At 70.8% G+C, this 213,340-nt stretch carries 258 protein-coding genes, 2 tRNA genes and 3 pseudogenes (2 of these 263 only partly in view); 84 read left to right on the forward strand and 179 right to left on the reverse strand.

All coding sequences use genetic code 11. The annotated features are described in order from the left end of the window. Together DMA15_RS03000 and DMA15_RS03005 are read right to left on the reverse strand one after the other, a co-directional pair. Positions 1-829: the 5' portion of an FG-GAP-like repeat-containing protein gene (locus DMA15_RS03000; RefSeq protein WP_125511098.1), read on the reverse strand. Its footprint begins 650 nt before the window's first position; the window shows 829 of its 1,479 coding nt (coding positions 1-829); it begins with the start codon at positions 827-829; the stop codon falls past the left edge of the window. Between the two features lie 118 nt (positions 830-947). Further along, positions 948-1,853 carry a glycoside hydrolase family 16 protein gene (locus DMA15_RS03005; protein ID WP_125511099.1) on the reverse strand — a complete coding sequence of 302 codons (906 nt, stop codon included), beginning with the start codon at positions 1,851-1,853 and terminating at the stop codon, positions 948-950. Between the two features lie 265 nt (positions 1,854-2,118). Between DMA15_RS03005 and DMA15_RS36985 the strand changes: the two genes are divergently transcribed. Beyond that, positions 2,119-4,284 (forward strand): choice-of-anchor A family protein, encoded by a 2,166-nt coding sequence (locus DMA15_RS36985; RefSeq protein WP_206302643.1) that lies wholly within the window; start codon positions 2,119-2,121, stop codon positions 4,282-4,284. Positions 4,285-4,312: 28 nt separating this feature from the next. Here DMA15_RS36985 and DMA15_RS03015 read toward each other — a convergent pair whose 3' ends face one another. Beyond that, entirely contained in the window at positions 4,313-4,990 is a 678-nt protein-coding gene (locus tag DMA15_RS03015; protein WP_125511100.1) for a L,D-transpeptidase, read from the reverse strand. 120 nt (positions 4,991-5,110) lie between these two features. On the opposite strand from DMA15_RS03015, the gene DMA15_RS03020 reads away from it, so the two are divergent. Together DMA15_RS03020 and DMA15_RS03025 are read left to right on the forward strand one after the other, a co-directional pair. Then, entirely contained in the window at positions 5,111-5,512 is a 402-nt protein-coding gene (locus DMA15_RS03020) for a DUF779 domain-containing protein (protein ID WP_125511101.1), read from the forward strand. 44 nt (positions 5,513-5,556) lie between these two features. Next, on the forward strand, positions 5,557-6,834 hold the full coding sequence (locus tag DMA15_RS03025) for a phosphodiester glycosidase family protein (RefSeq protein ID WP_125511102.1): 1,278 nt from the start codon (positions 5,557-5,559) through the stop codon (positions 6,832-6,834). Between the two features lie 22 nt (positions 6,835-6,856). Here the strand turns inward: DMA15_RS03025 and DMA15_RS03030 are convergent, their stop codons facing one another. The 4 genes and pseudogenes from DMA15_RS03030 to DMA15_RS03045 all read right to left on the reverse strand — a co-directional run. After that, a complete protein-coding gene (locus DMA15_RS03030) occupies positions 6,857-8,386 on the reverse strand; it encodes a hypothetical protein (protein WP_240660151.1) in 1,530 nt (509 codons plus the stop codon). Positions 8,387-8,499: 113 nt separating this feature from the next. Beyond that, positions 8,500-8,694, reverse strand: coding sequence for a hypothetical protein (locus DMA15_RS03035; RefSeq protein ID WP_125511104.1), 195 nt, complete (start codon positions 8,692-8,694; stop codon positions 8,500-8,502). 130 nt (positions 8,695-8,824) lie between these two features. After that, positions 8,825-9,700 carry a phosphatidylinositol-specific phospholipase C/glycerophosphodiester phosphodiesterase family protein gene (locus DMA15_RS03040; RefSeq protein WP_125511105.1) on the reverse strand — a complete coding sequence of 292 codons (876 nt, stop codon included), beginning with the start codon at positions 9,698-9,700 and terminating at the stop codon, positions 8,825-8,827. A 186-nt stretch (positions 9,701-9,886) separates the two neighbouring features. Next, a pseudogene (locus tag DMA15_RS03045) lies at positions 9,887-10,138 on the reverse strand (NAD(P)-dependent oxidoreductase); the annotation flags it as partial. A 38-nt stretch (positions 10,139-10,176) separates the two neighbouring features. Between DMA15_RS03045 and DMA15_RS03050 the strand changes: the two are divergent. Then, complete coding sequence (locus DMA15_RS03050; protein WP_240659664.1) at positions 10,177-10,674, forward strand: hypothetical protein; 498 nt, start codon at positions 10,177-10,179, stop codon at positions 10,672-10,674. Between the two features lie 40 nt (positions 10,675-10,714). Here DMA15_RS03050 and DMA15_RS03055 read toward each other — a convergent pair whose 3' ends face one another. The 9 genes from DMA15_RS03055 to DMA15_RS03095 form a co-directional block, all read right to left on the reverse strand. Next, on the reverse strand, positions 10,715-11,374 hold the full coding sequence (locus DMA15_RS03055) for an ATP-binding cassette domain-containing protein (RefSeq protein WP_125511106.1): 660 nt from the start codon (positions 11,372-11,374) through the stop codon (positions 10,715-10,717). After that, positions 11,367-12,278 (reverse strand): ABC transporter ATP-binding protein, encoded by a 912-nt coding sequence (locus DMA15_RS03060; protein WP_125517240.1) that lies wholly within the window; start codon positions 12,276-12,278, stop codon positions 11,367-11,369. The genes DMA15_RS03055 and DMA15_RS03060 overlap by 8 nt, the downstream gene beginning before the upstream one ends. Before the next feature lie 44 nt (positions 12,279-12,322). Further along, positions 12,323-13,189, reverse strand: a complete 867-nt coding sequence (locus tag DMA15_RS03065) for an ABC transporter permease (protein ID WP_125511107.1) — start codon at positions 13,187-13,189, stop codon at positions 12,323-12,325. After that, a complete protein-coding gene (locus DMA15_RS03070) occupies positions 13,182-14,147 on the reverse strand; it encodes an ABC transporter permease (RefSeq protein WP_125517243.1) in 966 nt (321 codons plus the stop codon). Before DMA15_RS03070 ends, DMA15_RS03065 begins: the two co-directional genes overlap by 8 nt. A gap of 59 nt (positions 14,148-14,206) precedes the next feature. After that, positions 14,207-15,799, reverse strand: coding sequence for an ABC transporter substrate-binding protein (locus DMA15_RS03075; protein ID WP_125511108.1), 1,593 nt, complete (start codon positions 15,797-15,799; stop codon positions 14,207-14,209). A 100-nt stretch (positions 15,800-15,899) separates the two neighbouring features. After that, positions 15,900-17,009, reverse strand: coding sequence for an acyl-CoA dehydrogenase family protein (locus DMA15_RS03080; protein WP_125511109.1), 1,110 nt, complete (start codon positions 17,007-17,009; stop codon positions 15,900-15,902). After that, positions 17,006-18,193, reverse strand: coding sequence for an acyl-CoA dehydrogenase family protein (locus DMA15_RS03085; protein WP_125511110.1), 1,188 nt, complete (start codon positions 18,191-18,193; stop codon positions 17,006-17,008). Before DMA15_RS03085 ends, DMA15_RS03080 begins: the two co-directional genes overlap by 4 nt. Beyond that, the gene (locus tag DMA15_RS03090) at positions 18,190-19,158 is read right to left on the reverse strand and encodes an NADPH:quinone oxidoreductase family protein (protein ID WP_125511111.1); all 969 of its coding nucleotides are present in this window, start codon (positions 19,156-19,158) and stop codon (positions 18,190-18,192) included. The genes DMA15_RS03085 and DMA15_RS03090 overlap by 4 nt, the downstream gene beginning before the upstream one ends. A gap of 74 nt (positions 19,159-19,232) precedes the next feature. Further along, positions 19,233-19,847: an XRE family transcriptional regulator gene (locus DMA15_RS03095; protein WP_240659665.1), complete on the reverse strand. Its 615-nt coding sequence runs from the start codon at positions 19,845-19,847 to the stop codon at positions 19,233-19,235. 157 nt (positions 19,848-20,004) lie between these two features. Here DMA15_RS03095 and DMA15_RS03100 point away from each other — a divergent pair, with 157 nt between their 5' ends. Next, positions 20,005-21,021 (forward strand): NAD(P)/FAD-dependent oxidoreductase, encoded by a 1,017-nt coding sequence (locus DMA15_RS03100; protein ID WP_125511112.1) that lies wholly within the window; start codon positions 20,005-20,007, stop codon positions 21,019-21,021. Positions 21,022-21,165: 144 nt separating this feature from the next. Further along, positions 21,166-21,543 carry a hypothetical protein gene (locus DMA15_RS03105; RefSeq protein ID WP_240659666.1) on the forward strand — a complete coding sequence of 126 codons (378 nt, stop codon included), beginning with the start codon at positions 21,166-21,168 and terminating at the stop codon, positions 21,541-21,543. A 98-nt stretch (positions 21,544-21,641) separates the two neighbouring features. Here DMA15_RS03105 and DMA15_RS03110 read toward each other — a convergent pair whose 3' ends face one another. The 3 genes from DMA15_RS03110 to DMA15_RS03120 are packed head-to-tail and all read right to left on the reverse strand — an operon-like array spanning position 21,642 to position 24,019. Beyond that, positions 21,642-22,436 carry a MerR family transcriptional regulator gene (locus DMA15_RS03110; protein WP_125511113.1) on the reverse strand — a complete coding sequence of 265 codons (795 nt, stop codon included), beginning with the start codon at positions 22,434-22,436 and terminating at the stop codon, positions 21,642-21,644. Between the two features lie 15 nt (positions 22,437-22,451). Next, the gene (locus DMA15_RS03115) at positions 22,452-23,213 is read right to left on the reverse strand and encodes an ABC transporter permease (RefSeq protein WP_125511114.1); all 762 of its coding nucleotides are present in this window, start codon (positions 23,211-23,213) and stop codon (positions 22,452-22,454) included. Beyond that, positions 23,210-24,019, reverse strand: coding sequence for an ABC transporter ATP-binding protein (locus tag DMA15_RS03120; protein ID WP_125511115.1), 810 nt, complete (start codon positions 24,017-24,019; stop codon positions 23,210-23,212). The genes DMA15_RS03115 and DMA15_RS03120 overlap by 4 nt, the downstream gene beginning before the upstream one ends. Before the next feature lie 132 nt (positions 24,020-24,151). Between DMA15_RS03120 and DMA15_RS03125 the strand changes: the two genes are divergently transcribed. Then, the gene (locus DMA15_RS03125) at positions 24,152-24,883 is read left to right on the forward strand and encodes a VWA domain-containing protein (protein ID WP_125511116.1); all 732 of its coding nucleotides are present in this window, start codon (positions 24,152-24,154) and stop codon (positions 24,881-24,883) included. Between the two features lie 39 nt (positions 24,884-24,922). Continuing rightward, the gene (locus DMA15_RS03130; protein ID WP_206302645.1) at positions 24,923-25,855 is read left to right on the forward strand and encodes an SDR family oxidoreductase; all 933 of its coding nucleotides are present in this window, start codon (positions 24,923-24,925) and stop codon (positions 25,853-25,855) included. 369 nt (positions 25,856-26,224) lie between these two features. Here DMA15_RS03130 and DMA15_RS03135 read toward each other — a convergent pair whose 3' ends face one another. From DMA15_RS03135 to DMA15_RS03145, 3 genes are all read right to left on the reverse strand, one after another. Next, positions 26,225-27,058 (reverse strand): enoyl-CoA hydratase/isomerase family protein, encoded by an 834-nt coding sequence (locus DMA15_RS03135; RefSeq protein WP_125511117.1) that lies wholly within the window; start codon positions 27,056-27,058, stop codon positions 26,225-26,227. Positions 27,059-27,123: 65 nt separating this feature from the next. Continuing rightward, the gene (locus DMA15_RS03140; RefSeq protein ID WP_125511118.1) at positions 27,124-27,891 is read right to left on the reverse strand and encodes a PIG-L deacetylase family protein; all 768 of its coding nucleotides are present in this window, start codon (positions 27,889-27,891) and stop codon (positions 27,124-27,126) included. A gap of 71 nt (positions 27,892-27,962) precedes the next feature. Then, positions 27,963-29,264 (reverse strand): alpha/beta fold hydrolase, encoded by a 1,302-nt coding sequence (locus tag DMA15_RS03145; RefSeq protein WP_125511119.1) that lies wholly within the window; start codon positions 29,262-29,264, stop codon positions 27,963-27,965. Positions 29,265-29,446: 182 nt separating this feature from the next. Here DMA15_RS03145 and DMA15_RS03150 point away from each other — a divergent pair, with 182 nt between their 5' ends. Genes DMA15_RS03150 through DMA15_RS03165 form a run of 4 tightly spaced genes read left to right on the forward strand, consistent with a single transcriptional unit; the run spans position 29,447 to position 33,523 of the window. Beyond that, positions 29,447-30,208 (forward strand): (Fe-S)-binding protein, encoded by a 762-nt coding sequence (locus DMA15_RS03150; RefSeq protein ID WP_125517251.1) that lies wholly within the window; start codon positions 29,447-29,449, stop codon positions 30,206-30,208. Continuing rightward, positions 30,205-31,692, forward strand: a complete 1,488-nt coding sequence (locus DMA15_RS03155; protein WP_125511120.1) for a LutB/LldF family L-lactate oxidation iron-sulfur protein — start codon at positions 30,205-30,207, stop codon at positions 31,690-31,692. Before DMA15_RS03150 ends, DMA15_RS03155 begins: the two co-directional genes overlap by 4 nt. Continuing rightward, a complete protein-coding gene (locus DMA15_RS03160) occupies positions 31,689-32,336 on the forward strand; it encodes an LUD domain-containing protein (protein WP_125511121.1) in 648 nt (215 codons plus the stop codon). The genes DMA15_RS03155 and DMA15_RS03160 overlap by 4 nt, the downstream gene beginning before the upstream one ends. A 23-nt stretch (positions 32,337-32,359) precedes the next feature. Then, a complete protein-coding gene (locus DMA15_RS03165; RefSeq protein WP_125511122.1) occupies positions 32,360-33,523 on the forward strand; it encodes a betaine/proline/choline family ABC transporter ATP-binding protein in 1,164 nt (387 codons plus the stop codon). A gap of 63 nt (positions 33,524-33,586) precedes the next feature. On the opposite strand, the gene DMA15_RS03170 is transcribed toward DMA15_RS03165, so the two are convergent. The 4 genes from DMA15_RS03170 to DMA15_RS03185 all read right to left on the reverse strand — a co-directional run bounded on the left by DMA15_RS03170 (position 33,587) and on the right by DMA15_RS03185 (position 36,579). Continuing rightward, positions 33,587-34,525 carry an ABC transporter substrate-binding protein gene (locus DMA15_RS03170; protein WP_125511123.1) on the reverse strand — a complete coding sequence of 313 codons (939 nt, stop codon included), beginning with the start codon at positions 34,523-34,525 and terminating at the stop codon, positions 33,587-33,589. Further along, positions 34,522-35,202: an ABC transporter permease gene (locus DMA15_RS03175; protein WP_125511124.1), complete on the reverse strand. Its 681-nt coding sequence runs from the start codon at positions 35,200-35,202 to the stop codon at positions 34,522-34,524. Before DMA15_RS03175 ends, DMA15_RS03170 begins: the two co-directional genes overlap by 4 nt. Beyond that, the gene (locus DMA15_RS03180) at positions 35,199-35,888 is read right to left on the reverse strand and encodes an ABC transporter permease (protein WP_125511125.1); all 690 of its coding nucleotides are present in this window, start codon (positions 35,886-35,888) and stop codon (positions 35,199-35,201) included. Before DMA15_RS03180 ends, DMA15_RS03175 begins: the two co-directional genes overlap by 4 nt. Before the next feature lie 106 nt (positions 35,889-35,994). Next, positions 35,995-36,579, reverse strand: a complete 585-nt coding sequence (locus DMA15_RS03185; protein WP_125511126.1) for a TetR/AcrR family transcriptional regulator — start codon at positions 36,577-36,579, stop codon at positions 35,995-35,997. 116 nt (positions 36,580-36,695) lie between these two features. On the opposite strand from DMA15_RS03185, the gene DMA15_RS03190 reads away from it, so the two are divergent. Next, positions 36,696-37,541 (forward strand): class I SAM-dependent methyltransferase, encoded by an 846-nt coding sequence (locus DMA15_RS03190; RefSeq protein ID WP_125511127.1) that lies wholly within the window; start codon positions 36,696-36,698, stop codon positions 37,539-37,541. A gap of 76 nt (positions 37,542-37,617) precedes the next feature. Beyond that, a complete protein-coding gene (locus DMA15_RS03195) occupies positions 37,618-38,214 on the forward strand; it encodes a DinB family protein (protein WP_125511128.1) in 597 nt (198 codons plus the stop codon). Positions 38,215-38,218: 4 nt separating this feature from the next. On the opposite strand, the gene DMA15_RS03200 is transcribed toward DMA15_RS03195, so the two are convergent. The 4 genes from DMA15_RS03200 to DMA15_RS03215 all read right to left on the reverse strand — a co-directional run bounded on the left by DMA15_RS03200 (position 38,219) and on the right by DMA15_RS03215 (position 41,782). Further along, entirely contained in the window at positions 38,219-38,881 is a 663-nt protein-coding gene (locus DMA15_RS03200) for a hypothetical protein (protein WP_125511129.1), read from the reverse strand. Positions 38,882-39,192: 311 nt separating this feature from the next. After that, positions 39,193-39,435: a hypothetical protein gene (locus tag DMA15_RS03205; protein ID WP_125511130.1), complete on the reverse strand. Its 243-nt coding sequence runs from the start codon at positions 39,433-39,435 to the stop codon at positions 39,193-39,195. A 110-nt stretch (positions 39,436-39,545) separates the two neighbouring features. Beyond that, a complete protein-coding gene (locus DMA15_RS03210; RefSeq protein ID WP_125511131.1) occupies positions 39,546-40,169 on the reverse strand; it encodes a hypothetical protein in 624 nt (207 codons plus the stop codon). A 131-nt stretch (positions 40,170-40,300) separates the two neighbouring features. Continuing rightward, positions 40,301-41,782 (reverse strand): cellulase family glycosylhydrolase, encoded by a 1,482-nt coding sequence (locus DMA15_RS03215; RefSeq protein ID WP_125511132.1) that lies wholly within the window; start codon positions 41,780-41,782, stop codon positions 40,301-40,303. 175 nt (positions 41,783-41,957) lie between these two features. Here DMA15_RS03215 and dhaK point away from each other — a divergent pair, with 175 nt between their 5' ends. The 4 genes from dhaK to DMA15_RS03235 all read left to right on the forward strand — a co-directional run bounded on the left by dhaK (position 41,958) and on the right by DMA15_RS03235 (position 45,149). Then, positions 41,958-42,950 carry a dihydroxyacetone kinase subunit DhaK gene (gene dhaK, locus DMA15_RS03220; protein WP_125511133.1) on the forward strand — a complete coding sequence of 331 codons (993 nt, stop codon included), beginning with the start codon at positions 41,958-41,960 and terminating at the stop codon, positions 42,948-42,950. 40 nt (positions 42,951-42,990) lie between these two features. Further along, positions 42,991-43,617 (forward strand): dihydroxyacetone kinase subunit DhaL, encoded by a 627-nt coding sequence (dhaL, locus tag DMA15_RS03225; RefSeq protein WP_125511134.1) that lies wholly within the window; start codon positions 42,991-42,993, stop codon positions 43,615-43,617. Next, on the forward strand, positions 43,610-44,020 hold the full coding sequence (locus DMA15_RS03230; protein ID WP_125511135.1) for a PTS fructose transporter subunit IIA: 411 nt from the start codon (positions 43,610-43,612) through the stop codon (positions 44,018-44,020). Before dhaL ends, DMA15_RS03230 begins: the two co-directional genes overlap by 8 nt. Positions 44,021-44,180: 160 nt before the next feature. After that, positions 44,181-45,149, forward strand: coding sequence for a fibronectin type III domain-containing protein (locus DMA15_RS03235; protein ID WP_125517253.1), 969 nt, complete (start codon positions 44,181-44,183; stop codon positions 45,147-45,149). A gap of 9 nt (positions 45,150-45,158) precedes the next feature. Here the strand turns inward: DMA15_RS03235 and DMA15_RS03240 are convergent, their stop codons facing one another. Beyond that, entirely contained in the window at positions 45,159-45,731 is a 573-nt protein-coding gene (locus tag DMA15_RS03240; protein WP_125511136.1) for a PadR family transcriptional regulator, read from the reverse strand. A 112-nt stretch (positions 45,732-45,843) separates the two neighbouring features. Between DMA15_RS03240 and DMA15_RS03245 the strand changes: the two genes are divergently transcribed. Together DMA15_RS03245 and DMA15_RS03250 are read left to right on the forward strand one after the other, a co-directional pair. Further along, on the forward strand, positions 45,844-46,272 hold the full coding sequence (locus DMA15_RS03245) for a nuclear transport factor 2 family protein (protein ID WP_125511137.1): 429 nt from the start codon (positions 45,844-45,846) through the stop codon (positions 46,270-46,272). A gap of 198 nt (positions 46,273-46,470) precedes the next feature. Further along, entirely contained in the window at positions 46,471-46,977 is a 507-nt protein-coding gene (locus tag DMA15_RS03250; RefSeq protein WP_125511138.1) for a hypothetical protein, read from the forward strand. Between the two features lie 164 nt (positions 46,978-47,141). On the opposite strand, the gene DMA15_RS03255 is transcribed toward DMA15_RS03250, so the two are convergent. Both DMA15_RS03255 and DMA15_RS37900 read right to left on the reverse strand, forming a co-directional pair. Then, positions 47,142-47,675, reverse strand: a complete 534-nt coding sequence (locus DMA15_RS03255; protein ID WP_125511139.1) for a PadR family transcriptional regulator — start codon at positions 47,673-47,675, stop codon at positions 47,142-47,144. 22 nt (positions 47,676-47,697) lie between these two features. Then, positions 47,698-49,719: an NADPH-dependent 2,4-dienoyl-CoA reductase gene (locus DMA15_RS37900; RefSeq protein WP_125511140.1), complete on the reverse strand. Its 2,022-nt coding sequence runs from the start codon at positions 49,717-49,719 to the stop codon at positions 47,698-47,700. 208 nt (positions 49,720-49,927) lie between these two features. Between DMA15_RS37900 and DMA15_RS03265 the strand changes: the two genes are divergently transcribed. Then, on the forward strand, positions 49,928-50,422 hold the full coding sequence (locus DMA15_RS03265; protein WP_125511141.1) for a methylated-DNA--[protein]-cysteine S-methyltransferase: 495 nt from the start codon (positions 49,928-49,930) through the stop codon (positions 50,420-50,422). A gap of 12 nt (positions 50,423-50,434) precedes the next feature. Here the strand turns inward: DMA15_RS03265 and DMA15_RS03270 are convergent, their stop codons facing one another. From DMA15_RS03270 to DMA15_RS03300, 7 genes are all read right to left on the reverse strand, one after another. After that, positions 50,435-51,091: an alpha-ketoglutarate-dependent dioxygenase AlkB gene (locus DMA15_RS03270; protein WP_125511142.1), complete on the reverse strand. Its 657-nt coding sequence runs from the start codon at positions 51,089-51,091 to the stop codon at positions 50,435-50,437. Further along, positions 51,081-53,444 (reverse strand): phosphoketolase family protein, encoded by a 2,364-nt coding sequence (locus DMA15_RS03275; protein WP_206302912.1) that lies wholly within the window; start codon positions 53,442-53,444, stop codon positions 51,081-51,083. The genes DMA15_RS03270 and DMA15_RS03275 overlap by 11 nt, the downstream gene beginning before the upstream one ends. 195 nt (positions 53,445-53,639) lie before the next feature. After that, positions 53,640-54,830 carry a methyltransferase gene (locus DMA15_RS03280; protein WP_164551677.1) on the reverse strand — a complete coding sequence of 397 codons (1,191 nt, stop codon included), beginning with the start codon at positions 54,828-54,830 and terminating at the stop codon, positions 53,640-53,642. Between the two features lie 79 nt (positions 54,831-54,909). Next, a complete protein-coding gene (locus tag DMA15_RS03285) occupies positions 54,910-55,404 on the reverse strand; it encodes an NUDIX domain-containing protein (RefSeq protein ID WP_125511145.1) in 495 nt (164 codons plus the stop codon). A gap of 9 nt (positions 55,405-55,413) precedes the next feature. Beyond that, entirely contained in the window at positions 55,414-57,003 is a 1,590-nt protein-coding gene (lnt, locus tag DMA15_RS03290) for an apolipoprotein N-acyltransferase (protein WP_125511146.1), read from the reverse strand. Positions 57,004-57,076: 73 nt separating this feature from the next. Next, positions 57,077-57,634: a hypothetical protein gene (locus DMA15_RS03295; RefSeq protein ID WP_125511147.1), complete on the reverse strand. Its 558-nt coding sequence runs from the start codon at positions 57,632-57,634 to the stop codon at positions 57,077-57,079. A gap of 66 nt (positions 57,635-57,700) precedes the next feature. Further along, positions 57,701-58,489, reverse strand: coding sequence for an aspartate/glutamate racemase family protein (locus tag DMA15_RS03300; RefSeq protein WP_125511148.1), 789 nt, complete (start codon positions 58,487-58,489; stop codon positions 57,701-57,703). Positions 58,490-58,547: 58 nt separating this feature from the next. Here DMA15_RS03300 and DMA15_RS03305 point away from each other — a divergent pair, with 58 nt between their 5' ends. Continuing rightward, positions 58,548-59,735, forward strand: coding sequence for a glycosyltransferase (locus DMA15_RS03305; protein WP_125511149.1), 1,188 nt, complete (start codon positions 58,548-58,550; stop codon positions 59,733-59,735). Positions 59,736-59,741: 6 nt separating this feature from the next. Here DMA15_RS03305 and DMA15_RS03310 read toward each other — a convergent pair whose 3' ends face one another. Next, on the reverse strand, positions 59,742-61,016 hold the full coding sequence (locus DMA15_RS03310) for a TerD family protein (protein ID WP_125511150.1): 1,275 nt from the start codon (positions 61,014-61,016) through the stop codon (positions 59,742-59,744). 302 nt (positions 61,017-61,318) lie between these two features. Here DMA15_RS03310 and DMA15_RS03315 point away from each other — a divergent pair, with 302 nt between their 5' ends. The 4 genes from DMA15_RS03315 (at position 61,319) to DMA15_RS03330 (ending at position 65,991) form a co-directional block, all read left to right on the forward strand. Further along, positions 61,319-61,744: a DUF6643 family protein gene (locus tag DMA15_RS03315; protein WP_125511151.1), complete on the forward strand. Its 426-nt coding sequence runs from the start codon at positions 61,319-61,321 to the stop codon at positions 61,742-61,744. 82 nt (positions 61,745-61,826) lie between these two features. Then, complete coding sequence (locus DMA15_RS03320; RefSeq protein ID WP_125511152.1) at positions 61,827-62,651, forward strand: MOSC N-terminal beta barrel domain-containing protein; 825 nt, start codon at positions 61,827-61,829, stop codon at positions 62,649-62,651. Positions 62,652-62,809: 158 nt separating this feature from the next. Then, entirely contained in the window at positions 62,810-63,415 is a 606-nt protein-coding gene (locus DMA15_RS03325) for a hypothetical protein (RefSeq protein WP_125511153.1), read from the forward strand. A gap of 173 nt (positions 63,416-63,588) precedes the next feature. Further along, complete coding sequence (locus DMA15_RS03330) at positions 63,589-65,991, forward strand: right-handed parallel beta-helix repeat-containing protein (protein ID WP_125511154.1); 2,403 nt, start codon at positions 63,589-63,591, stop codon at positions 65,989-65,991. Here the strand turns inward: DMA15_RS03330 and DMA15_RS03335 are convergent. Then, positions 65,951-68,293, reverse strand: a complete 2,343-nt coding sequence (locus DMA15_RS03335) for a hypothetical protein (protein ID WP_125511155.1) — start codon at positions 68,291-68,293, stop codon at positions 65,951-65,953. The two genes, DMA15_RS03330 and DMA15_RS03335, sit on opposite strands and share 41 nt — an antisense overlap. Before the next feature lie 211 nt (positions 68,294-68,504). Here DMA15_RS03335 and DMA15_RS03340 point away from each other — a divergent pair, with 211 nt between their 5' ends. Genes DMA15_RS03340 through DMA15_RS03350 form a run of 3 tightly spaced genes read left to right on the forward strand, consistent with a single transcriptional unit; the run spans position 68,505 to position 70,061 of the window. Further along, positions 68,505-69,350 (forward strand): DeoR/GlpR family DNA-binding transcription regulator, encoded by an 846-nt coding sequence (locus DMA15_RS03340; RefSeq protein WP_125511156.1) that lies wholly within the window; start codon positions 68,505-68,507, stop codon positions 69,348-69,350. Further along, positions 69,307-69,522 (forward strand): hypothetical protein, encoded by a 216-nt coding sequence (locus DMA15_RS03345; RefSeq protein WP_125511157.1) that lies wholly within the window; start codon positions 69,307-69,309, stop codon positions 69,520-69,522. Before DMA15_RS03340 ends, DMA15_RS03345 begins: the two co-directional genes overlap by 44 nt. 59 nt (positions 69,523-69,581) lie before the next feature. Further along, positions 69,582-70,061, forward strand: a complete 480-nt coding sequence (locus DMA15_RS03350; RefSeq protein ID WP_125511158.1) for an SRPBCC family protein — start codon at positions 69,582-69,584, stop codon at positions 70,059-70,061. A gap of 13 nt (positions 70,062-70,074) precedes the next feature. On the opposite strand, the gene DMA15_RS03355 is transcribed toward DMA15_RS03350, so the two are convergent. Beyond that, on the reverse strand, positions 70,075-71,172 hold the full coding sequence (locus DMA15_RS03355) for a PLP-dependent cysteine synthase family protein (protein WP_125517254.1): 1,098 nt from the start codon (positions 71,170-71,172) through the stop codon (positions 70,075-70,077). Between the two features lie 328 nt (positions 71,173-71,500). Between DMA15_RS03355 and DMA15_RS03360 the strand changes: the two genes are divergently transcribed. The 5 genes and pseudogenes from DMA15_RS03360 to DMA15_RS03380 all read left to right on the forward strand — a co-directional run bounded on the left by DMA15_RS03360 (position 71,501) and on the right by DMA15_RS03380 (position 75,676). Then, positions 71,501-71,830, forward strand: coding sequence for a hypothetical protein (locus tag DMA15_RS03360; protein ID WP_125511159.1), 330 nt, complete (start codon positions 71,501-71,503; stop codon positions 71,828-71,830). A gap of 200 nt (positions 71,831-72,030) precedes the next feature. Then, complete coding sequence (locus tag DMA15_RS03365; RefSeq protein ID WP_125511160.1) at positions 72,031-72,504, forward strand: ATP-binding protein; 474 nt, start codon at positions 72,031-72,033, stop codon at positions 72,502-72,504. 286 nt (positions 72,505-72,790) lie between these two features. Beyond that, a pseudogene (locus DMA15_RS03370) lies at positions 72,791-72,925 on the forward strand (TetR family transcriptional regulator); the annotation flags it as partial. A gap of 69 nt (positions 72,926-72,994) precedes the next feature. Further along, a complete protein-coding gene (locus DMA15_RS03375; protein WP_125511161.1) occupies positions 72,995-74,518 on the forward strand; it encodes a recombinase family protein in 1,524 nt (507 codons plus the stop codon). Positions 74,519-75,181: 663 nt separating this feature from the next. Continuing rightward, positions 75,182-75,676, forward strand: coding sequence for a hypothetical protein (locus DMA15_RS03380; protein ID WP_125511162.1), 495 nt, complete (start codon positions 75,182-75,184; stop codon positions 75,674-75,676). A gap of 968 nt (positions 75,677-76,644) precedes the next feature. Here DMA15_RS03380 and DMA15_RS03385 read toward each other — a convergent pair. From DMA15_RS03385 to DMA15_RS03405, 5 genes are all read right to left on the reverse strand, one after another. After that, positions 76,645-76,866 (reverse strand): hypothetical protein, encoded by a 222-nt coding sequence (locus tag DMA15_RS03385; RefSeq protein WP_125511163.1) that lies wholly within the window; start codon positions 76,864-76,866, stop codon positions 76,645-76,647. A gap of 26 nt (positions 76,867-76,892) precedes the next feature. Then, positions 76,893-77,408 carry a hypothetical protein gene (locus DMA15_RS03390; protein ID WP_125511164.1) on the reverse strand — a complete coding sequence of 172 codons (516 nt, stop codon included), beginning with the start codon at positions 77,406-77,408 and terminating at the stop codon, positions 76,893-76,895. Between the two features lie 88 nt (positions 77,409-77,496). Further along, the gene (locus DMA15_RS03395) at positions 77,497-77,691 is read right to left on the reverse strand and encodes a hypothetical protein (RefSeq protein WP_125511165.1); all 195 of its coding nucleotides are present in this window, start codon (positions 77,689-77,691) and stop codon (positions 77,497-77,499) included. Next, positions 77,688-77,900 (reverse strand): hypothetical protein, encoded by a 213-nt coding sequence (locus tag DMA15_RS03400; RefSeq protein ID WP_164551679.1) that lies wholly within the window; start codon positions 77,898-77,900, stop codon positions 77,688-77,690. The genes DMA15_RS03395 and DMA15_RS03400 overlap by 4 nt, the downstream gene beginning before the upstream one ends. Next, entirely contained in the window at positions 77,897-78,163 is a 267-nt protein-coding gene (locus DMA15_RS03405) for a hypothetical protein (protein ID WP_125511166.1), read from the reverse strand. Before DMA15_RS03405 ends, DMA15_RS03400 begins: the two co-directional genes overlap by 4 nt. Positions 78,164-78,331: 168 nt before the next feature. Here DMA15_RS03405 and DMA15_RS03410 point away from each other — a divergent pair, with 168 nt between their 5' ends. From DMA15_RS03410 to DMA15_RS03435, 6 genes are all read left to right on the forward strand, one after another. Next, positions 78,332-79,084 carry a DUF6879 family protein gene (locus DMA15_RS03410; RefSeq protein ID WP_125511167.1) on the forward strand — a complete coding sequence of 251 codons (753 nt, stop codon included), beginning with the start codon at positions 78,332-78,334 and terminating at the stop codon, positions 79,082-79,084. Positions 79,085-79,099: 15 nt separating this feature from the next. Continuing rightward, positions 79,100-79,951, forward strand: coding sequence for a helix-turn-helix transcriptional regulator (locus DMA15_RS03415; protein WP_125511168.1), 852 nt, complete (start codon positions 79,100-79,102; stop codon positions 79,949-79,951). A gap of 79 nt (positions 79,952-80,030) precedes the next feature. Then, entirely contained in the window at positions 80,031-80,762 is a 732-nt protein-coding gene (locus tag DMA15_RS03420; RefSeq protein ID WP_125511169.1) for a GntR family transcriptional regulator, read from the forward strand. A 236-nt stretch (positions 80,763-80,998) separates the two neighbouring features. Beyond that, the gene (locus DMA15_RS03425) at positions 80,999-81,409 is read left to right on the forward strand and encodes an NUDIX domain-containing protein (protein WP_276314321.1); all 411 of its coding nucleotides are present in this window, start codon (positions 80,999-81,001) and stop codon (positions 81,407-81,409) included. Continuing rightward, positions 81,331-82,383 (forward strand): hypothetical protein, encoded by a 1,053-nt coding sequence (locus DMA15_RS03430; protein WP_125511171.1) that lies wholly within the window; start codon positions 81,331-81,333, stop codon positions 82,381-82,383. Before DMA15_RS03425 ends, DMA15_RS03430 begins: the two co-directional genes overlap by 79 nt. Positions 82,384-82,762: 379 nt before the next feature. After that, positions 82,763-83,536 (forward strand): GAF and ANTAR domain-containing protein, encoded by a 774-nt coding sequence (locus DMA15_RS03435; RefSeq protein WP_125511172.1) that lies wholly within the window; start codon positions 82,763-82,765, stop codon positions 83,534-83,536. 99 nt (positions 83,537-83,635) lie between these two features. On the opposite strand, the gene DMA15_RS03440 is transcribed toward DMA15_RS03435, so the two are convergent. Then, positions 83,636-83,845 (reverse strand): hypothetical protein, encoded by a 210-nt coding sequence (locus DMA15_RS03440; RefSeq protein WP_125511173.1) that lies wholly within the window; start codon positions 83,843-83,845, stop codon positions 83,636-83,638. Beyond that, positions 83,842-84,051: a hypothetical protein gene (locus tag DMA15_RS03445; protein ID WP_125511174.1), complete on the reverse strand. Its 210-nt coding sequence runs from the start codon at positions 84,049-84,051 to the stop codon at positions 83,842-83,844. Before DMA15_RS03445 ends, DMA15_RS03440 begins: the two co-directional genes overlap by 4 nt. 103 nt (positions 84,052-84,154) lie before the next feature. Between DMA15_RS03445 and DMA15_RS03450 the strand changes: the two genes are divergently transcribed. After that, on the forward strand, positions 84,155-84,364 hold the full coding sequence (locus DMA15_RS03450) for a hypothetical protein (RefSeq protein ID WP_125511175.1): 210 nt from the start codon (positions 84,155-84,157) through the stop codon (positions 84,362-84,364). A gap of 55 nt (positions 84,365-84,419) precedes the next feature. On the opposite strand, the gene DMA15_RS03455 is transcribed toward DMA15_RS03450, so the two are convergent. The 12 genes and pseudogenes from DMA15_RS03455 to DMA15_RS03505 form a co-directional block, all read right to left on the reverse strand. Continuing rightward, positions 84,420-84,785 carry a hypothetical protein gene (locus tag DMA15_RS03455; RefSeq protein ID WP_125511176.1) on the reverse strand — a complete coding sequence of 122 codons (366 nt, stop codon included), beginning with the start codon at positions 84,783-84,785 and terminating at the stop codon, positions 84,420-84,422. 7 nt (positions 84,786-84,792) lie between these two features. Next, entirely contained in the window at positions 84,793-84,978 is a 186-nt protein-coding gene (locus DMA15_RS37290) for a LysM domain-containing protein (RefSeq protein ID WP_240660152.1), read from the reverse strand. After that, positions 84,952-85,536, reverse strand: a pseudogene (locus DMA15_RS03460) (N-acetylmuramoyl-L-alanine amidase); the annotation flags it as partial. The gene DMA15_RS37290 and the pseudogene DMA15_RS03460, both read right to left, overlap by 27 nt. 2 nt (positions 85,537-85,538) lie before the next feature. Further along, a complete protein-coding gene (locus DMA15_RS03465; RefSeq protein WP_125511178.1) occupies positions 85,539-85,994 on the reverse strand; it encodes a hypothetical protein in 456 nt (151 codons plus the stop codon). Next, entirely contained in the window at positions 85,984-86,163 is a 180-nt protein-coding gene (locus tag DMA15_RS03470) for a hypothetical protein (protein ID WP_125511179.1), read from the reverse strand. The genes DMA15_RS03465 and DMA15_RS03470 overlap by 11 nt, the downstream gene beginning before the upstream one ends. A 4-nt stretch (positions 86,164-86,167) precedes the next feature. After that, entirely contained in the window at positions 86,168-86,419 is a 252-nt protein-coding gene (locus DMA15_RS03475; RefSeq protein ID WP_125511180.1) for a hypothetical protein, read from the reverse strand. A 26-nt stretch (positions 86,420-86,445) separates the two neighbouring features. Beyond that, positions 86,446-87,483, reverse strand: a complete 1,038-nt coding sequence (locus DMA15_RS03480) for a hypothetical protein (RefSeq protein WP_125511181.1) — start codon at positions 87,481-87,483, stop codon at positions 86,446-86,448. After that, the gene (locus tag DMA15_RS03485; protein WP_206302647.1) at positions 87,480-88,625 is read right to left on the reverse strand and encodes a DUF5047 domain-containing protein; all 1,146 of its coding nucleotides are present in this window, start codon (positions 88,623-88,625) and stop codon (positions 87,480-87,482) included. Before DMA15_RS03485 ends, DMA15_RS03480 begins: the two co-directional genes overlap by 4 nt. A 16-nt stretch (positions 88,626-88,641) precedes the next feature. Continuing rightward, positions 88,642-92,604 (reverse strand): hypothetical protein, encoded by a 3,963-nt coding sequence (locus tag DMA15_RS03490; RefSeq protein WP_125511182.1) that lies wholly within the window; start codon positions 92,602-92,604, stop codon positions 88,642-88,644. Continuing rightward, on the reverse strand, positions 92,601-96,872 hold the full coding sequence (locus tag DMA15_RS03495; protein WP_125511183.1) for a hypothetical protein: 4,272 nt from the start codon (positions 96,870-96,872) through the stop codon (positions 92,601-92,603). Before DMA15_RS03495 ends, DMA15_RS03490 begins: the two co-directional genes overlap by 4 nt. 19 nt (positions 96,873-96,891) lie before the next feature. Further along, on the reverse strand, positions 96,892-97,170 hold the full coding sequence (locus tag DMA15_RS03500) for a hypothetical protein (protein ID WP_125511184.1): 279 nt from the start codon (positions 97,168-97,170) through the stop codon (positions 96,892-96,894). 14 nt (positions 97,171-97,184) lie between these two features. Beyond that, complete coding sequence (locus DMA15_RS03505; protein ID WP_125511185.1) at positions 97,185-97,607, reverse strand: hypothetical protein; 423 nt, start codon at positions 97,605-97,607, stop codon at positions 97,185-97,187. A gap of 72 nt (positions 97,608-97,679) precedes the next feature. Here DMA15_RS03505 and DMA15_RS03510 point away from each other — a divergent pair, with 72 nt between their 5' ends. After that, on the forward strand, positions 97,680-98,018 hold the full coding sequence (locus DMA15_RS03510; protein ID WP_125511186.1) for an Lsr2 family protein: 339 nt from the start codon (positions 97,680-97,682) through the stop codon (positions 98,016-98,018). 93 nt (positions 98,019-98,111) lie between these two features. Here the strand turns inward: DMA15_RS03510 and DMA15_RS03515 are convergent, their stop codons facing one another. From DMA15_RS03515 to DMA15_RS03600, 18 genes are all read right to left on the reverse strand, one after another. Then, entirely contained in the window at positions 98,112-98,600 is a 489-nt protein-coding gene (locus DMA15_RS03515; protein WP_125511187.1) for a hypothetical protein, read from the reverse strand. Continuing rightward, positions 98,600-98,971, reverse strand: a complete 372-nt coding sequence (locus tag DMA15_RS03520) for a hypothetical protein (RefSeq protein WP_206302649.1) — start codon at positions 98,969-98,971, stop codon at positions 98,600-98,602. The genes DMA15_RS03515 and DMA15_RS03520 overlap by 1 nt, the downstream gene beginning before the upstream one ends. A 320-nt stretch (positions 98,972-99,291) precedes the next feature. Further along, complete coding sequence (locus DMA15_RS03525) at positions 99,292-99,630, reverse strand: hypothetical protein (protein ID WP_125511189.1); 339 nt, start codon at positions 99,628-99,630, stop codon at positions 99,292-99,294. An 11-nt stretch (positions 99,631-99,641) separates the two neighbouring features. Further along, positions 99,642-100,085 carry a hypothetical protein gene (locus tag DMA15_RS03530; RefSeq protein ID WP_125511190.1) on the reverse strand — a complete coding sequence of 148 codons (444 nt, stop codon included), beginning with the start codon at positions 100,083-100,085 and terminating at the stop codon, positions 99,642-99,644. A gap of 1 nt (position 100,086) precedes the next feature. Continuing rightward, positions 100,087-100,698, reverse strand: a complete 612-nt coding sequence (locus tag DMA15_RS03535; RefSeq protein WP_125511191.1) for a hypothetical protein — start codon at positions 100,696-100,698, stop codon at positions 100,087-100,089. A gap of 5 nt (positions 100,699-100,703) precedes the next feature. Continuing rightward, complete coding sequence (locus tag DMA15_RS03540; protein WP_125511192.1) at positions 100,704-100,949, reverse strand: hypothetical protein; 246 nt, start codon at positions 100,947-100,949, stop codon at positions 100,704-100,706. Next, on the reverse strand, positions 100,949-101,383 hold the full coding sequence (locus DMA15_RS03545; protein WP_125511193.1) for a hypothetical protein: 435 nt from the start codon (positions 101,381-101,383) through the stop codon (positions 100,949-100,951). Before DMA15_RS03545 ends, DMA15_RS03540 begins: the two co-directional genes overlap by 1 nt. A gap of 69 nt (positions 101,384-101,452) precedes the next feature. After that, positions 101,453-102,787, reverse strand: coding sequence for a phage major capsid protein (locus DMA15_RS03550; RefSeq protein ID WP_206302650.1), 1,335 nt, complete (start codon positions 102,785-102,787; stop codon positions 101,453-101,455). Between the two features lie 12 nt (positions 102,788-102,799). After that, complete coding sequence (locus DMA15_RS03555) at positions 102,800-103,951, reverse strand: HK97 family phage prohead protease (protein WP_164551680.1); 1,152 nt, start codon at positions 103,949-103,951, stop codon at positions 102,800-102,802. Beyond that, positions 103,938-105,362, reverse strand: a complete 1,425-nt coding sequence (locus DMA15_RS03560; RefSeq protein WP_125511195.1) for a phage portal protein — start codon at positions 105,360-105,362, stop codon at positions 103,938-103,940. The genes DMA15_RS03555 and DMA15_RS03560 overlap by 14 nt, the downstream gene beginning before the upstream one ends. A 3-nt stretch (positions 105,363-105,365) precedes the next feature. Next, complete coding sequence (locus DMA15_RS03565) at positions 105,366-106,940, reverse strand: hypothetical protein (protein ID WP_125511196.1); 1,575 nt, start codon at positions 106,938-106,940, stop codon at positions 105,366-105,368. Then, positions 106,937-107,242, reverse strand: a complete 306-nt coding sequence (locus tag DMA15_RS03570) for a hypothetical protein (RefSeq protein ID WP_125511197.1) — start codon at positions 107,240-107,242, stop codon at positions 106,937-106,939. Before DMA15_RS03570 ends, DMA15_RS03565 begins: the two co-directional genes overlap by 4 nt. Then, a complete protein-coding gene (locus DMA15_RS03575) occupies positions 107,239-108,492 on the reverse strand; it encodes a hypothetical protein (RefSeq protein WP_125511198.1) in 1,254 nt (417 codons plus the stop codon). The genes DMA15_RS03570 and DMA15_RS03575 overlap by 4 nt, the downstream gene beginning before the upstream one ends. Positions 108,493-108,509: 17 nt before the next feature. Beyond that, positions 108,510-109,010 carry a hypothetical protein gene (locus DMA15_RS03580; protein WP_125511199.1) on the reverse strand — a complete coding sequence of 167 codons (501 nt, stop codon included), beginning with the start codon at positions 109,008-109,010 and terminating at the stop codon, positions 108,510-108,512. Continuing rightward, the gene (locus DMA15_RS03585; RefSeq protein WP_125511200.1) at positions 109,007-109,276 is read right to left on the reverse strand and encodes a hypothetical protein; all 270 of its coding nucleotides are present in this window, start codon (positions 109,274-109,276) and stop codon (positions 109,007-109,009) included. Before DMA15_RS03585 ends, DMA15_RS03580 begins: the two co-directional genes overlap by 4 nt. Before the next feature lie 9 nt (positions 109,277-109,285). Then, complete coding sequence (locus tag DMA15_RS03590; protein WP_125511201.1) at positions 109,286-110,017, reverse strand: hypothetical protein; 732 nt, start codon at positions 110,015-110,017, stop codon at positions 109,286-109,288. A 2-nt stretch (positions 110,018-110,019) separates the two neighbouring features. After that, on the reverse strand, positions 110,020-110,436 hold the full coding sequence (locus DMA15_RS03595) for a hypothetical protein (RefSeq protein ID WP_125511202.1): 417 nt from the start codon (positions 110,434-110,436) through the stop codon (positions 110,020-110,022). A gap of 10 nt (positions 110,437-110,446) precedes the next feature. Continuing rightward, positions 110,447-110,926, reverse strand: coding sequence for a hypothetical protein (locus DMA15_RS03600; RefSeq protein WP_125511203.1), 480 nt, complete (start codon positions 110,924-110,926; stop codon positions 110,447-110,449). A gap of 129 nt (positions 110,927-111,055) precedes the next feature. Here DMA15_RS03600 and DMA15_RS03605 point away from each other — a divergent pair, with 129 nt between their 5' ends. Further along, positions 111,056-111,568: a hypothetical protein gene (locus DMA15_RS03605; protein WP_125511204.1), complete on the forward strand. Its 513-nt coding sequence runs from the start codon at positions 111,056-111,058 to the stop codon at positions 111,566-111,568. Here the strand turns inward: DMA15_RS03605 and DMA15_RS03610 are convergent. The 73 genes from DMA15_RS03610 to DMA15_RS36990 form a co-directional block, all read right to left on the reverse strand. Next, the gene (locus DMA15_RS03610; RefSeq protein ID WP_125511205.1) at positions 111,555-111,830 is read right to left on the reverse strand and encodes a hypothetical protein; all 276 of its coding nucleotides are present in this window, start codon (positions 111,828-111,830) and stop codon (positions 111,555-111,557) included. The two genes, DMA15_RS03605 and DMA15_RS03610, sit on opposite strands and share 14 nt — an antisense overlap. Positions 111,831-112,238: 408 nt before the next feature. Beyond that, on the reverse strand, positions 112,239-112,424 hold the full coding sequence (locus DMA15_RS03615) for a hypothetical protein (protein ID WP_125511206.1): 186 nt from the start codon (positions 112,422-112,424) through the stop codon (positions 112,239-112,241). A gap of 179 nt (positions 112,425-112,603) precedes the next feature. Next, a complete protein-coding gene (locus DMA15_RS37905) occupies positions 112,604-113,731 on the reverse strand; it encodes a transglycosylase family protein (protein WP_125511207.1) in 1,128 nt (375 codons plus the stop codon). A gap of 232 nt (positions 113,732-113,963) precedes the next feature. Further along, entirely contained in the window at positions 113,964-114,173 is a 210-nt protein-coding gene (locus tag DMA15_RS03625) for a hypothetical protein (protein ID WP_125511208.1), read from the reverse strand. Continuing rightward, on the reverse strand, positions 114,170-114,526 hold the full coding sequence (locus DMA15_RS03630; RefSeq protein ID WP_125511209.1) for a hypothetical protein: 357 nt from the start codon (positions 114,524-114,526) through the stop codon (positions 114,170-114,172). The genes DMA15_RS03625 and DMA15_RS03630 overlap by 4 nt, the downstream gene beginning before the upstream one ends. Next, positions 114,523-114,978, reverse strand: a complete 456-nt coding sequence (locus DMA15_RS03635; RefSeq protein ID WP_125511210.1) for a DUF6221 family protein — start codon at positions 114,976-114,978, stop codon at positions 114,523-114,525. Before DMA15_RS03635 ends, DMA15_RS03630 begins: the two co-directional genes overlap by 4 nt. Beyond that, entirely contained in the window at positions 114,975-115,169 is a 195-nt protein-coding gene (locus DMA15_RS03640; RefSeq protein ID WP_125511211.1) for a hypothetical protein, read from the reverse strand. The genes DMA15_RS03635 and DMA15_RS03640 overlap by 4 nt, the downstream gene beginning before the upstream one ends. Further along, on the reverse strand, positions 115,166-115,888 hold the full coding sequence (locus tag DMA15_RS03645) for a hypothetical protein (RefSeq protein ID WP_125511212.1): 723 nt from the start codon (positions 115,886-115,888) through the stop codon (positions 115,166-115,168). The genes DMA15_RS03640 and DMA15_RS03645 overlap by 4 nt, the downstream gene beginning before the upstream one ends. After that, positions 115,878-116,027, reverse strand: coding sequence for a hypothetical protein (locus tag DMA15_RS36510; protein WP_164551681.1), 150 nt, complete (start codon positions 116,025-116,027; stop codon positions 115,878-115,880). The genes DMA15_RS03645 and DMA15_RS36510 overlap by 11 nt, the downstream gene beginning before the upstream one ends. Next, positions 116,024-116,188, reverse strand: a complete 165-nt coding sequence (locus DMA15_RS36515) for a hypothetical protein (protein WP_164551682.1) — start codon at positions 116,186-116,188, stop codon at positions 116,024-116,026. The genes DMA15_RS36510 and DMA15_RS36515 overlap by 4 nt, the downstream gene beginning before the upstream one ends. Before the next feature lie 79 nt (positions 116,189-116,267). Beyond that, the gene (locus tag DMA15_RS03650; protein WP_125511213.1) at positions 116,268-116,810 is read right to left on the reverse strand and encodes a hypothetical protein; all 543 of its coding nucleotides are present in this window, start codon (positions 116,808-116,810) and stop codon (positions 116,268-116,270) included. A gap of 253 nt (positions 116,811-117,063) precedes the next feature. Further along, positions 117,064-118,440 carry an AAA family ATPase gene (locus DMA15_RS03655; protein WP_125511214.1) on the reverse strand — a complete coding sequence of 459 codons (1,377 nt, stop codon included), beginning with the start codon at positions 118,438-118,440 and terminating at the stop codon, positions 117,064-117,066. Between the two features lie 59 nt (positions 118,441-118,499). Continuing rightward, on the reverse strand, positions 118,500-119,111 hold the full coding sequence (locus DMA15_RS03660) for a hypothetical protein (RefSeq protein WP_125511215.1): 612 nt from the start codon (positions 119,109-119,111) through the stop codon (positions 118,500-118,502). A gap of 183 nt (positions 119,112-119,294) precedes the next feature. Then, entirely contained in the window at positions 119,295-119,747 is a 453-nt protein-coding gene (locus tag DMA15_RS03665) for a hypothetical protein (RefSeq protein ID WP_125511216.1), read from the reverse strand. Next, on the reverse strand, positions 119,737-120,018 hold the full coding sequence (locus DMA15_RS03670; RefSeq protein ID WP_125511217.1) for a hypothetical protein: 282 nt from the start codon (positions 120,016-120,018) through the stop codon (positions 119,737-119,739). Before DMA15_RS03670 ends, DMA15_RS03665 begins: the two co-directional genes overlap by 11 nt. Further along, the gene (locus tag DMA15_RS03675) at positions 120,011-120,247 is read right to left on the reverse strand and encodes a hypothetical protein (RefSeq protein ID WP_125511218.1); all 237 of its coding nucleotides are present in this window, start codon (positions 120,245-120,247) and stop codon (positions 120,011-120,013) included. Before DMA15_RS03675 ends, DMA15_RS03670 begins: the two co-directional genes overlap by 8 nt. Further along, the gene (locus DMA15_RS03680) at positions 120,244-120,714 is read right to left on the reverse strand and encodes a hypothetical protein (RefSeq protein ID WP_125511219.1); all 471 of its coding nucleotides are present in this window, start codon (positions 120,712-120,714) and stop codon (positions 120,244-120,246) included. The genes DMA15_RS03675 and DMA15_RS03680 overlap by 4 nt, the downstream gene beginning before the upstream one ends. Beyond that, positions 120,711-120,965 carry a hypothetical protein gene (locus DMA15_RS03685; protein WP_125511220.1) on the reverse strand — a complete coding sequence of 85 codons (255 nt, stop codon included), beginning with the start codon at positions 120,963-120,965 and terminating at the stop codon, positions 120,711-120,713. Before DMA15_RS03685 ends, DMA15_RS03680 begins: the two co-directional genes overlap by 4 nt. Continuing rightward, positions 120,962-121,444: a hypothetical protein gene (locus DMA15_RS03690; RefSeq protein ID WP_125511221.1), complete on the reverse strand. Its 483-nt coding sequence runs from the start codon at positions 121,442-121,444 to the stop codon at positions 120,962-120,964. Before DMA15_RS03690 ends, DMA15_RS03685 begins: the two co-directional genes overlap by 4 nt. Next, positions 121,437-121,703 carry a hypothetical protein gene (locus tag DMA15_RS03695; RefSeq protein ID WP_125511222.1) on the reverse strand — a complete coding sequence of 89 codons (267 nt, stop codon included), beginning with the start codon at positions 121,701-121,703 and terminating at the stop codon, positions 121,437-121,439. The genes DMA15_RS03690 and DMA15_RS03695 overlap by 8 nt, the downstream gene beginning before the upstream one ends. Beyond that, positions 121,703-122,110 (reverse strand): SsgA family sporulation/cell division regulator, encoded by a 408-nt coding sequence (locus tag DMA15_RS03700; protein WP_125511223.1) that lies wholly within the window; start codon positions 122,108-122,110, stop codon positions 121,703-121,705. Before DMA15_RS03700 ends, DMA15_RS03695 begins: the two co-directional genes overlap by 1 nt. Then, positions 122,107-122,358: a hypothetical protein gene (locus tag DMA15_RS03705; protein WP_125511224.1), complete on the reverse strand. Its 252-nt coding sequence runs from the start codon at positions 122,356-122,358 to the stop codon at positions 122,107-122,109. The genes DMA15_RS03700 and DMA15_RS03705 overlap by 4 nt, the downstream gene beginning before the upstream one ends. Continuing rightward, positions 122,355-122,588 (reverse strand): hypothetical protein, encoded by a 234-nt coding sequence (locus DMA15_RS03710; RefSeq protein ID WP_125511225.1) that lies wholly within the window; start codon positions 122,586-122,588, stop codon positions 122,355-122,357. The genes DMA15_RS03705 and DMA15_RS03710 overlap by 4 nt, the downstream gene beginning before the upstream one ends. Then, positions 122,585-122,782, reverse strand: coding sequence for a hypothetical protein (locus tag DMA15_RS03715; protein WP_125511226.1), 198 nt, complete (start codon positions 122,780-122,782; stop codon positions 122,585-122,587). Before DMA15_RS03715 ends, DMA15_RS03710 begins: the two co-directional genes overlap by 4 nt. Then, complete coding sequence (locus DMA15_RS03720) at positions 122,779-123,000, reverse strand: hypothetical protein (RefSeq protein ID WP_125511227.1); 222 nt, start codon at positions 122,998-123,000, stop codon at positions 122,779-122,781. The genes DMA15_RS03715 and DMA15_RS03720 overlap by 4 nt, the downstream gene beginning before the upstream one ends. Beyond that, positions 122,997-123,149, reverse strand: a complete 153-nt coding sequence (locus tag DMA15_RS36520; protein ID WP_164551683.1) for a hypothetical protein — start codon at positions 123,147-123,149, stop codon at positions 122,997-122,999. Before DMA15_RS36520 ends, DMA15_RS03720 begins: the two co-directional genes overlap by 4 nt. After that, a complete protein-coding gene (locus DMA15_RS03725; RefSeq protein ID WP_125511228.1) occupies positions 123,146-123,364 on the reverse strand; it encodes a hypothetical protein in 219 nt (72 codons plus the stop codon). The genes DMA15_RS36520 and DMA15_RS03725 overlap by 4 nt, the downstream gene beginning before the upstream one ends. A 2-nt stretch (positions 123,365-123,366) precedes the next feature. Continuing rightward, the gene (locus DMA15_RS03730; protein ID WP_125511229.1) at positions 123,367-124,284 is read right to left on the reverse strand and encodes a hypothetical protein; all 918 of its coding nucleotides are present in this window, start codon (positions 124,282-124,284) and stop codon (positions 123,367-123,369) included. Beyond that, on the reverse strand, positions 124,277-124,615 hold the full coding sequence (locus DMA15_RS03735; RefSeq protein WP_125511230.1) for a hypothetical protein: 339 nt from the start codon (positions 124,613-124,615) through the stop codon (positions 124,277-124,279). The genes DMA15_RS03730 and DMA15_RS03735 overlap by 8 nt, the downstream gene beginning before the upstream one ends. Beyond that, a complete protein-coding gene (locus DMA15_RS36525) occupies positions 124,612-124,776 on the reverse strand; it encodes a hypothetical protein (protein ID WP_164551684.1) in 165 nt (54 codons plus the stop codon). The genes DMA15_RS03735 and DMA15_RS36525 overlap by 4 nt, the downstream gene beginning before the upstream one ends. 101 nt (positions 124,777-124,877) lie before the next feature. Next, on the reverse strand, positions 124,878-125,144 hold the full coding sequence (locus DMA15_RS03740) for a hypothetical protein (RefSeq protein WP_125511231.1): 267 nt from the start codon (positions 125,142-125,144) through the stop codon (positions 124,878-124,880). After that, complete coding sequence (locus tag DMA15_RS03745) at positions 125,141-125,494, reverse strand: hypothetical protein (RefSeq protein ID WP_125511232.1); 354 nt, start codon at positions 125,492-125,494, stop codon at positions 125,141-125,143. Before DMA15_RS03745 ends, DMA15_RS03740 begins: the two co-directional genes overlap by 4 nt. Positions 125,495-125,687: 193 nt before the next feature. Then, positions 125,688-125,885 carry a hypothetical protein gene (locus DMA15_RS03750; protein ID WP_125511233.1) on the reverse strand — a complete coding sequence of 66 codons (198 nt, stop codon included), beginning with the start codon at positions 125,883-125,885 and terminating at the stop codon, positions 125,688-125,690. 3 nt (positions 125,886-125,888) lie between these two features. Continuing rightward, positions 125,889-126,020 (reverse strand): hypothetical protein, encoded by a 132-nt coding sequence (locus tag DMA15_RS37910; RefSeq protein ID WP_276314322.1) that lies wholly within the window; start codon positions 126,018-126,020, stop codon positions 125,889-125,891. A gap of 80 nt (positions 126,021-126,100) precedes the next feature. Further along, the gene (locus tag DMA15_RS03755) at positions 126,101-126,454 is read right to left on the reverse strand and encodes a hypothetical protein (RefSeq protein ID WP_125511234.1); all 354 of its coding nucleotides are present in this window, start codon (positions 126,452-126,454) and stop codon (positions 126,101-126,103) included. A 67-nt stretch (positions 126,455-126,521) separates the two neighbouring features. After that, positions 126,522-126,743 carry a hypothetical protein gene (locus DMA15_RS03760; protein WP_125511235.1) on the reverse strand — a complete coding sequence of 74 codons (222 nt, stop codon included), beginning with the start codon at positions 126,741-126,743 and terminating at the stop codon, positions 126,522-126,524. Between the two features lie 9 nt (positions 126,744-126,752). Then, a complete protein-coding gene (locus DMA15_RS03765) occupies positions 126,753-126,965 on the reverse strand; it encodes a hypothetical protein (protein WP_125511236.1) in 213 nt (70 codons plus the stop codon). A gap of 266 nt (positions 126,966-127,231) precedes the next feature. Next, positions 127,232-127,384, reverse strand: coding sequence for a pRL2-8 (locus tag DMA15_RS03770; RefSeq protein ID WP_240659667.1), 153 nt, complete (start codon positions 127,382-127,384; stop codon positions 127,232-127,234). Positions 127,385-127,386: 2 nt separating this feature from the next. Next, positions 127,387-127,731, reverse strand: coding sequence for a hypothetical protein (locus DMA15_RS03775; RefSeq protein ID WP_125511238.1), 345 nt, complete (start codon positions 127,729-127,731; stop codon positions 127,387-127,389). Between the two features lie 149 nt (positions 127,732-127,880). Further along, positions 127,881-130,076 (reverse strand): FtsK/SpoIIIE domain-containing protein, encoded by a 2,196-nt coding sequence (locus DMA15_RS03780; RefSeq protein WP_240659668.1) that lies wholly within the window; start codon positions 130,074-130,076, stop codon positions 127,881-127,883. Further along, a complete protein-coding gene (locus DMA15_RS03785; protein ID WP_125511239.1) occupies positions 130,073-130,882 on the reverse strand; it encodes a DUF2637 domain-containing protein in 810 nt (269 codons plus the stop codon). Before DMA15_RS03785 ends, DMA15_RS03780 begins: the two co-directional genes overlap by 4 nt. A gap of 148 nt (positions 130,883-131,030) precedes the next feature. Next, positions 131,031-132,041 (reverse strand): site-specific DNA-methyltransferase, encoded by a 1,011-nt coding sequence (locus tag DMA15_RS03790; RefSeq protein WP_240659669.1) that lies wholly within the window; start codon positions 132,039-132,041, stop codon positions 131,031-131,033. Then, positions 132,038-132,952 carry a bifunctional DNA primase/polymerase gene (locus tag DMA15_RS37305; protein WP_125511241.1) on the reverse strand — a complete coding sequence of 305 codons (915 nt, stop codon included), beginning with the start codon at positions 132,950-132,952 and terminating at the stop codon, positions 132,038-132,040. Before DMA15_RS37305 ends, DMA15_RS03790 begins: the two co-directional genes overlap by 4 nt. Continuing rightward, a complete protein-coding gene (locus tag DMA15_RS37915) occupies positions 132,953-133,078 on the reverse strand; it encodes a hypothetical protein (protein WP_276314323.1) in 126 nt (41 codons plus the stop codon). It abuts the gene before it with no gap. Positions 133,079-133,136: 58 nt separating this feature from the next. Further along, positions 133,137-133,859 (reverse strand): VWA domain-containing protein, encoded by a 723-nt coding sequence (locus DMA15_RS03800; protein WP_125511242.1) that lies wholly within the window; start codon positions 133,857-133,859, stop codon positions 133,137-133,139. Between the two features lie 118 nt (positions 133,860-133,977). Then, complete coding sequence (locus tag DMA15_RS03805; RefSeq protein WP_125511243.1) at positions 133,978-134,817, reverse strand: hypothetical protein; 840 nt, start codon at positions 134,815-134,817, stop codon at positions 133,978-133,980. Positions 134,818-134,835: 18 nt separating this feature from the next. Continuing rightward, complete coding sequence (locus tag DMA15_RS37920; RefSeq protein ID WP_276314324.1) at positions 134,836-134,961, reverse strand: hypothetical protein; 126 nt, start codon at positions 134,959-134,961, stop codon at positions 134,836-134,838. Further along, positions 134,958-135,152 (reverse strand): BldC family transcriptional regulator, encoded by a 195-nt coding sequence (locus DMA15_RS03810; RefSeq protein WP_125511244.1) that lies wholly within the window; start codon positions 135,150-135,152, stop codon positions 134,958-134,960. Before DMA15_RS03810 ends, DMA15_RS37920 begins: the two co-directional genes overlap by 4 nt. A gap of 12 nt (positions 135,153-135,164) precedes the next feature. Continuing rightward, entirely contained in the window at positions 135,165-135,350 is a 186-nt protein-coding gene (locus tag DMA15_RS03815) for a hypothetical protein (protein WP_125511245.1), read from the reverse strand. 196 nt (positions 135,351-135,546) lie between these two features. Further along, complete coding sequence (locus tag DMA15_RS03820; protein ID WP_125511246.1) at positions 135,547-135,969, reverse strand: hypothetical protein; 423 nt, start codon at positions 135,967-135,969, stop codon at positions 135,547-135,549. Then, positions 135,966-136,589 carry a hypothetical protein gene (locus tag DMA15_RS03825; RefSeq protein ID WP_125511247.1) on the reverse strand — a complete coding sequence of 208 codons (624 nt, stop codon included), beginning with the start codon at positions 136,587-136,589 and terminating at the stop codon, positions 135,966-135,968. The genes DMA15_RS03820 and DMA15_RS03825 overlap by 4 nt, the downstream gene beginning before the upstream one ends. 656 nt (positions 136,590-137,245) lie before the next feature. Next, a complete protein-coding gene (locus tag DMA15_RS03830) occupies positions 137,246-139,039 on the reverse strand; it encodes a hypothetical protein (protein ID WP_125511248.1) in 1,794 nt (597 codons plus the stop codon). Between the two features lie 87 nt (positions 139,040-139,126). Continuing rightward, positions 139,127-139,531: an endonuclease VII domain-containing protein gene (locus DMA15_RS03835; RefSeq protein WP_125511249.1), complete on the reverse strand. Its 405-nt coding sequence runs from the start codon at positions 139,529-139,531 to the stop codon at positions 139,127-139,129. Between the two features lie 166 nt (positions 139,532-139,697). Continuing rightward, the gene (locus DMA15_RS03840; protein WP_206302652.1) at positions 139,698-141,050 is read right to left on the reverse strand and encodes a DNA cytosine methyltransferase; all 1,353 of its coding nucleotides are present in this window, start codon (positions 141,048-141,050) and stop codon (positions 139,698-139,700) included. Positions 141,051-141,114: 64 nt separating this feature from the next. Continuing rightward, positions 141,115-141,438, reverse strand: a complete 324-nt coding sequence (locus DMA15_RS03845; protein WP_125511250.1) for a hypothetical protein — start codon at positions 141,436-141,438, stop codon at positions 141,115-141,117. 175 nt (positions 141,439-141,613) lie between these two features. Next, positions 141,614-141,766 (reverse strand): hypothetical protein, encoded by a 153-nt coding sequence (locus DMA15_RS36530; RefSeq protein WP_164551685.1) that lies wholly within the window; start codon positions 141,764-141,766, stop codon positions 141,614-141,616. After that, positions 141,763-141,927, reverse strand: a complete 165-nt coding sequence (locus tag DMA15_RS36535; protein ID WP_164551686.1) for a hypothetical protein — start codon at positions 141,925-141,927, stop codon at positions 141,763-141,765. The genes DMA15_RS36530 and DMA15_RS36535 overlap by 4 nt, the downstream gene beginning before the upstream one ends. Continuing rightward, a complete protein-coding gene (locus DMA15_RS03850; RefSeq protein ID WP_125511251.1) occupies positions 141,924-142,145 on the reverse strand; it encodes a hypothetical protein in 222 nt (73 codons plus the stop codon). The genes DMA15_RS36535 and DMA15_RS03850 overlap by 4 nt, the downstream gene beginning before the upstream one ends. Further along, positions 142,142-142,297 (reverse strand): hypothetical protein, encoded by a 156-nt coding sequence (locus tag DMA15_RS36540; RefSeq protein WP_158708785.1) that lies wholly within the window; start codon positions 142,295-142,297, stop codon positions 142,142-142,144. Before DMA15_RS36540 ends, DMA15_RS03850 begins: the two co-directional genes overlap by 4 nt. Positions 142,298-142,394: 97 nt before the next feature. Continuing rightward, positions 142,395-142,481 (reverse strand) — tRNA-OTHER (locus DMA15_RS36545). Between the two features lie 128 nt (positions 142,482-142,609). Next, a complete protein-coding gene (locus tag DMA15_RS03855) occupies positions 142,610-142,834 on the reverse strand; it encodes a hypothetical protein (protein ID WP_125511252.1) in 225 nt (74 codons plus the stop codon). A 12-nt stretch (positions 142,835-142,846) separates the two neighbouring features. After that, positions 142,847-143,029 (reverse strand): hypothetical protein, encoded by a 183-nt coding sequence (locus DMA15_RS03860; protein ID WP_125511253.1) that lies wholly within the window; start codon positions 143,027-143,029, stop codon positions 142,847-142,849. Then, a complete protein-coding gene (locus DMA15_RS03865; protein WP_125511254.1) occupies positions 143,026-143,643 on the reverse strand; it encodes a hypothetical protein in 618 nt (205 codons plus the stop codon). Before DMA15_RS03865 ends, DMA15_RS03860 begins: the two co-directional genes overlap by 4 nt. A gap of 121 nt (positions 143,644-143,764) precedes the next feature. Further along, a complete protein-coding gene (locus DMA15_RS03870; protein WP_125511255.1) occupies positions 143,765-144,310 on the reverse strand; it encodes a hypothetical protein in 546 nt (181 codons plus the stop codon). Positions 144,311-144,341: 31 nt separating this feature from the next. Beyond that, positions 144,342-144,416, reverse strand: a tRNA-Leu gene (locus DMA15_RS03875). 64 nt (positions 144,417-144,480) lie between these two features. Continuing rightward, positions 144,481-144,717, reverse strand: coding sequence for a hypothetical protein (locus tag DMA15_RS03880; RefSeq protein ID WP_125511256.1), 237 nt, complete (start codon positions 144,715-144,717; stop codon positions 144,481-144,483). Beyond that, the gene (locus DMA15_RS03885) at positions 144,704-144,943 is read right to left on the reverse strand and encodes a hypothetical protein (RefSeq protein WP_125511257.1); all 240 of its coding nucleotides are present in this window, start codon (positions 144,941-144,943) and stop codon (positions 144,704-144,706) included. Before DMA15_RS03885 ends, DMA15_RS03880 begins: the two co-directional genes overlap by 14 nt. 92 nt (positions 144,944-145,035) lie before the next feature. Beyond that, a complete protein-coding gene (locus DMA15_RS03890; protein WP_125511258.1) occupies positions 145,036-145,350 on the reverse strand; it encodes a hypothetical protein in 315 nt (104 codons plus the stop codon). 106 nt (positions 145,351-145,456) lie between these two features. Further along, complete coding sequence (locus DMA15_RS03895) at positions 145,457-145,846, reverse strand: hypothetical protein (RefSeq protein WP_125511259.1); 390 nt, start codon at positions 145,844-145,846, stop codon at positions 145,457-145,459. Next, the gene (locus DMA15_RS03900; protein ID WP_125511260.1) at positions 145,846-146,184 is read right to left on the reverse strand and encodes a hypothetical protein; all 339 of its coding nucleotides are present in this window, start codon (positions 146,182-146,184) and stop codon (positions 145,846-145,848) included. The genes DMA15_RS03895 and DMA15_RS03900 overlap by 1 nt, the downstream gene beginning before the upstream one ends. A gap of 23 nt (positions 146,185-146,207) precedes the next feature. Beyond that, positions 146,208-146,534, reverse strand: coding sequence for a hypothetical protein (locus DMA15_RS03905; RefSeq protein ID WP_125511261.1), 327 nt, complete (start codon positions 146,532-146,534; stop codon positions 146,208-146,210). Between the two features lie 156 nt (positions 146,535-146,690). Further along, positions 146,691-146,933 carry a hypothetical protein gene (locus DMA15_RS03910; RefSeq protein ID WP_125511262.1) on the reverse strand — a complete coding sequence of 81 codons (243 nt, stop codon included), beginning with the start codon at positions 146,931-146,933 and terminating at the stop codon, positions 146,691-146,693. 187 nt (positions 146,934-147,120) lie between these two features. Beyond that, the gene (locus tag DMA15_RS36990) at positions 147,121-147,753 is read right to left on the reverse strand and encodes a hypothetical protein (protein WP_206302654.1); all 633 of its coding nucleotides are present in this window, start codon (positions 147,751-147,753) and stop codon (positions 147,121-147,123) included. A gap of 132 nt (positions 147,754-147,885) precedes the next feature. On the opposite strand from DMA15_RS36990, the gene DMA15_RS03920 reads away from it, so the two are divergent. The 8 genes from DMA15_RS03920 (at position 147,886) to DMA15_RS03955 (ending at position 153,020) form a co-directional block, all read left to right on the forward strand. Further along, positions 147,886-148,161 carry a hypothetical protein gene (locus DMA15_RS03920; protein WP_125511263.1) on the forward strand — a complete coding sequence of 92 codons (276 nt, stop codon included), beginning with the start codon at positions 147,886-147,888 and terminating at the stop codon, positions 148,159-148,161. 124 nt (positions 148,162-148,285) lie between these two features. Next, a complete protein-coding gene (locus DMA15_RS03925; protein ID WP_125511264.1) occupies positions 148,286-148,498 on the forward strand; it encodes a CopG family transcriptional regulator in 213 nt (70 codons plus the stop codon). Then, entirely contained in the window at positions 148,431-149,024 is a 594-nt protein-coding gene (locus tag DMA15_RS03930; RefSeq protein ID WP_125511265.1) for a TetR/AcrR family transcriptional regulator, read from the forward strand. Before DMA15_RS03925 ends, DMA15_RS03930 begins: the two co-directional genes overlap by 68 nt. An 11-nt stretch (positions 149,025-149,035) precedes the next feature. Then, the gene (locus tag DMA15_RS03935; protein ID WP_125511266.1) at positions 149,036-149,437 is read left to right on the forward strand and encodes a cupin domain-containing protein; all 402 of its coding nucleotides are present in this window, start codon (positions 149,036-149,038) and stop codon (positions 149,435-149,437) included. A gap of 17 nt (positions 149,438-149,454) precedes the next feature. Beyond that, positions 149,455-150,042 carry a DUF4865 family protein gene (locus tag DMA15_RS03940; RefSeq protein WP_125511267.1) on the forward strand — a complete coding sequence of 196 codons (588 nt, stop codon included), beginning with the start codon at positions 149,455-149,457 and terminating at the stop codon, positions 150,040-150,042. Next, on the forward strand, positions 150,036-150,962 hold the full coding sequence (locus tag DMA15_RS03945; protein ID WP_125511268.1) for a phosphotriesterase: 927 nt from the start codon (positions 150,036-150,038) through the stop codon (positions 150,960-150,962). Before DMA15_RS03940 ends, DMA15_RS03945 begins: the two co-directional genes overlap by 7 nt. 108 nt (positions 150,963-151,070) lie before the next feature. After that, complete coding sequence (locus DMA15_RS03950; RefSeq protein ID WP_125511269.1) at positions 151,071-151,670, forward strand: TetR/AcrR family transcriptional regulator; 600 nt, start codon at positions 151,071-151,073, stop codon at positions 151,668-151,670. 126 nt (positions 151,671-151,796) lie between these two features. Beyond that, a complete protein-coding gene (locus tag DMA15_RS03955; RefSeq protein WP_125511270.1) occupies positions 151,797-153,020 on the forward strand; it encodes an MFS transporter in 1,224 nt (407 codons plus the stop codon). Between the two features lie 3 nt (positions 153,021-153,023). Here the strand turns inward: DMA15_RS03955 and DMA15_RS03960 are convergent, their stop codons facing one another. Next, a complete protein-coding gene (locus DMA15_RS03960) occupies positions 153,024-154,256 on the reverse strand; it encodes an ROK family protein (protein WP_125511271.1) in 1,233 nt (410 codons plus the stop codon). Positions 154,257-154,397: 141 nt separating this feature from the next. Between DMA15_RS03960 and DMA15_RS03965 the strand changes: the two genes are divergently transcribed. Together DMA15_RS03965 and DMA15_RS03970 are read left to right on the forward strand one after the other, a co-directional pair. After that, positions 154,398-155,699: an MFS transporter gene (locus tag DMA15_RS03965; protein WP_206302656.1), complete on the forward strand. Its 1,302-nt coding sequence runs from the start codon at positions 154,398-154,400 to the stop codon at positions 155,697-155,699. Between the two features lie 51 nt (positions 155,700-155,750). After that, positions 155,751-156,494 carry a maleylpyruvate isomerase family mycothiol-dependent enzyme gene (locus DMA15_RS03970; RefSeq protein ID WP_125511273.1) on the forward strand — a complete coding sequence of 248 codons (744 nt, stop codon included), beginning with the start codon at positions 155,751-155,753 and terminating at the stop codon, positions 156,492-156,494. 78 nt (positions 156,495-156,572) lie between these two features. Here DMA15_RS03970 and DMA15_RS03975 read toward each other — a convergent pair whose 3' ends face one another. Further along, positions 156,573-156,992, reverse strand: coding sequence for a MarR family transcriptional regulator (locus tag DMA15_RS03975; RefSeq protein WP_125511274.1), 420 nt, complete (start codon positions 156,990-156,992; stop codon positions 156,573-156,575). A gap of 89 nt (positions 156,993-157,081) precedes the next feature. Between DMA15_RS03975 and DMA15_RS03980 the strand changes: the two genes are divergently transcribed. Together DMA15_RS03980 and DMA15_RS03985 are read left to right on the forward strand one after the other, a co-directional pair. Then, positions 157,082-158,590, forward strand: a complete 1,509-nt coding sequence (locus DMA15_RS03980) for an MFS transporter (RefSeq protein WP_125511275.1) — start codon at positions 157,082-157,084, stop codon at positions 158,588-158,590. A 75-nt stretch (positions 158,591-158,665) separates the two neighbouring features. After that, the gene (locus tag DMA15_RS03985) at positions 158,666-158,971 is read left to right on the forward strand and encodes a DUF6332 family protein (RefSeq protein WP_125511276.1); all 306 of its coding nucleotides are present in this window, start codon (positions 158,666-158,668) and stop codon (positions 158,969-158,971) included. On the opposite strand, the gene DMA15_RS03990 is transcribed toward DMA15_RS03985, so the two are convergent. Both DMA15_RS03990 and DMA15_RS03995 read right to left on the reverse strand, forming a co-directional pair. After that, positions 158,932-159,597, reverse strand: a complete 666-nt coding sequence (locus DMA15_RS03990) for a response regulator transcription factor (RefSeq protein ID WP_125511277.1) — start codon at positions 159,595-159,597, stop codon at positions 158,932-158,934. The genes DMA15_RS03985 and DMA15_RS03990 overlap by 40 nt on opposite strands. Continuing rightward, complete coding sequence (locus tag DMA15_RS03995; protein WP_125511278.1) at positions 159,594-160,874, reverse strand: sensor histidine kinase; 1,281 nt, start codon at positions 160,872-160,874, stop codon at positions 159,594-159,596. The genes DMA15_RS03990 and DMA15_RS03995 overlap by 4 nt, the downstream gene beginning before the upstream one ends. A 165-nt stretch (positions 160,875-161,039) precedes the next feature. Between DMA15_RS03995 and DMA15_RS04000 the strand changes: the two genes are divergently transcribed. From DMA15_RS04000 to DMA15_RS04015, 4 genes are read left to right on the forward strand one after another with little or no spacing between them, the layout of a single operon-like run. After that, positions 161,040-161,387: a helix-turn-helix transcriptional regulator gene (locus tag DMA15_RS04000; RefSeq protein ID WP_240659670.1), complete on the forward strand. Its 348-nt coding sequence runs from the start codon at positions 161,040-161,042 to the stop codon at positions 161,385-161,387. 4 nt (positions 161,388-161,391) lie between these two features. Continuing rightward, positions 161,392-161,964, forward strand: a complete 573-nt coding sequence (locus DMA15_RS04005) for a hypothetical protein (protein ID WP_125511279.1) — start codon at positions 161,392-161,394, stop codon at positions 161,962-161,964. Continuing rightward, entirely contained in the window at positions 161,961-162,482 is a 522-nt protein-coding gene (locus DMA15_RS04010) for a hypothetical protein (protein ID WP_125511280.1), read from the forward strand. Before DMA15_RS04005 ends, DMA15_RS04010 begins: the two co-directional genes overlap by 4 nt. A gap of 56 nt (positions 162,483-162,538) precedes the next feature. After that, a complete protein-coding gene (locus tag DMA15_RS04015) occupies positions 162,539-162,736 on the forward strand; it encodes a hypothetical protein (protein ID WP_125511281.1) in 198 nt (65 codons plus the stop codon). 53 nt (positions 162,737-162,789) lie between these two features. Here the strand turns inward: DMA15_RS04015 and DMA15_RS04020 are convergent, their stop codons facing one another. After that, entirely contained in the window at positions 162,790-163,992 is a 1,203-nt protein-coding gene (locus DMA15_RS04020; protein ID WP_125511282.1) for a geranylgeranyl reductase family protein, read from the reverse strand. Between the two features lie 135 nt (positions 163,993-164,127). Here DMA15_RS04020 and DMA15_RS04025 point away from each other — a divergent pair, with 135 nt between their 5' ends. Next, a complete protein-coding gene (locus DMA15_RS04025) occupies positions 164,128-165,483 on the forward strand; it encodes a dipeptidase (RefSeq protein WP_125511283.1) in 1,356 nt (451 codons plus the stop codon). 34 nt (positions 165,484-165,517) lie between these two features. Here DMA15_RS04025 and DMA15_RS04030 read toward each other — a convergent pair whose 3' ends face one another. Then, a complete protein-coding gene (locus DMA15_RS04030; RefSeq protein ID WP_125511284.1) occupies positions 165,518-166,561 on the reverse strand; it encodes an NUDIX hydrolase in 1,044 nt (347 codons plus the stop codon). Positions 166,562-166,856: 295 nt separating this feature from the next. On the opposite strand from DMA15_RS04030, the gene DMA15_RS04035 reads away from it, so the two are divergent. From DMA15_RS04035 to DMA15_RS04045, 3 genes are all read left to right on the forward strand, one after another. Continuing rightward, the gene (locus DMA15_RS04035; protein ID WP_125511285.1) at positions 166,857-167,255 is read left to right on the forward strand and encodes an STAS domain-containing protein; all 399 of its coding nucleotides are present in this window, start codon (positions 166,857-166,859) and stop codon (positions 167,253-167,255) included. 89 nt (positions 167,256-167,344) lie between these two features. Continuing rightward, positions 167,345-167,536: a CsbD family protein gene (locus DMA15_RS04040; RefSeq protein ID WP_125511286.1), complete on the forward strand. Its 192-nt coding sequence runs from the start codon at positions 167,345-167,347 to the stop codon at positions 167,534-167,536. Between the two features lie 281 nt (positions 167,537-167,817). Beyond that, a complete protein-coding gene (locus DMA15_RS04045) occupies positions 167,818-169,893 on the forward strand; it encodes an NPCBM/NEW2 domain-containing protein (protein WP_125511287.1) in 2,076 nt (691 codons plus the stop codon). Positions 169,894-170,033: 140 nt separating this feature from the next. Here the strand turns inward: DMA15_RS04045 and DMA15_RS04050 are convergent, their stop codons facing one another. Then, complete coding sequence (locus DMA15_RS04050) at positions 170,034-171,002, reverse strand: ROK family protein (protein WP_125511288.1); 969 nt, start codon at positions 171,000-171,002, stop codon at positions 170,034-170,036. Between the two features lie 218 nt (positions 171,003-171,220). On the opposite strand from DMA15_RS04050, the gene DMA15_RS04055 reads away from it, so the two are divergent. Next, positions 171,221-172,207 (forward strand): LacI family DNA-binding transcriptional regulator, encoded by a 987-nt coding sequence (locus DMA15_RS04055; protein ID WP_240660154.1) that lies wholly within the window; start codon positions 171,221-171,223, stop codon positions 172,205-172,207. A gap of 48 nt (positions 172,208-172,255) precedes the next feature. On the opposite strand, the gene DMA15_RS04060 is transcribed toward DMA15_RS04055, so the two are convergent. The 3 genes from DMA15_RS04060 to DMA15_RS04070 form a co-directional block, all read right to left on the reverse strand. After that, positions 172,256-172,735, reverse strand: coding sequence for a hypothetical protein (locus DMA15_RS04060; RefSeq protein WP_125511290.1), 480 nt, complete (start codon positions 172,733-172,735; stop codon positions 172,256-172,258). Positions 172,736-172,739: 4 nt separating this feature from the next. Next, positions 172,740-174,590 carry a serine/threonine-protein kinase gene (locus DMA15_RS04065; RefSeq protein WP_125511291.1) on the reverse strand — a complete coding sequence of 617 codons (1,851 nt, stop codon included), beginning with the start codon at positions 174,588-174,590 and terminating at the stop codon, positions 172,740-172,742. An 80-nt stretch (positions 174,591-174,670) separates the two neighbouring features. Beyond that, positions 174,671-175,963 (reverse strand): aldolase/citrate lyase family protein, encoded by a 1,293-nt coding sequence (locus DMA15_RS04070; protein WP_125511292.1) that lies wholly within the window; start codon positions 175,961-175,963, stop codon positions 174,671-174,673. 257 nt (positions 175,964-176,220) lie between these two features. Between DMA15_RS04070 and DMA15_RS04075 the strand changes: the two genes are divergently transcribed. Next, positions 176,221-177,117 (forward strand): endonuclease/exonuclease/phosphatase family protein, encoded by an 897-nt coding sequence (locus tag DMA15_RS04075; RefSeq protein ID WP_240659671.1) that lies wholly within the window; start codon positions 176,221-176,223, stop codon positions 177,115-177,117. 59 nt (positions 177,118-177,176) lie between these two features. Here DMA15_RS04075 and DMA15_RS04080 read toward each other — a convergent pair whose 3' ends face one another. From DMA15_RS04080 to DMA15_RS04095, 4 genes are all read right to left on the reverse strand, one after another. Continuing rightward, on the reverse strand, positions 177,177-178,139 hold the full coding sequence (locus DMA15_RS04080) for an electron transfer flavoprotein subunit alpha/FixB family protein (RefSeq protein ID WP_125511294.1): 963 nt from the start codon (positions 178,137-178,139) through the stop codon (positions 177,177-177,179). A 60-nt stretch (positions 178,140-178,199) separates the two neighbouring features. Then, complete coding sequence (locus DMA15_RS04085; RefSeq protein ID WP_125511295.1) at positions 178,200-178,985, reverse strand: electron transfer flavoprotein subunit beta/FixA family protein; 786 nt, start codon at positions 178,983-178,985, stop codon at positions 178,200-178,202. Positions 178,986-179,214: 229 nt separating this feature from the next. Continuing rightward, positions 179,215-179,724 (reverse strand): flavin reductase family protein, encoded by a 510-nt coding sequence (locus DMA15_RS04090; RefSeq protein ID WP_125511296.1) that lies wholly within the window; start codon positions 179,722-179,724, stop codon positions 179,215-179,217. A 115-nt stretch (positions 179,725-179,839) separates the two neighbouring features. Beyond that, positions 179,840-180,145, reverse strand: coding sequence for a thioredoxin family protein (locus DMA15_RS04095; protein ID WP_240660155.1), 306 nt, complete (start codon positions 180,143-180,145; stop codon positions 179,840-179,842). Positions 180,146-180,411: 266 nt separating this feature from the next. On the opposite strand from DMA15_RS04095, the gene DMA15_RS04100 reads away from it, so the two are divergent. Further along, on the forward strand, positions 180,412-181,140 hold the full coding sequence (locus tag DMA15_RS04100; protein WP_125511297.1) for a lysophospholipid acyltransferase family protein: 729 nt from the start codon (positions 180,412-180,414) through the stop codon (positions 181,138-181,140). Positions 181,141-181,185: 45 nt separating this feature from the next. Here DMA15_RS04100 and DMA15_RS04105 read toward each other — a convergent pair whose 3' ends face one another. The 6 genes from DMA15_RS04105 to DMA15_RS04130 all read right to left on the reverse strand — a co-directional run bounded on the left by DMA15_RS04105 (position 181,186) and on the right by DMA15_RS04130 (position 186,530). Beyond that, on the reverse strand, positions 181,186-181,890 hold the full coding sequence (locus tag DMA15_RS04105) for a phenylalanine--tRNA ligase beta subunit-related protein (protein WP_125511298.1): 705 nt from the start codon (positions 181,888-181,890) through the stop codon (positions 181,186-181,188). Positions 181,891-181,919: 29 nt separating this feature from the next. Beyond that, complete coding sequence (locus tag DMA15_RS04110; RefSeq protein WP_125511299.1) at positions 181,920-182,513, reverse strand: transglutaminase domain-containing protein; 594 nt, start codon at positions 182,511-182,513, stop codon at positions 181,920-181,922. Between the two features lie 87 nt (positions 182,514-182,600). Then, positions 182,601-183,671: a low specificity L-threonine aldolase gene (locus tag DMA15_RS04115; protein ID WP_125517275.1), complete on the reverse strand. Its 1,071-nt coding sequence runs from the start codon at positions 183,669-183,671 to the stop codon at positions 182,601-182,603. A 20-nt stretch (positions 183,672-183,691) separates the two neighbouring features. Further along, the gene (locus DMA15_RS04120) at positions 183,692-184,432 is read right to left on the reverse strand and encodes an SDR family NAD(P)-dependent oxidoreductase (RefSeq protein ID WP_164551688.1); all 741 of its coding nucleotides are present in this window, start codon (positions 184,430-184,432) and stop codon (positions 183,692-183,694) included. A 26-nt stretch (positions 184,433-184,458) separates the two neighbouring features. After that, a complete protein-coding gene (locus DMA15_RS04125; protein WP_125511301.1) occupies positions 184,459-185,862 on the reverse strand; it encodes a DUF6421 family protein in 1,404 nt (467 codons plus the stop codon). A gap of 251 nt (positions 185,863-186,113) precedes the next feature. Continuing rightward, positions 186,114-186,530 carry an ATP-binding protein gene (locus DMA15_RS04130; protein WP_125511302.1) on the reverse strand — a complete coding sequence of 139 codons (417 nt, stop codon included), beginning with the start codon at positions 186,528-186,530 and terminating at the stop codon, positions 186,114-186,116. Between the two features lie 257 nt (positions 186,531-186,787). Here DMA15_RS04130 and DMA15_RS04135 point away from each other — a divergent pair, with 257 nt between their 5' ends. Beyond that, positions 186,788-187,633, forward strand: a complete 846-nt coding sequence (locus tag DMA15_RS04135) for an RNA polymerase sigma factor SigF (RefSeq protein WP_125511303.1) — start codon at positions 186,788-186,790, stop codon at positions 187,631-187,633. Positions 187,634-187,648: 15 nt separating this feature from the next. On the opposite strand, the gene DMA15_RS04140 is transcribed toward DMA15_RS04135, so the two are convergent. Further along, a complete protein-coding gene (locus DMA15_RS04140) occupies positions 187,649-188,815 on the reverse strand; it encodes a PP2C family protein-serine/threonine phosphatase (RefSeq protein ID WP_125511304.1) in 1,167 nt (388 codons plus the stop codon). 103 nt (positions 188,816-188,918) lie between these two features. Between DMA15_RS04140 and DMA15_RS04145 the strand changes: the two genes are divergently transcribed. The 6 genes from DMA15_RS04145 (at position 188,919) to DMA15_RS04170 (ending at position 193,752) form a co-directional block, all read left to right on the forward strand. After that, on the forward strand, positions 188,919-189,419 hold the full coding sequence (locus DMA15_RS04145) for a MarR family transcriptional regulator (RefSeq protein WP_240659672.1): 501 nt from the start codon (positions 188,919-188,921) through the stop codon (positions 189,417-189,419). 254 nt (positions 189,420-189,673) lie between these two features. After that, positions 189,674-190,552, forward strand: a complete 879-nt coding sequence (locus DMA15_RS04150) for an STAS domain-containing protein (RefSeq protein ID WP_125511306.1) — start codon at positions 189,674-189,676, stop codon at positions 190,550-190,552. After that, positions 190,549-190,950, forward strand: a complete 402-nt coding sequence (locus tag DMA15_RS04155) for an STAS domain-containing protein (RefSeq protein ID WP_125511307.1) — start codon at positions 190,549-190,551, stop codon at positions 190,948-190,950. Before DMA15_RS04150 ends, DMA15_RS04155 begins: the two co-directional genes overlap by 4 nt. Before the next feature lie 83 nt (positions 190,951-191,033). Then, a complete protein-coding gene (locus DMA15_RS04160) occupies positions 191,034-191,429 on the forward strand; it encodes an anti-sigma regulatory factor (protein ID WP_164551921.1) in 396 nt (131 codons plus the stop codon). Between the two features lie 5 nt (positions 191,430-191,434). Then, on the forward strand, positions 191,435-192,469 hold the full coding sequence (locus DMA15_RS04165; RefSeq protein ID WP_125517280.1) for a SpoIIE family protein phosphatase: 1,035 nt from the start codon (positions 191,435-191,437) through the stop codon (positions 192,467-192,469). Next, the gene (locus DMA15_RS04170; protein ID WP_125511308.1) at positions 192,466-193,752 is read left to right on the forward strand and encodes a PP2C family protein-serine/threonine phosphatase; all 1,287 of its coding nucleotides are present in this window, start codon (positions 192,466-192,468) and stop codon (positions 193,750-193,752) included. The genes DMA15_RS04165 and DMA15_RS04170 overlap by 4 nt, the downstream gene beginning before the upstream one ends. 7 nt (positions 193,753-193,759) lie before the next feature. Here DMA15_RS04170 and DMA15_RS04175 read toward each other — a convergent pair whose 3' ends face one another. Continuing rightward, positions 193,760-194,302, reverse strand: coding sequence for an FABP family protein (locus tag DMA15_RS04175; protein ID WP_125511309.1), 543 nt, complete (start codon positions 194,300-194,302; stop codon positions 193,760-193,762). A gap of 189 nt (positions 194,303-194,491) precedes the next feature. Here DMA15_RS04175 and DMA15_RS04180 point away from each other — a divergent pair, with 189 nt between their 5' ends. Continuing rightward, positions 194,492-194,992: a hemerythrin domain-containing protein gene (locus tag DMA15_RS04180; RefSeq protein WP_125511310.1), complete on the forward strand. Its 501-nt coding sequence runs from the start codon at positions 194,492-194,494 to the stop codon at positions 194,990-194,992. Between the two features lie 113 nt (positions 194,993-195,105). On the opposite strand, the gene DMA15_RS04185 is transcribed toward DMA15_RS04180, so the two are convergent. After that, complete coding sequence (locus DMA15_RS04185; protein WP_125511311.1) at positions 195,106-195,501, reverse strand: STAS domain-containing protein; 396 nt, start codon at positions 195,499-195,501, stop codon at positions 195,106-195,108. A gap of 311 nt (positions 195,502-195,812) precedes the next feature. Between DMA15_RS04185 and DMA15_RS04190 the strand changes: the two genes are divergently transcribed. The 5 genes from DMA15_RS04190 to DMA15_RS04215 all read left to right on the forward strand — a co-directional run bounded on the left by DMA15_RS04190 (position 195,813) and on the right by DMA15_RS04215 (position 205,101). Beyond that, entirely contained in the window at positions 195,813-199,019 is a 3,207-nt protein-coding gene (locus DMA15_RS04190; protein ID WP_125511312.1) for an NACHT domain-containing protein, read from the forward strand. A gap of 95 nt (positions 199,020-199,114) precedes the next feature. After that, complete coding sequence (locus DMA15_RS36550; protein WP_164551689.1) at positions 199,115-201,277, forward strand: ATP-binding protein; 2,163 nt, start codon at positions 199,115-199,117, stop codon at positions 201,275-201,277. Between the two features lie 6 nt (positions 201,278-201,283). Beyond that, positions 201,284-202,888, forward strand: a complete 1,605-nt coding sequence (locus DMA15_RS04205) for an ABC transporter substrate-binding protein (protein WP_125511314.1) — start codon at positions 201,284-201,286, stop codon at positions 202,886-202,888. Between the two features lie 50 nt (positions 202,889-202,938). Next, complete coding sequence (locus DMA15_RS04210; RefSeq protein WP_125511315.1) at positions 202,939-203,220, forward strand: hypothetical protein; 282 nt, start codon at positions 202,939-202,941, stop codon at positions 203,218-203,220. Between the two features lie 219 nt (positions 203,221-203,439). Beyond that, the gene (locus DMA15_RS04215) at positions 203,440-205,101 is read left to right on the forward strand and encodes an ABC-F family ATP-binding cassette domain-containing protein (protein WP_125511316.1); all 1,662 of its coding nucleotides are present in this window, start codon (positions 203,440-203,442) and stop codon (positions 205,099-205,101) included. Here DMA15_RS04215 and DMA15_RS04220 read toward each other — a convergent pair. Then, complete coding sequence (locus DMA15_RS04220) at positions 205,088-206,809, reverse strand: dihydroxyacetone kinase family protein (RefSeq protein ID WP_125511317.1); 1,722 nt, start codon at positions 206,807-206,809, stop codon at positions 205,088-205,090. The genes DMA15_RS04215 and DMA15_RS04220 overlap by 14 nt on opposite strands. Before the next feature lie 273 nt (positions 206,810-207,082). Here DMA15_RS04220 and DMA15_RS04225 point away from each other — a divergent pair, with 273 nt between their 5' ends. Beyond that, positions 207,083-207,880 carry a helix-turn-helix domain-containing protein gene (locus DMA15_RS04225; RefSeq protein ID WP_125511318.1) on the forward strand — a complete coding sequence of 266 codons (798 nt, stop codon included), beginning with the start codon at positions 207,083-207,085 and terminating at the stop codon, positions 207,878-207,880. A 44-nt stretch (positions 207,881-207,924) separates the two neighbouring features. Next, complete coding sequence (locus tag DMA15_RS04230) at positions 207,925-208,686, forward strand: 2OG-Fe dioxygenase family protein (protein ID WP_125511319.1); 762 nt, start codon at positions 207,925-207,927, stop codon at positions 208,684-208,686. Here the strand turns inward: DMA15_RS04230 and DMA15_RS04235 are convergent. Then, positions 208,665-210,104: a diacylglycerol kinase family protein gene (locus DMA15_RS04235; protein ID WP_125511320.1), complete on the reverse strand. Its 1,440-nt coding sequence runs from the start codon at positions 210,102-210,104 to the stop codon at positions 208,665-208,667. The two genes, DMA15_RS04230 and DMA15_RS04235, sit on opposite strands and share 22 nt — an antisense overlap. Positions 210,105-210,219: 115 nt before the next feature. Between DMA15_RS04235 and DMA15_RS04240 the strand changes: the two genes are divergently transcribed. The 3 genes from DMA15_RS04240 (at position 210,220) to DMA15_RS04245 (ending at position 212,812) form a co-directional block, all read left to right on the forward strand. Further along, on the forward strand, positions 210,220-211,761 hold the full coding sequence (locus DMA15_RS04240; RefSeq protein WP_125511321.1) for a bifunctional phosphatase PAP2/diacylglycerol kinase family protein: 1,542 nt from the start codon (positions 210,220-210,222) through the stop codon (positions 211,759-211,761). Positions 211,762-211,926: 165 nt separating this feature from the next. Further along, entirely contained in the window at positions 211,927-212,052 is a 126-nt protein-coding gene (locus DMA15_RS37925) for a hypothetical protein (protein ID WP_276314325.1), read from the forward strand. Between the two features lie 76 nt (positions 212,053-212,128). Further along, positions 212,129-212,812 carry a glycerophosphodiester phosphodiesterase family protein gene (locus DMA15_RS04245; RefSeq protein WP_125511322.1) on the forward strand — a complete coding sequence of 228 codons (684 nt, stop codon included), beginning with the start codon at positions 212,129-212,131 and terminating at the stop codon, positions 212,810-212,812. Here the strand turns inward: DMA15_RS04245 and DMA15_RS04250 are convergent. Then, positions 212,802-213,340, reverse strand: the 3' portion of a protein-coding gene (locus DMA15_RS04250; RefSeq protein WP_125511323.1) for a GNAT family N-acetyltransferase. It continues 16 nt past the right edge of the window; 539 of the gene's 555 nt are visible here — the last part of the coding sequence; its start codon lies beyond the right edge, outside the window; it ends in the stop codon at positions 212,802-212,804. The two genes, DMA15_RS04245 and DMA15_RS04250, sit on opposite strands and share 11 nt — an antisense overlap.

The raw sequence follows: 213,340 nt of genomic DNA on the forward strand, positions 1-213,340 counted from the left end.
TGTACGTGAGCCCTTCGGCGCCGCCCGCGAAGTGCATGGACCAGCCGTGGCCCGGCTCCTCCGGGCCCACGGTCACGCCGGAGACGACGAGGTCCGCGTAGCCGTTGTCGTCGTAGTCGCCCGTGGTGAGGGACTTCGGCAGGATGTGGCGCTCCTCGGCGGCCGCGGAGAGCCGCTGGGTGTCCTGGCGGCGGAGCGGTGCCTGCCCGGGCTGCGGCGAGGCGTCGTACGCGAACAGCTCCAGGTCGTCGCGGTCCAGTACGGCGAGCACGTCGCCCGGCGTGTCGCCGGTGAGGTGCGCCGCGGCGAGGCCCACGCCGAACTGCTCGCCCTTGGTGGGTTCCTGGGTCTGCAGCCAGTCGCTCGCCGAGCCGGTGAGCCCGGACTTCGAGCCCCACAGGATCGCGACGCCACCGGCGTCCGCCTGGTCGTCGATGTCCTCGCCGGGGATGCCGACGACGGCGTCGTCGTAGCCGTCGCCGTCCAGGTCGCCCGTGGCGACGGCCTTGCCGAAGCCGTCGCCCGCCTCGGCGGCGCCCGCGACCCCGGACGTGGACTGGCTGAACCGGGCGGCGTTGCTGGTGCCGATGCCTCTGGTCGAGCCGTACTGGACCGTGACGAGTCCTGCTCCCTTGTGGCCGCTGACGGTGGCGCCCGGGGCGCCGACCAGCACGTCCTCGTATCCGTCGCCGTTGAAGTCGCTGTTGCGGTCGTCGGCGTGCGTACCCCCAGGGGTGCCGGCGTGGGCGGCGGGGGCGGTGGCGATACCGGCCCCGGTCAGCAGAAGGAACGATGCCGCGGCGAGGGCGGCCGAACGGTTCTTGCGCACGAGCGGCTCCTGTGAAGGAAGGTGGCCGGGCTGGCGCGGGGGGGGTGTCCGGAAAGGGCCCGTTCCTTGTCCGGCGCCCTGTTCGACACGGCATGGGTCACAAGGGTTGTACGGGAGTTCACTTCCAGCCGTACGCGTAGGCCGCGACCCATGTGATCTCCAGCCGCGCGCTGCTGCCGGGCGCCGCGCCGGGCCCCGCGAGCGCGCTCTCGTTCTGGAGCACCCAGGACAGGGGCCTGTCCGGCACGTTCCTCGTGTCGTGTCCTATCTCCCGGCCGTCCACGAAGAACCGCACGTGGCCGGGGGTCCACTCGGTCGACACGGTGTGCCATTCGGTCCAGTCGTCGGCGCCGTGGAACGAGCCCTGTTCGCCACCGCCGCAGGGGTGGTGGAAGGCGCTGAGCGACCCGGTCCACTCGCCCTCGGGATGGTCCATCTCGCAGCCGCCGCCGTAGTGCAGCCAGGCCGACTTGTAGCCGGGGGCCTGCTTGGTCACTTTGATGCGGGCGCTGTACTTGCCGTACTTCATCTGCATGACGGCACGCGGTACGACCGCCGCGGCGTGCACGGGCCCTCCGTCGGCGGGCCGCCACATCCGGACGCGCATCCGGCCGTCGCCGTTCTCCGCAGGGCCCACGCTGACGGTGTCCTCGGGGTGGTAGACACCGACGACATTCCGGCGCCGGTCGTTGGCCGTGTCGCGCCAACCCGTGGGGTACGCCCACCAGTTGTCGCGGTAGGAGCCCTTCAGCCCCGCGCAGTACGCGGCGGAGGTGTCGGCGTGGTGGTCGCAGTCGCTGAAGGAGCCGAGCGGCACCCGGTCGCCGTTGAAGTCCTCGGCCAGGACCTGCCAGAACGGCCCGCAGTCACCGCGCGGCAGTGAGGGGCCCGCGTCACGGCAGGCGTCGGCGGAGACCGGCGCGCCTCCCGCCCCCGGGATGGACAACAGGGCGGCGAGCAGCGTCACGCCGAGCGCACCGAACACGAGCGGTCTGCGCCGTCCCGCCGCCGCGTGTGATCCCATCGCGCTGCCTCCGCTCACGGACGCCCTCAGAGGGGGGCCATCCTGGCGGAGCGGGCACCGCCCCGCCATCCCTCGCGGCGAACCCGGTCGACGCCCTGGATGCTCTGGACGCTCTGGACGCCCTGGACGCGCCGGACGCACCCGGCGGTGCGGGCGACTCGTCCTTTGCGGTGTTCTTCGTATGGATGATCGGATCGGTTGAGCGGCACCGGGCCTCCCTCGTGCGAGCCTCCTCCACGTCTCTTTGACCCCATGAGGAGCTGACGTGCACGTGACCTCCCCCTCCCTCGTCCAGACCGGGATGAGGTATCTCTGCCTCCTCGGCCTGGTGGCCGGAAGCGGCCTGACGGCCGTGCCCGCCGCGCACGGCCAGCCGGGCCCGTCCCCGGACCGGACCACCGCGGCCGCCTCCGCCTCCGCCGCCGCCGCCGCCAAGCCTCTGCCCGGCGGGCTCGGACCGTGTGTGCCGGGCAACTGCCCGCCCGACGGCTATCCGCCGGTCCACAACGGCGCGATCCGGTGGCGTGACGCCGGCATCAACATGTACGTGGGCGAGAACTTCCTCGTCCGCGAGCGGGCCGCGGAGGCCGAGGGTCGCGTCGTCGTCCTCGGCGACTTCGACCAGGACAAGGCGGCGGGCGCCAGCAGCGTCTACAACGTCGGCGAGGCGGGCGTCGGCTCCCGGGTGGCGCCTCCGGTGGGCTCGGACTGGCTCACCACCGGAGGCGACGTGCGGGTCGGTGCCGGGGAGCGGCTGCTCGCCGAAGGCGGTGTCGTGCGCCATGCGGGTGAGACGTCCGGCAGGATCCTCGGCACCCTGCGCAAGGACCCCGACGCCGCCGATCCGTACGTCCCGCTGCGGGACGAGCTGACGGAGGCCAGCCAGTGCTACGCGCACCCCGGCGGCGGTACGCGCACGCCCACCGGCACGGTGGTGCACGCGGGCGGCGAGACGCTCTTCACCGGTGACGGCATCTCGGCGCTCCAGGTCTTCAACGTCGACTTCGATCTGATGAGCGGCAGCGGCGGCCAGGAGGGCATCCGCTTCGCGGCGATCCCGGACGGCGCCACGGTGCTGGTCAACGTGTTGGGCGCGGCCCGCACCATCAACACCTACAGCGGCACCATCGACGACAGCAGCCCGTTCAACCAGCTGCGCAACCGACTGCTGTGGAACTTCCCCGACGCCACATCCGTCACGTTCAAGGGCACCGGGCAGTTCCAGGGCAGTGTCCTGGTCGGGAACCAGCGGTCGATGACGACGGTCAGCGTGCCGGGCATGAACGGCCGCTTCTTCACCACCGGCTCGCTCACCCACACCAGTGCGGCGACGGGCGGCGGTGGCCAGGAGTTCCACAACTACCCCTTCGACGGGGACCTGCCCGACTGCGGCGACGACGTCACCACCGGCCAGGTCGAGGTCGTCAAGAAGGACGAGGACGACGGCGAGCGGCTGGCGGGCGCCGAGTTCGAGCTGTGGCAGGAGTCGAACGGCGTCGACGGGTTGCAGACCCGCGGCGACGACGCCGACACGAAGATCGGCGGCGTCTGCGTCACCGAGGCGCCCGGCGAGTGCGCACGCACGGTGCCGCTCGGCACCTACTACTGGCGCGAGACCAAGGCCCCCAGCGGCTATGAGCTGCCCTCGCCGAACGTGTTCGGGCCGCTGGAGCTGACCGAGGAGAACGCCTCCGGCGGCGTGTCGGTCACGGCCACGAACGAGAAGGAGGAGGACGTCGTCACCGAGGGCGGCGTCACGGTCGTGAAGAAGGACAAGAAGACGGGCAGGCCGCTGGCCGGCGCCGTCTTCCAGCTGTGGCGCGAGACCAACGGCACCCCTGGCCTCCAGCGGCGCGGGACGGACCCCGACACCGCGACGGGCGCGCCGTGCACGACGAACGCCGCGGGCCGGTGCGGGGCGGTCGTCCCGCTCGGGACGTACTACTGGGTCGAGACGAAGGCCCCGGACGGATACGTCCTTCCCGATCCGGCGGTCTTCGGCCCGCTGGTCCTCACCGAGGCGAGCGCGACCAACGGCGTCTCCGTCGAGGCGCTCAACACCGCGCGGGACGAGCCCACCACCACGGGCAGGCTCACGCTCGTCAAGAAGGACAAGAAGACCAACAAGGCGCTGGCCGGTGCCGTCTTCCAGCTGTGGCGCGAGACCAACGGCACCCCGGGCCTCCAGACGGCCGGTGCGCGCCGGGACACCCTCGTCGACCGGGGGTGCGCGACGGACGGCCGGGGCCGGTGCGAGTTCCAGGGGCTCGACCTCGGCTCGTACTACCTCAAGGAGACCGCCGTGCCCGACGGCTATGTGCTGCCCGGCAGGACGGTGAGCGGCCCCCACGAGGTCACCGAGGGCAACGCCGCCAAGGGCGTCACGGTGACGCTCACCAACGCGCGCGGCGGAGGCAAGAAGGACAAGTGAGGCGCGGCGGGACCGGGCACCGGCGGTGTCAGCCGCCCGTGCCCGGTTTCGTCCCCCAGATGAACAGGTGGTCGTCCTTCTTCAGGAGCCCGTACAGCCGCTCGGCGTCGCCCAGGGCGAGGTTCACACAGCCGCCCGAGCCGGAGGAGAAGAGGTCCGAGCGGGTGCCGTGCAGGGCCTGGCCGCCGTCGAAGAACTGCGCGAACGGCATCGGGACGCGGTAGAGGGAGGAGAAGTGGTCGCGGCTCTTCCAGTAGACGCGGTGCCAGCCGCGCCGGGTCTCCAGTCCGTCGCGGCCGCTGCGGACCGGCACGGGGGCGAAGACCAGCTTGCGTCCGGTCTGCGTCCACAGGATCTGCCGGGTCAGGTCCACGCAGGTGACGCGGTACGACCTGGCCGGGCACCCGCGCCGCTCGGCGGGGTCACGCCGGATCCGGTCGGCGAGGACGAACCGGTAGGTGCGCAGGGAGGCGTGCCCGTCCGCCGGGCGGATGCCGAGGCGCTGTTGCAGGCTCCGGATGGCCTCGCAGTCGGCCGGCGACTGCCGCCCGTCGACCGGGAGGCCCACCTCGCGCTCCAGTTCGCGCTGGTAGGGGCCGGTGGCCGCGTCGCACGGCGGCACGGGGGCCGAGGTCCCGGCCGCGGCCAGGGCCGGGGAGGGAACGGCCAGGGAGAGGGCGGCGATCGATGAGAGGACCCAACGCATCGCCCCAGCTTCACCGCCGCGCTGCCGTATGCGCGGCGACACGACCCGACAATCCCACGAATGGCCCGCGCCCTTTCGCGTGCAACCCTCTTGCAACGTGCCGAGGGGCAGGGTCGTGCCATGGACAGCCATGAGAGCAAGGCCGACGCGCCCCGCGTGGAGCTGACCGCCGCGGCCGCGCGGCTCCTGCGGCGACTGCGGGAGGCGCACGGGCCGCTGATGTTCCATCAGTCCGGCGGCTGCTGCGACGGCAGCGCGCCCATGTGCTACCCGGCGGGCGAGTTCCGTACCGGCGACTCCGACATACCGCTCGCGTCGCTGACCGTGGATGGCGTGGCGGAGCCCATAACCTTCTGGATGTCGAGGAGCCAGTACGAAGTGTGGAGCCACACCCGGCTGATCGTGGACGTCGTGCCCGGGCGGGGCAGCGGCTTCTCGCTGGAGGCGCCGGAGGGCGTACGTTTCCTTATCCGTTCCCGGCTGGTCGGGGCAGCGCCACCGGCCTCTGGTGAACTCCGCTGACCGCTGGGACAGTTGGTGGCCCGGCCGACCCCAGGGGGGAATCTGTGACACGGCAGACGCAGCACGGCGGACGGTTCAGAACGGCCCTCGCCCTCATCTCCACGCTCGGCACGCTGGCCGGTGCGGCTCTCACGGGAGCGGCACCGGCCAGCGGCGCCGTCGGGGAGGACGGGCGGGCGGCGGCCACGAGGATCGCGCCGGGTGTCGAGTACCGCCACTTCGACATCCCGGCCTCGCGCGGCACCGCCCGCGCCCATGTGCTCGACGTCGACCTGCGCGATCCGCGCACCCGTGTCGGCCTGCTCTATCCGGGCAAGGTGGCCGCACGCGCACCCGTCTCCGCGCTCGCGGACGGCGTGGGCGCGGTCGGCGGGATCAACGGCGACTTCTTCAACATCACCGAGACCCAGCACCCCGGCGTCGAGGCGACCGGCGCGCCCGTCGGCCCGATGGTCGCGAACGGCCGCCCGCTGAAGGCCGCCGTTCCCGACGGGCAGCGCTTCGGGCCCGCCATGCCGCCGGGCGTCACCACCCGGGCCGTTCTCGGGGTGGGGGCCGACCGCCGGGCGCGCCTGGACGATCTCGCCCTGGACGGGGAGGTCCGTACCCGGCAGACCCGGCTCCCCCTGGGCGGGCTCAACCAGTACGCGCTGCCGGTGGGTTCCGTCGGCGCGTTCACCAGCGACTGGGGCGCCGTCTCGCGGGTGCGCGCCACATGCGGCACGGACACCAGCCGCGGCGCGCCCTGCAGTGCGGACACCCACGAGGTGACGGTCCGCCACGGGCGTGTCGTGGAGTCGGCCGGCACACCGGGCAGCGGCCCGATCACCCGCGACACCACGGTCCTCGTCGGGCGTGAGGCGGGCGCGCAGGAGCTGCGGAAGCTGTCGGCGGGCGACCGGGTGCAGGTCAGGCACCGCCTGGTGGCCGCCGGTTCGCGTGTTCCCTTCCGCTTCGCGCTCGGCGGCTACCCCGTACTGAGGAACGGCGCGCCGCTGCCCGGTCTCGACCCCACCACGTCGGCGGTGCGCACCGCGGCCGGGATCGCCGACGGTGGCAGGCGGCTGGTGCTGCTCTCCCTCGACGGCTCCCCGGAGTTCCGCACGGGCCTGACGATCGCCGAAGTGGCGCAGACCTTGCGGGGGCTGGGCGCGACCGAGGGCTTCAGCCTGGACGGCGGCGGCTCCTCCACCCTGGTCTCGGCCACGTCGACGCTGGTCGCGCGGGCCCCGGGGGCCGAGGCCGTGACCGTGCGCAACAACCCGAGCGGCGGGGTGGAGCGCCCGGTGCCCAACGGCATCGGCGTCTTCTCCCGGGCGTGACGGCTCCCCGCCCCCTAGGGGGTCACTCGGTGTCCCGCACCGCCACCAGGCCGTTGAAGACACCCACGTAGGCCGTGCCGTCGGGGCCCAGGGTCACGGGCGCCCAGTTGTTGTCGTACGCGATACCCGTACCGGCGAGCCGCTTCCACTTGGTGTCGCCGGTGCGGAAGTCGACCGCGGTGAGGTACCAGGCGTCGATGCCGAGGCTGTTGGGCTCCTTGGTGTAGAAGTACAACAGGCCGTTGGCGGTGGAGAGTTTGGGCACGGTGGACGGGGCGCGCACGTCGCTCTCCCAGACCGTGTCGCAACCGCTGCCGTCCTCGCGCACGTCGATCCGGCTGACGCCGCCGACGACGCTGCGGCCGAAGGTGAGCGAGGTGATGTTCTCGTAGCCGTAGTTGTTCTCGACGACGAGGCTGTCGCCCCAGGTGATCAGCGAGTTGTCGGTGGTGGAGGCGCCGGGGCCGAAGACGGGCACCTTGCAGACGAGCCGCTTGCCGTCCGGCACGTCGGCGCCGCGCCGGTAGACGAGGACGTTCATGCGGTCGTCGGCGTTGTCGGTGATCGCCACGTACTCGTCGCGGGCGCCGAAGAGGTCGGGGGTGGTGCCCGAACCCTGGTTCACCGAGCCGGGTTTGGTGCCGGAACCGCGGTCGTACGTCTCGCGCCAGATCACCTCCGGTGTGCCGTCGGGGGCGGCGCGGAAGCTGTAGAGGGCGTGGTCGGAGACGATGGAGACACCGTCCTCCGCGACCGAGAAGGAGTTCTGGATCTCCTCGCCGTCGAGGCGCACGGACCGGATGGCGCCGGACGCGGGGTCGACGGTGCCGACGCGCCCTTGTCGCGTCACCCACCAGATGCGCCCCTCCCAGTCCGGCATCACGGAGGTGACCGGGTCGCATTCGCCGCTCGGGTAGAGATTCGACCAGGTCACGCAGTCATGCGGAACGTGCGCCGTCAGGTCCCACTCCTTGTCGACGACGAAGCGCCACCCTCCGTCCTCGGTCCGCTCGTGCGCGAGCCGGACGATGTGCTGCCGGGAGTCGGCGAGGACGAGCCGGTCCTTGTGGTCGAGGTAGGAGTAGGCGCCGCCCGAGGTGTCCTTGAAGATCTTGGAGAAGTCCAGGCGGGTGAGGGCCTCGACCGTCGAGGGCCGCTGGGGCAGCTTGTACTCGGCGAGCGTCTCCAGCGTCCTGGGGTCGAGCAGCTTGACCAGGAAGCCGGTGAAGGTGCCGCAGACGGTGACGATGCGGCCGTCGCGGTCGAAGGTGACGGTCGCGCACTCGCCGCCGAGCGCCGCCATCTTCTCGCTGTCGACCGCCGGCCGCTTCCCGAGCGGCCCGCTCCAGGGGTATGTGCCGCTGCCCGCCGCGTCGGCGTGCATGCCGCTGCGGCCGTTGGCGGCGAGGTACGGGTGCTGGGGCGGCGGGGTGCCGGGCAGCGGCTGGGCGGCGGCGGGCGCGCCCTCGTAACTCTTGACGAGCCGGTGGCCGGGCGCTTTGGGGATGTCGTCGGCGTACGCGGGGACGGCGAGGGAGACGGTCAGGGCCATGACGCTGGCGGTGACGAGGCGGCGCGCTCTGCTGGGCATGCGCCGAAACTAGGGCGAGCCTCCTGAAGTGTCCATGAAACAGCGTCAGTTGTTCATGAACCCGCAAGGAACGGTCATGGCCGGATTCCGCTGACGATGTCGGCGGTGGCCGTCAGGCCGTCCTGGATGGTCGGCGCCATGCTCGTGCCCGCCAGGTAGAAGCCCAGCAGCAGACAGACGACGGCGTGCGAGATCTTGAGTGCTCCGTTGCGCAGAAAGACCACCGCAAGGATCACGAGCAGCAGCACGACAGAGATCGAAACGGCCATGGGAAGTACCTCCTCCGCCACGCGGGAACCGCGGCTTCCGGCCGTCAGTTTGGCGCAGCGGAGGGGGCGTCCGGGTCTCTGACCTGTGCTCCGAACGGGTTCTACTTGCGCGGAGGTTGATCCGCGAAGATCATCCGCGGCGGGGGTCGAGGAAGGCTTCGAGCCCCGCGAGGTCATCAGTGTTGAGGTGGTCGACACCGGCGGCGAGCAGTTCGCCCCAGACCGCGTCGCGCTGCGGGCCCGGCAGATCGGGCGTCGCCCAGAAGCGGACGCGCTGCCCGCGCTTGTGGGCCGAGGAGACGATGCCGCGCAGCTTGGCGCGCTCGGCCGCGGGGATCGGGCCTGTGCCCTGCCAGCTGAAGTTGAGCGACCAGCTGTCGCTGATCAGCGGGATGAACGAGGCGGGCGCCGCGGTCCCGAGGTCAGTGAGGCGGCCGTCGTAGAAGGCGTGCCGCACCTTCTGCGCCTCCATCGGGGCGCGGGCCGCGCGGTGGCCGGAGACGACGGCCGTAACCGCGGAGCGGCGCACCTTTCCGTGGGCGTACGTCGTGAACAGGTGGCGGTAGGGCCGCAGATGGCGGTGGAGCGCGGCGTACGTGGCGGCGCCCTCGGTCTTGATGTCGATGAGGAGCTGGAAGGGCGTGCGGTGGTATCCCCGGTACACGGAGCCGTGGTGGGCGCGCACGCGGGCCGCGAGCGGGTCCAGGTAGAGGGATTCGAGGGTGCGGGAGGGGTCGAGGTCGACCGGGTCGTGGGCGACCAGGAGCTGTCCGTCGACGAGGAAGATGTCGGCCTCGACGCTGTGGAAGCGGTGGGCGAGGGCGTCGAGGAGCGGTCGGGGGTGTTCGTAGTCGTTGTGGGCGTGGGCGTGGATCAGGGGGCGGGGGCGCGGGGGACGCGGGTGGTGGCCGCGCTCGCCCGCCTGGGCGTGGGCGGGCAGCGCGACGCTGCCCGCGAGGGCGGCGCCGAGGGTGGTGAGGGCTCTGCGACGGGTGGTGAGGGCCATGTCTGCCTCCCGGGGGCGAGTGTGGGCGGGGCGCGGGGCGCGTCTCGGCGTGTCGAGGCGCGCCCGGGGGTGCGGCGATGAGCGGAGCCTCAGTGAGTATGCGGCTCCGCACGCTTCAGGACACCCTGCCGGTCCGGGAGTTGGCGTGATCGTCGCCGGGCGTTCACGCCTGCCGGTGACGGGCGTTCACGCCTGCCCGGTGAACACCTCCGGGTTCGCGCAGTGCGCCGGAACCTCGCCGCGCAGGAAGCGGCCGACCTCGCCCGCCACGATCCGGGCCGCCTTGTGCGCGACCTCCTGGCCGGCGCCCGCGATGTGCGGGGTCATGACGATGCCGGGCGTCTTCAGGAGGCGTGAACCGGCGGGGACGGGCTCTTGGGGGTAGACGTCGAAGGCGGCGCCGGAGAGCTGCCCGGCGTCCAGGGCGTCACAGACCGACGAAGCAACGCCTCGCCCGCGCCGCCGCGCGGGAGTTGGTGCCGGGGCAGACGGTACTGCTCGACGACAGCACGACCTGCCTGCACCTGACGCGCCTGTTCACCGAGCGCACCCCGCTGACGGTGATCACCAACTCGCTGCCCGCGATCACGGCGCTCGCGAGGGAACCGGGCATCTCCCTGATCGCCCTCGGGGGCAGCTACTTCCCCGCGTACAACGCCTTCATGGGGCTGCACACCGCGGACAGCGTCGAGGCGTTCCGGGCGGACGTGCTCTTCATGTCGACGACCGCCGTGACGCGCGGCCGCTGCTACCACACGTCACCGGAGACGGTGCAGGTGAAGCGGGCGATGATGGCGGCGGCCACGCGCCGGGTCCTGCTCGCCGACCACACCAAGTTCGCCAGGGACGGCCTGTACGCGCTGGCTCCGCTGTCGGAGTTCGACCTGCTGGTGGTGGACGACGCTCTCGCGCCCGAGGAGGTGGCGGCGGTCCGCCGGGGAGGGACGGACGTCCGGGTGATCCCCCGCGCGTGAGGAGGACCGCGCCCCCGAAGGGCGCGGCCGGCCTGGCGCCCTACCCGGCCACCAGCTCCTCCCACCGCACGGTGCGATCACACCACCGCTCAAGCAGCACCCGGTCATGGCCGACGGCCAGCATCCCCGCCCCGGACTCCCGCCGGTACTCCTCCACGACGTGGACAAGCGCCGCCGTCGTGGAGGCGTCGAGCATCGCCGTCATCTCGTCGCAGACGAGCCACCGCGGCCGCAGCACCAGCGCCCGTGCCAGACAGGCCCGCTGCAACTGACCGTCGCTGACTTCGTGCGGCCGCCGCCCCATGAGGTCCTTGCCGAGACCGACGCGGGCCGCCAGCTCCGGCACGAGGTCCGCGACCTCGGAGGAGCGGCCCACCGCCCGCAACGGCTCCGCGACGAGATCCCGGAGCGCCAGCCGGGGATCGGCGGAGAGCCGCGGCTGCTGGAAGACGACCCCGAAGGCCGTCCGCTGCTCGCGCGGGGCCCGGTGCCGCCAGCCCCGCGCCACCTCGCCGTCGATGACGAGCTGCCCGGCGTCGGGCCGGTGCAGCAGCGCCGCGACCCGCGCCAGCGTCGACTTGCCGCAGCCGCTGGGGCCGAGCAGGCCGACGGACTCACCGGGTGCGAGGGTGAGGTCCACGGAGCGGAAGACCGGGGCGCGCCGGTCGTATCCGGCGGTGATGGCGCGCAGTTCAAGCACGGGGCGCCTCCAGCACGTCCGCGTGGGGGTGGTGGCAGGCGGCCCCGCCGGTGAGCGCGGGCACGGTGGCGCACGCCGTGTCGGCCCGTGCGCAGCGGGCCGCGAACGCACACCCCTCGGGGAGCGCGGTCAGCTCGGGCGGCATGCCGGGGATGGGCGTGAACTCCCGCTCGGGCAGGGCGTTCAGGAGTCCTCGGGCGTAGGGGTGGCGGGGCCCGCGCGTGCCGAAGAAGTCGTCGGCCGCGGCGATCTCGACGACGCGGCTCGCGTACATCACGGCGACGCGGTCGGCGATGCGTTCGGCGGCCGCGAGGTCGTGGGTGATCAGGAGCAGCGCGCGGTCTTCCCCGACGTGCCGGCGCAGCTCGTCGACGGTGCGGTCCACGAGGTCGCGGTCGAGGCCGGTGGTGGGTTCGTCGGCGAGCAGCAGCGGCGCGTCGCCGACGAGGGCGAGCGCGGTGGCGGCGCGCTGGGCGAGGCCTCCGGACAGCTCGTGGGGGTAGCGGTCGAGGTGTCCCGCGGGGAACGCGGCGCGCTCGGCGGCCGTTTCGGCGGCGGCCCGCAGCCCCGGCCCGCGCACCCCGGCCAGCTCGCGCAGGGTCTCCTCCAGCTGGGAGCGCACGGTCCGTACGGGCGTCAGATGGGCGGCGGGGCTCTGCGGTACGAGGCCGACGCGCCGCCCGCGCACGGTGCGGGCCAGCGTGCGCTCGTCGGCGGTGAGCAGGTCGGTGTCGCCGAGGAGCGCCGAGCCGGAGGTCTGCGCGTTCTGCGGAAGCAGCCCGAGCAGCGCGGAGGCGAGCACGGACTTGCCGCAGCCGCTCTCGCCGACCAGGGCGAGGCACTCCCCCGCCGCGAGGTCGAAGGTGGCGTCGGTGACGGCGGAGACATGGGTGCCGCCGCGCATGCGGAAGCGTACGGACAGACCCTTGACGGAGAGGACGGGGACCGTCACAGCATCAGCTCCGATCGGCGCCGGGGGTTGATCCGCTCCCGCCAGGCGCCCGCGAGGCCCGCGATGGCCAGGGTGGGCACGATGATGAACAGGCCGGGGAAGAGCGTGGGCCACCAGTCGCCCGCGAGGAGCGAGCCGCGCGCGCTCTGCACGAGCGTGCCGAGGCTGGCCTGGTGGGTGGGCAGGCCGAGGCCGAGGAAGGAGAGCGCGGACTCGTGCCAGATGGCGTGCGGCACCATCAGGACGGCGGCGAGCCCGGCCTGCGGCAGGACGCCGGGGAGCAGGTGCCGCACCGCGACGCGCAGGCGTGAGGCGCCGCCGGAGATCGCCGCGTCGACGTAGGGCCGCGAGCGCAGGGACAGCACCTCGGCACGCACGATGCGGGCGGTGGAGAGCCAGTGCGTGAGCGCCACGGAGACGACGACCGGCCATACGCCGGGCCGGAACATCGCCACGATGAAGATGCCGAGGAGCAGGTGCGGCACGGACGAGAAGATGTCGACGAGCCGCATCACGATCCGGTCCACCCAGCCCCCGGAGGCGGCGGCGAGGGCGCCCACGGCGGTGCCGATGACGGTGGCGACGACCGCCGCGACGACACCGACCAGCAGCGAGACCCGCAGCCCGTAGACGCAGCGCAGCAGGAGGTCACGGCCGACGTCGTCGGTGCCGAAGGGGTGTGCGAGCGACGGCGGCCGGAGCTTGGCCGCCAGGTCGACGGCCTGCTCGTCGAGGTTGACGAGGGGCGGCACGACGAGGACGGCGAGGACGACCGCGGCGACGATCACCGCGGAAGTACGCACCCGCCACGCGCGCGTGGAGCGACGTACGCCCCCGTGGGCGCGCCAGACGATGTCAGCCATCGAAACCCACCCTCGGATCGGCGAGGCCGTACAGCAGGTCGGCCACGAGGTTGCCGAGCAGCACCGCGGCCGTGGCGAGCGCGGTCAACGCGGCGAGCAGCGGGAAGTCCACGGAGGTCGCGGCCTGCACGGTGGCCGCCGCGATGCCGGGCCAGCTGAAGACGGTCTCCACCAGGAGCGCCCCGGTGATGAGTTCGGGCACGCGGGAGCCGATGAGCGTGAGCACCGGCAGCATGCCGGAGCGCAGGGCGTGCCCGAGCAGGACGGTGCGTTCGGCGAGGCCACGCGCGCGTGCCCCGCGCACGGGGTCGTCACCGAGCGCGTCGCCGACGCCTTGACGTACGTACAGGACGAACCACGGCAGCTGCGAGACCGCCAGCACTCCGGCGGGCAGCACGAGGTGGCTCGCGACCTGGCCCGCGGTCACGGCGGAGCTTGCCGTGTCGGTCAGGCCGCCCGAGGGCAGGACGCCCAGCTTCAGCGCGAACAGCCAGACGGCGAGCAGACCGAGCCAGAACGGCGGCGCCGCCTCCAGCGTGTACGCGAGCGAGGTCACCGCCCGGTCGACCCAGCCGCCGGGGCGGCGCGCGGCGAGGACGCCGAGTGCCGTGCCGAGCAGGATCGCGACGAGGAACGCGGTGGCGGCGAGCAGCACCGACCAGCCCACGCGCTCGCCGATGACGTCCGCGACGGGCTGGCGCAGCGTGCTGGAGTCGCCGAGGTCGCCGGTGAGGGCCGAGGTCAGCCACTCCCACCAGCGGGCGGCCAGCGGCCGGTCGACGCCGAGGTTGGCGCGCAGCTGGTCGAGGTTGTCCTGCGAGGCGGTGAGCCCGGCCGTGCCCGCGTACGCCTTGACGGGGTCGAACGGCGAGGCCGCGGCGATGGCGAAGACGCCGAAGGTGACGACGAGCAGGACGGGCACGGCGAACAGGGCCCGCCGTCCCGCCAGGCGCGCCATCGGCCCCCAGGGGAGCCGGCGTGCGGCCCGCTTCCCCTGGGCGCCGGATATCGCGGAGGTCACTTGGCCGGCTGCCAGTCCTCGACGTTCCACCAGGGGCCGGACGCGAGGCCGTGGTCGTGCGGCTCGACCTGCGTGCTCAGGTCGCCGAAGCGCTTGTCGACGACGTAGAGGTGGTCGATGTGCGTGAGGAAGGTGTAGCCGGGGTTCTTCACCAGCTCGCGCTGGATGGTGTCGTAGGCGGCCTGGCGCTTGGCGTGGTCGCCGCTCTTGCGGGCGTCCTCCAGGGCCTGGTCGACCTTCTTGTTGTCGTAGTGCGCCATGTTGTTGAAGCCGTCGCCCGCGAGGGAGGACTTCAGGAGCGTGTACTGGTCGAAGTCGGGGTCGGCCGGGGAGCCGCCGCCCGCGAGGACGGCGTCCTTGGGCATGCGGGGCTCGATCACCTCCCACGTGCCGGACTGCACCTCGACCTTGATGCCGAGCTTCTTGGCGTCGGAGGCGTAGGCGAGGGCGTGGTCCTGGCGGAGCTTGTCGCCGGAGAGGTACCAGAGCGGGAACTTCGCCTGGACGCCGTCCTTCTCGCGGATGCCGTCCTTGCCCGGCTTCCACCCGGCGTCGTCGAGGATCTTCTTCGCCTTGGCGGCGTCGAACTTCCGCTCGGTGCCCTTGGTGAACCAGGGGCTGTCGGTCGGGACCGGGCCGTAGGCCTCCTTGCCGGCGCCGTCCAGGATCGAGTCGACCATGGCCTTGCGGTTCACGCCGACGTCGAGGGCGCGGCGGATGCCGGTGTCGCCCGCGACCTTGTTGCCGGTGGGCAGGGTGACGACGCGGTAGTCGAAGGTCCTGGCGGCGTACGTCTTCTTGCCGTTGTCGTCCTCGTACTTCTTCGCGAGGTTCGGCGGCAGGATCGCGCCGTCCAGCTCACCGGCGTCGAGCCGGGTCGCGCGCACGTCGTCGTCCTTGATGATCGCCATCGTGAAGTTCTTGATCTTCGGCGTGCCGCCCCAGTAGTCGGGGTTCGCCTTGAAGGTCAGCTTCTCGCCCTTGGACCACTTGACCAGTTCGTAGGGGCCCGTACCGACCGGCTTGGTGGTGAAGGAGCCGGTGTTCACGTCCTGCTTGCCCGCGACGTGCTCGGGGGCGATGGGCAGGACGGTCCGCTCGGCGAACGGCGCGTAGGGGTACTTGAGGTGGAAGACGACCGTGTCGTCGCCCTTCGCCTCGACGCTCTTGACGGCGTCCAGCTCGGTCTTGGAGGCGTTGTTGGTCTTCTTGTCCAGGATCGTCTCGTAGGTGAAGACGACGTCCTTGGCGGAGAAGGGCTTCCCGTCGCTGAACTTGACGCCCTCGCGCAGCTTGTACGTGTAGGTCTTTCCGTCGTCGGTGACCTTGGGCAGGTCGGCGGCGAGGGCGGGCCGCAGCTTCATGTCGGCGTCGTGCGTGAGCAGCCCGTCGAAGATCTTCGAGTTGCCGTCCTTGCCGTAGCCGAGGAGCGGGCTGAGGGTCTCGGGCTCGTACGCGATGCCGACCACCGCCGAATCCTTGGCGCCTCCGGCACTGCCGTCGCCCGGCGCCGAGCAGGCGGAGGCGGCCACCGCTATCGCGATGGCCGCCGCCACGCCGCCCGTGCCCCGTATCGATCGGGCCCTCATGCTCCACACCCCTACTGAAGATCAAGCGTTATTGCGAACGGCTCGCAATTATGCCTTACACAGTAGGGGCCGCAGGTCGGGGTGGAGTCGGGGCCGCAGGTCAGGGCGCTGGGAGCGCGACCAGACCGGCCAGCGCCTCGCGGTGGGCGCCCGCCGTGCCGTAGGCGATCGCGTCCGCCTTGGCGCGCTTCAGGTAGAGGTGGACGGGGTGCTCCCAGGTCATGCCGATGCCGCCGTGCAGCTGCACGGCCTCCTCGGCGGCGCGCACGGCCACCGGCGCCGCGTAGGCCTGCGCCAGCGCCGCGGCCAGGTGGGGCTCGTCACCGCCGGTGGCCAGCGCGTCGGCGGCGTGGCGGGCGGCGGCGCGGGTGTTCACGACCTCCAGCCACAGCTGGGCGAGGCGGTGCTTGAGCGCCTGGAAGGAGCCGATGGGCCGGTTGAACTGGTGCCGCTCCTTCACATACCGGACCGTCTCGGTCAGGCACCACTCGGCGATGCCGAGCTGCTCGGAGGCGAGCAACGCGGCACCGGCCCGCAGGGCGCGGCGTACGGCCGTCTCCGCGTCCGGCGTGAGCGCACGCGCGCGTGCCGCGTCGAAGGTGACCGTGGCGAGCGGGCGGGTGAGGTCGAGGGAGGTGCGCGGGGTGACGGTGACGCCGTCCTGGGCGGTGTCGACCGCGTAGAGCCCGCCGTCCGCCCCGTCCGACCCGGCGACCGGGACGAGCAGCACATCGGCGCCGACCGCGTCCGCGATGCCGGTCAACTCTCCGTGCAGGGCACCCCCTTCATGTCGTACGCCCTTGAAGGGGGCGCCCGGCGCGGCGGCGAGGCTCACGGCGAGGGCGCCGACCGTGCGTCCGGCGGCGAGCGCGCCGAGCAGTTCGGCCGCTTCGGGCCCCTCGCAGGCGAGCAGCGCTTCCGTGGCGACGACGGCACTGGTGAGGTAGGGCACGGGCGCCACCGCGCGGCCCAGCTCCTCCAGGACCACGGCCGCCTCGCGGTGGGTGGCTCCCTGGCCGCCCAGCTCCTCGGGCACGAGGAGGCCCGCGAGACCCATGCCTTCGCCGAGCGCCTTCCACAGTTCCCGGTCGTGCGGGGTGCCGGTCTCGACGCGGGCGAGGACGGCCGGGGCGTCGCAGCGGTCGGCGAGCAGGTCGCGCACCGCGGAGCGCAGTGCCTCTTCCTCTTCGGAGTAGAGCAGGTCAGTCATCGCGCGAGGTCCTTCCAGGCGACGTCCTTGTCGGTGCGCGGCTCGGACGGCAGGCCCAGGACGCGCTCGGCGACGATGTTCAGCAGGACCTCGCTGGTCCCGCCCTCGATGCTGTTGCCCTTGGAGCGCAGATAGCGGTAGCCCGCGTCACGGCCCGTGAAGTCGACGAGTTCGGGCCTGCGCATCGTCCAGTCGTCGTACAACAGCCCCTCCTCGCCGCGGAGTTCGACCTCAAGGCCGCTGATCTCCTGGTTGAGGCGGGCGAAGCCGAGCTTCATGCCGGAGCCCTCGGGGCCGGGCTGCCCCGCCACGAGCTGCTGGCGCAGGCGCTCGCCGGTGAGCCGGGCCACCTCGGCGTCGACCCAGAGCTTCATGAGCCGCTGGTGGAGGTCGTGGGTGCGCAGCTCGGGGCGTTCGCGCCAGGCCTTGGCGACGGGGCCGATCATGCCGCCCTCGCGCGGGATGCGCATGCCGCCGATGGAGACGCGCTCGTTCATGAGCGTGGTCTGGGCGACCTTCCAGCCCTCGCCGACCGCGCCGAGGCGGTGCGCGTCGGGGATGCGCACGTCGGTGAGGAACACCTCGTTGAACTCGGCCTCGCCGGTGATCTGGCGCAGCGGCCGCACCTCGACGCCCGGGTCGGTCATGTCGCACACGAAGTACGTGATGCCGCGGTGCTTGGGCTGCTCCGGGTCGGTGCGGGCGATGAGGATGGCCCAGCGTGCGCTGTGGGCGCTGGACGTCCACACCTTCTGACCGTTGACGATCCAGTCGCCGCTCGCCTCGTCGCGGACGGCGCGCGTGCCGAGCGCGGCGAGGTCGGATCCGGCGCCCGGCTCGCTGAAGAGCTGGCACCACACCTCCTCGCCGGTCCACAGCGGCCGCAGGAAGCGGCGCTTCTGCTCCTCGGTGCCGAAGCCGAGGACGGTCGGCGCGGCCATGCCGAGGCCGATGCCGATCCGGCGCGGGTCGTTGTCGGGCGCGCCCGCGGCCTCCAGTTCGGCGTCGACGACGGCTTGCAGGGAGCGGGGCGCGCCGAGGCCGCCCAGGCCCTCGGGGTAGTGCACCCAGGCGAGCCCTGCGTCGAAGCGGGCCTTGAGGAAGTCGGCGCGGTCGGTGCTCGCGGGCGGGTGCGCGGCGAGGAACTCGCTTGTGCGGGTGCGCAGTTCGGCGGCGTCGGTCATGCGGCACCGTCCTGCGGCAGGACGGCCACGCGTCCGGTGGTGACGCCGTCGGCGACGCGCTGCACGGCAGCGGCGGCACCGGACATCGGCACGCACTCGCTCACCAGGGGCTTGATGGCGCCCTTGGTGGCGAGTTCGGTCAGCTCGTCGTGGCAACGCGCGATCGCACGCGGGTCCTTGGTGTTGTACAGGCCCCAATGCAGGCCCATGATCGAGTAGTTCTTCACCAGGGCGTGGTTGAGCGCGGGCGAGGGGATGGCGCCGCTCGCGAAGCCGACGACCACGATGCGGCCCTCGAAGGCCACGCACTTGGCGGACTTCGCGTACGCGTCACCGCCCACGGGGTCGTAGATCACATCGGCGCCGCGGCCGCCGGTGGCCTCCTTCACGGCGGCGACGACGTCATCGGCGCGGCGGTCGATGACGAGGTCGCAGCCCAGCTCGCGCGCGACCTCCGCCTTGTCGGCGCCGCCGACGACGCCGATGACCTTGGCGCCCGCGGCCTTGCCGAGCTGTACGGCGGCGCTGCCGACGCCGCCCGCGGCCGCGTGCACGAGCAGGGTCTCGCCCTCCTGGAGGTGCGCGCGCCGGTGCAGGCCGAACCACCCGGTCTGGTAGCCGATGTGGAGCGCGGCGGCCTCGGCGTCGTCCAGCGCGTCGGGCGCGGGCAGCAGGGCGGCGGCGTCCGCGACGGCGTACTCGGCGAAGCCGCCGTACGGCAGCGCCGGGTTGGCGATCACGCGCCGCCCGTCCTCGGTCTCGCCGCAGATCTCCACGCCGGGCGTGAAGGGCAGCGGGGGCCTGACCTGGTAGTGGCCGCGGCAGAGCAGCGCGTCCGGGAAGTTGATGTTCGCGGCGCGGACCTTCAGGAGCAGCTGCCCCTCGCCCGGCTCCGGGCGGTCCACCTCCGCGAGGCGCATCACCTCGCCCGGCTCGCCGTTCTCGTGCACTTGCCATGCCTGCATGCGGGGCCTCCACGGGGCTGTCGTAGACCGTGCTCGTTCCGCATACTAAGCGGTCGCTTGCCCCGAGGGAACCGTCAGTCGCCCTTCTCCTTCCGCGAGGGGCGCGCCCGTACGTGCATGCGCTCGCCCTGCGGCCCGAAGAGGCTCAGGAACTCGGCCCCGCCCTCGCTGGTGGCCCCGAACCAGTGCGGCACGCGCGTGTCGAACTCCGCCGCCTCACCCGGGCCGAGCAGCACATCGTGGTCGCCGAGGATCAGCCGCAGCTTCCCGGAGAGGACGTACAGCCACTCGTACCCCTCGTGCGTCTGCGGGTCCGGGGCCGGGGAGGTGCGGGCGGGCTCGATCACCTTGTACGCCTGGAGGCCGCCGGGCTGGCGGGTGAGCGGCAGCATGGTGCGGCCGTGCCGCACGATCGGCTTGGCCCGCACACGCGGGTCGCCGACGGGCGGGGCTCCCACCAGCTCGTCCAGGGGGACCTGGTGGGCACGGGCGATGGGGAGCAGCAGTTCGAGGCTGGGCTTGCGGTTGCCGGACTCCAGGCGGGAGAGGGTACTGACCGAGATGCCGGTGGCGGCGGAGAGCCCGGCGAGGGTGGCGCCGCGCTCCTTGCGGATGCGGCGCAGCCGGGGGCCGACCTCGGTGAGGACCTGGTCCATCTCTTGCGGTACGACGTCCGTCTCTTCGCTCATGGCTCCATCATGGCGTACTTCTTGCGGGATCGGCAAAGCGGCTTGTCACTTTCGCAGTGCTGGGGCGATCGTCGGGAGGTACCGGGAGCGGGGTGCCCGCGAGGTCCCGACGGATCCCGAGAGGTCCCGAGAGATACAGCGATGAGAGGGGAACCAGATGTACGACGCATACGACGTAGTGGTCATCGGAGGCGGCGCGGCGGGCCTGAGCGCGGGGCTCGTGCTCGGCAGATCGCGGCGGCGGGTCCTCGTCGTCGACGCGGGCGAGCCGCGCAACGCGCTCGCCGCGCACATGCAGGGCTATCTGTCGCGGGACGGCATGCCGCCCGCCGAGTTCCTCGCCGAGGGGCGGCGGGAGCTGGAGCGGTACGGGGTGGAGATGGTCCCGGGCCGGGTCGCGGAGGTGGCGGCGGACGGCGACGGGGAGTTCGATGTGCGGCTCGCGGACGGCGGGGCGGTGCGCGCGCGCCGGATCGTCATGGCCACCGGCCTGGTGGACGAGATCCCCCCGGTGCCGGGGGTCGCCGAGCGCTGGGGCCGCGATGTGCTGCACTGCCCGTACTGCCACGGCTGGGAGGTGCGGGACCAGGCCTTCGGCGTCCTCGCCCCGGAGCCGTTCAACAGCCATCAGGCGCTGCTCCTCACCCAGTGGTCCAAGGATGTGACCCTCTTCCTGCACACCGTGCGGGAGTTGCCGGACGCGGAGTGGGAGCGCCTCGCGGCGGCCGGGGTCTCGGTGGTGGAGGGCGAGGTCGCGGGCCTGGAGACGGAGGACGACCGGCTGACGGGCGTGCGGCTCGCGGACGGCCGGGTCTTCCCCCGCTCGGTCCTGTTCATCAGCGCGAAGCCGGTGCCCCGCGACAATCTGCTGACCGCGCTCGGCGCGCGGACCAGGGAAACGCCGGCCGGCCCGTACCCGGCCGTCGACGAGGCGGGCCGCACCACCGTCCCCGGCGTCTGGGCGGTCGGCAACGCGGCGGGCCCCACGGAACAGGTGATCAACGCGGCGTCCGCGGGCTACCGGGCGGGCCTCCTGATCAACGCCGAGCTGGTCATGGCGGACATCGAGACGGAGGTCGGGCGGCGCAGGGCGGGAGTCTTCTCGCCCCGGGTGGAGGCCGAGGTGGCACGGACGGTGGCGAAGGGCGGTCGGGGGCATGGGTTCGGGGGGTAGGGCGGGGGGTTCATGGAGGCAGGGGCGGGTCCGGCGCTGCCGCGCGGTTCCTCACCGCGGGTTTCGTGTGGTTGCCCGCGTGGTTCCCTGCGGCGCTGGTAAGGATGCCAGGGCGCCAGCCTGCGGCGCGGAGAGGCCGGGGACATGCTGCTGCCGCTGACACATGGGAAGACCGAGCTCATCGAGGTCGTCCGCATCACCGATCCTGCCAGGCACCTCGGTTCGCAGGACCTGGTGGGCGACACTGCCGCAATCTGGGCTGGTGACCAAGCCCAGCAGGCTCTGTCTCTGATCGCCGACCTTCCAGGCGGTGAGCTGTACCGTTGCTTCCTCCCAGGCTGGGGCATCCGGGCGCACGACTCCACCGATCAGCTCTTCGAGATCGCCTTCTGCTTCCGCTGTCACGGCGCCCGCGTCTGGGGGCCGGACCTTCCTGTCGAACAACAAGCCCAGACCTTCGACGCGCAGAGCCCTGCCGCAATGGAACTGCTCCGCCGCTTTCGCTCCTGCTTGCCGGACTGAAGTGCGGGACCCAGACCACTCGTGATCGGTGCTGACGGTCCGTTGGCTGATGAGGCGGTCGGGGTTTACGGGGCGGGGCCAGCGTCGGTGACCTGCCTTCAAGCTGGCGGCAGCTCAGTGTTGAGCCTGTCGGCCGGCACTCGCTCGATGCGGGTCCAGCCCCTCCAGCCCCGCTCCTCCAGGATCTCCAGCAGCCGCGCGGCGTGCGGTGAGGACTCGACCATGGTTGAGTCCAGCAGGTCGACGAACTGGTCGTCGATGCCGTCGTCGGCACCCGCCTCGCCGGCCTCCACCGCGCGCACCATCAAGCGCTCCATGAGGTCGGCGACCTCGACGATCCGCGGATCGTCGGCCGGCCAGTCGAGTGCCCCGCTGAGAAGGCTGTAGAGCTTCACCGTGCCGGGGTCGTCCAGCTCCTCGTGCTTCTTGGCGATCACGGCGTCGATCGCATGCGGCACCTGGGCGGCGATCATGATCCAGGCGTCCCGCTCCATCTCGATGTACCGCTCCTCAACGCCGAGACCGCGCAGCCGGTCGAGGTAGTCCACGACGCTCTGCGGAAGCGCCAGGTGCTCCCCGGCGGCGAGCCTGGCGAGCCGGCTGCGCGTGTCCTGCAACCGCCGGATCTCGGCGCGCAGGGCCTTGTCGATCTCCTGGACGCCGTCGGCGAACTCCTCCGGGTCGGCGGCGAGGAGTTCCTGCACCCGGGCCAGCGGCACGCCGGAGTCCGCGAGTGTGCGGATCCGGATCAGCCGCACGACCGCGGCGGCGTCATAGGTCCGGTACCCGGACCGGTCGCGCTCGGGCTCCGGCAGCAGCCCGATCTTGTGGTAGTGACGTACCGCCCGCACCGTCACCCCGGCGTACGCCGCCAGTCGGCTGATCGTGAGCATGGGTCTCAGACTGCCTCAGGCGATCTTCCGGCGGTAGGCGGCCATCGCGAAGACGTACGCCACGACGAGGAGGCCGACGCACCACGCGAGGGCGGTCCAGATGTCGTCACCGACCGGCTGCTGGGCGAACAGCGCGCGGATCGTGTTGACGATCGACGTCACCGGCTGGTGCTCGGCGAACCAGCGCACCGGCCCTGGCATCGTCCTCGTGGGCACGAACGCCGAACTGACGAACGGCAGGAAGATGAGCGGGTAGGCGAACGCGCCCGCTCCCTCGACCGACGACGCGGAGAGCCCGGGGATCACGGCGAGCCAGGTCAGCGCCAGCGTGAACAGGAGCAGGATGCCGGCGACCGCGAGCCACGCCGACACCCCTGCCCCGGAGCGGAAGCCCATGAGCAGGGCGACACCCATGACGAGCACGAGAGAGATCAGGTTGGCGACCAGAGAGGTGACGACGTGGGCCCACAGCACACCCGACCGAGCGATCGGCATGGACTGGAAACGTTCGAAGATCCCGCTCTGCACATCGGTGAACAGCCGGTACGCGGTGTAGGAGATGCCTGAGGCGATGGTCATGAGCAGGATGCCGGGCAGCATGTAGTTCACATACGAAACCGACCCCGTATCGATGGCGCCGCCGAACACGTAGACGAACATCAACATCATCGCGACCGGCGTGATGGCGGTCGTGATGATGGTGTCCACGCTGCGTGTGACATGGCGCAGGGTCCGCCCCGTGAGCGCGACTGTGTCATTGAAGAAGTACGCGGTCATCGCCGTCCCCCGGTTGTCGTGCCAGTGGCGTCGCTCTTGTCGTCGCCCCCGATGACCGCGAGGAAGATCTCCTCCAGAGTCGGCTGCTTCTCGACGTACTCGACCTTGGCGGGTGGGAAGAGCTGCTTGAGTTCGGCGAGGGTGCCGTTCACGATGATCCGACCCTGGTGGAGGATCGCGATCCGGTCGGCCAGTTGCTCGGCCTCGTCCAGGTACTGCGTGGTCAGCAGTACCGTCGTTCCACAGCCGGCAAGCTCCTTGACCGCATTCCACACCTCGATGCGCGCCTCGGGGTCAAGACCGGCCGTGGGCTCATCCAGGAAGACCACCGGTGAATCCCCGATGAGGCTCATCGCGATGTCCAGGCGGCGGCGCATCCCACCCGAATACGTGGACACTCTCCGCGCGCCCGCCTCGCTCAGCGAGAAACGCCTCAGCAGGTCATCCGCGATCGCGCCGGGGTCCTTGAGGTGGCGCAGCCTGGCGACGAGCGCGAGGTTCTCCCGACCGCTGAGGATCTCGTCGACGGCCGCGAACTGCCCGGTCAGACTGATGGACTCCCGCACGTTCGCCGGTCGCGTGGCGACGTCGAAGCCGTTGACGCTCGCCGTCCCCGCGTCGGCCTTCAGAAGTGTGGCGAGGATCCTCACGGTCGTGGTCTTGCCCGCCCCGTTGGAACCGAGCAGGGCGAAGATGCTGCCCGGCGCCACGTCGAAGTCCACACCGCTCAGCACTTCGCGCTTCCCGTACGACTTCTTGAGGCCTTGCACGCGAATCGCCGGACCGGCGATCGATGGGGCTTTCATGGTCATCTGCCTCCCTCGCAAAGTTGTTCCGGGCGACTGCGCGGAACGACTCACGGAACGATGGAGGGTTGACCCAGCGTCAAGGTCAAGCGGGGGTCAGAAACAAAGTGGTCGGAACGGGATGGGGATCTGATGATGGTCGGTGGGTCTGCGGTCAGTCTGGACAAGGTGGAGGCGCAGGCGCCTGGTCTGGTTTCGCTGTACAAGTCCGCTGCGGTCAGTCTGCGGAAGCACGACCTGGTGGGCGCACGTGCCGCGGTCCATCTGGTTCTTGACCGGTCCGGTTCGATGCGGCCCTTCTACAAGGACGGCACGGTCCAGCATCTGGCAGAGCAGGTTCTCTCGCTCTCCGCGCATCTGGACGATGACGCGGTGGTGCCGGTGACGTTCTTCTCCACCGACGTCGATGGGACAGCCGATCTGGGTCTGGACGGCTACCGGGGCCGGATCGAGAAGCTGCACGCCTCACTGGGGCACATGGGCCGCACGAACTACCACTGGGCGATGGACGCGGTCTTGGATCACTACCTCGCCAGGGGGAGTACCGCACCGGCCCTGGTGATCTTCCAGACCGATGGCGGGCCCACCAGCAAGGCCGCAGCCGAGCAGTTCCTGCGCAAGGCGTCGCACCTGCCGTTGTTCTGGCAGTTCATCGGCTTCGGTGACCCGGAGGACAACGAGTTCACCTTCCTCCACAGGCTCGACGAACTGGCTGTCCCGGCGAAGCGCCTGGTCGACAATGCCGGGTTCTTCCCGGCGGGTACAGACCCTCGCGCGCTGAGCGACGCCGTTCTGTACGACGAACTGCTGCGCGAGTACCCGCATTGGCTGGCCGCCGCCCGCGCGCACGGAATCGTGCGATGACCATGGTGGTTTCGTCTCGCACGCGGTATCGATGCCCGCATGGCTGACGAGAACGCACCGCCCGGCAAGGCCCTGCCGGGGCTGCCCGGCCCTCCCCCGCCGGGCGCGAGCGCGCTGCCGCCGGGTACGTACGACGGCACGGTCGTCCTGGTCACGGGTGGCGGGACGGGCCTCGGCAAGGCGATCGCGGCGGAGTTCGCGCGGCTCGGCGCGGACCTGGTGATCGCGAGCCGCAAGGAGGACCGGCTGAAGGCGGCGCGGGACGAACTCGCGGCGCTGGGCGGTCGCGTGACGGCAGCGGTATGCGACATCAGGGACCCGGGCCGGGTCGCCGAGGCCTTCGACGCGGCGGGCGAGGCGTACGGTCTGCCCGACGTCCTGGTGAACAACGCGGCCGCGAACTTCCCCGTGCCCGCCGAGGACATGTCGCCGGGCGCCTGGAGCGCGGTCGTCGACACCACCCTCACCGGCACATTCCTCATGACGCGCGAGTTCGGCCGCCGCCACCTCGCCGCGGGCACCCCCGGGGCGATCATCGACGTCGGGGCGTCGTACGCGTGGACGGGCGGGCCGGGCTTCGCGCACAGCGCGGCGGCCAAGGCGGGCGTGAAGAGCCTGGTGGAGACCCTGGCCGTGGAGTGGGGCCCGTACGGAATCCAGGTCAACGGCCTGGTGCCGGGGCTGATGCCGCACGGCGACATGACGGCAGAGATCCGGGGCAACCTCGACCGGGCGCGGGGCGTCCACGACCACCGCCCCGCCGACGACATGTCCGCCCGCCAGCCCGCCCTCCGCGTCGGCCTCCCCCGCGAACTGGGCTGGGCCGCCACCTTCCTGGCCTCCCCCTACGCCCGCTTCATCACGGGCCACACCCTGGTGGTGGACGGCGCCAACTGGCAACGCCGAGGCGTCGTCAGCCCACCGGTGACGACGGTCCGGGAGCAGCTGGGGAGGGGCCGATTCGAGGGCTGACCGAAGCGGGAGGAGCACCCGCCGCACAAGCACCGGAGCACGCAAAGCCCCGGCCGCTGCCCTGCTGCCCCGGCCCGACCGAAAGCGCGGCCCAGCCACTCAGCCGAGCGGAAAGACACGACGTCGCCCCCCAGGCGGACTACCACACGAACTCCCAGCCCCGACCACCCCACCGAGCTGCCCAACGCGCGGAACCCCACAGCCTCGCCGCTCCGCCCAGCCAGCCACCACGCGAAACCCACAACCCGATGCCCCACCGAGCCGGTCAGCGCGCGGGGCTCACCACCCGCCCCCGAACCCCCAGCCCGCACCAGGCCCACCCGGTCACCCCGGCGCCGACCCTACGGCCAGTCCAAGCCCGCCGCCCGCTCACCTCCCCTCGAACGACGCCCTCCGCCCCTCCCCCCTCGCCCCGTACCCCTCCCGGGAGTCCTCCGAGGTGAGCGTGATCGCCGCGTTCATCGCCACGCGGTCCAGCGCCCCCGCCATCCCCGCGTCGGCGTACGCGTCGATGCCCCGTTTGATGCCCTGCACGGCGAGCGGGGCGTTCGCGGCGATCTCGGTCGCCAGTGCATGCGCCGCCTTCGCCAACTCTGCCCGCGGAACCACCTGTTGGAGCAGGCCCAGCCGTTCCGCCGTGGCCGCGTCGACGCGGCGGCCGGTGAGGGCGAGGTATTTGGCCCACCCCGCGCCCGCCTCGCGCGCGATGCGCAGGTCGCCGCCCGCGTCGACCGCGACGCCCACCTGCGCCTCGGGGAGCGCGAACACCGCGTCGTCCGCCGCGATCCGCACGTCCGCCATGAGCGCCAGCTCGAAGCCGAAGCCCAGGCAGTACCCCTGGACGGCCGCGACCACCGGCTGCGGAAGCCCGGCGAAGTTCCGGAAGCGTTCGTGGGCCCAGCGCACACCCTCGTACGTACGGTGGACGCGTTCCGCACCGGAGCGGCCCGTGATCGTGCCGCCCGGCGCGGTGAGGTCGATGCCCGCGCAGAACGCCCGGCCCTCGGCACACAGCAGGACCACCCTGATCGAGTCGTCGAAGCGGATCCGGTCGGCGAACAGGCCCAGTTGCCGCGTGGACTCCCAGCTCCACGCGTTGAGCTTGCGGGGGCGGCAGAGGGTGAGGACGCCGAGTCCGTCCTCGACGTCGAGGCGCAGCCGCTCCTCGCCCGCCGGGATGTCCCTGCTGATGGTGTCGATCATCTTCCGGGCTCCCCACTTCTGATGGGGCGTCAGGGTAGAGGTGTGAGCCCGCCTTCTGAAGGGCCTCAGCGGGCGAAGACCTCGAAGCCCACGGCCGGCCTGCCGCCGAAGCGCGGCGCCAGCGCCTCGGCGTTACCGGTCAGGAACTCACGGCAGTACTTCTCGGGGTCCTCGTCCGTCAACGCCTCGATGTACGTGCGGTGTTCGAGGAGCGAGGCCACCGAGCGGTCGAGGCCCGCCGAGGCGTCCGCCGCGTGCGTGGGCGTCGACGAACCGGCGACGGCGACCCACCGCACGCCGTTCCAGGGCTCAAGGCCCTGCTCGGCGATGAGCTCGGGGAAGATCCAGCGGTTGCCCGCGTCCGCCGCGGCATCGAGCGTGGCCCGGCCCACCGCCACGTGGTCGGGGGTGTTCCAGGCGACGCCGCCCCACGTGTCGCGGTGGTTGAGCGTGATGACCAGCTCGGGCCGGTGCCTGCGGATCGCGGCGGCGATGTCGCGGCGCAGCGCCGTGCCGTACTCGATGACGCCGTCCCTGTGGTCCAGGAACTCCACCGTGTCCACGCCGACGACGGCCGCGCTCGCCCGCTGCTCGCGCTCGCGCAGCGGGGCGCAGGTGGCCGGTTCGATCGAGTCGATGCCCGCTTCGCCGCGGCTCGCCAGGAGGTACGCGACGTCACGGCCGCCGTCCGTCCAGCCGGCGATCGCCGCCGCGCACCCGTACTCCAGGTCGTCGGGGTGCGCGACGACAGCGAGGGCGCGCTGCCAGTCCTCGGGCATGGGGGTGAGCTGGGCGGGCGCTGCGGCCCCGGCCGCGGTGTGCGAATCGGTCATGCCCCGCAGCCTAACCTCGGCCTCCGACAAGGAGTTGACAGCATCTCAACGAGTGCCGAGAACCCGGCGCCTCACGCCTCCCCGCGCACCATCGCGAGCAGCCGGTCGAGGACCCTCGGTCCGCCCACCCGCAGCCCGTCGTGCTCGAACTCGTCCGTGACCCAGGTGCGCAGCCCCCGGACGGCACGCGCGGTGCGCAGCGAGTGCGCGGTGTCCACGTACAGGTCGTCGTGGTAGACCGCCGCGGCCACCGGCACCTCGTTCGCCGCGAGGCGGTCCACGTCGTACAGGCGCGGCCAGTCGGTGCGCGCCGCGAGCAGATCGGCGGTCTGGCGCAGCGGGCGCAGCGCCGGGTCGGCGTCGAACATCCAGCGCTGCACGGCCTCGCCGGTGAACAGCACCGGCTCGTCGCCCGCCAGGGCCTTGTCCGCGTCGAACCGCGGGAACTCCGCTCGCACCCGCTCGGCCGCCCAGGCCGTGGGCCGCTCCCCCTGGGCGTAGATCGCCTCGTGCAGGAGGGCGTAGAGCGGGTTGCCCGCGTACGAGAGGACGGCCTGCACGTTCTCCTGGAACGCGTCGGAGAGCGCGGGCCCCGACGGCGTACGCACGAACGCGTCCTCCAGGAGGTAGTGCAGGCGGTGGCTGCCGTCGCCCGCGCCGAGCAGGATGCCGAGGGACTGGAAGGCGGGGACGGTGAGCCGGTAGCCGCCGTTGAGGACCGGCTCGTGTTCGGCGAGGTGGGCGGCGATGCGGCGGGCGCGCTCGACGTCCTGCGGGTAGCGGGCGTAGTGCGCGGCGCTCTTGCGCGCCATGCGCGGGTAGGCCGCGCGGTACACGTCGTCGGCGTGGCCGTCGAGGGTGGGCAGGCCGCCGGTGATGAGCGCGGCGGCCAGGCCCTCGGGCGCCGCCGACAGGTAGTGCGTGGCGCAGAAGCCGCCGAAGCTCTGCCCGAGCACGGTCCAGGGGGCGCCGCCCGTCACCTCGGGGCGGATCGCCTCGCAGTCGCGGACGATGGAGTCGGCGCGGAAGCGCGCGAGGTAGGCGGCCTGTTCGCGCGGGCCGCCGCGGAGCGGGAGCGTCTGGCGGTTGGCGGGCGTGGAGCTGCCGGTGCCGCGCTGGTCGAGGAGGAGGACGCGGAAGTCCCGCAGGGCGCGGTCGAGCCAGGACTCCCTGCCGTGGAAGCGGGTCGCCCCGAAGCCGGGGCCGCCGGTCAGATAGACCAGCCAGGGCAGGTCCGCGCCGCCCCGCGACACGGAGACCACCTCACGGGCGTACAGCTCGATGCGCTCCCCCGCCGGCTCGTCGTGGTCGAGCGGCACGCTGAAGCGGCGGTCGGTGAGGACGACTCCCGGCTGGCGGTACGTGACGGTCAAGGCTGCTCCTGGGCGCTCGGTCGAAGGCGGGACTGCGGCCCCAGTCCAGCACACGAGGTGACACCGCCGGGTGGCAGGCGGCACGGCAGCGGACCGGTACCGGGTGACCACCGATGACTCCCGCGGCGCTCCCCTGCCGCGTACCCTGCACCCATCCGATGATCGACGAGGAGGAACCCGCGATGCGTGTCGCCCTGTTCCTGACCTGTGTCAACGACACGCTCTATCCGGACACGGGCCGCGCGGTGGTGAAACTCCTGACCAGACTGGGAGTTGAGGTCGACTTCCCGATGGCGCAGACCTGTTGCGGACAGGCGCACTACAACACGGGCTATCGGCATCAGGCGGAACCGCTCGCCCGGCATTTCTCCGATGTCTTCGGGTCGGACGCGTACGACGCGATCGTGACGCCGTCCGGTTCGTGCGGGGCGATGGTGCGCGAGCTGTATCCCCGCATGGGGGAGCGGGCGCGGGCCGAGGGGCGCGGGGGCGGCCTCGCGCGCAAGCTCGCGCCGGTGGTCCCGAAGACGTACGAACTGAGCGAGTTCCTGGTGGACGTCCTCGGTGTGACGGATGTCGGGGCGTACTACCCGCACAAGGTCACCTACCACCCGACCTGCCACGGTCTGCGGCCACTCGCGCTCGGCGAGCGGCCCACTCGGCTGCTCCGGGCGGTCAGGGGACTCGAACTCGTGGAGCTGCCCGGCGCCGAGGAGTGCTGCGGGTTCGGCGGCACCTTCGCCCTGAAGAACCCCGATGTCTCGGCGGCGATGGGCATGGACAAGGTCAGGCACGCCGAGTCGACCGGCGCCGAGGTGCTGTGCGCGGCGGACAACTCCTGTCTGATGCACATCGGCGGCACGATGGCCCGGCTCAGGAGCGGCGTACGCCCCGTTCACCTCGCGGAGATCCTGGCGAGCACGGAAGAGGAGACCCTGTCATGAGCGGCGGCACGTTCGTGGGCATGCCCGCCTTCCCCGAGGCCGCCCACGCGGCGGTCGGCGACCGGACCCTGCGCGCCAACCTGCGCCACGCGACCCACACCATCCGCGACAAACGCGCGAAGGCCGTCGCCGAGCTGGCCGACTGGGCGGAGCTGCGCGAGGCGGGCAAGCGCATCAAGGACCACACACTGCGCCATCTCGACCGCTACCTCGTCCAGTTGGAGGAGTCCGTGGTCCGCGCCGGGGGCACCGTGCACTGGGCCGTGGACGCCGACGAGGCGAACCGCATCGTCGCGGACCTCGTCAAGGCGACCGGTGAGAGGGAGGTCGTCAAGGTCAAGTCGATGGCCACCCAGGAGATCGGTCTCAACGAAGCACTCGAGGCGGAGGGCATTCACGCCTACGAGACGGACCTCGCCGAGCTGATCGTGCAGCTCGGCGAGGACCGGCCCTCGCACATCCTCGTGCCGGCGATCCACCGCAACCGCGGCGAGATCCGTGACATCTTCCGCGAGAAGATGGGCAGTTGGGGCCGCCCGGCACCCGAGGGGCTGACCGATGTGCCCGCCGAGCTGGCCGAGGCCGCGCGCCTGCATCTGCGGGAGAAGTTCCTGCGCGCGAAGGTGGGTGTCTCCGGGGCGAACTTCATGGTCGCGGAGACCGGCACGCTGGTCGTCGTGGAGTCGGAGGGCAACGGCCGGATGTGCCTGACCCTGCCGGAGACGCTGATCTCCGTGGTCGGCATCGAGAAGGTCGTCCCGGCCTGGCGCGACCTGGAGGTCTTCCTCCAGACGCTCCCCCGCTCCTCGACGGCCGAGCGCATGAACCCGTACACCTCGATGTGGACCGGCACCACCGACCAGGACGGCCCGAGCGCCTTCCACCTGGTCCTGCTCGACAACGGCCGCACCGACACCCTCGCCGACGAGGTGGGCCGCCAGGCCCTGCGCTGCATCCGCTGCTCGGCGTGTCTGAACGTGTGCCCGGTCTACGAGCGGGCGGGCGGGCACGCGTACGGCTCGGTCTATCCGGGCCCGATCGGCGCGATCCTCAGCCCGCAGCTGCGGGGCACGCGGAGCGAGATCGACGCCTCCTTGCCGTACGCGTCCTCGCTCTGCGGGGCCTGCTACGAGGTGTGTCCGGTCGCCATCGACATCCCCGAGGTCCTGGTGCATCTGCGGGAGCGGGTGGTGCAGGGCGGCGAGGTCACCCGGCGCGGCGTGAAGGTGACGCTGAAGCCGGCGAAGGGACACGCGGCGGAACGGGCGGCGATGCGGGCGGCGGGCCTGGCGTTCGCCCGCCCGGGGGTGCTGCGCCTCGGCCAGCGGCTCGCCTCGCGCACCCGGCGGCTCCATCCCCGTACGCTGCCGGGCCCCGGGCGGGCCTGGAGCGCGACCCGGGACCTGCCGAAGGTCCCCGCGGAGCCCTTCCGCGACTGGTGGCAGCGCACGCACGGCACAGCGACCGAGGGGGACGGAGAGTGAGCGGCAGGGACCGGATCCTCGGCCGGGTGCGGCGGGCACTGGCGGATGTGGCGGACGACGGCACCCCGTACGAGCGGGTGGTGGACCGCGGCTATCTGCGGCAACACGGCGAGCGCACCGCCGGACAGACCGTCGACCTGCTCGCCGAGAACCTGGCGGACTACCGCGCGCTCGTGCACCGCTGCGCCGAAGGGGAACTGCCTCACCTGCTGGCGCGGCTGCTCGCCGAGCGCGGCTCCCGGAGGGTGCTCGTGCCGCCCGGCCTGCCCCCGCACTGGCTGACTGCCGCCGCTCTCCCGCTCGTCCACGACCGCGCCGCGAGCACCCCGCGCGAGCTGGACGAGGTGGACAGTGTCGTCACCGGCTGCGCGGTCGCCGTCGCCGAGACCGGCACGCTCGTCCTCGACGGCTCCCCGGACCAGGGCCGCCGCCGCATCACCCTCGTCCCCGACCACCACATCTGTGTCGTACGCGTCCCCGGCCAGGTCGTCTCGTCGGTGCCGCAGGCCCTCGAACGGCTGGCGCCCGCGCGGCCGCTGACCTGGATCTCGGGACCGTCCGCGACCAGCGACATCGAGCTGGACCGGGTCGAGGGGGTGCATGGGCCGCGCACCCTGGAGGTGGTGCTGGTGAGCGGTGGGTGACGGGCGCGGCTAGCGTAAAGGTCATGATCCGGTTCGAGCAGGTGACCAAGCGCTATCCGGACGGCACGACGGCCGTGGACGATCTCTCCTTCGAGGTCGCCGAGGGCGAACTGGTCACGCTCGTCGGCCCGTCCGGCTGCGGCAAGACCACGACGATGATGATGGTGAACCGCCTCATCGAGCCCACGTCGGGCCGCATCTTCGTGAACGGCGAGAACATCGCCGACGTGGACCCGGTGCGGCTGCGCCGCCGCATCGGTTACGTCATCCAGCAGGTCGGCCTCTTCCCGCACCGCACGGTCCTCGACAACACGGCGACCGTTCCCGCGCTCATCGGCTGGAAGAAGGCCAGGGCGAGGGCCCGGGCGGCCGAACTGCTCGACCTGGTGGGCCTTGACCCGAAGACTTTCGGCTCCCGCTACCCCGAGCAGCTCTCCGGCGGCCAGCGCCAGCGCGTCGGTGTGGCGCGGGCACTGGCGGCCGACCCGCCCGTCCTGCTCATGGACGAGCCGTTCGGCGCGGTCGACCCGGTGGTGCGCGAACAGTTGCAGGACGAGTTCCTGCGGATGCAGGCGGCCGTGCGCAAGACGGTCCTCCTGGTCACGCACGACATCGAGGAGGCGGTCCGCCTCGGCGACCGCATCGCGGTGTACGGCCAGGGACGTATCGAACAGTTCGACACCCCGGGGGCGGTGCTCGGGGCGCCCGCGACGCCGTACGTCGCCGAGTTCGTTGGCGCCGACCGCGGTCTGAAGCGGCTCTCGGTGACCGAGATCCAGACGGACGATCTGGAGGCGCCGCCGCTCGCCCGCCTCGACGAGCCCGCCGCGCAGGCCGCGGCACGGCTGCGCGAGGAGGCGGCGCGGTGGGCCGTCGTCCTGGACGAGGACGGCGATCTGCACGGCTGGGTGGGCGTCGACGAGGTGGCGCTGGCCGGCACGGGCGGGACGGTCGGCGATCTGGCGCACCGCATGAACTCCTGGGTGCCGGTGGGCGCGCCGCTCAAGCAGGCGTTCGGCGTGATGCTCCAGCACGACGCGGGCTGGGTGGCGGTCCTCGACGGGGCGCGCTTCCTCGGCGTCCTGACCCCGGCGAAACTGCACGAGGCCCTGCGCCGCTCGGTGGACGCGGACGCGCAGGGCGTGGCGCGGGACGAGGTGGAATTCGACTCGGTCGCCGACGCGTGAAGCGCCCCTGGAAGGGGCGCGGGGAACTGCGCGACAAGCCACGACGCGCCCGCAGCGGAGGGTTCACAGCAGCCCCTTGTCCTCCAGATAGTTCCGCGCCACGTCCTGAGGCAACCTCCGCCAACTGTCCACCCGCTCATTCATGGCCGCGAGGTCGGCCGTGGTCAGCACGGAGTTGAGCCGCCCGAGCGCACCCGCGACGCCCCCACTGCCGGCCCGCGAGCGATTGACGACCGGCACGATGTAGTCGGCGTTCTGCAACCGCTTGTCGTCCTTGAGAAGTACGAGCCCGAAGTCGTCGAGGGTCGCGTCGGTGGACGTGGTGAGCACCATCTGGTCCTGTCCGCTCTGCACGGCCTTCTTCGCCTGCGTCGTGCCGACGCCCTTCGGGTCGACGCCCGTGATGTCGATGCCGTAGACCTTCTTCAGACCGGGCGCGCAGTAGGGGCGCCGGACGCATTCGTCGCCGGCCGCGAGGCGCACCTTCAGGCCCGACCTGCCGAGGTCGCCGAGGGTCTTCAGCCGATGCTGCCGGGCGTACGACGCGGCGACGGCGAAGGCGTTCTGGTCGACGGCCTCGCCGGGGTCGAGGACGGTCAGGCCGCGCGGCGCGGCGAGGCGGCGCAGGGCCCGCATGGTCGTGTCGAGGTCGGGCGAGCCGACGGGCCGCGCGTCGGCGCCGTTCTTCTTGGCGTTCAGCCAGTCCGCGAAGGTCGCCGCGTACTCGGGCACGACATCGATCTGGCCGGACTCCAAGGCGGGTTCGTACAGCTCGCGGTTGGCGACGGAGAGGATCCGCGTGCCGTATCCGGCCTTGTTCAGGAGCAGCGCGTACATCTGAGCGAGCAGGTCGGACTCGGTGAAGCCCGCGGAGCCGACGACGAGGTTCTTGCTGTCGCCGGGGGGCGCGGTGACCTCGCCCCGGTTCTCCAGCGAGGGCCCGGACGCGCAGCCCGCCGTGAGGGTGAGGAGAGCCGCTGCCAGGGCGGCGCGGCGCCTCATCCGGCGCTCCCCCGCCGCCGCGTCCACCCGGGCGCGAGCCGCTCGGCCACCTCGAAGACCCCTTCGACGAGCAGCGCGAACACGGCCACGAGCATGGCGCCCGCCACGACCTGCGGGGTGCTCGCCAGGTTGAAGCCCGCGGTGATGATCCGGCCGAGCCCGCCGCCGCCCGCGAGCGCGGCGATGGTGGCGGTGGCGACGAGCTGCACGGCGGCGATGCGGACGCCGCTGAGCACCAGGGGGAGCGCGAGCGGCAGTTCGACCTGCCGGAGCAGCTGAGGCCCAGTCATTCCCATGCCGCGCGCCGCCCGCACCACGCTCTGGTCGACGCCGCGCATGCCGACGTAGGCGTTGGTGAGCAGCGGGGGCACGGCGAAGAGCACGAGGGCGACGACGGTGGGGCCCTCGCCCCACCGGCCGAGCGGGGTGAGGAGCAGCAGGACGAGCACCGCGAAGGTGGGCACCGCGCGGCCGACGTTGGAGATGTTCACGGCGAGGGCGCCGCCCTTGCCGAGGTGGCCGAGGACGAGCGCGACGGGCAAGGCGATCAGGCAGCTGATCAGGAGGCAGACGACGGTGAGTACGAGGTGCTGGGTGAGCCGGTGCCAGATGCCGTCGTCGCCCGCCCAGTGCGCGGAGTCGCCGAGCCAGGCCAAGGCGTCGCCGAGTGTCTTCATGAGCGGGCCGCCCTCGACGCTCTTTCCCAGGGGGTGAGGACGCGCTGCACACCGAGGAGCAGCACGTCGGCGGCGACGGCGATGACGACGCAGAGCACGGAGGCGGTGAGCACCTGGGCCTTGAAGTAGGTGTTCATGCCCGCGTAGATGAGGTTGCCGAGCCCGCCGAAGCCGACGATCGCGCCGACGGTGACCAGGGAGACGGCGGAGACCATGGCGATGCGGAGCCCGGCCATGGCGGCGGGCAGCGCGAGGGGCAGTTCGACCGCGAGGAGGAGGCGGACCGGGCCGTACCCCATACCGCGGGCGGCCTGCCGGGTGTCCTCGGGGACCGCGCGGAGTCCGGCGAGGATGTTCCGTACGAGCAGGGTGAGCGAGTAGAGGACGAGGCCCGCGACGACGAGGGACGCGGAGAGTCCGTACACCGGAAGCAGCAGCGAGAACATCGCGAGGGAGGGGATGGTGTACAAGACGGTGGTGAGCGCGAGGACGGGGCCCGCGGCCCATCCCCAGCGGCGGGCGAGCACGGCGAGGGGCACGGCGATGACCAGCGCGATCAGGACGGAGAGGACGGTCAGCTGGAGGTGCTGGACGACCGCGTCGAGCAGGATCTGGCGGCGGGTGCTCAGATATTCGCCGCAGATCCACTCGTTGCGCGCGAGGCAGTCGTCGGGAGGCGCGGTCACCCGTCCATTCAAGGCCGCGGTGGCGGGCGGCGGCTCGTTCTGGTGACCCGTACGGGCGCGCCCCTTCCAGGCACCGAGGTGGGCGTGGCACCGCCGGGCCCGGGGGTCAGCGCGACACGAGCAGCGCCACGAGCCGTTCCGTCTGCTCGCGGGGGTCGGGCGCGCCGGCCCAGCCGGTCATCAGGAGATGGTGGACGGTCCCAACCAGGGCGAGCGCCATCGCGGCGGTGTCGGTGCCGTCCGCCAGGCGGCCGATGCGCAGTTCGGCGTCGAGGTAGTCGGTGAGCGCGTCCTGGATCGAGGCGAAGCCCGGCGCGCCCGCCGCCAGCGACGCCCGGATCGTCCGGGAGGTGGCGTGGCTCGCCATCGCCAGTCCCACGACCCCGGGGTCGAGGGAGTCCAGGAGTGACAGCGCGACCCGGACGAGGTTCTCCGCCACGGTGTCCTGACCCGCGCGCGCGGGCAGCTTCGCGGCCTCCCGCGCGGTGCGCGCGAACCGGTCGAGCACCAGCTCGGCGACGAACGCGTCCACTCCCCCGAAGTGCGTGTGCAGCACCCCCTTGGCGCAGCCCGCCTCCCCCGTGATCGCCCTGCTGGTCAGGGCCGACGCCCCGTCCCGGGCGACGATCCGCTCGGCGGCGCCGAAGAGCCGCTCCCGCAGGTCGGGGATCGCTACTCCGCGCGGTGCCATGAATCCTCCTCGTACGACGCGTCCGCCCCTTGCCAGTATGGGCGCTCGCCCATACTGTTTGGGCGAGCGCCCATACTAGCCGTGGGGGGCGCCACGACCGTCAGGGGGCGGACACCATGCGGAACATCGTCAACACCGAGCAGGCGCAGGCGTGGAACGGCTACGAGGGTGATCACTGGGCCCGCAACCAGGATCGCTGGGACGCGGTGAACGCGGGCTTCAACGCCCCGCTGCTGGCGGCCGCCTCGATCGGCGCGCACGACCGCGTCCTGGACGTCGGCTGCGGGGCGGGGCAGACGACGAGGCTGGCCGCGCGCCGGGCGAGCGGGGGTCATGCCGTCGGCCTCGACCTGTCGGCGCCGATGCTGGAGCGGGCGCGCCTGACCGCGCGGCACGAGGGCCTCGACAACGTCACCTTCGAACAGGGTGACGCCCAGGTCCACCCCTTGGCGGAGGGCGCGTACGACGTCGCGATCAGCCGTTACGGCGTGCTGTTCTTCGCGGATCCCGTCGCCGCGTTCGCCCACATCGGGCGGGCGCTGCGCCCCGGCGGGCGCGCGGCGTTCGTCTGCGCCGCGCACGCCGAGGACAACGAATGGCTGCGGGCCTTCGCCGAGCTGCGCGACATCCTTCCCATCGGCGGCTTCGGCGAGCCCGGCGGCCCTGGCATGTTCTCCCTCGCGGACGCCGACAGGACCCGGGGGCTGCTGTCCGCCGCCGGTTTCGAGCGCGTGGAGACGGCGCGTGTGCGGGCGCACGGAATCTGGGGGCGGGACGCGGCCGACGCCGCAGCCTTCCTCCTCGGCTCCGGCCCCGGGCGCCACCTGCTGAGCCAGGTGACGCCAAAGACCCAGGAGCGCGCCCTGCACAGACTCACGGCGATCCTGCGTCCCTACGAGCGTGAAGGCGCCGTCCACCTCCTCAGCACGGCCCTCCTGGTGACCGCCGTCCGCCCCGACTAGACCCGGCTAGACCCGGCTAGACCCGACTAGAGGGGTCCCGGCCGGGGCGGCACCGGCACCCGGCAGACTGCCGCCCATGACCATGACGGATTTCCGAACCGACCTGCGCGTCTACCTCCAGGACGCGCGTGACGCACTGCTGTGGAAGCTCGAAGGCCTGTCGGAGTACGACATACGCCGCCCGCTGACTCCGACCGGCACCAATCTGCTGGGGCTGGTCAAGCACGTGACCAGCGCCGAAGCGCTGTACTTCGGCGCGACGTTCGGACGGCCGTTCGAGGCGCCGCCCCTGTGGATCACGGGCGGCGCCGAGGCCAACGCGGACCTGTGGGCGACCGCCGACGAGACCCGGGAGCAGATCGTGGGGCTCTACCGGAAGGTGTGGGCCCACTCGGACGCGACGATCGAGTCCCTGGAGCTGGACGCGGTCGGCCGGATCCCCGGGAACGAGCGGCACGAGATGACGCTGCACCGCATCCTCGTCCACATGATCGCCGAGACCACCCGCCATGCCGGGCACGCCGACGTCGTGCGCGAACTGGTCGACGGGACCACGGGGTTGCGCAAGGAGGACGACAACATGGCTCAGGGCAGCGCGGCTTGGTGGGAGGGGCACCGGGCCCGGGTCGAGCAGGCGGCGCGCGAGGCCGGCCGGGTTGGCGGCACCATGTGACGCGTCAGGTCAGCAGGTCCGTGACGAACTTCCGCAACCGCCCGCCGCGTACGGGCCGCACCCCATGGATGACCTGGGCGCCATAGGCGACGGCGACGCCCGCGCCGGCGTCGGCGAGCCAGCGGGTGCGGTCGGTGGCGGCCAGCCAATCGGGGACGCTGTGGTGGGGGCTGCCGTCGGGCCCCGGGGCGTGGGGCACGCTCCTGGTCAGCGGCGTCCCGGGCAGGAAGTTCTCCTTCTCGCCGACGAACTGCCCACTCCAGATGCCGTCGTCGGCGGTGGTCTCGACGTAGAACTCCCCTCCGCTTTCGGCCTCTTCCAGTACGACGCCGATCCTGCCGAGTCGGCAGTGCTCGGCCCCCGGGTCCGGAATGCCGTCCACGTGCGTGGCGATGCGCTGCCCGGCCGTCAGGACGGTGTAGGCCCAGGGCGCGGCGTAGCCCAGGGAGGGGATGGCGCGCCGGAGGGCGGGCAGCGCCCTCGCGGTGGCCTGCTGGAGGATTTCCTGGGCCTGCGGCGGGGCGGTGACGACGTCCGCCTCGAAGCGCGGCGCCCAGTCGGCGAGTTGCGGGTCGGCGTCCATGATCTTGCTCAGGGTGGCCAGTTCGTCAGGGGTGAGGAAGCTCTCGACGGTCTGCAGCACGAGGGATTCGCTGATGTGGATCACGGGCGTCTCCTCTGTCGAAGGTGCCGGTGTCCGACGTCGGACGTGCCGACGTCGACGGCGCCGGATGTGATGCTCCGTCAACCGTCGGGGGGCGGGCGGTCGCGGTCCATGGCGCCGACACGTCGTGCGGGGGCATGGGAGTCGGCCGCGGGGGGCGTGCGCGGCGCGTCCGTGCGCCGGTGAGCGCCCCACACTTTCAAGCCGCGCCGCGCGCCATCCCCGCGGGGAGTGCCGACCATGGCCGCCCACAGCAGAGCGCGGTGGTGAGGAGGGCTGAATCCCTCCTCACCACCGCGCCGAGGTGCGGTGCGTCAGTGCCGGCCGCCGGGCGCGTGGCCGATGCCCTCGTGGTCGTAACCCGCGGCCTCGGAGTAGACGATGCCGAGCGGGCCGCCGACGCTGTCGAACGAACCGTAGAACCCCTCGTGGTCGTAGCCCATCTGGTGGCGCGGGTTGTAGCGGTCGTGGCCGTCGTCGGCGACGGCCGCGCCCGCCCCGACGGCCAGGACGGAGACGGTGAGAGCGGCGGCGAGGATGGTCGAGCGAACGCGCATGGGTATATTCCTCCTGGAATATGCAGGTGCTGTCGCCATGTCACCTGCCGCGGCGGCGGGGCCGCGTAACGGCACAGCACACGCACTCCACCCGAACGGACCCCGGATTACTACCGCACGGCCCACTTGATCGGTTCCTTGTAGTACCCCTGCGAATACGTCACCGCCTTCAGCGTGGCGGCGGCGGGGATGAGGTAGGGCTCGCAGACGGTGCGCGTCTCTCCCTTCTTCCAGATGTCCTCACCGTCGAGACTCTTCCTGCCGTCGTTGCCGACGCAGTCGGAGGGACGGCTCGAGAGGTCGCCGATGAGTATGAACTCCGTCGCGGGCTTGCCTCCGGAGGTCTCGCCGCCCACCTCGCTCATCACGGACGGCTGCTTGACCGCGGAGCCGCCGACGTGCTTGGCCTTCACATAGATCCAGGCGACCTTCAGGTCCTCGTACTTCTCCTTGTCGTCCAGCTCATCGAGGTCGGCCGGCTTGCCGAGGGTGACCTTCGTCGGCGTGAGGGAGAACTCGCCGGTCTTCTCGTATCTGGTGATCTCCTGCACCGGCCCGGCCTGCCCGAGCTTGAGGTCCTTCGGCGCCTCGCTCGACTCCGAGGCCCCGGCCCCACCGGCCCCGCTCTTCTTCCCGGAGCCCCCGCCGCACGCGGCGAGCGACACGGCGCTGAGGGTTACGAGGACCGCGAGGCCGATGCGTCGACGGGAGTGCGTGGTGCGCTGAGTGCTCATGTGTTTCCTGATCCTGGTCATTCGGTTTCCGGGCAGTCTGCCGGGTCCGCGTTTCACGTCTTCCGCGGCCCCGACATGATGCGCCATACCAGGTCAGGCGTCATTTTCCACTGTGAGAACGCCCCCGGGTCTCAGTCCCGGCGGCCGGAGCCCGGCCGTACCGTCACCTCCACCTCCGTCCCGTCGGACGCCCACACCCGCACCTGTCGTGCCTGCCCGGGCGGCACGCTTCGGGCGCTGGGGTGTGCCGTGCGGCCCGACACCTCGATCCGCCAGCCGGTGGTGCTCGGCGGCAGGGACAGCACGGTGGTGCCGGGGCGGCGAGTCGACCGGTAGGCGAGGCGGTACGTGGCGCGGGCCGGGTCGTGGGCGTCGGCACGCACGGTGCCGGCGACCGCCGGGGCGTACGGCGTGGCGGTGCGCTCCTTGTTCGTACGGAGGCGGCCGTCACGGTCGAGGGCGCAGTAGCCGCCGCCGTAGCACCAGACGTAGGCCGCCCAGCCCGAGGAGTAGCGGGTGAAGGAGGCGAGCGCGTCGTCGTGGAAGCGGCGCATGTTCGGCAGGCCGCTGTTCAGCGGGCCCCACTCGCCCACCACGACGGGCACCGAGTGCTCGCGCGGGTAGGCCGTGACGGCGTTCTCGTACGCCGTGATCCAGCCGCCCGCCGGGTCGTAGTCGGCGCCCGCCTCCATCGCGGTGTTGTAGAAGTGCGGGGCGTAGACGACGCGTTCGTCGGGGACGCGGCCCAGGCCGGTGGGCACGCCTTCGCCGACGATCGGGGTCGGCTCGATGAACAGGTGGTTCGAGCGGTCCCGGGTGCGGATGGCGGCGGCGAGGCGGCGGTACATCGGGGTGAGCTGCGTCGCCTCGATGCGGCGTGCGGCGCCGGCCAGGTCCTCGCCCGGACGCAGCTCCCCCATCGGCTCGTTGATCAGGTCATAGCCGAACACCGCGGGGTGCCCGCCGAAGCGGTCCGCCAGCAGGCGCCACATGCGGGCCTGCGCGCGCCGCAGGTCCGCGTCCTCGTAGAGATGGGTGAAGGCGCGCTGGACGGCGGGTTCGAAGTACTCGGCGAACCAGTCGTCGGGATGCGGGGTGAACGGCAGCCCGTCGGTCCGCGTCGCCCACGCCGGGATCCCGCGGTGGCCGAACGCGGGCCCGAACACGTCCTGGTGGGCATCGATGACGACGTGCACGCCGTGCTTGTGCGCCCAGTCGAGGATGCGCCCGATCTTGCGCAGGTACGGTTCGCTGTAGCGCCCGCGCCGCGGCTCCAGGTCGTCCCAGAAGACCAGCAGGCGGGCGAAGTTGAAGCCGTGGGCCCGCAAGTCGGCGAAGTGCCGCTCGGTGATCGCGCTGAGGGCGTCCGGGCCGCGGTGGACCTTGTCCTCGACGTTCCAGCCGCGCAGGGTGAGCGTCCGTCCGCGGGCGTCGGTGAGGCGGGGTATACCGGCGGCGGTGGGGGCGGTGCCGGTGCCGGAACCGGTTCCGGTGCGCCCACTCTTCACTCCCCCCGAAGCGGCCGGAGCCAGGCCCGCACCGAGCAGGGCGGTGGTGATCAAGGCGATCAGGGCCACCAGGCCGAGGTGCTGCCGCGTAAAACGTTTGCCCATGACGGACCTCCGGCACTCGGGGACGCGCGGTCACATACGTGTGCGGTCGGCACGCACCGTACGTATCAGGAACCGCTTGCACAGGCCAGTGCTCCACCTGATCGTCATCGCGAACACGTCGGTCCGCTCCAGGCCTTCCCAGAAGGCCGCTTGGTAAAATGGACAGGAGGTATCCATGAAGATGCTGATCAATGTCGCCGAGACCGTGGTCGCCGACGCGCTGCGCGGCATGGCCGCCGCGCATCCCGAGCTGACCGTCGACGTCGAGAACCGCGTGATCGTCCGCAGGGACGCCCCCGTCGCCGGGAAGGTCGCCCTCGTCTCGGGAGGCGGGTCCGGGCACGAACCGCTGCACGGCGGGTTCGTGGGGCCGGGCATGCTCTCCGCCGCCTGTCCCGGAGAGGTGTTCACCTCGCCCGTGCCGGATCAGATGGTGCGGGCCGCGGCCGCCGTGGACAGCGGCGCGGGTGTGCTGTTCGTCGTGAAGAACTACACCGGTGACGTGCTCAACTTCGACATGGCTGCGGAGCTGGCCGAGGACGAGGGCATCCAGGTGGCGAAGGTGCTCGTCGACGACGACGTGGCCGTCACCGACAGCCTCTACACCGCCGGGCGCCGGGGTACGGGCGCCACGCTCTTCGTGGAGAAGCTGGCGGGCGCGGCCGCCGAGGCGGGCATGCCCCTTGAGCGGGTCGAGGCGATCGCCCGGCGGGTCAACGAGAGCGCGCGCAGCTTCGGCGTGGCCCTGACCGCCTGCACCACCCCGGCCAAGGGCGGCCCCACCTTCGATCTGCCCGCCGGGGAGCTGGAATTGGGCGTCGGCATCCACGGCGAGCCGGGGCGTGAGCGGCGCCCGATGATGACCTCGCGCGAGATCGCCGACTTCGCCGTGAACGCCGTACTGGAGGATCTGCGCCCGCGCAATCCGGTGCTGCTGCTCGTCAACGGCATGGGGGGCACGCCCCTCCTTGAGCTGTACGGCTTCAACGCCGAGGTGCAGCGCGTGCTCGTCGAGCGAGGCGTGCCCGTGGCGCGCACTCTCGTCGGCAACTATGTGACCTCACTGGACATGGCCGGGGCCTCCGTGACGCTCTGCCAGGTCGACGAGGAGCTGCTCCGACTCTGGGACGCGCCGGTCAGCACGGCCGCGCTGCGCTGGGGCGTCTGACACGCCCGTACCAGTCCCCTGACCGCGCAAAGGAGAACCTGTGCTCGACGCCGACTTCTTCCGCCGCTGGCTGACGAACGCCGCCGCGGCCGTCGACCGCGAGGCGGCCCGGCTCACGGAGCTGGACTCGCCCATCGGCGACGCCGACCACGGCAGCAACCTCCAGCGCGGCTTCGCCGCCGTCGCCGCCACCCTGGAGAAGGAGGCGCCCACCACCCCCGGAGCCGTCCTCACCCTGGCGGGGCGGCAGTTGATCTCCACCGTGGGCGGCGCGTCGGGGCCGCTCTACGGCACCCTGCTGCGCCGCACCGGCAAGGCGCTCGGCGACGACGGGGAGGTCGACGAGGCGCGGTTCGCCGAGGCGCTGCGTACCGGCGTCGACGCCGTGGCGGCGCTCGGTGGCGCCGCGCCCGGTGACAAGACGATGCTGGACGCGCTCGTCCCCGGCGTCGACGCGCTCGGCACGTCCTTCGGCGCGGCGCGCGACGCCGCGCGGGAGGGCGCGCTCGCGACGACGCCGTTGCGGGCGCGCAAGGGCCGGGCCAGCTACCTGGGCGAGCGCAGCGTCGGCCACCAGGACCCGGGCGCGACCTCCTCGGCGCTGCTCTTCGAGGCGCTGGCCGACACCGCGCGCGGCACGGACGAGCGGGAGCCCGGCCATGGCTGACGAACCGTTGGTCGGCGTCGTCCTCGTGTCGCACAGCGGTCCCGTCGCCGACGCGGTCGCCGCCCTCGCCACGGGGCTGGCCAGGGGCGGCGCCACCGCCCCCGTGGCGGCCGCGGGCGGGACGGAGGACGGGGGCTTCGGGACGAGTGCGGAGCTGATCTCGGCGGCCGCGGCGCGGGTCGACCGGGGCGCGGGCGTCGCGATCCTCACCGACCTCGGCAGCGCCGTCCTCACCGTCAAGGCACTCGTCGCCGAGGGCGACGAACTCCCGGACGGCGCACGCCTGGTGGACGCCCCGTTCGTGGAGGGAGCGGTGGCGGCCGTGGTGACCGCGTCGGCCGGGGCGGACCTCGCCGCGGTGGAGGCGGCGGCCATGGAGGCGTACGACTACCGCAAGGTGTGAGCCGCGAGCTGCCGGAGGCCCCATGGTGACGGCCAGGGGGTCACCGTTCTCGTGTGTACGACGTCCACCCTCTTGATGTGCCCCCGTCACCCGTGTCAAATAGGTCCGGACCAATGCCGCCGAGTGGAAGGCAGGCAGCACCGTGCGACGGACCCTCCGGCTGACCACCCCCCTGGCCCTGCTGACCGTCCTCGCCGCGGCCGCGCTCGGCGGCTGCGGCTGGAGCGGCCAGGACGACCGGCGGGACACCCGGCCCCCGGCGGCACCCCGCGGCCTCACCGTGGAGGCGGGCAGCGCCACCACCGCCCACGTCATGTGGAACCAGGCCACCGACGACACCGAGGTGACCGGCTACGAGGTTTACCGCGACGCCAAGAAGGTCAAGGAAGTGCCCGGCGCGAAGCACATGGTGGACATCACCGGCCTGAAGCCGTCGACGACGTACGCCTTCACCGTGCGCGCCCGTGACGCCGAGGGCAACGTCAGCCCGGACAGCAGGAGACTGTCCGTCACGACGCCCGCTGCGGCGGCCGCCGACCGCGAGCCCCCGACCCGCCCCGCGCGGCTTCGCGGCGAGGCGGAGGGGAGCCGGTCGGCGATGCTGACCTGGGGGAAGTCGTCGGACAACCGAGGCGTGGCCTCGTACGAGATCTATCAAGGCGCCTCGAAGATCCACAGCGTGGGCGGCGGGCAGACCGCGACGCTGGTCACCGGGTTGCGGCCCGGCACCGACTACACCTTCACGGTCAAGGCGCGCGACGCCGCCGACAACTTCTCGCCCGCGAGCCCCGAGGTCCGCCTCACCACCGCCGCGGGAAAGGACTCGGGGCGCAAGACGGCGCCCGCCGGGTTCCGCGCCGCGACGCACCGCGCCGACGGGGCGTACTACATCGATCTGACCTGGACACCGCCGCGCACGGGCGGCGCGGTGACGGAGTATCAGATCCAGCTGGACGGCCGCACCGCCACCTCGCTGGTCTTCGGCGGGACGGCGCCGCGGGACAAGGCCGAGCACAGTTTCTACATCGGCAGGAAGGCCGGTGAGCGGCACCGGGTGCGGATCCGCCCGAGGCTGCCCGACGGGACGTGGGGCGCCTACTCCGCCGAGCGGACGGTCACCACGGGCTGAGCCCGCCCCTCAACCGCGTCCGCGCGCCGCGGCCGTCCGCTCGCTCAGCAGGGCCGCCGCGCGCCGGCACCAGTCACGGGACTCGCGTTCGAAGGCGAGCCCGCGCAGACAGGTCAGATAGGGTCCGACGCGCTCGCCGGTCCGCAGGAACTCCTCCTCGTCCGCGCCGCCGCGCAACTTCACCAGCAGCTTTTCGAGCAGTTCGATCTTGGCGTCGGCCATCTGGGCGCGCTCGGTGAGCTGCTCGATCACCGGTGCGGCGGCGACGCCGTCGACGGCCTGCACCTTGACCAGCAGGTCGTCGCGGATGAAGGACGGCTTGGCGGCGCGTGCCGCGAACCGCTCCATCTCGGCGAGCCCCGCCTCGGTGACGCGGAACAGCCGCTTGTTCGGGCGGCCTTCCTGGACGACCTCCCGGCCGGTGACCAGGCCTTCCGTCTCCAGCTTGGCGAGTTCGGCGTAGAGCTGCTGGGGCAGCGCGTGCCAGAAGTTGGCCACGCCGATGTCGAAGCCCTTGGCCAGCTGATAGCCGCTGTACTCGCCGTCCAGCAGTGCCGCGAGCACCGCGTGCCGCAGAGCCATCGCGTGGATCCCCTTTCCTTCGCCGCCTCGCGCCTCCATCATAGTCAACAATCTGAATAGTCAGATTGATGACTATGACTGTCCTTGCGGCTGTACACCTCGGAGGATCCTCATGCACCCCACCGCCACCCGCTTCCGCGCCCTCGTCGAGAAGGGCGACCTCGACGCGCTGGAGGAGCTGCTCACGCCGGACATCCGCTTCTACAGCCCGGTGAAGTTCACGCCCTTCGAGGGCAGGCCGATGATGCTCGGGCTCCTCGGCGTGCTGCTGCGGACGTTCGAGGACTTCCGGTACGTGGGGTCGTTCGCCGGAGAGGCCCGGACGAGCGCGGACGGCAGCGAGGCCGAGTCGGCCGTCCTGCTGTTCCGCGCCACGGTGCGGGGCAAGGAGATCCACGGCATCGACCTGCTGCACTTCGACGCGGAGGGCCGGATCAAGGAATTCACCGTGATGGTGCGCCCGCAGTCCGCGGTGCAGGCGCTGGGGCAGGCGGTGTACGAGGGCCTGGTCGCGGACGGACTGGTCCCGGCGGTCGAGTAGGACCCCGCCGGGCCGGCCGAGGCAGGTGACGGCGGGTCAGCTGTGCGCCGGACGAAGGATTCCGTCACCTGCCCGGAGGCAGTCCGCATGCGGTCCCGGCCCACGGCACGTTGGCTCTTCGTCAGGTAGCACGGGCGTTCCCCGATTCGCGGCGGCGCATGGGTTGTACCGCCTCCCGTGCCACCGGAGGGCAGACGCATGCGTACTACTCAGATATATGTCCGTGCCGGCCTGACCGTAGCCGCCGCCGCGCTGCCGCTGGCGCTGGCCGCTCCGTCGGCGTTCGCGGGTGGCGGGATCACCGTCACCGCCACCGGCTCCACCGTGCAGGTCACCACCGCGGCGTGTGCCACGGGCGGGACGGCCTCACTGATGGGCGGCGCGAACGCGAGCTTCGCCGGAGGTCAACAGATGCCGCTGTCGAACGGCAGCGCCACCTGGCGGAATGTCAGTGCCGGCACCTACACGGTCCTGGTCGCTTGTCAGGACGGCTCGCAGGCCGGGCCTCAGACCGTCACCGTCGGCACCACGCCGACGGCCTCCTCGACGGCCGCGCCCTCGCGCGGTGTCCGGGGCGGACTCGGGGGCGGTTCGGAGGACCGGGGCACGCTCACGCTCGTCACCGGCGGGGCCCTGGTGGCCATGGCGGCGGCGGGCGGCGGCGTCTGGTACCTGCGGCGGCGCGCCGCGGGCAACCGGCTCTGACGCCGGATCCACAGCGACAGCGGCACCTACGGCTGCCGCCCACCCGTCATCACGCCGGGTGGGCGGCAGCCGCCGTATGGGCCCGGCCGGTCGGTCACCGCACGGCCCCGCACCAGGCCCCCCTACCGGAGGCCACGCCAGTGAGGTGAGCGACCGGCCAAGGCCTAGGGCGCCTCCAGCTCCTCGATCGTCCGCGTGAGCCACCGCGTCCAGAACGTCTCCAGGTCGATGCCGGCGCGCAGCACCACATGGCGCAGCCGGTCTTCGACGGCGTCCTTGCCCGGGGGGAAGTCGCGCCGCTCGATCTCCTCGTACTCCGCCAACTGGCGTCGGTGCAGGTCGAGATGGCGGTGCAGGTCCGCCTGGATGCCGTCCGTGCCGACGACCGCCGCGGCCCGCAGGCGCAGCAGGAGGGTGTCGCGCATCGGCTTCGGGTCCTGGCTCGCGGCGGTCCAGCGGGCCAGTTCGGCGCGGCCCGCCGGCAGGACCTCGTACTCCTTCTTCTGGCCGCGCGTCGCCCCTTGCCGGGGCAGCGCGCGGATCGCCCCCTCACGCTCCAGCTTGCCCAGCTCGCGGTAGATCTGCTGGTGCGTGGCCGACCAGAAGTAGCCGATCGACTTGTCGAACCTGCGGGTCAGTTCGAGCCCCGACGACGGCTTCTCCAGGAGGGCGGTGAGGATCGCGTGCGGGAGTGACATGGGGGCCATCCTAGGGACGGGCTCACAGGGAAGCGGCCAGCTCCGTGCCCTGCTTGATGGCGCGCTTGGCGTCCAGCTCGGCGGCCACGTCCGCGCCGCCGATGAGGTGCGCGCTGCGCCCGGCGGCGAGCAGCTCCTCGTACAGGCCGCGGCGCGGTTCCTGGCCGGTGCACAGGACGATGGTGTCGACGGGCAGGACGGAGGAGACGCCGTCGACGGTGATGTGCAGGCCCGCGTCGTCGATGAGGTCGTAGCTCACGCCCGCCACCATAGCGACGCCGCGGTGGCGCAGCTCGGTGCGGTGGATCCAGCCCGTGGTCTTGCCGAGGCCCTTGCCGACCTTGGACGACTTGCGCTGGAGCAGGTGGACCGTGCGCGGCGGGGTGGGCCGCTCCGGCTCGGTGAGGCCGCCGCGCTCGCGGTACTCCATGTCGACGCCCCACTGGCGGAAGTACGTCGCCGGGTCGAGGCTCGCCTTCTCGCCGCCGTCGGTGAGGTACTCGGCGACGTCGAAGCCGATGCCGCCCGCGCCGAGGATCGCGACCCGCTCCCCCACGGGCGCGTCGCCGCGCAGCACGTCGAGGTAGCCGACGACGCTGGGGTGGTCGATGCCGGGGATGTCGGGGGTGCGGGGGGTGACGCCGGTGGCGACGACCACTTCGTCGTACGCGGCGTCGGCAAGCTCCTCGGCGGTGACGACGGTGTTCAACTCGACGCGTACGCCCCGCAGTCGGAGCTGGGTGCGGAAGTAGCGCAGGGTCTCGTCGAACTCCTCCTTGCCGGGGACCTTGCGGGCGACGTTGAGCTGCCCGCCGATCTCCGGGGCGGCGTCGAAGAGCGTCACGTCGTGGCCGCGCTCGGCCGCCGAGACGGCGAAGGCGAGTCCGGCGGGGCCCGCGCCGACGACGGCGACGCTCTTCTTGGTGCGGGTCGGCGAGAGCACCAGCTCGGTCTCGTGGCAGGCGCGCGGGTTGACCAGGCAGGAGGTGATCTGGAGGTTGAACGTGTGGTCCAGGCAGGCCTGGTTGCAGCCGATGCAGGTGTTGATCGCGTCGGACTGCTCGGCCTTCGCCTTGGCGACGAAGTCGGGGTCGGCGAGGAGCGGGCGGGCCAGGGAGACCATGTCGGCGGCGCCTTCGGCGAGCAACTGCTCGGCGATCTCGGGGGTGTTGATGCGGTTGGTGGTGACGAGCGGCACGGAGACCTCGCCCATCACCTTCTTCGTGACGAAGGTGTACGCGCCGCGCGGCACCGAGGTCGCGATGGTGGGGATGCGGGCCTCGTGCCAGCCGATGCCGGTGTTGATGATCGTGGCGCCCGCGGCCTCGATCTCCTTGGCGAGGTGGATGACCTCGTCGAGGGTGGAGCCGCCGGGGACCAGGTCGAGCATGGAGAGGCGGTAGATGAGGATGAAGTCCGGGCCGACGCGCTCGCGGGTGCGGCGGACGATCTCGACGGGGAAGCGGATGCGGTTCTCGTAGGCGCCGCCCCAGCGGTCGGCGCGCCGGTTGGTGGGGGCCGCGATGAACTCGTTGATCAGATAGCCCTCGGAGCCCATGATCTCGACGCCGTCGTACCCGGCGGACTTGGCGAGTCCGGCGGCGCGGACGAAGTCCTCGATGGTCTGCTCGACCTCGTCGTCTGTGAGTTCGCGGGGCACGAAGGGGCTGATGGGCGCCTGGAGGGCGCTCGGCGCGACCAGCTTGTCGTGGTAGGCGTACCGCCCGAAGTGCAGGATCTGCATCGCGATCCGGCCGCCCTCGGCGTGCACGGCGGCGGTGATCCCCGCGTGCTGCTCCGCCTCGGCCTCGGTGGTCATCTTGGCGCCGCCCTCGTAGGGGCGCCCCGCGTCGTTCGGGGCGATGCCGCCGGTGACGATGAGGCCGACGCCGCCGCGCGCGCGGGTCGCGTAGAACTCCGCCATGCGCGCGAACCCGTTCGGCGCCTCTTCCAGGCCCACGTGCATGGAGCCCATCAGGACCCGGTTGGGCAGGGTGGTGAAGCCCAGGTCGAGCGGGTTCAGCAGGTTCGGGTAACGGCTCATGCGGGCCCTCCGTACGCGGTGTCTACAGGACAGTTGTAGACGACGCCCGAAGTGTTGTGCAACTAGTTGCATAAAGCGTGAGCGGCGTCTCACGGCCCCCGCGGGCCACCGGGGCGCCAGATGAGCGCCATGTCCGAATCCCGCCAGCCGCCGCCCCGCGCGGGACGCAGACTGGATGCCAGTCACAGAAACACCCGAGGAGAGTCCGATGACCGTCTACACGACGATCGACAGCCCGCTGGGCGAGCTGCTGCTGGTGGGCGAGGCATCGCCCACCGCCAAGGGCGGCACCGCGCTCGCCTCACTGTCCATGCCGGGCCAGAAGGGCGCGGCCGTCGTCCTGGACGGCTGGGTCCGCGACGAGCAGGCGTTCGAGGCCATCGCCGCACAGCTGCGTGCGTACTTCGCGGGGAGCCTGACCCACTTCGACATCGAGTACGCCGCCGGGGCGGGCACCGCCTTCCAGCGCAGGGTCTGGGACGCCCTGGAAACCGTCCCCTACGGCACCACGACCACCTATGGACGCCTCGCCGAGCAGCTGGGCCTCTCCCGCGCCGCCGTCCGGGCGCTCGGCACGGCCATCGGCCGCAACCCCCTGCTCGTCGTGCGCCCCTGCCACCGGGTGATCGGCGCCGACGGCTCCCTCACCGGGTACGCGGGCGGCCTTGAGCGCAAGCGGCAGCTGCTCGACCTGGAGGCGTAAGAGCCGTCGGGCTCACGACCCCTCCTCCCGCAGCCCGCTCACCCGCAGGGTGATGTTCAACCGACCGGTCAGCCCGAGCGCGGGCGGCGCCGTGCCGGGCAGCACCCGCGGCACCCCGTGGTAGGAGAGGCGGGACGGCCCCCCGAACACCACGAGGTCGCCGCTGCGCAGCTCGATGTCCGTATACGGCTTCGTACGTGTCTTCGGGTTGCCGAAGCGGAAGACGCACGTATCGCCGAGGCTCAGCGACACCACGGGCGCGCCGGACTTCTCGTCGCTGTCGCGGTGCATGCCCATGCGGGCGTCGGCGTCGTAGAAGTTGACCAGCGCGATGTCATACGCCTCCTCGCCGCCGTAACCCGCCGCTTCAGCCGCCGAGCGCCCCAGGTCGGCGAGGAATGGCGGCATCGGTTTCACCGGCGCCCCGTCCCCGTCGACGGCGCTGCGCGCGTACCCGTACGGAAACCAGTGCCAGCCCAGGCCGAACTGCCGCGCCGTCATCGTCCCGCCCCCGGGCGTCCTGACCAGCCGCAGTCCCGCCGGCGGCTTCGCCCACTGCCTGCACGCCTCGACCAGCCGCAGCTGCTCCTCCGGCGCCAGCCAGTCCGGGAGGTGCACGGCCCCCGGGCCGATCTCGGTGCGGGCCCGGGGGAACAGCTCATCCGCCACTGGTCTGCGGCCACGTCCAGTCGGCGACCTCCGGCAGGTCGGTGCCGTGCTCGCGGATCCAGTCGTGGTGGCGGGTGCGGACATCGGCCATCGCCTGCCGTACGTCCGTGGCGCGCTCGGCGAGGCCGGGCACGCGGTCGATGACGTCCATGACGAGGCGGTAGCGGTCGAGGTCGTTGCGGACGACCATGTCGAACGGCGTGGTCGTCGTGCCCGCCTCCTTGTAGCCGCGCACGTGCAGGTTCGCGTGCCCGGTGCGGCGGTAGGCGAGGCGGTGGATCAGCCACGGGTAGCCGTGATAGGCGAAGATCACCGGCCGGTCGCCGGTGAACAGCGCGTCGAACTCGGAGGCGGACATGCCGTGCGGGTGCTCCTCGCGGGGCATCAGCCGGGCGATGTCGACGACGTTGACGACGCGCACGGCGAGGTCGGGCAGCAGCTCCCGCAGCAGGCTCGCCGCGGCAAGCACCTCCTGGGTGGGCACGTCGCCCGCGCACGCGAGGACCACGTCGGGGTCGCGCGTGCCGTCGTCCGTGCCCGCCCACTCCCAGACGCCCGCGCCGCGCGCGCAGTGGGCGCGGGCCTCGTCGAGGGAGAGCCAGTCGAAGCAGGGCTGCTTCCCCGCGACGACCACGTTGACGTAGTCGCGGCTGGCCAGGACGTGCTCGGTCACCGAGAGCAGGGTGTTGGCGTCCGGCGGCAGATAGACGCGTACGACATCGGGGCTCTTGTTGAGCACGTGGTCCACGAAGCCGGGGTCCTGGTGCGAGAAACCGTTGTGGTCCTGGCGCCACACGTGCGAGGTGAGCAGGTAGTTGAGGGACGGCACGGCCGCGCGCCAGGGCAGGGAGCGCGAGGTCTTCAGCCACTTGATGTGCTGGTTGACCATCGAGTCGACGATGTGGACGAACGCCTCGTAGCAGGAGAACAGGCCGTGCCGGCCGGTGAGCGTATAGCCCTCCAGCCAGCCCTGGCACAGGTGCTCGGAGAGGACTTCCATGACGCGGCCGTCGCGGGTCAGGTGCTCGTCGGTGTCGAGGGTCCGCTCCTGCCAGGCCTTGCCGGTGGCGCCGTACAGCGCGCCGAGCCGGTTGGACTCCGTCTCGTCGGGGCCCACCACGCGGAAGTCGCGGCGCCCCGCCGTGTCGGCCATCACCTGGGCGAGCAGCTCTCCGGCGACCCGCGTCGGCTCGTGCAGGGTGGCGCCGGGCTTGTCCACGGTGACGGCGAAGCGCTCCAGCGGCGGCAGGGGCAGCGCACGGCTGAGCAGGCCCCCGTTGGCGTGCGGGGTGGCGCCGAGCCGACGCTCGCCCTCGGGCACCCACGCCAGCACCTCCCCGGTGGGGCCGCCGTCCGCGTCGAAGAGTTCGTCCGGCCGGTACGAGCGCAGCCACTGCTCCAACTGCCGCAGGTGGTCGGGGTTCTCGCGGACTCCGGAGAGCGGCACCTGATGGGCGCGCCAGGTGTTCTCGACCGGCTCCCCGTCGACGAACCGGGGTCCTGTCCAACCCTTGGGGGTACGCAGCACGATCACGGGCCAGCGGTGGCGGCTGTGCGCGCCACCGCCGCGGGCGGCCCGCTGGAGGGCGGCGATCCGGTCCAGTGCCTTGTCCATGGCCTCGGCCATCGTGTGGTGGACCGTGAGCGGGTCGTCGCCCGCGACGTACAGCGGCTCGTGGCCGTACCCCTTGAGCAGCGCGTCCAGTTCGGCGTCGGGGAGCCGGGCGAGCAGCGTCGGGTTGGCGATCTTGTAGCCGTTGAGGTGGAGGATGGGCAGGACCGCGCCGTCGTGCACGGGGTCGAGGAACTTGTTGGAGTGCCAGGATCCGGCGAGCGGCCCGGTCTCCGCCTCGCCGTCACCGATCACGCAGGCCACGACCAGGTCGGGGTTGTCGAAGGCGGCTCCGTAGGCGTGTGCGAGGGAGTAACCCAGCTCACCGCCCTCGTGGATCGAGCCGGGCGTCTCGGGCGCGACGTGGCTCGGCACGCCGCCGGGGAACGAGAACTGCCGGAACAGCTTCCCCATGCCCGCCGCGTCCCGCGTCACGGCCGGATACGTCTGTGTGTAGCTGCCCTCCAGCCATGAGTTGGCGAGCACGGCCGGTCCGCCGTGTCCGGGCCCCCACACGCACAGCGCGTCCAGGTCGCGCTCCTTGATGACGCGGTTGAGATGGGTGTGCACGAGGTTGAGGCCGGGTGAGGTGCCCCAGTGGCCCAGCAGGCGCGGCTTGATGTGCTCGGGCCGCAGGGGCTCGGTCAGCAGCGGGTTGCCCATCAGATAGATCTGGCCGACGGACAGGTAGTTGGCGGCACGCCAGTGTGCGTCGAGTGCCGCCAGGTCCTCCTTCGCCATGGGCGCCATGAGGTCTCCTCGCGAGGGTCGGGTGTGCGGCGGGGTCCGGGGATACGTGACTGGGGCACGGGTTCCACGGGAGCGCCGGATCAGTCGTACGGAACGGGCCGGGCTCGGCACTCCTCCCCCGACGCTGCCACCGCCCCGGCGCCGCCGCGAGCGCTGGACGGCCCCGAGAGGGACCGCCCGGACCCCTTACCGGCTCTTCGTCGCCCGCAGCACGACGAACTTCGGGTCGCTCGCCACGACTTCCGCGTTGCCGAAGAGCTTGCGGAGTTTCACGTGGTAGGCGAGGTGGCGGTTGCCGATGACCCACAGTTCACCGCCGGGCCGCAGCGCGGCGCGCGCACCGCTGAACATGCGCCAGGCGGTGGCGCCGGTGGTGGCCTGGTGGCTGTGGAACGGCGGGTTGTTCAGTACGAGGTCCACGCTCCCCGGCGGTACGGCGGCGAGCGCGTCGCCCGCCACGAAATCGGCGTCGGCGCCCTCGCCGGCGTTGGCCCGGAAGGTGGCCTCGGCGGAGGCGACCGCCTGGAACGACTCGTCGATGAAGGTGACGTCCGCGCCCGGTTCGGCGACGGACACGGCGGTGCCGAGCACGCCGTTGCCGCAGCCCAGGTCGACGACGTGCGCCCCGGCGCGGGCGCGAGGCAGGTGCTTCAGGAAGAAGCGGGTGCCGATGTCGAGCCGGTCGGCGCAGAAGATCCCCGCGTGGTTGACGACGGTCAGACCGGCGCCCGCCCCGGAGTCGGCGGGCAGCACATAGCTGCCGGGCCACGGGCTGGGGCCGGGCGTGCGCGCCGGATCGGGGGCGCTGAAGATGAGCCGCGCCTTCTGCCGGGCGAGCGAGGTCCTCGTCGGCCCGACGAGCCGCTCGAACAGCTCCAGGGTCGAGGTGTGGATCTCGGTGACCATGCCGGTGCCGATGACGACGGTGCCCTCGTGCAGGGCGGGCGCGAGCCGGTGGAGCTGGTCCTCCAGGAGCGCGAGGCTCTTCGGTACGCGGATCAGGAGGACGTCGATCCGGGCGGGCGGAGCCTCCCTGGTCGTCAGGAGCCGCGCCGCGTCCGGTGCGTGGCCCGCCCGCGCCAGGTTGGCCCGGGTGGCCTGCTGGGCGAGGAAGGAGTCGGTGATCTGCACCGGCACGCGCGCGTGGCCCGCGAGGACGGTGGTCAGCGCCCCCCACCGGTCGCCGACGACGGCCACCGTGCCGCTGAGGTCGACGGGCGCGGTGCCGGGGAGGCCGACGGCCGCCGTCTCCTCCTCGCCTGCCAGGTGCCGCAGCAGATAGGCGTCCGCCGCCGACCAGGCGCGCAGCTGGTCGCGGGGATCCTCCGGGAAGCGGGTGAGGTCGTACGCGCCCCATGACGTGCTCAAACGGTTCATCGTGCCCTCAGGCTAACGGAGGGCACGGGGGGCCGACGGAGGGGACCACGGGGTGCCGGGGGCCTCCGGGGCGCGGGGGTCAGCCCGCGGGCCTCACCGCTCCCGCGACCGGCTCGAACCACGTGGGGTCGTCCGCGAGCGCCTGCTTGATGCGGGAGAGCGAGAACTCGTGCAGGTCCGGCAGCGCGTCCACGGAGAACCACGCCACTTCCAGCGACTCGTCGTCGTTGACGCGCGCCTCGCCGCCGACGGCACGGCAGCGCAGGGTGATGTCCATGAACTGGCACGTGTCGCCGTTGGGATAGGTGACAGGTTCGAGTGCCTGTACGAGGACGACGCGTTCGGGTACACAGCGCACCGCGGTCTCCTCGTACACCTCGCGCACCGCGCACTCCGCGGGCTGCTCCCCCGGCTCCGGGATCCCGCCGATCGCCGACCACCTGCCGTTGTCGGAACGCCGTCCGAGCAGCACTCTGCCCTCGTCGTCGAAGACGATGGCGGTGATGCCGGGGAGCCAGAGCAACTGCTGGCCGGCGTCGGCCCGGAGGGCGCGGATGAAGTCAGGGGTAGCCATGGTCCGACCCTAACGGCGCCGGGCCACCGCCCAGCCCAGACCGCCCGCGGCGATCAGCACCAGGACGCCCTCGGGCAGTACGCCGAGCCGGGTGGCCGGGGTCCGCGAGGAGCGCAGCGGCACCTCCTCGACGAGCGAGTCCGCGGTGAACCACTCCGTCTTCGCCTTCACCGTGCCGTCCGGCATGATCACCGCGCTGACGCCGCTGGTCACCGGGACCGCGACGGCCCGGCTGTGCTCGACCGCGCGGACGCGGGACATCGCGAGCTGCTGGTAGGTCATCTCGCTGCGGTCGAAGGTGGCGTTGTTGCTGGGCACCGAGAGGATCTGGGCGCCGTGGGTCACGGTGTCACGCACGGCCCAGTCGAAGGCCGCCTCGTAGCAGGTCGCGATGCCCACCTCGGTGCCCGCCATGGTGAAGACGCCGGGCTCGGAGCCGCGGCTGAAGTCCTGGCGGACCATGTCGACGTCGCTGCTGAAGACGCCGATGAGGCCGCGCAGCGGGATGTACTCGCCGAACGGCTGGATCTGCCGCTTGTCGTAGGTGCTGGTGGGGCCCTTCTCGGGGTCCCACAGGATCTGCTCGTTGTAGAGCTTGCCGTCCTTCCTCTCGACGACACCGCCCACCGAGACGGGCACCCCGATCGCCTTGACGGCGTTCTCGATCTCCCGGCGCGCGTCGGGGTTGGTGAACGGGTCGATGTCGGAGGAGTTCTCCGGCCACAGCACGAGGTCCGGGCGCTTGATCTGGCCGGCCTTCACGCGGGCGGCCAGTCGTTCGGTCTCGCGCACGTGGTGGTCGAGGACGGCGCGGCGCTGGGCGTTGAAGCCGAGTCCCGCGCGCGGGACGTTGCCCTGGATCGCGGCGACGGTCGCGGTGCCGTCCTCGGCCTCGTCACTGACGAGCGGGCGGGCGGCGAAGGCGCCGACGAGCGGGACGAGCACGCTGAGCACGGCCGCGGCGGCCGCCCCCCGGCGCAGGACCCGGCTGGTGCGTACGTCATGGACCTGGCGCACGATCTCGTACAGCCCGAAGCCGCACAGGACCACCGCGAACCCGAGCACGGGGGTGCCGCCGAGCGCGGCGAGCGGCAGGAAGACGCCGTCCGCCTGACCGAAGGCGACCTTCCCCCACGGGAAGCCGCTGAAGGGCACACGCGCGCGTGCCGCCTCCCCCGCGATCCACAGGGCCGCCGCCCAGAGCGGGTACCCGGGCAGCCGGGAGACCGCCGCGAGCCCCGCGCCCACCAGGGCGACGAAGACGGCCTCGATGGCGGCGAGCGCCAGCCACGGGCCGGGGCCGACCTCGACGCCGGTCCACACCAGGAGCGGCATCAGGAAGCCGAGGCCGAAGAGGTAGCCGAGGCCGAGGCCCGCCTTCCAGCCGCGGCCGCGCAGGCACCAGGCGAAGCCGGCGAAGGCGGGGAGCGCGAGCCACCACAGCGTGCGGGGCGGGAAGCTGACGTAGAGGAGTACTCCGGAGAGGGCGGCCGCGGCGGCGGGCCCGAGGCCCCGCAGGACGCGCTCGGCACGAGAGCCCCGCGCGGGCTGCGGATCGAGCTGTTCCGGCTCGTCTACGGGAGTGGTGGTGGCGGTCACTCGGGGAGTGTACGGCGCGTCATCCGGGCGCCGACAGCGTGGTCGCCCGCACGGCAGGCCCCGTCGGCGGCGCTCAGAGCGGCGTGCCCCTGGGCTTCAGGTGGGCCCGGATCGCGCGGACCGCGGACTCGGCGTCGTCCACCGTCACCGTGAACTTGTGGCCGTCGCCGAGCCTGATCACCAGGCCCTCGCCGCGCCGGACCACGACCGCCGTGCCCTTCTCGGGCCGCCAGCGGTAGCCCCAGCCGCCCCACTGCCGGGGCGTGACCGTGGGCGCGAAGTCCGCGCCGACGACGTGGGAGAGGGGGATGTGGCGGCGCGGCAGGCCCAGGTGGCCGCAGCGCACTTCGAGGAAGTCCTTGTCGATCTTCACGGCCACATGGACGAAGGCGAGGGTCCCGAAGAGCATCAGGAGGCCGGCGGCGATGCAGCCCACGACGGACATGAGCAGCGGGGCGATGCCCGAGGACCACATGGAGCCGACCGCCAGGGCGATGCCGAGCGCCAGACAGGCGGCGCCCGCGGAGGCCAGCAGCCACTGGACGCGGTTGGTCGCGCGGCCGGTCCAGACCTCGGGCAGGCCGTCGGCCGTGGCCCCCTCGACGTGTTCCTCGTGGGCTCGGTCCTTCATGCCTCCGAGACTACTCACGTTCCAGTGCGAAGGCACCGCGTCGCGGAGAGTGACCGCCGGGGCGGCTCAGAGGGCGGGGCTGACCGCGGCGAGCATGCGCCCTTCGGCGTACGTGAGCGCCTCGCGCGGCAGCTGCTCCTCGCGGCCGCTGAGCAGCACGGTGAGCCCGGGAGCCGCGGCGTCGGGGGCGGCGCCGGGGCGCTCGCCGGTCCTGCGCAGCGCCTGGGCGGCGACGGCACCGGCCGAGCCGTGGAGCACCAGGGGCGGCAGATGGGGCTGCTGCACGGCGGCGCGGATACGCTCGGCGACCAGCTCGTAATGGGTGCAGCCCAGGACGACGGCCCTTACATCGGGCGGGGTGAGGGCAGCGGCGGCGGCGATCGTCTCGTCGATGGCCTTCTCGTCCGCGTACTGCACGGCGTCGGCGAGGCCGGGGCAGGGCACCTCGGTGACGGCCACCTCGCTCGCGAACTGCTCGATGAGGCCCCGCTGGTAGGGGCTCCCGGTGGTGGCGGGCGTGGCCCAGATGGCCACGGGGCCACCGCCCGCGGCGGCGGGCTTGATGGCCGGCACGGTGCCGATGACGGGGATGCCCGGCTCCAGGCGGGCCCGCAGGGTGGGCAGCGCGTGCACGGAGGCGGTGTTGCAGGCGACGATCAGCGCGTCGGGCCGGTGGGCGGCGGCGGCCTCGGCGACGGCGAGCGCCCGCGCGGTGAGGTCCTCCGTGGTGCGCGGTCCCCACGGCATTCCGTCGGGGTCCGAGGAGAGCACGAGATCGGCGTCGGGCCGCAGGCGCCGCACCGCGGCCGCCGCGGCGAGCAGTCCGATACCGGAGTCCATGAGCGCGATCTTCACCCGGTCACCATAGTCGATGGGCCCCACAGGCCCCGTCCCGTGGGGCAGACTTCGGCGGATGAGCGCCGTTGCGTGGACCGCCGCCGGATCACTCGCCGCGTGGCTGTGGCTGCTGTGGGGGCAGGGCTTCTTCTGGCGTACGGACGTGCGTCTGCCACCGCGTGGGGAGCCCGCTCGGTGGCCGTCGGTCTGTGTCGTCGTACCGGCCAGGGACGAGGCCGACATGCTGCCCATGAGCCTGCCGACGCTGCTCGCGCAGGACTATCCGGGCCGGGCCGAGGTCTTCCTCGTCGACGACGGCAGCTCGGACGGCACGGGCGAGCTGGCCCGCGCGCTGGCCGAGCGGCACGGCGGGCTGCCGCTGTCCGTCGGCTCCCCCGGTGAACCGCCCCAGGGGTGGACGGGCAAGCTCTGGGCGGTGCGCCACGGAATCGGCCTCGCCCGCGCGCGGGAGCCCGAGTATCTGCTCCTGACCGACGCGGACATCGCCCATGCGCCGGACAGTCTGCGGGAGTTGGTGGCCGCCGCGGAGGCGGGCGGTTTCGACCTGGTCTCCCAGATGGCCCGGCTGCGGGTGCGCAGCCCGTGGGAGCGGCTGGTGGTCCCGGCGTTCGTCTACTTCTTCGCGCAGCTCTATCCGTTCCGCCGGATCGGGCGGAAGGGGGCACGGACGACCGCGGCGGCGGGCGGCTGCGTCCTGCTGCGCGCCGACGCCGCCGAGCGGGCGCGGATCCCCGACGCCATCCGGCACGCGGTGATCGACGACGTGGCGCTCGCGCGGGCGGTGCGGCGCTCCGGGGGCCACCTCTGGCTCGGGCTCGCCGAGCGCGTCGACAGCGTCCGCCCCTACCCCCGCCTCGCGGACCTGTGGCGCATGGTCTCGCGGAGCGCGTACGCCCAGCTGCGGCACAACCCCCTGCTGCTCGTCGGCACGGTCGCCGGGCTCGCGGTGGTGTACCTCGCTCCCCCGGTCTGCCTCGTCGCGGGCCTGGTCACCGGCAGCACCCCGGCAGCGGCGGCAGGCGGCCTGGCGTGGCTGGTGATGGCCGGGACGTATCTGCCGATGCTCCGCTACTACGGGCAGCCGCTCTGGCTCGCTCCCCTGCTGCCCGTCACCGCCTTCCTGTACCTCCTGATGACCGTGGACTCGGCGGTGCAGCACTACAGGGGGCGTGGCGCGGCGTGGAAGGGACGTACGTACGCGCGTCCGGACACCGCCGCGGAGGTCGCACCGGAGCGGCCCTGAGGGTGGTCACTTCCTGCCGGGGGTCCAGTTCATGCCCCAGCCGTAGGCGTGGTCGATGGTGCGCTGCGGGCTGACGCCGCGCTCCGGCACGAGGTAGCGGGCCTCCCGCTGGACGACGAGGTCGCCGCCGGTGTTGGTGAGGAGGGCCAGCGCGCACACCGTGGAGGGCACCGTGCACTCGTCGAGGGAGAAGTCGACGGGGGCGCCGTGCTGCGGCTGGAGGGTGACGGTGGCGTTGAGGTCGGCGAAGCTGCGCGCGCCCTCGTAGATCGTCACGAAGATGACGATGCGGCGGAAGTCCTTGATGTGGTCGAGGTTGATGGTGAGGTTCTCGCCGCTGTCGACGGCGCCGGTGCGGTCGTCGCCGTCGAGCAGCATGTACGGAGGCTGGTGCAGGGCTCCGAAGGCGTTGCCCAGGGCCTGGACCACTCCCTTGCGGCCGTCGGTGAGTTCGTAGAGCGCGCAGAGGTCCAGATCGAGATCGGCGTGCATGGCGACGGCCCTGCCGAGCTTCGCGCCCCAGCCCTTGAACTGTTTGCGCGTCTGCCAGTTGAGGTTCACGCGCATGCCGCCCGAGGTGCCGCCCTGCTTCGTCAGCGAGATGGACGGGGCGTCCTTCGTGAGGGTGACTTTGGTGAGGCGCACGGGCGCGGCGGCGGGCGCGGGCGGGGCCACGGGCGGGGCGGCGGCAGCTGCGGGCGGGGCGGCGGCGGGCGCGGGCGGGGCCGCTGGGGCCGCCGCGGGGGGCGCCGCCCGCTGCGGCTCGTCCACCGTGATCCCGTAATCCGTGGCGAGCCCTTCCAGCCCGCTGCCGTACCCCTGGCCGACGGCGCGGAACTTCCACGCGCCCTGGCGCCGGTACAGCTCGCCGAGGACGAAGGCCGTCTCCACGGTCGCGTCCGTACTGTCGTAGCGCGCGAGTTCGGCGCCGCTCGCCGCGTCGAGCACCCGGATGTAGAGGCCGGGCACCTGCCCGAACGTGCCGCCGTCGGCGGAGACGGCGAGCACCACGGTCTCGATCGCGGGCTCCACGCGCGCGAGGTCGACGGTCAGCACATCGCTCACACCGGCGCCGGAGCGCTCCTTGCCCTCGTACCGCACCGCTCCGGAGGAGTGCGCCGGCTGGTTGTAGAAGACGAAGTCCGCGTCCGAGCGCACCTTTCCGGAGGAGGCCAGCAAGAGGGCGGACGCGTCGGCGTCGGGCACACCGGCGCCGGAGGCCCACCCCAGTTCGACCCGCACGGCGGGTGCCGGTACGGGAACATTCGATCCTTTAGGCATTGTCATGTCCGCCCCCATCGCAAGTCGCCGCGTCCGGCAGGGCCGCCGATTCGTCTGGCGGCCAACCTATTACCAGGATCACCGCGAGGCCCACGACCACGTATCGGCGGGCCCTCCCGTCCACCCGGGGGCCGACCCCGGGTAACCCTCCGGGAACTCGGCCTTTACACGATCCGTACGCCCTTCGGCGACCGATTTTCCCAAGTTCGCTCGCATTGGGGGTCCGTCATCCCTGCCGACACGTAAAACAACCCTCTTATCGGTCTCCCCAACCAGCACATCAAGGGCTTAACTTATGGAGCATGACCTCCCCCCGCTCCACCTATGGCGGCGGTTACTACTCCGCGCCGTCCTTCACGGACACTCCGATCTACGACTCCCTCGTCGCAGAGCGGGGCACTCCTCAGATCGCCCCGATCCGGGTTCCTTCCGCGTACGACACGGGTAACCACCTGCCCGCCCTCCCGGCCGCGCTGCCCGCCCTGCCGGCCGCCCCCTCGCATCACAACCCCTCGTACGGCTATGGCCAGGCCCCGCAGCCCGCACCGCTGCAACAGGCCCCCGCGCCGTACATCCCGCAGCAGGCCGCGGGCCCGCGCGGCTACCCGGGCGCCCAGCCCCAGCGGCCCGCGGGCGGCACGGGGTACGAGGCGATGCGCCCCGCGGCGCCGCGTCCCGCACCCGCGCCGTACGAGGACCCGTACAACCGCCCCTACCGCGGGTACTGATCGCCGGGCATCGCGGGGAGTGATCGCGGGGGACCGCTCGCCCGGGGGCATCGCTGTCAGTGGCTGCTGGCAGGATGTCCTCATGTCGAATCCAGCGCTTCGGTCGATCCACGTCCACCCGCTCAAGGCGGCCCAGGGGCACGCGCCCCGCGAGGCCGTCGTCGAGCCCTGGGGGCTCGCGGGGGACCGACGGTGGATGCTGATCGACGAAGACGGCCGCTTCATCTCCCAACGGCCGCATCCGCGCATGGCGCTGGCCGCCGCCGAGCTGCTGCCCGGCGGCGGCCTCCGCGTGTCCGCGCCCGGCAGGAGGGCGCTGACGATCGCGGTCCCCGAGCCCGTCGAGACGGTGCCGGTGGAGATCTGGAAGGACAAGGTCGAGGCGGTGCCCGCGAGCGCCGAGGCGCACGCCTGGTTCAGCGCGTACCTCGACATCGACGTGCGGCTCGTCCACCTCGACGACCCCGCCAAGCGCCGCCCCGTCGACCCCGCGTACGGCGAGGAGGGGGAGACGGTCAGCTTCGCGGACGGCTTTCCGCTGCTGCTCACCACGCTCTCCTCGCTCGACGCCCTCAACTCCCTGATCGCCCAGGGTGACCACGCTGACGAGGGCCCGCTGCCGATGAACCGCTTCCGGCCCAACGTGGTCGTGGACGGCACCCCGCCCTGGGCCGAGGACGACTGGAAGCGGGTGGCCATAGGCGACGTCACCTTCCGCGTCGCCAAGAAGTGCGGCCGCTGCGTCGTGACGACCACCGACCAGAACACCGCGGAGCGCGGCAAGGAGCCGCTGCGCACGCTCGCCCGCCACCGCCGCTTCGGCGACCGGCTCGTCTTCGGGCAGAACCTGGTGCCCGAGTCCACCGGCGTCATCCGCGTCGGTGACGCTTTCAAGATCCTCGAATGATCGGCGTCCGGATGGGGAACTCGTCGGCGGAGCACGGTCGTTGACTTCGTGGACGCGAAGAGAGGGCGACTCCGCAGGCTGGTTTCGCGCTCTCTCGCCACCCGCGCACGGGCCGTGCCGTTCCTGGTGAAGACGGACGCGGAAGGGGGTGCAGGGCTGTGCGGGCAATCGTCGGACTCTGGCGCTGGCGGCACAATCCGCTGCGCCGCGGGACCGACCTCGCCGAGGCGTGGCTGGCCCTCGCCGCCCTGGTGCTGATCGTCGTCGCCGTCCCCGTCATCGGCACGCTCACCACCGACCTCTCGCGGGACGCCCTGCTCACCTCGGTGCGGGAGCAGCGCGAGGCCCGCCACGCGATCGTCGGCACGGTCCTGCGGAGGGTCTCCTCTCCCCCGCTCGACCCCGACCCCGAGACCTCGTCGGCGCGCGACGCCCACAGCCGCGTGCTCGCGCGCTGGACGGCCCCGGACGGCACCGACCGCTCCGGAGTCGTCATGGCCCGGCTCAACACCCCGCGCCCCGGCGACCACTTCAAGCTGTGGACCGACGAGCGGGGCCATGTCGTCGGGCGCCCGCTGGACACCGCCACCGCGACCACGCACGCGGCCCTCGCCGGATTCGGCGCGGCCACGGCGAGCGTCGCGCTGATCGAGGGCACCCGCAGGATCGTCCTGTGGCGCGTCGAGCGGGGACGTTTCGCCCGCCTGGACCAGGCATGGGCCAAGGCGGGGCCCGACTGGGGCAGGACCGGCGCGGGCTCCTGACCCGCCGCTCGGCGGCCCCCCACAGGTGGGAGCCCGGCGATCGGGTCAACTCGCCCTGCTCACGCGCGCTACGGTGGACCGGCCGAACTCTTCGGCTCCTTGCGCGGCGATGCGGCACATCGCGCACACCGGTGCAAGACCCGCGTACGACGAGGTGGGGGCAGAGCAACTCCATGGCACAGGGCACGGTCCAGGTGACGCACACCGGCACGTCGCGGTGGCGGCGCCGCACCGGCGAGTACGCCTCGCTCGCCGCTGCCTTGGAGGCGGCGAGCGACGGCGACATACTGACCGTCGCCCCGGGCACCTACCGCGAGAACCTCGTCGTCCAGCGCGCGGTGACCCTGCGCGGCACCGAGGGCTCCGCCGGTTCGGTGCGCATCGCCCCGTCCGAGGGGGTGCCGCTCACGGTGCGCGCGTCCGCCGTCGTACAGGACCTGCACGTCGAGGGCCAGGACTCCTCCGCGCCCGCGCTGCTCGTCGAGGACGGCGCCCCCGAGCTGGCCGACATCCGTGTCGTGACCCGCTCCGCGGCGGGCATAGAGGTCCGCGGCGGCGCCCGTCCGACGGTGCGCCGCTGCACCGTCGACAACCCCGGCGGCATCGGCATCGCGGTGCTCGACGGCGGCGGCGGTGTCTTCGAGGAGTGCGAGATCGTCGCGGCCGGCCAGTCCGGCATCGCGGTGCGCGGCGGGGCGCACCCCCGCCTGGAGCGCTGCCGGGTGCACCACGCCTCGGGCGCCGGGCTCTCGGTGACCGGCGAGCACAGCGGTCTGGAGGCCATCGGCTGCGAGGTGTACGAGGTCAAGGGCGCGGGCGTCCACATCACCGGGCGGGCTTCGGCGCATCTGACCGACTGCGACGTCCACCGCACCACCTCCGACGGCATCACGCTCGACACGGACGCCGTCCTGACGCTGGCCGACTGCCGCATCCACGACATCCCGGAGAACGCGATCGACCTGCGTTCGCGCTCCGTGCTCACGCTGACCCGCTCCACGGTCCACCGCTTCGGGCGCAACGGCCTGTCGGTGTGGGACCCGGGCACGCGCGTGGACGCCAACCAGTGCGAGATCCACGACAGTACGGGCGACTATCCGGCGGTGTGGGTCAGCGACGGCGCGACGGCCGTCCTGGAGTCGTGCCGGGTGCGGGACGTGCCGGACGCGCTCTTCGTCCTGGACCGCGGTTCGCGCGCCGACGTCGTCGACAGCGACCTCTCCCAGGTCCGCAACACGGCGGTGTCGGTGAGCGACGGCGCGACCGCGCAGCTCGACGACTGCCGCATCCGCGAGGCGGCCACGGGCGCGTGGTTCCGCGACCACGGCAGCGGCGGCACCCTCGCCAACTGCACGGTCGACGCCGTCCAGACGGGCGTGATCGTCACCAAGGGCGCGGACCCCACCATCGAGCGCTGCACGGTCACCTCCCCCGCCGAGGCCGGTTTCTACGTCTCCGCGGGCGGCCGGGGCAGCTTCCACGGCTGCCGGGTGAGCGGCAGCGGCGGTTACGGCTTCCACGTCATCGACGGATGTCGTACGACACTGAAGAAGTGCCGCACGGAGCGGTGCGCGCGCGGCGGCTTCGAGTTCTCGGAGGAGGGCCCGCTCGTCGAGGAGTGCACGAGTGACGAGAGCGGCGGCCCGCGCGCCCCGGGGTCGGCGCCGCTGGAGGCGCCCGCCGTGCAGACGGCCACGCAGACCGCGGGGTTGCTCGGCTCGGTCCCCGCGCAGCCGCCGCGGCCCGCGGCGCCGGAGGTGAGCGCCCGCGCCTCCAAGGAAGTGCTCGGCGAACTCGACGCGCTGGTCGGTCTGGACAGCGTCAAGCGGGAGGTGCGCGCCCTCACCGACATGATCGAGGTGGGCAGGCGCAGGCAGCAGGCCGGGCTCAAGGCCGCGTCCGTCCGCCGCCACCTGGTCTTCACGGGCTCGCCGGGCACGGGCAAGACGACCGTCGCACGGCTCTACGGCGAGATCCTCGCCTCGCTCGGCGTCCTGGAGAGCGGCCACCTCGTGGAGGTCTCGCGCGTCGATCTGGTCGGCGAACACATCGGCTCGACGGCGATCCGCACCCAGGAGGCCTTCGACCGGGCGCGCGGCGGTGTGCTGTTCATCGACGAGGCGTACGCCCTCTCCCCCGAGGACTCCGGGCGCGACTTCGGCCGTGAGGCCATCGATACGCTGGTGAAGCTGATGGAGGACCACCGCGAGGCCGTCGTGGTGATCGTGGCGGGTTACACCGAGGAGATGCGGCGCTTCCTCTCCGTCAATCCGGGTGTGGCGTCCCGCTTCTCGCGGACCATCACCTTCAGCGACTACGCCCCCGAGGAGTTGCTGCGGATCGTGGAGCAGCAGGCCGAGGAGCACGAGTACCGCCTGGGCACGGGCGCCGGTGAGGCGCTCTTGAAGTACTTCACGGCGCTTCCGAAGGGTCCGGCGTTCGGCAACGGCCGCACCGCGCGGCAGACCTTCGAGGCGATGGTGGAGCGGCACGCGGGCCGGGTCGCCCAGCTGCCCGAGCCGAGCACGGACGACCTCACCCTGCTGTATCCGGAGGATCTGCCGGAGCCGGTGTGACCGCTTCCGTGGCCGCGGGCCGCGGGGAGGGCACGACCGCCTTGAGGCGGGCGAGGAGGCGGGCGCGTTCCTCCGCGAAGGCGGGGTCGGCCTGGTAGTCCCCGTGGCCATGGATGGGTGCCGGGAGCGGGTGGGCCTCCGTACGGCCGTAGGCGAGCGGGTCCTTGAGCGCGGCGCGGTCGACCTGCGGGCCGCAGTCGCCGCGCAGGCCGATGGGGCCGCCGATCGGGTCGGTGGGCCGGTGCAGATTGCGCCAGCAGTCGACCTCGCGGTGCAGGGAGGTGAGCGCGGCGGGGCCGAAGTGGGCGGGGAACCAGCGGCCGTAGAGGCGCTCCAGGGGTGAGCCGTAGGTCAGCAGGGCGACGCGCCTGCGGACCGAGGGGCGCAGCTGCCAGGCGGCGGCCGCCGCGAGGACGCTGCCCTGGGAGTGCCCGGAGATGACGAGGTGTCCGCCGGTGGCGCTGGTGGCGCGGGTCCAGGCGGCCATGCGCCAGGTCAGGTCGGGGACCGCGCGCTCGGCGTAGCAGGGCGGTGCGAAGGGGTGGGCGGCGCGCGGCCAGAACGTACCGACGTCCCAGAGGATGCCGATGGTGCGGCGGGCGGAGGCGTCCTTGTAGGCGCGGCGGCCCCAGGTGACGAAGAGTATGAAGCCGAAGCCGATCAGCCAGGAGCCGAGTGCCTGGGACGTCTCCCCGGCGCCCTCCACGATGTCGGGCGTGCCCTGCACCGCTTTCGCGGGGACCTTCTCCGTCAGCCACGCCCCGGCGAGGGCTCCCGCGCCGAGCAGCAGGGTGACGGCGGAGATGATGCCGACGAGCAGGGGGGCGCGGTCGGTGAGGGCGGCACGCGCGCGTGTCCCCGCGATGCGGCGGGTGCGCGCGGAGTCCTTGGGCTCGCCGGGGTAGTCGAGCAGCACCTTCGTCATCTCTCGGCGCTTGCGCTGGAGGGTGCGCAGGCCGAGCCAGCCGCACAGTACGGCGACGACGACCAGGAGGGGCGGGATCACGGACGCCTGCCACGTGAGCAGCACCGGCGGTCCGGCGATCGAGCCCTGGGTGCCGTCCAGCCAGTCGGCCACGCGCTGTGCGCCGCCGCCGGACATCACCCCGCCGAGAGCGCAGGCGAGCATGGCGACGGCGGGGCCGCCGAGGCCGCGGATGGCGGTGCGGGCGTCGGGCGAGGTGCGGTAGAGGCAGTGCGCCGCCACCGCGAGGGCGATGACGAGCAGGCCCTGGACGAGGGCGATGCCGCCGAAGGTCGCGTCGCCCGGCAGCCTGCCCTCGGACCGCCAGCCGGGGCGCGACCAGCCCGCGTACACGAAGGTCAGGACGAGCAGGGCGAGCGCGGCCAGGGGGAGCCCGCGCACGAGGGCCCGGTCGAGCTTGCGGTCGAGTCTGTGTTCGCTGCGCCCCCTGCGGCACACCACCCAGACGACGGCTCCCCCGCCCAGGACGAGTGTCAGGACGAGGGCCCAGCCGAGGAGGTCGAGGAGCGCGGGGCCGCCGGGGCGCCGGTCGTGCCGCGCGGCCGAGGCGCCGACCGCCGCGGCGACGGTGAGCAGCCCCGCGGCGGTGTGGGCGGCGCGCAGCCGGGCGACGAGGCGGCGGCCGTACCAGAACCCGGGCCTGCCGAGCGCGGTGCGGGTCGTCTCCTCCTCCTCGGCGTCGAGTTGGTGGGGCAGCGGCTGCTGGGACTCGTACGCACTCCAGGTGCGGTGGGAGAGGTACCAGAGCAGGCCGGTGAGGGTGGCGGGCAGCAGGGCCGCGAGGGCGAGCCGGCGGCCGGGCTGTGACCACCAGCCGCCGTGCCCGGCCTCGTCGGCCGCGAGGAAGCCGAGCCAGGCGCGGTCGGCGGCGCACTCGGGGGTGCCCGCGCACTGCCAGGCCATGAGGTCGAGCGCGACCTCGCAGGCGGCGGCGACGAGCAGCACGGTGAGGGTGAGTCCGGTCAGCCGGACCAGGAGGCCGTAGGTGCGGACGAGGGGCCGGCGGTGGCGGGAGATGGGCCGCATCCAGTGGGCGAGGTTGACGACCATGAAGGGCAGCAGCAGGAGCCACAGGGCGCGGGAGCCGTTGCCGGAGGTGAGGTTGCACCAGACGTACGCCTCGGGGACCGGTTTGCCCCGGTAGTCGTCGGGGCGCCGCTCGGCGTCTGCGTCCTCGGTGCGGCGGAAGACGGCCGCTGTGTCGTCGCCGGAGATTCTGACGGTCCGTGGATCGCCCAGCATCTGATCCGGTGTGGTGCCCCCCACTCCGTGGACCAGTAGTTCCAGGGCGGTCTCGTCCTGCGTCGCACGCTCCACTGTTGGCTTCCCCCGAGATGTGCGTGGTGTGGGCACAAGGATCTCGGCTCGCGGGTCCCGGCGCACCCCTCGTTACGTAATCTCCCCCTTCCGGGGCGGGCGCGAACCGCGCGCGGGTGGTGGCACGGGTGTCAGTGGCACATGCGAGGATGAGGCTGTGCGCGCCGGACGGGCGCGGAGGGTGCGAAGAGGCGGAGCAGAAGGGCCGGGCGTGAGTGAGAATCAGAATCTTCTCGCCGAGCAGCGCCGCGCCCTGATCCTCGACGAGGTGCGCCGCCGGGGCGGGGTCCGGGTCAATGAACTGACCCGGAAGCTGGGCGTGTCCGACATGACCGTGCGCCGCGATCTCGACGCGCTGGCCCGCCAGGGCGTTCTGGAGAAGGTGCACGGCGGCGCGGTGCCGGTCGTCGAGGCGAGCACGCACGAGCCGGGGTTCGAGGCGAAGTCGGGCCTGGAGCCGACCGCCAAGGAGGACATCGCGCGGGCGGCGGCGTCGCTGGTGGCGCCGGGTTCCGCGATCGCGCTGTCGGGCGGCACGACGACGTACGCACTGGCGCACCACCTCCTGGACGTGCCGGACCTGACGGTGGTGACGAACTCGGTGCGGGTCGCGGATGTCTTCCACTCCGCGCAGCGCGGCTCCGGGCAGCGGCAGGGCGCGGCGACGGTCGTGCTGACCGGCGGGGTGCGCACCCCCTCGGACTCGCTGGTGGGGCCGGTCGCGGACCAGGCGATCGGCTCGCTCCACTTCGACGTGCTCTTCCTCGGCGTGCACGGCATATCGCCGCAGGCCGGTCTGTCGACGCCGAATCTGGCCGAGGCGGAGACGAACCGCCGCCTGGTGCAGTCGGCGCGGCGCGTGGTCGTGGTCGCCGACCACACCAAGTGGGGCACGGTGGGGCTGAGTTCGTTCGCGACGCTCTCACAGGTCGACACGTTGGTGACGGACGCGGGGCTGCCCGCGGAGGCGCGTGCGGAGATCTCCGAGCATCTGAACCGGCTGGTGGTGGCGGGTGAGCGCGAGGAGGGCGACGGCCCTCACCGCCGAGGAGCGTGACGCCTCCGGTGACTCCCTCGCCTCCGACGACTCCGATTCCTTCAACGTCTCCGGGGGCTCCCGCGTCACTGGCGACTCGCGCGTCACCGGCGACTCCGGCAGCTCCCGTGACTCCGGCAGCTCCGGTGCCTCCGGTGGTTCCGGGCAGCACGAGGACTCCGCAGACATCTGACGGCCTGCCAGCTATGGTGACCATGCCCGGTCAACTACTCCGCTGGGGGGCAGAGTGCGATGACACGCCGACTGAGCCCTGTGGGGCTCGAGTTCATCGAGTCCGCCGCGCTGCGCCTGGTGTTCGCGCGCGAGATGAGCGCCCCGCCCGAAGCGGTCTACCGCGCCCTCGCCGACGATGTGATGGGCTGGCCCACGTGGTTCGCCGCGGTCACGCGGTGCCGCCCGACCGACGGCGGCAAGGGCCGCGAGGTCCTGCTCAAGGGCGGTACGCGCTTTCGGGAGACGATCCTCGCGGCCGACGAACCGGCGCGGTACGCCTACCGCGTCGACGAGACGAACGCGCCGGGCCCGCGCGCCCTCGTCGAGGAGTGGCGGCTCTCCCCCGCCGGCACCGGCACGCGCGTGCGGTGGACGTTCGCCGCCGAGGGTGCCCTCGCCTTCCGGCTCTCGATGCGGATCGGCCGCGCCGGGCTCGGCCGGGCCTTCCGCGACGCCGTCACGACACTGGACCGGCGGCTCACGGACACCAGGGCGTAACGGCCGCCCGGGCCTACTCGGGCCACGCCCCCGTGGTCAGGAGCGTGTCGATCGCCTCCGCGTACGGCGTGATGTCCATGCCCTGTTCGGCCAGCCACACGTCGGAGTAGTACTTGTCCAGATAGCGGTCGCCCGGGTCGCAGAGGAGGGTGACGACGCTGCCCGTGCGGCCCGCGGCCACCATCTCGGCGACGATCTTCAAGGCGCTCCACAGGCCGGTGCCGGTCGAGCCGCCCGCCTTGCGGCCGATGGCCCGTTCCAGGGCGCGCACGGCGGCGACGGACGCCGCGTCCGGCACCTTCATCATGCGGTCGATGGCTCCGGGCACGAAGCTCGGCTCCATGCGGGGGCGGCCGATGCCCTCGATGCGGGAGCCGCAGTCGCTCGTCGCGTCCGGGTCGTGCTTCGTCCAGCCGTCGAAGAAACAGGAGTTCTCCGGGTCGGCGACGCAGATGCGGGTGTCGTGCTGCATGTAGTGGACGTAGCGCGCGATGGTCGCCGAGGTGCCGCCAGTGCCGGCCGTGGCGACGATCCACGCGGGCTCGGGGTAGCGCTCCAACCTCAGCTGCTGGTAGATCGATTCGGCGATGTTGTTGTTGCCCCGCCAGTCGGTGGCCCGCTCCGCGTACGTGAACTGGTCCATGTAGTGGCCGCCGGTCTCGACGGCGAGGGCGGCCGACTCGGCGTACATCGTGCGCGAGTCGTCCACGAAGTGGCACCGCCCGCCATGGAATTCGATCAGCCGGATCTTCTCCGCGCTCGTCGTGCGCGGCATGACCGCGATGAAGGGCACCCCGATCAGCTTCGCGAAGTACGCCTCGGAGACGGCCGTGGAGCCGCTGGAGGCCTCGATGACCGGGCGACCCGGCCTGATCCAGCCGTTGCACAGGCCGTAGAGGAAGAGCGAGCGGGCCAGGCGGTGCTTGAGGCTGCCGGTCGGGTGCGTCGACTCGTCCTTGAGGTACAGGTCGATGCCCCACTGCTCGGGGAGCGGGAAGCGCAGCAGATGGGTGTCGGCCGAGCGGTTGGCGTCGGCCTGGACCTTGCGGACGGCTTCTTTGAGCCAGGCGCGATACTCCTCGTCGCTGTGGTCGACGTCGAGTGTGGGCATCGGCTCGTCGGCCCGGTCCCGTGGGGCGCTCACGGCGGCTCGATCCTGCTGTGGGGTGCTCACGGCGGGGCTCCTTCGCGTCGTGCCGGACGCGATTCGACGCGGCCGTACCCCTCGATCTTAAACACCTCTCACACGCCTCCCACCTGCATAAACACACCTTTGGGAAGCTCAAAGCCACCGCTGGCGCAGTGGGCGCGAGGGCCCTGCGGGGACGGACGTCTCCGGGCGTACTGGTGCCGGGCGCCGCGTGCGTGCAGACTGCACCGCACGGGGCACCTGTCCCGACATGAGCGATTCACCGAAGCGCACAAGGGGGCGGAGCGTCATGGCGGAGCCGGAGTTCACGGCCACGGGCGTGCGGATCGGGCGGCGTCTGCGCTCCCTCACCCGGGCGGGGCAGGTCCGTATCGCCGACGGCAGGCTGGAGTTGCTCACCAGTTACGGCAAGGAGATCGACAGCGCGCCGGTGCAGGCGGTGCGCACGGGCAAGCCGTGGTTCGCCGCGGACGACCGTGCGCTGGCCGAAGTGAACGGCAGGCGCTACCGGCTCACACTCGGCGAGCGCGAACCGGGGCCCGGGCAGGGGGGTCCGCCGACCGTACGCAGGTTCATCGAGGCCGTGCGCAGGGCCGGGGAGCGGCGGCGGCGCGGCTGAACGGCGGGAGCGTGGGGGCGCGCGCGAGTTGCACGGCCGCACCCCCTGAGTCACTCTGGTCACACATCACTCTGGGTTTACCGGCGATGACGCTGAAGAACCAGCCCGCCGCCGGCCACGCAGCAGGCGGCAGACCACGCGGCCCCCTGCTCGATCCGAACGTCGTCTTCTTCCGGACCTCAATTCGGGGAGTCGCAGCCGTGATCAGCCAACCAAGCAGGCATTGCACGGTAGAGCTCCAAGCCCTGCCGTCGCGGATCCGCCAGGTCCGCAGAATCGTCTCTGCGCAGTTGCGCTACTGGCATCTCGATCCCTTGATAGACCAGGCAGCCCTCGGCGTGACCGAGTTGCTCAGCAACGTCCACCGGCACGCCGAGCCCGACAAGGAGTGCACCGTCGAGATCGAGCTGCTGCTCGACCGCCTCACGGTCTCCGTCCACGACCACGACCCCCGGCTGCCCGAGGTCCACGACGCCGATCCCTTCGACACGTGCGGCCGCGGCCTCGCGATGGTCGCGGCGGTCAGCGAGAGCTGGGGCGTGTGCCCGCAGGGTGACGCGGGCAAGACGGTGTGGTTCACACTCCCCGCACCGGCCCCCTCGGCGACCGTGCCGTCGTACCCCGTGTACGACCCGGTCGCGAAGACTCCCGCCCGGTCGGCCGTTGCCGGCTGACCGGGCGGTGACGTTCCACGGTGCGCCTCGGGCGGCGGGGAGCGGGGCGCGCCGCCTCGAACGCCCGCCGTCCGTGCCGCCCGGCGAGCGGGGCGCGGGCCCGCCCCGGCTCCCGCGGCCGGGCCCACCCGTGCGACCACCGCGAGCCGCGCCGACGGAACGGCGCAGGTGAGGGCGGAGGTCTCGTTCCATCTGAGGTACCTGAGGTCGGCTCTCAAGGGTGGGTGGCTGCCTGGCTTTCGTGCCGCGCAGCGCCCACCCTTTCCTCTTCTCTGTACCTACTAGTATGTACACTGCCTCCATGAGCACTCCGGAGCGTCTGATCGAGTCCACGCGCGAGCTGCTGTGGGAGCGGGGCTATGTCGGTACGAGCCCCAAGGCGATCCAGCAGCACGCGGGCGCGGGCCAGGGCAGCATGTACCAGAACTTGGCGTAGTTTCTTCCCCGAAGCAGCTCCGCCCGACACTGGCCGGGTCTACGCTCCTGGGACATGAACCCGCCTCTGGTCCTGGACAGTTACGCCAGGGAGAGCCGACGCGGCGACAAACGTCGCCTGTCCGTTACCGGACAGCATGCGTCGAACGAACAGCGCATCAGAGATCTCGGGGCGACCCTCGGCCGACGCCTCGACGACCAGGGCAAATCCGCCTGGAACCCCGAAGTGCACCGCGAGGACTGGCACGTCCTGATCGGTCGGCTCACATCCGGCGAGTCGGACGGCGTCGTGATCTTCGATCTTGAGCGGTTCCTGCGTCAGGTCAAGGACGCCGTCCGCATCGTCGATCTGGCGAAGCTCGGCTTCAAGGTCTTCGACTCCGACATGGAGTTCGACCTGATGACGACCAGCGGGCGCGATGCCTTCTACAAACAGGCGGTTGCCGCAGAGACCTACAGCTCGCGTCTTTCCGAGAAGGTGTCCCGCGGCAATCTCCAGCGTGCCGCGAACGGCGAAGGGAAACGCGGGCGGTACCGGGCCCTTGGCTTCGAGGACGACGGCACGACGGTCCGGGAGTCCGAGCGCCCCCACATCCGTGAGGTCGACCGGATGATCCGTCAGGGAGGCAAACCCTGGAGAGAGGCGGTCGCCTACCTGGCGAAGCACGGCATCTTCTCTACGGCCATCAAGCACACCACGGAGTGCCAGGAGACCAAGGATTCCCTCTCCGCGTATCAGCTGCGCAGGTATGCGTGCGAGTGCAAGGGCGAGCCCTTCACGGAGAACGGACTCCAGAAGGCGATGAAGTCCCCCCGCATGGCGGGCTATTCGCGCCTCGGAAAAAACCTGGTCGGCCGGCTGCCCGGTGAGCCGATCCTCGACCCCCCGGATCATCAGGAACTGCTCATGCTCATCACCTCCCGCCGCGGCCGTCCACCGGCCCAGATCTTCCTCTGCACAGGGAAGGTTCCGATGCGCTGCTGGAACTGCGCCACCGTCTTTACTCAGCGGCAGAGTTCTCACGGCGCGAAGTATGCGGACCGGGACGAAGTCAAGCGTACGTATCTGTGTGACAAGACAGCAGGCGGCTGCGGGAAGACGATCGCCGACCGGTACGTCCTGGACGGGCACGTGCGCGACTCCGTCGTGGAGGAGCTGTCCAGCGCGGAGAGTGCGGAGGAGCTGAAGCGCCAGCGCGAGCAGAAGATGGTTCAGCGCGCCCCCTTCGAGAAGGAGGTCACTCGCCTCACCCGAATCCGCGACCACTGGGACCGGCAACTGAACGAGGGTGCGGAGGATATGACGATCGAGCGTCACACGTTTTTGGTGTCCGACCTCAATCGCAAGATCAAGGAGCAGAAGGCGAAGCTGCGGGAGATCGGCGAAGCGCTCGCGGCCCCACCCGAAGCCGAATCTCGCGAGGCGGTCCTGCGCAAGTGGGAAGCGGCTGGCCCGGAGGGGCAGCGCGCCATGTTCAAGCAGGCCTTCTCCGGACGGCCCTTCTACGTCATGCCCGGGTCATCACTTGATACCGACATCCTCGACAGGATCAAGGCCCGGCCTAGGCTGAGTGCCTGAGGTCGGACGGCTCAACGTCGATCAATTCGTACTCCTGGACAAGACGCTGGCGCGCTTCATCGGATATGGGCGGGAATTGCGCAAGCATTTCCCTGAGACGACGCCGGTAGTCGGCCTCCTCTTCGTCGCTTCGCATCTTCCCTCCCTGCCGCGTCATGCGCCCAGTGCTGGGGTACCGGAAGTAACTGCTGGTCGCAGCGCGGCCAGAGTGTAGACAGCATCGCTAAGTTATGCAGATTTTTGCGTCAAAACAGGGCACGTGCCGGTAAGGCACGGCTAGCCTTAGCGGGTTAGCCAATGCCTCACAGCGCGTGACGGCTCCACCGGATGGCGAAGATCCGGCGTTTGATCCACCCCATGCGTCAGATGGTGATGCAGTGAAGGGGCCGTAGAGCTATGGTCAACTCCGCAGCGCCGCCAGACGTCTGAACCACTGACCAGGTCTTGATCCTTGACCCGTCACGCATGGGAGGATCTGTGCCACCCCCACGCCGAAGAGGGCGACCGTCCCAAGATCCGCATCTGTGCAGCGGCAGGGACTCACCCGTCCGGTGCGCCAATTGCGGCAGCCACCTGTCCGCCACCGTCCATCAGCGGGGCGCGACGTACGGGGACGGCGAGGTCCGCCGTCACTACCGGTCCCTGAAACCCCCGGGGTGCGGCATGACGGTCGCGGACCAGCGGGCGCTGGACAAAGCCATCGGCGACATGACGCTTCAGCGGCTGGCCGACCCCCAGCAGCTCGCCATGGTCAGGAAGATCCAGGCGGAACACCGCGCGCAGCGGGGGCCGCACGAGGAGGAGATCACCCGGCGCGAAGAGATCCGGTCCTACTGGGACCGGCGGCTCAACAGCGGGGTGATCACCATCGATCAGCACGCCGAAGCGGTGGCCGAACTGGACGCTGTCATCACTTCCGCCCGCGCGGCCCTCGCCCACCTGGCCACCGTGCCGGTCCCGGACTTCGACGACCGCACGGCCGGCGAGATCGCTGCGGGCTGGGCATCGGCCACCCCCATGCAGAGGTACCGCGATCTCAGGAGGGTCTGGTGCGGGTTCCAGATCTTCGTGACACCCGGCCCGTCCACCGACACCGAGGACCAGGTGCGCCGCCGGATCTCGCGCCCTAAGCGGATTCCGTCCGCAGCTCCTCTGTGACCGCAGGCTCGCCCGTGATCAGCTCATGGATGCACTCCAGGTCTTCGACGTCCTCGCGGTCCATCGGCGCCAGCCCCTGCACCATTCCGCGCGCCCACTCTTCGTTGCTTTCGGCCCCGGTCGGCACAGTGCACTCCTCAGTTGCTGGATCAGAGCTGAAGACGGCGGGGTCCTGGCCGCTCCTCATGCGCAGTGGGGGTGCGCTACGAGTACCCCGGACCACCATCGAAGGTGCACGGCCAAGCCGTGTCCGGGGCGATGATGAGCGCGCGTCGTGATCACCAACACCGTTTTACGGGACGGGCGGCCCGGGGTGACCACGACGCTGCGTTCATCGTTTTCGCTTGTGCTGCCTGATCTTTGTTCTCACGTGGTCGTCACGCTTTCGCCGACCCCCCTACCTGTGGTCATTACAGGGGGCGCAGGGCCCGGGATCAGGAAGACCCGGCATGCCCTCCCGGCGTCTGCGCCGGGTGCTTACATGTGCCCTCGCGCCCCCAGTCAGCAGGGAGTCCGGGTTGCCCTCAGTCCCATCACGTCGGCTCCACACCGCACACAGGAACAGTCGGGTTGATCGCCCACCGCCAGTGGAGGAATTAACCGCTGCCGGTGTGGTGCCCCATATTCCTCCACATGGTCCGCGTGTCAACAAGTCCCGCGATGTCCGGTTCATGATTCCCTCGCCCTCCCTGGCCGCCCTTGGGTCGCAACGTCCGTAACGTTCGCCGGTTCTGACACCACGCCAGTCGCACCGAAGTACATGGCCAGCCCGAGGCGGAGCGGGCCAGCCACGTGCGCATATGCCACCGTTCCACTGTGCACAGGACAGAGTCAGGGGGTGCGGTAGATATATGCGGGCGCCCCGCTCACACCCCGTGTGAACCGGTCTGAGGTATGAGGCGCATCTACGCCAAACAGCCGTGCCCCCACTCCCCCCGCAAGGGGAGCAAGGACACGGCTGTTTGCGTTCAGGCGCGGTCCGGGACGACGAAGCCCCGGACCGCGGTGCCGGTCGGCGGCCTGCCTGCCGACTCGGCCAGACGCTGCCGCGAGACGTCGGTGATGTCCTGTTGCGACATCTCGTCGTAGATCCGCCACTCGCCGGCCGGATCGTCCACCGGGGCCGCAACGCCGGGCATGCCGCACAGACTGAGCAGGCGCTGAAGATGACGCGCTTGATCCTCGTTCATACGGCCAGCGTACGGCCCCGGCTCCATCAGTTCACCGGCGGCTGCGGCGTCGGCATGGGACGGATCGTGCACTCCGGCGCGTGCTGGCACTTCGCCGCCACGGAGACCAGAGTCCGGTCATCGGGGGCACTCCACAGCTCGGCGTCCGCCGTATAGCCGCACCGGGCGATCACGCGGCGCGTGCGGTCCAGGATCTCGGGGTCGTAGTGCGTCGGATCCCATCCCGGGTAGTGGTGCACGAAGTTGCCGAGTCGCTCGCACAGCTCCGCGTACATCGCCGTGTGCAGGATCAGCGCATGCCAGCCCTCATCGACGATGCGCGAGGGAGCGAGCGCCTCGGCCGGGTGCGCCGCGCAGGCCATCACGAATTTCAGGGCCTCCTCAACGATGCGGCCTGCCATCTCCTCGGGCATGTCCGGGTTGGCGTCCATCACCGTGCTGCGGCAGCTCGTGAACTGCGCATCGGTGATCAGTATGCGGGGGATCACCGGATCCGGCCCGCCGGGCGGATCGGGCGGCAGCGGGTAGGGGGGAGTCGACATAATGGACCTTCCTTCCTTCGGGGAGGGTTGGCCCGCCCCGGCCGTCCGCTTCCAGGCAAGGCGGCCGGGGCGGGGGTTCATATGCGGGTCACGACGACCTGCACGGCGGATCGCACGCCCACAGCTCCGCGCTCTGCTTGCGCCCCACGCGGTCCCGGTAGCTGACCGTGCCTAGCAGGCGGTCACGGAACAGGCGGGAGCCGCACAGCGCGCACGCCTGCTCGGTCAGCTGAAGATTGCTCAGCGTCCGGGGGTCCGGCAGGACCGGTGCGTCCGTGGTCACGGTGTCCGCCCGGGCTCCGCGTAGCGTGCGGGCGTCTGCACGATTTCGTGCTCCATGGCGGGCCGGACGTACGCCGGATCAGCGTCCCACTCGCGCCCGCCGCCCGGAGGGCGGAGCTGAAGGCGGGCGCCCTGGTGATCCATCACGCGGCCCAGGCGCTGCCGTGCGGTGTCGATGACCATGGCGCCGGTTTCCCAATCGGTGGTCATGTCTTGCCCCCTTGGCGGAGCGCTTCGAGTTCTTTCTTCAGGGCCCCGACCTCGACAGCCAGCCGTCGGCCCCGCATCAGTTCGTTGGCCAGCCGGGCGGCCACGTCCGGGCGGACGCGCCCAAGGTTCACGAGCCCGAGGTGCGGCGAGCCGTAATCGACTCCGAGGGAGGGGAAGACGATCCCCGCCTCGGCGAGAGCGTCGCGCACCGCCTCCGTAGCCATGTACGGATCTGCTTCCTGCGGCTCATGCGTAGTGGCCATGAACTGGACGCTAGAGAGCGCCTGTTCGCGGCGCCACAGAATGTTCTCGGATGTTCTCCAGATCTGGCTCAATGTTCTCTGGTGTTCTCACGCAGGCGGCGAGAGCCTGTGGTGCAGGGTCCGGTGCGCAGCCATCCTGGGTTGATCAACGTCCCTTGAAAGGACACGATCATGAGGCGACTGCGCTTCACCGGGACCGACAGCAAGAACGGCGGCTGCCCCGCACTGCACGACGACCTGGACACGGGCGAGATCATCGTCCAGGGGCAGCCGCTCACCGACCGCGACGACCTGGCGCAGCTCCAGTACTTCGGAGCCGACGACGCCGCGGTCGTCGTCCCGCGCCAGCTGCTCGCCAACTGGGCACCGAAGGAGACGGAACGCGTGCCAGAGCTGATCAGTCCGGAAGAGTTCGGCCGCCTCTTCGAGACGTTCGAGCACACGGCCTGGCACCTGGAGACGCGGCGCGGCTACGCGTCCGACCGGGAAGACCCTGACTTCGGGGCCTTCCTCTCGACAGGCCGCGTCACCTGGGATCTGGACAGCGCATGGAACCGGAACATCCGCGACCAGGTGGACAGCGGCAAGCGGGTCGGCCGCGTGCGCGTCGTGGACAATCCGCCGACCGACGGGCAGCGGTTCCTGCTCGGCTACGGTGCCGTGAACGTGGCGTCGGGCGAGGACGTCGGCTGCTTGTGGCGGGCCGACGCACAGCGGATCAGCCTGCCCGAAGAAGACTTCTGGATCTTCGACTCCCGGCTTGTCGCCGTCCTGCACTTCGACGAAGGCGACGTGCTGACGAGTATCGAGACCATCACGGAGCCCGCCGAAGTCGTGCGGTACTCCATGGCGCGTGACGCCGCCGTGCATCACGCCATCCCGTACAAGGACTTCGTGGCGCAGGTATCCGCGACCGAGTGACAGCGAGCGTGACCGGTGAGCACCGACTACCAGCAGGCGAGGGAAGCCCTCGGACAGCGCCTGAAGGAACTGCGCGTTCAGCGCCCCGGGGGCAGGCTCACCGGTCCGCAGCTCGCCGGCCTGCTCGGCTGGCCGCACTCCAAGATCTACAAACTCGAAGGCGGCAAGCAGACCGCGACTCGGGAAGATCTGCGGGCATGGGCGGACACCACCGGCCGCCCCGAAGCCTTCGGTGAACTCGCCGCGCGGCTCTCAGGATTCGAGACCCAGATCCGCTCATGGCGACGGCAGCTCGCGAACGGACACCGGCCCGTGCAGGAACGCTGGAACGCGCAGATCGAGCGCACCGCAGTCATCCACGCCTGGGAAGAATCGGCCATCCCCGGCATGCTCCAGAACGCCGACTACGCCCGGCACGTCTTCGCACGGTACGCCGACCTGCACGGCTCCGCCCGCGACATCGAGGAAGCCGTCCGCTCCCGCGCGCAGCGCCAGGAATGGCTGTTCCAGGCCGGTCACCGGTTCCGCGTCATCATCTGGGAGGCGGCACTGCGCTCCCTCATCTGCCCGCCTTCGGTACTGGCCGCACAGCTCGACCGGCTGGCCGGGGTCATAGGCGTCGACACCGTCGAACTAGGGATCATCCCCTTCACCGCCTCCGTCAAGATCGCCCCAGCCAACGGCTTCTGGATCCTGGACGAACGCCTCGTCATCGCGGAGGACTGGCACGCAGAACTGTGGCTCGACGACGCCGACAGCATCGCGCTGTACGCGAAGGTCTGGCGCACCCTGCGCGAGTCCGCCGTCTACGGCGCCGACGCACACAACATCATCAACGCCGCGCGGCGCGCGCTGACTTCACGCTAAATGCGGATGCGCTGTTGACGTCGCCGCCCCTGTCCCCGGAGCATGACTACTGGACCAGTCCACTAGTAGGGGATGGATCATGGCACTGCCCAAGTACGACCAGATTGCAGCTGACTTGCGCGGCAGGATCGTCCGCGGAGAACTCGCAGCCGGCGACGCCCTGCCTTCCGAGCGCGAGCTGACGGAGCGCTGGGGTGTCGCCCGCGCCACGGTTGTGCGCGCGCTGGACGTCCTGCGCCAGGAAGCACTGATCGAAACCAAGCAGGGCACCGGCTCCCTCGTCCGCGAGCGCACCGCCCTGGCCCGCACCGCGGGCGAGCGCTACGCCAAGGCGGCCACCACCGGGACCATCTACACAGCAGGCGAGTACGCAGAGATCCTCGCTGCCGAGAAGGCATCCGCGCCCGAGGACGTCGCAACCGCACTCGACGTCGATGCCGGGGCCACCGTCGTGCGCCGCCACCGCGTCACCTACGAGGGCGACACGCCCGTAGCCACCTCGCAGAGCTGGTTCACGGCCGATGTCGGGGAGGCGGCTCCCCGGCTGTTGCAGCGCGAGCGCATCCAAGAGGGCACCACCCGCTACGCGGAGCGCGAGACGGGCCGCCGCGCGCACACGGGCCGGAGCTGGTGGACCGCACGTCTGGCGACAGAGGCCGAGCGGGAGCAGCTGCGCCTGGAAGAGCCTGCCGCCGTACGCGAAGAGCGCCACATCACCTACGACACCGAAGGGCGCGCGCTGGCCTACGAGGTGGACATCAGCCCCGGTGGACGATGGACACGGACGGAAGAGTTTTCCATGAGCGAGTGACAGGCCGTCAACTCTGCACAGGACCCCCGCTTTTGGCGGGGGTTTCTTCGTGCGCAACCTCTTGACCTGACTAGTCCACCGGTCCACCATGCAAGTAGGAACTCCTTGCCGAGCGCGGCGTTTGGCCGACTCGCCCCGGATGCGCCATTGTGGTCCGCCTCACCTTCCGACTCCCGGAAAGAAGGCCGAAGTTGAAGAAGATCCTTGCTGGTCTGTGGCGGGCTCTCAGGGGCCCGATGCAGTGGCGCATCCTGTGGTTCGCGCACGCCAAGTTCATGGTCGGCGTCACTGGTGTCGTCCGCGACGACCAGGGGCGCGTCCTCCTGCTGCGCCACCGGATGTGGCCCCCTGAGCGGCCCTGGGGGCTGCCCACCGGATACGCGGTCAAGGGCGAGGAGTTCCCGCTCACCATCGCCCGCGAGGTGGAAGAGGAGACCGGTCTGCACGTCAAGGCCGGACGGCTCGTGCACCTCAAGAGCGGTTACAAGCTCCGGGTCGAAGTGGCCTACGAGGCCATGCTGACCGGGGGAACCCTCAAGATCGACGAGTTCGAAATCCTGGAGGCGAAATGGCACTCTCCGGACTCCCTGCCCGACGGGCTACAGGAGTCACACCGGGCTCTGATCCTCGGCACCACGAGGGTCTGAGCCTCGCCCCGAACGAGCACCTGACCGGTGACCCCGGTCCGCTCACGGAGGCGCTCGCGCACCTGCGGGCAACGCCTCAGCCGCTCACCGCCCAGCACCCCGACCACACGTTCGTCACCGCGCCGCTGGCCGTACGTCAGTGCGGAGCGGACGCGGGACTCTTCCACGACGGCGCCGCCCAGCTTCGGCGGCGTTACGCGGACCTGGGGCTGACCGACCTCCTGCCGCTCGACCGCGTCCACGTCGCCGTGCACTCCGCGAGGACAGGCGCTTTCGGCGGCTTCCACCACCCTGATCAGGGATACCGTCATCTTCAGATGCGGGCCGTCGTCACCATGTACGGCGACCTGACCGCAGACGGACCCCCCTCCCCCGCGCTCGCCGCACTCGACCTGCTCAGGGCGTACGCGCACGACTGCCTCCACTACGGGTCGGCCCGCACCTACCAGATGCGTGACGGCGCCGTCATCCGTACGCAGTACGGCGTCAACTTCCGGCGCGTGGGCGGGCGCACCTACTCCGCACCGGACCTGACGGGAACCACCGGAACCCGCAACCTCGGGGTCGTCATGGAAGGAGCGTGCGACCGCGAGGCCCGCGTCATCACCCGGCACGTCGCAGCCCAGCACCGCATCTCGGCAGACAGTGGCATCGACGCCTACGCGCTGCGGGACGTGACCGGGCAGCACACCACCATCGAGGCGCCGCCCGGCCTCAGCACAGAGCAGGCGGCGTACCTCACCTCAATGGCGAAGTACGAGGCAGGCGTCGACGCGCGGTACGTCGCCTTCCTCGCGGACATCGGCGGCGCCGAACAGGAGGACCTGCATTCATTGATCCTCGCCAGCATGATCAGCGGTGACCTCGTGCCGCTGTGCACATGGCTGGACCGCAGGCACGGACCGGGCAGCTTCGCAGCCCTGTTCATGTCGCCGCTCTATCTCGGCAACACGGAGATGGTGCTCGCGAGCTAGCGCGCACAACGAAGCCCGGCGCCAGTGAGGGGCGCCGGGCTTCACTCATGCCCCTACCCAGCCTCCCGCGCGCTTCACTCCCTCGACGGCAGTCATACGCTTCGTCGGTTGGGGAGGTTCGAGCGGAAGCCGTTTCGCCGCGCGCTGAGGAGCCGCTATACACGTCGCCGCATGATCGGACGCTATGACAACGGAAGGCGTGGTCGGCGAGGCAGCAAGGCGTATCCGCAGTCGGCGTCTTTGTGCCGATGGACCCCGCCCAGCCTGGTGCTGGGGTAATTTGTGATAGGTCAGACCGCGTCCGGGTGGTATCCCACCCAGTCCCCGTAGTGTGCTTCCGGTTCCGGTCCAGAACTCTCATCCGGCCGGAGGCTGCCTCATGTCACCGTCAACGCTGCCTGATCACGACGGCGCGGGCGGACCGTCGCGCGAGGCCAGGATCACTGCCGCGCTCATCGACCTCGCCGACACCCTCGTCGCCGACTTCGACCCCGCCGACTTCCTCTACCGGGTCACCGAACACTGCATGAACCTTCTGGACATCGGCGACGCCGGCGTGATGCTCGCCGTCGGCACCGGGCCCTTGCGCCTGGTCGCCGCGACCTCAGAAAGCGTCCGCCTGGTGGAACTCTTCGAACTCGACGCCAAAGAGGGCCCCTGCTTCACCGCCTTCCACACAGCCACCCCCGTCGAGCACACCCTCCTAACCTCCCCCTCGCCGCTCTGGCCGCGCTTCAGCGCCCGCGCGCGCCGATCCGGTTACGCCTTCGTCTACGCCGCGCCCGTCCTCTTGCGCAGCCAGACCATCGGCGTACTGAACCTCTTCCGCCGCGACCCGGGCCCCATGTCCGAAGCCGACCGGTCCCTCGCCCGGGCCCTGGCCGACGTGACCGCCATCTCGCTGCTCCAGCAGACCGCTCTCGACCATCACCGCACCGTACAAAGCCAACTGCAACAGGCTCTGGACACCCGCACCATCATCGAACAGGCCAAAGGGTTCCTGGCCGCCCGCCACGGCATCGACCCCGATACCGCCTTCCAGCGGATGCGCGCCCACGCCCGCCACCAGCAAATCCGCATCGCCAACCTCGCCCGCGCCATTCTCGACGAAGTCGAAACCCTCCCCCCACCCATCGACGACACAGGATCCTGAGCGCCCGGCCGCGAACCCAATTGCGCGGGGGTTTTCCTGTGAGGTGCGGATATTCCGTGCCATGGGGGGCGCGAAACGGATGTACCTGTGGACAACCGGTCACCAGGCCAGCCGGTATGGCTGGCCCGCTTCCCGCACCACGACGCCCCGCGCTTCGAGCCGGTGCAGTTGGTAGTGCACGGCCGATTTGCTGGACAGGCCGACACAGCCGCCGATCTCGCTGAGCGAGGGGTAATCTCCCCTCTCCGCGACCCACTCGCGGATGCACCTCACGATCTGCTCCTGCCGCTCAGTGAGGTGGTCGATCACGACGCCCGCATCTCCGTACGCGCCAGTCGGTGCAGCTCCATACGGGCCGCAGGACTGCGCAGCCGCGGATGGGAGTTCAGCGTCGCGGACAAGCGGATCAGGCGCCGCCGCAGGGCAGTGCGCCCTGGCTGGTCGGCCAGCAGCTGGTACGTACGGATCCACTCCTGCTGGGTGCGGATGAGGTCGTCGGGGATGGTGTGGCGCATGCCTCCGATTAGAGCGCGTGTTCGATTTCCGTCGCAAATCGTGCGTGCAGTGGCCACCGAGCGAGGCCTGAGTACCGTCGTCTGGCAAAGGGAGGGGGACGTCATGGTGACGTTTGACCCGGACAAGAAGGCGACCAAGCGCACCTGGCTGCGGCGGATCTTCGGCCTTAACCCGGCAGCCGATGTGCGACGCGCACGGCTCGATCACCGGGATGCCGCAGCGACGATCAATGAGAACAAGGCGAAGATCAAGAAAGCCCGCAGCGACAAGGCCTACGTCAAGCAGCTGAAGAAGGACGGCACGCTGCGGTAAACGCAAAAGAAGCCCCCTCCACCCGAAGGCGAAGGGGGCTTCTGGCTGCGCTGGATCAGACCGACTGCACCGGGTGCGCAGGCACCAGCGGGTCGATCTTCGGGATGGGCGAGACCTGGCCTCGGGTCAGGAACATCAGCCCGGCGATGACGATGCCGTTGACCGACGCCACGACGCCATCGGATACGTCGAAGCCGAATGCGGCGACCGTCGATGCGACCACCGCGACCAGGCCCGTGAAGGCAGCCGGGGCGATGGGGCGGGTCAGCGCTGCGGCGATGGCCGCGAACACCGCACTGATGGCGGCGACCACCCATCCGGCCTGCGCACTGGACAGGCCGACATTGAACGCGACGACCAGCGAGAGGATCGCGCCGACGGAGTTCACGATCAGCGCGGGCTCTCTGCCGAACACCTTCATGACTGCCTCACTTCTTAGGGATCTTCAGGACCAGACCCGGGTAGATCCGGTACGGGGTCTTCAAGCCGTTGGCCCTGGCGATCTCGGGCCACCGCACGTCGAGAAGCGCGCCGATGCTGGACAACGTTTCGCCGGGGCGCACCGTGTGGGTGGAGGGCGACGGAGCGAGGCGGCGCTTGATGCGCTCGCGCATGCCGCCCATCGTGAAGCCACGCGGGTCGACCTTGCCCGGCTGCCACTCCAGGTGGCCGATCACCGAGCGCTGCGTCCAGCCGTGATGGCGGCAGATCGCCGCGGACACCCGCTCGATCGCGAGCAGCTGCGCCGCCGGCCACGGGTCGCGGCCGTCGCCGAGGTTCTCGCACTCGAAGCCGTAGAAGTGGCGGTTGCCGTCGGTGTTCGCCTCGTTGGCAACGGGCAGCGCGGTCTCGCTCTTCACGGCGCGCAGCACGTCGTCGTCTCCCGAGCCGGCGTGGTTGGCACGGCCGTAGCCGACCAGGTGGACCGTGCCGCTCTTGGCGATGACGCCATGGCAGAGAGGGCCGGGCAGTCCGGCGTAGCCGCGGCGGCAGATGTCCACCGTGCGGGCACTGCCCGACGTCACCGTGTGATGGATCATCACGCCGTGGACCGGGCCCCACCCACCGACGTGATTGCGGTTGTGCACCTTCCAGTCGCCGACCTGGACGACGGCTACACCCTCGTCCTTCAGGGCTTCAAGAAAATGCGCAGCAGTCATGGGCGGTGCCATCGCTACCCCCTATTGAATTCGGCGCAATTCAGCACCTGGTAACCCTCGGTCATTACCTCAAAGGCGTGGTCGTACTTCTCCGGGTCCGGGGCACGCTCGCGGCCCTGGGGAGACTTCAGGTCAATTAGCACCTGGTAGAGCGGGCACAAAGCTTTCTGCCGCTGCGTGGTCTGCGCCATATCCAGGCGCTGAGTCAGTGCGTCTATACGAGCCGTGTTGTTATTCACCTGAAGCAGGCCGACCGCCATCGCAGCTGTGAGCGCCACGTCCAGAAGGAACCCGGCGACGACGACAAGAATCATCCGACGGTTCTGCTGAGACCTTTTCGTCAGAGAAGTGAACTGGCGCCCTGCGTCATCGCCCAGCTCTTCGAGTTCTTCGAGCAGTGCTGCGGCTGCGGCTGCCAGCCGGTCCACCGGATCCAGCCCGGGGTCCGGGGGCTGTGGGTCACGCGTCATTGCCGCTGCCTCCCTCTGCCGGAGGTCTCGCCTCGTCGCGCAGCAGGCGCACTTCGGTGACGAGTTCCTCAGAAAAGTTCCTGAGCCGGGCGGCCGTCCTCAGCAGTTCTTTGCGCAGCCGCTCCGATTCGGCAATCAGCCGGTCACCCGATAGGTCGTGCCTCGCCATAAGCTCAGCTCCTGCGTACCGCGGCCAGGGCATCACCGACGGCACGGTTGGCATCGGCAATGGCCTGAGCCGCGACGGCGATTGTCCCGATGTACTCACTTCGCACCGCCTCGTTTAGTTTGCGCAGCTCCTCCTCCAGGCGGTCGGCCCGCTCCGCCTCCCTGTCGACCGCCGCCTGAAGCCGTGTGAACAGAACGCGCACCGCGGCGATCGCCATAATGGCGACGCCACCGACCGCGCCGTACTGGATAAGCACCCCTGTAACCGGGTCCATCGCACCCCTCAGAGGTAATATTCGAGCTGGTTGAAACTGATCCACGCCGGGTCATCGACGGTCGGCGTGAAGGTGTGGTCGTGCGAGCCGTCGGCCAGGGCGCCGTTCGTGCCGTGGGTGTGCGACGACGTCGGGATCGAGTGCGCGTGGTCGTTCACCGACGTCGTACCGCCCGGCTCACCGTCCGCTGCGTTGCCGTGCTTGTGGGTCGTGACCGGGATCGTGTGGCTGTGGCCCGAGGCAGAGTTCGTACCGCCACCGTGGTTGTGATCGTTATTCGCGATGCCGTGAGTGTGCGAGCCCTCGCTGCTCGTGTCGCCGTGGAAGTGATCGCTGTTGGCGATCTGGTGCGTGTGCTCGGACGACGTCGAGGTGTCCCCGCCGTTCGGCGCTGTCGTACCGCCCACCATGAGCACCGCGCCCGACGCCTCGAAGTCGACCCGCACCGACACGGCCCCGCCGATCGTCGTCCGGCCCGCCGACATGGGGCGCCGCACGGAGGGGATGTACCCGGCAGGCATCGCCGCCACGATCGTCGTTCCTGAAGTGCGCGCCGCGACGCCCTGCCACTGCACCTTCCAGGACCCGTGATCCCAGATGCGGCGGTACATCACATTGCCGCCGCCGTTGCCGTTGTGCGTGAAGCCTGCGGCGAGCGTCGCGGTCGTCCAGCCCGACTCGCTGAACTGGCCCGCGATCTCGCCCAGCGCCACCAGGTCCGTGCCCTGCTTGATGACCAGGACGGTGTCGCCGACGACGGGCGCGTAGGAGTCGACGTACCGGATGCCGGGGATCTCCGTCGTGTCCCCGGAGATCTGCACCCCCAGCGTGGGCGGCGCCGAGGTACTCGCGATGCTGGACACCGTGCCCTTGCGCAAGGTCGCCGGGTCGAAGGCGAGAAGCGTCTGCTTCGCGATCTCGGTGGCCAGCTCGCGGATCGCGTTCAGCTGAGCTGCGGCAGCCGCCTCGGCTTCTGCGGCGGCGCCCTGCACCGCTGCTTCGTCAGGAAGCACCGGCGGCTCTGCGGGGACGGAAGGCGTGGTCATCCGCCCCCCTGCCGCTTCTGCCGGAGCGTCAGATTCTGGGTGCCTTTGGCGTCCAGCGGAATGTTGAAACTGTCGACTGCGTACAGGCCGCTGACGTGCGCCCGCTCCCGCACCACCTCGACCACCGCGCCCGCCTCGAAGCCGGGATTGACGATGCCGCTGACCGAGAGCTGCGAGGAGAAGCCCAGCAGATTGCGGAGCAGCTGGTCAGCGGTGGCCTGCGCCTCCTCGGCAGTCTTGATCAGCTGGTCGGTGATGAACTGGGGGACCTGTCCGTACGGACCCAGGTGATACGTCGCTGACGTGGGCTCTTCATCCCACGCCACCGCGCGCACCGCGGGCAGCTCATCCCCCGGCGACTCCCCCGTCAGGACGATCCCGTTGAAGCCCGGCTCGTCCGTCAGCACGCGCGAGAGATCGAGCATCGTGCACTTCTCACCCTCGATGTACTGGAAGTCGGGGCTGGGCAGGGCGTCGATATCCGGCGGCGGCGCGATCACCACCCAGCCCTCGACGTCGAAGTAGATGTCACAGCCGAGCGACTGCGCGAGGACGGTGACCGCGTCCCACGGGTCATCGCCGACGTCGTACAGGCGCGGCGCCGTTGTCGTCCTGGTCGTGCTGATCGCGTCATAGCTGAGGTCATCGAAGGTCCGCGCGAGGATGCTCTTGATCGCGTCGATGATGTTCGTGCCGGTCTCGATGACATACGGCGAAATGAACTTGTCGCGCGCCACCGTGCGGCTCAGGTCATAGGCCTCCAGCTGGATGTCGGGAGACCCGCCCGTCTGCTCCTGGATCGACACCTTGGCCAGCCGGAACACACCAAGGGGCAACACTTCGATCTCGCCTTTGGGATGCTCCGGAGTGGGGGCGTACCGAACGCCCCGGTACGGGCGCAGCTCGGTGCCGTACGGGGTCAGCAGAGAGGTCGTACCGCTGGGGACCAGGGTGCCCAACGGATCTACGCAGGTGGCTTTGCAGGTCCGCCGGATCGCGGCCGTGCGGTCGCAGCTGACGTCGCCGCCCGTCGCGGGGAGGCGGGTCCGCTCCTGCGTCGGAGAGATCACGTCCACGTAGCTGTAGACCTGATGGGACCGGCGGATCTCGGAGAGCAGGCGAGCCGACGCACGCTGCACCATCGGCCCGCCCCCTTCGCTACTCCGGAGCGGCGACCTCGACGAAGGTCAGCTGCACGAACCTCAGGGGATCGACGAACCGCTGCCCGCTGACCTGGACCTCGGCAGAGATGTCTCCGACCGGCCTGACCCACCACGCGTGATCAACATTGGTCTGGAGGAACAGCGTCCGGCCGCTGCGCAGCAGTGCCCGCAGCGGCGCGTACTCCTCCCGCCTGACGATCAGCGTCAGCTCGATGGCGTCGCCCTTGTAGCCCTCGGACACCACCACCGGTCGGTCCTCGCCCAGCGGCTGGTACATGACGGACGTGCCCGTCGTGCCCACCTGGAGAGGCTCGGCCTTGACCCTCAGCGGGATGCTGCTGTCCGGGTTCGTGATGTCCTTCAGCCACCAGTTCAGCGCGGTCAGCGAGACCTCATCCGAGGGCGGCCCGAAGCCACTGACGAACCGGTCCCCTGCCAGACCGAAGCTGATCGTCTGCGCGCGATAGCGCCTGTTGACCAGCGGGATCACCGTGTGGTCCGTGTAGGTCGCGATGCCGGACAGCGGGTCGTAGGCGGGAGGACTCGTATCCAGACCGGGCAGAACCTGCCAGTCCCCGTAGCCGGTACCGACATCGTCCGCGTACTCAATCACCGGGGCATGCCAGACCGCGTGCGTGCTGCGGCCTGTGCCGTTGCGCCACACCCCCGACGGACCGAGCATGATGCCGACCCGGTCGAAGTAGACGAGATCGCTCACCGCGCGGTCGGTGACGGACACCTCGCCCTTGATCCGGGTCGTGCCCTCCGGGATGTCGTACGTCCCCGAGGACTTGGCCCACGTCGCCGTACCGAAGCTCGTGCCCTGGATCGTCTGGCTGCTGATCAGCTGGTTCGCCCGGTAGAAGTGCAGCGTCAGATACGGAGTGCCGCTGGATGAACCGAGGAACCCTGAGGTGAACGTGACCTTGTTGTCGGCCAGCTGCATGATCTGCGGATCGATCCCTGAGACCTCGACCGCGTCCGGCATCGTCGCCACCGTGCGGCCGGCGACCAGCGGGACGGCCGGTTTGACCAGACCGACCCAGGACGCAGCGGAGTTGAATTCGCTGCCCGAGCCAGGCGTGAACGCCGCGGTCACGGACGTCGCACCGACGGGCACCACGCCGTTGGAGTCGTACACCCCAGTCGTCAGCCACGGATCGCTGCTGCCGACGGTGACGTCGCTGCGTTCGGTCTCATTGGCACCCGCAGCCGGCGCGCTGGGCAGAGGCTTGATGATCCCGATCCAACTCGCGCCGCCGTAGAAGTTCCGGTTCAGCGACCCGGTACGGGAGTGCGAGCCGGTACCGACCGGCCCGTTGGAGTCGGCCATCATCAGCGCCGCCGTCCGGTACTGCCAGTACGAGATCTGGTATTCGGCCGCGTTGTCCGAGCGCTCCGCCACCTCCGTCGTGCTGCCCCACTCGGTGTAGTAGTCGCCGCTCGACCCGAAGGCACTGATCCGCCAGGCGCGCGAGTCGGTGTTCGTGACCGTCGACGTGGCCACGGTGTTGCCGCTCCCGGACTGGCTCGTGTCCTCCGCGATGAACTGATTCGCCGCTGAGTCCGCGTTCCGGTAGGCCGACACCTGCGTGACGATGGGCTTGACCGTGGCGCTGAGCGTCCCCGTCCAGCTGCTCGGTTCGCTGCCGCCCGCCGTCCGTTTCAGGACCGCGAAGCGCAAGCTGGCCGTGCCGTCGGGCTCCGTGATCTGCCGGACCACCGTCCATCCGGTGGGCGCTGTCAGCGTCGCGATGACCGAGTCCGAGATGGCGACCGTGGCGACCATCAGGTCGCCGGACACCACCCCGGACGGGCGGTTGATGACGTAGCTGGTCGCGTTCGACGCCGTCGTCCAGGCGGTGCCCTTGCCGACGTAAGCGATGTCCGCCGACGTGGTGGGCGGGGCGATGTTGGCCACCATGGCGCCGCCGGTGACGTTGTCGCTCACCGCGAAAGCGCTGAGCCGCCACGCGTTGGCGTCGGTGTTGTTGAGTACGGCTGACGTCAGGTAGAGCGGAGTTCCCGTCGCCCTGGTGAGCACGCCTTCTGCGATGAACTGATCCGCCGCGTCGGCTGCCCCGGTGTACGCGACGACCACGGCGCACCGCCGGGTGCTCGCGGTGCCCAGCGTGCCGTCCGTCCAGGTGGCCGGATCGGAGCCGCCCGCGGTGCGCTTCAGGATCCACAGAGCTGCGTCCGTGGTGCCGTCGTCGACCGCGGCCGTGTTGACCGCCGCCCAGCCTGCTGGCGGGGTGATGGTCCCGAACTGGTTCGAGCTGACGAAGGCGACCATGAGGTCGCCGACCACGACGCCTGCGGGCTTGTTCAGGGTGAAGTCGGTGCCGGACGTCGGCGACGTGAAGGCGGTCCCGGTCGCACGGAATCCGAGGGACGGCGTGATGCCCGTGTACGTCAGACGCTTCGTCAGCGTGCCGTGGGAACCCGTACCCGTCACCGCCACGCGGGAGATGGTGCTGCCTGCGCCGGCGACCCAGTTGTCCCCGACCGGGTCATCGCCCGTCGCGGAGAAGGCGGGCAGGATGTTCCGGCTCGTGTGCCCGCCGTCCGACCACGGAGCGCCCGCCCCGTACATCAGCCCGACGTGATCCACGTGGTGTATCTCGGCGAGCGCCGGTGACTCCACTTCGACTTCGACCTTGGCGTACACCGTCGCCGCAGGAGATGTCCCGGTTGCGACGGCCTCGGTCCACGTGGAACTGGAGTCGGTGCCGGTGCCGGTGACCGTGCCCGCCAAGGCGGTAAAGGTGTCGTCGTAGAAGCGGATGCGGACACTGCACGCCCTGGCCGTCACCGCGGCACGCAGCTGCGCCCGCACAGTGACCGGCGAGCCCGGCGCCAGCTCGACGAAGGGACTGAGCACCGACATCGTCGCAGCACTGGACGCGGTCAGCTTCAGTGAGGCCACGCCCGCGAAGTACGTACTCGTGTCCTGCGCTGCGGTGCAGTTCGTCGTCGTGTACTCCGGGGCGTCCGTCAAGGTCTCGAAGTCGGCGCTCTGCACACTGAGCAAGTTGGAGCTGTCGCGCAAGGTCAGGGCTACCGCAGAGGCGTAGCTGTCCGGGACGACGCTGACGACGCCGATGCCCGGCGTGCCGGACACCGTGTGATCATCACCAGGCACGCCGGGGCTCGGACCCTGTACCGCGAAGGCCCGGCCCACCCAGATGCTCTTGGCGCCGAAGCTGGAGTACACCCGTACGTACACGGAGTACTGGTCAGGATTAATCGACGTCGGCAGGGTGAGCGACGTGATGTCGCCGCCGACCGTCGCCGCATAGACCGGTGGTGTGGTGTTCGGGGCGAAGGTCGACTCGGCGACCTGGATTCCGGTGAAGACCCGGTACTCGGCTTTCGCCTGCGGATCACCGTCCGCCTGCGCGTACGTCCAGCTGATGACCGGGGACGGCGTGAGTACGGTGCCGGTCGGCGCCTCCACCGTGACGGTAGGCCTGACCCGGTAGTTGATCTGCACCCACACCTTGTAGACGCGGATGCAGTGCAGCGACGCCGCGTAACTGAACACCTGGCACAGCAGCTTGTTCAGACGGTGGATGTCCCATGGATGACCGAGCGGGTCCCGCTGATAGGTCGCCACCTCGTAATCCGTGATCGTCTGAGTCAGCGGGATAGTGCGGGACGTGAAGCGGCTCGTGTCGTCCAGGCAGGACACGTTGATGGTGAGGGTGCGGTTCTGGCTGTCCATCTTCCGCGCCCGCACCTTCACCGTGACAGACGTGATCACCGCGCCTTCCGGCACGGTGCCGATGTCGACCGGGAACCTGACGCAGGCCCTCCCCTTATGGGGAGGGTTCCAGCAGTACTTGCTGTCGTCGTCGTTGTTCCAGCAGTGGAAAAGCCTGCTCACCAGCGAGCCGGCCAAGCCCCAGCCCTCGTTGCGGAAATCGTCGTTGCACAGGTGAGACAGGCCGGTCACGGTCGCCTCCCCACCCCTTGCTTGATGGCCATGGTCAGCTTCGGGACCAGTTCGCGTTGCAGCTTGTCGACCGTGCCCGGCGTCGCATCGCCCTGGACGGTGACGGGCACGTTTACCTCGACCGTGGTCGTGCCGCCGTTGCCCACCAGGTCCCGCAGCGCCGTATTCGACTCGACGCGCTCGCCACCCCGGAAACCGACCAGCTCGGGGCCGTGCTCTCCCACGATCGCGGGACCGCTGCGAGCGCCCGGAGTGCCAAGGCCATACCAGTTGTTCGACTTCTGGAACGAGTTGGCCTTGGAGGGATTGCCGTACCGGGACTTGATGTAGCCCAGACCCCACTTGATCTGGGTGGCAGGGTTCGTCTTCCAGTCCGATCCGGCAGACTTCATCTTCGAACCGGGCAGCGCCTGGGGAATGCCGTATGCGTCGCTGCTCGGGTTGTCGGCATTCCATCGCCATCCGGACTCACGCGTCCACAGGGCTTCCAGGGCGGACCAGTGAGAGCCCCACCCGCGACCGGCATTCAGGCTCTTGCCAGTCGCCTTGGCCGCCGCCACCGACTTGCCGGAGGTGATCCCGCCCTTGTAGGTGTCGGGACCATTGTTCGACAGCCCGTTGCGCCCCGCGTGGAACGCCTTCACCTGAGCCTTCGCAGCCGCTGACGCGGTCGGATCGCCGACAGCAATCCCGTGAATGTGCGGCGCAAAGCCCTCGGCACGAGTACGCCGCCAGGCCGCGAAGCCGGACGACCGCATCGCGCCGACGACGCTGTCCTTGGCAGGGCCGAGGTCGACTGCGCCGCCACCAGAGTGCGTACCGGCGGACAGCTTTCCGCTGCTGTAACTGCCCTGCGTCATCGAGAAGCTGGTCTTGGCCAGCCTGGACGCGTGACCGAGCATTGCCGCGGTACGCCGGTTGACGACAACCCCGCCATAGGTCTGCTTGTTGCCGTCGCCGGACTTCCACTTCGCCCACGGGATGAACCCGCCGCCGCCCCCGGTGTCCGGGGCGACGTCGTTGTCCGAGACCCAGGCCTTGGCGGTCTTGGCCATCTCGTCGATCATGCCGACGCCCATGTTCTCCAGGGCAGTTCCATCGCCCGGGACAACCTTGCGGACCGCTCCCTTACCCAGCTTGGCCACGCCGTCGACTGCCGCCCCGAAGGGCCCGCTGATAGCGCCCAGAGCCAAGTCCTTCAGCTTGCCGACCGCGCCTTTGATGCCGTTCCAGGCGTCTCCGATGATCCCGTCCGGCACCAGGTCGGGACCGGAGTCAGGACCCCAGCCCGTACCGAGGACGCCCCCGCCGTCGGCGAACCGGTGGTCAGGGTCCCCCAAGGCGCGCACGTTCGCGCTGCCCATGGCCTGGCGGCGCAGCGCGGCGACAGCCTCGTGGCCGCCCGCGCCGGCTACCTCCTTCGCGGTCCATACGTGCTCACCTGCGGACAGCCGCGCGACGATCGAGTCCGACGTGCCGGACCCGGGACCATTCACTTCGCCGCCCTTGGCGAAACCAGGCAGCTTGAATTCGGGCAGCTCCGAAGCCCCGAATTTTGTCGCTACAACATTCCACAACTTCCGGATTCCAGAGTTGTACACCACGTTGACGATCGCCTGCACGGGAGCCATGACGACCTTCTTCAGGGCATCCCAGGCCTTGCCGATTGCTTTCACCGCAGAGTCAAACGCATTCGGGATCGTCTTCGTAAAGAAGTCACGGACCGGATTCCAGAATGTATTCCGGAGCCACGTGGAGCCCGTACTGAAGATTTCACGCAGCTTGTCCCACAACGCCCCGGCGGCAGCGGAGATACCGTTGGCCGCCGTCTGGAAGAACGTTCGTATGGCCGTCCAGCCGGTGTTCCAGATCCCGGTCACAGCCGTAATGAACACCTGGACTGCGGCCCGTATAAGGTTCCACGCAGATTGCGCAATGGAAACGATCGCGTTGAGGATCGTCTGGAAAATGTTCCGGATGGCCGTCCACGCCGTGTTCCACAAGTTCTGAAGCGCCGCAAGGAATGCCTGGAACGACGAACGCAATGCATTCCACGCAGCAGTCGCGATGCTCTGAATCGCCGCCCACGTCGCACGGAACGCGGCAGTGAAGACACCCGCGAACGCATTGAAGGCCGTGAGGAGGACGTTCAGCAGAGCCTGCCACGCCGTCCTCAGGACATTCCATATGGCAGAGGCGGCGTCCTTGATGGCGTTCCAGGCTGCACCCCACCGGCCCGTGAATACGGCAGCGAAGGTCAGAAAGATCGCAGTGACTACCGCCCACAGCGCCTGCCACGCCGCCTTGATGACATTCCAGACACCGGCCGCTATCGCGACGACGACATTCCAGGCTCCGGAGAATACGGCGCTGAACGTCGCATAGAAGACGTTCCAGATACCGGTGACCGTGGCCCAGACCACCCGCCAGAATCCTACGAGAGTCGACCAGGCTATCTGCGCCGCACCGGTCAGCCAGGCCCACCCGATCTGCCAGGAACCGGAAAGAATTGCCCAGCCGACCTGATAGGCGCTGACGATGACTGTCCAAAGGAAGTTCCAGGCAGCTACTAGTACCGCCCAGGCTGCGGAAGCCGTGGCAGCAAGTCCTGTCCAGGCTGCCGTGAAGATTGGCCCAAAAGTAGCCCAGAAGATATCCCAGGTCGCCTGGATTCCCGTCCATGCCATCGCGGTGATCGCGATGACCGCGTCAATCGCGATTCTCAGCGGGGCGAGCAGGAAATTAAACCAGTAGATAATCCCGTTGATCAGGTCCGGGATTACCGAGTTCCCTACGAGGAAGTTGTACAGCCACTGAAAACCATGACCGATCGGAGTCAAGATCTTGTCGTAGATCCATGTGACCTTGCTAGCTATCCAGCCCCAGATCGTATTCCAGTTCTGCCAGAGCAGAATCAACCCGCCGACAGGCCCGAGGAAAACGAGAGCAAGCTGGCCGAGACCGTTGGTAAGCCAATTCCAAACGGTCATGGCGGTACTTTTGACGGCAGACCATACCGTCTCCCAGTACTTGACCAGGAAGAATATGCCGACGCCAAGAGCAGCGACGCCCGCCACTACGGCAAGAACCGTCAGCGCCGCTCCTGCCATCAAAAGCAGGAAAGGGGAAGCGGCGACAGCCAAAGCCGTGGTCACAACGGCCGCAGCTCCAGCGGCGATCGCATAGAGAACCAGCGCCGCACGCCACGCAAGGAATCCCCGAACAAGATTGGCCAGCAGCTCAGGCGGCAGCGAAGCAAGCACCTTCAGCAGCACCGTGAGGACACTGAAGGAATCGTCGCTGAGATCGGCAGCCGCCTTCGCAATATTCCCGAGAGCCGTCACCAGCGCCGAAAAGAATTCCTTGACATCCGGCGCCACAGAATGCACCTTGTCGAGGAAGCGCGTGAAGCCCCCGCCCTCGCCCCACGACTTGAGACTTTTTGCACCTGCGGCCATCGACTGGAACAGCCGGTTCCCGTAGGGGAGGAAGTCGCGGACACCCTGTCCGAGGACGCCCAGCATGCTCTGGGTCGTCTTGATGAATTTCTCCAGAGCAGGAACACCCTGCGCCACCATGGTGTCGATGAACTGGTCGAGCCCCGGGCCGTCCATCCACGCCGCGAAGTCCTTGGCGAGCCTCGTGATGACAGGGCTGACAGCCTTGACCAGCGGAGTGAACTTCTCGAAGTTGCGCGCGAGGGCGCCCATCACGATCGAGACGGGAGTGAGGGTGTCCTTCTCGGTCGTCTTGATGAACTCGCCCCAGGCGCCCTTCATGCCCGAGGTGGCTTTGACGTACTTCTGCTGGGCCGGCGTCAGCCCGTCGATGATCGTCTTGAGGTTCTTCTTCGCCTCGTTGACCTTCTTGAGCTGCTCCTCGTACGCCTTCGTGCCCGGTGTCAGACCGGCCAGGGTCTCCTTCTGCTTTTCGAGGGCATCTCTCGCACTCTTCGTGGCGCCGTTCGTCGCCTTGATGGCGCCGAAGAGAGCACCTCCGAAAATGCCCGCAGCAAGGCCTGCTGCTGCGCCGGCCGCAGCGAGTCCGCCCGCTACACCCGTAGCCGCGACCGCGATAGGAACGAGGGCGGGAGCGAAGGCCAGCGCGGCGTTCGTGACGGACGTCAGCTGCTTGCCGATATTCGACGCGGCCTTGTCCATGGCGCGCAGGCCGTTGTCGAAATCCTGGATGTCGCGGCGGGCCCGGCGTATGCCCGCACCGCTGTAGGTGGACGTGATCCCGAATGTGAGGGACGTGATCGTGGCCACCGCGCACCGCCCCCGCTATTCAGTTGTCGTCGTCCTCCTCATCAGAGGAGTCGTCACGTCGGTACAGCTCATGCGGACGGGGATAGTGCTTCGGCTCGGGAGCCGGGTTCTTCCGGTGCTTGCGGTCCGTGAAGTGCGCCGCGCCCTGCATGCGGTTCAGTGTCTGCACCTGCTCATGCAGCGCGGCCAGGACGCCCGCCAGATAGCTGTCATCGACCGGGCCCGCGTAGCGCTCGTAAGCCGCCCACTCCGCCAGTTCGCGGGAGTCGATCCGGGCGAGCAGCTCGCGGACCGTCATGCCCAGAGCGAGAGCTAGCCGGAAGTAGAGGGCTCGTCCTGGCCTTCGTCGAAATCCTCGGTCAGCTCCTCGACGTCAGCCTCGGTGAAGCCGTTCATCTCCTGGCACTTGTTGAAGACCCGGGACAGAGCGACGCTCGACTTCATCCCCAGCGCCTTGATGTCGCCTGTGGTGAAGAGCGGCTTGCCCTGGTCATCTACGGCGCACATCGTGATCATTCGTGCACGGAAATTCTCCAGGTTCTGCTTCTTCTTGCCGCCCGCCTGCCCCTCGGCCATGAAGCGCTCGAACCGGTCACGCTCCTCACCGATGAGCGTGCGCAGCCGGACCTCATAGTCGTTGGGGTTCTCCGCCCCCTCCGGCGCCCACTCGGGGACCGGCACGTCCTCGGTCTTAAGATCCTTGGCTTCGAGGATCTGTTCACGGGAAAGCAGCATTGCGGGTACCTTTCGATCACGGGATTTGGAACTCGGGGTTGGCGTCACGGGAATGTGGGGTAGCATCCGGCCATGGCTCAAAAGACTGTGGTTACCTATATCGATGACCTGACCGGCGAAGAATCTGAAGAGATCGGCACGCACACGATTCTTGTCAATGGCGCAGGCGTGGAGATCGACCTGACGCCCGACAATTACGACGACCTTCTCGAAAGGCTCTCGCCCTACCTGACCGCCGACGGCGCCCGCCGCGTACGAGGCACGGCAGGGAAGAGCAAGGGACGCAAGGCCAGCTCAGACGGCCCCCGCGCTGAGGACGTGCGCACCTGGGCACGGGAGAACGGGTACGAGGTCAATGACAGGGGTCGCGTCCCCGCGTCAGTCCGCGAGGCATACGACAAGGCGCACTGACCAGACGGAACAAAGCCCCCGGTCCGATGCCGGGGGCTTTGCTGTGCACGGGCCCGGCCGGGGTACCCGCGGACCCCGGCCGGGCCGCACCGATCAACCGCGGGTAGCCGCGGCGATCGTCTCTGCGGCCTCGCCCAGGACATGTTCCAGCTCCCGGACCATTTCAGGCCGATGCTCTGCAATCGTCGCCCGGAACCAACTGCCGCCCGTGTGCTGCTGCACCCACTCATGGCGGTTGCCGAACACTGGGTGGCGCCAGCCGCGCGGGTCGTCCAGATAGCGCGGCAGATTGCGCTCCTGCGGATCCCGCATATTCGTGACGATGCGCACCCCGAGGCCACGCCCCGCGCCCGCCTGGATCGTCACACCGGACGCTACGCGCCTGCGCAGACCGGAGTGCTTACGGCCGTGGACAGGAAGCGATTTGACCCTGCGCTTCGCGTCCTCGGCAGCCGGCTTCGCCGCGTCGCGCATCGCCTTCCGCAGCTGCCCGGGAAGCTCCCGGTCGACATGACGCAGAGCAAGGGCAGTGCGGCGCCATTCCTCGCCCAGATGGACGTTGTACGTCGCCCGGCCCGCCATCAGACAGTCGCCATCGTGATACCGGTCCGCTGCGTCGGGAAGGTGACCTCTGTTTCGCTGAGGTCGCCGACGTCGCCGGAAAGGGGCTGGTACTCCAGCAGGATGCATGTACCGGTGAAGGAGGGGTTGTTCACCGAAACCGCAGACGCCGTCGGCTTCACGACGACGGTGAACTCTGTCTCCAGGTCCCACAGGGGGAAGAGGGTCGCGTTCACTTCGCCGGACGCGAAGTCCTGCTGGAAGTTCAGGACGAAGGAGTCGTCCTTGAGGCCGGCCACGCGCTCGCGGCCCTGACCCGAGAAGTTGGTGGTCTCGATCTCGTCCTTGACCAGGTTGATCTCGACCGAGGAAATGTGATCGGAGAAGTTCACGCCGTTTACGACAATGTCGCAACTACGCAGGACTATCTTGGCCATCGCCAGCCTCTTCCTTGTCGGCCAACGGCGGCCGTTCAGTGGCGGGCTTCACGTGCCCGGCTTCGATGAGCGCCCGTTCCTGGGCATGAGTAAGGGCGAGCGTCACGCGCTCGCCCCGGGTTTTACCGCCTACAACTTTCGGCCCGACAACCTCGTAGTCCCGCTCAGCGGGCACTTCCCTCGGAATACGCAAAGACCGCCTCGGCTGAGCCGCCGGGCGGTCCTGGATCGGGAGGGGCTGAGGTACCGGGCGATTACTCGCCCTGGCCATCAGGTCAACGCCTCACAACAGCCATAGTGATCGTGGCGTCCAGCGGTGAGCACGTGATAGTCGCGAGCCCCGTAGTCGCATCGTGGTAGGACTTGAAAAGCGGAATCCACTTCTCTTGCATCGTGGTGCTGCCGATGGCCAGTGTGTAGGACTTGTTCGGTGCCACATCACCGTTCTCCAGCACCTGCTCACCAAGCACCGTCACCGTGACGGTCGCCGAGTGCGCGCTGCGATAAACGGCAAAGAGACGGTCCCCGACTTCCATCGTGTCGGACGCCGTGGTCGCGGAAAAGGTGGGGGCAGTGCCCGCAGGCACAATGACTTGGGTTGTCCTGAGGGACATTGCTTCCTCGCTTAAGTACTGGAAGTGCGCACAGTCACCCGGACTACTGCGCCTACGTGCGGGATGCCCGCAGACTCGAATGCCCCGTCATAGGCGCTCACGCCTTCCGCGTGCGCATCCGTGCCGTCCGCTAGCCCCAGGTCCGGGTTCTCGTATAGGATTCGACGGACACTTTTCGGCCCGGTACCGGTGACGTACTGGTCCAATGCCTGCTGCGCCAGGACTGCCTCTGTGCGGGCCACTAGCACGTAAAGCTCCAGATGCCACGTGTCCAGGCCACGGCCGAACGCGCCGTTGAATTCGCAGACAAGCCCGCTCATGTTCGGACGCGCAGGCATCACGACAACAGCGGGAACCTGCGTAACGTCCGCAACCTCCGCGTACACGTTGAGGTTCGGAATATTTGCCTTGAGTGTTACCTTGAGCGCAGCCCTTATTTCCGAGAGGGACGCCATGTCACCTCACTCGGATCGGATCGCGGCAATAGCGGGAGAGCTTCGCGGCGGCCATACGGTTATCGCGGACCCGGATAGCGCCGAACTGGTCCATTCCGGCGACACCGAAAGGTGCGTCCTTTATCTGGAATGTTTCAGCCGCCATGATCAAGCAGGCTTGTTTCACCGGGGCGGGAACTGCCGCCCAGCCCCACTTCGCGGTGACACTCAGGCCTGTACTGAAGGAGAGCGAACTCGCGGCGTGTACCTCGTAGTACGGCCAGCCGGGCTGCCCGTCGATGACCCCATTGCGGGGGTGCAGCACGAAGTCATCGGCCGTCCAGGTCGCGCCCTCGGACTCGATGACCAGGCCGGTCACACTGTGGAAGTCGTCGACCCTCGCCCACTGCGAAACGGCCGGGCCCTCGCGCAGCGTGAAGACCTCGTCAGGCCCGTAGTCGCGGACCGTTGCCGTGTCCGTGCTGTTGAACTGCCTGCCGCAGTGACTCTCGATTTCACGGCTCACGGAGTCGAGAGCGCCTTCGAGGAGATCGTCGTACTGAGTCATGTCGTCGAGGTTCGACAGCCGAGTCTTCAGCTCCGCGAGCGTGGCGTACGGATCACCGAGAGCCATCCGCCTCAGCGGCCCTTGTTGTGAGCAGGACGCGCCTGCTTGTTCGCGGCCGGCGTCGCCTTCTTGGGCTCAGGCCTCGGGGCCGGCTCGCGCTCGACAGCCCCGAGGCGCTCGGCCTCTTCCCGGGAGACCACGGTGCCCGGTGACCAGTGAAGGAAGCGGGCTTCGGGGTCGGTCTCGCGTACGACGCGGCTGCGGTCCTCGGTGAGGCACCAGTGCTCTGTGACGGTGACCCAGTCGCGGCCCGTCATCAGGCCAGCTCCAGGTAGGCCACGACGACCGAGCACTTGCCCGCCGTCACGGCTCCCGCAGCGACGGCCATAGTGACGGAGCGGGCTGCCGTCGTCTTGACCAGGTCGGCGTCCCCGGCGTCCACCAGAAGCCGCTTGGCGCCCGTAGTGGAGATGACGGACGGCGAGGCGTTGGTGAGCGCCGCGGCACGCAGGTCACCGGCCGACTGGACGGTGAGCGCCACGGTCGTGGTCGTCACGGGGAGGAACGCCGTCGTGACGTCGACGAAGGCGTCCAGCAGGATGGCGCCGCTGGGGAGCGCGTCGCCCCGCAGCGTGATCGTGCCGATCGCACCGCCGTCCACCGCGAAGTCATAGTTAGCGCGCGCATACTTCACGCGGCCGACGTGGTTCCCGGAACCGATCTTCCCGGTGCCGGGCATGATGTTGCCCATGGGATTCCCTTCGTGAGGAAAACCGAAGGGGCGCCAGACAGCGGCCCCTTCGGTCAGGTCGGTTCTGGATCAGAGGCCGGTGACGGCCGCGAACGCCAGCGGGCGGTAGTGAAGCGCGGCGCAGCGCATGTCCGCGCGGATGGCGAGCTTGCCCTTGACGAAGTAGTCGCTGTGCGAGTTCGAGACCTGCACGTCGATTCCGCGGCGCATCGCGAGTTCGGCGAAGTTCGTGTAGTCACCGAGCACGGCCTTCGTCGCTGTCACCGCCGTGGTCTCCACGACCGGAATCCCCCAGATGGTGAAGGGGCCGACCATGCTGGGGTGCCCCCAGATGTACTGGCCGTCAGCGGTCTTCAGCAGCCGCACGCCCTCCCACTTCGAGGGAGCGATGAAGCAGACCGACGGCTCCGCGAAGCCGGTGTCGCGGATCTTCCGGGCTGCCTTGTAGATGGCGTCCGGGATCGAGTCGCCGCCGAGCGCCTGCGTGTTGATGCCCACCACGTTCTCGGTGCCGCGCAGGTTCGGCGCGGTGCCGTTGCCGACCAGGAGTTGCGAGTCGAGCCGCTGCTGAATCATGAACGGAAGACGGTTCTCGACATAGCCCTTCGCGCGCGGCTCGTCCTCGAACTGCTCATCCGTGACAGGCAGGAAGGTGGCGATCTTACGCACCGGCTCCTGCCGCTCGGTGAGCGCGAGCGCCGACTCCGGGTAGGCGCCCTGACTGTCCGCCTGGTTGGCCTCGAAAGTCTCGGCCGCCGCGTTCGTGTATGTGGTCTCTTCCATGTAGACGACGGCGCTCATGCCGGTCGTGGTGCTCGGGAAGTACGAAGCCACATGCACCGAGGGCCGCATCGGCATCAGCTCAAGGCGCCCCGTGCGGACGTCCTCTGAGTCCCAGCCGACCGGTGTCTCCATCAGCGTCTTCAGGCTGATGTCGAGGTGTGCCGACGGGCCGACGCCAGAGCCCGGCTTGTAGCCCTTGAAGGCTTGCGACTCAGCGAAGCTCTCCCCCAGACTGAGGCGACGGCCGCCCTTGCGCTCGGTATCCCGCCCGCCGCCCTTGGCGCCGTCGCCGCGCTCGGCCGCCTCTTCATCCTGCTTGGACGCAGCCGCGGCACGGCCGACGATCTGAAGCTCATCGAGCTTCTTCTTGCGCTCGATGATCTCGTCGTTCATCTTGCGGATCTCTTCGACCTTCGCGGTCGAGTCACCCTGGAGGCTCTTGACCTTCGACATGTCGTAATCAGGGCCAGCCTCAGAGAAGACGGTGGCCAGTGCCTTGCGCTTCTCGTCAAGCGCTTCCTGCGCCTGCTTCAGGGCAGGGAATTCAATGATGCGATCAGAGTCGTTGTACATGACGCTCCGTTTTCGGGCATGAAAAAGCCCCCGAATAGGGGGCCTCAAAGGACGCGACTGCTAGAAGTCGTTGATCAGAGCCAGAGACTGGACGTAGAGCGAGAGCTTCTGTTCATCACTCGGTCCGTCCGGCTCGTCATCCACGACCGGTACCGACAAGATGGAGTCAAGCCGCTTGAGTTCATCCCTGATCCAGTCCAGGATTTCGGAATTGACCTTTGAGAGCGACTTCCCCTTTTCGGCGCGCAGAGCGACCACCCGTGACGCGCTGTCAATTACCCCTGCCGTACAGGCAAGAGCGTCAATCAGTTCCTCACTCAAGGTGAGGCCCTTCGCGTGCCCGTCACTGCGGTCCCGCAGCTTGGGCGGCTCTCGATCGGCGTCGCGAAGATGCGATGCCAAGTGCTTGTAAACGGCCTCGCGGTCAGGCTCGGGGACCCCGGAGTCGCCGCATACGCCGTTCAGCCGCGCAATGCCCTGAAGGCACGCGCGCAGGTTGGCCGGCCCGTCGACACCGTGGTGGTGAGCCAGCAGATAAGAGCCCTTCAACTCCGGGTCCCCGTCGGGGTCGACCCATGCGTACACGCTGCGGAGCTGAGAGGGCCGCGCGTCCTTGGGCAGTTCGCGGATCGTCTTGGCGCCGTCCCAGGCGCGCGTGAGCGTCGCCGTCTCCTGTGCCGGAATCGGCCCGCGGACGGCAGTTCCGCCCCTCACGGTGCGGAGCTGGTCATCGTCCACGGCACGGCCCTTCGTCGACAGAGTGCGCGTATTGATTCCGGCACCCAGCAGAACGGGTGACACCTCGTGCACAGTCACGGCTTCGAGATAGCGGACCGGCTGATCCTTCTCTTCACCGAAGGAGTATTTGTTGATGTCAAAGCCGTACGACCACTCACCCAGGCCGTCCTTCGCGAGTTCCTTTACGGTCTCGAAAGTGTCGCGGCCCGCCGTGGTGTTCATGAAGAACTGCCCCTCAAGGACGGCCCGCTTCCCCTTCACCCGGATGACGCCCTTTCCCACCGGGGGTGCGCCGTCCCAGGACTTGTGTCCGTAGGCACTGATAACGACCGGCGCCCCGTCGGTGAAGGCATCCTCACGGGTGTAATCCCCGTCGTGGTCACGGACGTTCATAGTCGAGAAGACTGCCGAGACAATGCCCTTTTCCGCGTCCTTGATCTCCAGGCCGCCGGACAGGCTCTTACGCTCCATCATCTTGTCCTTCCGGCGTGCCGGATTGTTCCAGTTCAAGGGGTGCGGGAATGGGCTCCGCGGGTTCGAGGCTCGCGGGCGGCTGCATCTGCACCGACACGAGACCGGTGTGCTGACCGACGAGCTGAGAGACGTCTTCGGCGAGAATCGCCTGCACGGCGGCATCAGGCTCGAAGCCCGCCTTGATGAGGGCGTCGATCGTGTTCGCCTGTACGCGCAGGATCTCTGCGCGGTCCTTGGAGTCCTCGCGCAGAAAGGCAATGTCTCGGTCGTCGTACCAGAGGCTCGCGCCGCTCGGCACCATCACCAGGTTTTCCAGGCACGACGCGGCCACGCGCCACAGCGGGCGCATGGTGCCGTCCGCGAAGCGGCGGCGGCTCGCGGTGAAGTTGGAGGCGTTGAGCGCGGATCCCTGAAGGCCCTCGGAGAAGCCGACCCACGAGGGTGGGACCCCGGCGGCGCTCGCTATGCGCGCTTCACCCTTGCCGACGGTCGACGTGAAGTCGAGCTGCCGGAAATCGTGGGTGAGCGGCGTGACATCGGCGCCGCCCTGGAGGAAGAGGGTCTTGTACGCGTTGAACGCACCCTGATGCCCGGCCTTGAAGGCCCGCACGAAGGAGTCGAATTGTTCCTTCTGAACGTCCTTGTCGAAGCGCACCACCATGTTCGGCACGGCCGCATGCTCGAAGAACGTCTTCTTGTGGACCGTCGCCGCGGTGTCCGCCTCGATCTCCCGCAGCACCGGCGTGATCCAGGACATGCCGCGGAAACGGGCCGACGGGTCAGGGATCGGGCTGTAGTGGGCGACCTCATCAGGCATGAGCAAGACGGCGCCGCCGGTCGCCATAGGCCCGCCCGACGACATGACGCCGAACTGCCGCGGCTCGTAGAGGAACCCAATGATGCGTGCGTCCGCGGCGTACAGATCACCGGAGTGGCTGCCGATCAGCATCGACACCCAGTCAGGCCGCAGCCGCGCGAGCCTGAGGCCGGGGCCGCTCGCGGCGTTGCCGTAACCGCCCTGATCGTCAACCTTCGTCCAGTAGCTGTTCCCGGCCAGCGACGCGTCCTGCTCCATGCGCGCCAGCAGCTCGCCCGTCGTCCCGGAGGCCCACGGGCGTTCGAGCAGGCTCAGTTCGCCCGACCCGAAGAGGTCACCGGGACGCCCGTTCCTGAACTGACGGAACTGGAACCGCGCCTCGGAGAACACCATCTGCCGCGCCATGACGCAGCTGAAGATGGGCCCGTTCCTCTTGAAGGCTCCTTCGACGTAGCCCTCGAAGTCGGTCTCGATCCGCTCCTTGTCGGCGGTGCTGCCCATGAAGAACGGGGCAGCGTCGATGTTCCAGAAGTCGGGCTGCGTGAAGGCCTTCCGGTTACGCCCCCAGGGGATGAGCTTCTTCCACCAGGCCATCCGTCACCCCCATGCGCATCCGGCTTCGACGGGCGGCTTCTTGGCGCTCTGCTGAAGACCCCAGACCGCGAGCGTCGCGGCCTGGAGAGGAGAGATGTCGATCGCTGCCCCCCGCTGGTCCCAGGCCCACAGGTCGGCGACGGTGCGCTTGTCGGCGCCGGCGACGGCTGCGGAAAGAGGGACTTGATCGAGGTGTACGAGGGTCGGATGGTTGCCGCGCATCGGAACGACGGCACTGCCGAAGCTCCCGCAGGCCTGCGCGAACTCGCGCGCCGTCGGATTGATGACCTCGATGCCCTTGGCTTCGAGCGCCGGTATCAGCGCGCCCGCCTGGCCGGCACGGTTGATGACGACCGCCTTCGGCCGCCACCGCTCCACCAGTTCCGCGACACGCTGCACGATCCACCGGTCACCGGGACGGTGATCCAGCACGTCGGACGATGTGATCTCTACGTGAGTCAGGCCGTCCGGATTCAGCCCGGCGACGACGATGCACCCGCTCTTGCGGTCCGGCGCCAGGTCGACCCCGAAGGACAGATCACCGACCGGCTCGGATGCCGGGTCGACGCAGGCCTTCCAGTAAGCCTCGCCGATGACACGCCACGACTCACCCTCGACCGGCCAGTCGCCGACCCCGAGGCGTTCGCGGCTGAACTCCTCTGCGGACATGCTGCGGCGCTCGGCTTCGATGTGCTCCACCGAGCGTTCCGGGGAGCGTGTGCCGCCGATGCGGATGCCGAAGCCGGGGTTCGCCTTCGGGTAGCTCGCGTACAGCCGTGAAAGCTGCCGGTCGTGCTCTCCCTGCGACCATCGCGGGTCGGCTTTGAAGTCCTGCGCGTCGTGCTCTTCGCACGTGGGAGGACAGAACTGGGAGCAGGGATCAATGCTCCATTCCAGGTAGCACAAGCGAGGATCGGAGCCCGCGATGCCGCGGGTGCGGACGCGACCGAGCGCGGTCGACTCCTTGGTGCCGGACGATCCCGTGTACCAGACCTGAGGGTCAGGCACGGCGGACAGTGTCGGCAGGATCGCGCCCACCGCACGGTCGGTGAGGATCATCGCCTCGTCCAGCACGAGGCAGTCGCAGGAGAACCCGCGGCCACCGCCCGCGGTGCGCGAGCGGAAGCGGAGACGGCGCAGCGCACCATCGCGGAAGACCTCGATGCCCTCTTCGCCGTGCGAGCGGCTGACTCGCCGGACCATGCGGTCCAGGTCCGGGGTGTTCTCGATCAGCCCGAGGATGCGCTTGAAGGCTTCGAGAGACGTGTCGAAAAGGTGCGCGGAGTGGATGCACAGCTCTTCGTCCAGGAGGTAGAGGCTGGCCAGCTCGCGGGCTTCGAGGACGACGCCCTTCCCGTTCTGGCGTCCAACGATCAAACCCACCTCGAAGGCGGACCACGTGCCGTCAGCGCGCTGGCCGAGGGCCTCCTCCAGCACCTGGCGCTGCCAAGGATCGAGGGTGAGCCCGGCGATCTCCGCAAGCTCCGCGACGTCTGCGCCCGCGCTGGAGACGCGCGGCGGCGCACTGAGGATCCGGGGGGCCTGATCGCCGCGCCCCGGTATGACGACACCGCTCATGCCCCGGTGCCCCTGCGCCTGCCACCCTGACGACGCGCGGCGTTCGTGCTGCCGCCGGTACGGCGGGCCATCAGCTCATCAACCCGGGACACGGCCGTGCTGTCGGGGATGGACTCCAGAGCTTCCAGGACTTTGACCAGGCGCAGCGCCAGGGCGGCGGTCTCGGAGCCCGATGAGCGCCTCGGCTTGCCGCACTCGCAGCACTCGGACTCGCCGCTCATCTCCAGCGCAAGCCGGTCGCGGATCGCTTCGAGCTGGACGCGCCTGTCGCCCCCGGAGATGGCCTCACCGAAGTCGCTCATCCGAAGTCACCCGCCAGTTCCAGGACTCGCGGCGCCGGCTCGATCAGGATCGTGCGGGCCTCGGGTGTGACGGTCAGGATGCGCGGCTCTTCGCCGACACCGACGTTGCGCGATTCGGCGGACACCACCAGAACACGGGGCTCCGCGAGCACGACGACGACGCGGGGGCCGCTGACACGGGTCTCCAGGAATGCCAGGACAACAGGCAGCGGAGCAGTCACTGCGAGCGTGCCGACGCCGGTGGACGCGGCGCCCTGCAAAGCCACTTGAGCGCCCGGAGCGAGCACCGACAGCGAGCCGGGCGCGGCTACCGTGCCCGCAGCGGAGAACCGTGCGGAGGGCGCCATGGCAGCGATGGGCCCGTGTGTAGCCACCTCGCCCGGCAGCACCACCACAGACGCCGGAGCAGCAACAGCTGCCGTACTGAGAACCATCGCCTCAGCGGACATGGACGCGTGGGGCCCTGGCGCCATCACGACCACCGCCGCTACGGCACCAAGCTCCCCGGACAAGCCGACCACGGGCGCCGGTGCGGTAGCCGATGCAGCACCGGCCACCGTCAGTTCGGCGTCGGCCCCGCTGGCCGCGGCGGGTGCCGTCACGGCCAGCGCGACGTACACGGTGGCCATGGCGGCGGCCTGGAACGTGGGGGCAGGAGCACCCGCTTCGACGTCGCCGGTGACCTTGACGTCCGCGGCGAACGCGACGGCCGCGGCAGGCGCGGTGACGTCCAGCAGATCCGTGGCGCCGCCCACCATGAAGGCATGAGCGGAAGGCGCGACGACGCGCAGCGCGTACGGCACCTGCGCCGCCATGTCGACGACCGGGGCCGGTGCGACCACGGGGAGCGTGCTCGACGCGGTGATGTCGGCGGTGGCGTCGACTGTGACCGAAGACGCGGTGACGCTCAGGCCAGCCGCTGCCGTGACGACCCCGGCAAGGGCCGCTGTCACCGGAGGCGCGGTCACGGCCAGCGTGCCCGCTGCGACCGCATCAGCGGCGATGCCGAGGGCGGGCAGGGGCGCGGCGACGGGCAGGTCGCCTGCTGCCTCGACCGCGCCGACGACAGCCACAGCAACCGAGAGCGCCGTCACCGGCAAGGCGCCGGTGACCTCCAGCTGCCCCGCAGCGGCTACCGTCACGGACGGAGCGGTGACCGCGAGGTCGCCGTCGACGTCCAGCGCACTGACGGGCTGCCTGTACCGAGTGGTGTACGCACCTGCCGGGTGTCCGCGGCCGAGACGGGCCATGGGTCACCGCCCTCGGGTCAGCACTCCTCGAAGACGATGTACGCGACCGCCGTGAGCGTGGCTGCGGTGTTGATGCGCAGCTGGCAGTACTTCGAGGGGCTCACCACGTAGTCGCGCCCCAGAGGGAACTGCTTCTCGTACTGCGTCGTAGGGCCCACGAAAGCGCCCGCGAACTGCCGCTCGGTGGTGTTCGTGACGATGGCCGCCGCGCCGTAACCGGTGGACCCGGTGCCCATGGTGAGGCTGCTCGCCTTCGCGTTGTCGCCCACCGGCATGACCGTGCTGGTGCTGTGCGCGGTGAGCGACGTCGTCGCCGCGCTGGCCTGCGCAAGCGTGCACACCGCAGGAGTTCCTGCCGCTGAGCCGTTGAAGCTGACGCCCCACTCGACCACGCGGATACCGACGGTCGAGGTGGCGGCCAGCTGGATCGCGCACTTGGCACCGGCGGTGTAGCTGGTGCCCGCCATGACGCCGGTGGTCGTGTCGATCGCGCAGTTGTAGGCGATGTAGAGGCTCACGCGACACCGGCCACGCCGTAGACCAGCAGGTATGCACCGTCCCTGTTGGCACCTGCGGGGATCGTGACGGTCGTCCCGGCGATGGAGGCGCCCACCGCTGCTGCGACGGTCGTCCCCATGATCACGGCGCGCTTGATGACCGTGAACTGCTGGATCACGTCCAGGGTGTCGGCGGCGGTGATGTCGCGCAGTGCGTACAGCGCGACACGGTCCGACTCCCCGTTCATCCACATCAGCGGGTATCTGTTGGGATCAAGAGCGGCCATGACGTCCCCTCACCACATAGAGGCACGACGCACTGCCGTGCTGAAGACCTTGCTGTTCGGGCCCGTCGGCGGGGGCTCCGCGATCAGCGCCCCGGCGCAGAAGCACCAGGCGACACCAGCCAGGGTCGACGTGAAGGCGGGGGATGTACCGGTGCCCAGCTGTTCGGCGAACAGGATGCGGGGGTTGGATGTGGTCGCGGCCGTCATGCCGATCTCACCTCGCTCCACCCAGGAGCCGCCAGGGCCCGCCACGTCGTACGCCGTTCCGTTCCAGGTGGCCAGCGACGTCCCGGCGCAGTGAATGGACAGGTCCGTGGGCTGAACCCCCGTCAGGGCAGCGCTCGTCTTCGAGATGCCGGTGCCGTTCCCGGCCAGCGTTGCTGATGTGCGGAACGGGTCACCTGCCGCGATCACTCCGGTGTACCGGAGCATGGTCATCGCGGCGTAGTTGCCATACGTGCCGTCCGGCGTCACGGTGTAGCTGGCCGGTTCCGAGGACGCCCGGCGCCAGAACAGGCTCACGGTGTTGTCCTGGTCCCCGACGGGCAGGTCGTTGACCGTCGCCTTCTGGGTGAAGCCCGGAATCGCCGGGACGACCCCGGCGGACTCCGACACCTCGATACCGAAGATCAGCATGTCGCCGTTGGCCGTCCCCGCAGGCACGTTGACGGACACCGTGGCGGCGTTGTTCCCGCCCGCGTTGAGCGTCACCGTCGTCGCGCTCTGAAAGGTGATCGGCATGGTCAGGCCGCGGGCATCGTGAACGTACCGCTGGTGATCTCCACGGTGACGCCCACACTGATTGTGGTGGTGTTGAGCTGGAGCTGCCCGCCGCCGCCCGTCGCCGTGACGCTGCCGTCGAAGACCGTGCCCGGCGTGCTGCTCGCGCAGCGGAACCAGGCCGCAGTACCCGCCGCCGCGCCGGTCGTCGACAGCGGTACTGCGGCCAATGTGCAGACACCGGAGGACGCCGCGCCGAAGGCGGGATCGTCCAGCGTGAACGTGGCGAGCAGCGTTTGACCGGACACCGCCGTGTTCGCGTTCGCAGGCTGCGACGCCGCGTAAATCTTGATGGTTCCGGCGCCCGCTCCCCCGTCGACCAGGTCGACAGCAGCGTCAGCCATCGCGTTCTGAGTTGCAGTAGCAAGCTGGACGGCCATCAGATTCCCTTCACCATGCGCGGGACCCCGTGGCCGGCCGCGGTGTAGCGCCCTGCGGCGCGGTGGACTGAGCAGTCGGACGCGGGCGCTTGCGCAGGCCAGAGCCGTACCAGCGCTTCACGCCGTCCATGTACGCCTCGGGCCGCTCGGCAGCGCAGCGCGCTTCGACGACGTCGCGCCCCGGATCGACCGTGACGACCTCCGCGCCGTATTTGCGATAGCGGTCCATCGCGGCCTGCTTGGGCACCGAGTGGATGATGTAGACGTCGTGGGTCTCGACGTGACGCAGCGCCTCGTTGATGGCGCCCTCGCGGGCACGGAAGGCGACCGTGGCCAGCGGGCGTTTGTGACCGTGCGGGGCGGCGCCAACCGCGGTCAGCGCGTTGGCCAGACGGTCGTAGTCGATGACGATGTCACCGCTCTTCGCACGGTCGTTGACCCACGTGGACTTGCCCGCGGCGGGCGGGCCGATCACGACGAAGAGGGCCATCAGCGCCTCCGTCGCAGCAACTTGTGATGCAGGCCACGCACTTTGTGGGTGCGCGGAGCAGAACAAGGGCGCCTGGCAGGGCAGCCTGTGACAGGTGCCCGGTCAACGGCAGGAGGCCCCGTGCAGCCCGTGATCGCAGATGACGTCAAGCAGCTGGTGAAGCGCTGGGTGGCCCAGGCCCGCGCCGACGCGAAGGCCGAGGGGGAGTTTCCGCCCCCTCCGTACAGCAGGCTGCCCGACCACCAGCGCAGTTTGCTGTTCCGTGAAGCGCACTGGTGGCACGCCCTGGCGTCCGGCCGGCTGCTCGCCTCGTGCGTCCCGCCGCGCCCCTCACCGGACAACGTCGCGGCGATGCGAGAGCACCTGACGCGCTGCTTCGAGCACCTGCACACGAAGATGGGCGGTCATGCGGACTTGTTGCCCGCGGGCACACACGACCAGATCCGCACCGTCCAGCAGCGCGCGGCGGCGGCACTGGACGTAGTGGAGCAAGCAGGCGCTGCCGCCTGGTCCCGCGAGGCTGACGCGGCGTGGCAGGAGCTGATGCGGTGGGCCGATCGCCTGGACGCTGCCGAGCGTCCGCGCCCGGCAGGCGGCTGGGTGCCCGACGGGTGGGAGGCCTACCGGGCTACCGGTTCTTGACCCGGATTGTGATGCTGCGGTCGTCGATGCGGCCGGCGCTTGTGATGATCCGGTTGGTCACCTGGTAGGGGGTCCCGGGTGTGCCACCGGACACCCAGGCCGTGGCGCTGGTCGCGCTGTGCGCGTCACTGTTCAGCGTCAGACCGGCCGATACGGTCATGGTCGACGTCGTGATCGTTTCCCCGGGTTCGAGCCAGTCCGACCAGTCCCACACCCAGTCGAGCGTGGCATCTGGATCTTTCTCCCAGGTGGAGGTGGTCATGATCACCTCCCGGTGGATCTACGCGCCCCGGTCCACGCGCTGAATCACGCGGCAGGGGTTCGGTGGATTAGGAGTGATCACTAAGAGCCTGAATGGAATCTGAATGGATGATCAAGCCTCTGACCTGCGGTTATTCAGGTTGGCGAAATGATCAATGCCACAAGATCCATCAGAGGGTTATTGCGGACATAAGGGCGTTTGGGGTCACCGGGAGAATTCCTTACGGACCCACCCCACCCCCCTATGGCCATGGGGATGCAGATCCTCGATCAAGTCCGTGACCTGCATGTATGGACTCCGCGCAATCCCCTAAGTGAGCGATCATGGAGGCTGAATTACTGAATGGATTCTGAATAATGATCTATGCAGAATCCATTCAGGCTCCGGCTTGCGATCAAGCTCGGAAGATCACCAGCGCTTGGATGCCACGACCGGCCGCTTGGCCTCGCCTGATCCTTTGCGCTGGTTGCAGAGCCGGTGCGAGGGCCTGAGCCACTGCACATCATCGGGATCATCACCGCGTGCGAGCAGCACCGCGATCGACGGATCGTGATCCGCCTGCCACGCCATCGGATCGAGGTAGTGCAAGGTCACGTCGATACCTTGGCCGCACAGGTGGCAGACCGGCGGCGCTTCACGCTTGAGTTGCGCGACAGCGCGGCGCCACCTGGCACCACTGCGACCAGCACACCTAGTCACCGGCACCGCACACCTCCGTGTAGGGGGCACACCGCACCGGTGACGGGTGTTCAGGCAGCACAAGCGAAGCGGATCTAGCTGGACAGACGCAGCACCTGACCGGGATGGATCAGGTGCGGGTTGCTGCCGACGGTCTTGCGGTTGCCTGCGTACAGCGCCTGCCAACCGCCCTTGATGTTGTGGGCCCTGGCGATGCGGTGCAGGTAGTCACCGCTCTTGACCTTGTACGCCTTGCCGCCCCACGTGGCGGGCGCTCTGCCGCTGCGAGGCGCAGCCCTGCGCTGCTCAGCGCCCTTGGTCTTGGCCGCCACCCTCGGCTTGGACGGCACGCCCTGGTTCGTGGTGGCGCCCTTGCTCTTCGGGACGGACGGGGCGCTCTGGTGTGCAGGCCCCCCTGCTGTCGAGCCAGCGGGACGTACCACAGCAGTGAACGCAGAGGCGTACCAGCCGCTGCGCCAGTGAGCGACGCGGATGGGAGTGCCGGGCTTCGACGCTTCAACGATCTTGCCGCCGCCGATGTACATCGCGACGTGACCGCCACCCCGGTAGATCACCAGGTCACCCGGCCGCACCTGCGAGGGTGAGATCCGCCGCAGTCCGGCCAGCTGCGCCTGAGACGTACGCGGGATCGAAACGCCCGCAGTGCGCCATGCCGCCTGCACCAGGCCGGAGCAGTCGAAGCTGCTGGGGCCGGTGCCGCCCCAGACGTACGGCTTGCCGACCTGCTTCAGCGCGTACGCCACAGCCTTCGCCGCGCTGCCGCTGACGACCGCCTTCGGTGCAGCGGGCGCCGCCTTGGGCACGGCAGGTACGGTGCCGCCTCGGGTGAGGCCGGCCCGCTTACTGCACACGGGCCATGCTCCGGGGCCCTGGCCTTTGAGCACCTTCTCGGCTATCTGGATCTGCTGTGCCTTGGTGGCGAGGTCAGCACGGGATGCGTACTTCGCCCCGCCGTACGCGCGCCAGGTCGACGCGCTGAACTGAAGCCCGCCGTAGTAACCGTTGCCGGTGTTGATGTTCCAGCGGTTGCCGGACTCGCACTTGGCGACCTTGTCCCACACGCTGACCGGGGCGGCGTCTGCCGTGCCTGCCCCGGTGACGGTGACGCCTGTACCCACGAGGGCGCTGACGCCCGTCGTGGCCAGAGCGCGCTTGGTCCGGGCGCCCTTGGTCTTGCGGTGCTTGTTGTGGTTGTGCCCCATATGAGAGATCTCCGATGGGAGTTGGGCCTGCCCCGCTCAGGCCACCCGCCAGGTGCGGGCATAAGGAAGCGGCCCGCGATGGGGCCGCTGTAACCGCGCATGGCGCGGGTTGTGACTGGCGCTGCCGCTCAGCGGCTTGCGCAGCAAAAAAGCCCGCACGCGGCGGGCTTTAACGTCTGGTCAGGCTGCCTCGCGGCATGCCTGGTACGGGTCAATAGTGCACGCGCAAGCGCTACATGGCAATCACCCCCTTTCGCAGGTGTTGCGGGGGCGGCATCGGCAAGGGCTCTCCGGGAGCCCGCGGCGGCATCGCCTCCAGGTTCCACAGGCGGCGCTGCACGGTCCCGTAACGGACCAGGCGGCCCTCGCTGGCCAGCTTGTACAGGTAGCGGCGCGAGCAGCCCCAGTACAGGCAGGCGGCTTCGGTGTCGGCCAGTCTCATGCCGCCAGCTCCCGCGTGAGCCGAAGCACTTCGGCCATCGGGACATCGACGCCCTCAGGTGTGAGCGTCGGCTCCGGCGCTCTGCCGTACGAGACTTCCGAAACATCAACGCCGTCGACCATCTCCACGCGAATCGGGTTGTGGATCGTCTCAATCTCCACGACCGTCACGGCCTGTTCGATCACCGGCAGCAGATACCGGCGTACGAGATCCACTAGCGGATAGTCGATCTCGTTGTAGTCGATCCCGCGAGCCTCGCAGTAGTCGAGCCACTCCTCGGGATCATCTCCGTCATTGAAGCCCCACCTGGAGAGCAGGTCTTCGCTCAGCAACGTGATGCACGGCTCGCTCACGGGCCGAACTCCTCGCGGTAGTCGGGGTGGTCGTCATAGGGCAGGGCGAGCAGGCGCAGCGCCTCGATCTCGTCAGGGTTCGTCTCCGGGCACAGCCCCGCCTCGATCGCTTCCGCGCCGTGGCAACAGCCCCATTCGCCATCGATCTTTGCTTCGTAGTTGAAGATCGCGGCAATGATCCGCCGCTTCGCCTCGATCTCCTTGAGGACGCGGGCCGGATCATGGCGGGCGATATGGGCGGCCTGGTGGAAGTCGGCTGCCGCCCGGTCCTGGGCATGCATCCGCTCCGGGTCGAAACCGAACTCGACGATCGGCCGCTCACCGGAGGCGAATACCACGCCACCGCTGCGGTCGAACATGTCGTAATGCCAGGCGTCGCGCCCGGCCTTCTCCGCAGCCTCAGCTTCTTCGTCGTACCGCGCCCGCAGGAACGCAGGCAGGTCGGCGGTCACTGCACCCCGCCCTTCGGGGCTTCGCCATCCACGGTGATCTCCATGCTCCGCAGCTGCCCGCCGAAGGTGATCCGCACCTTCGGCGAGCCGGTGCCCGCCGCCCCGGCCGCGCGGACCTGGCGGCAGAAGGCCTCGATCTCGTCCAGGGTCATGACCTTGTCTGCCGCCGCGTGCTTGATCGTCTGTGTCATAGGTCCTCCAGCAACTTGATCCAGTCCCATCTGAAGTACTTCGTACCGCACGGCGCCGCCTCGGGAGTCCCGATGCAGCGCACATCCGTTGACGCATCACCAGCAACGATCAGCGCGCCCCCGCAGTCGCCGCAGAGGACATCGGCCAGCATCGCCATCGGCGAGTCGTAGCCGAGGATGATCCGCGCCGTGCGGACGCGCTTGCGCAAGTCCTCCTTGATCCCGTAGACGAGATCGTCGTGCCCGGCTTCGCCCGCCATCGCACACCAGTCAGGAATGGCCCGCAGCGCACTGAGCACGGTGACGCCCTTCCGCTCGCCATGCCCGGGATAGAGCACCGCGCGAAGGGCGTCGTAATAGTCGTGGGCATCGGCTCTAATGGTCAGCAGCAGCGCCAGCGCCTCACCATTCCCAGGCGGATTGGAGTGCGGCCTGTCAATGGCTCCTATGCCGTCACCGCCCGCCTTCGATACCGGCTCGGTGACAGCTTCCTGCAACTGGACGATCAGGCTGGGCAATTGCAGGGTCCGGGCCCGCGCCTCGACAGCAGCAGGGCATTCGCATTCATGATGCCTGCGTCTGCCGGGCGGCATAGACGATCTCCGTATCTGGCACAGCGTCACATGCTGTGTGACCGGCACCTGGTATTCGATCCGCTCCTCCCAGCCGCTGACGAGCTGCCGAACGAGATCGGCGATGAACTCGGGATCACTCGCCATCAATGCCGCCCGAGTAGCCGTGCGGCTTGCTGGCGCCGTGCTGGCAGTCGCAGCCGGGGCGGGCGGCATGGCCCTGCTCGGGGAACTCCCGTGCGGCGACGGGGCGGTCGGCGGCCCATGTGCAGTGCTCGCAGATCATGAGCGCCTGCCGATACCGAGCCTCGCCAGCCGGGTGAGGCGGCGAGCCTCCGCCTCGAACGCCCTGGGCTCGTGGAACGGGCACTCAGTGACCGCCACCTTCACCTGTGCCGGATGCCGTGAGGAGTGCAGCAGTTCGATCAGTTTCCAGAAGTCCAGCACGGTTCCTCTTCCTGATCATGAAGGAGCGGCCCCTGAAGGCCGCTGAAGGGTTCAGGGTCGCCGGGGCCCGTCACGCGGCCTACAGGCCGTCAGAAGCGCACACAGGCACGCGCACGGGGCACACGTCGTGAACGGCCCAGTGGTAGCTGTCGTGGTCGATGGCCATGTACGGCTCGCCGCCCTCGATGAGGCGGCGGCAGGTCCGGCAGCGGTGCGGCCAGCTCCTGGAAGGGCGGGGCGTCACAGCGCTCGCAGGACCCGCCTGAGGCATCGCGGAGGCACAGGGCGGGTCCGGGCGCCCGATAGCGGTCACACGGGCCCGGGGAGCGTCCACGGCCACCTCGGTGACGCCCATGGCGTCCTGGCCGCGTGCGCCGCACGCATGCGACGCCACGATGTCGCACGGTGTGGCCGACACGGCGGCGGTCCGCAGCCGCAGCTTCCAGGGCCGGCCGGACCGGGTGATGACGTCGTACGTCCAGCGGCCCGCGATCAGCGCGGCCCGGTAGCTCTCCGCGTCCAGCGGGATGGGGTCCGCCGCCGCGGCAAGTCCCGAGACCTGAGCGGCCAGCACGACGCTTCCGCAGCGGTTGCAAGTCGCGATCTTGATTTCTGTGTCCATGAGGCTTCGCGTAGCCGTAGCAAGATCCTTTCTCTTTTGATCTTCGCAACGTGTCCGGAACCGGTCCGTGGCCCCCGTCCTTATAGGACGGACGGGGGAGGACCACTAGAGACCAGTCCTGACCTGGGCAAACGTCCGGAGTGGTCCGGGACCACTAAAAGACCGGTCCTGAGCGGTCCGGGACCGGTCCGGGGACCACTCGAAAAATGTACTGATAAGGGCTCTGACCTGGTCGTATACAAAAATCCGGCCCTCACTGGCCGGTGAGGTGGTCCTGGACGAACACGGACCGGTCCTCTGTACAGTGGTCCTCGATCTTGGTCCCCTCGTAGGGGACCGGTCCCGGACCATGGGCGGTCCGAGTTCCCGCCTTCGACGCCACGAGATGGCCCTGCGCAGTCAGCCACTCGATCGTCCACAGAATCCGGTCCGTCGCGCCCGTGACGCCCTGGCGGATCGCCCGCGCACTGCACCCCGGATTGCCCGCCACAAACCCCGTGACGGCCTCGCACAGCTTCTGCGGCGGTGCGTCCTCAAAGCCCCGCGCCTCCGCATCGTCGTGGGGCCAGGCAGGCCAGACGTTCGCGGTCGGCGCCGCCTTGCCCTCGAAGTCGATGACCATGTCCGCGAACCACTGGGGGCGCGGTCCGGGGACCGCGTGGGCGCGCACCCACGCCCCGCGGTCCTTCTCGACTCTCAGGCGGCTCTTGCCCTTCATGTTCTTGCCGATGGGCTTGATCAGCTCCAGGAGGTAGCTGACCCCGGTGAGCGCGGACCGCTTGTGCTGGCTGCCGATGGCCCGTTTCTCGCCGTGCGGTACGTGATCGAGGACCACCACAGCCCAGTCGGCAGCAGCGAAAGGTTTCGTCACCTTCGCGTGCCACGCCGCGACGTCGTTCTCCAGCCGGCCGTCCAGTCCCTCGTGGGACATGGCCTCGGTCATGCCGTCAAACACCGCCAGTGAGCCCCGCACTTCGATCAGCTCTTGCAGCCCCTCCTCGTCCGCGGCCGTGAGCGGCCCGGTGGGATTGCGGTAGTGGAAGAAGGCCATCACGTCCTCACGTCTGGCTCCGAGCAGCTTCAGGCGCCGCACGATCGAGGTCGCGTCGTCCTCGAAGTCGATGTAGGCGACGTGGTGGTGAGAGGTGATCTCCTGGACGGCCACGAGGCAGGACAGCCACGATTTGCCCGCCTCGGATTCGGCGTGGACGCCGTTCAGCTTCCCCCGGTAGAACAGCCCGATGGGCATGTCCCCCGAGAGGTAGCCGACTTCCGTACGGGTTTCGTCTTCTGCGGCATCCCATGCCGCCGCGATGTCAATGGGCGCCCAGGCACGGGGCATTGCTTCCCGCTGCCGCGCCGCATCGATTTCCGCGCCTTCGCGGCGCTGCTGGAGTACGTCAGCCCATTCGGCGGCTCCTTTCCTGCGGCGCCCCTCTTCGTCCTGCCGGATTTCCTCACGCCGCCGCTGGACGACTCCGAGGAATTCCGGCAGCAGTGGCGGGGGTATCTGCGGTTCGACCAGCCGGACCTGGTCGTCAAGGCCGAGCGTGGCTGCGTAGTCGGCGAGCGTATAGAGGATCAAAGGGAAGGCGGGCGCGTGGCCGTCCTGATCCGCTGTCTCCGTCACGGCCACGCGCCTTTCCTGTTGTTGCTGTCACCGGGTGCTGCGATCAATGACGGGTGGTCTCATGCCGCTTCTTCCAGTAGAGGACGTACGTCGTCAGCGGTGATGATCCGGGCTTTCCACAGGACGCTCACGGCATGCGGCTCGCTGAATGCGTACAGGTCATCCAGCATGCGCTCGTAGGCGGCGCCGTGGCCCCGGGGCGCCCGCTCGCCCCTGAGCAGCCGCAGCAGAGAACGCGCGTGATTGCGCGTCGTGTTGTTGCGCGGCGGCAGCGGCTGCCCCCTCACCGGGCTGATGTCGCCCGTGGCCAGGGCAACCGCGACCGCCGCCGCGGTGCTGGCGACCCCGTAGCGGCGGCGCAGCCGCACCAGGCAGCCGTGGACGGCGTCGCGGGTGAGGGCCAGTTGCTCAGCTGCCTCGTCGGCCGTCTCGCCGTCGGCGACGGCCTGGAGGATGCCCAAACCGCCGCCGCGCCGGGGCCGCCGCACTACCGGCGCAAGCTCCAACGCCGCTTTTCGCTCGCGCCGCCTGTGCTCCTGGCTCCTGCGGTGGCTGCACGGCAGGCAGTAGCGCGTCGTGTGGCCGCACTTGCGCTTGTAGAACCCGACGTTGGCAGGGTCGGTGAGGTCGTGCAGGCCTGCCCCGCACACGCTGCGCCTAGCCGGGGGCATGGCCCTGAGCCTGACGCGGTATGGCGCCCCGGGCCGCGGTTTCGCCGGGGGCTGCCGTGAAGGAGCCGGGGCAGCGAGTGCGCACGGCACTCTGCGAGAACAGACGCATCTCGTGTCCGGCGAAGCACGGCCCCCGCCGGGAGACGACGACATCGGGCTGTGCGCCGCAGCGCGGGCAGCGGGTCATGAGCCTCCTCCCCATACCGGCCGGACCCAGAGGTAGCTGCCGGTGCCTGATTCGCCCGTCCATCTGCGGCCGCAGGAGCAGCGGTGCGTACCGTCGCATCCCCTGCGGTGGCAGATGCAGCTGATGTCCGTGGCGTCGCATGCCCCGCCAGGGGACGTCTCCACGGGCATGAAATCCACCTGCGCGAAGGCGCCGCGTCCTGCTTCGTCGAACTCGCTGAGGCTGTGGCCCGCCTCTTTGCCCGGCGCGACCCATGACCAGTCGCCGCTGTCGTCCGCCGGGGCGCCCGGCGCGGACTGGCCGCCCCGGCACGGGATCAGCTTGTACCCCTGTTTCACGCCCACGGTGAAGTGCTCCCGCAAAACAAGATCCCCCTGGCTGTCCTTCACCAGGGGGATCTCCTTGCGGCAGCGCGGGCAGGCGCCCGCTGCTGGATCTTTACTCTTCATCGCCTTCCTCCTCGTCGTCTCCGGGTGCCTGCACCGGCTGGCCGCTCTCGTCGTAGACGATCGCGGTCTTCGTCTTGGGGTCGGTGACGGGCTCCCATTCGTCCCCGAGTCCGAGCGAGTGGTCGCGCCCCCATCCGCTGCACTGCGCGCAGATGCCGGGGACGCCCTCCTCGTAGGCGAGATCGAGGATCTTCTCCGGGTCGGTGGAATCCGTCTCGACGGTGACCGTCGCGGACGCGTAGCCGCTGAGCGGCACGGTGTACTTAGTCATCGCTCTTCTCCTTCTGGGTGTGCGGCCTGGCGTCGCGGATGTGCCACGTCTGGTGGATGTCGCACCCGTCGCTGCCGTCACAGGTCTCTGCGACCAGCCCCAGCCCCGCCGCTTCGTCAGCCGTGATGACCCGCCGTTCCATCGGCTGGTAGGGCGAGGCGTCTGCCGGTGCGGCGGGGTGGCGCAGGCACCACCAGATGTCGCGCCAGAAGGCGGTGATCGCTTTCACGGCCGCTCCTCTCGGTCTGTCGCCTGGACGCGCCAGGCGACCGGGTCGTGCTTGGCGTCGCGGTGCGGCATGACGATCTGGCTGCCGTGCAGGCCGTAGCCGATGACTGTGCCCGGGGGCAGGTGCGGGTTTCCGGGAGATATCCCGGAGGGGCAGCCCGCGCAGCCGTCGCCTTCGTGGCGGCCGTGCTCGCAGCGGTCAAGGTCGGCGAGTACCCGGGCCATCTCGTCAGCCCGGCGGCCGTCCGGACCGGTGACGGTGCCCTGCTCGGTTCGCGTCAGGGTGTGTTCGATGCCCGCGATGGCTGCGGTGACCTTGGCGTGGAGCGGTGAAAAGAACACGTCGGTGGCGCAGTGAAGGGCGGCGTTCATGTGGGCATGGGCGGACAGGTGGGACTGTGCATCGACCAGGGCGTGGCGGGCTTTCTCCAGCTCCCGCCGCAGGTCTGTGATCGCGGACTCGCTCATCCCCGCCCCCCTTCGATCCTCAGCGCCACGTCTTCGAGCACCGCGTTCAGGTACCGCTCCGCTCCATCGACGGGCTCGCGCACCTTCGCGGCGCGGACGAAGGCGGCGCTGGCGGCGCCAAGGTCACTCGCCAGGTGTTCGGCGAGGTGTTGCCGCGCCTGCGCCCGCCGCAGCACATCCCAGTGGGCGGCCTTGTTGAAGCTGACCAACGAGTCGTAGATGCGCTCCTGAAACCGATGCCGCGCGCTCATTCCTCACCCCTCTCGACCTTGATCGCGGCCCGTTCCAGGGCGCGGTTGACCCGTTCGTCGCTGTAGCTGACGACCGTCCTCAGCCGCCTGCCGCGTACGGTCTCGGCTGCCTCGCGGCGCACTTCGTCGCGGTAGGCGTCGATCAGCTGGGCGATGTCATGCATTGACCAGTCCCAGGGCTTCAGCCAGATGAGCCTGTCGCGTGCGCTGGGCTCAGGCGTCGTGCCTCCCGCCGGTGGCCTGCCCGAGCCGGGGCACTTGACGCCCCAGTTGTGATCCTGGAGCACGCCCTCCTTGGTGACAGGGGTGGACGGGTGCGTGCACTCGCTGCACGCACCCGTCTCCGACGGCGGCCGACGGGAGCCGGGGCACTGTTCGGGCCGGTCGTGGGAGTAGAGGACTCCCTGCTTGGTGACACGGATGCCGCCAGGGTGTGCGCACTCGGTGCACGGGAAAAGGGCGGGCGTCTGCTCAGGCATCGCGCCTCTCCCCCACGAACCGGGCGTACAGGAGCGCCTTGCCGTTGGCGGTGCGTGCCAGCGCCTCGAAGGCGCCCGCGGGCTGGTAGACAGCGGTGATGCCCCGCTTGATACGGTACGCGGCGGTGCTGGCGGTGCCGATACGGGCGTGCTCCGCGATCACGGCCCACTCGCCGGGCCTCGCCTTCAGGCCCTCAGCGATGACGCGGTGGTCCACACCCGTGCCCTGGCGCTGCCGCGGCGGGTCTTCGAATCTCATCAGGCTGCCTTTCCGAAGATCTTGTCCAGTTCGGCGCCGACGTCAATGCCGTCCAGCTCGCAGCCGAGCGGCACCATCGCGTAGGACAGGGTGAGGAACGCCTCGATCTGCCCGGCCTCCGCGTGCAGGTGCGCTTCCCCTTCGGGGCTGCACAGCCGGATATGGATACCGCCGTCGCACGGCCAGACGGTGACGTCGCCGCGTCCGGCGCCCGCGGGGGTGGTAATGCCGTCGGCGAGCGTGTCGCGGGCCAGGGTCCACTCGATGCGCTCGCCGGTGCTCGTGGCGCCGATGTCGAGCATCACCGCGTAAGGGTCTTCGGGGTCGTAGTGCAGGTACGAGGCGTCCAGCTCGTGCACGCGGCTGTCGTCCAGGATGTGTTCGAGGTTGATGGGTACGGTTATCACTGCTCCCCCTCGGGGATGCGGACGCCCCCACCGGGGACGGGAATGTGTTCGGTGGGGGCGTCGTCGATGTTCGGATCAAGTCCCGTCACCGGGACGTCGGTTGCTTCGCGCGGACCGCGGGGCACCGCCCGCTGCCACAGGCTGCGGTGCTCACCGCGGCGCCGGCCGGTGGGGCGCAGCGCGGACACGGTGTAGCCCGCCGCTCCCCCGGTGGCGCCGCACACCGCGACGGCGAGCCAGTCGTTCACGGGCAGATGCAGGGGTAGACGCGGTGGCAGTTCGGGCACGTCGGGACATTGCCGCTGCGCTCCTGCACCGCCACCAGGGCCATGAGGTGCGAGGCACCTTCACCGGACACCTGGTGCCTGCGCACGACGTGGTCCCACAGCTCGGAGAAGGACGTGTCTTCGTCGCCCGGCGCCACCCACGCTTCGTGAGTGCACGCCGCGACCGGGCAGGGCATGGTGCGGTCGCTCATAGGCCGTTGTCCTCCGCTTCGTCACAGCAGTCGCCGCACGAGGCGGCATCGTCGTCGTCGATGTAGCCCGCTTCGTCGCCGTAGTCGATGTTGGTTCCGCAGCGTTCACAGTCGGAGCCGTACGTGGCCCAGAAACGGCGGACGCCCCCGGGCGGCTGCGCGGGGGCGTCGGGGCGGATGAAGGGACTGGTCATCGCTCACCCCGGAGGTAGGTCTCGAAGCGGCGGGCGATGTTGAGGACTTCGGACGGCGAGATCTCCATGTCGAGGCTGACCGCCGCCTCCAGCGCCACCGTCCTGATCAGCTGATCCGCGCTCAGCTGCGCGGCGCTCACCCCGCAGATGCACGGTGCGGTGCCGCCCGGTCCGGACAGGCCGTAGTCGCAGGGCGTTGCGTGGGTGCGGGACCTCATGACGGCATCGCCTCCGGAACATCCTCGCCGTGCTCTTCCAGCTCGCGCGCCGCGGCAGCCAGCTCGTGGCGGGCGGCCGGTGAACCGGTGATCTGGTCTCTGTGCCTGGCCGCGAGGTAGCGGGCCAGGCGGTCTTCGCGCTCGGTCATGACCGGGTCCCCTCGCCCGCCGTGTACGTGTAGGTCCGGCGCTGGTTGATCTGCTGCGCCATCTCTTCGGCGCACTCCTCGGCCCTCCGCCGCGCCGCCTCCTCGGATTCCGCCCGCCCGCTGGTCGAGGGGCCGTCCTCCCCCTTCCGCTCCACGCTCCAGGCCCACCGCCCCGAGGCGGGACGGACCGGGGCGATCGTGATCGTGAACTCCATGGTCACTTCCTCACGTAGCAGGTAGCCCAGCTGACTTCGAGCGTCGCCTTCGCGCCGGGCGCCGCGTAGCCGCCGCCGGTGCGGCTGCGGTCCCGTTCGATCCGCGACTCGTTCTGCCAGATCCACGAGCTGGTCGTCAGCGACGTGGCGCCGGTGCGCAGCTTCTTGCCCTCCAGGTAGACGCTGACCGTGTCGCCGCGCCGCTCCCATGTGTAGGTGTGCGCCGTGGTCATGTACGCGGAGGTCTGGACGTTCCACTCGCTGCCGCTGCCGTGGCTGAACGCGGCCACGTTGGTACCCCGGTAGTCGTCGACCTCCGGGTAGTCCAGCTCTGCGCTGCTGCCCTCGTAGCGCAGCCACGCGGACTTGAACCCGGGGTTGGCGCGGGTGACCTTGATGCGGGCGCTGTACCTTCCGTCGCGCAGGTCCATGCAGCGCCGGGGCACGACGGTGCCGACCACGTTGTCGCCGCCGCTCGCGGGCCGGTACATGGAGACCTTCAGCGTGCCGGTGCCGTCGTATCCCTTGCCGACCGAGACGGTCTTCTGCGGCTCGTACGTCCCGCCGTACGGGGCGCCCGTGTTGCCGTCGGCGCCGGACTTCGCGGTGTCCTCCCACCCGGACGGGTAGGCCCACAGTGTGTCGCGCCACTTGCCCGTGAGCCCGGAGCAGTAGGCGCGCGGGGTGTCGACGTGATTGTTGCAGCCGCTGAACGAGCCGACCGGGACGGGCGCGGTGACCGCGCTGTTGAAGTTCTCCGCCCACGCCTGCTTCCACCCCGGCAGGTCGCCCTTGGGCATGGCGTTGGGCGACGGTGCGCCTTCCGCGCCGGGGGCAAGAAGAAGGGCCGCCATCAAGGCGGCCCCGGAGGTGGTGATGATCAGCGCCTTGCGGCGCCTGCGTTGCTTGTGCTCAGGCATGAGGGTCCTGTTCGTCCAGTGCGGCGTTGATCCGGATCACGGCCTCGTGCTGCATGGCTGCGCGTTGTGTGTCCGGCTCGGTGCGCATCTCTGTGTCGATCGCGTCGGCTACCGCTCGGACGCGGGCGCTCTCTTCGGCGTACCTCTCGTTCACACGGAGCAATTCGATGCGCCGTGCCTCGATCTGTCCGTTCGCGCTCTCCAGCTCGGCATCCGCGAGCGCCATCACGGCGTGGGCGGCGGCGTCGTACTCGGGTCCCCACGGCCCGTACGGAGCTACGGCGTGGCGGACGGCTTCCAGGTAGCAGCCGAGACGTTCGGCGTCCCTCACCGCTCCTCCTCGTCCTTGAACGCGTCGGCCAGCGAGCACACGGCGGTGGTCACGGCGGCTGCGGTGCCGGTGACGACGCCGTGCACGATCACCTCGCCTTCCGCGTCGTCCCGCTGGACGTTGAGCGTCGCCGTGTAGCGGGGCAGGGTCACGGGGTCCATGGTTTTCAGCTCCTGAGCGACCGACTCCTGGGGGCGGCAGGCATCGTGCACGCACCGGTCCCCCAAGCGCATGTGCGGCTTCCGGCAGTAGTAGGTAGTCATCACGGCGCCCGGTCGGCGATCAGGTCCACCGGCCCGCCGCCGCACCGGACCTCTGTCGTCTTCTCTGCCCAGCGCGAACGCGGCGCCGTGTCAGGAACGACCGCGCGCAGGTGCGGGGTGACGAGGCCGACGTGCAGTGCGCGCCACGGCCCGTAATTGCGCTGGACTTCCCCGCACCCGGGGCAGTAGGCCCGGCGCCAGTCGGCGCGTGCTGGTTCGGGCGGGGCGACGGGCAGACGGCGCTTGCGCTTGACTTGCGTGTTCACGCCGCAGCGCCACCCTCCACGATCAGCTCATCGAGCCGGGTCAGGGCGCCGCCGTTGTCCGTGTCGAAGAGGGCGCACTGTTCGTTGTCGAGACCCAGGACACGCTGCGCATAGTCATCAATCGTTTCAGCCCCGCTGTTCACGGTGTCCGCGCGCGCCCCGCCCTCGTATTGGTCGGTCCAGTGGTCGCTCCAGTCGAGCCTGGCCCCACTGAGAACGGCCGCCCATCCGGCGATGCAGTACGTAGTGCCGCATGAGGTGCGCCTTGCCCAGTGGGCCTGGTCGTGCTGCTCCGGGTGTTCCCGGATCTTGTCTCGGATCTTGATCAGCAGGTCAGTGTTGATCGGCATGTGGTTCCTCCTTGTGCCGGTGGCATTGCTTCGGGGGTGCGCCCTCGCGGGCGAGGCCGCATACGCAAGCGGGCCCCGGGGCGACTTCCCTTGCCCAGAGGCCCGCTGACCATCTCGCTATGTCCGCCCGGATCTTGGCGACCTTCTCGTCACTGATCTGCTGGGCTGTCTCGCGCTTGCCCTTAGCCACTGCTCACTGGCCTGTCTCGGCAAGTTCGATCAGTCGCTTGTAGTCACGGGCGAGGCATTGCAGGCGCTGCCGGTCGCGATAGCGGCGCGAGGCGGTCCCCGTGCTCTCGCCCGGATAGCCGATGTCGAGCCGGGCGGCCTTGACCTCCAGCTCGGCCACCCGCATGCGCAGTTCGGCGATGGTCACTGCCATGAACGCCATGGCTCACCGCTCCATCGGTGCGGATCCGGGCAGCTCGACAGCTGCCTTGCAGCCGGGGCAGACCCGCCCTTCGGCGTTCATGTCGGCGATCGAGCGCAGGGCGTAGGTGTGGCCGCAGGCGGTGATGAGCTGCATGACGGAGCAGCTGCTGCGCCAAACACGGGCGAGGTGGGTGAGGTGTCCGCGCACGAGGCGGACACGGTGCGGGTAGCCGTTCACCGGACGATCCCCAACTGCTGCTCCAGCTCCTTGATGCGGGCCAGCGCTGCCGCCTTCTCCTGCCGGATCTCGTGCATGGAAGGCGGCGGGCTCGCGGTGACGAAGCACCACACCGCGGATCCGGCCAGGGTCAGCGGCCAGACGAAGGCAAAGAACGTCGCCTTAAGGACGGCATCGGCCTGGCATTGCCGCGTCCAGGCGGTGACGGGGTCCTTGTACCTGGGCCCGTTGTCGTGAAAGTTGCACTGCGCCGCGAGTGCGTCGATGCCGCGCCGCCGGGCGCGGCCGTACAGGATGCGGGACGCGAGCAGCATGGCGGCCAGGTAGGTGGTGACGATGAGAACGGTCATGGCGGGTTCCTGAATGCGAGGCGCCCCGCTGCCGGTGGCAACGGGGCGCGGGTGCGGGTGGGCTGGGTCAGAGGCGGGCGATCACTGACGCCGCCTGGTGGTCCGAGGCGTGGCCGTGTTCTCCAGCCCAGTCAGCGACATCCAGCGGCCACCGCTTGTCGACGTAACCGATGACGATGACGGCACCCTCTTGCCGAACGGTGTGGACGGTGTCGCCGGGGCGGGTCGCTTCGCCGAGGACGGCGGCCGCGTGAGTCTCGTCCAGGCAGACGAGCCGGGTTTCAGGCATTGCCGATCATTACTCCTTCTCTCGCTGGTAGTCGCGCCACATCGAGCGCAGCACGAGGACGCAGATCGTCAGCGCGACTGCGGCGAGGCCGATGCACACTGCAACGGCGGCGAGGCCGAGCATCAGGAACACCGCAACGGTGCCGAGAATCGCGAGCGCGATCACGGCCAGGCAGCCGCCCCCGAGGTAGGCGCCCCACGGCCGCGCAACGATCGGCTGCAACGGCGCAACGCCCCCCGGTGCGGGGGCAGCGGGAGGCGTGCCGTAGAGAGGCTGGCCGTCCGCGTCGGTGCCCAGGTACTGCGGCGCCTGAACCGGGGGTGCGTGGCACTGGTGCCACGGCTGCAACGGGGAGTGCATCAGTCGTCGGTTTCGTCAGCGGGCACCGGGAGCTTCATCGGGAAGGTGACGGTGAAGTCGCCGTCTTCTTCGATCTCGACTTCACTTCCGGCACCGGGGTTGATCAGATTCATGGCGTCCCTCCAGGGTCACTTGCGGTAGAACCCGCCGCACTTGGTGACCATGTGGTTCACGCATTGCGGGCAGTCCTCGCGGGGAGCGAGGCGGCGGTGGATGCTCTTGTCGTAGGCGTGCGTCCAGCACTGCGGGCACTGGCCGGGCGGGCAGGGCGGGATGGGCACGGTCAGATCCCCGCTTTGCGGGCGGCGCGCTCGGCCCGCTTCAGCGCCGCCTCCGCGTCGTTCTTGGTGATGCGGGCATGCCGCCTGTCCTTCGGGGCTGCGGCGTCCAGGCGGACCTTCGCTGCCGCTGCTGTGCGGCGGGCTTCGTCCAGATGCCGCCTCGCCTCGTACTGGCGGTAGCCGCCCTCTTCTTCTGCGCGACGGTCGATGCGGTCGACCTCGCGCTGAAACTTCGGGTCGACGCAGGTGTCTTCGCTGTACTCGTCATCGGCCATTGCCTGCTTGGCGATACGGCCGGTGAGCCAGACGCGGCGGGCGAGCTGGCTCTTGCTGTACACGCGGGTCATGCGGGGTCCTTTCATCGGGTGTCGTCGCGGCGGATACGCAGGGCATATGAGGTGGCGCGGCACAGGGCCGAAACCCGAAACTTCCGCAGGCCGCGCCAGTGATCGCGTCGATATCGGGCCCGAAACCGGTTTCGGGCCGCGGTGAAACCTCAGACCGCTGCCGAAGCCGGGTCTTCGTCGTCCTCGTCGACGTCTCTGGCGTCGGGAAGATCGGCGTAGCGCACGCCCTTCGCTCCCCCGCAGCAGTCCCGGATGGTGATCTGCCGGGTCGGAATCTTGTGCACCTTGAGGGCGGCCGACAGCGCCGTGGAACGGACGGCCTGGACGTCGCGTACTTCGTCCGGGCTCATCTCTGCGACAGCCTTCTCTGTCTCCATCCACGAGCCGTACAGCTCCGGCAGATACAGCGCGAGCGACTCGACCAGCCGGTGGCTGTGCACCGCGTCGGCGCCGTCCGGCCAGATGGCGTGGACGTGGTCGGCGATGGTCGTGCGGTCGGGCTTCTCGATCTGCTGGCCAGCGGCCTCACCGGACAGCGTTCCGGCCGCGGTCCGCAGGGCAAGTCCGCGCCGGCCCACATCGCGCACGTCCGCCTGCGGGATGAAGTACGCCCGCACGATCTTCGCGTTGGTCGCGGAGCGGGCGAGCCACCCGGTCCCGGAGTCCTTCGGGTCGTCTCCTTCGGCGGGCTCGAAGATGTTCGCGCGGATCCCGCGCTTGTACATGCCGGTGCCCAGCACCAGGTCATTCGCGGTGTGCCCGGTGATCGCGAGACAGAAGCGCAAGATCGCGTTGTCACTGATCTTCTTGGGGATCGACTTCGCGTCGGGCCGCTGCGTGGTCAGCACCAGGATGATGCCGTACGCCCGCGCCTTGCGGATCAGCCGGGCGAAGACCGCCTCTGCCTCCTTGCCGTACACGGGGTGCTCGAAGAGCGTGTGCACCTCGTCGAAGATCGCGAGGATGGGGTGCAGGCGCAGGTGCGGGTACTTGTCCGAGAGCTTGCGCGTCACCTTGCGCCCGGTGGGTACATCCGCGACGGGGAGACCGGCGACGATCTTCTTGCGCCGCTTCATCTCCTTCTCCAGGGCGTAGCCCCCGTCCAGCGCGGCCTCGCAGTGCTCGTCGTCGTCGCCCTGCACGTAGCGGTGACAGATGGGCCTCAGGCCCTCCAGGTCACCCGAGCCCTTCAGCTCGAACAGCCACTCCTCGCAGGTGGGATCCAGCGCCCCGGCACATGCGATCGTGCACACCGCGCTGGTCTTCCCGGAGCCCATCACGCCGCCGATGAGCATGTTGGTCGCGATGACGGCGAGCGGCTCACGGTCGCCCTTGGGGGTGACGCCGAAGGGGATCACCCCGTACATGTCCGCCGTGCCCCCGGCGAGCAGCGGCCACGGCCGCAGAATCGTGCGCGGGTCCTTCTTCGCGACCCAGATGTTCGCGCGCCCCGGATGCTCGGAGCCCACCGACGGCCAGACGCACTGCAACGGGCGCCGCATCGCGGCGGCCAGCTCCTTGCGCTTGTCGAGCAGCAGTTCCGCGAGCGTCGCGCCGGGCAGGTCCACCTGCGCCAGCCATCCGGGGCCGTCGACCGCGATCGGCGCGACGAACCGCGGCGTGCCCTTGACGCCGATCGCCTCGATCGCCTGAGCCAGCTCCTCGGAGTCCAGCGGACGCTGGAGGTGGATGGACAGGTAGCGGGTGACGATCGGCTTGTCCCCGCGCCGGCCGTACACACCGGCCAGAGCCAGGGCCGCGGTCACCGCGCCCCCGCACCACAGCGGCACGGCCAGCGCGGCCACGAACAGGATCAGCAACACTGTGCCCGCAAGGGCCAGGGACGCGATGCGCCGCGGCCTCACCCTGCGCGAGTGCTCACGCGACAGGGCCAGCCACGCCTCGATGTCGGCTGTCGCCGCGGCCCTGGCCGTCACCGGCCGCGCCTCGGTGTCCGCGACCCACTTGCCCCACCGGACGATGAGCCGCCCGGTGCCGCGCGGGGCGCACAGCAGCAGCCGGATCAGGTAGACCGGCAGGCGCAGCAGGTGGAACGCCCCGAAGTGGACGCAGTAGGCCAGCGTCCAGCGCACGTTGACGGCGAACTCCCGCAGGCTGCGCAGCCAGGACGGCAGCACCGCGGGCGCGTCCGTGAGGTCGGCGCGGCGCTGCTCCGCCCACGTACCCGTGTCGGCTGCGACTTGCGGGGTGTCGACGGGCATTGGCGGCGCATCAGGATCGAGCGCGTACATCTCCCGCTTGTCGTCCGCTCCGACCTTCTTGAACGTGACCTTCTGCTCGGTCCCGTTGATGACCGTCCCCGTGGCGCCGTCGGGGATGCTCACGGCGTACCCCGCAGCTTCTCCACATCCCGGGCGTCGAAGAGGTGCCCGCCCCCGGGATCGGCTGCAACGGGAGTCAGAGTGCCGCGGTGCTTGTAGGACCGGACCGTGTTCGGGCTGACGTTCAGCCGCTCCGCGACCTCACTGGTCGTCAGCATCTCGCCACGCCCCTGCGGCGGCACCGCCACGGGCGTTGCGCCCGCCGCCACGAGCGGCAGCAGCCGCACCCCCGCAGGAACCGCGTCGGCCCACCGGAAGACGGGGCGCAGGGGCGCTGCGCAGATGGCCGCAACGGGGGTGCGTTGCACCGCAACGCCGGGCGTTGCGACGCGTCGCGCGATGGCTTCGTGGACTTGGCGCATGAGCGCGCCGAAGGCGAGCAGCGCGGCGACGGGAGGCACGGCGGCGACGATGTAGTCCATGGGTTCGGCTCCGGCGCCCACCCCCGCGACGTTCAAGGCGATGGAGCCGAGCGATCCGGCGACGGCGAGCGCGATGGCCCACCAGTCGATGCGCCGCATGAGCGAGGCACGCAGGATGAGGACTTCGCCGATGACGATGAAGAGATCGACAGTGCCGGGCCACGCCCACGCCCTGGCGGGCGAGTGCTGAAGCCCCTGAGCCGCGGCGACATCGTGAAGGTGCTCGTACGAAAGCCAGAAGGCGCCGCCGGTGAGGGCGACGGTGGCGACGGCCGCGATGACGGCGAGCAGGGTCAGGACGCGCGAGGCGTCAGAAGAGGAAACGGGAAACCTGTCAGAACTCTTGATCACCGCAGGGGGTGCGGCGCTACCTTTCTTGCGGGCCATTGGAGGTACGTCTCCAGGGGTCAAGAGGTCCCGGCTCGCGGGGTTGCAGCCGCTTGCCGGGGCCCGCCGGTTGATGTGGTTCCGCTCTACGCCCGCCCGTTCGGCGAGCGCAAGCGGGTCCGGGAATCCGCCACCCCGCACCAGTGCGTCAGTCGCGGCGTGGGGCGGGTGGGATGCTCTCCTCCTTCGGGGCGAGCTTCGCGAACCGCTCGATCGCCATGTCGTGGTACGCGGCGTTCAGATCGATGCCGATGTACTGCCTGCCGAGTTGAAGCGCCGCGAGCCCAGTCGTCCCTGCCCCGCTGCACGGGTCGAGGACGATGCCGCCCGGCGTGCAGCCCGCCTTGATGCAGCGCAGCGGCAGGTCAACCGGGAAGGTGGCGAAGTGCGCCTGCGGGAACGGGCGGGTGCTGATCGACCAGACGTCGCCCGGATTGCGGCCCGTCGCGTCGACCTTGTCAACGCTCCACCTGCCGGTCGCTGTATGGGGCTTGTTTGCTGTGGTGTGCGCCCTGCGCGAGGGTGCCCTGTCTCCGCTGTACTGCTCGCGTATCGCGTCCAGGTTGAAGAAGTACTTTGCCTTCTTGGTGAACAGGAACAGTGACTCGCGCCGGTTCGACAGGCGGTCGCGCACGGAGGACGGCATGGCATTCGGTTTGTGCCAGATGATCTCGTTGCGGAGGATCCAGCCGTCGTCTTGCAGCGCGAACGCGACGCGCCAGGGGATGCCGAGCAGATTCTCGGTCGGCATCCCCGTGACGGTGCGCCTGGCGGCCGCCGCTGTCGCCCCGTCCCTGCGGAAGGATGGTCTGCCTCCCTCCTGCTTACGCTGCCCGCTGTTCCCCGTTCCGTGCCACCGCTCGTTGAAATCCTTATTGGGCGCCCCCATCCCTGAGCTGTAGCTGTCTCCCAGGTTCAGCCACAGCGTCCCGTCGTCGGCGAGCACGCGCCGCGCCTCAGCAAACAGCGCACGCATCGTCTCGACATACGCAGCGGGCGTCGGCTCCAGCCCGTACTGGCCGGGCGCGCCGTAGTCGCGGAGCCCGTAGTACGGGGGGCTGGTGACGATGCAGTTCACCGACCGCTCGGGGGCGGCCGCCAGTACTTCGAGCGCGTCGCCGACCAGCAGCAGGGCGCCGTCACCGTGGTGGTGAATCACCTTCCCTCCTTTTTCTGCTGATTGCGGTACGCGCTGCGCACCGTTGCTTCCGCCTGGCGCTGCCCGCCGTCGCCGCTGTATGCCGCCCCGAGCTGGTCGACGGCGTCCTCGATGGCGATGCCGTCGGAGCACGCGGAACGGGCAGCCCAGTACAGGGCGTTCGAGCGGTTGCCCGGTGCGGCGTCGCGGACGGTGTCGACCAGCCCGCCGATCGAGCCGCCGCGGCGCGGCTGCGCGAACAGCGGACGTGCGGGGCGGGGCTTCTCCCGGCACAGCTCGATCAGCCATGGCGGGGCGTCGCGCACGGGCAGGTCGTTCTCCGCGATGTAGGGGCCGGACGTGGTGCGTGAGCCGGCCGCCAGTACATAGCCGCCCTGCGACCCGCCATTGCCCCGCACGTCGACCAGGCCCTTGACCGGGGACGCCTGCGAGGCGGTCAGGCCCGGCGGCCACCGGAAGTACAGGTGCAGGCCGAGCCGCCCGGTCTGCACCCGGTGGGTGTCCATCAGCTCTGTCCAGCTGCCGCCGTACAGCTCGCAGAGGTGGCGCAGCACGTCGGTGCCGTCGACCAGCGGACCGAGCTTCTCGTGCAGCGCCGCGTATGGCGTGCCCTCCAGCTGGCCCGGCCCCTTGCAGACATCGCAGTCGACGACCAGCAGGCCCGACGGCCCGCACGCGATAGCCGGATTCGCGAGGGGCGAGTACGTCCACGCTTCGATGATCTTGTTCAGGTCGGTGGTCGCCCACTCCCCCCATCGGATCTTGTAGGGCTGCTGTGGGGTGATGAGGTGCGGCTGCTTGTCGATGACGTCGCCGGACTGAGGGCACGTGGTCCCGGCCGGATTGCAGGGGAAGACCGACCAGCCGCGCTGCACTGCGGCGATGGCGTGGGCGATCAGGTTCTCTGTCATTTACAGGGCGTGCTGCCACAGCCAGACGGCCAGGCCGAACCCGATCGCCAGCATGATCAGGCTGCCGACGACGGCCATCACGACGACGACAACGGCGTACGCCTTCGACGCCCGTTCGAAATCCATCGCATCTCCGTTCACGCGAAGAGGGGCCCCGCTTCCGGAGCCCCTCGGATGGGTCAGCTCACCGGATGATCCCGGCGGCGGAAGCGGCGGCCAGCCAGCCCGCGTACTCGTGGGTGATGCCGTCGTACAGGTCGGCGTCGCTCACGGTGTGCGGGTCGCGGGCGTGGAAGAAGCTGGCGTTGTCGACCTTCCGGCCGCGCAGGTCATCGAGCTTCTCCAGGAACTCGATGCGCTCCCCGTATCCGACGAACGCCCAGAAGATCGGCAGCGAGGACGCGTCCTGGAGTGCGTGCTTCGCGTCGGGCTTGCTGTCGGGGGCACCGTCGCTCTGGAAGATGACCAGCGCTGGGTCGGTGGCGCCGGAGCGCTGGTAGTGCGCGATGACCGACCGCATGGCCGAGCCGTAGTTGGTGGTTCCCCACCGCACTGCCGTGTGCGTGGCGTCGATGACCCCGGTGTGACTGTGCAGGCGGACGTCGACCGGGCGCTCGGCAACCGTGCCGAAGTAGATCAGCGGCACCGTGCCGTCGTCGTCCAGGTTGGCGGACAGCCCCAGCGCCTGCTCTGCCAGCCGCTGAACGCTGCCGTCCTTGTAGAAGCCGTGCATCGAACCCGAGTGATCGAGGACGAGGTATACGGCGGCGCGCTGGCCGGTGAGCCCGGACTTCTCCAGGCTGACGGCGGCCGACTTGGTGAGGCTGACCAGCCCCGGCGGGACCTTGTCGAGCGTGATCGCCGGACCGGTGCCGGTCGGCGGTGGAACATTCTTGCTGCGGAACATGCGGGTTCCTTTCGCGGGTGAAGCGCAGCCGGAGCCGCCCGGATGCAGCGGGCCCCGGCTGCGGGCATGAAAAAGGACGCGACCCCAGGGGCGCGTCCGTCGTGGTGGTGCGGCGGGTCTAGAAGGGCGGCGGCTCCTGCGCCTGGAAGGTCTTCGCGATCATCGTTGCCTGCTCGGCCGTCATCCCTTCCGGGTTGACGCCCTTGCTCTGCAGGAACGCGACCAGCTGCGGGTCAAGGGCGGCAGACCCAGAGGCAGGGACGGTCTGGGCAGGGGCTGCCTGCGCTGAACCGGCAGGGTTCCCCCACTGAGGGGCCGGGCTACCCGGTGCAGTCGCTGCCGGGGCACCCGCACCAGTCGGTGCCTGGGCAGGCGTCGCCGTGGCAGCAGGTGTGCCCCATTGCCCCTGCGGAGGGCCCGCCGGTGCCGCTGCTCCGGGTGTGCCCTGCCACGGGTCGTACGGCAGCTGCTGCGAGACGTGTTGAGGCTGCTGCCCCCACGCCTGCTGCTGGGCAGGCGCCGCCTGCGCGGTCGGCTGGGTGAAGGCGTTGCGCGGGTGGGCGTTGATGTACTGCGTCGCCATCTGGACGTCGGCGTCGGAGTACTCGGCCAGGTAGAAGGCGCCGGACTTCTGTCCCTGCGCCGCTGTCTGCGCGAGCCTGCCCAGCACCATGCCGCCGCCGCAGTGCTTCTTGATCTGCGGGACCAGCGCCTTGCCGCCGACGCGTGCGTTGCTCAGGACGGTCGGCTGTCCCGTCTCCGGGTTGACCAGGTCGATGATCGCCACGTCGGCTTCGACCGCGTCGTACGGCTCAGGCTGGCCGTTCTGCCCGGTGCCCATGTGCTGGCTGACGCTGTCCGGGTAGAACAGGAACAGCTTGCCGACCCACTCGGGATGGTCGCGCGGCGTGAACCGGTCGCCGCGGTCAGGCTGCGCGAAGGGATTAGGGGTTGTCACGAAGATCTCTCTTTCCTGTTACGGGAGTTCGGTTGTCTGCGCGCCGCAGCCGGCGCATATCCAGCGCAGCGGGCCGCGCGCCGTCTCGGCCCACCAGTGCAGCTGCGGGAAGAGGCGGTGCACCAGTACGCGGAGCCACCTCACGCGGCCTGCTTTTCTTGCACGGCATCGAATGCGGCCCGCACCTCCGAGTCGCGGTAGCGGCGGTGCCCGCCGAGCGTGCGGACCGAAGAGAGCTTCCCGGCCTGCGCCCAGCGGGACACCGTCTTGACGTCCACGCGGAAGATCTCAGCCACCTCACCCGGGGTGAGCAGCTTCTCGTAATCGAGTTCCATATCTGTCACCTCCTATTGGGGCAGCACCTCGAACATGGGGCGCGAGAATCCGCCGGAATCCTGTCCGGGCGTGATGTCATCTTCGAGTTCCGGGATGTACTTGTTCGGCACCGAATAGCTGATCTCGCAGCGTTCCAGGTTCCCAGGGCTTTCGGGGTCGTCCTCCCACCACTGCACGGCGGGATTACTGTCGACCATTACGCCGCCTTCTCCTTGCCTGCCAAGCCGCGGCTTACCGCGACGCGCCGGAACTTGCCCTGACATAACCCGCCTGCCTTGCCAGACCGCGCCGCAACCGGACGCGCATTGACATGCCCGGCCTCGCCTCGCCTGCCACGCCGTGCCAAGCCTGGCCTTGCCACTCCAATCCCGGACCCGCCACGCCTGCCGTGCGCTACGCCGCTTCGTCGTTCAGGTCTTCGCGGATCATCTCTGTGAATTCCTCGAAGTCCTGGTAGCGGCGCTTAAGCGTCTGCCATTCACGCGCCATGTCGGCCAGTACGAGGCGGCGCGTGAAGTCATCGGATACGACCGTTTCGACGGGCTCGTATACGTGGCCGTGCTCGCGGCGCACCGCGTGGTAGGCGCGCACCGATTTGGCGGGACCGCTCTCGTCCGCCTCGCGGTACACCACCTTCACGGAGCGGATCAGTTCGTGCGCCTGCTGCTGCCGGTACTTCTCACCGGCCACGCCGTCGTTCCATTCGAAGCGGGAATGCAGCGGATGAGATGCGTCGCGCGCCTCATCCACGATCAGTGACGGCGTGAGCTGCCCCCGCTGGTCGTAGATGGATTGCAGCTGGTCGCGCAGGCTCACGAGATGACCTCGACTTCCCGCGACTGGTCGATGTCGTACGTGCCGAAGTCGCCGCCCTTCTCGGGGCGCCACTCCCCCACGCCGACGCCCATTCCGCCCGCCGCGATCAGGGAGATCACGGATTCGCGGGTCAGCATCGACTTGACGTAGACGACGTCCAGTGCCGTGGTCCACTCCGGGAACTCGGGGCGGTAGCGCAGGTCGTGGCCGCCGCGCCCCACCGTCACGGTGTCTTCGCGCATGTGCGGGGTGCCGTCGATGCGGGTCATGCCGCGGCCGTCGTCGCCGACCTCGCCACGGAAGAACATGAACTGCCGCAACGCGGTCATCGTCACGCCCTGGTAGAACCGGGCGCCGCCGATCGTCGCCGCCTTGAACGCGATAACCGGGAAGCCGTAGCCGCCGTCCTTCAGGTGGTAGAAGGCGGCCTCGTACTCGGCTTCCGGGTCCTTGCTCTGCTTCGGAGACTTGCGTCCCTGCATGTTGTCGAGCATCTGCCGCTTCGCCTTTTCACTGAAGCGGTGCACGATCAGCGGCGACGTTCCCACAATGGGGATACGTATGGTTTCCGCGTCGATCTTTTCGAGCTGAATTTCAGCGGTCATCTTCTCTTCCTTCACGGGTAGTTGTTTGCCTTGCCATGCCTGCCATGCCTTACCAGACCTTGCCGGGACGGGACTTGCCAGAGCGTGCCTGCCTTGCCGTAACCGGCCACGTCGGGACGTAACTTGCCCCGCCATGCCTGCCGCGCCGAACCGCAACGATCCGTGCCATGCCTAAACTCGCCTAGCCTGCCGCGCCTTTCCCTGCCTCGCCCGAACTCGCCGAACCATGCCTGCCACGCCTCGCCAGAACTTGCCGGACCGGGACTTGCCAGAGCGCGCCTGCCTCGCCAAAGCCATTTCCCGCCCCGCCTTGCCTGCCATGCCCCAACTCACTGCGCCGTGCCGAAACCCGCCCAGCCTGCCGCGCCAAAACGCACGTCGCCCAGACGCGCCGCAACTCGCCTCGCCTGCCATGCCCTGCCGGGCCATTCCGGTCCATGCCCGGCCACGCCTGCCCTGCCGAGTCTTGCCACGCATTACCGAGCCGTGCCATTTCACGCCGCGACCTGACTGCCGAACAGCACCCCGCCATGACGGGCCAATCCGCGCCCTGCCTGCCGTGCCGCGCCGAACCGAGCCTGGACAACCCTTGCCTGGCCCCGACTTGCCCAACCGCGCCTGCCTCGCCAAAACTGAACTCACCGCAACCAACTTGGGCCACGTCACTTCATCTACCGCCCCGGACACCCCCGCTCCATGTTCGGATCACCGGGCGCATACCAGTCGCAGAATTTGCAGTCGCTCGGATCGACGGGGAATTGGCGTGCCACTTCAAGCGGCGTGCGCTCTGTCGGGCCTGCTCCGATGTAGTCGTGGATACCGTTGTCGATCCTGTCCACCCGCGCCAGCGCATCGCGCGCTATCTGCGGGTCGTAGGGTTCGACGACCGCATACAGATCGTCCAGCGAAGACGACTCCATGGGCCACGACAGCAGCGCCACGAAGTCGACGCGCTCGCCTTGCAACCTCGCGCCGAATCCGTACACGTGCAGCTGTGTTCGCTGCGTCGGCGTCATGCCTTCCGTGCGCAGCTTGTTCTGTGACCACTTCCCCTGGATCTTGTGGTCATCGACCATGAACAGGACGCGGTCAAGGAGATCCGTCGTGCCGCGCGGTACGAGACCGCTGGGGAACTTCAGCGGCACCTCGACAGCGAAGCGTCCTGTGTTGCCGCTCGCCCACGTGAACACCTCGGCCAGCTCCTTGTGGATGGCCGTGCCCTTGAAGGAAGCCCAGCCGTCGCCGCCCGGATTGACCGGCGGTATCCGCAGCAGCGACATGGCAAGGCGCCTGTCGCAGGGGCTGCCGATCTCGGACGGCCCGAGCGTCGTCTGCGCCGATCGGTTGTCGTTCGTCTTCCGGTTGCCGAACGAGTAGAAGACCTCCCGCATCCTGGCGACCAGCCGTTCAGCCATCATCGTCATCGGCACGGCAGGCTCTGCCGCGGGCGTCTTGGCCGGCTGCGAGAACGGCGAACCCGGCTGGGCGAAGAGCGGCTCAGCCGGTGCCGCAGCCGCAGGTTCCGTCCGGCTTGAGGCAGTCGGGGTGAGAGCCGCATCCGGCGGCGGCACAGGGGCCGGTGACCTTTCCGGGGCATCCGCAGGTGCCGGGGCTGCACTGTCCGCAGGCGTGGCGTCCGGGGTGGGGGCATCCTTCCGGGAAAGCCTCGTCACCGCCGCGACGCCCAGCTCTCTCTTGCTGGACGCTGCGGTCTTCCCCGGGCACTGCGCCTGCCGCCTCTCGTACATCCACAGGTGCGGCCCGTGATCCTTCGTGATGTGGCACGGCTGCTCCTGCTGGCTCGATGCCCCGGCACCAGCACCATCCGCAGAGCCCGCACCAGTTGGGTTCGTCGCAGGTGTTGAGGGGCTTGAAGGCGGCGCCTCGGCTGCGTCCGGCCGCGGCGGCGAGTCCTGCTGCGTAGTCGTCGACTCCGGGCAGGGCGGCGGCAGCTCCCTGTTCTCGATCGCTCTTGCGGCTGCCTCTGCCCATTTGCTGATCATCTCCTCGGACTCGTTGGGGGCCGCACTGTCGGCAGTCGGCCGGACATCCGTCGCACCGTCCAGGCGGGCAGTAGGCGCAGTCTGGTTCTGACCCGATGTAGGGGACTCCTTCACCGTCGGGCACGCGCTCTCTCCGCTCTCGTACGGCTTGCCGGACATGGGGCACTTCACGCGCTTCGACGTGGGTGTCTCGCCCTCGCGCATGTGATCGGTGAAGTACCCTGTCGCGCCGTCCAGTACGGGCGAGCCGGGGCAGGCGGGGCACGGCGCATAGTCACGGCCGATGACGGGCCGCTCGTCGTCGGGCCCCGTCTCGGGGCCGCGCCGGATCAGCCAGGCGGGGATGTCGCGCTTCGAGCGCGAGCACTCCGTCCCCTTCTCCCGGTCGTGCTTGCGGTAGTGGTTGTCCACCGTCGCGACCACGTTCTTGTGGCAGGAGATGCAGTGATACCTATCGGCCACGGCGGCGCTCCCTCTTGTGCCAGGCCCAGGCGAAGGCGCACAGGAACAGGAAGCAGCCCCCGTTCAGGCCGATGGTGATCTCCGGAATCACGTTGCGTCTCCTCTCAGCCGTCGTGCAGGCGGGTTGAACAGGTAGTGGTGCGCCCGTATGAAGAAGTCGAGTTCGTCGCGGGCGTGGCCCAGCATCGAGTTGCAGGGGCGGCAGAGCAGCCCGCGCACCGCGCCGCTGGCGTGGTCGTGGTCGACGCTGAGACGGCGCGTCGCCCCGGTGGCGCGGCGGCAGATCGCACAGCGGCCGCCCTGAAGGCGGTACAGCTTGGCGTAGTCGCCCGCGGCGAGGCCGTACGTGTTCTGCACGGCCAGCTCGTGCGCCGCCTCCCTACGCCGCTTCTTCACCGCCCGGTGGCACGTCGCGCAGCGGGGGCCGGGGTAGGGAGCCGGACGCTTGCTGTCCTCCGGGCAGTCCTTGCAGCGTCTCTTCTTCGGCGGCATCGGCCTCCGCTTTCCATTGGGCTGCCTTCGCAGCGGGGTCCATGAAGCCGGGGCGGGGCGCTGAACAGATCACGCACCAGTCGCACTCGATGACCTTCGAGGGCACACCGATCGCGGAATTCCACAGGTGTTCGCCGTTGAACAGCGGGCCCCGGCACATGGCGTGTCAGGCCGCCATGGATTCCAGTGCGCAGCCGACCAGGTCGCGGGCCATGTTCACGGGCACCGCCTGTCCGGCGAGGCGGACGCGGTCGCGTTTGCTGAGGCGGCCGGCCAGCCAGTCGTAGCTGTCGGGGAAGTCCATGAACCGCGCGTACTCCGGGGGTGTGATCATGCGGAAGCCGCAGTCGTTGATGTCCGGCTGCGGGTTCGGCATCAGCGCCGCCCGGTCCACCGTGGTCACCGTCATGAACGGCTCGTCGGTGGTCCGCACCCGGGTCCGCCCGTAGTACGGGATGACCAGACCGTGGTGGTTGCCGCTCGCGCACACCGTGCTCAGGGGCTCCGAGACCCGCCGGGTCTTGCTGCTGCCGCCGCGCAGTTCCGCGATGAACGGCGGCACGACCAGCCCGGTCTCGTTGCGGCCGGTGACCGTGCGCATGGGCACTTCCACGGGGAACGGCCGCTTGCCGTCACGTCCTTCGACGGGCACCAGGGCCGGACCGTACTCCCGCAGCCCGTGCTCGATACGGCTCATGGTCTTCGCCGCGAGCGGGGTCTTGCGCTCGCCGATCACCGGCGTCGGCAGTGACCAGTCGATGACGTCGCCCGCCGGGCGCACGTGCGGCTCCACCGGCGCCGCGCAGGTCCGGCACACGAAGTCGTACTGGCGCCGGTACTTGCCTGCGTCGCGGCCGTTCTTCCACGTCTGCCGCCCGGTCGTCGGACCGCAGGCGGCGCACAGTGCGGCGGGTGCGATCCACGCGTCGGTGTCCGGGCACGGCGTGCCCTTGGGGTGCATGAGGCAGAACCAGCGGTCGCGCCACTGGTGCGCCGGATCCCCGAGGCGCCCCGCGTGGGCCGCGTTGAGGAAGACCTCGTGCAGGCATTTCCCGCCGTCCGCCATGGCGATCTTCCAGGCGCGGAAGCCGACCCAGGTGCGGACTTCGACGACGTTCTCGACGATGATGAAGCGGTACTTGTGGATCTCGTCGAACCGCTGGACGTCCCACATCGTCGACCGCGCGCGCACCGCGCTCTCGTCCACGGCCATGAAGCGCGCACCCTGGGCGATGCTGTGAGCCGTGCACGACGGGGAGAACCACGCGCAGTCGGTGCGCGGGTAGCGCCGCGGGTCGACCTGCGAGATGTCCGCGCAGTCGTGATCCGTGTCCGGGTTGTTGGCCTGGTGCACGTCGACCGACGGGCGCCAGTGGTTGATCGCGACCCGGGTCTTCTGTCCGGGGATCAGGTGGATGCCGCGGGTCGAGCCGCCGCCCCCGCAGAAGCCGTCCAGCCATTCGACGGGCCCGAGTCTGACGAGCAGCTCGAAGAGCGCCATCCGTTGTGCAAGGTTCACTGCGCCCTCCCGGGCATGAAGAAACCCCGCGGCCGGTGCGGCGGCGGGGCTCAGGGCGAACGGATCAGGTGGCGGGCTTCAGCGACTTGACCGGGGTCAGCGTCTCGAACTCCGCGTACACCGCCGGATATTTCGTGGCGAGAGACCCCTTGTCGAAGCCCTTGCGGTAGCTCACCTCCACGGCAAACAGCGGCTTCCCGTCGGCGTCGTGCGCCACACGGGAGGGCGGCTTGTCGTCGCCGGGGTCGTAGCCCAGCTCCTCAAGGATGCTGGCCGTCAGGCTCTTCGCGTATGCGTTCCACTTCGCCGCGGACTCCTTCGCGCTCTGAAGCTCCGCGAACCGCGCCGCGAGGCGGTCGTCCACGTCCACCGGGATGGGGTCGGTCATGGCGGTCCTTCCGTTTCTGAGATAGCGATGTCCCGCCAGCAGCCCGCGCACAGGCGGGCCGGCGAGCGGAGCGGAGAAAGCGTGCGGCGCGGCACGCAGCGCAGCGGCGCCCCCGCCGTGCCGCACAGGGTGCAGCGGGAGATGTGCTGGCAGCCGTCCCGCAGGTGGGCGCGGTTCACCGCTCGGCACCGCCGTACTCCGCGTGCAGCGCGTGCGCTTCCGCCACGTCGCCGGGCGCCGGATCGGTCAGGCCGCGCACGAACGCGCGGTGGTCGACCTCGCGTTGCGACAGGGTACGAGCGGCCCGCAGGTACTCGGCCACGGTCACGGTGCACTCCTCGCAAGGAAGCGGCGTGCCGCCTGCGTCACCAGCGCGGCGCGCCGCGACGCTGTTCTGCCGCGCGCCCGGTCGGCGCTGCCGCTCCCGCTCTCCACGTCCCGCTTGCGGGTGGCCTTCTGCTTCGTCCGCTGGACGCGGCGGCGGGTCACGGGGTGACCTCGATCTCTCGCACCATCTGTCCGTAGCGGTCAGCGAGTTGCTCAGCCATGTCCGCTCCCGCGCGGTCATCGCGCTCGTCAGCCGCATCGAACGCCTCCGACGCAACGCCCTCGGCTTCGCGTAGGACCTCAGCGCGATAGGCGTCCAGCAGCTGGTCCGCGAGGGCGTCCGACGTGAAGTGCGCGGCCAGTTCGTCGCGGGCGCTCATCCCCGCACCCCCTTATCCAGGTCGATGAACGCGGGCACGGTGCTGTCCGGGTCGGCGTCGTGCAGGAGGTGCCGCATTTCGGCTGCCTCCCCTTCGCGGATCCGCCGCTGGAGTTCTTCCGTCGTGATGTCGAGGTCGGCGATGCTCGCCATGGCGCGCCCCCTTCAGGGCGTTGATGCGGGTGAAGAGCGGCGCTCTCGGTGTGGCGCCTGTGGGTCCCCGGAGGGGACATGACCGGGTGCTTCGAAGTGCCCTCGCCCGGACTCGAACCGGGGTCACTGCGCGCGGGGAGTGGGAGAGGCGCGCGCAGGCTCTTCCTGACTGAGTTACGAGGGCGGGGCGGGCGCCCCGGAGGCGGAGGAGTCGACATCTCCGGGGCGCCCTCATCCCGCGCCGCCACCCAAGGGCGCGGGGACCCCTGCCTGCACCCGCCGTCAACGGGAGTCACGCAGGCAGGGGAGCTTTCAGGTGCCGTATACGGCCACGGCGGCGGCGTAGGCCCAGGATTCGGCGAGCCACGCGGACTCCATGTACGCGGCCGTCGATGACTCCGCAGGCGTGTCCCACGCGGCCATGAACTCCCGCTCCGCCTGGTGCCGCTCCAGCTGCGCGGCCCGGAACTCCAGGACCACCTCAGGGGCGAACGAGACAGGCATGACGCTCCAGTGCAGCCTGGTCATGATGTGCATGAGCCGGTCCCTTCAGGAGTGGTGCGGGCAGTAGTCGAGGTCATCACCGGGGATGCGCCGCCAGCCCTCTTCAGCGGCAGCGCAGCGCAGCGCCTCGATGGACGGCACGTCCGGATCGCCGCCGATCTCGCTGTCACAGACCTCACCGTCATCGATGGCGTCGCACGTCACGATGCGGATTACGAGGGCAGTCACGGCGCGTCCGTCCTTGGCATCGGGTTCGCCGCGATCACCTCACGGATCTTCTTGAGCGACGGGGCGTCGCGCCACTGCGCACTGTCGGGTGTCTTGGCCAGACTCGTGCGGACCCTGGCGCCGCGCGCCCCGGGACCGGGAAACCCCCACGTCATCTGGTACTCCCACCGCGCGCCCGGGAAGCGTGCCTCGGCAGGGTCGGCCAGGCGCCCGAGGCGCACATCCACATACGCGCCGCCCTCGACGCGCAGCGTCCAGGCGACGGCGGTCTTCCAGCCGTGCGCCGTGGTGTGTGCCAGCAGATCTGCGACCACCTTCGGCAGCTCGTAGCCGTCCGGCGGGTACGCGGCTAGCTTGCGCTCAGCGGCAGCGAGTTCGCCCTGAAGCCGCTGCGTCTCCACCCTCCACCGGTCGCGTTCGCGCTGGCAGACGTCGGCGTTCCACTCGGCCACGCGTAGACGCCGCAGAATCTCCAGCGGTGACAGGTCCGCGTACTTCGCGAACGCCTTCGTCTCGTCCGCCGTCTGCGGGCGGTCGTAGAAGCGCACGTACGTGGACGTGCCGTCCGGACTGATGACCATCTTGCCGCCGGATACCGGGTACTGCTCGCTCATGACGCCCCCTTCCGGGGCAGAGATCGGGTTGAGGTGACAGGCGCCCTCGCCGGGAGAGGGTGACGAAGGCGCCTGCCGGGGCCCGCCCGGGTGGCGGGGGGATGCGTCCCGGGCGGGGGTCTCAGTTCTCGCAGGCCAACAGAGCGTCGTCCTCCGGAAGTTCACGGAGCGGCCAGGAAGCCACGAGCTTGACCGGGGTGTAGCCGTCGCAGCCGGGGCGGTCAGCGAAACGGCCTGCGCTGTGCGGCTCTTCCTGGAAGCCCTCGTAGACCTCCAGGACCCGGGCGTCGAGGTCGAGGAGATAGCCCCACTCGCAGAACAGTGAGCTGCCCGGCCAGTCGGGATCATGCTCCGCATGGCCAGCCGCCAGGATTGCCGCAGGGTCGCCTTGCGTGCCGCGCAGCAGCTGGTACCAGCCGTCTCCGGCACCCCCGACGTCGGGGTCCTCCCACCTCTTGAGCAATACCTTCTGCTCCTCGGTCGGAGGCACGTCCGGGTCGATGTGCACGAGCGCTGCTGCCTGCTGCTTCGCGGCATCCCAGTCCGTCACTGACCGCGCGAAGTGCAGTACGTCCAGGCCCAGCCCGCTCGGGTAGCTGTCCCAGTGGTTGTACACGATGGTTTCGCGCCCTTCGGCGACGAACCCGATGAAGCCGCGTGTGCCCATGGCTATTCCTTCCGGGGCTCGGTTGCGGAAGTGCACCCGGCGGGATTCGAACCCGCACTGCTCAGGGCTTTTAAGGCCCCACCCTCTGCCGTTGGGGTACGGGTGCGAGGAGCCCGCCCGGGAAGCGAGTCGATGGTGCGGGTCGCATGTCCCGGGCGGGGGTCAGGGGATCAGTCCGGGAAGCCGGACCACGAGGTGACCGGAACTCCGAGGGTGATGAGGTCTGCGTCCTCGTAGTAGGCGACGGGGTCGTACTCCGCGCGGTCGGCGTCGAACCACGGCGCGGGGTCCCCGAGGCGGCGCGGCGCCCATATGACTTCGACGCCGTCACGGGCCCGGTGGATCTTCACCTGGCGGCGGATGCCGTCCTCCGTAAACGTCCAGGTGTAGGGCTCAGGTGAACACATACACAGCGCCCTGGTCGGGCTTGCGAGACCGCGAGGGGGCGTCGGTCTGAAGCACTACGCGCACGAGGTTCCCGTCACGGTCTACGGTCTCGTACTCCTGAACGGTGTCACCCAGTTCGCGGCAGAGGCGTATGTCCCTCTCTCCGTCAGCGGTACTCATGCAGCACCACACTTCATTGATCTCGATGTCGTACAGAGTGACGGCGTCCTTGATGAGCGTGATCATCACTTCCCCCTCAGGGCGTGCGGGTGAGATGGAATCGGTGCCCCGGTCTGCCTTGCGGCGTACGTCCGTGGTGACCGGACCGGGGCTGCGGGTCAGTGCCATTCGATCTCGATGCCGTCAAACCACCAGGCATCAGCGCTGCACAGATCCGGGCGGAATTTGTGCCAGAGAGCGACGGTTTTTCGGTAGCGCGGCAAGTCGTAGTACTCGCTGAGTCCGATTGATGACGCCCAGTCGCGCCACGATTCGCGCACCGTCCCGTACGCCCGGTCACTGATGTCGTAGCCCGTTGCCGGGTCGATGTCCTCAGGGGCAACGCCCTTCAACAGGCAGATCTGACGACGCTGTTCAGGCGTGCACCCTCCGCTGGCGACGACGGTGGCCATGAATGCGTTGAGTCCGCTCACGACGCCCGCCCCCTCGCGGTCGCCGCGACGGCCACCATGACCAGCGCGGCGGTGAGCAGCAGGTACAGGAACCAGTGGTCCCAGACCCAGACGACGATGGAGAGGATCATGACTGCCCCCTGTACGGGCCGCAGAACTGCGCGGGGATCGGGGACATGTCTTCGGTGAGGCCGTCCGGACCGTTCTCGTTGCTGATCCAGAGACACAGGGCGATTTCGTTGGTCGCCGCGTCCCGCTCCTCCCGGGAGCCGAACGCCTGCACGTCGATGTCGCCTTCCGTGTATGTGGCCAGCCCGTACAGGGGGACACCCGGCAGGTTGCAGTGCGCGATGATCTGGTACGGCCAGCTGCCGAGGTCCCAGCCCTCTGAACCCCACGCCGAAATGGCGTGCCAGCCGCTTCCGAACAGTTCACCGATCCAGCCGTAGCCTTCGGGCGTACAGCCCCAGTCGTCTTCCTCGGGCAGTTCCGGCAGCAGATCGATCAGTTCCTTCATCACTCCCCCTCACGGATGTCGTCGGGCTCTTCCAGCGCGGCGGGGATCTCAAAGTCGCGGGCCCGCAGCAGCTTCCGCGCGATGCGCCGGACGTTCAGGTCGGTCGGCGTCTCGCGCCACCCGCCGCCGCTGCCGGACGGGGAGAGCGTCGCCCACACGTACACGTACGCCTCGAACTGATCCTGGCCCGTGCGTCCCGCGTAGTAGCGGTCCTCCACCTGCCCAAGGCTCAGGCGGGACAGCGTCTTGACGTCGCAGTCCTCGCAACGGCCCTCGAAGTGGTAGTTGTCCGGGGCGTCGAGAATCGGGCAGGTGGGCTTCTCGTCGGTGTGCAGCATGGGTTCCCCCGTGGGCGTGGGCTTTACGGGTGCCGGGTGAGAGGTGCAGAGCTGGGCGTCCACCGCATCGCGCCGCTGATGCGGGCCACGGTGTGACGCGGCGTCGGAACGGCGTCCGGAGTCGCCGTGCGCGGGTAGATCTCGTACGCGGTGTCGAGCACGTGACGCTCGCTCGCGCGGTAGGCCATCACGCGGCGGAACCTGCCGTTGATGAGGCGGAACGCCTTGCGGGGCTCGCGGCGGTAGACGCTGCGGTAGGTCTCGGCAGCGATGCGGCCGAACGGCGAGGCATAGCGCCAGTCAGCGGGGAGGCCCCGGGTGACCAGGTACTCAGCGACGGTGGTCTTCATGGTCCTCACCCTTCCGGCTCTATTCCTACTACCAGTATCACCCCAAGTGCTTGGGATGACAATACCCCAAACACTTGGAATGTTGACGGGATATGGAGGCGCACGCTCCGGCCAGGGAGGAGCCCCGGCGCCGCGAGGGCCGACCGGGGCTCGGAGTCAGTCCTGGAAGCAGGCGAAGTCGAAGGTGACATCGACACCGTTCTTGTCGGTGACCTCGATGTCCCAGACGATGCCGCGCTCCGCTCCCCGCGCGGCCAGCGCGCCGACACGCTCGATGCCGGACGCCGGAAGGGTGCGGACGATGGTTCCGTTGACCGTTCCGTAGCTGAGCGTGAAGGCCTGCACGAACCGCCCCGTCGTCAGGTCGCGGTTCAGCGTGCCGAGGTCGTGGATCGTCATGACGCCCCCTTCAGGGCTGCGGTGGGATCTTGGGTGGCGCCCCGGCGCCCTGCGACAGGTGGCGGGCGACTTCCCCCGCCGGGGCTGTGTGCGGTCAGGCGTCCTGAGGTAGACGCGGACGAGGCGTGAGCCCCCTGGGAGGTCGAGGCCAGACTCCCGGAGGCGCGTCATGAGGCGCTCGCGATGGTCATCCGGCGTTCACCGCGTCCCAGATGGCGCGGCCGACGGTGCCGGGCTTCGCGTCGCCATTGGCGGACCGGGTGGCGCCGAAGGTCTTGCCGTTCCGCTCGGACCAGTAGTCGACGTGCGCCGGAGTGACGCCGGATGTCGCGCCCACGGTCCAGGGCGGGGCCGGGTGGATCGGGCTGACCGCGTACCGCTTGCCCTTGACGGTGATGATCCGTGTGGGCTCGCCCGTCCACGCCTTGGGACCGGCCTCCGACTCCTCCTCGGTTTCAGCGGGGGACACGAAGCGCGTGGGGTGGGTGATTACGTCCCCCCGGCGGTCGTCGCGCACGGCCACGTAACCCGGTGCGGTGTGGATGTGGGCCACGGTGCCCGTAAACGACGGCCGGCCGGGGTGCTGGACGACAACCGGCTGACCCTGCGTAAACCCTTCTGGCGCCGGAGCGTCGACGAGGACCAGGCGGACGGAACGGCCGTCCTTGTACTCGATGTCGTAGTCGGTGCGGGTGATGGAGGACATCGTGTGTACGGCGCGCTTGCCGTCCATCTGCGCGTGGTTGATCTCGTCCAGGCCCTGACGCTTGCTGACGAATGCGGTGACGCCGTTCTCGGTGCGCTTGTAGAGCTTGGTCATGACCCCCACCCCTTCGGTTCTTCCTTCTGCTTCCACTATCCATCCCACGTTCTTGGGATGCAATACCCCAAACACTTGGGGTGTGGTGATTCTTTCCGAGAGCCCAAACTCTTGGGCTGTACCATGAGCGGCATGGCCGACGACGTGACACCCGATGAAGAGATGGCGAAGCGCTTCGAGAAGTACCGGCGCCACCTGAAGGCAGAGCGCGAGATGCGGCCCGGGATCATGGCCGATGCGCTGGAGATGCTGCGCCGCGGCGCGGGCACGCAGGCGCTCGCGGACTGGACCGGCAAGACCGACGAGACGTTCCGGACCCTCGCCCGCAAGCACGGCATCGAGCCGCCGCCCGAGTACAAGAGCCGCTCGGAGAAGGCGAAGCGGCGGGCAGCCGGCGAGGGCGTCTGACCCTGGGCCCGCGACGCGTACCGAACCTGCCAGGTACGGGCCGCGGGGCATGAGGAAGGCACCCGGCCCGCAGTGGACGAGGCTCCTGTTAGCGTGCTGCACCTACAGCGAAAGGATCTTTGGCATGGCCATCCCGCTGCGCAATGTCCGTGTGCCGGACGATCTGTGGAAGGCGGCCATGAAGAAGGCTGAAGCCGAGGGCCGGACAGTCACTTACGTGATCAACACGGCCCTGCGGAACTACATTGCGCAGCCGCCGCAGATTCTCAATGTGTCGGGCGCCGAAGCAGCCGCCACCGTCGACGCAGCGGTTGACCCGCCAGACTCAGGCACATGATCCCCCGCCACCAGGTAGCATCTGCGCAGGTCAGGAGGGGGGTATAAATTCGCCCATGTACCACCACTTCACCGGCAAGCCCGACCTCGCGCTCGCCGCGATCCGACGCACCGCCGAGCAGATGCGAGCCACGGCCGAGGCCGTGCTCGGCGGCACCGGATCGGCGTACGCGCGCATCGAGGCGTATCTGCTGCGCGAGCGCGACGTGTTGAGGGGCTGCCCGGTCGGGCGGCTCACGATGGATCCGGACGTCGTCGCCAGCGACGAGCTGCGCGCGCCCGTCACCGAGACCCTCGACTGGCTGCGCGAGCGGCTCGCGGGGATCGTGGAAGAGGGCGTCGCCCAGGGCGAGTTCACGGCCGGGCTCGACCCTCGGGAGATCGCCTCGGCGATCGTCGCGACGGTGCAGGGCGGCTATGTCCTGGCCCGCTCCTCCGGCTCACCGGCCGCTTTCGACGCGGCGGTGCGGGGCCTGCTCGCGCTGCTCGGCGCCTGCGCCGCCGCTCCCCGCACCACCACTTCATAAGGATGCGTACGTTGCACATCACCCGCAGTCGGCCGGACACCCGGCGAGGTCCCGCCGAGCACTTCACCGGCACGGTATGGCTCGACGAGATAGCCGCGCCCGAACCCCCTTCCCGGCTACGGATGTTCAGCGTCCACTTCGCGCCGGGCGCCCGCACCGCCTGGCACCGCCATCCGCACGGCCAGGTGCTGCATGTCACCGAGGGTGAGGGTCTCGTGCAGCGCGAGGGAGGTGCCGTCGAGCCGATCCGGGCGGGCGACACGGTCTGGATCGAGCCCGGAGAGACGCACTGGCACGGGGCGGGGCCGCGCACGTTCATGACGCACCTCGCCGTGGTCGAGGCGGCCGAGGACGGGACGGCCGCCGACTGGGGCCCGCTGGTCGACGACGGAATCTACCCCAACTGCCCCTGATACCACCGGAGTACGCGATGCACGCGATGCAGTACGAGATCACCCTTCCCGCCGACTACGACATGGGGGTCATCCGCCACCGCGTCGAGTCGAAGGGGCACCTTCTGGACGCGTTCCCCGGACTCGGCTTCAAGGCCTATCTGATGCGCGAACGCGGCAGGGACGGCTCGCCCGTCAACCAGTACGCGCCGTTCTACCTCTGGAACACCCCGGCGGGCATGCACTCCTTCCTCTGGGGGCCCGGCTTCCAGGGGCTCGTGGACGACTTCGGGCGGCCGGTGGTCCAGCACTGGTCGGCCCTCGCCTACGAGGAGTCGGCCACGCCCACGGTCACGCCGAGGGTGGCGCTGCGCCACCGCCGGAGCATCCCCGAGGGGACGCCACTGCCTGGGCTCGCCGAGGAACTGGCGTGCGCAACAAAGGAGTTGGTGAAGGAGAGCGACGCGTTGAGCGCGGTCGCCGCCGTCGATCCCCGGACCTGGGAAGTGGTGCACTTCTCGCTCTGGGAGCACGAGGTGCCCGAGGGGCGGCCGGGGGATGTCTTCCAGGTGCTGCATCTGTCGACGCCCGAGCGCGACCGGTTGGCGCGGGGGCGGCAGTGGTGACCTCCGCTCCCGAGAAGGTCCGTACGGTTCTCGGTGACATCGACCCGGCGGAGCTCGGGGTCTGCGACGCCCATGACCATCTCTTCCTGCGCAGCCCTCAACTTCCCGGCCAGGAGCTGGACTCGGTCGAGGCGGCGGCCGAGGAGCTGGCGGCGTTCCGCGCGGCGGGCGGGGCGGGCGTGGTGCAGTGGACACCGCACGGGATGGGGCGGCACGCGGAGCGGCTTCCGGAGCTGTCCGGGGCGACGGGCGTACGGATCGTCGCCGCGACGGGGCTGCACCAAGCCGCCCATTACGCACCGGAGTCGCTGGCGCGGCTGCGCGCGCAGGACCTGGCGGAGCTGTTCGTCCGCGAACTCACCGAAGGCATCGGGCACTCCGGTGTGCGGGCCGGTCTGATCAAGGTGGCGGGAGGCTTTCACGGGCTCGACGACCACGCCCGCTGGACGATGACCGCCGCGGCCGAGGCGCACCACGCGACGGGCGCGCCGATCGCCGTCCATCTGGAGCTCGGCACCGCCGCGCTGTACGTACTCGACCTGCTCTGCGGGGAGTTGGCGGTGGCCCCGCACCGGGTGATCCTCGGCCATCTCAACCGCTTCCCCGACCCGGCCCTCCACCACCAGGCCGCCGAGGCGGGCGCCCTCCTGGCCTTCGACGGGCCGTCCCGCGCCCACCACGCCACGGACTGGCGCATGCCGGACGCGGTGCGCTCCCTGGCCGACGCGGGGTTCGGGGACCGCATGCTCCTGGGCGGCGACACGACCACGGCCGGGGCCCGGTCGGTGCGCGGCGGACCCGGCATGCCGCATCTGCTGCGCGGAGTGCGGCCCCGCCTCGAACGCGCGGTGGGCGCGGAACTGACCGAGCTGATCCTCACGGTCAACGCGGGGCGGGCGTTCGGGGTGGCCTGGGGATAGGGGTGGCCTAGGGATAGCGGACAGGCCCGGGTGGATGGAGCCGGCTCCGGGTGAGGGCACCCGCGTACGTATTGCACTGCGCGTTCCAAAACCTGTACCGTCTTCCCCATGGCCCGACCGAGGACGTTCGACGAGGAGCGGGCCCTGGACGCGGCGATGCACGCCTTCTGGGTGAACGGCTACGAGGCCACCTCGACCCAGGACCTGTGCGAAGCCACCGGCCTGGGCCGCAGCAGCATCTACAACACCTTCAGCAGCAAGCACGACCTGTTCCGGCGCGCGCTGGCCCGCTACATGGAGACCATGAACGCGGCGCAGATCGAGATCCTGGAGGACGTGGAGCGCACGGGCATCGAGCGTGTCCGGGCGCTGCTCGCCCGCATCATCGAGGGCGAGTTCGAGCACAGAGAAGACGGTCACAGCATCGGCTGCCTCACCGTCAACACCACCGTCGAACTCGCCGCGCGCGACCCCGAGGCGGCCGCGATGCTGGAGCGGGACCTCGCGACGCGGCTCACCATGCTGCGCACCGCGATCCGCTCCGGGCAGCGGGACGGCGACATCACGGCCGAACGGGACGCACAGACCCTCGCCCGGTACGTCAACGCCGTCATCGGCGGCATGCGGATCTCCGCGCAGGGCGGCGCCGACCGGGCCACCCTGGAGGCCATCGCCGACACCGCACTCGACGCTCTGGCGGCCCGCTAGCCGCCGCGCGCGACATGCGCGGGCGCCACGCCTCTGCGACCGGTCATGCCCGCAAGCCCTTGCCGTGTCTCGCCATGCCCTTGTTTTGTACTGACCTATCTAAAATGATGACAGGAGCACACCGCCATGCCCCGCGCCGTATACGTACTGGCCCTTGGCATCTTCGCCATGGTGACCAGCGAATTCGTGGTCGCAGGTCTGATGCCGCAGATGGCCGAGGGACTGGACGCCACGATCCCCGAGATCGGTTATCTCATCACCGCCTTCGCCGCCGCGATGGCCCTCGGCGGACCCTTCCTGACGGTCGCCCTGCTGAAGATGCGTCAGAAGTCCGCACTGATACTGCTCTTCGGCATCTTCCTCGTCGGCAATGTGCTCGCCGCTCTCGCGCCCGACTACCGCACCATGCTCGTGGCCCGCGTGCTCACCGGTATCGCGTCACAGGCGTTCTTCGGCGTCTCCATCTCCCTGGCCTCCCGCATCACCCGGCCCGAAGTGCGCGGCCGCGCCGTCGCCGTGGCGCTCAACGGGCTGATGCTGGGCACACTGCTCGGCCTGCCGCTCTCCACCGTCATCGGTGAACACCTGGGCTGGCGCGCCGCGTTCTGGGCCATCACCGCCCTGACCGTGCTCGCCGCCCTGGCCACGCTCGCCGGGGTACCGGGTGCCGACGGCGAGTCCGAGGAGAGCGGCGGCCTGCGCGCGGAACTGGGCGCCTTCCGCAATCCACGGCTGTGGCTCACCCTCACCACGAGCACCTTCGTCATCGGCGCCACCTTCTCCGCCTTCAGCTACCTCAACCCGATCCTCACCGAGATCACCGGCTTCTCCACCGGAACGGTTCCGCTGCTGCTCATCGCGTACGGCGCGGCGACCGTCGTCGGCAACACGGTCGTCGGACGGCTCGCCGACCGCCGGGCAGTCCCCGTGCTCGTCGTTGGCCTCGCGCTGAACCTGGCCTTCCTCACCGGGTTCGCGCTCCTCGCCCAACTGGCCGCCCCCGCCGTCGTGTTGATGATGGGCATCGGCCTGGTCGGCGTCACCATGAACCCGGCCCTGGTGACCCGCGTCCAGCGCACCGGCAACGCACGGCCACTGGTGAACACCGTCCACTCCTCGTTCATCACGCTCGGCATCATCATCGCCACGTCCGTCGGCGGCCCCGCCATCGACGTCTTCGGCCTGCGGGCGCCGCTGTGGATCGGCGCGGGGCTCGCACTGCTCGGGCTCGGCACGCTCCTGCCGGACGTACTGCGCCGCCGCACCGAAGCGCGTACTGCCACAGCTACAGCCACAGCCGCAGCCGTGGTCGCTGCTCCGGCGGCGGAGGCGGCCACCGCCGCCAGGTAGGGGTCAGCCCAGCGCGCGCAGGGGGTCGTCGAGCACCGGCTGCCAGGCCAGCTCGGCGGCCCCCACCAGGCTGTTGTGGTCCAGCGTGCAGGCGAGGATCGGCACGCTGCCGCTGCGCCCCCACAGGCTCCGGTCCGCGACGACGGCCCGCAGCCGCTCGGGGTCCGCCTCCAGGAGGGCGCGGTGCAGGCCGCCGAGGATGATCCGGTCCGGGTTGAGGATGTTGACGAGGCCCGCGAGGCCCAGACCGAGCCGGTCGATCAGCGCCTCGGCGGCCGCGCGCACGGACGGATCGCCGTACGCGTCGCGGAGCAGGTTGCGGGCCTGCAGGAGCAGCCCCTCGGGGCCGGGCTCGCGGCCCGACTCCGTAAGGAAGGCGAGGGGGTCCGTCTCGACGTCCAGGCAGCCCCGGCTGCCGCAGTGGCACGGCCGACCCTCCGGGTTCACGGTGAGGTGGCCGACCTCCAGGGCGAGGCCTGAACTCCCGGTGTGCAGGCGGCCATCGAGGACGAGCGCGCCGCCGACGCCCCGGTGTCCGGTCGCCACGCACAGCAGGTCCCGGGCGCCCCGGCCCGCGCCGTGGCGGTGCTCGGCGAGGGCGGCGAGGTTCACGTCGTTGCCGGCGAAGGCCGGTCCCTCGATGCCCGCCGCGCGCACGCACTCGGTGAAGATCTCGCGGACCTGCGCGCCCGCGGGCCACGCCAGGTGCAGCGGGTTGAGGGCCGTGCCCTCCGGCTCGGCCACCGCGGACGGCACCGCGAGCCCCGCCCCCACACAGCGCCTGCCGGTCTCCCGCAGCAGCCGCGCGCCCGCGTCGACCACGGAACCGAGTACCTGCGCGGGATCGGCGTCGATGGTCTCGCAGCCGGGCGCGGTCGCGACCGTGCGCCCCCCGAGCCCCACGAGCGCGGCCCGGAAGCCGTCGGCGTGCACCTGCGCCGCCAGCACGACGGGCCCCTCGTCCGCGACGGAGAGGCGGTGCGAGGGCCTGCCCTGCGAGCCCGCGGCCGCGCTCGGCTTCGCGTCGATCCGGATCAGGCCGAGCGCTTCCAGCTCGGCGGCGACGGCACCCGCCGTGGCGCGCGTGACGCCCAGCTCGGACGTGAGCACGGCACGGGTGGGAGCGCGCCCGGTGTGCACCAGTTCGAGCGCGGGACCCAGCGCGCCGCGCCCTCGCTCCAGGCGGGTACGCGTGGTCACTTCCCCCTCGGCACGGGGGTCAGCCTTGCCGTTCATGAGGGCGAGTCTCCCATGATCCGTACACGGCCTCGCCGTTCGCACGCCATCGGTTCGTTCCTCCCGGTAACCGTCCCGTACGCCTCACCGCTCGCCGAAACCGTCTTGTACACGGCCGGTGCGCACCCCTACTCTGACTTTGTGCCGCTACTAAACAAACTCGGGACCGCAGCGCCGCGGCCCACCGCCCCCGACCTCCGCCGCCTGCGGGTGGCGCTCACCGTCTTCTTCGCCCTCGACGGCTTCGTCTTCGCCGGATGGGTCGTCCGCATACCCGCCATCAAGGAGCGCACCGGAGCCTCGGCGAGCCAGCTCGGGCTCGCCCTGCTCGCCGTCTCCGCCGGCGCGGTCATCACGATGACCCTGACCGGACAGCTCTGCAGGCGCTACGGCAGCCTGCCCGTGACGGTCGCCTGCGGGGTGCTGCTGCCGCTGAGCGTGGCGCTGCCGTCGCTCGCGGATTCGGTCCTGGTGCTCTCGCTCGTCCTGCTGGTCTTCGGAGCCGCGTACGGCGGTATCAGCGTCGCGATGAACAGTGCCGCCGTCGACCTGGTGAGCGCGCTGCGGCGGCCCGTGATGCCCAGCTTCCACGCGGCCTTCAGCCTGGGCGGCATGCTCGGCGCGGGCCTCGGCGGCCTGGTCGCGGGGCACCTCTCCCCCACTCCGCATCTGCTCGGCATCACCGTCCTCGGCCTCACGGTCACCGCGGTGACGGCGCCCGCGCTGCTGCGGCGCGGCGCGGCGGACCTCCTGCGGGCACACGCCCCGGCCCGGCCCCAGAGCCCCTCCCACCCGGCGGGCCGCCGCATGGACCGCCGCACGCGCGGCCTCGTCCTGGTCTTCGGGCTCATCGCGCTGTGCACGGCGTACGGCGAGGGCGCCATCGCGGACTGGGGCCCGCTCCACCTGGAGCAGGACCTGCACGCGCACCCGGGCGTCGCCGCCGCGGCCTACTCGTGCTTCGCCTTCGCTATGACCATCGGCCGCCTCTCGGGCACCACGCTCCTGGAACGGCTCGGCCGGACCCGTACCGTGGTCGGCGGTGGCGCGACGGCGTGCGCCGGAATGCTGCTCGGGGCGCTCGCCCCTTCCACGGGCCTCGCCCTCGCGGGCTTCGCCGTCACCGGGCTCGGCCTCGCCAACATCTTCCCCGTGGCGGTCGAACGCGCGGGCGCGCTCGCCGGTCCGAGCGGTGTCGCCGCCGCGTCGACGCTCGGCTACGGCGGGATGCTCCTCGGGCCGCCCCTCATCGGGTTCATGGCGGACTGGTACTCGCTGCCCACCGCCCAGACGAGCGTGGCCGTGCTGGCCGGGGCCGCCGCGTGCATCGGCTTCGCGACCCGGCGTACGGAGCGCGCGGAGTCCAAGGACCGTATGGAGACCAGGGACCGTGCGGAGCACACAGCGCACGTGGAGCGCAAGGAATCCACGGAAACGGTCTGACATATTCCGGAGGCTTCCGTTCGAGTGCGCTCCGTCCGACACAATCCCCGCATGGACATTTCCCGACACATTCAAGTAGTCAGCGAAGAAGGGCAGTTGCTGGCCCGGGCCGCCGGGGAGGCCGGGCCCGACGCCAAGGTGCCCACCTGTCCGGACTGGGAGGTGCGTGACCTGCTGCGGCACACGGGGATGGTGCACCGCTGGGCCGCTGCGTTCATCACGGAGCGGCGCACCGAGTTCCGGCTCGGCGGGCAGCTGCCGGATCTGGACGGCGCGGCGCTCCTCGACTGGTTTCGCGAGGGGCACGCCGCGCTGGTCGACACGCTCACCTCCGCACCGCCCGACGTCGAGTGCTGGGCGTTCCTGCCCGCCCCCTCGCCGCTGGCCTTCTGGGCACGGCGGCAGGCGAACGAGACGACCGTCCACCGGGTCGACGCCGAGGCGGCGCGCGGCGGCACCCCGTCGCCGGTGGGCGTCGAGTTCGCCGTGGACGGGATCGAGGAGCTGCTGCTCGGCTTCCACGCCCGCGAGAAGAGCCAGGTGCGCAGCGAGGTGCCCCGGGTGCTGCGGGTGCGGGCCACGGACGCGGGCGCCGAGTGGAGTTGGACCGTACGCCTCTCGGACGGTCCGCCGGTCGCGGAGCGCGGCGTGACGGCTCCCGCCGACTGCGAGGTGTCCGGGCAGGCGGCGCGGCTCTATCTGGCGCTGTGGAACCGGCTACCGTTCCCCGAGGTGAGCGGGGACCGTTCGCTCGCGGCGCTGTGGCGGCAGAAGTCCGCCATCGTCATGCGGTAAGAGGCGGCGGCGAGGCCGACCCGACGGGCGCCCCGGTGGGCGCCGCGCTCAAGGGGGCGGAGGCCGCGAGCCCCCCGCTCAGCCGCCGCACTCGGCGCCCTCCGCGCCGTCGGCGAGCATCCGCTTGAGGACGGCCCGCTGCAGGGGCCGCACCTCGCGGTGGAGTTCGCGCCCCTTGTCGGTCAGGGAGACCCGTACGCCTCGCCGGTCCTCGCTGCACATGCCGCGCTCCACGAGTCCGTCCTTGTCCAGGCGGCCGATGAGGCGGGAGAGCGCGCTCTGGCTCAGATGGACCTGCGCCGAGATCTCCTGCACGCGGAAGGTGCAGCCGCCGTCGTCCGACGATCCCTCGGCCAGTACGTCGAGGACCTCGAAGTCGCTCGCCCCGAGGCCGTACGGATGCAGCTCACGGTCGAGTTCGCACAGTGTGCGCGCGTGCACCGCGAGAATGCCACGCCATTGGTCCACGAGCCCTTGCTCGGCCGTTTTCGCCGCCATGACATCGCACGGTAGCAGAGAACACCCTCATTGTTGCATCGGCATTAAATGCGCTTGCACTCAATGCATATGCATGTACCTTACTGCGCATGACTTCTCCGCTCACGGCTGTCTCCGCGTCCCCGGAGCGCTGGACCCCGCGTCTGTGGGGCACGCTGCTGGTGCTCTGCGCCGCGATGTTCCTGGACGCCCTCGACGTATCGATGGTGGGCGTCGCCCTGCCCTCCATCGGCTCCGAACTGAACCTCTCCACCTCGACCCTCCAGTGGGTCGTCAGCGGCTACATCCTCGGCTACGGAGGACTGCTGCTCCTCGGCGGACGCGCCGCCGACCTGCTCGGCCGCCGCCGGGTCTTCCTCATCGCGCTCGGCGTCTTCGCGCTCGCCTCCCTGCTCGGCGGCTTCGTCGACTCGGGCCCGCTGCTGATCGCCAGCCGCTTCATCAAGGGCCTGAGCGCCGCGTTCACCGCACCCGCCGGCCTGTCCATCATCACCACCACGTTCGCCGAGGGCCCGGTCCGCAACCGCGCCCTCACCATCTACACCACCTGCGCCGCCACCGGCTTCTCCATGGGCCTGGTCCTCTCCGGACTGCTCACCGAGGCCAGCTGGCGCCTGACGATGCTGCTGCCCGCACCCATCGCGCTCCTCGCGCTGATCGCCGGCGTCAAGCTGATCCCGCGCAGCGCCCGCGAGAAGAACAAGGGCGGCTACGACGTGCCCGGCGCCGTCACCGGCACGGCCGCCATGCTGCTGCTCGTCTTCACCGTCGTGGAGGCCCCCGAGGCCGGCTGGGCATCGGCCCGCACGCTCCTGTCGTTCCTCGCCGCGGCCGTCCTGCTCGCCGTCTTCGTACGCATCGAACTGCGCACCGCGAGCCCGCTCGTCCGGCTCGGCGTGCTGCGCTCGGGGCCCCAACTGCGGGCGCAGCTGGGCGCGATGACGTTCTTCGGCGGCTATGTGTCCTTCCAGTTCCTCGCCACGCAGTACTTCCAGTCGCTGCTCGGCTGGTCCGCGCTGGAGACCGCGCTCGCCTTCCTGCCCGCGGGCGCGCTGGTCGCCCTGTCGTCCACGAAGGTCGGCTCGGTGATCGACCGGTTCGGCACGCCCCGCGTGATCGTCGCCGGGTTCGTGCTGCTGGTCGCCTCATATGTGCTGTTCCTGCGGATCAGCCTCACTCCCGCGTACGCGGCCGTGGTGCTGCCGTCGATGATCCTGCTCGGCCTCGCGTGCGCCCTGGTCTTCCCCTCGCTCAACATCCAGGCCACCAACGGCGTGGACGACGACGAGCAGGGCATGGTCTCCGGGCTGCTCAACACCTCGATCCAGGTGGGCGGCGCGATCTTCCTCGCGATCGTCACGGCCGTCGTCACCGCGTCCTCCCACGCGGACGACTCCTCGCCGCAGGCCGTCCTCGACAGCTTCCGGCCGGGCCTGATCGTGGTGACCGTCATCGCGGTCGCCGGGCTCCTCATCACCCTCACCGGGCTGCGGACACGGCGTACGCCGGAGTCGGTCGTCGTCACCAAGTCGGTGCCGGTGCCTGTGTCGGTGTCGGCAGAGGAGGCCGACCGGGACCCCGTGGCCGTCCGCGACTGAGCCTCCCACGGAGGTGAGCCGGGTGCCCGGCGGCGGCACTTGCCCGCCGGGCACCCGGCTGTGACACTTCCCGACATGGCAGCAACGGGGTCTTCGGGGCGGCGTTCGGCCGCCGAGCGGGACGCGATCACCATCGAGATCGGGTACGCGCTCGTCAGCGGGGCGGTCGTCGCCCTCGCCTTCATCGGTGTGGTGATCGCCGGTCCGCTCCTGGCGTTCGACCCGCCGCCCGCCGTCGTGGGCGTGCTCAAGGTGGCGGGGGTCTCGCTGGCCTCGGTGGCGTTCATCGCACGCGTGGCCACCGTGCTGTGGAAGTTCCACAGCCGGGGCGCGCGGACCGCTCAGCCCAGCCAGCCTGGGCGGACCAGCCCCGACTCGTAGGCAAGGACGACCAGTTGGGCGCGGTCGCGGGCGCCCAGCTTCACCATCGTGCGGCTCACGTGCGTCTTGGCGGTGAGCGGGCTGACGACCAGGCGGCGGGCGATCTCCTCGTTCGAGAGGCCGATGCCGACCAGCGCCATGACCTCCCGCTCCCGCTCGGTCAGCCCGGCGAGGGCGTCGGCCGCGGCGGGCTCCTTGGAGCGGGCCGCGAACTCGGCGATGAGCCGCCGGGTCACGCCGGGTGAGAGCAGCGCGTCGCCCTCGACCACCGCCCGCACCGCGCGCAGCAGTTCCTCGGGCTCGGTGTCCTTGACGAGAAAACCGGAGGCTCCGGAGCGGATCGCCTCGAAGACGTACTCGTCGAGTTCGAAGGTGGTGAGCATGACCACCCTCACGCCGTCCAGACCGGGCTCGCCGGTGATCCGGCGGGTCGCGGCGAGGCCGTCGAGCAGCGGCATGCGGATGTCCATCAGCACGACGTCGGGGCGCACTTCGCGCACCCTGCGCACCGCTTGCTCACCGTCCGCGGCCTCGCCGACGACCCCGATGTCGGGCTGTGCGTCCAGGAGCGCCTTGAAGCCCGCCCTGACCAGCAACTGGTCGTCAGCGAGCAGTACGCGGATCACTGGCCCTCCCGGGGTGCCGTGCGGGCCTCGCCGTCCCGGGGTGCCGTCAGAGGCAGTACGGCGGTCACGCGGAAGCCGCCGTCCGGGCGCGGGCCCGCCTCGATCGTGCCACCCAGGGCCGCGGCGCGCTCCCGCATCCCGGCAAGTCCGTTGCCGCTGCCGCCCGCGTCGGCGCCGGTAGCGGGTCCGTCGTCGTCGACGCGCAGAGTCAGCGCCGCCTTCTCGTGGCGCACCAGCACGCGCGCGTGGCGTGAGCCCGAGTGGCGTACGACGTTGGTCAGCGCCTCCTGGAGGATGCGGAACGCGGCGAGGTCCGCGCCCGGCGGCACCTTCGCGGGGGCGCCCTGCGTGATGACGTCGACGGTGAGCCCCGCACTCCCGGCCTGCTCGACGAGTTCGGGGAGGCGGTCGAGCCCGGGTGCGGGAGCGCGGGGCGCCTCGCCGGGGGCGCGCAGGGTGTCCAGGACCTGGCGGACCTCTCCCAGCGCCTCCTTGCTTGCGGCCTTGATGGTGGTGAGGGCGGTGCGGGCCTGTTCCGGGTCGGAGTCGAGCAGGGCGAGGCCCATGCCCGCCTGGACGTTGATGACGGAGATGCTGTGGGCGAGGACGTCGTGCAGCTCGCGGGCCATGCGCAGCCGCTCCTCGTCGGCACGCCGCTCTGCGGCCCGCGCGCGCTCGGCCCGCTCCTTGTCCCCCTGTTCACGGCGTACGCGGCCCAGCTCGGAGACGGCGACGATCGCGACGACCCAGGCGGCGACCACCAGCTGCCCGCTCCAGGGGCTCGCCCCGTCGCCGCCGGGCGGCAGCCACTGGTAGAGCCAGTGCGCGAGGAGCAGATGCCCGGCCCAGAGCACGCCGACCGCGCCCCACGCGGCCCGCCGGTGCCCCGCCACGACCGCGGCGAAGCAGGCCACGGCGACGGTGAGCAGCACCGGGCCGTAGGGGTATCCGGCACCGAGGTAGACCAGCGTCACGGCAGTGGTGGCGTACGCGACGGTGGCCGGGGAGCGGTGGCGCAGCAGGAGCACGGCCGTGGCCAGGAGGAGCAGCACCCGGGCGAAGGGGTCGAGCGCCACGCGGTCGGGCTGGCCGTCTCCGGCGAAGCCGGAGCCGATCTGTACGAAGGCGAGGAGCGCGAGCGTCGTGGGCCAGGGCAGGCGGGGACCCGTCCCTTCCGGCGTCCGGGAGTTCCACCACACCGGTCCGTGCCGCCACACCGGCGGTCCGCCCCGCGCCGGGGGCGGACCGCCCGGCCCGCGTTCGCGCTGCTCGTCCATGCCGGTCACGCTATGCCGCACGCGGGCCTGCGGGCGTCCGCCGGGCGAGGTGATCACGCGTACTCCCGCGGGAGTATCCGCCCTCGCCCATAACCGTCCCCCGCGCCGCACAGCCTCTCACCTGGGCGCTTGTTATGCAGGTCAGCCCCATACTAGAGTTTAGGTATGGCCAAGACGCCGCGCATGACACTGCAGACCCAGCTGGTGCTGCGGACACTCCTTGAGACCCCCGCCCGGGCCCGCTACGGCCTCGAACTCTCCGAGGCCGCGGGCCTGCCGACCGGCACGATCCATCCGATACTCGCCCGCCTGGAGAACGCGGGCTGGCTGGAGTCGTTCTGGGAGGACACCGGCGAGATCGAGAAGACCGATCCGCCGCGCCCGCGCCGCCGCTACTACCGCTTCACGCAGAGCGGTGCCGAATCCGCCCGCCTCGCCCTCGCGCAGGCCTACAACGGCGGGGCGACCTCGGCCCGGTTGCGTCCGGTCGCCGAGGGCCCGGGAGGGGTGTAGCGGGATGGCAGGCTTCAGCGAAGACGACTACCTCATGGACCCCCATCAGAGCTTCGTGAACCTCAGCCCCGGCGACGGCACGGAGGACGGCCCCTCGGTAGGCACCCTGCGCTTTCTCGGCAGCGTGGACATGGAACCGCCGACGCGGCGCACCTCCCTGACCTGCCCCAACGGACACGCTTCGACGATGCACGACTGGTGCGACATCTGCGGTCACCGGATGCCCGGCAACCCGCCCTACTCCAGCGGTGCGGCGGCGATGGCCCGCGCCGCCGAGTACGAGGCGACAGCCACGCCCGACGCGACCGCGACGGAGACCACCGGGCCCGGGGGCGCCGAAGTCCTGGCGCCCCCGCCCGAAAGCCGCTCCAGGCGCAGCAGGTGCGTCAACCTCGCGGCCCGCCTCCTGCCCTGCCAGGACCGGGAACGGTGGCTGGAGGAGTGGCAGGCCGAGTGGTTCGATCTCGGCGCTCGCCCCGCGCGCGTACGCGTCGCGTTCGTGGCGCGCCTCGTCCTGCACAGCGGGCCCCGGCTCGCCTGGCTGCTGCGCGTCGGACGCCCCAAGGAGACGGCATGACCGGCCGGTTACCCGTAAGGGAGAAGCCGCACTTCACGAGGGAGCGGGCCGAGAGCCTGGCGGCGTACAACGCGGCGCTCGCCGCGATGCAGCGCCTCTTCGCCTCCCCGGCGATGGAGAAGTGGGTGAAGGAGAACCTCACCGCGCTCACGGGCAGACCCACGACCGTCAACCGGAGCCGCCCCCTGCTGACGCTCGACGACGACGAACTCCGCGGGGTGCTGCACTTCGTCCGGGCACAGCGGCTGAGGGAGGACGGCCTGGACCGCCCGGCCGCGCGGCACGCGGTGGCTCCGTCCCGACCCGGCCCGCCCGGGCCCCGGCTGATCTCGCTGGCGGTCACGCTGCTGCCCGGAGCGGAGCGCGGCCGTTGGGCGGAGGAGTGGGCCGCCGAATGGGCCGATCTCTCCGAACGCCCCCTGCGCACACGCTGGTCGTACCTCGCCCGGCTGGTCCTCCACGGCGCGCCCAGGCTCGCCTGGAGCGCCCGCCGCGCCGCACGCCGGGGGACGGCGTGAACCGGCCGGACCCTCCCTTCGGACCCGTCAGGAACCACCCGACAGGAGATCACCTGATGTCACTCCAGGACGGCGGGGCCGTCATCCGCCTGCGCTATCTGCCCGGCACCGGCTTCGCTCTGGCGGGCGCCGTCGCCGCGGGCATCACCTGGGAGTACGTCCCCCAGCCCGGCACCTGGCCCCTCGCCGTGATCGCGGCGGTGGCCATGGTGTGCGACGCGGTCATCATCGCCGCACGCGGCGGGCGCGGGTAACGGCACCGCCGCCCCTCGCGGTGGGCGCGGATAACCGCACCGCCGCCCCGACCTCAGCGCTCTATCTTGCTCAGCGCTCGCCCCGCCAGCGGATGCGTCCGTACCAGTTCGCCCAGTGTCGTCGTGCCGCGGGTGATCTTCGCGAAGGCGTTCCACGCGGGGCGGAAGCCCGTGACCGCCGCGTGGAACACACCGGGACGGCGCTCGAAGATCTGGAGCAGGCGGCGTCCCACGCTCATCTCGACGCCGAGGCCCGCCTTGATGGCGAACGCGTAGTTCAGCGCCTGGCGGCGGGCGTCCACCGCGTCGTGCGCCTCCGCGATCCGGACCGCCCACTCTCCCGCGAGACGCCCGGAGCGCAGCGCGAAGGAGATGCCCTCGCGGGTCCACGGCTCCAGGAGACCCGCCGCGTCGCCGCAGACCAGGACCCGGCCGCGGGAGAGCGGGGAGTCGTCGCTGCGGCAGCGGGTGAGGTGCCCGGAGGAGATGCTGGGCTCGAAGCCGGCGAGGCCGAGCCGGGCGATGAAGTCCTCCAAGTACCGCTTGGTGGCGGCGCCTTCGCCGCGCGCGGAGATCACGCCGACGGTCAGGGTGTCGCCCTTGGGGAAGACCCAGCCGTAACTGCCGGGCATCGGGCCCCAGTCGAGGAGGACGCGCCCCGCCCAGTCCTCGGCGACGGTCTCGGGCACCGGGATCTCCGCCTCCAGACCGAGGTCGACCTGGTCGAGCTTGACCCCGACATGGGCTCCTATGCGGCTGGCGCTGCCGTCGGCGCCGACCACGGCGCGGGCCAGGACGGTCTCGCCGCCCTGCAGCATCACGGCGACGGTCCGCCGGTCGGGCACCTCGGGGCCGTGCTGCTCCACGCGCGCGACGGTGACGCCCGTGCGCAGCTCGGCGCCCGCCTTCTGGGCGTGCTCGACGAGCTGCTGGTCGAACTCGGGGCGGTTGATGAGCCCGAAGAGCGTCTGCCGGGAGCGGCGCGTGCGCGTGAACTTGCCGTCGAGGGAGAACGTCACCGCGTGCACCCGGTCGCGCAGCGGCAGCTCGAAGCCGGGCGGCAGGGCATCGCGCGAGGGGCCGATGATGCCGCCGCCACACGTCTTGTAGCGCGGCAGTTCGGCCTTCTCCAGGAGCAGCACGCTGCGTCCCGCGACGGCCGCCGCATAGGCCGCCGATGCCCCCGCGGGGCCGGCTCCGACCACGACGACGTCCCACACGTACCGGGCGTCGTCCGCTGAGTTCTCGCTGCTCACGTTGGTCTACCGCTCCTGATCCCGCTGTTGGCCGCGCTTTCCCCTGGCATCCTACGGCGGACCCCTGCGGGTCTCTCCTGTGGGAGGATCGCAGGCATCCACAGATACAACGTCGCACCTACGAGGAGCGTGCCCATGTCGCCGGATCCGATCGCCGAGACCGTCGCCTCACTCATGCCGAGGGCGAAGGCCGAGCTGACCGAACTGGTGGCCTTCAAGTCGGTGGCGGACTTCGCGCAGTTCCCGAGGAGCGAGAGCGAGGCCGCCGCGAACTGGGTGGCTGACGCGCTGCGCGCCGAGGGCTTCCAGGACGTCGCGCTGCTCGACACCCCGGACGGCACGCAGTCGGTGTACGGCTTCCTGCCGGGCCCCGCGGGCGCGCCGACCGTCCTGCTGTACGCGCACTACGACGTGCAGCCGCCGCTCGACGAGGCCGGCTGGATCACTCCGCCGTTCGAGCTGACCGAGCGCGAGGGACGCTGGTACGGCCGGGGCAGCGCCGACTGCAAGGGCGGCCTCATCATGCACCTGCTCGCGCTGCGCGCCCTGAAGGCGAACGGCGGCGTCCCGGTGAGCGTCAAGGTGATCGTGGAGGGCTCGGAGGAGCAGGGCACGGGCGGCCTCGAGCGGTACGCGGAGGCGCACCCCGAGCTGCTCGCGGCCGACACGGTCGTCATCGGCGACGCGGGCAACTTCCAGGTCGGTCTGCCGACGGTGACGGCGACGCTCCGCGGCATGACCCTCGTACGCGTCAGCGTGGACACCCTTGAGGGGAATCTGCACTCGGGGCAGTTCGGCGGCGCCGCCCCGGACGCGCTCGCCGCGCTGGTGCGCGTGCTCGACTCGCTGCGCGCCGAGGACGGCTCGACGACCGTCGACGGTCTGACGGGCGAGGCCGTCTGGGACGGGCTTCAGTACGAAGAGGACAGCTTCCGCAAGGACGCCAAGGTCCTCGACGGCGTGCGGCTGATCGGTGAGGGCACGGTCGCCGACCGGATCTGGGCGCGGCCCGCCGTCACCGTCATCGGCATCGACTGCCCGCCGGTGGTCGGCGCGACGCCGTCGGTGCAGGCGAGCGCGCGGGCGCTGATCAGCCTGCGGGTGCCGCCGGGCGTGGACGCCGCCGAGGCGACGAAGCTGCTCCAGGCCCATCTGGAGGCGCACACTCCGTGGGGCGCTCGGGTGCACAGCGAGCAGATCGGGCAGGGGCAGGCGTTCCGCGCGGACACCACGAGCCCGGCGTACACGGCGATGGCCGAGGCGATGGGCGAGGCCTATCCGGGCCAGGAGATGCAGTTCGCGGGCCACGGGGGCTCGATCCCGCTCTGCAACACCCTCGCCTCGCTCTACCCGGACGCGGAGATCCTGCTGATCGGTCTGAGCGAGCCCGAGGCGCAGATCCACGCGGTCAACGAGAGCGTGTCGCCGCAGGAGCTGGAGCGCCTCTCGGTCGCCGAGGCGCTGTTCCTCCGGAAGTACGCGGCGAGCTGACCGCCCGAGGTCCGGCCTTCGCCGGCGGGGACGGCTAGCCGTCGATCGGGGCGCCCGCCTCCAGGTAGAGCGCGGCGCCCCGTTCGCGTGCGCGCAGCGCCCACCGCAGCCGTTCGTAGCGCACCGAGGGCAGCAGGTCGGCGGCTTCCTGTTCGGTGACGAAGCGCCAGTCGCGCAGTTCGGGGCCGGGCAGCAGCATGCGGTGGACCTCGGTGCTGTCGAGCCGGCCGCCGTCGAAGAGGAACCGCATCCCTCCGTAGCCGGGCGGTTTCGGCGGTTCCCAGTCGGCGACCAACAGGCGGAGGTCGTCGGGGAGTTGGATGCCGGTCTCCTCGGCGACCTCGCGTACGCCCGCGCGCGCCGGTGCCTCGCCGGGTTCTACGACGCCGCCGGGGAACTCCCAGCCCGCCTTGTACGTGGGGTCGACGAGCAGCACCCGGTCCTGTTCGTCGAAGAGCAGCACACCGGCGGCGAGGGTCTCCGCGGTGGGCTCGGGGGTCTGCACGATGTCGCAGGCGGACGCGGCGCCGGTGCGCACGGCGTCGGCGAGGTGTGCGGCGGTCTCGTGGGGGGTGAGGGCGCTGGTGTCGACGCGGTGGGCGTCCGCGCCGAGCCAGCCGGCGAGGGCCGTGCGGTACGGCTCGATGTGTTCGAACGACCACTGCCGTACGCGCAGGTCGCCGTCGGGCAGGTCCGGCGGCACCTCGCGGCCGGATATCCGCTCGCGCAGGATCGTTTCGTCCGGGGCGAGCACGATGTGGCGTACGGGAATCCTGCGCGAGGCGAGGCCGCCGAAGATCTCGTCGCGGTACTCCTGGCGCAGCAGTGTCATCGGCACCACGAGGACACCGCCCACTTCGGCGAGGAGCGCGGCCGCCGTGTCGACGACGAGGCGGCGCCAGATCGGCAGGTCCTGGTAGTCACTCACCTCGGCGAGGCGCTTGGGCGGCAGCAGATGGGGCAGGGCGCCGCCGATGACTTCCGGGTCGAAGAGCGTGCTGTTCGGGATCAGCTCGATCAGTTCCCGTGCGGCACTGGTCTTGCCCGCACCGAACGCGCCGTTGATCCAGACGATCACGGTTCCCCCTCATCCGTCGGCCCCCTGTGGCTTGCCCGCAACACCCTGTCATGGAAACCAGGCGCTGATGGGTGAGGAAGTCTGGCGCCACCGGACGCGATGTCAAGCGGCTTGTTTAATTTTCACCCGATCGCATGATGCTGGCTTTTCGAGAATCGTTCCCGCACTCCGCAGTGCGCCGGGCCCGGCTAGCGTGACTTCCCAGGCGCCCCGGTCCCCGGCGCCCCGAAAGAAATGGCATTCCCGATGCGCCGCCCCCCCTCGGGGGAGATCGGCGCCGGCGCTGGGGGGATTGATGCGGCAGGACGAACTGAGCGAGTACACGTGCGAGGGCCTCGCTCAACCGCGGGTATACGGGCTCGACCAGAAGATCGTGGTCGAGCTGCGCGGTGAGATCGACCTCGTGGCCTACCAGCGGATGGTCCCGCTGTTCGACGCCGTGGCCGCGGGCCCGGAGCCGGTCGTGATCGTCGATCTGAGCGAGGTCGGCTTCTTCGACTGTTCCGGGATCTCGTTGCTGATGCGGGCCCACCGACGGGTGAGCGACAGAGGCGGCGTGCTGCGCGTCGTCTGCACCCACCCGCTGACCCTCCGCTTGCTGCGCCTCACGGACCTCACCGACACCCTCTCCCCCGCGCCGACCGTGGGAGCGGCGCTGGCCGCCCTCGACGATGTCACGCAGCGCGACGCTTGAGCGAGCGCGCCGAGCCTCCTCGTCTTACGTTGGCCGGGTAGGTCCACCGCCGCGAACGGCGGAGGACAGTGCACGACAGAGGAGTGACCATGGGTGACAAGGGCGGCATGGACAAGCTGAAGGGCAAGGCCAAGGAGATGACCGGCAAGGCCACCGGCGACAAGCGCCGCGAGGCCGAGGGCAGGACGGACCGGACCAAGGGCGAGGCCAAGGACGCCATGGAGTCCGCCCGTGACAAGGCCAAGGGCATGAAGGACTCGCTGAAGCGGAACGATTCCTAAGGACTTTCCGGCCTTCTGGCCTGCCGCGCCCCCCGCTTTTCGTGGGGGGCGCTCGCCTGTTCCCCCTGTGCCTCACCGCCCCCGCCCGACATCGGGCGGGGGCGCCGTGCTGCTCGGGGTGGCGCGGCCTGGCTCGGCGCGGGGTGACTTGGCCTGTTCGTACCCCCTGTTTCTCGAAGCGACTCTTGCGGTGGGAGACGGCCCACGGATAGTAGGAGTGCGGCTCCGGCGGCCGCGCACCCGCAGCACGCCATCTTCCGCGAGTACGGAGGAACGTAACGATGCGTCATCTCCTCTCCCGCACCATCTCCCGAAGAGCGGTCGGATCGCTCGCCGCCGCAGTGTTGTGCGCCGGTGGCCTCGCCGCTCCCGCCGCCGCGCGCGACACGGCCGAGCGGCCCGCCACCGACGGGACCGCCGCGCGGCAGGCCGCCGTCGAACCGGACCTGAAGCTCCCCGACGGCCTTGCGACCACTCCGCCCATGGGCTTCAACAACTGGAACTCCACGCACTGCAGGGCCGAGTTCAACGAAGCGATGATCAAAGGAATCGCGGACATCTTCGTCGAGAAGGGCCTGAAGGAGGCCGGTTATCAGTACGTCAATCTCGACGACTGCTGGGCGCTTCCGCAGCGCGATGCCAACGGAAAGCTGGTCCCCGATCCCCAGCGTTTCCCCAACGGAATCAAGGCGGTTGCCGACTATGTCCACTCCAAGGGTCTGAAGTTCGGCATCTACACCAGCGCGGGCACGAAGACCTGCAACGAGGCCGGGTTCCCGGGCGCGCTCGGTCATGAGCGCAGCGACGCCCAGCAGTTCGCGGAGTGGGGCGTCGACTACCTCAAATACGACAACTGCAACAACCAAGGCGTGGACGCCAAGAAGCGGTACATCGCGATGCGTGACGCGCTCAAGGCGGCCTCCGAGACCACCGGCAGGCCCATCGTCTACAGCATCTGCGAATGGGGCGAGAACAAGCCATGGGAGTGGGCCGCGGACGTCGGCCACCTGTGGCGCACCACCGGCGACATCAGCGACAACTGGAACTCGATGTTGTCGATCATGAAGAAGAATCTGCCGCTCGACGAGTACGCCGGTCCGGGGCACTGGAACGACCCCGACATGCTGGAGGTCGGCAACGGCGGCATGACGGACACCGAGTACCGCACGCACTTCTCGATGTGGTCGATCATGGCCGCGCCGCTGCTCATCGGGTCCGACCTGCGCAAGGCCACCCCCGAGACCTTTGAGATCCTCGGCAACAAGGAAGTCATCGCCGTCGACCAGGACCCGCTCGGCAAGCAGGGCAAGGTCGTCTCCTCGCAGGACGGCCGGTGGGTCGTCGCCAAGGAGATGAAGGACGGCAGCCGGGCCGTCGCCCTCTTCAACGAGAGCGGCACCGCGCAGACCGTCTCCACGACCGCGAAGGCGGTCGGGCTGCCGGACGCCCCCGCGTACACGCTGCGCGACCTGTGGCGGCACAAGAGCTACCACACGGCGGGCAGGATCTCCGCGACCGTCCCCGCGCACGGTACGGTGCTGCTGCGCGTGGCGGCCGACGGCAAGTGGGCCTCGCATCCGCCCGCCGTGGAACTCGGCGTGGACGGCGGTGACTTCTTCGAGCCCGGCAAGCGCACGCCGCTCACCACGTCGGTCACCAACCTCGGCCGCGTCCCGGCCCGCCAGGTGACCGCCAAGGTCGAGGCGCCCGGCGGCTGGCAGGTCGAGGCGACCTCGCCCACCACCGCCCGGTCGCTGTCCCCCGGCAAGACCTTGCGCACGACGTGGCAGGTCACCGCACCGCCGGGAACCGCCCCGGGAGCGTACGACGTGACGATCGCCGCGACCTACCGCTCCCCCACGGGCACGCGCGCCGAGAACGTCCTGCCCCTGAGCGCGCGGGTGGTCCTCGCGCCGCCCTCGGGCGCCTCGGCGCTCGGCGATCTGCCGTGGCTCTCGATGAGCAACGGCTGGGGGCCCGTGGAACGCAACACCAGCAACGGCGAGGGCGCGGCCGGTGACGGCAGGCCGATCACCATCAACGGGAAGGTGTACGCCAAGGGGCTCGGCGCGCACGCCGCGAGCGACGTCGCCTTCTACACCGGAAAGGCCTGCGAGAAGGTGACCGCGGAGGTCGGAGTCGACGACGAGACACGCACCGACGGCACGATCGCCTTCGAGATCTGGGCGGACGGCAAGAAGGTGGCGTCGACGGGCACCCTGACCAACGCGATGCCGGCCCAGCCGCTCTCCGCGGACGTGACCGGTGCCCAGGTCGTCCGCCTGGTCGTCACGGACGGCGGCGACGGGATCTTCGCCGATCACGGCGACTGGGGCGAGGCGACGCTCCACTGCTGACGCGTGCGCCTGGGGGGGCTCCGGCTGACGCCCACCCCGGAGGCGCGTTCCGCGTAGGCGGTACGCGAGAGTGGTTCGAGCCCGCGTACCGCCCAAGGGCACCTGATCCGGCCGCGCGGCTGGATCAGGTGCCCTTGGCCTCAGCCGCCCACCGCGGAACGCGAGCCGGCCGTCACGCTCGACGGGTCGCTGAGTGCTGCCGCCGCCGCGCCCACCAGGCCCGCGTCCGTGCCCATCAGGGCGGGGGCCACGGTCAGGCGGCGTACGAACGACAGCGTGGCGTAGTCGCGCAGGGCACGGCGCAGCGGGGTGAAGAGGATGTCGCCCGCCTTCGCCACTCCCCCGCCGATCACCGCGATGTCGATCTCGACGAGCGTGGCCGTGGCGGCGATCCCGGCGGCCAGCGCCTGGGCGGCCCGCTCGAAGGAGGCGAGCGCGACGGGATCACCGGCGCGGGCGGCGCTCGCGACGGCCGCCGCCGAGGTGTCGCCGTCGGGACCCGGGAGCCAGCCGCCCTCCACGGCACGGCGGGCGATGTTCGGGCCGCTGGCGATGCGCTCGACGCAGCCGCGCGCCCCGCACGGGCAGGGGTCGCCGTCGAGGTCGACGCTGATGTGACCGATGTGGCCCGCGTTCCCCGTGGGGCCCGGGTGGAGCTTGCCGCCGAGGACGAGGCCGCCGCCGACGCCGGTGGAGACCACCATGCACAGCGCGTTGTCGTGGCCCCGGGCCGCGCCCTGCCAGTGCTCGGCCGCGGTCATCGCCACCCCGTCGCCGACCAGTTGGACGGGGAGCCCGCCCGTCACCGCGCGGACCCGCTCCACCAGCGGATAGCCGCGCCAGCCAGGGACGTTGACGGGGCTGACCGTGCCCGCCGAGGCGTCCACCGGCCCCGCGCTGCCGATGCCGACGGCGGTGACCCCGCGCCAGAGGCCGTCCGCGGTCAGCTCGCCGATGACCCCCTCGACCGCCCGCATCACCGTGTCGCCGTCCTCGCGCGCGGGCGTCGGCCGCTGGGCGCGCAGCAGGATGCGGCCCCGCCCGTCCACCAGGGCGCCGGCGATCTTGGTGCCGCCGATGTCGAGTGCGGCGACGAGGTCCATGTGCATCTGTGTCGGGTCTCCTGGTGTAAGGGCAGGCCGGAGAGTGCGAAGGTCAGTCTCCCTCGCATCTGACAACGTTGTCCAGGCCCTATGCTCGACGCCACGTGCTCAGGGGCGGCCGCATGCCCCGGGCGATCCGTGGACGACAGGACAGGACAGGACAGCGCACCGTGGCCGACACCGCCGCCCGACGACCCGACAACCGCTACGGCAACCGTCCGACCATGAAGGACGTCGCCGCCCGCGCGGGAGTGGGCCTGAAGACGGTCTCGCGGGTGGTGAACGGCGAGCCCGGTGTCACCCCGGACACCGAACGCCGCGTCCAGGAGGCCATCGAGGCCCTGGGATTCCGCCGCAACGACAGCGCGCGCGTACTGCGCAAGGGCCGCACGGCCAGCATCGGCCTCGTCCTGGAGGATCTCGCGGATCCCTTCTACGGCCCGCTGAGTCGCGCTGTCGAGGAGGTCGCCCGGGCGCACGGCGCGCTGCTCATCAACGGTTCGAGCGCCGAGGACCCGGACCGCGAGCAGGAGTTGGTGCTCGCGCTCTGCGCGCGCCGGGTCGACGGGCTCGTCATCATCCCGGCCGGTGACGACCACCGCTATCTGGAGCCGGAGATCGCCGCCGGGGTGGCGACGGTCTTCGTGGACCGGCCCGCCGGGAAGATCGACGCCGATGTGGTGCTCTCCGACAGCTACGGCGGCGCGCGGGACGGCGTCGCGCACCTCATCGCGCACGGCCACCGCCGGATCGGCTTCATCGGCGACCAGCCGCGCATCCACACCGCCATAGAGCGGCTGCGCGGCTACCGCGCCGCGATGGAGGACGCGGACATCGCCGTCGACGAGGCGTGGGTGTCACTGGGCGTCACCGATCCGGAGCGGGTCCGCGCGGCGGCCGAGGCGATGCTCTCCGGTCCCGAGCCGGTGACGGCGGTCTTCGCGGGCAACAACCGCGTGACCGTCACGGTCGTACGGGTCCTGGCCGCCCTCGACCGGCCCGTGGCGCTGGTGGGCTTCGACGACATCGAGCTGGCCGATCTGCTGGACCCCGGCGTGACGGTCGTCGCGCAGGACGCGGCACAGCTCGGCCGGACGGCGGCGGAGCGGCTCTTCCGGCAGCTCGACGGCGCGTCCGGGGCCCCGGAGCGGGTCGAGCTGCCGACGCGGCTCATCACGCGCGGGTCGGGCGAACTGCCGCCTGCCGACTGATCGGCCCCCGGCCGCTCTCGGGGCAGGAAGCTCTCGGGGCCAGGACCCTCAGGGCCAGAAGACGACCGCGAGGGCGATCAGCGTGCCGAGAGCCACGAGGCCGCCGACGGCACCTGCGACGAGAGCGGCCTTCTGGGCGGCGGGCTTCCGTTCCCGCCAGCCCAGCTCCCCGGTCACGCCCCGGATCAAGCGGTGCCCGTCGGCGGAGGAGAAGGAGTGCCGCTCGGAGCCGTCCAGGGAGCGGCTCCACGTGCGGTACCGCGCCCGGCCGGTCTCCACGGTCCTCCGCGTGGTCCCGAACGGTCCGCGCTCGTGGGTGTGGACCACGTCCGCCAGCGTGAACGTCCCCTCGGCGGGGAGCAGCACGACGCGGTAGGTGTGCACGCGGCGCCCGCCCGGCAGCGGGACGTCCACGATGAGGTCGAACCCCCGCTCCGTCCAGCGGTAGCGGTACGGCGTGCCGGTGGTCGCGGCCTCGACGCGGGCGCGCAGCTCGTCGGCGGCGTGCGCGCCGGAGGGTCCGTTCATGGCGTCAGCAGGTGGGCAGGCCGGGCAGCGGCTTGTCGTTGTCGCCGCCCTTGATGTAGACGTCGCTGACGAAGACGCCGGTGTTGCCGCTGTCGTCGTCCGTCTTCGCCCACCAGACGTTCGTCCACTCGCCGTGGGTCTCGCGGCGGCCCAGGTTCTGCTGGCAGTAGAAGTAGTTCGTGCCCGCGTTGAGGGTGCCCGCCTCGGCGCCGGATGCGGTGTACGACTTCGCGGTGCGCCACACCGAGCAGTTGTACTTGCCGCCGCCGATGGGGTGGCAGACGGGGTCCTCGGCGGAGCCGCCACCGCCGCCCGGCTTGCTTCCGCCGGTCGGCCTGGAGGTGGGGTCGGGGCGCGAGGCGGGCTCGTCCCGGTCCTTGGCCTTCTCCCCGCCCTCCCCGGCGTCCCCGGCCTCGCCCTTGTCGCGGTCCGTGCCGTCGGTGCCGTCCTTGCCACTGCCCTTGGAGCGCTTCGCGTCCGGTTCGCGGGACTTCCCGGCGCCCTGCCCGGCAGGCTTGGGGCGCTTCGACTCGCCGCCCAGCGGTCCGCTGCTGCCGTCGTCCTCCGCCGAACCGGAACCGTCGGCCGCGGTGTCCTGCCGTGCCTGGCCGCCGGTGTCGTCCTTGCCGTTCAGGAACGCGACGGTCGCGCCGGTCACCGCGAGCACCACGATCACGCCGACCGCCGCGAGCAACGCCCCGCCGCGGCGCGGGCGTTGCGTGGAGCGCGTCTCCCGGCGAGAAGGGGGCACCGACGCGGCGGAAGCCCCCGGGAACGCCCCGACCGGCGAGGCCTGAGCCGGATGGGACTGAGCCGGATGGGAGTGGGCCGGATGGGAGTTGGCCGGAGACGGCTGGGCCGGATGGGACTGGAGCGGGGACGGCTGGGCCGGGGACGCCTGCCCCGCGGAAGGCGGCGGTCCGAAGCCCGGCGGTGGCGTGTTCGGGATGCTGCGCTCCGTGCCCGGGCGCGGACCGAACCCGGCCGCGCCCCCCGGCCCCATCGCCGCGACGCCGTCGAGCAGCTGCCGCGCCGCGTCCGCGTCGGGGCGCGCCTGCGGATCCTTGTCCATGAGCCGGCGCAGTACGGGGGTCAGCGGGCCGGAGCGGCGCGGCTCGGGCAGCGGGTCCACGACGATCGCGGTGAGCGTGGACCACGTCGACGTACGGCGGAAGGGCGAGGAACCCTCGACCGCGGCGAACAGGGTGGCGCCGAGCGCCCAGACGTCCGAGGCGGGGCCCGGGTCGTGGCCCTGGGCGCGCTCGGGCGCCAAGTAGTCGAGCGAGCCGACCAGTTCGCCGCTGCGGGTGAGGTGCGTGGCCGAGCCGTCGCCGGGGTCGTCCATCGTGGCGATGCCGAAGTCGGTGAGGACGACGCGGCCGCCGCTCTCCAGGAGGATGTTCCCCGGCTTCACGTCGCGGTGCAGCACGCCCACGCGGTGGGCGGCGGCCAGCGCTTCCATGACCTTGGCGCCGATGGCCGCGGCCTCGCGGGGGTCCAGGGTGCCGCGCTCGCGCAGCACGTCGTCGAGGGAGGGCCCGTCGACCAGCTCCATGACGATCAGGGGCCGTCCGTCGACCTCCGCCACGTCGTGCACGGCGACGACTCCGGGATGGCGCACGCGGGCGGCCGCGCGGGCCTCGCGCTGCATCCGCAGGCGCAGATCGGCCAGCTCCGGTCCCGCCACGTCCGTATACGTCCGCAGTTCCTTCACCGCGACCTCGCGGTGCAGCACCTCGTCGACCGCGCGCCATACGACGCCCATGCCGCCGCGGCCGAGCTGTGCCACGACGCGATAGCGCCCGGCGAGGAGTCTGCCCGCCTCGCCCGTCTGTTCCTGGTCCCCCGACAACACCGCTGCCCCGTCCGTGTGACGCCACTTTCCGTGGCGTACAGAGTACGGGGCAGCGGTGACGGCGGGGTGCCGGGTGCCGCCTACTTGCCCGAGGCCGTGAGGTCGCCGCGGCGCGGGCCCGCGAAGCCCTGGAGGCGGGCCAGGGTCAGGCCGGTGAGCCGGGTGACCTCGCTCGCGTCGAGGGCGCCACAGTCCAGGCCGCGCAGCAGGTAACCGGCGAGGGCCTTGGCGGTGGCGGGCTCGTCGGCCACGTCGCCGCCCTCGTGGTGACCGGCGTAGGCCGCCAGGCGCGCGGCCGCGGCCCGGAAGCCCTCGCGGTAGAAGGCGAAGACGGCGGCGTAGCGCGTGGGGATGTGGCCGGGGTGCATGTCCCAGCCCTGGTAGTAGGCGCGGGCCAGGGCGCGGCGGGTCAGGCCGTAGTGCAGCCGCCAGGCGTCGTGGACCTTCTCGGTGGAGCCGACGGGCAGGACGTTGGTGGAGCCGTCCGAGACGCGGACCCCGGTGCCGGCGGCGGCGACCTGCATGACGGCCTTGGCGTGGTCGGCGGCGGGGTGGTCGCTGGCCTGGTAGGCGGCGCTCACGTGGAGACAGGCGCTGTAGTCGAAGGTGCCGTAGTGCAGGCCGGTGGCGCGGCCCTCGGCGGCCTGGATCATGCGGGCCACGGCGGCGGTGCCGTCGGTGGCGAGGATGGACTGGCTGGTCTCGATCTGGATCTCGAAGCCGATCCGGCCCCGCTCCAGGCCGCGCGCCTTCTCGAACTCCTCCAGGAGGCGCACCATCGCGGTGACCTGCTCGGGGTAGGTCACCTTGGGCAGCGTCAGGACGAGTCCGTCGGGCAGGCCGCCCGCCTCCATGAGGCCGGAGAGGAAGATGTCGAGGGTGCGGATCCCCCGGTCGCGTACCGCCTCTTCCATGCACTTCATCCGGATGCCCATGTACGGGGCGGCGGTGCCGTTCCGGTACGCCTCGGCGATCAGGCGGGCCGCGCGGGCGGCGTCCTGGTCCTCGTCGGCGCCCTTGTAGCCGTCCTCGAAGTCGACGCGGAGGTCCTCGACGGGCTCGCGCTCCAACTTGGTCCGTACGCGCGTGTAGACGGCGTCGGCGAGGTCGTCGTCCAGGCCGAGGACCGCGGCGAAGGAGGCGGCGTCCGGGGCGTGTTCGTCGAGCATCTCCAGGGCCTTGTCGCCCCAGGCGCGGATGGTGCCCGCGTCGAACCGCTCACCGGGGACGTACACGGTGTGGACGGGCTGGCGCGTGCCGGGGTCTCCGGGGTAGCGGCGCTCCAGCTCCGCGTCCACGGGGGCGAGGGAAGCGCTGATGCCCTCGCTGACCGCGCCGGCGAGGCTCGTTGCCACCTTCTCTTGCTGACCCATTCCTGCATCCTCCACACGCTCGGTGCCGCGCCCGGCAATTCCGCTCCACGGAATCAACAATCCGTATGGCGAAGCTATCTGTGACCCTTCGTGCTGGTCAACACCTTCCCGTGTCCTGCATCCGTAGCCAATCCGTAGCCGACCGTGCCGGTTCACGCGTGTCCCGGGCCCGGTCGACGGCCGCTGCGGACAGTCTGTGGCCCATATCCTCCCCCGCCTCCGGCGCCGGCCGCGCGGACCGAATCCAAGGAGCCTGTGTGCCGATCGACTCCCCCTTCACGCGCCGCTCCGGCCTGCGGGCCGCGCTCGCCGCGACCGTGGCGCTCCCCGTCCTCGGCACCACCCTGTCCCGGCAGGCCCACGCCGCCGCGGCGCCGGAGGCCCGCCTGGACGTCATGTCGTACAACGTCCGCTTCGCGAGCAACAAGCCGCCGCACACCTGGGCCGAACGCCGCCCGGCGACAAAGGAGATGCTCCTGCGCGCCCAGCCGCACATCATCGGCACCCAGGAGGGCCTCTACTACCAGCTGCAGGACATCGAGAGCGACATCGGCGCGAACTACGACTGGGTCGGCACGGGAGTCGGCGGCGGCAGCCGCGACGAGTTCATGGCCGTCTTTTATGACAACCGCCGACTGTTCCCGCTCGAATACGAACACTTCTGGCTCTCGGACACCCCGTACACCATCGCCTCGAACACCTGGGGCGCCAACTCGCCCCGCATGGCCACCTGGGTGCGCTTCCTCGACCTGGTCACCAACACGCAGCTCTACGTCCTCAACACGCACCTCGACCACGTCAGCCAGAACGCGCGCGAGCGTTCGGCGACCCTCATGGCCGAGCGCATCGCCCTCATGAAGACGAGCACGCCGCTCATCGTGACGGGCGACTTCAACGCGACGGCGCACAACAGCGCCGTCTACACCACGATGCTGGGAGCCGGTCTCGTCGACACCTGGGACGCCGCGAAGGAACGCGGCCCGGCGTACGGCACGTTCGGCGGCTACAAGCCGCCCGTCGTCGGGGGCGGGCGCATCGACTGGATCCTCACGAGGCCCTCGGCGCAGGTCCACTCGGCCTCGATGAACACGTTCTCGCTCGGCGGGCAGTACCCGAGCGACCACCTGCCCGTGCAGGCGACGCTGACGCTGTGACGCGCGAAGGCCCTCACCCCGCGCGCGCGGGGTGAGGGCCTCGTACCGACGGGGAGGGGTCAGCCCTTGCGGGCCTTGACCTCTTCGGTGAGGGCCGGGACGACCTCGAAGAGGTCGCCGACCACGCCGTAGTCGACGAGGTCGAAGATCGGGGCCTCGGCGTCCTTGTTGATGGCCACGATGGTCTTCGAGGTCTGCATGCCCGCGCGGTGCTGGATCGCGCCGGAGATGCCGGAGGCGATGTACAGCTGCGGGGAGACCGACTTACCGGTCTGGCCCACCTGGTTGGAGTGGGGGTACCAGCCGGCGTCGACCGCGGCGCGCGAGGCGCCCACGGCGGCACCGAGCGAGTCGGCGAGCGCCTCGATGACCGAGAAGTTCTCGGCGCCGTTGACGCCGCGGCCGCCGGAGACCACGATCGCGGCCTCGGTCAGCTCGGGGCGGCCCGTCGACTCGCGCGGGGTGCGCGAGACAACCTTGGTGCCGGTGGCCTTCTCGGAGAAGGAGACGGTCAGCGCCTCGACGGCGCCCGCGGCCGGGGCGGCCTCCACGGCGGCCGAGTTCGGCTTGACCGTGATGACCGGGGTGCCCTGGGTGATGCGGGACTTGGTGGTGTACGAGGCGGCGAACGCGGACTGCGTGGCCACCGGGCCCTCGTCGCCGGCCTCGAGGTCGATGGCGTCGGTGATGATGCCGGACTTGATGCGGACGGCGAGGCGGGCGGCGATCTCCTTGGCCTCCGCGGAGGACGGCAGCAGCACGGCGGCCGGGGAGACGGCCTCGTACGCGGCCTGGAGCGCGTCCACCTTCGGTACGACGAGGTAGTCGGCGAACTCGGGGGCGTCCGCGGTGAGGACCTTGACCGCGCCGTGCTCGGCGAGCGCGGCGGCGGTGTCGGCGGCGCCGTTGCCCAGCGCGACGGCGACGGGCTCGCCGATGCGGCGGGCCAGGGTCAGCAGCTCAAGGGTGGGCTTGCGGACGGCGCCGTCCACGTGGTCGACGTAGACGAGAACTTCAGCCATGGGACTTCAATCTCCTGCGAGTGCGAAGAATCTGGGGGCGGTGGGAAAGGTGACCGAAGCTCAGATGAACTTCTGGCCCGCGAGGAACTCCGCGAGCTGCTTGCCGCCCTCGCCCTCGTCCTTGACGATCGTGCCGGCGGTGCGGGCCGGACGCTCGGTGGCGGAGTCGACCTTGGTCCAGGCACCCGCGAGGCCGACCTCGTCGGCGTCGATGTCCAGGTCGTCCAGCTCCAGGGCCTCCACCGGCTTCTTCTTGGCGGCCATGATGCCCTTGAAGGACGGGTAGCGGGCCTCGCCCGACTGGTCCGTCACGGACACGACGGCCGGCAGCGCGGCCTCCAGCTGCTCGGAGGCGGCGTCGCCGTCACGGCGGCCCTTGACGGTGCCGTCCTCGACGGAGACCTCGGAGAGCAGGGTGACCTGCGGGACGCCCAGGCGCTCGGCGAGGATCGCCGGGAGCACGCCCATGACGCCGTCCGTCGACGCCATGCCGCAGATGACCAGGTCGTACCCGGTCTTCTCGATGGCCTTGGCGAGCACCAACGAGGTGCCCATGACGTCGCTGCCGTGCAGGTCGTCGTCCTCCACGTGGACGGCCTTGTCGGCGCCCATGGAGAGCGCCTTGCGCAGCGCGTCCTTGGCGTCCTCGGGGCCCACGGTCAGCACGGTGATCTCCGCGTCGTCCGCCTCGTCGGCGATCTGCAGCGCCTGCTCGACCGCGTACTCGTCCAGCTCCGACAGCAGGCCGTCGACGTCGTCGCGGTCGACGGTCAGGTCATCGGCGAAATGCCGGTCGCCGGTGGCGTCGGGCACGTACTTCACACAGACAACGATCCTCAAGCTCACGCCGGCTCTCCTACTGCATCGTCTTTACTGGGCTGCTGCCTAGGCTTTTGGCTACTGCCTTACGAGGCAGCATAGGCGCCTGAAGCGGCGGATCCCGGTCGGGGCGGCCCCCGCTCCGACCGAAATATTACTCATGAGTACACCCAGTTCATTCCCGCTGAGCAAGCGCTTTGAACTGTGACCTTCCCAACGCTCCGTAATCGCGCGAAGTGCCCGGCCCCGGGAACTCTCAGTCGCGCAGCGCGTTGAAGCGCCCCTGGTGGTACAGGAGCGGCCTGCCCTCGCCCGCGGGGTCGCCGACGACGGCCTCCGCGAGCACCAGGCGGTGGTCGCCCGCGGGCACCCGCGCCACGATCCGGCAGACCAGCCAGGCGAGCACGCCGTCGAGCACGGGCACGCCCTCGGGCCCCTCGTGCCAGCGGGTGGGCGCGCCGAAGCGGTCGGCGCCGCTGCGCGCGAAGGTGGCGGCAAGCTCCTGCTGGTGCTCGCCGAGGATGTGGACGCCGACGTACTCCGTCTCGGCGACCGCCGGCCAGCTGGAGGCGCCCGTGCCGATGCCGAACGAGATCATCGGGGGCTCGGCGGAAACCGAGGTGAGCGAGGTGGCGGTGAAGCCGACGGGGCGCCGGCCGTGCGCCGCGGTGATCACGGCGACCCCCGCGGCGTGTCGCCGGAAGACCGAGCGCAGCAGATCGGGGGTGGCGGTCGCGGGGGTACCGAGGGCGGGCGATGCCGTCATGGAGCTGTCCTTCTGCCGGAGGTAGAAGGCTCGCGACAGGTGCCGCGCGCAGTCAAGTCCGTTCCGGCAGATGCAAGACACGTCACTGGCGCGCGCCGGGTCGGAGGGGGGACGGTCATACGGCCTCCCCCAGCGCGGCGATCACATCGGCGCGGCGCGGCTGCCCGGCGGCGCGCCGCACCTCGCGGCCCCGCGCGTCCAGGACGAGCACGGTCGGCGTCTTGAGCACGCGCAGCTCCCGTACGAGGTCCAGGTGGTCCTCCGCGTCGATCTCCACGTGAGTCACACCGGGGACCATCGAGGCCACGTCCGCGAGGACTCTGCGGGTCGCGCGGCAGGGCTGGCAGAAGGCGCTGGAGAACTGCACGAGCGTCGCCCGCTCCCCCAGCTCCTGTCCGGTATCCGTCAGCCGCTGCCCGATATCCGTCGCGCCGGGCCCGCTCCCGGTGTCACTTGCTGGCACGTACGCCTCCCGCCCCTCAGCTCTGATCTGGTCGCTCCCCGGTTCAGCGCTCGCGCACCCGCGAAAGATTTCCGACGTGATGAGAATCTCCCGGAATGAGGGCACCAAGGCTGGTCACTCGTCCGTTCTTGGGGCACGATCTGCGCAACGCCGAAAAACCTACGGCTGCGTAACCTCCGCCGGAAACCCGCTAGCCAGGCAGAAACGAAGGGCCTTTCCCACCCATGGCCGAGCTTGTCTACCGTCCCGTCATCGGTGCAGCGAAAACGCTGTTCAAAGCATGGGACCTGAAGATCGACTGCAAGGGGTCGGAGAACATCCCACGCTCCGGCGGCGCGGTCCTCGTCAGCAATCACATCAGCTATCTCGACTTCATCTTCGACGGCCTCGCGGCGCTGCCGCAGAAGCGTCTGGTGCGCTTCATGGCCAAGGAGTCGGTCTTCCGGCACAAGATCTCCGGACCGCTGATGCGCGGGATGAAGCACATCCCCGTGGACCGCAAGCAGGGCGAGGCCGCCTACGCCCACGCGCTCGCCTCGCTGCGCTCCGGGGAGATCATCGGCGTCTTCCCCGAGGCGACGATCTCGCAGTCGTTCACGCTCAAGACCTTCAAGTCGGGCGCCGCGCGCCTGGCCCAGGAGGCCGGGGTGCCGCTCATCCCGGTGGCCCTGTGGGGCACGCAGCGGCTGTGGACCAAGGGCCGGCCGCGCAACTTCAAGCGCAGCCACCTGCCGATCACGATCCGGGTCGGCGAGCCGGTCGAGGCGCCCAAGGACCAGTACGCGGGCGCGATCACCCGGCGGCTGCGCGAGCGCTGCCAGGAGCTTCTGGAAGCCGCTCAGCGCGCGTACCCCGTGCGCCCCAAGGGCCCCGACGACACGTGGTGGATGCCGGCGCACCTCGGTGGGACGGCGCCGACCCCGGCCGAGGTGAAGGCCGCCGAGGCCGGCTGACCGGCTGACCGAGTGACCGCCTGACCGGCTGACCGGCCCAGCGCGTCAGCGCGGCGCGTGGACGGTGACGCGCGCGCCGGGGCTGAACTTCTCCAGCAGCTCGGCGAGTTCGGCGCCCGCGGCCTCCAGGCCGGCGTCCGGGCCCATGCCCTCCAGCAGGAAGATCGCGTTCACCGACTCCTCGGTGAGGCGGGTGCGCGGCCCCTGGCGCCAGTTCCAGCGCCGGCAGGTGACGCCCTCGTCGTCGCACCACACGACCTCGCCCGCCTCGGGGTGCTCGACGACCGTCTCCCCCGCCGCCGCGGTCACGAAGTCCTCGGCGCCGGTGGCCCGCACCAGCCGCATATCGCCCTTGATCAGGTCCAGGTCCTCGCCGCCGACCGGGATCAGATGGGCCACGCTGATCGCGTTGTAGAGGTCGACGAGGGTGTTGATCCGGGGCAGCCCGCCGTCGGCGAGCGCCCGCTTGGCCAGCGCCTCGGCGGAGTTGCGCGTGCGCGAGGGCTTCGCGCCGAAGGCCGTGTAGGCGGCGCGCCAGGCGGCCATGTGCGGGTCCTCGTGCGGGGCGCGCCCGTCGAGGCGTACGGCGAGACGTCGGGCCGCTTCGTCCAGGAGGGCCGAACTGCCGTCGGTGCTGGGGCCGTTGACGAGGCCGTGCGCCTCGATGGCGAGGTGGGTGAAGCCGGGCGCGAGGGCGCGCACCTCGTCGGAGACGGTGAGTGTCAGGGGCGCGTGGGGCGGGAGTGTCATGGCGGCGCCTTGCTGTGTCGGGGGGCTCGTCAGAGCGCGTCGGGAAGGTTCTCCCACAGGTACGGCCGGTCCGGGGCGCTCTTCAGGACGCTCAGGACCACCGGGTGCGGTGCAGCATAGAGTACCGGATAGTCCATCTCATTGGACTTGGCGTCGGGCAGGAAGGCCAGCCGCTCCCCGGCCAGCGAGAACCGGGCGTCGACGCCCGGCTTGTTGCCGCGACAGTCCTGCCGGTGCCATCCGCCATGGAAGCGCACGGCGACGAGACCGTGGACGCAGTGACCGCTCCCGGCGTCATGGGTCAGCCGCTGGTAGCAGAGGGCGGTCGGGATATCCTCGGCGCGCAGCAGCGCGGCCAGCGCGTGGGCCTTGGCGTGGCAGATACCGGTGCCCTGCGCCAGGACGTCCGAGGCGCGCCAGGTGACGCGCGGGTCGCCGCTGTCGGCGGAGTGCGGGATGGTGTCGCGCACGAACTCATAGGCCGCTTGGGCGTATACGTATGAATCGGCGGACTGCGCGGCAAGGCGCCCCGCGATCTCGCGTACGAGGGGATGCTGATGGTCGATGACCTCGTCGGCGGCCAAGTAGGCGGACAGGTCGGGGTTCTCCTGGATCAGCTGCATGGCACGGGAGCATAGGAATGCGGCCGACCGCAAGTCAATGACTTTCCGGTCGACCGCATACTCATGCAATGAGCGACGGGGGCGCGGTCAGCGCGCCATCTCCTCCTTGAGCGCCGCGAGGAACCCGTCGACGTCCTCCTCGCGGGTGTCGAACGCGCACATCCAGCGCACGACGCCCGCCGCCTCGTCCCAGAAGTAGAAGCGGTACTTCTTCTGCAGCCGCTCGCTCACGTCGTGCGGCAGGCGCGCGAAGACAGCGTTGGCCTGTACCGGGTAGAGGATCTCCACACCGTGCACCGAGCGGACGCCCTCCGCGAGGCGCTGGGCCATCTCGTTGGCGTGCCGGGCGTTGCGCAGCCACAGGTCCTTGGCGAGCAGGGCCTCCAGCTGCACGGAGACGAAGCGCATCTTGGAGGCGAGCTGCATCGACATCTTGCGCAGGTGCTTCATGTGGCGCACGGCGTCCTGGTTGATGACCACGACGGCCTCGCCGAACAGCGCGCCGTTCTTGGTGCCGCCCAGCGTGAGGATGTCGACGCCGATCGCGTTCGTGAACGTGCGCATCGGCACGTCGAGCGTGGCCGCCGCGTTGGCTATCCGCGAGCCGTCGAGGTGCACCTTCATGCCGAGCCGGTGCGCGTGGTCGCAGATCGCGCGGAGCTCCTCGGGCGTGTACACCGTGCCCAGCTCGGTGTTCTGCGCGATCGAGACGACCTGCGGCATCGCGCGGTGCTCGTCGTCCCAGCCGAACGCCTGCTTGTCGATCAGCTCGGGGGTGAGCTTGCCGTCCGGCGTCGGCACCGTGAGCAGCTTGATGCCGGCCATGCGCTCGGGGGCGCCGCCCTCGTCCACGTTGATGTGCGCGGACTCGGCGCAGATCACCGCGCCCCAGCGGTCGGTGACCGCCTGGAGCGCGACCACGTTGGCACCCGTGCCGTTGAAGACCGGGAAGGCCTCGGCGGTGGGGCCGAAGTGGCCGCGGATCACCTGCTGGAGGTGGTCCGTGTACACGTCCTCGCCGTATGCGACCTGATGGCCGCCGTTGGCCAGTGCCAGGGCCGCCATGACCTCGGGGTGCGCGCCCGCGTAGTTGTCGCTCGCGAAGCCGCGGACGTGCGGGTCGTGGCGGCGCCGGGCGTCGGTCTTCGGCGGGTTCACTGCGTCCTTGGCGGCGGCGGTCACGGCTTCTCGGTCAGCCACAGGCGGTTTCCGTTCACTTCCCCGGCGGGCCGCTCCCAGACGCCGGCGATGGCCTCGGCCAGCTCCTTGACGTCCGTGAAGCCCGCGAACTTCGCGTTGGGCCGCTCCGCGCGCATCGCGTCGTGCACCAGCGCCTTGACCACCAGGATGGCAGCCGCCGCACGCGGTCCCTCCTCGCCCCCCGCCTTGCGGAAGGCGTCCGCGAGGGCGAGCGTCCACGCCTCGGCCGCCGCCTTGGAGGCCGCGTACGCCGCGTTGCCCGCGGTCGGCTTGGACGCGCCCGCCGCGCTGATCAGCAGGTAACGGCCGCGGTCGCTGCGCCGCAGACCGTCCTCGAAGGCGAGGGACGTGTGCTGCACGGTGCGGATCAGGAGCTTCTCCAGGAAGTCCCAGTCGGCGAGGTCGGTCTCGGCGAAGCTCTTGCTGCCGCGCCAGCCGCCGACGAGGTGGACGAGACCGTCGATCCGCCCGAACTCCTTCTCCGTGCGCGTCGCCCACTCGCGGGTGGCGTCCAGGTCCAGCAGGTCGACCGTGTCCCCTATGACCGTGGCGCCGCCGTGCGCGTACCGGGCGGCGTCCACGGCCTCGTGCAGGCTCAGCGGATCGGCGTCCGACGCCACGACCGTGGCGCCCGCCTCGGCCAGCCTCAGCAGCGCGGCCCGTCCGGCGGCTCCGCCGGCCCCGGCCACCGCGACGACGGCTCCATCCAGTGCGGACATGGTCCTCGCCTCCTCCTGGCGGCCGCTCACGCGGCGACCTTCTCGGCGTCCGCGGAAGCGGTGATCCCCTTGGTGGAGGCGATCACGTTCTTCAGCTTCTTGGCGAGCGCCTCATAGAACATGCTGAGCGGAAACTCGTCCGGAAGCACCTCGTCGACGAGCTTGCGCGGCGGCAGCGAGGTGTCCAGGGCGTCCGGGCCCTTGGCCCAGCGCGAGCCGGGGTGCGGGGCGAGGTAGGTGGAGACCAGGTCGTAGGCGGCGAACCAGTGGACCAGCTTCGGGCGGTCGATGCCGGCCCGGTAGAGGTCCTCGATCTCGCCGCACAGCTGGTTGGTGATCTGCGGCGCGCGCTCCCAGTCGATGGTGAGCTTGTTGTCGGTCCAGCGGATCACGTCGTGCTTGTGGAGGTAGGCGAAGAGGAGCTGGCCGCCGAGCCCGTCGTAGTTGCGGGTGCGGTCCCCGGTGACCGGGAAGCGGAACATGCGGTCGAAGAGGACGGCGTACTGCACGTCACGGCCGTGCCGGTTGCCCTCGGCCTCCAGCTTCACGGCCTCCTTGAAGGCGGTGAGGTCACAGCGCAGCTCTTCGAGGCCGTACATCCAGAACGGCTGGCGCTGCTTGATCATGAAGGGGTCGAAGGGCAGGTCGCCGTGGCTGTGGGTGCGGTCGTGGACCATGTCCCACAGGACGAAGGCCTCCTCGCAGCGCTTCTGGTCGTGGACCATGGCGGCGACGTCCGCGGGCAGTTCGAGGCCGAGGATGTCGACGGCGGCCTCGGTGACGCGGCGGAAGCGGGCTCCCTCGCGGTCGCAGAAGATGCCGCCCCAGGAGAAGCGCTCGGGGGCCTCGCGGACCGCGATGGTCTCGGGGAAGAGGACGGCCGAGTTGGTGTCGTACCCGGCGGTGAAGTCCTCGAAGGTGATGCCGCAGAACAGCGGGTTGTCGTAACGCGTGCGCTCCAGCTCGGCCAGCCACTCGGGCCAGACCATGCGCAGCACGACCGCTTCGAGGTTGCGGTCGGGGTTGCCGTTCTGCGTGTACATCGGGAAGACGACCAGGTGCTGGAGTCCGTCCCTGCGGTCCGCCGCGGGCTGGAAGGCGAGCAGGGAGTCCAGGAAGTCCGGCACCGTGAAGCCGTCCTCCGCCCAGCGGCGCAGATCGGCGACGAGCGCCCGGTGGTAGGCGGCGTCGTGCGGCAGCAGCGGGCTGAGCTGCTCGACCGCCGACATCACACGGTCCACCGCCAGTTCGACGACGGCCTTCGCCGGGGCGTCGTCCGCCGCGAAGTCGATGGAGCCGTCCGCGGACTGCCAGGGCCTGATCTCTTCCACGGCCTCCTTGAGCACCGGCCACGCCGGATGGTCCACCACCCGCACTTCAGCGGGCGGAACCGCACCCACCGTACCCGCCTGCACAAGAATTTCCGTCATGTCCCACCTTCCACGGGAGAACCTCGCGTATGGACACCGTATGCGTGCAAGGTTCTCCGCGACAAGAGGAGACTCCGGAAATTATCCTGCCCCACCCCCTCCTTCACCGCTGTTTTTCCCGTTCTCCATAGGTGAGGCGAGCGCTTCTGCCCGATCCCGGGACGAGAGCCCTGACAAGGGAGAGGGGTCCGGCCGCGCAGACGCGGTCGAACCCCTCTCCTTCGCGGGCGCGGCCCGCCCGGCGCTGTCCGTCAGCGGCGGGGCAGGTCCGCCCGCACGGTCTTCCCCTGCGGCCCCGTGCTCACCTCGACCTCCAGGGCCAGGGTCCGCACCATCGGCCAGCCGAAGCCGCCGGTGCCTCCCGCCAGATCGGGCGTCCGCTCGCGCGGCGGCCGGGGGTCGGTGTCGGTGACGGCGACCGTGATGACGTCGTGATGCGCCACCAGACGCAGCGAGCAGGCGTCGCCGCGTGCGTGCCGTACGGCATTGGTGACGAGTTCGGACACCGTCAGTTCGACACTCGCCGCGGCCTGTACGTCCATGGCCGGACTGAGCCCGCCCATAAAGGCACGGGCGAAATCCCTCGCCTGCGCGACGACTTCCGGCCGCTTGTCGAAGACCGCCCGGTCCAGCGGCTTGGTGCTGTGTCGCGATTGGTCCGTCCTCATACGCCCCTCCTAGATCAGGGGTGGACTGTACGAATGGGTCTCTTGCCCCCGAAGCCGACTTCTTAACGCCCCCGCCCGCACCGAGGGCGATCCGCCCGCCTCCTGACGCGAGGTCACGGGACCGGCCAAGATCAGTTGTGTGTCCGGCGTCACGCAACCTCCATGGTGTGACGGGGACATGAAGCACCGGGAGAGGGGTAGTCGCAGCCTCACCAGCCCACAGGGGACGAGTGGGGCTGGCGGACAGGGAGGTAGACATGACGATGGCCACCAGAACCCAGACGGACACCGGTATCACGGAGCTGCCGGAGGTGGTGGATCCGCAGGCGGTCACGCCGAAGGACTCCCGTGCCTTGTCCCAGTTGTTCTTCGACCAGCTCGCGGTGCTCGAAGAGGGCACGGCCCAATATCAGTACGTACGCAATACCCTGATCGAGTTGAACATGTCGCTGGTCCGCTACGCGGCCGGCCGTTTCCGCAATCGCGGCGACGAGATGGAAGACATCGTCCAGGTCGGCATGATCGGCCTGATCAAGGCCATCGACCGCTTCGAACTCTCCCGCGAGGTGCAGTTCGCCACCTTCGCGGTGCCTTACATCGTCGGGGAGATCAAGCGCTTCTTCCGCGACACCTCCTGGGCGGTCCACGTTCCGCGCCGCCTCCAGGAGGCCCGTGTCGAACTCGCCAAGGCCACCGAGGAGCTGAGCAGCCGTCTGGGGCGCTCGCCGACGGTGGACGAGCTGGCCACGCTGATGAACCTCACGCCGGAGGAGGTCATCGAGGCCCGGCTGGCCTCCAACGGTTACAACTCCGCCTCCCTGGACGCCGTCCTCCACGGCGACTCCAACGACGAGACCCCGCTCGCCGACTTCATCGGCGAGGTGGACGCCTCCCTGGAACTCGTGGAGGACTTCCACGCGCTGGCCCCCCTGGTCGCCGGACTCCCCGAGCGCGACCGGGAACTCCTGCACCTGCGCTTCGTGGAGGAGCTGACCCAGTCCCAGATCGGCGAACGCCTCGGCGTCTCCCAGATGCAGGTCTCCCGTCTGCTCTCCCGCACCCTGGCGAACCTGCGCAAGGGGATGCTCCCGACCGCCGGCTGAGCCGGCCCCGGGAGATCAGCTCCTGCCGTGCCAGTCGAGGCAGACGATCATGGCGTCGTCCTCGGCGTCGATGGGGCCGCGATGGCCCGCGAGTTCGTGGAGCATGGCCCGCGGCACCTGCGAGGGAGGCAGCAGGCGCGTGCTGGCCATGGCGCGGGTGAGCGCTCGTTCGCTGTAGCGCTCACCCGCGGGCGAGGCCACGTTGTAGACGCCGTCGCTGACGAACAGCAGCCGGTCCCCGGGCTCCACGCGGAAGCGCTGGGTGGCGTAGAGGGTGTCCTCGAACATGCCGAGCGGGAGCTGCGCGTCGAGGTCGACCGCCTCCGCCCGGCCCTGCCGCATGCGCCACATCTTGGGCGAACCGGCGTCGATGATCTCCGCCTCCCCCGTCTCCAGGTCGAAGCGGAGCAGCAGCATGGAGAGGTGGACATCGCCGTGGTAGTGGCCGTATACCGCCTGGTCCGCCAGGCACGCCTGGTCGGCGAGGGACAGGCCGGCCCGGCGGGCGTTGCGCAGCGCGTTGATCGCGAGGTTGGTCAGGAGCGCCGCCTCGATGCCCTCCCCCATGCCGTTGGTGACCGTGAGTGTGAGGTGATGGGCCGAGGTCGACCAGTCGAAGTTGTCGCCGTAGATCGCGTACGCGGGTTCGAGCTGCGCCCCCAGCTCGTACTCGGGTCGCGAGCAGGAGCGTCCCGGCAGCAGCTGCCACTGCATCTCGGCGGCGAGGGTGAGCCGGTCGGCGCGGCGGGCCTGGAGGTAGAGGTCGGTGTCCCGCTCCGCGACGACGATCTCGTGGCCGAGGACTTCCGCGACATCCTCCAGCTCACGCGCGGTGACGCTGTCGTAGGCGTCGGCGGGGAGCTGGACGGTGAGGATGCCCAGGCGGTCGCCGCGCACGCTGACGGGCAGGTGCACGGTCACGGCACCGGCCGCCTCGTCCGTCTCGACGTGGGGCTCCTGGGCGCCGAAGGCCCGTCCTGGGGCGCTGGTGTGGACGGAGATGGGGTCGGCGGTATAAGGGAGCGCGTCGACGGGCTGGAGTATGGTCATCGCGTAATCCGCCACCAGAAGGTCGACGGACACCGCGTCGTAGTGGGCGGTGAGTGTGGACCGCACCGCTTCGAGGAGATCGTGCGGCGCGGCCCCGCGCAGCGCGCGTTCCACCGCCCTGAATCTGTCCACCTGCCGGTTACCGCCTATCTGGAATGACGTATCAATAAGGAGCGAACGGCCCCGCATGTCTCAGCGACTGACAAGGCCATTGCGAAGTGTCACAGTTGAGGGCATGAATCCCGTCCCCGCCGACAACGGCGATCGAGAAGCCGCCGCCCACGCGGTCCGGGATGTCATCGAACTGCTCGAAGTGCTGTGGAACAAAGGCCGGGACATCACCACGACCGCCCCGGTGTCCTCGTCACAACTGCGAGTGCTGTACGTCCTGCACGGCGCCCAGGGGATCAACCTCCGCACACTCGGTGAGGTGCTTGGGTCCGCTCCCTCGTCGGTGAGCCGTATGTGTGACCGCCTTCACGCGTTGGGCTTCATCGAGCGCTCTCTCAGTTCCGCCAGCCGCCGCGAGCTTGAGCTGCGCTTGTCCGGCAAGGGAGAAAGCTACCTCAAAGAATTGCGGGCACGTCGTGAAAGTGCCCTGCTCGAGGTCATCTCCGACATGACCCGGACAGACCGGGCAGCGCTCGAAAAGGGTCTGAGCGGGTTCCGCGAGGCCGTCGAGAACACCTCCCCGACCGGCGAGCGCGCGCCCCGCGACACGGTGGAGACCGCCTGACCGCCGCCCGGCCGCCGTACCGACGCCGTCACCTCGCCATGTGTTCTCACCTGGCCATGCGCCGACCCCCGTCGCGCGCCCCCGCCTCCACGCCCGCCGCACGCCTGTTCGCCGGGGCTGCGCCCCGTGCGCTTCGGCCGCGTTGCCCCAGGCGGCACTTGAGTTGACGTCAGCTCACCGGACGGCAGGACTTTCGATGATCAGCTCGCTCCACTAACGTTTGCCGTGCGACAACAATTGCTAAGGTGGATGTAATGAACGCCAGTGAACCCGAGGCCCGGCTCAGCGTCAGCGCAGCGCTGCGCGAGCAAGGGGAGAAGGTGGCCGACCGGTGGGTGCAGCTCCAGCTGGAACGATCGGTTCTGGGAGCGGGTCTCACCGAGGCCCAGCTCCGCGAGGAGGCCGACGCCTTCGTCGAGGCTCTGCGCACGGGGCTCGAGACGGAGCAGCCGGTCGAACGCGTGGCCACCACCCACCCGGAACTGCGCCAGGCGATCACCGATCTCTCCCTGCGCAGAGCGCGCGGCGGCGCCACCCCCACCGCGACCTCGCTGGCCGTACTGGCTCTCAAGGAAGCGCTGCTCGAAGCGGTGCAGGAGCGGGCGCGCGACAGCCACGCCCTTTACCACGCCGCCGTGTTCGTCAACCGCCTCCTCGACACCGCGGGCGCCCTGTCCTTCGCCACGTATGTGGAGGGACGCGAGGAGATCATCCGCCGGCAGAGCCGTCAGCTCCTTGAGATCTCCACACCCGTGGTGCGGCTGTGGGACCGGGTCCTGGCCGTCCCGCTGATCGGATCGCTCGACACGACCCGTACGCAGGTGGTGATGGAGAACCTCCTCCAGGCCATCGAGCGCGACGAGGCGCAGGTGGCGATCATCGACATCACGGGCGTGCCCACCGTGGACACGGCCGTCGCGCACCACCTCATGCAGACGGTCAACGCCGTACGCCTGATGGGCACCGACTGTGTGATCAGCGGGATCCGCCCGCCGATCGCGCAGATCATCGCCCAGCTCGGCATCGACCTGTCCGCCATCCTGACCCGCGCGACCCTCGCCGACGCCCTGGCCGCGGCCATCTCCCTCACCGACCGGCCGATGCGCTCGGCGGACCCCGCGGGCCTGCGATGACCGGCGGCCCGCGCGGCGGTGTGCCGATCCTGCGTCTTGGTGACGTTCTCGTCACCGGACTGCTCAACGAACTCGACGACAAGAGCGCGATCGCCTTCACCGAGGAGCTCACCGAACGCATCGTCGACGACCGCGCCCGCGGGGTGCTCATCGACATCTCGCGCCTCGACCTGATCGATTCCTTCGTCGCCCGCACCCTGATGGAGCTCACCACGACGGCCCGCTTGCTGGGGGCGCGGGTCATCGTGGCGGGTATGCGTCCCGCCGTGGCCATCACCCTCGTCGAGCTGGGGCTTCAACTCTCCGGCGTGGAGACCACGTTGAACGCGGAGCAGGGATTGCGGGCGCTGGGCTGGGAGAAGGCCCCGGCTCCCCCGACCGAAAGGGGGGTCAGTTGACCCTCTACGGCGACCTCGACGAGATCTCCACGATCCCGCCCCCCACATCCGCGGACCGCCGTCCGGAGCACAACGACACCTGTGTGACCCACGAGATCCGCGCCGAGGAGGACCTCCTCTCCGCGCGCCACGCCGTGCGCGAAGCCACCCTCAGGGCCGGTTTCGGCCTCGTGGACCAGACCCGCATCGTCACCGCGGCCAGCGAGCTGGCCCGCAACGCCTACGTCCACGGCGGCGGCGGCACGCTGACCATCGAACTCGTCCAGCAGACCGGGCGTCAGGGGCTGCGGATCTCGGTGAGCGACGACGGGCCGGGCATCGCCGACCTCGACGCGGCGTTCACCGACGGCTACACCACCGGCGCGGGCCTCGGGCACGGACTCGGTGGGGCGCGCCGCCTCATGGACGAGTTCGACGTGACCAGCGCGCCCGGTCGGGGGACGACCGTCACCGCGGTCCGCTGGAGCGGACCGCGGTGACCGGCATGCATGCGAACGCCCTGGTGACGCCCACCACGCTGCACGTTCCCATCGATCACCACAGCGCCGTGCAGACCGCGGCGAGCCGGGCCCGCGCCCTCGCCCACGCCTGCCGTATGCCGGGGGCGCTGCCGGACCAGGCGGCCGTGCTCGCCAGTGAACTGGCCAGCAACATCAGCAAGCACGCCCGCAACGGCGCGCTCTTCCTCCAGCCCTCACCCCTGGGCGGGCGGTCGCCGCTGGACACCGCGCTGGATGTCGTCGCCGTGGACAACGGCCCCGGCATCCCGGACATCGGCCTCAGCCTCACCGACGGCTTCAGCACCACCAAGACGATGGGCGCGGGGCTCGGAGCGGTACGCCGTATCGCCACCGACTTCACCCTGCGTTCGGCGTCCGGGCGCGGCACCCTCGCCCACGCCCGGCTCGCGGTCCCGCAGGGGCGACGGCCCGGGGCCGACATCGGCGCCCTGTGCCTGCCGGCCGGCGGGGAGCAGATCTGCGGGGACGGGTACGCCGTCGTCGAGGGCGACGGGAACTGGACGGGCCTGGTCATCGACGGGCTCGGCCACGGCCCGGAGGCGGCCGCGGCCAGCCAGCGGGCGGTGCGCACCTTCCAGTCCTGCTCGGAGGCACCACTGCCGGAGGTGCTCAACGCCCTGCACAGCGCGCTGCGGCACACGCGCGGCGCCGCGGCGACGGCGATCCGGGTCGGTTCGGGCCGCGCCGAGTACTGCGGGGTGGGCAACATCCGCGTGGCGGCCGTGTCCGCGCACGGCGTCCACCGCCAGCTCACCGGGCAGGCGGGCATCGTCGGCTACAACCTGCCCACGCCGCGCAGCCGCTTCCTCGACCTGTCCGACTGCACGGCCGTGGTCGTGTACACCGACGGCATCGACCACCGGTGGACGCACGACCCGGCCCCCGACCGACTGAGTCTGCCGCCGACCCTGCTGGCGGCCTCCTTGGCCCATACCCACCGGCGACACCGTGACGACGCCACCGTCCTCGCCCTCGGCAGCCCTCTGGGGAACGGATGACCAGCGCCACCTTCCGCACGCCCGCCGCCCTGCGGCGCACCGTACGCGGCATCGCCCTCACCTACCGGCTGCCCGCCGAGGACAGGGCCCGGATCGTGCTGTCCCTCAGCGAGACGGCCGCCATGGCGCTGAACGCCGGGCACCCGGTCACGCTGACCGCCACCGACGAGGCGGGCGACGACGGAACCGGCCGCCTCACCCTCGCCCTCGGCCTCCCCCACGGCGAGGACGTACAGGTGATGACCGATCAGCTTCCGCTGCCGGGTGAGGCGACGGCCGACGGCACGGTGGTGTGGCGGGTTCCCCTGCCCATGGCACCGGCCCCGACGGCCGCACCGGTCACCGCCGTGCTGCCGCGTCCCGCCGCGCAGCCCGTGGGCGGCGCCGCTCCCCGCACCGGCGACGCCGACCTCGCGCTGCTGGAGGAGGAGCTGCGGGCCGCGCTCGCCCGGGCCGACCACCTCGCCGACGAGCACCGCAAGCTCAAGCACGAACTCGCCGAGACCAACAGCGGGGTGCTCGCCCTCTACGTACAACTGGAGGAGCGTGACGAAGAGCTGCGCAAGGCGCACGGGCGGACCCTGCGCGCCCTGGAGGACGCGCTGCGGCCGAGACCGCTGCACGTCGACGGCCTCGACCTCGCCGTCCACTACGCCCCCGCGAGCGACGACACCCCCACCGGCGGCGACCTGTACGACTGGTTCACCCTCCCGGACGGGACGGTGCACATCACCATCGTCGACGCCCTCGGCCACGGCATCACGAGCACGCGCACCGCGCTGACCGTCACCCACGCCGTACGCACGCTGGCGCTCGAAGGCCACCCGCTGGAGAGCATCGTGGCGCGCACGGACGGCATCCTGGCCCCCTTCGACCAGAACGTCATGGCCACGCTGCTCCTCGCCCACCTCGACCCGGTGAGCGGAAAGCTCTCGCTGGCCAACGGGAGCCACCCGCCGGCCCTCCTCGTGCGCGCCGACGGGGAGGCCTCCTACCTGGAGGTCCGCGGCCGCGGCGTCGGTTTCCCCCTGCCAGGCAGCGAGCGGGTCCTCACCACCACGCTCCGCCCCGACGACCTGCTGATCCTCTACACCGACGGCCTCACCGAGAGCCGCAGGGACCCCCGCGAGGGCGAGCAGCGCCTGATGGCGACCGCCCGCCGCCACCGCGTACGGCCCACGGAGGACGTACCGGGGTCCATAGCGCGCGCCATGCTGACCGACGTCCTCCACGAGGACGACACGCTCGCCCTGGCCGTGCGCCTCCGCTCCCCCGGCGTCTGACGCCGGGCTATGCCCTGCGCCGGAGTTCCGCCGAGAGGTGGTGCTGGAGCGGCTGGCCCACGGCCGCGAGGTCGTGGGTGAAGGTGAGGGTGCCGGGGTCGGTCAGGGTGTAGCGGCGGCGGGTGGCGTCGACCTTCTTGGCGGTGGGCGCGAGGGCCACCTCGTGGGTGGCGAGGTCCACCGTGTCGCCGTCCGCCTGGCCGACCGCGATCTCCGCGATGCCGGTGGGCTGGGTGATCAGTGCCTCCACGCGGCCGTCGGGCTGCAGCCGCCACCAGCCGCTCTCCCGTGCCGAGGGACGCAGCGGCCGGTCGTCGGCGTCCAGGAGCCAGGCGCGGGCCTCGTAATGGAGGAAGGGGCGCCCGTCGTGGCTGAAGGTGACCTCCTGCGCGTACGCGAAGTCGCCGTCGAGCGTCGGATACTCGCCGCTCCCCCGGCCCTGCCAGGTGCCCAGGAGTCCGAGCACGGGCGTGAGCAGCGCGTGCGGGGCCGGTGCCTCGTCGGGGTGGTGGGCGTCGGGGTACGGGTACTGCGGCGCGGGGTCGATCACGGTTTCGGGCTCCTGGGGGTTGGGGGCGGTCAGGTGACGGTGACGGTGACGGTGACGGTGACGGTGACGGTGAAAGCGTAGGCCCCGGCCGGGGCGGTGGGCCGCAGGAGTGACAAGGAGCGCGCTACCCGGCGGTTACGGGGTACTCATCGCAGCGAGCCCACCCACCGGTTGAGAAGGAGCACTGTCATGGCGAGCAACGGCACATCGACGGACGTCGTCGAGCTGATCCTCGACGACCACCGGCGCATGGAGGACCTCTTCCGCGAGATGCGCAGCGTGGAGGGCGAGCGGGCCGCGGCCCTGCGGGAGTTCGCGGACCTGCTCATCGCGCACGCCCTCGCCGAGGAGGCCGAGGTCTACCCCGCGCTCAAGCGCTACCGGGACATCGAGAACGACGAGGTCGAACACGGCGTCGAGGAGCACGAGGAGGGCAACAAGGCGCTTCTCGACCTCCTGGAGGTCGACGAGGTCGGCTCCGACGACTGGGACGAGAAGCTGGAGAAGCTGGTCGAGGCGGTGACGCACCACGCCGACGAGGAAGAGCGGACGATCCTCAACGGCGCCCGCGAGAACGTCGCGATGGAGCGCCGTGAGGAGCTGGGTGCCGCCTTCACCAGGGAGCGTGCCAAGCAGCTCAAGGAGGAGTGCGGAAGCGTCGAGAACGTCCGCCGCATCGTGAAGTCCTGAGCACCGCGCGGGGCCGAGACGACTCTGGGCCCCGCGCAGGACCGCGGCTCCCGGGCCCTCGGGGCCCGGCGCCCGGTCAGTCGCCCGGCCAGATCGCCGGTCAGATCGTCCGGTCAGTCCTGCGTGGGCGGCCAGACCGGACGGTGCGGTTCCGGCAGTTCGGCAAGGGCGTGGGCGACGGTCCGGTGGCTCGGCAGCAGTTCGGCGCTGCCGGTCGCCGTCAGCAGATCCGTCAGCCGCCGCCCCGCTCCCGCCAGGAGGAGCCTGCCGTCGCGGCGGTCAAGGAGCCAGCGCATGGCCAGCAGGCAGTTGAGGCCGCGCGAGTCGCAGAACGACAGGGCGGTGGCGTCGAGGACCAGGTGCCGGTGGCCCGAGTCGACGTACGCGCCGAGTGTGCCCAGGAAGAGCGCCTCGCCGCTCTGGTCCAGCTCACCGGTGACACGCAGCACCGCGCAGGCGTCGCAGCTCGCCAGCTCCGTGATGGTCAGACGACGGATCTGCGTGGACATCGGCGCCTCCATCTCTACGCGGCGCCACCCTACGCCCGCCGCGCCCGGTGATCGGCACTCTTATGGGGGAGTGTGCCCCGCATCTCGCCGGGCAGCGGAACGGGTTGACTTTTCTCAGCGGCCTGGAGCGCGCCATGGAGCGCGGGTCCGGCAACTTCCGGTCACGCCTGCTGCCGACCTCGCCCTGACGCGGGCCCGGCCCGGCCAACTGGCGTGACATATAGGCGTTTTCGGTGGTTCGGGCGGGGTGCGCGGCTACGCTTGTCGGGGCACCGCCCCGCGGGCGGGGCGCCGCGGCGGAGGGAGAGTGCGTGGACGGGGGCACGGTAGGGCTGCGTATCGCGTCGGCGGTGATCGCGCCGCTGCTCAAGCGGTTGCTGCTGCCTCCCGCCAAGGCGCCGGGCGCCCACTACCAGGACCGGCCGATCCCGGTCCGGCGCCTCATGGCCTTCTCCCGCGAGCACCGCACCCTCACCGAGGACGATCTGCACCGGATCGCCCGCGAGCTGGTGCGGCGCGCGGTGCGGGCCGCGGGCCCCTACGACCCGCCGGTCGGCGCCGACGAGAAGGACGCGGTGGGGCTGGCGCTCACCCGCACCCTGCACGCGCTCGGCGATCTCGACATGGACGACGTCCAGGCCTTCGCGCTCGGGCCCGAGAAGCTCGCCGCGGAGCTGTCGCGGCGGGCCGGGCCCGAGACCCGCAGACTCCTGAGCGACGACGCCGCCCGCTTCCACGACCGGCTCCTGGAGACGGCGTGCGTACATGTGGTGCGGTTCTTCAGCGAGCAGCCGGGGTTCGCGGCGCGCACCCAGGTCGAGCAGAGCCGTGAGGTCCGCGAGCAGAGCGAGCGCCTCGACCGGATCCTGGAGCGCCTTCCCGACATCTCCGCGCAGGACGCGCGGTTCGAAGAGGATTACGCGCGTTACGTCGTCCAGTGCCACGGCAAGCTCACCATCCACGGCGTCGACCTGCGGGAGCCCGCGGGGCAGGAATGGCCCCTGGAGGCCGCCTACTTGAGCCTGGAGGCCACCCCCTACCGCAGCGGCCCCTCGGAGGCGGCCCCGCTGGCGGACGACGAGTCGCCCGAGCGCGCGGCGGCGCCGGTGGAGACCACCCTCGCCACCCATGACCGGGTCCTGCTGCGCGGCGTCGCGGGCACCGGCAAGACGACGCTCGTCCAGTGGCTCGCCCTCACCACGGCCCGGCAGGACCGGATGCCGGGCTCCCTCTCCCAGCTCCTGGGCCGCGTGCCTTTCGTGCTGCCGCTGCGCGCCCTGGCCCGCAAGGGCGCCGAACTGCCGATGCCCCAGGACTTCCTGCGCTGGATCGACTGCCCGCTGCTGGGCACCGAGCCCGAGGGCTGGGCCACGCGCGTGCTGCAGAACGGCCGCGCGGTGATGCTGATCGACGGGGCGGACGAGATCCCCAAGGGCGAGCGCGGCCGTGTGAAGGCCTGGCTCAAGAAGCTCCTCGCGGTCTTCCCCGGCAACCTGTGGCTGCTCACCTCGCGCCCCTCCGCCCTGGAGCCGGGCTGGCTGCGGCACGAGGGCTTCCACGAGTTCGTGCTCAGCGCGATGCCGCCCGCCGACATGCGCCGGTTCATCGAGCGCTGGCACGCGGCGGCGGGGGCGCCCGCCCGCCTCGGCGAGTCGCTGACGCTCGCGCTGCGCAGCAGGCCCGAGCTGAGCCGCCTCGCGACCAACCCCCTGATGTGCGGGCTGATCTGCGCCCTGCACCGCGAGCGCCGCGGTTTCCTGCCGCGCGGGCGCGCCTCACTCTACGAGGCCGCGCTCGCCATGCTCCTGGAGCGGCGCGACGTGGAGCGCGAGGTATACGGCGGGGGCGACGGCGCCCCGCAGCTGGACCAGCGGTCGGCGACCGAACCGCTGCGGAGCCTCGCGTACTGGCTGATCCGCAACGAACGGACCCAGCTGGACCGCGCGGACGCCGTCGGTGTCGTACGCCGACTGATGCCGTCGGTGGAACGGCTCGCGGAGATCGGCGAGGCGGAGGACGTACTCCAGCTCCTCCTGGAGCGCTCCGGGCTGCTGCGCGAACCCGCCCAGGGCGCCGTCGACTTCATCCACCGCACCTTCCAGGACTTCCTCGGCGCCCAGGCGGTGCTCGAGGAACGCGACATGGGCATGCTGGTCAACAACGCGCACCTCGAGCACTGGGAGGACGTGGTGCAGATGGTCGTCGCCCAGGCCCGCCATCACGAGCGGGGCGAACTGCTCACCCGGCTGCGCGAGCGCGGGGAGCGGGAGAGGGACCCGGCCGTCCAGGCCCGGCTGCGGCTGCTCGCGCTCGCCTCCCTGGAGCAGGCCACCAGCGTCGCCCCGGCGGTGCGCGAGGCCATCGAGGGCCAGGCGGCGCGCATGGTGCCGCCGCGCAGCCTGCGCGAGGCCAGGTCCCTGGCGCAGACGGGACCGCTGCTGCTTGGCCTGCTGCCGGGTCCCGACGCGCTCTCGGGCGACGAGGAGCTGGCCACCGTACACGCGATCTGCCAGATCGGCGGGGACGCCGCCATCCCCCGCCTGCGGCAGTTCCTGCACACCGGTCAGAGCGCCGTGCGCGCCCAGCTGCTGCACCACTGGGACCGTTTCGACCCCGAGGTGTACGCCGAGGAGATCGTGCGGCCGCTCCTGGAGATCGCGCCGGAGGAGATGGTCACCGTGCGTTCGCGCGCCGAGCTGGACGCGCTGCGCACCATGTCCGGCTACCAACGCGTCAGTCTGCGGGGCGACTTCACACCGGACGACGTGCGCTCGGCGTTCGAGGGCGGGCATCTGCGGGAGCTGCAGCTGCGCGACATCCTCTCCCTGGACTCCCTGGACGTCCTGTCCGGCTACACCGAGCTGGAGTCGCTCGGGCTGCGCGGCTGCCGCAACGTCCAGGATCCGGCGCCGCTCACCCGGCTCCCGCGGCTGCGGCGGCTCGCGCTGCGCGACCTGCCCCGCTTCGAGCCGCTGCACGAGCTGGCGGGCTGCGCACGGCTCGACACTCTCCTGATCGGCGCGGACGTTCCCTGGCGCGGCCTCGCCGACCTGCCGTGCCCCGGGCGGCTCCGGGTCCTCTCGCTGCCGCCGACCGCCACCCGCCTCTCGTCCATCGCGGCGTGCGAGAGCCTCACGGAACTGCACCTCCAAGAGGCGAGCGAGCGGCTGACGCCGGACTCCTGGGGCTCGGACATCGGCAAGCTGCCCGGGCTGCGGACGCTCACGCTGACCTCGGCGCAGCTGAGCATGCTGCTGTTCGCGCCGCGTACGCAGCTTCCCCACGTCACCCGGCTCAACGTGCACGCGGGGGCGGGGGCCGCCGTGCCGCTGCGCCGGATCGCCCTGCGCCTGCCCGGTCTCGAGGAGATCCATCTGCTGGAGGCGGCCGAGGTCGACCTCGCCTCACTCGCCTCGCTGCACCGGCTGCGCAAGGTCCGCCTCGCCTACCCCGGCGAGGTGCGCGGCACGGAAGCGCTCGCGGGGGATGTCGAGCTGTCCATCTACCCCCAGCCCTGATCAACGGGCTGACACCGGTCGTGCGCCGAGGGTAAGTTCTGTGACCCCGAGCACAGTTGACGAGGAGCGGCACTACGGAGGCGGGATCCAGTCGGATGAACAGTGCGGAAGACGTGCCGCTGTACGGCAGGGACCCTCTCCTGCGCGCGCTCGTCCCGCGGCTGACCGGTCTCAAGTACGACGAACGCTCGCGCGCGGCACGGGAGTTCCAGCACGACCTTCCCGTGGTGCTGGTGACGGGGCGTCACGGCATGGGGCGCAGCGCGGTGCTGCGGGAGCTGGCGGCGCACTACCGCGGCAGGCTTCCCCTCGCCCATATCCGGATCGCGCCGACGGGTGCCACGGCGTTCTCGGCGGGCGGCTCGGACGCCGACGGCCATCTCGCCACCGATCTCGTGGGCGTCCTGATGGAGCTGGCGCGTCAGCTGGCGCCTTCCTACCGGCGGCCCTTCCCCGTGCTGCTGCCCGGCCTGTTCGCGGTCTCCAGCTGGGATCCGGGCGACGACGCCGACCGGGACGCGGTGTGTCTGCGTCTCGCCCGGCTGCTGATCGCCTGCCATCAGGCCGACGAGCCCGAGCAGGAGCTGCGCCAGGCGTGGGCGGCGGCGGTCGAGGCCCGGGTGGAACCGGTCTTTCCGCGGGCGCCCGGGGTGTTCGGCGTGCCCGGGGTGCCGGTGCCGGGTGCGCCTGGGGCGCTCGGCGCACCTGGGGTGCCTGTCGTACCCGATGCGCCCGGGGCGCCCGGCGCGTCCGGGGTCGGGACCGCGAGCATCTCCCGCGCGCTGCGCCGCGAGTACGCGCACCGGTATCGCGCGGGCGGCGAGCGGGACTGGTACCGCGGCCGCTTCCCCCAACTGGCCACGGGCACCGACCCCTTGGAGCTGCTCGGTGACTGGTACCACCAGGGCGGCGACTACCGGCGCGCGGTCGAGCGGACGCTCGTGGCGGCTTTCCGGCACGATGTCGCCGGCTCCTACGGCCGCCTCCAGCGCTGGAACCGCGAGCCGTGGCCCCTGGTGCTCCTCGACGACGTGCATCTGCCCGCCGGGCGGCGCTTCCTCGACCTGCTCCTCGAACACCGGGCGATGTCCGGGTCCCCCGAGCGCGAGGAACTGGTCGTCGTGGCGACCCGGCTCGGCGAACCGCCGGGCAGCGACCCCGGCCCGGTCCGGCGCGAACTGGCCGACCTGGTGCGCGGCTCCGGCTGGCAGCGCCGCGGGACCGCGCCATCGGCGGGACTGCTCACCGTCCCCCTCACCCCGCTGAGCCGCGACGACGTACTGCCGCTCCTCGAGGCCGGTTCGGCGGGCGCCCCGCTCCACCCCTATCTCGCCTCCGCCCTGCACTCACTGACCGGCGGCCACCCCGCGGCGACGACCATGCTCTGCTCGGCGGTACGCGCCGCGACCCGCGCGGGCCTCGCCGTGGCCCCGCGCGACCTCCTCGAACTCTCCGCCAAGGACGGCCGTCCCGTCGGCGAGGCGCTGCTGGAGCGGCTGCTTCCGGATCGGCGCCAGCGGGACCGGCTGACGCTCCTCTCGCTGGCCAGGGACAGCGCGGCAGCCGAGGCGCTGGCGACCCGGCTGCGCCTGGAGGGCCCGGAGCAGCTGCCCGCGAACGCGGTCACCGACTATCTCGAACAGCAGCACTGGCAGCGCCTGACGCCGCCCGAGAGCCCGTTGGTGACGGATCCACTGCTCCAGAAGCTCCTGGTCCACGAGGCCCGCAGGCTCTCCCCCGGGCCGGACGACAGCCGGGGCTGGCAGGAGATCCACCGCTTCCTGCAGAACCACCACGCCCAGCGCGGCGACGACGGTCAGGCGGACGCCCTGCGCCACATGCTCGCCGCGGGCGGCGTCGAGACGGTGGTGGCCTCCTTGGCCGAGGAGTTCCAGTCCGAGCGGGACGAGCGGGGCGCGGGGCACTGGCTGCGCTGCCTGCGGTATGCCGCGACCGCCCCCACCCCGCCCGCGCGGGACTGGGAGGACGACCGGCTGCGGATCGCGCTCGGCGCGCACGACGGGCGCTATGTCCACCTCGACGACACCGAGCGGTGCGTCAACCGGCTGTTGCACGCCCTGTGGTACCTGTCCGAGCCGCACACGGAGCCGGATCCCGACACGTGCACGGCCATAGAGCAGGAGCTGGCCTATCTCTCCCTGCGTCATCCCTCCTGGCGCGTCGCGCTCGGTCAGGCGGCCCGCCGGTGGCCCGCCGCCGCCCGGGACAAGCGCCCCCTCCCGATACCAGGACAGTGAGGAAGCATGCTGTTCCGTCGCCATCCCCGCGAGTGGGGACCGATCGAGTGGGCCGCCGTCCTGGGACTGGCCCTGGTGGCCGGGATCGCCGTCGCCGTCGTCACCCTCGGCGCGCGCGGGCCCGGCAGGTGCGGTGACGATCTGCGCGATCTCGGCGGGGACTGCGTCGGTGTGACCGAGAGCGCCTTCGACGCCGACCCGCGCCTGAAGAGCCTCATCGAGGCGGTGGCCGAGGAGAACGCCGAGGTGAGGCGGGACGCCGAGTCCCCGGCGGACAACGGCGCCAAGATCCCGTACGTGCGGATCGCGCTGATGATGCCGTACACCTCGGACGAGTCGAGCGCGATGACCACCGACATGATCCGGCGCGCGCTGGCCGGGGCGCTCACCGCCCAGCAGGAGGCCAACAGCGGCAGCGGGCCCCACTACCAGCTGCTGTTCGCGCCCGACGGCCGCAACCTCGACCACTGGGAGCCGGTCGTCGAGCGGCTCGTCGAGCTGGCGAAGGACAAGGACGCTCCGCTGGTCGGTGTGACGGGGATTCCCAGCAGTACTCCCGAGACACGGCGGACGATCGCCGCGCTCAGCGACCGCGGCATCCCCACCGTCGGGCCCGTCATCACCGCGGCCGACATGAACGCCGGCCACTTCTTCAAGACGTCACCGAACAACGACCAGTTCGCCCGCGCCCTGAAGCAGTACCTCAAGAAGCGGCCGCAGCGGGGCGAGGGTTTCTTGGTCTGGGACAACCGCAGCGAGGACGTGTACTCGCGGAACCTGCGGCGGGTCTTCGAGAAGCACTTCGGCGACACGTACGACTTCAAGGGCCACAACTCCAACTTCACCGGCTCCTCCGGCGCCGACAAGGGCATCCCCCAGCGGTTCACCGACGCCGTGCAGAAGATCTGCACCGCGCGGTCCGACACCGTCTTCTTCGCCGGACGCGACCAGGACCTGCCCGCCTTCGTCAAACGCCTCGCGCAGGAGGGCGATTGCGGCCGCGGTTCGGAGCTGCGGCTGCTCAAGGTGGGCATCGGGCTCGAACCCACCCTCACCACGGACGAGACCACCCGCTGGCTCAAGGAGGCGCGGGCCACGATCGTCGACGCCTCGTCCGTCGATCCGGCCTGGTGGGACGGTGGGAAGGACCCCGAGCACGAACCGCCGCGGGCGCTCGGCCGCTTCCTCGACCGCTTCCACAAGCTGGAGAAGGAGCACGAGCTGGGGGCCAAGCCGCTCAACGACGGGTACGCGGTGATGTACCACGACGCGTTCACGCTGCTCGCCGACGCCGTGGACCGCACCTACAGCGAGATCAACGAGGGCGCGGGGAAGCCGGAGGGGAAGAAGGCCCCGCTGATCCCGACGAAGAACGACGTCTACAACACCCTCATCATGCCGAGCATCTCCGCCAACGGATGCAGCAACTGCCTGCGGGGCGCGGCGGGCAGCTACGGCTTCGAGGGGCCGGGGGCGAACGACCAGTGGGCGGTCTGCAAGCCGGTCCCGATCGTCGAGTACCCGGCTCCCCGGGGCGACGCGGCGGAGAGGGAACGCCCGCCGCTGTACCGGACGTTCAGAGGCGGCGACAAGGACGTCTGCCCGAACTGACCACTCCGTGGGTCCTGCCGTTGTCAGTGGCGGCTGGCAGCCTGGGCGGTATGGACAGCGACGATGAGCAGCTGCTGCGCGGCCGGGTCTACGGCCACGACCAGCCGGGCCCGCGGCCGGGACAGCGGTACGCCGAGTTGGTCGGCGGCCCGCTGGACGGCCTGCTGCTCGACATCACCGAGTGGACGGGCGACGACTGGACGCGGGTCGAGAGGGACGCGGGCGTCGCGCTCCCGACCGAGCTGGGGCGGTTCGGTGCCGGGGGCCGGGCGATGTACGCGCCTCGGCCCGGCGATCCGCGCCGCTTCGACTGGTCCGGCGACATGCCGTGACGTGTGCCGCGTCCGGCTCCGGGGCGCCATTTATTCCCATGGGCGTCCGGGGTGCCCTTGGTAATATCGCTGTCATGGCACGAGGTATCTGGTCGCAGAAGGTCCGCTCCGCCCGCTGACGGCGGCGCCCCTTCCCTGCTGAATTCGCGCTCGCCGTCCCGGTTCCCGCCGGGCGGCCACTTCCCGCTGCCCGGCTCCCCTGCGAGCTGCGGAGCACCCGTGAATCCCACCCCGACCCCCGAAGCCATGGCCCTGCCCGTCCAGGCGGGCGAAAGCGCGCACATCCGCGCCGAGGACGTCACCGTCAGCCGCGGTTCCCGGCGCGTCCTGGACGGCGTCTGCCTCACCGTCTCCGCCCGGTCCCGGATCGCCGTCGTCGGTGAGAACGGCCGCGGCAAGACGACGCTGCTGCACGTCCTCGCCGGACTGCTCACGCCCGACGAGGGCACCGTGCGCCGGGCCGGCACGGTCGGCCTCGCCCGTCAGGAGCTGTCCGCGCGGGACGGCGAGACCGTCGGCACCCTGACCTCCGAGGCGCTCGCCCCCTCGCTCGCGGCCCTCGCCGCCCTGGACGAGGCGACCCTCGCCCTGGCCGGAGGCGACCCCACCGCCGACGACCGCTACGCCGCCGCACTCGACGCCGCCACCCGGCTCGACGCGTGGGACGCCGAACGCCGCGTCGACATCGCCCTCGACGCCCTGGGCGCCTGCGCCGACCGGGAGCGCCCCTTGGCGACCCTGTCGGTCGGGCAGCGCTACCGGGTCCGCCTCGCGTGCCTGCTCGGCGCGCACCACGACGTCCTGCTCCTCGACGAGCCGACCAACCACCTCGACGCAGATGGCCTCGGCTTCCTGACCCGCAGGCTGCGCGAGCACGACGGCGGCCTCGCCGTCGTCAGCCACGACCGGGCGCTGCTGCGCGACGTCGCCGACCGGTTCCTCGACCTGGACCCGACCCGCGACGGGAAGCCGCGCCTGTACGCGGGCGGCTACGACGCCTGGCAGGACTCCCGGCGCCGGGAGCGGGAGCGCTGGGAGCAGGACCACGAGGAGCAGCGGGCCGAACACCGGCGCCTGAAGGACTCCGTGGCGAAGGCCCGCGACCGGCTCTCCACCGGCTGGCGGCCGGAGAAGGGGACCGGCAAGCACCAGCGCCAGTCCCGCGCGCCGGGCGTCGTACAGGCCCTGAAGCGGCAGCAGGAAGCACTGGAGGCGCACCGGATCGACGTACCGGAGCCGCCGCCCGTGCCGCGGTGGCCCGATCCGGGTGTCCGGCCGGGCGCGCCGCAGCTGCGGGCACACGGCGTCGCGGTCGAGGGGCGCCTCGCGGGGCCGGTCGACCTCGCCCTCGACGGCGGCGACCGGCTGCTCGTCACCGGGCCGAACGGCGCCGGGAAGTCGACGCTGCTCGCCGTCCTCGCCGGGGCGCTGCGGCCCACGGACGGCGAGGTCCGAGTGGCGCGGGGGGCGCGGGTCGTCCGCGTCACCCAGGAGACCGCGGGGCAGGACCCCGGCCTCACCGCCCGCGAGGTGCACGCCCGTCACGTGGGGCGGCTGGTGGCCCGCGGCGTGCTCCGCGAGGCCGACGCGGTCCCGCTCGGGGCGCTCGGCCTGCTGGACTCCGACGCGCTGCGCACACCGGTGGGGCGCATGTCGCAGGGGCAGCGGCGGCGCCTCGACCTGGCGCTCGCGCTGGCCGGCCGGCCCGGTCTCCTCCTGCTCGACGAGCCGACCAACCATCTGTCGTCGGCGCTGGTCGACGAGGTGACCGAAGCGGTCCACGCCACGAGCGCCGCCGTCGTCGTCGCGACGCACGACCGTCAGCTGCTGCGGGACCTCGCGGACTGGCCGCGCCTCGAGGTGCGGCTCAGGGCACGGTGATGTAGCCGGGAGCGGGCAGGCGCGGGGCCGTGGCGGGCTCGTGGATGTCCGCGAGGGCCATGAAGAGCAGCGCCACGGCGAGGGCACCGGGGTCCGGGACGCCGAGGGCGTGGTCGCCCACGTAGCTGGCCCGGCCGCGCCGGGGCCGCAGGGACGCGGTGCCGAGCGCCCCGCGGATGGCCGCCTGGGCCGCCTCGGTGAGGGGCGCCTCGGCGGCCTCGGCCCGCGCGGAGTCGGCCAGCGACCGGGCGGCGGGGGCGAGGGCGTCGACCAGCGTGCAGTCGCCGGGGCTCGCACCGCCCACCCGGTGGATGGCGGCGAACCCGGCCTCGGCGGCCTGCGCGAGCGCGGCGGCGGACGGCGCCCCGCCGTCGGCCGGGGAGGCGGTGGCGAGGTGCTGGAAGAGGAGGCCGAAGAGGGGGCCGCTGGTGCCGCCGACGTCGTTGAGGAAGGCCTCCGCGAGGGCCGCCGTGCCGTCGAGCCCGCGCTCGTCGGCGAGCTTGACCGCGCGTCGTACGCCGCCCGCGAGGTTGTCGCCGAAGTCGCCGTCGCCGACGAGCTGGTCGAGCTTGGTCAGGTTGTCGCGGACCTGGGTGACCGTCTGCGCGTAACGGTCGAGGAGGGCGCGGTCGCCGCCCTGGGCCGGGGTGGCGGCGGTTCCGGCCGGGGAGGTCGCGGGCTCCTGCGGCTGGGCCCGGCGGTCCGGGGTGAGCGTGGGGCGCGGCAGGACGAGCGGGGTGCGGGTCGGTGCCGTCCACAGGTCGGCCCAGCCCTCCTCCAGCCGCGTCAGGGTGAGGGAGAAGCCTGCCATGTCCAGGGCGGCGGTGTAGGTGCCGGGCACGGTGAGGACCGGCCGGACGCCGCGGGCGGTCAGCTCGTCGTGGAGCAGGACGCTGACGGCGTTCAGCTCCAGCTCCGTGGTGGCGCCGAGGCCGTTGACGAGGGCGAGAACCTCGCCGGGGCCCTCGGGGAGCGCGTCGAGCAGGTCGTCGGTCATCCGCCGGACGAGGTCGCCGATGGCGGGGCGGGCGATGGTGCGGGTGCCGCGCTCGCCGTGGATGCCGACGCCGTAGTCGAGGGTGTCCGCGTCCAGGGTGAAGGCCGGGGCGAGGGTGGTGGGCGAGGTCTGGGCGCGGGCGGCGACCGCGATGCTGCGGGAGGCGGCCACGACCCGCTGACCGAGATCGGCCAGTTCCTCCAGCGTGGCGCCCTGGTCGGCCGCGGCGCCCAGCAGCTTCTCGACGACGACCGTGGCGGCGGTGCCCCGGCGGCCGGTCGCGCTGTCCACGCTGTCGGTGGCGAGATCGTCGTCGACCAGGACGGTGGCGACCGGGATCCCGTCGTGCCGCAGGCGCTCCGCCGCGATCTGGAAGTTGATCACGTCGCCGGTGTAGTTCTTGATGATGAGCAGGACGCCGCCGCTCTTGGCCGCGGCCGCGCTCGCCTCGTAGATCTGCCGGTTGTGCGGGGAGGCGAAGATCTCGCCGGGACAGACGGCGTCCAGTCCTCCGCGCCCCAGGAGCCCGGTGTGCAGGGGTTCGTGCCCCGAGCCGCCGCCCGAGACCAGCGCGACCGTGCGGTCGGGGTGCGGGTCGCGCGCCCGCAGGTACAGAGGGGCCGTGTTCACCTCGATCAGCCCGGCGTGGGCGAGGGCCAGACCGCGGGCGGCGGTCAGCACGGGGTGGGTCTCCGGCAGGAAGTAGCTCATCGGTGAGTTCTCCGTACGTGTGCGGGGCCTGCGGCGGGTGTGCGGTGGCGCAGGGTGCGGCCCTTGGGTGCGGCGTACGCGGCCCGGGGGCGCGGCGCTCACCATGGACCTCCTCCCGCCGTGAAGAACGGCACGCCCGGCTACCGGCACTCTCGCGTTCCGGCCCCTCGGTTCGTGTGCGACGCTGTCAACCTGCCCCGGCCCGGGTGCGCGAGCGCGCGGGCCACGCGGCGCTCACCAGCAGGCAACCCCATCTTTGCGAGGTCTTTACCCTTGCCGGACGCACGACGCGAGGACCTGGGGCGGATGCTGCGCGCCTGGCGGATGGCGCGGGACCCGCGTCTGGTGCCGGGCCCCGTCCCGTTCCGCGGCCACCGCGGCTACCTCACGCAGCTCGACATGGCCCTGCTCCTCGGCGTCTCCGAGCGCTGGTACCGCGCGCTGGAGCGGGGCGAGGACCGCGGCTACGCCCCGGAGATGATCGCCGGGGTGGCCCGCATCCTGGACCTCTCCCCCGCGCGCACGGACGCCCTCTTCCGGGGCACGGGCCACCGCCCGCCGCGCCGCCCGGCGGACGGGGCCCGCCCCGACGAGGCCATGCTCGATCTGCTGCACCAGCAGCGGCGCGTGAGCTGGATCTGCGACCGAGCCTGGGACGTGGCGGCGGTCAACGCCGTGGCCGCGCGCCACTGCCCCTGGCTGACCCACCCCGACGCGAACGTCATGACCTGGGCGTTCTCGCCGCAGGCCCGCTACCAGCTGCGGGACTGGGAGGCCCGCTGGGCCCGCCCGCTGCTCGCCCGGCTGCGCCTGGCCTGGCAGCGGCTGCCGGACGACGAGCGCCTGGACGAGGTGGTGCGGGCCGTGCGGGGCGAGCCGGGGGTCGCCGCGCTGTGGGACGGCGCGGCTGACGTCCCGGACCCGGAGGAGGCGCGGGCCCGGCCGATGTACTTCCCGCTGGTCTCGCCCGATCCGGTGGACGTACGCGTGAGGACCTACGGGCGTTACGACGACGACGCGCTGCGCTGGATCGTCGTGACGCCCGTGGACACCGGCGTCACGTTCCCCTGAGCGCTGCGGATGCCGGGAGCGGCGGCGCATAGCAGCATGACCGTATGGATGACGACCAGACCGCAGACGGCGCGGGGCCCCTGGTCCAGGCGGCGCGCGAAGACGTCGCCGGCCGTGGCTGGCACCTGATGCCCCCGGCCGAGGCCTCGAAATGTGTGAGCGCCGACCCCTCGGTGTGGGAACGGTTCGCCGCGCACTGGGAAGACCTGGTGACGGACCCGTACGCGGCCGAGAAAGGTACGCGCCGTCTGCGGCGCTACGGGCAGTTCCTGCTCTCCCGGGACGGGGAGATCGCGCCGATGGGCCATGAGGCTTTCGTGCAGCCCGAGGAGAGCAACCCCCTGTACGTGGATGTCGAACGGCACTTCGAGCCGCTGACCGAGGCGTTCTTGGCGGAGCCGGTGTTGAACGCGCTGATCCGGTTGCTCGGTGAGGTGGCCGGGGGCATGCGCGATGCCCCCGAGTGGATCGTCAGGGTGCACCCCTTCCGGGTGGTCGCGCAGGCGGACGGCCTGGCGCAGCCCACCCCTGAAGGGCGGCACAAGGACGGCGTCGACCTGGTGTCCTCGCTGCTGATCGGCCGCGAGAACGTGAGCGGCGGCCGCAGCACGGTCCATGACGCGGACGGCCAGGAGATCGCGGCCACCACGCTCAGCGAGCCGGGCACCCTGCTGCTGAGCGACGACCGGGCCACGTGGCACGCCGTCTCGCCGGTCCACCCTCAGGACACCGGCCGGCCCGGCCACCGCGACGTCCTGGTCACGACGCTCACCGCTCCGAAGGGTCAGTCGGCCGTCGGACGGTAGACCGTGAGCGCTTCGGGGAGCTTGTCGATCAGGAGCGCGGTGGGCGCGTCCGCCACCTCACCGTCGTACGCCATCTGCGTGCCCTCGGGCAGGCCGGAGATGACGAGCCGCTGAGGGCGGGCGGACGCGTAGACGCGGGTGCGGGTCAGCTGGCCCGCGAGCGCCGCGGCCAGCAGCCTGCTGCGGGCGAAGCGGCCGCCGTGGGCGATACGGACGTCCAGCAGGCCGTCGGCCAGGTCGTGCCGGCGCACCGGGGCGAGGCCCACGCTGCGGTAGGCGCCGTTGCCCGCGAAGAGGAGCCATATGGAGCGGGCGCGGCCGTTCACCACGGCCCGCAGCGGGCGCCCCGTGCGCAGGATCTGGGCGACGCCGAGCAGGGTGGCGGGCGGGCCGCCGATCTTGGGGGACCAGTGTTCCCTGCTGCGGACGAGATCGGGGTAGCTGCCGAGGCTGAAGGTGTTGAGGAAGTAGGACGGTTCGGAGGGGGTTCTGCCCGCCGGTCCGATCCCGGCGAGCGGCTTGATGCGGCCGACGTCGGCGCGGACCGCGCTGCCCTCGGCGACGGCCGCGCACGCCTCCGCGACCGTGTCGACGCCGAGGTCGGCGGCGAAGTGGTTGAACGTGCCGCCGGGCAGCACCATCAGCGGCACCTTGAACCGCAGGGCGGGCGTCACGGCGGCGTTGACCGTGCCGTCGCCGCCGCACACGCCGAGGACTCCGCCGCGCCGGGCGGCCTCCCGCGCCGCTTCTTCGAGGACCTTCGGCAGGGCCCCCGCCTCCTCCTCGTACAGCACCACCTCGGCACGCGGCAGTGCGGTCTTCAACTGGCGTACGGGGTCGGCGAGTTGCGGCTGGGCGCCGGAGGAGGGGTTGACCACGACGACCAGGCCCTCGCCCTCCGGCAGGGCGGGCGCGTCGACGCGCGGCCGCGCGGGCGGCGGGAGCTGGGCGCGCGTGGGCACCATGCCGCGCACCGCGTAGGCGGCGACCACGCCGAGGGCCGCGCCGACCAGGACGTCCCGGGGGGCGCGCGCGTCGCCGCGGGATTCGGCGTACGCGAGCGTCGCCGTGAGGGGGGCCACGGTCGCGCCCCAGCCCGGCGACTCCAGTGCCGCGCCCGCCGCGAAGGCGGCCGCCGAGGCGGTGGGGCCGGAGGGGTAGGGCCCGGTGAGCGGTTTGCGGGGCAGGCGCCGCAGCAGGGGGGCCGCGTCCTTGGCCGGGCGCGACTGGCCCACCGTGTGCTTGCCCAGGGCGTTGACGGTGGTCGAGGCCAGCGCCATGGAGGAGACGCCGCGCACCGCCGCGCGCCGCCCCCGCGCCCCGCCGAACGCCCACATCCCGGCGGCGATCCCGCAGAACAGCAGTCGGTGGTCGGCGCCGAGCAGGCGCTGGGCGCGGTGCCTCAAGAGATCTTTCATGCCCCCCGTATACCCCGCTTGGCGCCCGCGAGGCCAGTACGGTCGAGACGGCCCGCGTGACCCGTTCGGGCGAGCAGGGCGGGCCCCTGCCCCCGGGCCCTGTTGCAGTGAGGCCATGACGGGACGCATCGGCAGGATCGACCGGCGGTGGTTCGAGCGGGTGGCGGCGGCGCGGCTGACCGGCGCGGAACAGGTGCTGCCGCCGCTGAGCCACGCGGCCAACCACGGGCGGCTGTGGTTGGGCGCGGCAGCGCTCCTCGCGGCCGCGGGCGGGCCCGCGGCCAGGCGCGCGGCACGCCGTGGTGTGGGCGCCCTGGCGCTGGCCTCGCTGACCACCAACGCCGTCGCCAAGTACGCCGTGCGCCGCAGCCGTCCCGTGCATGACGCGGTGCCTTTGGTGCGGCGGCTGGCGAAGGCGCCCTGGACGTCGTCGTTCCCCTCCGGGCACGCGGCGTCCGCGGCGGCGTTCGCCACGGGGGTGGCCTTGGAGTCGCCCGGCTACGGCGCCGTCGTCGCGCCGGTGGCGGCGGCCGTGGCGTTCTCCCGGGTGTACGTGGGTGTCCACTACCCCACTGACGTGCTCGCCGGTATCGCGCTCGGCGCGGCCGCCGCCGCGGTCACCTGCTACTGGTGGCCGCCCCGCCCGGCGCCCTCGACGATCGAGCGGACCCGGGTGGCGGCGCCCGCGCTGCCGGACGGCGAGGGCCTGGTGGTGGTCGTCAACTCCGGTTCCGGCAAGGCCGTCCCCGGCAAGCCGCCCGCCCGGCAGTACGTGGACCTCCTGCTGCCCGGGGCCGAGATCCTGGTCTGCGGGCCGGGCGACGACCTGGGCAAGCTCCTGGACAAGGCGGTCGCGCGGGCCGCCGAGGCGGGCGGGGCGCTCGGGGTCTGCGGCGGCGACGGCACGGTCAACGCCGCCGCCCGCCGGGCCGTCGCGGCCGGGCTTCCGCTCGCGGTGTTCCCCGGCGGCACCCTCAACCACTTCGCGCTGGACGCGGGCACGGCCACCTTCGAGGACACCGCGCACGCCGTGCGGCGCGGCCAGGCCGTGCGGGTGGACCTGGCGCGGGTCCGCGACGGCGAGGGCGCGGATGTACCGGGCTTCGTGAACACCTTCAGCATCGGTCTCTATCCGGAACTGGTGCGCAGGCGCGAGCGGTTGGAGGGCCGCATCGGCAAGTGGCCCGCCGCCGCCGTGGCGTTGCTGGGTGTCCTGCGCGACGCGACGCCGCTGCGGGTGCGCCTCGACGGCCACGACCGTGTCCTGTGGCTGCTGTTCGCGGGCAACGGCCGCTATCTCCCGGACGGCCTCGCCCCTTCGCACCGGGCCCACTTGGACGAGGGGCTGCTCGACCTCCGTACGGTCGACGCGGAGGCGCCGCTGGCCCGCACCCGGCTGACGCTCTCCGCACTGGCGGGCGCGCTGCGGCGCTCCCACGTCTACCGGGCCGAGCGCGTCGAGCGGCTGCGGATCAGCGGCCTGGAGTCGGTGGCCGACCTGGCGTACGACGGTGAGAGGGCACCGGCGCCGGATGCCCTGCTCCTCGACAAGCGGCGGGGCTCGCTGACGGTCTACAGCCCGGCCGATCCGGAGGACGAGATCACCCAGCTGGCGCGCACGGCCTCGCTGGCGGCGGCGAGGCGCCGGCCGGCCTGACCTCCGCGCGCCGGGCCCGTGGCCGCCCGCCACCGGCACGATCGGGCGGCGGGTCAACGCGTGGAGGACTCGCCCACCCCAGGGTGAAGCAGCTCGCCGCGGCGGCGCCCCGCCGATAGGACAGGCGGGGTCAGCGGTCCTACGCCCGTATGGAGCAGCGCACCCATGAGCACCCGTGCCGTCCTTGTCGCCGCCCTCGTCACCGGACTGGTCCTCGGCATCGTGGGAACCAGAGCGGAAGGCTCCGTTCACCCCCGTCCGGCCGGTTCCGTGGCCGAGGCGGGCCGTTAGGCTGCGACATTGCCGCGTGGCCCCTCCGTCCTCGCCCCGCGGCCGCCGAGCCGCCGTCGACGGAAGCGAGTGGACCTTGAACTTCCTCACCATCGGTCATCGCGGGGTCATGGGTGTCGAACCCGAGAACACCCTCCGTTCCTTCATCGCCGCGCAAGCCGCGGGCCTCGATCTCATCGAGCTGGATCTGCATCTGAGCAAGGACGGCGCCCTCGTCGTCATGCACGACGCCGACGTGGCCCGTACGACCGACGGCAAGGGACCGATCGCCGAGAAGACCCTCGCCGAACTCCGGGAGCTGGACGCGGGCCGCGGCGAGCGCGTCCCCGTCTTCGAGGAGGTCCTGGACGCCGTGCGGGCGCCGCTCCAGGCCGAGATCAAGGACGTGGCGGCCGCGCGCGCCCTCGCCGAGGTCATGCACCGTCGCGACCTGGTCTCCCGCGTGGAGGTGATCTCCTTCCACGACGCGGCGATCGCGGAGATCGCGCGCCTGGTCCCCGGCGTGCGGACCGCGCTCGTCGCCAGCCGCTACGGCACCGACGTGGTGGAGCGCGCCACCGCGGTCGGCGCCACCACGCTCGTCCTCAACATCCGGCGGCTGACGCTGGAGATCGTCGAGCACGCCAGGAAGGCCGGCCTGCGGATCATCGGCTGGGTCGTGAACACGCAGGACGATCTGCGGCTGGTGCGCGCGCTCCAGCTGGACGGCGCGACCACCGACTACCCGGAGATCAAGCGGACGGGCCGCTTCACGGCCTGAGGTCCTTGACCAGGAGTTCGAACTCCAGGTCGGCGCGCTGGGGGATGCCGAAGCGCTCGTCGCCGTACGGGAAGGGGGTCATCTTTCCCGTACGGCGGTAGCCGCGCCGCTCGTACCAGGCGATGAGGTCGTCGCGTACGGATATCACGGTCATGTGCATCTCACGGGCGCCCCACTCCTCGCGCGCCACCCGCTCCGCCTCGGCGATGATCACCTTGCCGATCCCCGCGCCCTGCTGGGACGGGCTGACCGCGAACATCCCGAAGTAGGCGTGCTCGCCGCGGTGTTCGAGCTGGCAGCAGGCGACGAGCGCGCCGTCCCGCTCGACGGCGAGCAGGCGGCTCGCGGGCGACTCGATGACCTCGACGACGCCTCGCGGGTCGGTGCGCTGCCCCTGGAGGATGTCGGCCTCGGTGGTCCAGCCCGCGCGGCTCGCGTCCCCGCGGTACGCCGACTCGATGAGGGCGACGAGCGCGTCGACGTCGCCGGAGACCGCGTCGCGGAAGGTGAGTTCGCCGGTGAGGGGGC

Source organism: Streptomyces sp. WAC 01529, assembly GCF_003945545.1.
Classification (GTDB): Bacteria; Actinomycetota; Actinomycetes; order Streptomycetales; family Streptomycetaceae; genus Streptomyces; species Streptomyces anatolicus.

Excerpts from the sequence above, each read along its gene's own strand:
- DMA15_RS03405 (WP_125511166.1), bottom strand. The coding sequence starts at position 78,163 with ATGGCCACTACGCATGAGCCGCAGGAAGCAGATCCGTACATGGCTACG.
- DMA15_RS03450 (WP_125511175.1), top strand. The coding sequence starts at position 84,155 with ATGGTGACGTTTGACCCGGACAAGAAGGCGACCAAGCGCACCTGGCTG.
- DMA15_RS37905 (WP_125511207.1), bottom strand. The coding sequence starts at position 113,731 with ATGGGGCACAACCACAACAAGCACCGCAAGACCAAGGGCGCCCGGACC.
- DMA15_RS04040 (WP_125511286.1), top strand. The coding sequence starts at position 167,345 with ATGGGTGACAAGGGCGGCATGGACAAGCTGAAGGGCAAGGCCAAGGAG.
- DMA15_RS03880 (WP_125511256.1), bottom strand. The coding sequence starts at position 144,717 with ATGTGTTCACCTGAGCCCTACACCTGGACGTTTACGGAGGACGGCATC.
- DMA15_RS03610 (WP_125511205.1), bottom strand. The coding sequence starts at position 111,830 with ATGACCACCTCCACCTGGGAGAAAGATCCAGATGCCACGCTCGACTGG.
- DMA15_RS03245 (WP_125511137.1), top strand. The coding sequence starts at position 45,844 with ATGCACCCCACCGCCACCCGCTTCCGCGCCCTCGTCGAGAAGGGCGAC.
- DMA15_RS03310 (WP_125511150.1), bottom strand. The coding sequence starts at position 61,016 with ATGCCTAAAGGATCGAATGTTCCCGTACCGGCACCCGCCGTGCGGGTC.
- DMA15_RS03185 (WP_125511126.1), bottom strand. The coding sequence starts at position 36,579 with ATGGCACCGCGCGGAGTAGCGATCCCCGACCTGCGGGAGCGGCTCTTC.
- DMA15_RS03085 (WP_125511110.1), bottom strand. The coding sequence starts at position 18,193 with ATGACCGACGCCGCCGAACTGCGCACCCGCACAAGCGAGTTCCTCGCC.
- DMA15_RS03070 (WP_125517243.1), bottom strand. The coding sequence starts at position 14,147 with ATGGCGCGCCTGGCGGGACGGCGGGCCCTGTTCGCCGTGCCCGTCCTG.
- DMA15_RS03715 (WP_125511226.1), bottom strand. The coding sequence starts at position 122,782 with ATGACCAGTCCCTTCATCCGCCCCGACGCCCCCGCGCAGCCGCCCGGG.
- DMA15_RS03425 (WP_276314321.1), top strand. The coding sequence starts at position 80,999 with ATGCAGTGGCGCATCCTGTGGTTCGCGCACGCCAAGTTCATGGTCGGC.
- DMA15_RS03585 (WP_125511200.1), bottom strand. The coding sequence starts at position 109,276 with ATGGCCGCTCTTGATCCCAACAGATACCCGCTGATGTGGATGAACGGG.
- DMA15_RS03080 (WP_125511109.1), bottom strand. The coding sequence starts at position 17,009 with ATGACTGACCTGCTCTACTCCGAAGAGGAAGAGGCACTGCGCTCCGCG.
- DMA15_RS36520 (WP_164551683.1), bottom strand. The coding sequence starts at position 123,149 with ATGACCGAGCGCGAAGACCGCCTGGCCCGCTACCTCGCGGCCAGGCAC.
- DMA15_RS03095 (WP_240659665.1), bottom strand. The coding sequence starts at position 19,847 with ATGAGCGAAGAGACGGACGTCGTACCGCAAGAGATGGACCAGGTCCTC.
- DMA15_RS03515 (WP_125511187.1), bottom strand. The coding sequence starts at position 98,600 with ATGGCGGGCCGGGCGACGTACAACGTCCATCTGGGCGAGGAATGGCGC.
- DMA15_RS04185 (WP_125511311.1), bottom strand. The coding sequence starts at position 195,501 with ATGTCCACGCAGATCCGTCGTCTGACCATCACGGAGCTGGCGAGCTGC.
- DMA15_RS03015 (WP_125511100.1), bottom strand. The coding sequence starts at position 4,990 with ATGCGTTGGGTCCTCTCATCGATCGCCGCCCTCTCCCTGGCCGTTCCC.
- dhaK (WP_125511133.1), top strand. The coding sequence starts at position 41,958 with ATGAAGATGCTGATCAATGTCGCCGAGACCGTGGTCGCCGACGCGCTG.
- DMA15_RS03815 (WP_125511245.1), bottom strand. The coding sequence starts at position 135,350 with ATGGTCGACAGTAATCCCGCCGTGCAGTGGTGGGAGGACGACCCCGAA.
- DMA15_RS04235 (WP_125511320.1), bottom strand. The coding sequence starts at position 210,104 with ATGAAAGATCTCTTGAGGCACCGCGCCCAGCGCCTGCTCGGCGCCGAC.
- DMA15_RS04090 (WP_125511296.1), bottom strand. The coding sequence starts at position 179,724 with ATGACGGCATCGCCCGCCCTCGGTACCCCCGCGACCGCCACCCCCGAT.
- DMA15_RS03170 (WP_125511123.1), bottom strand. The coding sequence starts at position 34,525 with ATGAGGCGCCGCGCCGCCCTGGCAGCGGCTCTCCTCACCCTCACGGCG.
- DMA15_RS03775 (WP_125511238.1), bottom strand. The coding sequence starts at position 127,731 with ATGACCCGCGTGTACAGCAAGAGCCAGCTCGCCCGCCGCGTCTGGCTC.
- DMA15_RS37925 (WP_276314325.1), top strand. The coding sequence starts at position 211,927 with ATGAGCACCCGTGCCGTCCTTGTCGCCGCCCTCGTCACCGGACTGGTC.
- DMA15_RS03660 (WP_125511215.1), bottom strand. The coding sequence starts at position 119,111 with ATGCCCCCGGCTAGGCGCAGCGTGTGCGGGGCAGGCCTGCACGACCTC.
- DMA15_RS04110 (WP_125511299.1), bottom strand. The coding sequence starts at position 182,513 with ATGCAGCTGATCCAGGAGAACCCCGACCTGTCCGCCTACTTGGCCGCC.
- DMA15_RS03155 (WP_125511120.1), top strand. The coding sequence starts at position 30,205 with ATGAGCGGCGGCACGTTCGTGGGCATGCCCGCCTTCCCCGAGGCCGCC.
- DMA15_RS03295 (WP_125511147.1), bottom strand. The coding sequence starts at position 57,634 with ATGAAGGACCGAGCCCACGAGGAACACGTCGAGGGGGCCACGGCCGAC.
- DMA15_RS36525 (WP_164551684.1), bottom strand. The coding sequence starts at position 124,776 with ATGGACCCCGTGACCCTGCCCCGCTACACGGCGACGCTCAACGTCCAG.
- DMA15_RS03955 (WP_125511270.1), top strand. The coding sequence starts at position 151,797 with ATGCCCCGCGCCGTATACGTACTGGCCCTTGGCATCTTCGCCATGGTG.
- DMA15_RS03485 (WP_206302647.1), bottom strand. The coding sequence starts at position 88,625 with ATGGTGCAGCGTGCGTCGGCTCGCCTGCTCTCCGAGATCCGCCGGTCC.
- DMA15_RS04080 (WP_125511294.1), bottom strand. The coding sequence starts at position 178,139 with ATGGCTGAAGTTCTCGTCTACGTCGACCACGTGGACGGCGCCGTCCGC.
- DMA15_RS03570 (WP_125511197.1), bottom strand. The coding sequence starts at position 107,242 with ATGAGCGACTTCGGTGAGGCCATCTCCGGGGGCGACAGGCGCGTCCAG.
- DMA15_RS03385 (WP_125511163.1), bottom strand. The coding sequence starts at position 76,866 with ATGAACGAGGATCAAGCGCGTCATCTTCAGCGCCTGCTCAGTCTGTGC.
- DMA15_RS03525 (WP_125511189.1), bottom strand. The coding sequence starts at position 99,630 with ATGTCCCTCAGGACAACCCAAGTCATTGTGCCTGCGGGCACTGCCCCC.
- DMA15_RS03835 (WP_125511249.1), bottom strand. The coding sequence starts at position 139,531 with ATGCCGCCGAAGAAGAGACGCTGCAAGGACTGCCCGGAGGACAGCAAG.
- DMA15_RS04205 (WP_125511314.1), top strand. The coding sequence starts at position 201,284 with ATGCTGTTCCGTCGCCATCCCCGCGAGTGGGGACCGATCGAGTGGGCC.
- DMA15_RS03895 (WP_125511259.1), bottom strand. The coding sequence starts at position 145,846 with ATGAAGGAACTGATCGATCTGCTGCCGGAACTGCCCGAGGAAGACGAC.
- DMA15_RS03350 (WP_125511158.1), top strand. The coding sequence starts at position 69,582 with ATGACACGCCGACTGAGCCCTGTGGGGCTCGAGTTCATCGAGTCCGCC.
- DMA15_RS03975 (WP_125511274.1), bottom strand. The coding sequence starts at position 156,992 with ATGGCGGCGAAAACGGCCGAGCAAGGGCTCGTGGACCAATGGCGTGGC.
- DMA15_RS03115 (WP_125511114.1), bottom strand. The coding sequence starts at position 23,213 with ATGACCGCGTACTTCTTCAATGACACAGTCGCGCTCACGGGGCGGACC.
- DMA15_RS03215 (WP_125511132.1), bottom strand. The coding sequence starts at position 41,782 with ATGGGCAAACGTTTTACGCGGCAGCACCTCGGCCTGGTGGCCCTGATC.
- DMA15_RS04165 (WP_125517280.1), top strand. The coding sequence starts at position 191,435 with ATGCATGCGAACGCCCTGGTGACGCCCACCACGCTGCACGTTCCCATC.
- DMA15_RS03375 (WP_125511161.1), top strand. The coding sequence starts at position 72,995 with ATGAACCCGCCTCTGGTCCTGGACAGTTACGCCAGGGAGAGCCGACGC.
- DMA15_RS36540 (WP_158708785.1), bottom strand. The coding sequence starts at position 142,297 with ATGGCGAGCATCGCCGACCTCGACATCACGACGGAAGAACTCCAGCGG.
- DMA15_RS03685 (WP_125511220.1), bottom strand. The coding sequence starts at position 120,965 with ATGAGCGCGCGGCATCGGTTTCAGGAGCGCATCTACGACTCGTTGGTC.
- DMA15_RS03970 (WP_125511273.1), top strand. The coding sequence starts at position 155,751 with ATGGACATTTCCCGACACATTCAAGTAGTCAGCGAAGAAGGGCAGTTG.
- DMA15_RS03760 (WP_125511235.1), bottom strand. The coding sequence starts at position 126,743 with ATGCCTGAAACCCGGCTCGTCTGCCTGGACGAGACTCACGCGGCCGCC.
- DMA15_RS03800 (WP_125511242.1), bottom strand. The coding sequence starts at position 133,859 with ATGTTCCGCAGCAAGAATGTTCCACCGCCGACCGGCACCGGTCCGGCG.
- DMA15_RS03560 (WP_125511195.1), bottom strand. The coding sequence starts at position 105,362 with ATGGCCTGGTGGAAGAAGCTCATCCCCTGGGGGCGTAACCGGAAGGCC.
- DMA15_RS03470 (WP_125511179.1), bottom strand. The coding sequence starts at position 86,163 with ATGGCGAGGCACGACCTATCGGGTGACCGGCTGATTGCCGAATCGGAG.
- DMA15_RS04130 (WP_125511302.1), bottom strand. The coding sequence starts at position 186,530 with ATGAGGACGGACCAATCGCGACACAGCACCAAGCCGCTGGACCGGGCG.
- DMA15_RS04025 (WP_125511283.1), top strand. The coding sequence starts at position 164,128 with ATGTCGCCGGATCCGATCGCCGAGACCGTCGCCTCACTCATGCCGAGG.
- DMA15_RS03710 (WP_125511225.1), bottom strand. The coding sequence starts at position 122,588 with ATGAGCGACCGCACCATGCCCTGCCCGGTCGCGGCGTGCACTCACGAA.
- DMA15_RS03920 (WP_125511263.1), top strand. The coding sequence starts at position 147,886 with ATGGCCGACGACGTGACACCCGATGAAGAGATGGCGAAGCGCTTCGAG.
- DMA15_RS03265 (WP_125511141.1), top strand. The coding sequence starts at position 49,928 with ATGACCGTCTACACGACGATCGACAGCCCGCTGGGCGAGCTGCTGCTG.
- DMA15_RS03420 (WP_125511169.1), top strand. The coding sequence starts at position 80,031 with ATGGCACTGCCCAAGTACGACCAGATTGCAGCTGACTTGCGCGGCAGG.
- DMA15_RS03135 (WP_125511117.1), bottom strand. The coding sequence starts at position 27,058 with ATGATCGACACCATCAGCAGGGACATCCCGGCGGGCGAGGAGCGGCTG.
- DMA15_RS03960 (WP_125511271.1), bottom strand. The coding sequence starts at position 154,256 with ATGAACGGCAAGGCTGACCCCCGTGCCGAGGGGGAAGTGACCACGCGT.
- DMA15_RS03980 (WP_125511275.1), top strand. The coding sequence starts at position 157,082 with ATGACTTCTCCGCTCACGGCTGTCTCCGCGTCCCCGGAGCGCTGGACC.
- DMA15_RS04005 (WP_125511279.1), top strand. The coding sequence starts at position 161,392 with ATGGCAGGCTTCAGCGAAGACGACTACCTCATGGACCCCCATCAGAGC.
- DMA15_RS03565 (WP_125511196.1), bottom strand. The coding sequence starts at position 106,940 with ATGAGCGGTGTCGTCATACCGGGGCGCGGCGATCAGGCCCCCCGGATC.
- DMA15_RS03280 (WP_164551677.1), bottom strand. The coding sequence starts at position 54,830 with ATGAACCGTTTGAGCACGTCATGGGGCGCGTACGACCTCACCCGCTTC.
- DMA15_RS03590 (WP_125511201.1), bottom strand. The coding sequence starts at position 110,017 with ATGCCGATCACCTTTCAGAGCGCGACGACGGTGACGCTCAACGCGGGC.
- DMA15_RS03555 (WP_164551680.1), bottom strand. The coding sequence starts at position 103,951 with ATGATGGAGCGTAAGAGCCTGTCCGGCGGCCTGGAGATCAAGGACGCG.
- DMA15_RS04240 (WP_125511321.1), top strand. The coding sequence starts at position 210,220 with ATGACGGGACGCATCGGCAGGATCGACCGGCGGTGGTTCGAGCGGGTG.
- DMA15_RS03445 (WP_125511174.1), bottom strand. The coding sequence starts at position 84,051 with ATGCGCCACACCATCCCCGACGACCTCATCCGCACCCAGCAGGAGTGG.
- DMA15_RS03730 (WP_125511229.1), bottom strand. The coding sequence starts at position 124,284 with ATGCCTGAGCACAAGCAACGCAGGCGCCGCAAGGCGCTGATCATCACC.
- DMA15_RS03530 (WP_125511190.1), bottom strand. The coding sequence starts at position 100,085 with ATGGCGTCCCTCTCGGAAATAAGGGCTGCGCTCAAGGTAACACTCAAG.
- DMA15_RS03845 (WP_125511250.1), bottom strand. The coding sequence starts at position 141,438 with ATGACCGACCCCATCCCGGTGGACGTGGACGACCGCCTCGCGGCGCGG.
- DMA15_RS03540 (WP_125511192.1), bottom strand. The coding sequence starts at position 100,949 with ATGACGGGCCGCGACTGGGTCACCGTCACAGAGCACTGGTGCCTCACC.
- DMA15_RS03810 (WP_125511244.1), bottom strand. The coding sequence starts at position 135,152 with ATGGAACTCGATTACGAGAAGCTGCTCACCCCGGGTGAGGTGGCTGAG.
- DMA15_RS04050 (WP_125511288.1), bottom strand. The coding sequence starts at position 171,002 with ATGCACATGGACCTCGTCGCCGCACTCGACATCGGCGGCACCAAGATC.
- DMA15_RS03725 (WP_125511228.1), bottom strand. The coding sequence starts at position 123,364 with ATGGAGTTCACGATCACGATCGCCCCGGTCCGTCCCGCCTCGGGGCGG.
- DMA15_RS04035 (WP_125511285.1), top strand. The coding sequence starts at position 166,857 with ATGCGGCAGGACGAACTGAGCGAGTACACGTGCGAGGGCCTCGCTCAA.
- DMA15_RS03360 (WP_125511159.1), top strand. The coding sequence starts at position 71,501 with ATGGCGGAGCCGGAGTTCACGGCCACGGGCGTGCGGATCGGGCGGCGT.
- DMA15_RS03125 (WP_125511116.1), top strand. The coding sequence starts at position 24,152 with ATGATGGTCGGTGGGTCTGCGGTCAGTCTGGACAAGGTGGAGGCGCAG.
- DMA15_RS03175 (WP_125511124.1), bottom strand. The coding sequence starts at position 35,202 with ATGAAGACACTCGGCGACGCCTTGGCCTGGCTCGGCGACTCCGCGCAC.
- DMA15_RS04145 (WP_240659672.1), top strand. The coding sequence starts at position 188,919 with ATGAATCCCGTCCCCGCCGACAACGGCGATCGAGAAGCCGCCGCCCAC.
- DMA15_RS03870 (WP_125511255.1), bottom strand. The coding sequence starts at position 144,310 with ATGGGCACACGCGGCTTCATCGGGTTCGTCGCCGAAGGGCGCGAAACC.
- DMA15_RS03110 (WP_125511113.1), bottom strand. The coding sequence starts at position 22,436 with ATGCTCACGATCAGCCGACTGGCGGCGTACGCCGGGGTGACGGTGCGG.
- DMA15_RS03905 (WP_125511261.1), bottom strand. The coding sequence starts at position 146,534 with ATGAAGACCACCGTCGCTGAGTACCTGGTCACCCGGGGCCTCCCCGCT.
- DMA15_RS03950 (WP_125511269.1), top strand. The coding sequence starts at position 151,071 with ATGGCCCGACCGAGGACGTTCGACGAGGAGCGGGCCCTGGACGCGGCG.
- DMA15_RS04000 (WP_240659670.1), top strand. The coding sequence starts at position 161,040 with ATGGCCAAGACGCCGCGCATGACACTGCAGACCCAGCTGGTGCTGCGG.
- DMA15_RS03140 (WP_125511118.1), bottom strand. The coding sequence starts at position 27,891 with ATGACCGATTCGCACACCGCGGCCGGGGCCGCAGCGCCCGCCCAGCTC.
- DMA15_RS03210 (WP_125511131.1), bottom strand. The coding sequence starts at position 40,169 with ATGAGCACTCAGCGCACCACGCACTCCCGTCGACGCATCGGCCTCGCG.
- DMA15_RS03075 (WP_125511108.1), bottom strand. The coding sequence starts at position 15,799 with ATGAGGGCCCGATCGATACGGGGCACGGGCGGCGTGGCGGCGGCCATC.
- DMA15_RS03165 (WP_125511122.1), top strand. The coding sequence starts at position 32,360 with ATGATCCGGTTCGAGCAGGTGACCAAGCGCTATCCGGACGGCACGACG.
- DMA15_RS03535 (WP_125511191.1), bottom strand. The coding sequence starts at position 100,698 with ATGGCTCTCGGTGATCCGTACGCCACGCTCGCGGAGCTGAAGACTCGG.
- DMA15_RS37290 (WP_240660152.1), bottom strand. The coding sequence starts at position 84,978 with ATGCGCGAGCGCATCAAGCGCCGCCTCGCTCCGTCGCCCTCCACCCAC.
- DMA15_RS03595 (WP_125511202.1), bottom strand. The coding sequence starts at position 110,436 with ATGGCCGTCCAGCTTGCTACTGCAACTCAGAACGCGATGGCTGACGCT.
- DMA15_RS04170 (WP_125511308.1), top strand. The coding sequence starts at position 192,466 with ATGACCAGCGCCACCTTCCGCACGCCCGCCGCCCTGCGGCGCACCGTA.
- DMA15_RS03640 (WP_125511211.1), bottom strand. The coding sequence starts at position 115,169 with ATGACACAGACGATCAAGCACGCGGCGGCAGACAAGGTCATGACCCTG.
- DMA15_RS03850 (WP_125511251.1), bottom strand. The coding sequence starts at position 142,145 with ATGAGCGCCCGCGACGAACTGGCCGCGCACTTCACGTCGGACGCCCTC.
- DMA15_RS03910 (WP_125511262.1), bottom strand. The coding sequence starts at position 146,933 with ATGACGATCCACGACCTCGGCACGCTGAACCGCGACCTGACGACGGGG.
- DMA15_RS04120 (WP_164551688.1), bottom strand. The coding sequence starts at position 184,432 with ATGTCCGCACTGGATGGAGCCGTCGTCGCGGTGGCCGGGGCCGGCGGA.
- DMA15_RS03275 (WP_206302912.1), bottom strand. The coding sequence starts at position 53,444 with ATGGCGAAGGAGGACCTGGCGGCACTCGACGCACACTGGCGTGCCGCC.
- DMA15_RS04125 (WP_125511301.1), bottom strand. The coding sequence starts at position 185,862 with ATGACGGAAATTCTTGTGCAGGCGGGTACGGTGGGTGCGGTTCCGCCC.
- DMA15_RS03355 (WP_125517254.1), bottom strand. The coding sequence starts at position 71,172 with ATGCCCACACTCGACGTCGACCACAGCGACGAGGAGTATCGCGCCTGG.
- DMA15_RS37305 (WP_125511241.1), bottom strand. The coding sequence starts at position 132,952 with ATGACAGAGAACCTGATCGCCCACGCCATCGCCGCAGTGCAGCGCGGC.
- DMA15_RS03680 (WP_125511219.1), bottom strand. The coding sequence starts at position 120,714 with ATGAGCGAGTCCGCGATCACAGACCTGCGGCGGGAGCTGGAGAAAGCC.
- DMA15_RS04150 (WP_125511306.1), top strand. The coding sequence starts at position 189,674 with ATGAACGCCAGTGAACCCGAGGCCCGGCTCAGCGTCAGCGCAGCGCTG.
- DMA15_RS03030 (WP_240660151.1), bottom strand. The coding sequence starts at position 8,386 with ATGGCCCTGACCGTCTCCCTCGCCGTCCCCGCGTACGCCGACGACATC.
- DMA15_RS03380 (WP_125511162.1), top strand. The coding sequence starts at position 75,182 with ATGACGGTCGCGGACCAGCGGGCGCTGGACAAAGCCATCGGCGACATG.
- DMA15_RS03885 (WP_125511257.1), bottom strand. The coding sequence starts at position 144,943 with ATGATCACGCTCATCAAGGACGCCGTCACTCTGTACGACATCGAGATC.
- DMA15_RS03250 (WP_125511138.1), top strand. The coding sequence starts at position 46,471 with ATGCGTACTACTCAGATATATGTCCGTGCCGGCCTGACCGTAGCCGCC.
- DMA15_RS03100 (WP_125511112.1), top strand. The coding sequence starts at position 20,005 with ATGTACGACGCATACGACGTAGTGGTCATCGGAGGCGGCGCGGCGGGC.
- DMA15_RS03150 (WP_125517251.1), top strand. The coding sequence starts at position 29,447 with ATGCGTGTCGCCCTGTTCCTGACCTGTGTCAACGACACGCTCTATCCG.
- DMA15_RS03855 (WP_125511252.1), bottom strand. The coding sequence starts at position 142,834 with ATGCACATCATGACCAGGCTGCACTGGAGCGTCATGCCTGTCTCGTTC.
- DMA15_RS04105 (WP_125511298.1), bottom strand. The coding sequence starts at position 181,890 with ATGACACTCCCGCCCCACGCGCCCCTGACACTCACCGTCTCCGACGAG.
- DMA15_RS04135 (WP_125511303.1), top strand. The coding sequence starts at position 186,788 with ATGACGATGGCCACCAGAACCCAGACGGACACCGGTATCACGGAGCTG.
- DMA15_RS03600 (WP_125511203.1), bottom strand. The coding sequence starts at position 110,926 with ATGGCCCTCTTCGTCGTGATCGGCCCGCCCGCCGCGGGCAAGTCCACG.
- DMA15_RS03090 (WP_125511111.1), bottom strand. The coding sequence starts at position 19,158 with ATGCAGGCATGGCAAGTGCACGAGAACGGCGAGCCGGGCGAGGTGATG.
- DMA15_RS03455 (WP_125511176.1), bottom strand. The coding sequence starts at position 84,785 with ATGAAGGTGTTCGGCAGAGAGCCCGCGCTGATCGTGAACTCCGTCGGC.
- DMA15_RS03390 (WP_125511164.1), bottom strand. The coding sequence starts at position 77,408 with ATGTCGACTCCCCCCTACCCGCTGCCGCCCGATCCGCCCGGCGGGCCG.
- DMA15_RS03930 (WP_125511265.1), top strand. The coding sequence starts at position 148,431 with ATGTGTCGGGCGCCGAAGCAGCCGCCACCGTCGACGCAGCGGTTGACC.
- DMA15_RS04060 (WP_125511290.1), bottom strand. The coding sequence starts at position 172,735 with ATGAACGGACCCTCCGGCGCGCACGCCGCCGACGAGCTGCGCGCCCGC.
- DMA15_RS03745 (WP_125511232.1), bottom strand. The coding sequence starts at position 125,494 with ATGCCGATCAACACTGACCTGCTGATCAAGATCCGAGACAAGATCCGG.
- DMA15_RS04070 (WP_125511292.1), bottom strand. The coding sequence starts at position 175,963 with ATGGGTCAGCAAGAGAAGGTGGCAACGAGCCTCGCCGGCGCGGTCAGC.
- DMA15_RS04010 (WP_125511280.1), top strand. The coding sequence starts at position 161,961 with ATGACCGGCCGGTTACCCGTAAGGGAGAAGCCGCACTTCACGAGGGAG.
- DMA15_RS37900 (WP_125511140.1), bottom strand. The coding sequence starts at position 49,719 with ATGAGCCGTTACCCGAACCTGCTGAACCCGCTCGACCTGGGCTTCACC.
- DMA15_RS03035 (WP_125511104.1), bottom strand. The coding sequence starts at position 8,694 with ATGGCCGTTTCGATCTCTGTCGTGCTGCTGCTCGTGATCCTTGCGGTG.
- DMA15_RS03020 (WP_125511101.1), top strand. The coding sequence starts at position 5,111 with ATGGACAGCCATGAGAGCAAGGCCGACGCGCCCCGCGTGGAGCTGACC.
- DMA15_RS03670 (WP_125511217.1), bottom strand. The coding sequence starts at position 120,018 with ATGACTAAGTACACCGTGCCGCTCAGCGGCTACGCGTCCGCGACGGTC.
- DMA15_RS04015 (WP_125511281.1), top strand. The coding sequence starts at position 162,539 with ATGTCACTCCAGGACGGCGGGGCCGTCATCCGCCTGCGCTATCTGCCC.
- DMA15_RS03230 (WP_125511135.1), top strand. The coding sequence starts at position 43,610 with ATGGCTGACGAACCGTTGGTCGGCGTCGTCCTCGTGTCGCACAGCGGT.
- DMA15_RS03625 (WP_125511208.1), bottom strand. The coding sequence starts at position 114,173 with ATGAGACTGGCCGACACCGAAGCCGCCTGCCTGTACTGGGGCTGCTCG.
- DMA15_RS03130 (WP_206302645.1), top strand. The coding sequence starts at position 24,923 with ATGGCTGACGAGAACGCACCGCCCGGCAAGGCCCTGCCGGGGCTGCCC.
- DMA15_RS03925 (WP_125511264.1), top strand. The coding sequence starts at position 148,286 with ATGGCCATCCCGCTGCGCAATGTCCGTGTGCCGGACGATCTGTGGAAG.
- DMA15_RS03285 (WP_125511145.1), bottom strand. The coding sequence starts at position 55,404 with ATGGCTACCCCTGACTTCATCCGCGCCCTCCGGGCCGACGCCGGCCAG.
- DMA15_RS03755 (WP_125511234.1), bottom strand. The coding sequence starts at position 126,454 with ATGACCGTTCTCATCGTCACCACCTACCTGGCCGCCATGCTGCTCGCG.
- DMA15_RS04230 (WP_125511319.1), top strand. The coding sequence starts at position 207,925 with ATGGATGACGACCAGACCGCAGACGGCGCGGGGCCCCTGGTCCAGGCG.
- DMA15_RS03750 (WP_125511233.1), bottom strand. The coding sequence starts at position 125,885 with ATGGCGTTCATGGCAGTGACCATCGCCGAACTGCGCATGCGGGTGGCC.
- DMA15_RS03690 (WP_125511221.1), bottom strand. The coding sequence starts at position 121,444 with ATGCCTGAGCAGACGCCCGCCCTTTTCCCGTGCACCGAGTGCGCACAC.
- DMA15_RS03480 (WP_125511181.1), bottom strand. The coding sequence starts at position 87,483 with ATGACCACGCCTTCCGTCCCCGCAGAGCCGCCGGTGCTTCCTGACGAA.
- DMA15_RS04045 (WP_125511287.1), top strand. The coding sequence starts at position 167,818 with ATGCGTCATCTCCTCTCCCGCACCATCTCCCGAAGAGCGGTCGGATCG.
- DMA15_RS03190 (WP_125511127.1), top strand. The coding sequence starts at position 36,696 with ATGCGGAACATCGTCAACACCGAGCAGGCGCAGGCGTGGAACGGCTAC.
- DMA15_RS03505 (WP_125511185.1), bottom strand. The coding sequence starts at position 97,607 with ATGCTGCTTTCCCGTGAACAGATCCTCGAAGCCAAGGATCTTAAGACC.
- DMA15_RS36510 (WP_164551681.1), bottom strand. The coding sequence starts at position 116,027 with ATGATCTGCGAGCACTGCACATGGGCCGCCGACCGCCCCGTCGCCGCA.
- DMA15_RS03315 (WP_125511151.1), top strand. The coding sequence starts at position 61,319 with ATGACCTCCCCCCGCTCCACCTATGGCGGCGGTTACTACTCCGCGCCG.
- DMA15_RS03940 (WP_125511267.1), top strand. The coding sequence starts at position 149,455 with ATGCACGCGATGCAGTACGAGATCACCCTTCCCGCCGACTACGACATG.
- DMA15_RS03305 (WP_125511149.1), top strand. The coding sequence starts at position 58,548 with ATGAGCGCCGTTGCGTGGACCGCCGCCGGATCACTCGCCGCGTGGCTG.
- DMA15_RS03400 (WP_164551679.1), bottom strand. The coding sequence starts at position 77,900 with ATGACCACCGATTGGGAAACCGGCGCCATGGTCATCGACACCGCACGG.
- DMA15_RS04100 (WP_125511297.1), top strand. The coding sequence starts at position 180,412 with ATGGCCGAGCTTGTCTACCGTCCCGTCATCGGTGCAGCGAAAACGCTG.
- DMA15_RS03330 (WP_125511154.1), top strand. The coding sequence starts at position 63,589 with ATGGCACAGGGCACGGTCCAGGTGACGCACACCGGCACGTCGCGGTGG.
- DMA15_RS03040 (WP_125511105.1), bottom strand. The coding sequence starts at position 9,700 with ATGGCCCTCACCACCCGTCGCAGAGCCCTCACCACCCTCGGCGCCGCC.
- DMA15_RS03005 (WP_125511099.1), bottom strand. The coding sequence starts at position 1,853 with ATGGGATCACACGCGGCGGCGGGACGGCGCAGACCGCTCGTGTTCGGT.
- DMA15_RS03060 (WP_125517240.1), bottom strand. The coding sequence starts at position 12,278 with ATGCGCGGCGGCACCCATGTCTCCGCCGTCACCGACGCCACCTTCGAC.
- DMA15_RS36990 (WP_206302654.1), bottom strand. The coding sequence starts at position 147,753 with ATGACCAAGCTCTACAAGCGCACCGAGAACGGCGTCACCGCATTCGTC.
- DMA15_RS03695 (WP_125511222.1), bottom strand. The coding sequence starts at position 121,703 with ATGAGATTCGAAGACCCGCCGCGGCAGCGCCAGGGCACGGGTGTGGAC.
- DMA15_RS03865 (WP_125511254.1), bottom strand. The coding sequence starts at position 143,643 with ATGAGCGAGCAGTACCCGGTATCCGGCGGCAAGATGGTCATCAGTCCG.
- DMA15_RS03900 (WP_125511260.1), bottom strand. The coding sequence starts at position 146,184 with ATGCTGCACACCGACGAGAAGCCCACCTGCCCGATTCTCGACGCCCCG.
- DMA15_RS03195 (WP_125511128.1), top strand. The coding sequence starts at position 37,618 with ATGACCATGACGGATTTCCGAACCGACCTGCGCGTCTACCTCCAGGAC.
- DMA15_RS04220 (WP_125511317.1), bottom strand. The coding sequence starts at position 206,809 with ATGAGCTACTTCCTGCCGGAGACCCACCCCGTGCTGACCGCCGCCCGC.
- DMA15_RS03205 (WP_125511130.1), bottom strand. The coding sequence starts at position 39,435 with ATGCGCGTTCGCTCGACCATCCTCGCCGCCGCTCTCACCGTCTCCGTC.
- DMA15_RS37910 (WP_276314322.1), bottom strand. The coding sequence starts at position 126,020 with ATGCAGCTCATCACCGCCTGCGGCCACACCTACGCCCTGCGCTCGATC.
- DMA15_RS03985 (WP_125511276.1), top strand. The coding sequence starts at position 158,666 with ATGGCAGCAACGGGGTCTTCGGGGCGGCGTTCGGCCGCCGAGCGGGAC.
- DMA15_RS03240 (WP_125511136.1), bottom strand. The coding sequence starts at position 45,731 with ATGGCTCTGCGGCACGCGGTGCTCGCGGCACTGCTGGACGGCGAGTAC.
- DMA15_RS03645 (WP_125511212.1), bottom strand. The coding sequence starts at position 115,888 with ATGGCGAGTGATCCCGAGTTCATCGCCGATCTCGTTCGGCAGCTCGTC.
- DMA15_RS03255 (WP_125511139.1), bottom strand. The coding sequence starts at position 47,675 with ATGTCACTCCCGCACGCGATCCTCACCGCCCTCCTGGAGAAGCCGTCG.
- DMA15_RS03430 (WP_125511171.1), top strand. The coding sequence starts at position 81,331 with ATGGCACTCTCCGGACTCCCTGCCCGACGGGCTACAGGAGTCACACCG.
- DMA15_RS03435 (WP_125511172.1), top strand. The coding sequence starts at position 82,763 with ATGTCACCGTCAACGCTGCCTGATCACGACGGCGCGGGCGGACCGTCG.
- DMA15_RS03665 (WP_125511216.1), bottom strand. The coding sequence starts at position 119,747 with ATGAAGAGTAAAGATCCAGCAGCGGGCGCCTGCCCGCGCTGCCGCAAG.
- DMA15_RS03575 (WP_125511198.1), bottom strand. The coding sequence starts at position 108,492 with ATGGCCCGTCTCGGCCGCGGACACCCGGCAGGTGCGTACACCACTCGG.
- DMA15_RS03720 (WP_125511227.1), bottom strand. The coding sequence starts at position 123,000 with ATGAGGTCCCGCACCCACGCAACGCCCTGCGACTACGGCCTGTCCGGA.
- DMA15_RS37915 (WP_276314323.1), bottom strand. The coding sequence starts at position 133,078 with ATGGATTTCGAACGGGCGTCGAAGGCGTACGCCGTTGTCGTCGTCGTG.
- DMA15_RS04180 (WP_125511310.1), top strand. The coding sequence starts at position 194,492 with ATGGCGAGCAACGGCACATCGACGGACGTCGTCGAGCTGATCCTCGAC.
- DMA15_RS03995 (WP_125511278.1), bottom strand. The coding sequence starts at position 160,874 with ATGGACGAGCAGCGCGAACGCGGGCCGGGCGGTCCGCCCCCGGCGCGG.
- DMA15_RS04155 (WP_125511307.1), top strand. The coding sequence starts at position 190,549 with ATGACCGGCGGCCCGCGCGGCGGTGTGCCGATCCTGCGTCTTGGTGAC.
- DMA15_RS03065 (WP_125511107.1), bottom strand. The coding sequence starts at position 13,189 with ATGGCTGACATCGTCTGGCGCGCCCACGGGGGCGTACGTCGCTCCACG.
- DMA15_RS04055 (WP_240660154.1), top strand. The coding sequence starts at position 171,221 with ATGAAGGACGTCGCCGCCCGCGCGGGAGTGGGCCTGAAGACGGTCTCG.
- DMA15_RS36550 (WP_164551689.1), top strand. The coding sequence starts at position 199,115 with ATGAACAGTGCGGAAGACGTGCCGCTGTACGGCAGGGACCCTCTCCTG.
- DMA15_RS03510 (WP_125511186.1), top strand. The coding sequence starts at position 97,680 with ATGGCTCAAAAGACTGTGGTTACCTATATCGATGACCTGACCGGCGAA.
- DMA15_RS03545 (WP_125511193.1), bottom strand. The coding sequence starts at position 101,383 with ATGGGCAACATCATGCCCGGCACCGGGAAGATCGGTTCCGGGAACCAC.
- DMA15_RS03120 (WP_125511115.1), bottom strand. The coding sequence starts at position 24,019 with ATGAAAGCCCCATCGATCGCCGGTCCGGCGATTCGCGTGCAAGGCCTC.
- DMA15_RS03500 (WP_125511184.1), bottom strand. The coding sequence starts at position 97,170 with ATGACGGTCCGCGAGCTGCTCGCCCGGATCGACTCCCGCGAACTGGCG.
- DMA15_RS03320 (WP_125511152.1), top strand. The coding sequence starts at position 61,827 with ATGTCGAATCCAGCGCTTCGGTCGATCCACGTCCACCCGCTCAAGGCG.
- DMA15_RS03105 (WP_240659666.1), top strand. The coding sequence starts at position 21,166 with ATGCTGCTGCCGCTGACACATGGGAAGACCGAGCTCATCGAGGTCGTC.
- DMA15_RS04210 (WP_125511315.1), top strand. The coding sequence starts at position 202,939 with ATGGACAGCGACGATGAGCAGCTGCTGCGCGGCCGGGTCTACGGCCAC.
- DMA15_RS03465 (WP_125511178.1), bottom strand. The coding sequence starts at position 85,994 with ATGACGCGTGACCCACAGCCCCCGGACCCCGGGCTGGATCCGGTGGAC.
- DMA15_RS03650 (WP_125511213.1), bottom strand. The coding sequence starts at position 116,810 with ATGGACACAGAAATCAAGATCGCGACTTGCAACCGCTGCGGAAGCGTC.
- DMA15_RS03785 (WP_125511239.1), bottom strand. The coding sequence starts at position 130,882 with ATGGCCCGCAAGAAAGGTAGCGCCGCACCCCCTGCGGTGATCAAGAGT.